The organism is Streptomyces noursei ATCC 11455 (assembly GCF_001704275.1).
GTDB classification, from domain to species: Bacteria; Actinomycetota; Actinomycetes; order Streptomycetales; family Streptomycetaceae; genus Streptomyces; species Streptomyces noursei.
This window is the reverse complement of sequence record NZ_CP011533.1, coordinates 6,610,737-6,839,335: the sequence shown is the minus strand read 5'-3', so window position 1 is coordinate 6,839,335 and position 228,599 is coordinate 6,610,737. Positions and strand designations below refer to the sequence as shown.

200 protein-coding genes, 1 pseudogene and 2 riboswitches (2 of these 203 cut by a window edge) are annotated in these 228,599 nt (G+C 73.0%); of the genes and pseudogenes, 85 read left to right on the top strand and 116 right to left on the bottom strand.

The features are described 5' to 3' along the window. From SNOUR_RS29010 to SNOUR_RS29000, 3 genes are all read left to right on the top strand, one after another. Window positions 1-199: the 3' end of a LacI family DNA-binding transcriptional regulator gene (locus tag SNOUR_RS29010; protein WP_067352727.1), read on the top strand. 845 nt of this gene lie to the left of the window's left edge; 199 of the gene's 1,044 nt are visible here — the last part of the coding sequence; its start codon lies off the left edge, out of view; the stop codon is at window positions 197-199. Window positions 200-592: 393 nt separating this feature from the next. After that, window positions 593-1,090 (top strand): hypothetical protein, encoded by a 498-nt coding sequence (locus tag SNOUR_RS29005; protein ID WP_067352725.1) that lies wholly within the window; start codon window positions 593-595, stop codon window positions 1,088-1,090. A gap of 105 nt (window positions 1,091-1,195) precedes the next feature. After that, entirely contained in the window at window positions 1,196-1,672 is a 477-nt protein-coding gene (locus SNOUR_RS29000; RefSeq protein WP_067352723.1) for a PPOX class F420-dependent oxidoreductase, read from the top strand. Between the two features lie 27 nt (window positions 1,673-1,699). On the opposite strand, the gene SNOUR_RS28995 is transcribed toward SNOUR_RS29000, so the two are convergent. Next, window positions 1,700-2,422, bottom strand: a complete 723-nt coding sequence (locus tag SNOUR_RS28995; RefSeq protein ID WP_067352721.1) for an SDR family NAD(P)-dependent oxidoreductase — start codon at window positions 2,420-2,422, stop codon at window positions 1,700-1,702. Window positions 2,423-2,523: 101 nt separating this feature from the next. Here SNOUR_RS28995 and SNOUR_RS28990 point away from each other — a divergent pair, with 101 nt between their 5' ends. Continuing rightward, window positions 2,524-3,105, top strand: coding sequence for a MarR family winged helix-turn-helix transcriptional regulator (locus SNOUR_RS28990; RefSeq protein WP_067352718.1), 582 nt, complete (start codon window positions 2,524-2,526; stop codon window positions 3,103-3,105). On the opposite strand, the gene SNOUR_RS28985 is transcribed toward SNOUR_RS28990, so the two are convergent. After that, the gene (locus SNOUR_RS28985) at window positions 3,083-3,874 is read right to left on the bottom strand and encodes an ArsR/SmtB family transcription factor (RefSeq protein ID WP_067352715.1); all 792 of its coding nucleotides are present in this window, start codon (window positions 3,872-3,874) and stop codon (window positions 3,083-3,085) included. The two genes, SNOUR_RS28990 and SNOUR_RS28985, sit on opposite strands and share 23 nt — an antisense overlap. 67 nt (window positions 3,875-3,941) lie before the next feature. Here SNOUR_RS28985 and SNOUR_RS28980 point away from each other — a divergent pair, with 67 nt between their 5' ends. Next, entirely contained in the window at window positions 3,942-4,508 is a 567-nt protein-coding gene (locus tag SNOUR_RS28980; RefSeq protein ID WP_067352714.1) for a flavin reductase family protein, read from the top strand. A 151-nt stretch (window positions 4,509-4,659) separates the two neighbouring features. On the opposite strand, the gene SNOUR_RS28975 is transcribed toward SNOUR_RS28980, so the two are convergent. From SNOUR_RS28975 to SNOUR_RS28965, 3 genes are all read right to left on the bottom strand, one after another. Continuing rightward, window positions 4,660-6,120, bottom strand: coding sequence for a glutamate synthase subunit beta (locus SNOUR_RS28975; RefSeq protein WP_067352711.1), 1,461 nt, complete (start codon window positions 6,118-6,120; stop codon window positions 4,660-4,662). Next, entirely contained in the window at window positions 6,113-10,741 is a 4,629-nt protein-coding gene (gene gltB, locus SNOUR_RS28970; protein ID WP_067352708.1) for a glutamate synthase large subunit, read from the bottom strand. Before gltB ends, SNOUR_RS28975 begins: the two co-directional genes overlap by 8 nt. 345 nt (window positions 10,742-11,086) lie before the next feature. Then, the gene (locus SNOUR_RS28965; RefSeq protein WP_067358910.1) at window positions 11,087-11,818 is read right to left on the bottom strand and encodes a VIT1/CCC1 transporter family protein; all 732 of its coding nucleotides are present in this window, start codon (window positions 11,816-11,818) and stop codon (window positions 11,087-11,089) included. 368 nt (window positions 11,819-12,186) lie between these two features. On the opposite strand from SNOUR_RS28965, the gene SNOUR_RS28960 reads away from it, so the two are divergent. Further along, the gene (locus tag SNOUR_RS28960) at window positions 12,187-13,476 is read left to right on the top strand and encodes an ADP-ribosylglycohydrolase family protein (RefSeq protein WP_174717910.1); all 1,290 of its coding nucleotides are present in this window, start codon (window positions 12,187-12,189) and stop codon (window positions 13,474-13,476) included. A 106-nt stretch (window positions 13,477-13,582) separates the two neighbouring features. On the opposite strand, the gene lgt is transcribed toward SNOUR_RS28960, so the two are convergent. From lgt to hisI, 11 genes are all read right to left on the bottom strand, one after another. Beyond that, complete coding sequence (gene lgt / locus SNOUR_RS28955) at window positions 13,583-14,698, bottom strand: prolipoprotein diacylglyceryl transferase (RefSeq protein WP_067352705.1); 1,116 nt, start codon at window positions 14,696-14,698, stop codon at window positions 13,583-13,585. A 107-nt stretch (window positions 14,699-14,805) separates the two neighbouring features. After that, on the bottom strand, window positions 14,806-15,618 hold the full coding sequence (locus tag SNOUR_RS28950) for a DsbA family protein (protein ID WP_067358908.1): 813 nt from the start codon (window positions 15,616-15,618) through the stop codon (window positions 14,806-14,808). Window positions 15,619-15,697: 79 nt separating this feature from the next. Further along, window positions 15,698-16,528: a tryptophan synthase subunit alpha gene (trpA, locus tag SNOUR_RS28945; RefSeq protein WP_067352702.1), complete on the bottom strand. Its 831-nt coding sequence runs from the start codon at window positions 16,526-16,528 to the stop codon at window positions 15,698-15,700. Further along, window positions 16,528-17,790 (bottom strand): tryptophan synthase subunit beta, encoded by a 1,263-nt coding sequence (gene trpB / locus SNOUR_RS28940; protein WP_067352699.1) that lies wholly within the window; start codon window positions 17,788-17,790, stop codon window positions 16,528-16,530. Before trpB ends, trpA begins: the two co-directional genes overlap by 1 nt. A 43-nt stretch (window positions 17,791-17,833) precedes the next feature. Beyond that, complete coding sequence (gene trpM, locus SNOUR_RS48520; RefSeq protein WP_079142947.1) at window positions 17,834-18,103, bottom strand: tryptophan biosynthesis modulator TrpM; 270 nt, start codon at window positions 18,101-18,103, stop codon at window positions 17,834-17,836. A gap of 31 nt (window positions 18,104-18,134) precedes the next feature. Then, window positions 18,135-18,944: an indole-3-glycerol phosphate synthase TrpC gene (gene trpC / locus SNOUR_RS28935; RefSeq protein WP_067352697.1), complete on the bottom strand. Its 810-nt coding sequence runs from the start codon at window positions 18,942-18,944 to the stop codon at window positions 18,135-18,137. A gap of 196 nt (window positions 18,945-19,140) precedes the next feature. Continuing rightward, window positions 19,141-19,581, bottom strand: coding sequence for a DUF2752 domain-containing protein (locus SNOUR_RS28930; RefSeq protein WP_312634096.1), 441 nt, complete (start codon window positions 19,579-19,581; stop codon window positions 19,141-19,143). Window positions 19,582-19,708: 127 nt separating this feature from the next. Next, window positions 19,709-19,954, bottom strand: a complete 246-nt coding sequence (locus tag SNOUR_RS28925; RefSeq protein WP_067352694.1) for an HGxxPAAW family protein — start codon at window positions 19,952-19,954, stop codon at window positions 19,709-19,711. A gap of 85 nt (window positions 19,955-20,039) precedes the next feature. Further along, window positions 20,040-20,693: a TIGR02234 family membrane protein gene (locus tag SNOUR_RS28920; protein ID WP_067352691.1), complete on the bottom strand. Its 654-nt coding sequence runs from the start codon at window positions 20,691-20,693 to the stop codon at window positions 20,040-20,042. 55 nt (window positions 20,694-20,748) lie between these two features. Then, window positions 20,749-22,284 carry an anthranilate synthase component I gene (locus tag SNOUR_RS28915; protein ID WP_067352689.1) on the bottom strand — a complete coding sequence of 512 codons (1,536 nt, stop codon included), beginning with the start codon at window positions 22,282-22,284 and terminating at the stop codon, window positions 20,749-20,751. 11 nt (window positions 22,285-22,295) lie between these two features. Continuing rightward, entirely contained in the window at window positions 22,296-22,691 is a 396-nt protein-coding gene (gene hisI, locus SNOUR_RS28910) for a phosphoribosyl-AMP cyclohydrolase (protein WP_067352686.1), read from the bottom strand. 32 nt (window positions 22,692-22,723) lie between these two features. Between hisI and SNOUR_RS46420 the strand changes: the two genes are divergently transcribed. Together SNOUR_RS46420 and SNOUR_RS28900 are read left to right on the top strand one after the other, a co-directional pair. Next, window positions 22,724-22,924 carry a hypothetical protein gene (locus SNOUR_RS46420; RefSeq protein WP_067352683.1) on the top strand — a complete coding sequence of 67 codons (201 nt, stop codon included), beginning with the start codon at window positions 22,724-22,726 and terminating at the stop codon, window positions 22,922-22,924. Between the two features lie 89 nt (window positions 22,925-23,013). Then, on the top strand, window positions 23,014-23,646 hold the full coding sequence (locus tag SNOUR_RS28900; RefSeq protein WP_039637439.1) for a TIGR03085 family metal-binding protein: 633 nt from the start codon (window positions 23,014-23,016) through the stop codon (window positions 23,644-23,646). Between the two features lie 64 nt (window positions 23,647-23,710). Here SNOUR_RS28900 and SNOUR_RS28895 read toward each other — a convergent pair whose 3' ends face one another. Further along, window positions 23,711-24,610: a LysR family transcriptional regulator gene (locus SNOUR_RS28895; protein WP_067352680.1), complete on the bottom strand. Its 900-nt coding sequence runs from the start codon at window positions 24,608-24,610 to the stop codon at window positions 23,711-23,713. Between the two features lie 95 nt (window positions 24,611-24,705). On the opposite strand from SNOUR_RS28895, the gene SNOUR_RS28890 reads away from it, so the two are divergent. From SNOUR_RS28890 to SNOUR_RS28880, 3 genes are read left to right on the top strand one after another with little or no spacing between them, the layout of a single operon-like run. Beyond that, the gene (locus SNOUR_RS28890; protein ID WP_079142946.1) at window positions 24,706-25,464 is read left to right on the top strand and encodes a succinate dehydrogenase; all 759 of its coding nucleotides are present in this window, start codon (window positions 24,706-24,708) and stop codon (window positions 25,462-25,464) included. Between the two features lie 3 nt (window positions 25,465-25,467). Next, window positions 25,468-27,414: a fumarate reductase/succinate dehydrogenase flavoprotein subunit gene (locus SNOUR_RS28885; RefSeq protein WP_067352676.1), complete on the top strand. Its 1,947-nt coding sequence runs from the start codon at window positions 25,468-25,470 to the stop codon at window positions 27,412-27,414. After that, on the top strand, window positions 27,411-28,154 hold the full coding sequence (locus tag SNOUR_RS28880; RefSeq protein ID WP_067352673.1) for a succinate dehydrogenase/fumarate reductase iron-sulfur subunit: 744 nt from the start codon (window positions 27,411-27,413) through the stop codon (window positions 28,152-28,154). The genes SNOUR_RS28885 and SNOUR_RS28880 overlap by 4 nt, the downstream gene beginning before the upstream one ends. 102 nt (window positions 28,155-28,256) lie before the next feature. Here the strand turns inward: SNOUR_RS28880 and hisF are convergent, their stop codons facing one another. From hisF to hisD, 8 genes are all read right to left on the bottom strand, one after another. Continuing rightward, entirely contained in the window at window positions 28,257-29,012 is a 756-nt protein-coding gene (gene hisF / locus SNOUR_RS28875) for an imidazole glycerol phosphate synthase subunit HisF (RefSeq protein ID WP_067352670.1), read from the bottom strand. A gap of 5 nt (window positions 29,013-29,017) precedes the next feature. Beyond that, the gene (locus SNOUR_RS28870) at window positions 29,018-29,428 is read right to left on the bottom strand and encodes a Rid family hydrolase (protein WP_067352667.1); all 411 of its coding nucleotides are present in this window, start codon (window positions 29,426-29,428) and stop codon (window positions 29,018-29,020) included. A gap of 39 nt (window positions 29,429-29,467) precedes the next feature. Continuing rightward, complete coding sequence (gene priA / locus SNOUR_RS28865; RefSeq protein WP_039637427.1) at window positions 29,468-30,199, bottom strand: bifunctional 1-(5-phosphoribosyl)-5-((5-phosphoribosylamino)methylideneamino)imidazole-4-carboxamide isomerase/phosphoribosylanthranilate isomerase PriA; 732 nt, start codon at window positions 30,197-30,199, stop codon at window positions 29,468-29,470. Continuing rightward, window positions 30,196-30,876 (bottom strand): imidazole glycerol phosphate synthase subunit HisH, encoded by a 681-nt coding sequence (hisH, locus tag SNOUR_RS28860; protein WP_067352664.1) that lies wholly within the window; start codon window positions 30,874-30,876, stop codon window positions 30,196-30,198. The genes priA and hisH overlap by 4 nt, the downstream gene beginning before the upstream one ends. Beyond that, the gene (locus tag SNOUR_RS47285) at window positions 30,873-31,037 is read right to left on the bottom strand and encodes a CG2302 family histidine operon protein (protein WP_167739075.1); all 165 of its coding nucleotides are present in this window, start codon (window positions 31,035-31,037) and stop codon (window positions 30,873-30,875) included. The genes hisH and SNOUR_RS47285 overlap by 4 nt, the downstream gene beginning before the upstream one ends. Before the next feature lie 88 nt (window positions 31,038-31,125). After that, window positions 31,126-31,731, bottom strand: a complete 606-nt coding sequence (gene hisB / locus SNOUR_RS28855) for an imidazoleglycerol-phosphate dehydratase HisB (protein ID WP_067352662.1) — start codon at window positions 31,729-31,731, stop codon at window positions 31,126-31,128. After that, window positions 31,728-32,852, bottom strand: coding sequence for a histidinol-phosphate transaminase (locus SNOUR_RS28850; RefSeq protein WP_099055868.1), 1,125 nt, complete (start codon window positions 32,850-32,852; stop codon window positions 31,728-31,730). Before SNOUR_RS28850 ends, hisB begins: the two co-directional genes overlap by 4 nt. Window positions 32,853-32,887: 35 nt before the next feature. After that, window positions 32,888-34,231, bottom strand: a complete 1,344-nt coding sequence (gene hisD / locus SNOUR_RS28845; RefSeq protein ID WP_067352656.1) for a histidinol dehydrogenase — start codon at window positions 34,229-34,231, stop codon at window positions 32,888-32,890. 393 nt (window positions 34,232-34,624) lie between these two features. Here hisD and SNOUR_RS28840 point away from each other — a divergent pair, with 393 nt between their 5' ends. The 4 genes from SNOUR_RS28840 (at window position 34,625) to SNOUR_RS49680 (ending at window position 37,828) form a co-directional block, all read left to right on the top strand. Then, window positions 34,625-36,226: an oxidoreductase gene (locus SNOUR_RS28840; protein WP_067352654.1), complete on the top strand. Its 1,602-nt coding sequence runs from the start codon at window positions 34,625-34,627 to the stop codon at window positions 36,224-36,226. Between the two features lie 103 nt (window positions 36,227-36,329). Continuing rightward, a complete protein-coding gene (locus tag SNOUR_RS28835; protein WP_067352652.1) occupies window positions 36,330-37,067 on the top strand; it encodes an LON peptidase substrate-binding domain-containing protein in 738 nt (245 codons plus the stop codon). Between the two features lie 65 nt (window positions 37,068-37,132). Beyond that, a complete protein-coding gene (gene ybaK, locus SNOUR_RS28830) occupies window positions 37,133-37,648 on the top strand; it encodes a Cys-tRNA(Pro) deacylase (protein ID WP_067352649.1) in 516 nt (171 codons plus the stop codon). A gap of 105 nt (window positions 37,649-37,753) precedes the next feature. After that, window positions 37,754-37,828 (top strand): hypothetical protein, encoded by a 75-nt coding sequence (locus SNOUR_RS49680; RefSeq protein ID WP_466868946.1) that lies wholly within the window; start codon window positions 37,754-37,756, stop codon window positions 37,826-37,828. A 19-nt stretch (window positions 37,829-37,847) separates the two neighbouring features. Here SNOUR_RS49680 and SNOUR_RS28825 read toward each other — a convergent pair whose 3' ends face one another. The 4 genes from SNOUR_RS28825 to SNOUR_RS28810 all read right to left on the bottom strand — a co-directional run bounded on the left by SNOUR_RS28825 (window position 37,848) and on the right by SNOUR_RS28810 (window position 41,922). Further along, complete coding sequence (locus SNOUR_RS28825) at window positions 37,848-38,528, bottom strand: DUF2567 domain-containing protein (protein ID WP_067352647.1); 681 nt, start codon at window positions 38,526-38,528, stop codon at window positions 37,848-37,850. Between the two features lie 77 nt (window positions 38,529-38,605). Continuing rightward, complete coding sequence (locus SNOUR_RS28820; RefSeq protein ID WP_067358906.1) at window positions 38,606-39,424, bottom strand: ABC transporter permease; 819 nt, start codon at window positions 39,422-39,424, stop codon at window positions 38,606-38,608. A 112-nt stretch (window positions 39,425-39,536) separates the two neighbouring features. Beyond that, entirely contained in the window at window positions 39,537-40,526 is a 990-nt protein-coding gene (locus SNOUR_RS28815; RefSeq protein WP_067352644.1) for an ABC transporter ATP-binding protein, read from the bottom strand. Window positions 40,527-40,641: 115 nt separating this feature from the next. After that, a complete protein-coding gene (locus SNOUR_RS28810) occupies window positions 40,642-41,922 on the bottom strand; it encodes an NYN domain-containing protein (protein ID WP_067352641.1) in 1,281 nt (426 codons plus the stop codon). 269 nt (window positions 41,923-42,191) lie between these two features. Here SNOUR_RS28810 and SNOUR_RS47280 point away from each other — a divergent pair, with 269 nt between their 5' ends. Further along, complete coding sequence (locus SNOUR_RS47280; RefSeq protein ID WP_167739074.1) at window positions 42,192-42,356, top strand: hypothetical protein; 165 nt, start codon at window positions 42,192-42,194, stop codon at window positions 42,354-42,356. Window positions 42,357-42,495: 139 nt separating this feature from the next. Here SNOUR_RS47280 and dnaE read toward each other — a convergent pair whose 3' ends face one another. Continuing rightward, entirely contained in the window at window positions 42,496-46,050 is a 3,555-nt protein-coding gene (gene dnaE, locus SNOUR_RS28805) for a DNA polymerase III subunit alpha (protein ID WP_067352638.1), read from the bottom strand. A 287-nt stretch (window positions 46,051-46,337) separates the two neighbouring features. Between dnaE and SNOUR_RS28800 the strand changes: the two genes are divergently transcribed. From SNOUR_RS28800 to SNOUR_RS28785, 4 genes are all read left to right on the top strand, one after another. Further along, window positions 46,338-47,657: a DUF2252 family protein gene (locus SNOUR_RS28800; RefSeq protein WP_067352635.1), complete on the top strand. Its 1,320-nt coding sequence runs from the start codon at window positions 46,338-46,340 to the stop codon at window positions 47,655-47,657. 59 nt (window positions 47,658-47,716) lie between these two features. Further along, window positions 47,717-48,373: a hypothetical protein gene (locus SNOUR_RS28795; RefSeq protein WP_067358905.1), complete on the top strand. Its 657-nt coding sequence runs from the start codon at window positions 47,717-47,719 to the stop codon at window positions 48,371-48,373. Window positions 48,374-48,482: 109 nt separating this feature from the next. Beyond that, window positions 48,483-49,331, top strand: a complete 849-nt coding sequence (locus SNOUR_RS28790; protein ID WP_067352633.1) for a thioredoxin domain-containing protein — start codon at window positions 48,483-48,485, stop codon at window positions 49,329-49,331. A 317-nt stretch (window positions 49,332-49,648) separates the two neighbouring features. After that, window positions 49,649-50,581: a thioredoxin domain-containing protein gene (locus tag SNOUR_RS28785; RefSeq protein ID WP_067352630.1), complete on the top strand. Its 933-nt coding sequence runs from the start codon at window positions 49,649-49,651 to the stop codon at window positions 50,579-50,581. Between the two features lie 52 nt (window positions 50,582-50,633). On the opposite strand, the gene SNOUR_RS28780 is transcribed toward SNOUR_RS28785, so the two are convergent. Then, window positions 50,634-51,251, bottom strand: a complete 618-nt coding sequence (locus SNOUR_RS28780) for a dienelactone hydrolase family protein (protein ID WP_067352627.1) — start codon at window positions 51,249-51,251, stop codon at window positions 50,634-50,636. Between the two features lie 101 nt (window positions 51,252-51,352). Between SNOUR_RS28780 and SNOUR_RS28775 the strand changes: the two genes are divergently transcribed. Then, window positions 51,353-52,456 (top strand): mechanosensitive ion channel family protein, encoded by a 1,104-nt coding sequence (locus SNOUR_RS28775; RefSeq protein ID WP_067358904.1) that lies wholly within the window; start codon window positions 51,353-51,355, stop codon window positions 52,454-52,456. Between the two features lie 34 nt (window positions 52,457-52,490). Here SNOUR_RS28775 and SNOUR_RS28770 read toward each other — a convergent pair whose 3' ends face one another. The 4 genes from SNOUR_RS28770 to SNOUR_RS28755 all read right to left on the bottom strand — a co-directional run bounded on the left by SNOUR_RS28770 (window position 52,491) and on the right by SNOUR_RS28755 (window position 56,797). Beyond that, a complete protein-coding gene (locus tag SNOUR_RS28770) occupies window positions 52,491-54,083 on the bottom strand; it encodes a Na+/H+ antiporter (protein ID WP_067352624.1) in 1,593 nt (530 codons plus the stop codon). 127 nt (window positions 54,084-54,210) lie between these two features. Then, window positions 54,211-55,152, bottom strand: a complete 942-nt coding sequence (locus SNOUR_RS28765; RefSeq protein ID WP_067352621.1) for an RluA family pseudouridine synthase — start codon at window positions 55,150-55,152, stop codon at window positions 54,211-54,213. Window positions 55,153-55,251: 99 nt separating this feature from the next. Next, the gene (gene lspA, locus SNOUR_RS28760) at window positions 55,252-55,854 is read right to left on the bottom strand and encodes a signal peptidase II (RefSeq protein WP_067352618.1); all 603 of its coding nucleotides are present in this window, start codon (window positions 55,852-55,854) and stop codon (window positions 55,252-55,254) included. A 127-nt stretch (window positions 55,855-55,981) separates the two neighbouring features. Next, entirely contained in the window at window positions 55,982-56,797 is an 816-nt protein-coding gene (locus SNOUR_RS28755; RefSeq protein ID WP_079142945.1) for a TraR/DksA family transcriptional regulator, read from the bottom strand. A 621-nt stretch (window positions 56,798-57,418) separates the two neighbouring features. Here SNOUR_RS28755 and ileS point away from each other — a divergent pair. Then, window positions 57,419-60,562 carry an isoleucine--tRNA ligase gene (ileS, locus tag SNOUR_RS28750; RefSeq protein ID WP_067352616.1) on the top strand — a complete coding sequence of 1,048 codons (3,144 nt, stop codon included), beginning with the start codon at window positions 57,419-57,421 and terminating at the stop codon, window positions 60,560-60,562. 235 nt (window positions 60,563-60,797) lie between these two features. Here ileS and SNOUR_RS28745 read toward each other — a convergent pair whose 3' ends face one another. From SNOUR_RS28745 to rsmH, 16 genes are all read right to left on the bottom strand, one after another. Beyond that, window positions 60,798-61,904 carry a DivIVA domain-containing protein gene (locus SNOUR_RS28745; protein ID WP_067352613.1) on the bottom strand — a complete coding sequence of 369 codons (1,107 nt, stop codon included), beginning with the start codon at window positions 61,902-61,904 and terminating at the stop codon, window positions 60,798-60,800. A 49-nt stretch (window positions 61,905-61,953) separates the two neighbouring features. Further along, on the bottom strand, window positions 61,954-62,247 hold the full coding sequence (locus SNOUR_RS28740; protein WP_039637383.1) for a YggT family protein: 294 nt from the start codon (window positions 62,245-62,247) through the stop codon (window positions 61,954-61,956). A gap of 66 nt (window positions 62,248-62,313) precedes the next feature. Further along, a complete protein-coding gene (locus tag SNOUR_RS28735) occupies window positions 62,314-62,934 on the bottom strand; it encodes a cell division protein SepF (protein WP_018536706.1) in 621 nt (206 codons plus the stop codon). A 123-nt stretch (window positions 62,935-63,057) separates the two neighbouring features. Beyond that, a complete protein-coding gene (locus SNOUR_RS28730) occupies window positions 63,058-63,825 on the bottom strand; it encodes a YggS family pyridoxal phosphate-dependent enzyme (protein ID WP_067352610.1) in 768 nt (255 codons plus the stop codon). After that, window positions 63,789-64,541, bottom strand: coding sequence for a peptidoglycan editing factor PgeF (gene pgeF / locus SNOUR_RS28725; protein WP_067352608.1), 753 nt, complete (start codon window positions 64,539-64,541; stop codon window positions 63,789-63,791). Before pgeF ends, SNOUR_RS28730 begins: the two co-directional genes overlap by 37 nt. Window positions 64,542-64,555: 14 nt before the next feature. Then, window positions 64,556-65,797: a cell division protein FtsZ gene (gene ftsZ, locus SNOUR_RS28720; RefSeq protein WP_067352605.1), complete on the bottom strand. Its 1,242-nt coding sequence runs from the start codon at window positions 65,795-65,797 to the stop codon at window positions 64,556-64,558. A 281-nt stretch (window positions 65,798-66,078) separates the two neighbouring features. Next, window positions 66,079-66,894: a cell division protein FtsQ/DivIB gene (locus tag SNOUR_RS28715; protein ID WP_067352602.1), complete on the bottom strand. Its 816-nt coding sequence runs from the start codon at window positions 66,892-66,894 to the stop codon at window positions 66,079-66,081. Between the two features lie 22 nt (window positions 66,895-66,916). Continuing rightward, window positions 66,917-68,008, bottom strand: coding sequence for an undecaprenyldiphospho-muramoylpentapeptide beta-N-acetylglucosaminyltransferase (murG, locus tag SNOUR_RS28710; protein ID WP_067352600.1), 1,092 nt, complete (start codon window positions 68,006-68,008; stop codon window positions 66,917-66,919). A gap of 6 nt (window positions 68,009-68,014) precedes the next feature. Next, the gene (gene ftsW / locus SNOUR_RS28705; RefSeq protein ID WP_067352597.1) at window positions 68,015-69,367 is read right to left on the bottom strand and encodes a putative lipid II flippase FtsW; all 1,353 of its coding nucleotides are present in this window, start codon (window positions 69,365-69,367) and stop codon (window positions 68,015-68,017) included. Window positions 69,368-69,425: 58 nt separating this feature from the next. Next, window positions 69,426-70,889 carry a UDP-N-acetylmuramoyl-L-alanine--D-glutamate ligase gene (murD, locus tag SNOUR_RS28700; RefSeq protein WP_067352595.1) on the bottom strand — a complete coding sequence of 488 codons (1,464 nt, stop codon included), beginning with the start codon at window positions 70,887-70,889 and terminating at the stop codon, window positions 69,426-69,428. Further along, window positions 70,886-71,950 (bottom strand): phospho-N-acetylmuramoyl-pentapeptide-transferase, encoded by a 1,065-nt coding sequence (mraY, locus tag SNOUR_RS28695; RefSeq protein WP_067358902.1) that lies wholly within the window; start codon window positions 71,948-71,950, stop codon window positions 70,886-70,888. Before mraY ends, murD begins: the two co-directional genes overlap by 4 nt. Window positions 71,951-71,955: 5 nt before the next feature. Next, window positions 71,956-73,398 carry a UDP-N-acetylmuramoyl-tripeptide--D-alanyl-D-alanine ligase gene (locus SNOUR_RS28690; RefSeq protein WP_067352592.1) on the bottom strand — a complete coding sequence of 481 codons (1,443 nt, stop codon included), beginning with the start codon at window positions 73,396-73,398 and terminating at the stop codon, window positions 71,956-71,958. A 62-nt stretch (window positions 73,399-73,460) separates the two neighbouring features. Beyond that, window positions 73,461-75,275, bottom strand: coding sequence for a UDP-N-acetylmuramoyl-L-alanyl-D-glutamate--2,6-diaminopimelate ligase (locus SNOUR_RS28685; RefSeq protein WP_067352591.1), 1,815 nt, complete (start codon window positions 75,273-75,275; stop codon window positions 73,461-73,463). Between the two features lie 18 nt (window positions 75,276-75,293). After that, window positions 75,294-77,252: a peptidoglycan D,D-transpeptidase FtsI family protein gene (locus SNOUR_RS28680; protein ID WP_067352588.1), complete on the bottom strand. Its 1,959-nt coding sequence runs from the start codon at window positions 77,250-77,252 to the stop codon at window positions 75,294-75,296. A gap of 114 nt (window positions 77,253-77,366) precedes the next feature. After that, window positions 77,367-78,032, bottom strand: coding sequence for a cell division protein FtsL (gene ftsL / locus SNOUR_RS28675; RefSeq protein WP_067352586.1), 666 nt, complete (start codon window positions 78,030-78,032; stop codon window positions 77,367-77,369). After that, window positions 78,029-78,988, bottom strand: a complete 960-nt coding sequence (gene rsmH, locus SNOUR_RS28670) for a 16S rRNA (cytosine(1402)-N(4))-methyltransferase RsmH (RefSeq protein ID WP_067352583.1) — start codon at window positions 78,986-78,988, stop codon at window positions 78,029-78,031. Before rsmH ends, ftsL begins: the two co-directional genes overlap by 4 nt. A 411-nt stretch (window positions 78,989-79,399) precedes the next feature. Here rsmH and SNOUR_RS28665 point away from each other — a divergent pair, with 411 nt between their 5' ends. The 4 genes from SNOUR_RS28665 to SNOUR_RS28650 all read left to right on the top strand — a co-directional run bounded on the left by SNOUR_RS28665 (window position 79,400) and on the right by SNOUR_RS28650 (window position 85,044). Then, window positions 79,400-79,960 carry a beta-class carbonic anhydrase gene (locus SNOUR_RS28665; RefSeq protein ID WP_039637359.1) on the top strand — a complete coding sequence of 187 codons (561 nt, stop codon included), beginning with the start codon at window positions 79,400-79,402 and terminating at the stop codon, window positions 79,958-79,960. Between the two features lie 253 nt (window positions 79,961-80,213). After that, window positions 80,214-81,239, top strand: coding sequence for an AAA family ATPase (locus SNOUR_RS28660; RefSeq protein WP_067352581.1), 1,026 nt, complete (start codon window positions 80,214-80,216; stop codon window positions 81,237-81,239). After that, window positions 81,239-82,627 carry a DUF58 domain-containing protein gene (locus SNOUR_RS28655; RefSeq protein ID WP_067352578.1) on the top strand — a complete coding sequence of 463 codons (1,389 nt, stop codon included), beginning with the start codon at window positions 81,239-81,241 and terminating at the stop codon, window positions 82,625-82,627. Before SNOUR_RS28660 ends, SNOUR_RS28655 begins: the two co-directional genes overlap by 1 nt. Continuing rightward, window positions 82,624-85,044 carry a transglutaminase TgpA family protein gene (locus SNOUR_RS28650; RefSeq protein ID WP_067358901.1) on the top strand — a complete coding sequence of 807 codons (2,421 nt, stop codon included), beginning with the start codon at window positions 82,624-82,626 and terminating at the stop codon, window positions 85,042-85,044. Before SNOUR_RS28655 ends, SNOUR_RS28650 begins: the two co-directional genes overlap by 4 nt. Before the next feature lie 317 nt (window positions 85,045-85,361). Here SNOUR_RS28650 and SNOUR_RS28645 read toward each other — a convergent pair whose 3' ends face one another. From SNOUR_RS28645 to SNOUR_RS28635, 3 genes are all read right to left on the bottom strand, one after another. Further along, window positions 85,362-85,763: an SCO2097 family morphological protein gene (locus SNOUR_RS28645; RefSeq protein ID WP_067352575.1), complete on the bottom strand. Its 402-nt coding sequence runs from the start codon at window positions 85,761-85,763 to the stop codon at window positions 85,362-85,364. A 432-nt stretch (window positions 85,764-86,195) separates the two neighbouring features. Then, a complete protein-coding gene (locus tag SNOUR_RS28640; RefSeq protein WP_039637351.1) occupies window positions 86,196-86,951 on the bottom strand; it encodes a methyltransferase in 756 nt (251 codons plus the stop codon). 105 nt (window positions 86,952-87,056) lie between these two features. Then, complete coding sequence (locus SNOUR_RS28635; protein ID WP_067352572.1) at window positions 87,057-87,572, bottom strand: SAV_6107 family HEPN domain-containing protein; 516 nt, start codon at window positions 87,570-87,572, stop codon at window positions 87,057-87,059. A 231-nt stretch (window positions 87,573-87,803) separates the two neighbouring features. Here SNOUR_RS28635 and SNOUR_RS28630 point away from each other — a divergent pair, with 231 nt between their 5' ends. From SNOUR_RS28630 to SNOUR_RS28610, 5 genes are all read left to right on the top strand, one after another. Then, entirely contained in the window at window positions 87,804-88,598 is a 795-nt protein-coding gene (locus SNOUR_RS28630; protein WP_067352569.1) for an ATP-binding cassette domain-containing protein, read from the top strand. Then, a complete protein-coding gene (locus tag SNOUR_RS28625; RefSeq protein ID WP_067352567.1) occupies window positions 88,570-90,777 on the top strand; it encodes a YhgE/Pip domain-containing protein in 2,208 nt (735 codons plus the stop codon). Before SNOUR_RS28630 ends, SNOUR_RS28625 begins: the two co-directional genes overlap by 29 nt. A 35-nt stretch (window positions 90,778-90,812) precedes the next feature. Continuing rightward, entirely contained in the window at window positions 90,813-91,427 is a 615-nt protein-coding gene (locus tag SNOUR_RS28620) for a TetR/AcrR family transcriptional regulator (RefSeq protein ID WP_039637345.1), read from the top strand. Window positions 91,428-91,774: 347 nt separating this feature from the next. Further along, complete coding sequence (locus tag SNOUR_RS28615) at window positions 91,775-92,395, top strand: DUF4126 domain-containing protein (protein WP_067352564.1); 621 nt, start codon at window positions 91,775-91,777, stop codon at window positions 92,393-92,395. Window positions 92,396-92,461: 66 nt separating this feature from the next. Continuing rightward, window positions 92,462-93,988, top strand: coding sequence for a phytoene desaturase family protein (locus tag SNOUR_RS28610; RefSeq protein ID WP_079142944.1), 1,527 nt, complete (start codon window positions 92,462-92,464; stop codon window positions 93,986-93,988). Window positions 93,989-94,058: 70 nt separating this feature from the next. Here SNOUR_RS28610 and SNOUR_RS28605 read toward each other — a convergent pair whose 3' ends face one another. The 5 genes from SNOUR_RS28605 to SNOUR_RS28585 form a co-directional block, all read right to left on the bottom strand. Next, window positions 94,059-95,096 (bottom strand): hypothetical protein, encoded by a 1,038-nt coding sequence (locus tag SNOUR_RS28605; RefSeq protein ID WP_067352560.1) that lies wholly within the window; start codon window positions 95,094-95,096, stop codon window positions 94,059-94,061. A 36-nt stretch (window positions 95,097-95,132) separates the two neighbouring features. Beyond that, window positions 95,133-96,050 (bottom strand): methylenetetrahydrofolate reductase [NAD(P)H], encoded by a 918-nt coding sequence (metF, locus tag SNOUR_RS28600; RefSeq protein ID WP_052286947.1) that lies wholly within the window; start codon window positions 96,048-96,050, stop codon window positions 95,133-95,135. Between the two features lie 133 nt (window positions 96,051-96,183). After that, window positions 96,184-96,834, bottom strand: a complete 651-nt coding sequence (gene thiE / locus SNOUR_RS28595) for a thiamine phosphate synthase (protein ID WP_067352557.1) — start codon at window positions 96,832-96,834, stop codon at window positions 96,184-96,186. A gap of 111 nt (window positions 96,835-96,945) precedes the next feature. Then, window positions 96,946-97,311 carry an Rv2175c family DNA-binding protein gene (locus tag SNOUR_RS28590; protein ID WP_067352555.1) on the bottom strand — a complete coding sequence of 122 codons (366 nt, stop codon included), beginning with the start codon at window positions 97,309-97,311 and terminating at the stop codon, window positions 96,946-96,948. A 101-nt stretch (window positions 97,312-97,412) separates the two neighbouring features. Further along, the gene (locus SNOUR_RS28585; RefSeq protein WP_067352552.1) at window positions 97,413-98,705 is read right to left on the bottom strand and encodes an NAD(P)/FAD-dependent oxidoreductase; all 1,293 of its coding nucleotides are present in this window, start codon (window positions 98,703-98,705) and stop codon (window positions 97,413-97,415) included. A 176-nt stretch (window positions 98,706-98,881) separates the two neighbouring features. Beyond that, window positions 98,882-98,994: riboswitch (TPP riboswitch) on the top strand. On the opposite strand from SNOUR_RS28585, the gene thiO reads away from it, so the two are divergent. The 3 genes from thiO (at window position 98,992) to SNOUR_RS28570 (ending at window position 101,315) form a co-directional block, all read left to right on the top strand. Next, complete coding sequence (thiO, locus tag SNOUR_RS28580; protein ID WP_174717907.1) at window positions 98,992-100,209, top strand: glycine oxidase ThiO; 1,218 nt, start codon at window positions 98,992-98,994, stop codon at window positions 100,207-100,209. (Overlaps the previous riboswitch by 3 nt.) Continuing rightward, window positions 100,206-100,457 (top strand): sulfur carrier protein ThiS, encoded by a 252-nt coding sequence (gene thiS / locus SNOUR_RS28575; protein WP_174717906.1) that lies wholly within the window; start codon window positions 100,206-100,208, stop codon window positions 100,455-100,457. The genes thiO and thiS overlap by 4 nt, the downstream gene beginning before the upstream one ends. Before the next feature lie 9 nt (window positions 100,458-100,466). Further along, a complete protein-coding gene (locus SNOUR_RS28570; RefSeq protein WP_067352546.1) occupies window positions 100,467-101,315 on the top strand; it encodes a thiazole synthase in 849 nt (282 codons plus the stop codon). Window positions 101,316-101,335: 20 nt separating this feature from the next. Here the strand turns inward: SNOUR_RS28570 and SNOUR_RS28565 are convergent, their stop codons facing one another. Next, on the bottom strand, window positions 101,336-101,764 hold the full coding sequence (locus SNOUR_RS28565) for a MerR family transcriptional regulator (RefSeq protein ID WP_174717905.1): 429 nt from the start codon (window positions 101,762-101,764) through the stop codon (window positions 101,336-101,338). 187 nt (window positions 101,765-101,951) lie between these two features. Here SNOUR_RS28565 and pknB point away from each other — a divergent pair, with 187 nt between their 5' ends. Both pknB and SNOUR_RS28555 read left to right on the top strand, forming a co-directional pair. After that, window positions 101,952-103,928: a Stk1 family PASTA domain-containing Ser/Thr kinase gene (gene pknB, locus SNOUR_RS28560; RefSeq protein WP_067352544.1), complete on the top strand. Its 1,977-nt coding sequence runs from the start codon at window positions 101,952-101,954 to the stop codon at window positions 103,926-103,928. A 60-nt stretch (window positions 103,929-103,988) separates the two neighbouring features. Further along, window positions 103,989-104,888, top strand: coding sequence for a deoxyribonuclease IV (locus SNOUR_RS28555; RefSeq protein ID WP_079142943.1), 900 nt, complete (start codon window positions 103,989-103,991; stop codon window positions 104,886-104,888). Between the two features lie 30 nt (window positions 104,889-104,918). Here SNOUR_RS28555 and SNOUR_RS28550 read toward each other — a convergent pair whose 3' ends face one another. Continuing rightward, window positions 104,919-105,539 (bottom strand): sulfite oxidase-like oxidoreductase, encoded by a 621-nt coding sequence (locus tag SNOUR_RS28550; RefSeq protein WP_067352541.1) that lies wholly within the window; start codon window positions 105,537-105,539, stop codon window positions 104,919-104,921. A gap of 155 nt (window positions 105,540-105,694) precedes the next feature. On the opposite strand from SNOUR_RS28550, the gene bfr reads away from it, so the two are divergent. Next, the gene (gene bfr / locus SNOUR_RS28545; protein WP_067352539.1) at window positions 105,695-106,171 is read left to right on the top strand and encodes a bacterioferritin; all 477 of its coding nucleotides are present in this window, start codon (window positions 105,695-105,697) and stop codon (window positions 106,169-106,171) included. Between the two features lie 40 nt (window positions 106,172-106,211). On the opposite strand, the gene SNOUR_RS28540 is transcribed toward bfr, so the two are convergent. Beyond that, window positions 106,212-106,529 (bottom strand): (2Fe-2S)-binding protein, encoded by a 318-nt coding sequence (locus SNOUR_RS28540; RefSeq protein WP_067352536.1) that lies wholly within the window; start codon window positions 106,527-106,529, stop codon window positions 106,212-106,214. 155 nt (window positions 106,530-106,684) lie between these two features. After that, a complete protein-coding gene (locus tag SNOUR_RS28535) occupies window positions 106,685-108,034 on the bottom strand; it encodes a class II 3-deoxy-7-phosphoheptulonate synthase (protein ID WP_039637319.1) in 1,350 nt (449 codons plus the stop codon). A 258-nt stretch (window positions 108,035-108,292) separates the two neighbouring features. Between SNOUR_RS28535 and SNOUR_RS28530 the strand changes: the two genes are divergently transcribed. Next, window positions 108,293-110,263, top strand: a complete 1,971-nt coding sequence (locus SNOUR_RS28530; protein WP_067352533.1) for an anthranilate synthase family protein — start codon at window positions 108,293-108,295, stop codon at window positions 110,261-110,263. Here SNOUR_RS28530 and SNOUR_RS28525 read toward each other — a convergent pair. The 5 genes from SNOUR_RS28525 to SNOUR_RS28505 all read right to left on the bottom strand — a co-directional run bounded on the left by SNOUR_RS28525 (window position 110,229) and on the right by SNOUR_RS28505 (window position 115,358). Next, entirely contained in the window at window positions 110,229-111,245 is a 1,017-nt protein-coding gene (locus SNOUR_RS28525) for a 2-hydroxyacid dehydrogenase (protein ID WP_067352531.1), read from the bottom strand. The two genes, SNOUR_RS28530 and SNOUR_RS28525, sit on opposite strands and share 35 nt — an antisense overlap. 166 nt (window positions 111,246-111,411) lie before the next feature. After that, the gene (locus tag SNOUR_RS28520; RefSeq protein ID WP_067352529.1) at window positions 111,412-112,440 is read right to left on the bottom strand and encodes a 6-phosphofructokinase; all 1,029 of its coding nucleotides are present in this window, start codon (window positions 112,438-112,440) and stop codon (window positions 111,412-111,414) included. Window positions 112,441-112,631: 191 nt separating this feature from the next. After that, on the bottom strand, window positions 112,632-113,276 hold the full coding sequence (locus tag SNOUR_RS28515) for a response regulator (protein ID WP_272596527.1): 645 nt from the start codon (window positions 113,274-113,276) through the stop codon (window positions 112,632-112,634). Between the two features lie 23 nt (window positions 113,277-113,299). Then, entirely contained in the window at window positions 113,300-114,511 is a 1,212-nt protein-coding gene (gene macS, locus SNOUR_RS28510; RefSeq protein WP_067358898.1) for a MacS family sensor histidine kinase, read from the bottom strand. 145 nt (window positions 114,512-114,656) lie between these two features. Further along, on the bottom strand, window positions 114,657-115,358 hold the full coding sequence (locus SNOUR_RS28505; protein WP_039637309.1) for a lysophospholipid acyltransferase family protein: 702 nt from the start codon (window positions 115,356-115,358) through the stop codon (window positions 114,657-114,659). Window positions 115,359-115,659: 301 nt separating this feature from the next. Here SNOUR_RS28505 and SNOUR_RS28500 point away from each other — a divergent pair, with 301 nt between their 5' ends. Then, the gene (locus SNOUR_RS28500) at window positions 115,660-116,457 is read left to right on the top strand and encodes an alpha/beta hydrolase (protein ID WP_067352527.1); all 798 of its coding nucleotides are present in this window, start codon (window positions 115,660-115,662) and stop codon (window positions 116,455-116,457) included. After that, window positions 116,444-116,992, top strand: a complete 549-nt coding sequence (locus SNOUR_RS28495) for a hypothetical protein (protein WP_067352525.1) — start codon at window positions 116,444-116,446, stop codon at window positions 116,990-116,992. The genes SNOUR_RS28500 and SNOUR_RS28495 overlap by 14 nt, the downstream gene beginning before the upstream one ends. Window positions 116,993-117,036: 44 nt before the next feature. On the opposite strand, the gene SNOUR_RS28490 is transcribed toward SNOUR_RS28495, so the two are convergent. From SNOUR_RS28490 to SNOUR_RS28465, 6 genes are all read right to left on the bottom strand, one after another. Beyond that, on the bottom strand, window positions 117,037-117,861 hold the full coding sequence (locus SNOUR_RS28490) for an endonuclease/exonuclease/phosphatase family protein (protein WP_312634033.1): 825 nt from the start codon (window positions 117,859-117,861) through the stop codon (window positions 117,037-117,039). Between the two features lie 5 nt (window positions 117,862-117,866). After that, window positions 117,867-118,808 carry an ROK family glucokinase gene (locus SNOUR_RS28485; RefSeq protein WP_039637304.1) on the bottom strand — a complete coding sequence of 314 codons (942 nt, stop codon included), beginning with the start codon at window positions 118,806-118,808 and terminating at the stop codon, window positions 117,867-117,869. Between the two features lie 122 nt (window positions 118,809-118,930). Beyond that, window positions 118,931-119,404 carry a DUF5304 domain-containing protein gene (locus SNOUR_RS28480; RefSeq protein WP_067352522.1) on the bottom strand — a complete coding sequence of 158 codons (474 nt, stop codon included), beginning with the start codon at window positions 119,402-119,404 and terminating at the stop codon, window positions 118,931-118,933. 140 nt (window positions 119,405-119,544) lie between these two features. Then, window positions 119,545-120,750, bottom strand: coding sequence for an ArsA family ATPase (locus SNOUR_RS28475; protein WP_067352520.1), 1,206 nt, complete (start codon window positions 120,748-120,750; stop codon window positions 119,545-119,547). Window positions 120,751-120,752: 2 nt separating this feature from the next. Next, on the bottom strand, window positions 120,753-121,238 hold the full coding sequence (locus SNOUR_RS28470) for an SRPBCC family protein (protein ID WP_067352518.1): 486 nt from the start codon (window positions 121,236-121,238) through the stop codon (window positions 120,753-120,755). 256 nt (window positions 121,239-121,494) lie between these two features. Continuing rightward, complete coding sequence (locus SNOUR_RS28465; protein WP_067352515.1) at window positions 121,495-122,271, bottom strand: metallophosphoesterase family protein; 777 nt, start codon at window positions 122,269-122,271, stop codon at window positions 121,495-121,497. Window positions 122,272-122,543: 272 nt separating this feature from the next. Between SNOUR_RS28465 and SNOUR_RS28460 the strand changes: the two genes are divergently transcribed. Continuing rightward, the gene (locus SNOUR_RS28460; RefSeq protein ID WP_067352512.1) at window positions 122,544-124,340 is read left to right on the top strand and encodes an AMP-dependent synthetase/ligase; all 1,797 of its coding nucleotides are present in this window, start codon (window positions 122,544-122,546) and stop codon (window positions 124,338-124,340) included. Window positions 124,341-124,439: 99 nt separating this feature from the next. Here SNOUR_RS28460 and SNOUR_RS28455 read toward each other — a convergent pair whose 3' ends face one another. Continuing rightward, window positions 124,440-125,582 carry a glycosyltransferase family 4 protein gene (locus SNOUR_RS28455; RefSeq protein WP_067352511.1) on the bottom strand — a complete coding sequence of 381 codons (1,143 nt, stop codon included), beginning with the start codon at window positions 125,580-125,582 and terminating at the stop codon, window positions 124,440-124,442. A gap of 204 nt (window positions 125,583-125,786) precedes the next feature. Between SNOUR_RS28455 and SNOUR_RS28450 the strand changes: the two genes are divergently transcribed. Further along, window positions 125,787-127,088, top strand: coding sequence for a glycosyltransferase 87 family protein (locus tag SNOUR_RS28450; RefSeq protein ID WP_067352508.1), 1,302 nt, complete (start codon window positions 125,787-125,789; stop codon window positions 127,086-127,088). On the opposite strand, the gene SNOUR_RS28445 is transcribed toward SNOUR_RS28450, so the two are convergent. The 5 genes from SNOUR_RS28445 to SNOUR_RS28425 all read right to left on the bottom strand — a co-directional run bounded on the left by SNOUR_RS28445 (window position 127,045) and on the right by SNOUR_RS28425 (window position 132,747). Continuing rightward, a complete protein-coding gene (locus SNOUR_RS28445; protein WP_099055734.1) occupies window positions 127,045-128,439 on the bottom strand; it encodes a hypothetical protein in 1,395 nt (464 codons plus the stop codon). The genes SNOUR_RS28450 and SNOUR_RS28445 overlap by 44 nt on opposite strands. A 51-nt stretch (window positions 128,440-128,490) precedes the next feature. Continuing rightward, on the bottom strand, window positions 128,491-129,546 hold the full coding sequence (locus SNOUR_RS28440) for a C40 family peptidase (RefSeq protein WP_067352505.1): 1,056 nt from the start codon (window positions 129,544-129,546) through the stop codon (window positions 128,491-128,493). A 235-nt stretch (window positions 129,547-129,781) separates the two neighbouring features. After that, window positions 129,782-130,810 carry a C40 family peptidase gene (locus SNOUR_RS28435; RefSeq protein ID WP_067352502.1) on the bottom strand — a complete coding sequence of 343 codons (1,029 nt, stop codon included), beginning with the start codon at window positions 130,808-130,810 and terminating at the stop codon, window positions 129,782-129,784. Between the two features lie 305 nt (window positions 130,811-131,115). Continuing rightward, on the bottom strand, window positions 131,116-132,489 hold the full coding sequence (locus SNOUR_RS28430) for an NYN domain-containing protein (protein ID WP_079142941.1): 1,374 nt from the start codon (window positions 132,487-132,489) through the stop codon (window positions 131,116-131,118). Window positions 132,490-132,507: 18 nt separating this feature from the next. Next, window positions 132,508-132,747, bottom strand: coding sequence for a hypothetical protein (locus SNOUR_RS28425; RefSeq protein ID WP_039637280.1), 240 nt, complete (start codon window positions 132,745-132,747; stop codon window positions 132,508-132,510). A 202-nt stretch (window positions 132,748-132,949) separates the two neighbouring features. On the opposite strand from SNOUR_RS28425, the gene SNOUR_RS28420 reads away from it, so the two are divergent. Continuing rightward, the gene (locus SNOUR_RS28420) at window positions 132,950-133,681 is read left to right on the top strand and encodes a rhomboid family intramembrane serine protease (protein ID WP_079142940.1); all 732 of its coding nucleotides are present in this window, start codon (window positions 132,950-132,952) and stop codon (window positions 133,679-133,681) included. After that, entirely contained in the window at window positions 133,678-133,959 is a 282-nt protein-coding gene (locus SNOUR_RS28415) for an Lrp/AsnC family transcriptional regulator (RefSeq protein WP_067352498.1), read from the top strand. Before SNOUR_RS28420 ends, SNOUR_RS28415 begins: the two co-directional genes overlap by 4 nt. A 515-nt stretch (window positions 133,960-134,474) precedes the next feature. Here the strand turns inward: SNOUR_RS28415 and SNOUR_RS28410 are convergent. The 6 genes from SNOUR_RS28410 to ctaE form a co-directional block, all read right to left on the bottom strand. Then, window positions 134,475-135,878, bottom strand: a complete 1,404-nt coding sequence (locus SNOUR_RS28410; RefSeq protein ID WP_067352495.1) for an aminotransferase class V-fold PLP-dependent enzyme — start codon at window positions 135,876-135,878, stop codon at window positions 134,475-134,477. A gap of 180 nt (window positions 135,879-136,058) precedes the next feature. Next, window positions 136,059-136,176, bottom strand: a riboswitch (SAM riboswitch). An 84-nt stretch (window positions 136,177-136,260) separates the two neighbouring features. Beyond that, window positions 136,261-137,325 (bottom strand): anthranilate phosphoribosyltransferase, encoded by a 1,065-nt coding sequence (trpD, locus tag SNOUR_RS28405; protein ID WP_067352491.1) that lies wholly within the window; start codon window positions 137,323-137,325, stop codon window positions 136,261-136,263. 144 nt (window positions 137,326-137,469) lie between these two features. Next, complete coding sequence (gene qcrB / locus SNOUR_RS28400) at window positions 137,470-139,107, bottom strand: cytochrome bc1 complex cytochrome b subunit (RefSeq protein WP_067352489.1); 1,638 nt, start codon at window positions 139,105-139,107, stop codon at window positions 137,470-137,472. Next, window positions 139,104-140,147 carry a cytochrome bc1 complex Rieske iron-sulfur subunit gene (gene qcrA, locus SNOUR_RS28395; RefSeq protein ID WP_067352486.1) on the bottom strand — a complete coding sequence of 348 codons (1,044 nt, stop codon included), beginning with the start codon at window positions 140,145-140,147 and terminating at the stop codon, window positions 139,104-139,106. Before qcrA ends, qcrB begins: the two co-directional genes overlap by 4 nt. After that, window positions 140,144-140,953 carry a cytochrome bc1 complex diheme cytochrome c subunit gene (qcrC, locus tag SNOUR_RS28390; protein ID WP_067352484.1) on the bottom strand — a complete coding sequence of 270 codons (810 nt, stop codon included), beginning with the start codon at window positions 140,951-140,953 and terminating at the stop codon, window positions 140,144-140,146. The genes qcrA and qcrC overlap by 4 nt, the downstream gene beginning before the upstream one ends. A gap of 78 nt (window positions 140,954-141,031) precedes the next feature. Continuing rightward, window positions 141,032-141,652 (bottom strand): aa3-type cytochrome oxidase subunit III, encoded by a 621-nt coding sequence (gene ctaE, locus SNOUR_RS28385; RefSeq protein WP_067352482.1) that lies wholly within the window; start codon window positions 141,650-141,652, stop codon window positions 141,032-141,034. A 294-nt stretch (window positions 141,653-141,946) separates the two neighbouring features. Here ctaE and SNOUR_RS28380 point away from each other — a divergent pair, with 294 nt between their 5' ends. Next, on the top strand, window positions 141,947-142,360 hold the full coding sequence (locus tag SNOUR_RS28380) for a hypothetical protein (RefSeq protein WP_067352480.1): 414 nt from the start codon (window positions 141,947-141,949) through the stop codon (window positions 142,358-142,360). A 31-nt stretch (window positions 142,361-142,391) separates the two neighbouring features. Here SNOUR_RS28380 and SNOUR_RS28375 read toward each other — a convergent pair whose 3' ends face one another. The 4 genes from SNOUR_RS28375 to ctaC form a co-directional block, all read right to left on the bottom strand. Continuing rightward, window positions 142,392-143,669 (bottom strand): L,D-transpeptidase, encoded by a 1,278-nt coding sequence (locus SNOUR_RS28375; protein WP_312634015.1) that lies wholly within the window; start codon window positions 143,667-143,669, stop codon window positions 142,392-142,394. Window positions 143,670-143,799: 130 nt separating this feature from the next. Continuing rightward, the gene (locus tag SNOUR_RS28370) at window positions 143,800-144,198 is read right to left on the bottom strand and encodes a cytochrome c oxidase subunit 4 (RefSeq protein ID WP_018536636.1); all 399 of its coding nucleotides are present in this window, start codon (window positions 144,196-144,198) and stop codon (window positions 143,800-143,802) included. After that, window positions 144,195-145,925, bottom strand: coding sequence for an aa3-type cytochrome oxidase subunit I (gene ctaD, locus SNOUR_RS28365; protein WP_067352476.1), 1,731 nt, complete (start codon window positions 145,923-145,925; stop codon window positions 144,195-144,197). The genes SNOUR_RS28370 and ctaD overlap by 4 nt, the downstream gene beginning before the upstream one ends. Then, window positions 145,922-146,884, bottom strand: a complete 963-nt coding sequence (gene ctaC / locus SNOUR_RS28360; protein WP_073447803.1) for an aa3-type cytochrome oxidase subunit II — start codon at window positions 146,882-146,884, stop codon at window positions 145,922-145,924. The genes ctaD and ctaC overlap by 4 nt, the downstream gene beginning before the upstream one ends. Window positions 146,885-147,178: 294 nt before the next feature. Between ctaC and SNOUR_RS28355 the strand changes: the two genes are divergently transcribed. Then, window positions 147,179-148,600, top strand: a complete 1,422-nt coding sequence (locus tag SNOUR_RS28355) for a cysteine desulfurase/sulfurtransferase TusA family protein (RefSeq protein WP_067352473.1) — start codon at window positions 147,179-147,181, stop codon at window positions 148,598-148,600. A gap of 19 nt (window positions 148,601-148,619) precedes the next feature. On the opposite strand, the gene SNOUR_RS28350 is transcribed toward SNOUR_RS28355, so the two are convergent. Beyond that, window positions 148,620-149,594 (bottom strand): carbohydrate kinase family protein, encoded by a 975-nt coding sequence (locus SNOUR_RS28350; protein WP_067352470.1) that lies wholly within the window; start codon window positions 149,592-149,594, stop codon window positions 148,620-148,622. Between the two features lie 314 nt (window positions 149,595-149,908). On the opposite strand from SNOUR_RS28350, the gene SNOUR_RS28345 reads away from it, so the two are divergent. Further along, entirely contained in the window at window positions 149,909-151,390 is a 1,482-nt protein-coding gene (locus SNOUR_RS28345) for a hypothetical protein (RefSeq protein WP_067352468.1), read from the top strand. Between the two features lie 93 nt (window positions 151,391-151,483). Here the strand turns inward: SNOUR_RS28345 and erpA are convergent, their stop codons facing one another. Beyond that, window positions 151,484-151,837 carry an iron-sulfur cluster insertion protein ErpA gene (gene erpA, locus SNOUR_RS28340; RefSeq protein WP_067352465.1) on the bottom strand — a complete coding sequence of 118 codons (354 nt, stop codon included), beginning with the start codon at window positions 151,835-151,837 and terminating at the stop codon, window positions 151,484-151,486. Window positions 151,838-152,165: 328 nt separating this feature from the next. On the opposite strand from erpA, the gene nadA reads away from it, so the two are divergent. Both nadA and SNOUR_RS28330 read left to right on the top strand, forming a co-directional pair. After that, window positions 152,166-153,365: a quinolinate synthase NadA gene (gene nadA, locus SNOUR_RS28335; RefSeq protein ID WP_067352464.1), complete on the top strand. Its 1,200-nt coding sequence runs from the start codon at window positions 152,166-152,168 to the stop codon at window positions 153,363-153,365. 227 nt (window positions 153,366-153,592) lie between these two features. Continuing rightward, window positions 153,593-154,513, top strand: coding sequence for a 4Fe-4S domain-containing protein (locus SNOUR_RS28330; RefSeq protein WP_067352461.1), 921 nt, complete (start codon window positions 153,593-153,595; stop codon window positions 154,511-154,513). Between the two features lie 43 nt (window positions 154,514-154,556). Here the strand turns inward: SNOUR_RS28330 and SNOUR_RS28325 are convergent, their stop codons facing one another. The 6 genes from SNOUR_RS28325 to SNOUR_RS28300 all read right to left on the bottom strand — a co-directional run bounded on the left by SNOUR_RS28325 (window position 154,557) and on the right by SNOUR_RS28300 (window position 162,684). Further along, window positions 154,557-155,720 carry a carboxylate-amine ligase gene (locus SNOUR_RS28325; RefSeq protein WP_067352458.1) on the bottom strand — a complete coding sequence of 388 codons (1,164 nt, stop codon included), beginning with the start codon at window positions 155,718-155,720 and terminating at the stop codon, window positions 154,557-154,559. Between the two features lie 297 nt (window positions 155,721-156,017). Beyond that, window positions 156,018-159,191, bottom strand: coding sequence for an efflux RND transporter permease subunit (locus tag SNOUR_RS28320; RefSeq protein WP_067352456.1), 3,174 nt, complete (start codon window positions 159,189-159,191; stop codon window positions 156,018-156,020). Window positions 159,192-159,426: 235 nt separating this feature from the next. Then, on the bottom strand, window positions 159,427-160,113 hold the full coding sequence (locus tag SNOUR_RS28315; protein ID WP_067352453.1) for a response regulator: 687 nt from the start codon (window positions 160,111-160,113) through the stop codon (window positions 159,427-159,429). 19 nt (window positions 160,114-160,132) lie between these two features. Beyond that, window positions 160,133-161,440 (bottom strand): sensor histidine kinase, encoded by a 1,308-nt coding sequence (locus SNOUR_RS28310; protein ID WP_067352451.1) that lies wholly within the window; start codon window positions 161,438-161,440, stop codon window positions 160,133-160,135. An 83-nt stretch (window positions 161,441-161,523) separates the two neighbouring features. Beyond that, the gene (gene pspAA / locus SNOUR_RS28305; RefSeq protein WP_039637240.1) at window positions 161,524-161,802 is read right to left on the bottom strand and encodes a PspA-associated protein PspAA; all 279 of its coding nucleotides are present in this window, start codon (window positions 161,800-161,802) and stop codon (window positions 161,524-161,526) included. An 81-nt stretch (window positions 161,803-161,883) separates the two neighbouring features. Next, complete coding sequence (locus tag SNOUR_RS28300) at window positions 161,884-162,684, bottom strand: PspA/IM30 family protein (RefSeq protein ID WP_078875933.1); 801 nt, start codon at window positions 162,682-162,684, stop codon at window positions 161,884-161,886. A 295-nt stretch (window positions 162,685-162,979) separates the two neighbouring features. Here SNOUR_RS28300 and SNOUR_RS28295 point away from each other — a divergent pair, with 295 nt between their 5' ends. Further along, window positions 162,980-163,576, top strand: coding sequence for a DUF3043 domain-containing protein (locus tag SNOUR_RS28295; protein ID WP_067352448.1), 597 nt, complete (start codon window positions 162,980-162,982; stop codon window positions 163,574-163,576). A gap of 52 nt (window positions 163,577-163,628) precedes the next feature. On the opposite strand, the gene SNOUR_RS28290 is transcribed toward SNOUR_RS28295, so the two are convergent. Beyond that, a complete protein-coding gene (locus SNOUR_RS28290) occupies window positions 163,629-163,841 on the bottom strand; it encodes a hypothetical protein (protein ID WP_039637234.1) in 213 nt (70 codons plus the stop codon). 291 nt (window positions 163,842-164,132) lie between these two features. On the opposite strand from SNOUR_RS28290, the gene SNOUR_RS28285 reads away from it, so the two are divergent. From SNOUR_RS28285 to SNOUR_RS28230, 12 genes are all read left to right on the top strand, one after another. Further along, entirely contained in the window at window positions 164,133-165,374 is a 1,242-nt protein-coding gene (locus tag SNOUR_RS28285) for a bifunctional adenosylcobinamide kinase/adenosylcobinamide-phosphate guanylyltransferase (protein WP_067352446.1), read from the top strand. Between the two features lie 62 nt (window positions 165,375-165,436). Continuing rightward, window positions 165,437-166,087, top strand: a complete 651-nt coding sequence (locus tag SNOUR_RS28280) for a methyltransferase (RefSeq protein ID WP_099055733.1) — start codon at window positions 165,437-165,439, stop codon at window positions 166,085-166,087. 104 nt (window positions 166,088-166,191) lie between these two features. Beyond that, window positions 166,192-167,238 (top strand): nicotinate-nucleotide--dimethylbenzimidazole phosphoribosyltransferase, encoded by a 1,047-nt coding sequence (gene cobT, locus SNOUR_RS28275; protein ID WP_067352443.1) that lies wholly within the window; start codon window positions 166,192-166,194, stop codon window positions 167,236-167,238. A gap of 105 nt (window positions 167,239-167,343) precedes the next feature. Then, window positions 167,344-169,095 carry a phosphatidylglycerol lysyltransferase domain-containing protein gene (locus SNOUR_RS28270; RefSeq protein WP_067352441.1) on the top strand — a complete coding sequence of 584 codons (1,752 nt, stop codon included), beginning with the start codon at window positions 167,344-167,346 and terminating at the stop codon, window positions 169,093-169,095. Beyond that, window positions 169,092-169,829, top strand: a complete 738-nt coding sequence (locus tag SNOUR_RS47510; RefSeq protein WP_067352438.1) for a hypothetical protein — start codon at window positions 169,092-169,094, stop codon at window positions 169,827-169,829. The genes SNOUR_RS28270 and SNOUR_RS47510 overlap by 4 nt, the downstream gene beginning before the upstream one ends. Before the next feature lie 50 nt (window positions 169,830-169,879). Next, the gene (locus SNOUR_RS28260) at window positions 169,880-170,689 is read left to right on the top strand and encodes an adenosylcobinamide-GDP ribazoletransferase (protein ID WP_067358890.1); all 810 of its coding nucleotides are present in this window, start codon (window positions 169,880-169,882) and stop codon (window positions 170,687-170,689) included. A 190-nt stretch (window positions 170,690-170,879) separates the two neighbouring features. Next, window positions 170,880-172,424, top strand: a complete 1,545-nt coding sequence (locus SNOUR_RS28255; RefSeq protein WP_067352435.1) for a leucyl aminopeptidase — start codon at window positions 170,880-170,882, stop codon at window positions 172,422-172,424. A 305-nt stretch (window positions 172,425-172,729) separates the two neighbouring features. After that, on the top strand, window positions 172,730-174,118 hold the full coding sequence (gene lpdA / locus SNOUR_RS28250; RefSeq protein ID WP_067352433.1) for a dihydrolipoyl dehydrogenase: 1,389 nt from the start codon (window positions 172,730-172,732) through the stop codon (window positions 174,116-174,118). A 54-nt stretch (window positions 174,119-174,172) separates the two neighbouring features. Further along, window positions 174,173-175,894 (top strand): 2-oxoglutarate dehydrogenase, E2 component, dihydrolipoamide succinyltransferase, encoded by a 1,722-nt coding sequence (gene sucB, locus SNOUR_RS28245; RefSeq protein ID WP_067352431.1) that lies wholly within the window; start codon window positions 174,173-174,175, stop codon window positions 175,892-175,894. 247 nt (window positions 175,895-176,141) lie between these two features. Next, window positions 176,142-176,765 (top strand): GntR family transcriptional regulator, encoded by a 624-nt coding sequence (locus SNOUR_RS28240; protein ID WP_067352429.1) that lies wholly within the window; start codon window positions 176,142-176,144, stop codon window positions 176,763-176,765. A gap of 340 nt (window positions 176,766-177,105) precedes the next feature. After that, window positions 177,106-179,781: a pyruvate dehydrogenase (acetyl-transferring), homodimeric type gene (gene aceE / locus SNOUR_RS28235; protein WP_067352426.1), complete on the top strand. Its 2,676-nt coding sequence runs from the start codon at window positions 177,106-177,108 to the stop codon at window positions 179,779-179,781. 212 nt (window positions 179,782-179,993) lie between these two features. Then, the gene (locus SNOUR_RS28230) at window positions 179,994-181,085 is read left to right on the top strand and encodes a helix-turn-helix transcriptional regulator (RefSeq protein ID WP_067352424.1); all 1,092 of its coding nucleotides are present in this window, start codon (window positions 179,994-179,996) and stop codon (window positions 181,083-181,085) included. Here the strand turns inward: SNOUR_RS28230 and SNOUR_RS28225 are convergent. After that, window positions 181,043-182,053: an SDR family oxidoreductase gene (locus tag SNOUR_RS28225; protein WP_376738596.1), complete on the bottom strand. Its 1,011-nt coding sequence runs from the start codon at window positions 182,051-182,053 to the stop codon at window positions 181,043-181,045. The genes SNOUR_RS28230 and SNOUR_RS28225 overlap by 43 nt on opposite strands. A gap of 155 nt (window positions 182,054-182,208) precedes the next feature. Beyond that, window positions 182,209-184,104 (bottom strand): hypothetical protein, encoded by a 1,896-nt coding sequence (locus SNOUR_RS28220; RefSeq protein WP_067352422.1) that lies wholly within the window; start codon window positions 184,102-184,104, stop codon window positions 182,209-182,211. A 308-nt stretch (window positions 184,105-184,412) separates the two neighbouring features. Between SNOUR_RS28220 and SNOUR_RS28215 the strand changes: the two genes are divergently transcribed. The 3 genes from SNOUR_RS28215 (at window position 184,413) to SNOUR_RS28205 (ending at window position 187,337) form a co-directional block, all read left to right on the top strand. After that, window positions 184,413-184,931, top strand: a complete 519-nt coding sequence (locus tag SNOUR_RS28215) for a DUF4240 domain-containing protein (protein ID WP_067352420.1) — start codon at window positions 184,413-184,415, stop codon at window positions 184,929-184,931. A gap of 85 nt (window positions 184,932-185,016) precedes the next feature. After that, a complete protein-coding gene (locus SNOUR_RS28210; RefSeq protein WP_067352418.1) occupies window positions 185,017-185,907 on the top strand; it encodes a TIGR01777 family oxidoreductase in 891 nt (296 codons plus the stop codon). A gap of 173 nt (window positions 185,908-186,080) precedes the next feature. Then, the gene (locus SNOUR_RS28205; protein WP_067352416.1) at window positions 186,081-187,337 is read left to right on the top strand and encodes an NAD(P)/FAD-dependent oxidoreductase; all 1,257 of its coding nucleotides are present in this window, start codon (window positions 186,081-186,083) and stop codon (window positions 187,335-187,337) included. A gap of 24 nt (window positions 187,338-187,361) precedes the next feature. Here the strand turns inward: SNOUR_RS28205 and SNOUR_RS28200 are convergent, their stop codons facing one another. Beyond that, window positions 187,362-188,819 (bottom strand): NsdA family TPR-like regulatory protein, encoded by a 1,458-nt coding sequence (locus tag SNOUR_RS28200; protein ID WP_067352413.1) that lies wholly within the window; start codon window positions 188,817-188,819, stop codon window positions 187,362-187,364. A 313-nt stretch (window positions 188,820-189,132) separates the two neighbouring features. Between SNOUR_RS28200 and lipB the strand changes: the two genes are divergently transcribed. The 4 genes from lipB to SNOUR_RS28180 all read left to right on the top strand — a co-directional run bounded on the left by lipB (window position 189,133) and on the right by SNOUR_RS28180 (window position 192,200). Beyond that, window positions 189,133-189,948 (top strand): lipoyl(octanoyl) transferase LipB, encoded by an 816-nt coding sequence (lipB, locus tag SNOUR_RS28195; RefSeq protein ID WP_067352411.1) that lies wholly within the window; start codon window positions 189,133-189,135, stop codon window positions 189,946-189,948. Between the two features lie 140 nt (window positions 189,949-190,088). Further along, on the top strand, window positions 190,089-191,039 hold the full coding sequence (gene lipA, locus SNOUR_RS28190) for a lipoyl synthase (protein WP_067352409.1): 951 nt from the start codon (window positions 190,089-190,091) through the stop codon (window positions 191,037-191,039). A gap of 221 nt (window positions 191,040-191,260) precedes the next feature. Beyond that, window positions 191,261-191,476: an SCO2195 family GlnR-regulated protein gene (locus SNOUR_RS28185; RefSeq protein WP_067352407.1), complete on the top strand. Its 216-nt coding sequence runs from the start codon at window positions 191,261-191,263 to the stop codon at window positions 191,474-191,476. Window positions 191,477-191,486: 10 nt separating this feature from the next. Further along, window positions 191,487-192,200 (top strand): DUF4191 domain-containing protein, encoded by a 714-nt coding sequence (locus tag SNOUR_RS28180; RefSeq protein WP_067352404.1) that lies wholly within the window; start codon window positions 191,487-191,489, stop codon window positions 192,198-192,200. 392 nt (window positions 192,201-192,592) lie between these two features. Here SNOUR_RS28180 and SNOUR_RS28175 read toward each other — a convergent pair whose 3' ends face one another. Further along, complete coding sequence (locus tag SNOUR_RS28175; RefSeq protein WP_174717903.1) at window positions 192,593-193,060, bottom strand: RDD family protein; 468 nt, start codon at window positions 193,058-193,060, stop codon at window positions 192,593-192,595. A gap of 268 nt (window positions 193,061-193,328) precedes the next feature. On the opposite strand from SNOUR_RS28175, the gene glnA reads away from it, so the two are divergent. Beyond that, window positions 193,329-194,738, top strand: coding sequence for a type I glutamate--ammonia ligase (gene glnA / locus SNOUR_RS28170; RefSeq protein ID WP_067352400.1), 1,410 nt, complete (start codon window positions 193,329-193,331; stop codon window positions 194,736-194,738). A gap of 734 nt (window positions 194,739-195,472) precedes the next feature. Here the strand turns inward: glnA and SNOUR_RS44805 are convergent. The 3 genes from SNOUR_RS44805 to SNOUR_RS28155 form a co-directional block, all read right to left on the bottom strand. Next, entirely contained in the window at window positions 195,473-198,076 is a 2,604-nt protein-coding gene (locus tag SNOUR_RS44805) for an MFS transporter (RefSeq protein WP_159425932.1), read from the bottom strand. Between the two features lie 223 nt (window positions 198,077-198,299). Then, window positions 198,300-198,572, bottom strand: a complete 273-nt coding sequence (locus SNOUR_RS28160; RefSeq protein ID WP_067352398.1) for a hypothetical protein — start codon at window positions 198,570-198,572, stop codon at window positions 198,300-198,302. Window positions 198,573-198,723: 151 nt separating this feature from the next. Beyond that, window positions 198,724-200,307, bottom strand: coding sequence for an AMP-binding protein (locus SNOUR_RS28155; protein ID WP_067352396.1), 1,584 nt, complete (start codon window positions 200,305-200,307; stop codon window positions 198,724-198,726). A 415-nt stretch (window positions 200,308-200,722) separates the two neighbouring features. Here SNOUR_RS28155 and glnII point away from each other — a divergent pair, with 415 nt between their 5' ends. From glnII to SNOUR_RS28140, 3 genes are all read left to right on the top strand, one after another. Continuing rightward, entirely contained in the window at window positions 200,723-201,745 is a 1,023-nt protein-coding gene (gene glnII, locus SNOUR_RS28150) for a glutamine synthetase (protein ID WP_067352394.1), read from the top strand. Between the two features lie 239 nt (window positions 201,746-201,984). After that, the gene (locus SNOUR_RS28145; protein WP_312633987.1) at window positions 201,985-202,728 is read left to right on the top strand and encodes a rhomboid-like protein; all 744 of its coding nucleotides are present in this window, start codon (window positions 201,985-201,987) and stop codon (window positions 202,726-202,728) included. Between the two features lie 246 nt (window positions 202,729-202,974). Continuing rightward, window positions 202,975-203,619, top strand: a complete 645-nt coding sequence (locus SNOUR_RS28140; RefSeq protein WP_067352391.1) for a winged helix-turn-helix domain-containing protein — start codon at window positions 202,975-202,977, stop codon at window positions 203,617-203,619. On the opposite strand, the gene SNOUR_RS28135 is transcribed toward SNOUR_RS28140, so the two are convergent. Both SNOUR_RS28135 and SNOUR_RS28130 read right to left on the bottom strand, forming a co-directional pair. Further along, window positions 203,595-204,569, bottom strand: coding sequence for a lysophospholipid acyltransferase family protein (locus SNOUR_RS28135; protein WP_079142937.1), 975 nt, complete (start codon window positions 204,567-204,569; stop codon window positions 203,595-203,597). The genes SNOUR_RS28140 and SNOUR_RS28135 overlap by 25 nt on opposite strands. Further along, window positions 204,566-205,363, bottom strand: a complete 798-nt coding sequence (locus SNOUR_RS28130; protein ID WP_067352390.1) for a GNAT family N-acetyltransferase — start codon at window positions 205,361-205,363, stop codon at window positions 204,566-204,568. Before SNOUR_RS28130 ends, SNOUR_RS28135 begins: the two co-directional genes overlap by 4 nt. A gap of 477 nt (window positions 205,364-205,840) precedes the next feature. On the opposite strand from SNOUR_RS28130, the gene SNOUR_RS28125 reads away from it, so the two are divergent. The 6 genes from SNOUR_RS28125 to SNOUR_RS28100 all read left to right on the top strand — a co-directional run bounded on the left by SNOUR_RS28125 (window position 205,841) and on the right by SNOUR_RS28100 (window position 211,842). Next, window positions 205,841-206,086, top strand: a complete 246-nt coding sequence (locus SNOUR_RS28125) for a DUF397 domain-containing protein (protein WP_067352387.1) — start codon at window positions 205,841-205,843, stop codon at window positions 206,084-206,086. Between the two features lie 103 nt (window positions 206,087-206,189). Further along, window positions 206,190-208,187: a hypothetical protein gene (locus SNOUR_RS28120; protein ID WP_067352385.1), complete on the top strand. Its 1,998-nt coding sequence runs from the start codon at window positions 206,190-206,192 to the stop codon at window positions 208,185-208,187. Between the two features lie 240 nt (window positions 208,188-208,427). Next, window positions 208,428-209,234, top strand: coding sequence for a metal-dependent hydrolase (locus SNOUR_RS28115; protein WP_312636093.1), 807 nt, complete (start codon window positions 208,428-208,430; stop codon window positions 209,232-209,234). Between the two features lies 1 nt (window position 209,235). Beyond that, window positions 209,236-210,480 carry a PDR/VanB family oxidoreductase gene (locus SNOUR_RS28110; RefSeq protein ID WP_079142936.1) on the top strand — a complete coding sequence of 415 codons (1,245 nt, stop codon included), beginning with the start codon at window positions 209,236-209,238 and terminating at the stop codon, window positions 210,478-210,480. Window positions 210,481-210,578: 98 nt separating this feature from the next. After that, complete coding sequence (locus SNOUR_RS28105; protein ID WP_067352382.1) at window positions 210,579-211,280, top strand: TetR/AcrR family transcriptional regulator; 702 nt, start codon at window positions 210,579-210,581, stop codon at window positions 211,278-211,280. 49 nt (window positions 211,281-211,329) lie between these two features. Next, entirely contained in the window at window positions 211,330-211,842 is a 513-nt protein-coding gene (locus SNOUR_RS28100; RefSeq protein ID WP_067352380.1) for a GNAT family N-acetyltransferase, read from the top strand. A 66-nt stretch (window positions 211,843-211,908) separates the two neighbouring features. Here the strand turns inward: SNOUR_RS28100 and pulA are convergent. Continuing rightward, window positions 211,909-214,527: pseudogene (gene pulA, locus SNOUR_RS28095) on the bottom strand (pullulanase-type alpha-1,6-glucosidase); the annotation flags it as partial. 280 nt (window positions 214,528-214,807) lie between these two features. Here pulA and SNOUR_RS28090 point away from each other — a divergent pair. Then, window positions 214,808-215,680, top strand: coding sequence for an SAM-dependent methyltransferase (locus SNOUR_RS28090; RefSeq protein WP_067352378.1), 873 nt, complete (start codon window positions 214,808-214,810; stop codon window positions 215,678-215,680). A gap of 13 nt (window positions 215,681-215,693) precedes the next feature. On the opposite strand, the gene SNOUR_RS28085 is transcribed toward SNOUR_RS28090, so the two are convergent. Further along, window positions 215,694-216,146 carry an ATP-binding protein gene (locus tag SNOUR_RS28085; RefSeq protein WP_229921723.1) on the bottom strand — a complete coding sequence of 151 codons (453 nt, stop codon included), beginning with the start codon at window positions 216,144-216,146 and terminating at the stop codon, window positions 215,694-215,696. A gap of 153 nt (window positions 216,147-216,299) precedes the next feature. On the opposite strand from SNOUR_RS28085, the gene SNOUR_RS28080 reads away from it, so the two are divergent. Both SNOUR_RS28080 and SNOUR_RS28075 read left to right on the top strand, forming a co-directional pair. Continuing rightward, entirely contained in the window at window positions 216,300-217,142 is an 843-nt protein-coding gene (locus tag SNOUR_RS28080) for a helix-turn-helix domain-containing protein (protein WP_067352374.1), read from the top strand. Continuing rightward, window positions 217,139-217,390 (top strand): DUF397 domain-containing protein, encoded by a 252-nt coding sequence (locus tag SNOUR_RS28075; RefSeq protein ID WP_067352371.1) that lies wholly within the window; start codon window positions 217,139-217,141, stop codon window positions 217,388-217,390. Before SNOUR_RS28080 ends, SNOUR_RS28075 begins: the two co-directional genes overlap by 4 nt. Here SNOUR_RS28075 and SNOUR_RS28070 read toward each other — a convergent pair. From SNOUR_RS28070 to SNOUR_RS28050, 5 genes are read right to left on the bottom strand one after another with little or no spacing between them, the layout of a single operon-like run. Continuing rightward, window positions 217,365-218,414, bottom strand: coding sequence for a LacI family DNA-binding transcriptional regulator (locus tag SNOUR_RS28070; protein ID WP_067352369.1), 1,050 nt, complete (start codon window positions 218,412-218,414; stop codon window positions 217,365-217,367). The two genes, SNOUR_RS28075 and SNOUR_RS28070, sit on opposite strands and share 26 nt — an antisense overlap. After that, window positions 218,402-220,009 carry a glycoside hydrolase family 13 protein gene (locus SNOUR_RS28065; protein ID WP_067352367.1) on the bottom strand — a complete coding sequence of 536 codons (1,608 nt, stop codon included), beginning with the start codon at window positions 220,007-220,009 and terminating at the stop codon, window positions 218,402-218,404. Before SNOUR_RS28065 ends, SNOUR_RS28070 begins: the two co-directional genes overlap by 13 nt. Before the next feature lies 1 nt (window position 220,010). Next, window positions 220,011-220,847: a sugar ABC transporter permease gene (locus SNOUR_RS28060; protein WP_067352364.1), complete on the bottom strand. Its 837-nt coding sequence runs from the start codon at window positions 220,845-220,847 to the stop codon at window positions 220,011-220,013. A 2-nt stretch (window positions 220,848-220,849) separates the two neighbouring features. Next, entirely contained in the window at window positions 220,850-221,785 is a 936-nt protein-coding gene (locus SNOUR_RS28055; protein WP_067352362.1) for a carbohydrate ABC transporter permease, read from the bottom strand. Continuing rightward, entirely contained in the window at window positions 221,782-223,056 is a 1,275-nt protein-coding gene (locus SNOUR_RS28050) for an extracellular solute-binding protein (RefSeq protein ID WP_067352359.1), read from the bottom strand. The genes SNOUR_RS28055 and SNOUR_RS28050 overlap by 4 nt, the downstream gene beginning before the upstream one ends. Before the next feature lie 222 nt (window positions 223,057-223,278). Between SNOUR_RS28050 and SNOUR_RS28045 the strand changes: the two genes are divergently transcribed. From SNOUR_RS28045 to SNOUR_RS28035, 3 genes are all read left to right on the top strand, one after another. Next, window positions 223,279-224,928, top strand: coding sequence for a glycoside hydrolase family 13 protein (locus SNOUR_RS28045; RefSeq protein ID WP_067352357.1), 1,650 nt, complete (start codon window positions 223,279-223,281; stop codon window positions 224,926-224,928). A 24-nt stretch (window positions 224,929-224,952) separates the two neighbouring features. Beyond that, on the top strand, window positions 224,953-226,026 hold the full coding sequence (locus tag SNOUR_RS28040) for a LacI family DNA-binding transcriptional regulator (RefSeq protein ID WP_067352354.1): 1,074 nt from the start codon (window positions 224,953-224,955) through the stop codon (window positions 226,024-226,026). 95 nt (window positions 226,027-226,121) lie between these two features. Next, the gene (locus SNOUR_RS28035) at window positions 226,122-226,979 is read left to right on the top strand and encodes a phosphatase PAP2 family protein (protein ID WP_079142934.1); all 858 of its coding nucleotides are present in this window, start codon (window positions 226,122-226,124) and stop codon (window positions 226,977-226,979) included. 10 nt (window positions 226,980-226,989) lie between these two features. Here SNOUR_RS28035 and SNOUR_RS28030 read toward each other — a convergent pair whose 3' ends face one another. Further along, on the bottom strand, window positions 226,990-228,599 hold the 3' portion of the coding sequence (locus SNOUR_RS28030; protein ID WP_067352352.1) for a bifunctional [glutamine synthetase] adenylyltransferase/[glutamine synthetase]-adenylyl-L-tyrosine phosphorylase. Its footprint extends 1,414 nt past the window's final position; the window shows 1,610 of its 3,024 coding nt (coding positions 1,415-3,024); its start codon lies beyond the right edge, outside the window; it ends in the stop codon at window positions 226,990-226,992.

Here is a 228,599-nt window from a genome sequence, read left to right as displayed (position 1 = left end):
GGGGCGGATCGCGGTGGTCGGCGCGGACGACCTGCTGCTGGCCCGGCTGCTGCGCCCCCGGCTGACCACCGTCCGGGCCGAGACCGCCGCCCCGGACCGGATCGCCCATCTGGTCGACGCCCTCGTCCGGGAACCGTCCGCCCCCTCGGCCGCCCACCGACTGGGAACCTTCCACCTCGTGCCCCGCGACTCGGGATGACGCCTCGTCACATGCGGTGAATGGCATGGCGATTGGGCCTTCGAGCTGGCGACCGCGTGGCGCCCGCCCCGCCCACCCTCACCGCCAGTCCGCCTCCGGGACGGCCGTGGCCAGTACGGCGCGGGCGCCGGAGCGGATCGGCGTCCCGTGCGGGACGCAGACCGTGTCGAGGCAGTCGAGGGCGGCCATGATCACAACGCTGATCGCCGGAGGTCCGCGGCCCGGAGCTTTGCGCCGTGGCCGGATCGAGCGCACGGCGTGACGGGCGACGGCGAGAAGTCCGGCGCGCAGCGCCGTCATCTTCGGGGCGGGGGGGGAGGTCGGGTGACGGGAGGGAGGAACCCCTCGTGCCCCTGGCGCGTCCCATCCGCGACCGACCCGAGGAGGCACGTCATGCCGCACACCGTCCACCGCACCCGCCCGCGCACCCGTGCGGCCGCCCTGGCCGTCTCCCTCGCCGCGGCCGGCGCCGTCGCGCTCTCCGGCTGCGGCCGGGCCACCCAGGCGGTGCACACCTCTCCGCCGCAGCACACCCCGGACGCCTTCGACCAACGGGCCGCGCAGATCGTCCGGGACTGGCCGAAGGTCTCCCCCGTCCCCGGCCGCCAGGAGGCGCTGCTGCCGCTGGCCGGCGCCGAGCGCCCCAAGAGCCCGGACGCCAGGGAGTTCACGGTGACCGTCGGCCACAGCGCCTGCGACGCGGGCTACGGCGCCCGGGTGCGGGAGTCCAAGGAACTGGTCGTGGTCTCGGGGTGGGGCAGGAAGAAGAGCCCCGAGGGGATGTGCACCGAGCAGTTGGCCACGGACCGGGCGAAGATCCGGCTGGACGGCCCGTTGGCGGGCCGCACGGTGGTGGACGCGGCCACCGGCAAGCGCCTGCTGGCGGGCTGACCACGACGGCCGGACACCACGTCCCGCTCCGGCCCGATCGGGGGGACACCCCGGGGAACGCCGCGCGGCGGACGGGAAGGTGACGACAGGCCCTAGGCTCGCGCCATGAGCCCTTCCATCGCCACCACCACCCGTGTCGAACTGTCCGAGCTGCTGGAGTTCGTCCGCCCGCGGCACCGCGCGATCCTGCTCACCCGCCGTTCCGACGGCACCCCGCAGGGTTCGCCGCTGACCTGCGGAGTGGACGACTCCGGTCGGCTGGTGATGTCGACGTACCCGGAGCGGGCGAAGGTCCGCAACGTCCGCCGGATCCCGTCGGTCAGCGTGCTCGTGCTGTCCGACGAATGGACCGGGCCGTGGGTGCAGGTCGACGGCGAGGCCGAGGTGATCGACGCCCCGGACTCCATCGAGCCGCTGGTCGAGTACTACCGCAACATCGCCGGCGAGCACCCGGACTGGGACGAGTACCGTGCCGCGATGCGCAAGCAGGGCAAGTCCCTGATCCGGGTGACGCCGCGGCGCTGGGGCCCGATCGCGACCGGCGGCTTCCCGGCCCGCCTGGTGGCCGGCGACGGCGCCTGACGGGCCGGTCGTCGCGCCGGCCCGGCATCAACGGGTGGGGTGTGCGCCCCCGTTGACGTTCAGCACCTGACCGGTGATGTGCCGGGCCGCCGGCGACGCCAGGAAGGCGACCGCGCCGGTGATGTCGTCCAGGGCGCCGGGCCGGCCGGTGGCGGTGGCCGCGATCAGGCGCTCCCGGCGCGCGTCGGCGAGCTGGTCGCGGAAGAACTCGGTGCCCGCGATGTAGCCGGGCGAGACCACGTTGGCGGTGATCCCGCGCGGGCCGAGGGTACGGGCCAGGTCGACGTTCCAGGAGGCGAGTCCGGCCTTGGCCGCACCGTAGGAGCCGGAGCCCTGGTCGGCGGCGATGGACCCGATGTGGATCACCGCGCCGTTGGCCGCCAGCCGGTCGTCCACGGCCCGGGTGGTCAGCGCGGCGCTGAGCAGGTTGGCGTCGAGGTTGGCGCGGAAGTCCCGGGCGTAGGAGGCCAGGTCGGTGGCGCCGTCGGCGTCGAAGTCGGTCTGGCCGCCGGCGTTGTTGACCAGGACGTCGAGGCGCTCGGGCAGTTCGGCGGCGAGCCGGTGGAGCGCCGCGGGGTCGGTGTGGTCGCAGACCGCGGCGGTCACCCCGGTGAGGGCGTCCGCGGCGTCCTTGAGCGGGCCGGGCCGCCGGCCGGTGATGACGACGCGGTCGCCGTGGGCCGCGAAGTGCTCGGCGAGGGCGCGTCCGATGCCGGTGCCGCCGCCGGTGATCAGGATGGTGCGTGCCATATGCTGGGCTCCGTCCGTGATTTTTAGGTCTAAATGCATAGCTCGCAACCCTGCGTTCAGAGCTAAATTTAGACCTGAACATAACACTTCCAGGAGGTCCGGTGGCAAGCGAACCCCAGGCGCGGGACGGCGACGACCGCCCGGCACCCCCCGACTCCGCCTATCCCGTGGAGGAGATCGCCGCCGCCTGGCAGCGCGAGCGCCCCGGCACGCCGGTCTCCTCCATCGGGATCGTCACGCCCATCTGGCGGCTGGCGAAGCTGCTGGGCGACGACCGGCGCCGGGTGCTCAACCGCGCCGGGGTGGACATCGCCACCCTCGACCTGCTGAGCGTGCTGCGCCGCAGCGGCCCGCCGTACACCCTGAGCACCCGGGAGTTGAGCCGGCGCTCCATGGTCACCGCCGGGGCGATCTCCCAGCGGGTGGCCCGCGCCGAGCGCGAGGGCCTGGTCACCCGCCGACCCGGGGAGGGCCGCCCGCGCAGCGTGCTGGTCGAGCTGACCCCGACCGGCCACGACGTCGTCGAGTCCACCGTCGACCAAGTACTGGGCCGCGAGGCCGAGTTGCTCCAGGCGCTCTCCCCCGAGCAGCAGGAGCAGCTGACCGGGCTGCTGCGGATCCTCCTCCTGGACGTCCAGCACCGCCTGGGCGACGACCGGATCACCCAGGTCGGCGAGGACTGACCTCCGTGCGGTCGCGCGGAGGCGGGGTCGCCGGCGTGGGCGTGAGCACCTCGTCGGGCAGCCCCAGCCGCTCCCGGAAGGCGGCCCTGCCGACCTCGGTGACCGCGAGGATGCGGCTGGCCGGGGCCTTGATGATCCAGCGGTACTCCCGCGCGTGCCGGTAGAGGGCGGCGCCGACCGCGCCGGACAGGTGCTGGCGGCGCGAGGTCCAGTCCAGGCAGGTGCGCACGTGCGCCCGGTGGGCCGGCGACTGGCCGGCGTGCGGGATGCCCAGGTCGGCCAGCCACTCGGCGCCGGCGGTGGTCAGCTCCAGCCCGTACTCCCGCACCAGCAGGCCGCGTTCGAGCATGGTCTCGGCCAGGGCCACCCCGAGCGCCCCGGCGATGTGGTCGTAGCAGGTGCGGGCGTGGTGCAGGGCCCGGCGGTGGTTGGCCTCGGCCAACGAGCGGATCCGCACCTGGCGGTAGGGGGCGAGCCCGGCGAGGTTCTCCAGGGTCTCCGCGGTGTCCGGCCCGGCCAGTCTGACGTAGCGCCGGCGCCCCTGTCGCTCCTCGGCCAACAGGCCGCCGGCGACCAGGAGGTTGAGGTGCTCGGTCGCGGTGGACGGCGCCACCCCGGCGTACTCGGCCAGCTCGCCGGCGGTCCAGGTGCCGCCGTCGAGCAGGGCGATGCAGATGGCGGCGCGGGTACGGTCCGCGAGCAGCGCCGCGAGGGCGGCCAGATCGGGAGTTTCCGCAGTGCTTTCGTGATCGGCGTCCCATCGAATCATGTGCAGAGCGTAATCACATATAACACTTCGGTGAGCGCCGAATCGTCCGGCTTCTATCCTCAGGAGTATGAAATCCGCGCTGGAGAAAAGCAGTTCGGTCGTGCCGGCGCTGCTGTCCACGGAGAACGACGACGGGACGTTCGTGCTGGTCGCGCTGCAGATCCGGTGGGATCTCGGGCCGGTGGTGAGCGTCTGGCTGCCCGCCCGGGGGCGCACCGCGCAGAACCTCGCGGTACGCCCCGACGTTGTCTTCAACCTGCCGCCCGAAGGGGCCGCGGCGCAGGAGGGGGCGGAAGGCGGCGCCGAGCAGGAGGCACCGTGGACGGAGCCGTCCGAGCTCGTCCGGCCGCCCCGACTGGCGCACTGCCCGGTGCAGTTGGAGGCCCGCCGGGTCGGTGAGCGGACGATGACCGACGGCGCCTGGACCCAGATCGAGGCGCAGGTGCTGCGGGTCCATGCGGACCCGCGCTGGGTGCTGCCGCTGGGCGACGGCAGCATCGACGTATCGGCCTGGCGGGCGCCGGTGCACGACTTCCGGCCGCCGGTCACTCCCCCGCCGGAGCCCGTCCCGGTGCCCGCCCGGGAGATGGCCCGGCAGTTGGGGCGGCGCTTCCCCACCCAGCGGGACCGCTAGGGCCTGTCGTCCCGTCGGCCCCGGAAAAGACAGCGCGGCGCCTGCCCTCCGGTCGGGGTGGAGGGGACAGGCGCCGCCGTACGGGGGCCGGGCTCTCACCCGGTCCCCGTGCCTCCGTACGACGCTGTACGGGACATCCGGTGACGGACGCTCACACCGCCAGGGCGCGGTCCGTCGGCTTGATCGGAGCCGGCAGGGCGCTGGCTCCGGTGAGGAAGCGGTCCACACCGCGGGCGGCGGAGCGGCCCTCGGCGATGGCCCACACGATCAGCGACTGGCCGCGACCGGCGTCACCGGCGACGAAGACACCGGGGACGTTGGTGGCGAAGTCCGCGTCGCGGGCGACGTTGCCGCGCGCGTCCAGCTCCAGGCCGAACTGCTCGACCAGGCCGTTCTGCTGGTCGGTGCCGGTGAAGCCCATCGCGAGGGTGACCAGCTGGGCCGGGATCCTCCGCTCGGTGCCGGGCTTCTGCTCCAGCTTGCCGTCCTTGAACTCCACCTCGGTCAGGTGCAGCCACTGGACGTTGCCGTCCTCGTCGCCCTCGAAGTGGGTGGTGGAGACGGAGTAGACCCGCTCGCCGCCCTCCTCGTGTGCGGAGGTGACCTTGTAGAGCATGGGGAAGGTCGGCCAGGGCTGGCCCGCGTTCCGCTCCTCGCCGGGCCTGGGCATGATCTCCAGCTGGGTCACCGACGCCGCGCCCTGGCGGTGCGCGGTGCCGACGCAGTCCGCGCCGGTGTCGCCGCCGCCGATGACGACCACGTGCTTGCCCTCGGCGCTGATCGGCGCGACCGTCAGGTCGCCCTCCTGCACCTTGTTGGCCAGCGGCAGGTACTCCATGGCGAAGTGGATGCCGTTCAGCTCACGGCCGGGCACCGGGAGGTCGCGGGAGGTGGTGGCGCCGGCCGCGACGACCACCGCGTCGTAGCGCTTGCGGAGCTTGGCCGCGTCGATGTCCCGGCCGATCTCCACCTCCGTGCGGAACTTGGTGCCCTCCGCGCGCATCTGCTCGATGCGGCGGTTGATGTGCCGCTTCTCCATCTTGAACTCGGGGATGCCGTAGCGGAGCAGACCGCCGATGCGGTCCGCGCGCTCGTACACGGCGACGGTGTGGCCGGCGCGGGTCAGCTGCTGGGCGGCGGCCAGGCCGGCCGGGCCGGAGCCGATGACCGCGACGGTCTTGCCGGAGAGCCGCTCCGGCGGCTGCGGGGTGACGTCACCGGTCTCCCACGCCTTGTCGATGATGGAGACCTCGACGTTCTTGATGGTGACCGGCTGCTGGTTGATGCCCAGCACGCAGGCCGCCTCGCAGGGCGCGGGGCACAGCCGACCGGTGAACTCCGGGAAGTTGTTGGTCGCGTGCAGCCGCTCGCTGGCCGCGGTCCAGTCCTCGCGGTAGGCGTAGTCGTTCCACTCCGGGATGAGGTTCCCGAGCGGACAGCCGTTGTGGCAGAACGGGATGCCGCAGTCCATGCAGCGCGACGCCTGCTTGGTGATGATCGGCAGCAGGGAGCCGGGCTGGTAGACCTCGTTCCAGTCCTTGACGCGCTCCTCGACGGGGCGGGTCTTGGCGTGCTCGCGCTCGTGGTTCAGGAAGCCCTTGGGGTCAGCCATTGGTCGCCGCCTCCATCATCTTCTCGTGGGTCTCGGACTCGGAGAGCCCGGCTCGCTCGGCGGCGTCCTTGGCGGCGAGCACTGCCTGGTAGGTGGCCGGGACGACCTTGCGGAAGCGGGCTGCCGCCGCGTCCCAGTCGGCGAGGAGCTTCTCGGCGACGGTGGAGCCGGTCTCCTCCTGGTGGCGGCGCACGACATCGTGCAGCCACCGCTTGTCGGTGTCGTCGAGCGGGCGGACCGCGTCGGCCAGTTCCTTGTTGACGTTGTCCGGGTCGAGGTCGATGACGTAGGCGGTACCGCCGGACATGCCCGCCGCGAAGTTGCGGCCGGTCTCGCCCAGGACGACGGCGTGGCCGCCGGTCATGTACTCGCACCCGTGGTCGCCGACGCCCTCGGAGACCACCGTGGCACCGGAGTTGCGGACGCAGAACCGCTCGCCGACCCGGCCGCGCAGGTACAGCTCGCCGCCGGTGGCGCCGTAGGCGAGGGTGTTGCCGGCGATGGTGGAGTACTCGGCGAGGTGGTCGGCGCCGCGGTCCGGGCGGACCACGATCCGGCCGCCGGACAGGCCCTTGCCGACGTAGTCGTTGGCGTCGCCCTCCAGGCGGAGGGTGATGCCGCGGGGCAGGAACGCACCGAACGACTGGCCGGCCGAGCCGGTGAAGGTGAGGTCGATGGTGTCGTCGGGCAGGCCCGCGCCACCGAACTTCTTGGTGACCTCGTGGCCGAGCATGGTGCCGGCGGTGCGGTTGATGTTGCGGATCGCGACCTGGGCGCGGACCGGCTGGGCGGCTTCGGCGGTGTCCGCGGACAGCGCGTCCGCGGCGAGCTTGATCAGCTCGTTGTCCAGCGCCTTCTCCAGGCCGTGGTCCTGGGTGGTGATCTGGTGGCGGACCGCGCCCTCGGCCAGGTCGGGGACGTGCAGCAGCGGGGCGAGGTCCAGGCCCTGGGCCTTCCAGTGGTCCACCGCCCGGGCGACGTCCAGGACCTCGGCGTGGCCGACGGCCTCGTCCAGGCTGCGGAAGCCCAGCTCGGCGAGGAGCTCGCGGACCTCCTCGGCGATGAACTCGAAGAAGTTGACGACGAACTCGGCCTTGCCGCTGAACCGCTCGCGCAGCACCGGGTTCTGGGTGGCGATGCCGACCGGACAGGTGTCCAGGTGGCAGACGCGCATCATGACGCAGCCGGAGACGACGAGCGGCGCGGTGGCGAAGCCGAACTCCTCGGCGCCCAGCAGCGCGGCGATGACGACGTCGCGGCCGGTCTTCAGCTGGCCATCGGTCTGCACCACGATGCGGTCGCGCAGGCCGTTGAGCAGCAGGGTCTGCTGGGTCTCGGCCAGGCCGAGCTCCCAGGGGCCGCCGGCGTGCTTCAGCGAGGTCAGCGGGGAGGCACCGGTGCCGCCGTCGTGGCCGGAGATGAGGACCACGTCGGCGTGCGCCTTGGAGACGCCCGCCGCGACCGTGCCGACGCCGACCTCGGAGACCAGCTTCACGTGGATGCGGGCGGCCGGGTTGGCGTTCTTCAGGTCGTGGATGAGCTGGGCGAGGTCCTCGATGGAGTAGATGTCGTGGTGCGGCGGCGGCGAGATCAGGCCGACGCCGGGCGTCGAGTGACGCGTCTTGGCGACCCACGGGTAGACCTTGTGGCCGGGCAGCTGGCCGCCCTCGCCGGGCTTGGCGCCCTGGGCCATCTTGATCTGGATGTCGTCAGCGTTGACCAGGTACTCGGAGGTCACGCCGAAGCGGCCGGAGGCGACCTGCTTGATGCTGGAGCGGCGCGCCGGGTCGTACAGGCGCTCCGGATCCTCGCCGCCCTCACCGGTGTTGGACTTGGCGCCGAGCTGGTTCATGGCGATCGCGAGGGTCTCGTGGGCCTCGCGGGAGATCGAGCCGTAGGACATCGCGCCGGTGGAGAACCGCTTGACGATCTCGGAGGCCGGCTCGACCTCGTCCAGGGGGATCGACGGGCGGTCCGCGGCGAAGGAGAACAGACCGCGCAGCGTCATCAGCCGCTCCGCCTGCTCATTCACCCGTTCGGTGTACTGCTTGAAGATGTCGTAGCGGCGCGCCCGGGTGGAGTGCTGGAGCCGGAAGACGGTCTCCGGGTCGAAGAGGTGCGGCTCGCCCTCGCGGCGCCACTGGTACTCGCCGCCGATCTCCAGCGCGCGGTGGGTGGCGGCGATGCCGGACGCCGGGTACGCCTTGGCGTGCCGGGCCGCGACCTCCTTGGCGACGACGTCCAGGCCGGCGCCGCCGATCTTGGTGGCGGTGCCCTGGAAGTACTTCGCGACGAACTCGTCGTCCAGGCCGACGGCCTCGAAGACCTGCGCGCCACGGTAGGAGGCGACGGTGGAGATGCCCATCTTGGACATCACCTTCAGGACGCCCTTGCCGAGCGCCTTGATCAGGTTCTTGATGGCGGTGTCGGCCTCCAGGCCGGGCAGGAACGTGCCGGCGCGGACGAGGTCCTCGACGGACTCCATCGCCAGGTACGGGTTGACCGCGGCGGCGCCGTAGCCGATCAGCAGCGCGACGTGGTGCACCTCGCGGACGTCGCCGGCCTCGACCAGCAGCCCGACCTGGGTGCGGGTCTGGGTGGCGATGAGGTGGTGGTGGACCGCGGCGGTCAGCAGCAGCGACGGGATCGGCGCGTGCTCGGCGTCCGAGTGCCGGTCCGAGAGCACGATCAGCCGGGCGCCGTCGGCGATGGCGGCGTCGGCCTCGGCGCAGATCTCCTCGATCCGGGCGGCCAGCGACTCACCGCCGCCGGAGACCCGGTAGAGGCCGGCGAGGGTCACGGCCTTCATGCCGGGCATGTCGCCGTCGGCGTTGATGTGGACGAGCTTGGCCAGCTCGTCGTTGTCGATGACCGGGAACGGCAGGGTCACGCTGCGGCAGGAGGCCGCGGTGGGCTCCAGCAGGTTGCCCTGCGGGCCGAGGGAGGAGACCAGGGAGGTGACGAGCTCCTCCCGGATGGCGTCCAGCGGCGGGTTGGTGACCTGCGCGAAGAGCTGGGTGAAGTAGTCGAAGAGCAGCCGGGGGCGCTCGGAGAGCGCGGCGATCGGCGAGTCGGTGCCCATCGAGCCGATCGGCTCGGCGCCCGCCTTGGCCATCGGGGCGAGGATGACCCGGAGCTCTTCCTCGGTGTAGCCGAAGGTCTGCTGGCGACGGGTGACCGAGGCGTGGGTGTGCACGATGTGCTCGCGCTCGGGCAGGTCGGCCAGGTCGATCAGGCCGGCGTCCAGCCACTCCTGGTAGGGGTGCTCGGCGGCCAGCTGGGCCTTGATCTCGTCGTCCTCGATGATGCGGTGCTCGGCGGTGTCGACGAGGAACATCTTGCCGGGCTGGAGGCGGCCCTTGCGGACGACCTTGGCCGGGTCGATGTCCAGGACGCCGACCTCGGAGGAGAGCACGACCAGGCCGTCGTCGGTGACCCAGTAGCGCCCCGGGCGCAGACCGTTGCGGTCCAGGACCGCGCCGACCTGGGTGCCGTCGGTGAAGGTGACACAGGCCGGGCCGTCCCAGGGCTCCATCATCGTGGAGTGGTACTGGTAGAAGGCCCGCCGGGCCGGGTCCATGGCGGTGGCGTTCTCCCACGCCTCGGGGACCATCATCAGCACCGCGTGCGGCAGCGAGCGCCCGCCGAGGTGGAGCAGTTCCAGGACCTCGTCGAAGGAGGCGGAGTCGGAGGCGTCCGGGGTGCAGACCGGGAAGAGCCGGTCGAGGTTCTCGGGGGCCCCGGCGCCGAACAGCGCGCTGGCCAGCTGGGACTCGCGGGCGCGCATCCAGTTGCGGTTGCCCTTGACCGTGTTGATCTCGCCGTTGTGGGCGACGAAGCGGTACGGGTGGGCCAGCGGCCAGCTCGGGAAGGTGTTGGTGGAGAACCGCGAGTGGACCAGGGCGACGGCGGTGGCGAACCGGCGGTCGGACAGGTCCGGGAAGAAGGGCTCCAGCTGGCCGGTGGTCAGCATGCCCTTGTAGACGATCGTGCGGGCGGACAGCGAGGGGAAGTACACCCCGGCCTCCCGCTCGGCGCGCTTGCGCAGCGCGAACGCCTTGCGGTCCAGCGCCAGCCCGGTGTCCCCGCCGTCGGCGACGCCGCGCCGGTCCGCGACGAACAGCTGGGAGAACGCCGGCATGGTGGCGCGGGCGCCGTTGCCCAGCAGCTGCGGGGCGACCGGAACGACCCGCCAGCCGAGGACCGTGAGGCCCTCCTCACCGGCAAGCGTCTCGATCCGTGAGACGGCGTCGGCCGCCTCGTGGGCATCGGAGGGCAGGAAGGCGATGCCGGCGGCGTAGGAGCCGGCCGCGGGGAGCTCGAAGGTGACCTCTTCGCGAAGGAACGCGTCCGGGATCTGGAGCAGGATGCCCGCGCCGTCGCCCGAGTCGGGCTCGGAGCCGGTGGCGCCGCGGTGCTCCAGGTTGGTCAGCACCGTCAGGGCCTGTTCGACCAGGGCGTGGCTGGCCTCACCGGTGAGGGTGGCCACGAAGCCGACGCCGCAGGCGTCGTGCTCGTTGCGCGGGTCGTACATCCCCTGCTGGGCGGGGCGCCCGTCCATGGGCGACCAAGCGGCGGCGGCGCTGCTGGTGGTCGCGGAGTGCGTGGACGCGAAGCGCATCGGCTCTCCCAACGTCGTCAGTGGCAATGGGGGTCCCTCCCAGGCCCTTGAGGCCCGGGGGAATTACCGAGGGACGACGTTGGCCCTCCGCGAAATTTCGTGCAGGTTACAGGATGGCTCGCTTCTCGAAAAGCGGAAGATGCCTTCCAGCATTCGGACACCGCACCGGCGATGAGCCGGGATATCTGGGTGTGCGGACGGCCGCTTCTTCTCGGACTGGGAGCCGCCCTCTGCGGCGGCGTTCGGCGGGCGACATTGCCCGCGACGCCAGGGCCTTATGCCCGGTCGTCAACAAACCGAAACCGCTCGGTAATGCGGCCATGATGCGGTCGCCCGAATGGGACGTCAACCCATCACCGTTCCGAACAGCGCGCCGAGGCCGTACGTCACGCCCGCCGCGGCGCCGCCCAGAGCCAGTTGACGCAGCCCGCTGAACCACCACGAACGGGCCGTCACGCGCGCCACCACGGCGCCGCAGCCGAAGAGCCCGAGCAGCGCCAGCAGCACCGCCGGCCAGAGCGCGCTGGCCCCCAACAGGTAAGGAAGGACAGGCAGAAGCGCGCCCAGAGCAAAGGAACCAAAGGAGGAAACGGCGGCGACGGCCGGAGAAGGAAGGTCCGACGGATCGATTCCCAATTCCTCGCGCGCATGGATCTCCAGCGCCTGCTCGGGGTCGCGGGAGAGCTGTTCGGCCACCTTCCGGGCGAGCTCCGGCTCCACCCCACGGGACTCGTAGAGGGCCGCCAGCTCCTCCTGCTCGTCCTTCGGGTGCTTGCGCAGTTCGGCCCGCTCGATGTCCAGCTCCGCGACCACCAGCTCACGCTGCGAAGCCACCGAGGTGTACTCCCCCGCGGCCATCGAGAACGCGCCGGCCGCCAGCCCCGCCAGGCCGGTGATCACGATCGTCTGCTGCGACACCGCGCCGCCGGCCACTCCCGTCATCAGGGCGAGGTTGGACACCAGGCCGTCCATCGCACCGAAGACCGCGGGGCGCAGCCAGCCACCGTTGACATCACGGTGGGTGTGGTTGTCGCGGTGCGCCACGTGCGTCGGCGCGGCCGTGTCCATGATCTCCATGACCGACATATCGAGACCTGCTCCCTGCTCTGCGAGGTGTGGGCCGATGGCGGCTCTTCCCCCTCCAACGCCTCGAAGTTATGCGCGAATTGCCCTCCTCCGCTAGCAAGGAAGGCCGAACTTACCCCGCTGACCTGCGGTTTTGTCGGAGCGAGGGGCTTGTGATCTGGATCACGAGGGCTTCCGGCGGCCATGGGGCACCGCCCGGCACGGTCGACCGGGTGACCCTGCCGCCCCGGACAGGAGAGCCGGACCGCCGCGGGGGACGGATACCGGGATGCCGGGCCGTGCGACGGCCGCAGCCGGCCCCTCCGGCCGCACCGCCCGCACGCCCTCCCGCCCCCTCGATCCCGTGAAAGGACTCCCCGATGACGGACGCCACCACCCTCGCCACCGCGACGCAACCGGACCCGGAACCACCGGACCCGGCCCGGCCCCCGGCGCCGTACGACGACGCCCCGGCGGCCGGGCCGGCCGCCCCGCCGCCCGAGGTCCCCCAGCTGGAGGACCGGGCGGCCGGCGCGCTCGTCGGGGCCGCGGTCGGCGACGCCCTCGGCGGGCCGGTCGAGGGTCTGACGCCGGAACAGATCGTGGCCCGGCACGGCGGTCGGATCGAGGGCATCGTCGGGCCGTTCCACGCGGACTGGCGCACCGCCCGGCCGCTCGCGCCGTACCACAAGGGCGACGGCCACATCACCGACGACACCCTGATGACCCATGCGCTGGTCCGGGTCTACGAGACGGTCCGCGACCACCTCGACGCCTACGACGTCGCCGACCACCTCGTCCCCGACCTGATCGGCACGCCCCGCTGGATCCCCGAACTGGAGGCCGAGGCGCTGCCGTTGCAGCGGATCTTCCTCGCCGAGAAGTGGATCGTGGCGCGGCTGCACTACGGGCACGCCGATCCGCGCGAGGCCGGCGTCGGAAACATCGTCAACTCCGGTGCGGCGATGTACATGACGCCGGTCGGCGTGGTCAACGCCGGTAATCCGGACCGGGCTTACGCCGAGGCACTGGACATCTCCGCCGCCCACCAGTCCTCCTACGGCCGGGAGGCGGCCGGGGTGTTCGCCGCCGCGGTGGCCGCCGCGTTCCTGCCGGACGCCACCGCGGCCTCGGTCGTCGGGCACGCGCTGCGGCTGGCGAAGGACGGCACCCGGGCGGCGATCGAGGCGGTCTGCGACGTCGCCGCGCCGCACACCGACTACGAGTCCGCGCTGGTCCCGCTGCGAGCCGCGGTCGCCCCGTTCGACACCGTCGGCCCCGACTACCGCGAACCGTCGCTGGGTGCCCGCCGGCCCTCCCGGCTGCACGCCGTCGAGGAACTCCCCATCGCCCTGGGCATGCTGCTGGTCGCCGACGGCGACTACCGGGCCACCGCGCTCGGCGCGGTCAACTACGGGCGCGACTGCGCCGCCATCGCCACGATGGCCGGTGCGCTCGCCGGCGCCCTCCGCGGCGCGGCGGCGGTGCCCGCCGAGTGGAGCACCGAGGTCGCCCGGGCCAGCCGGCTCGACCTGCACGCCCCGGCCACCGCGCTGGCCGCCGTCACCCGCGAGGTGTTCGCCCGCGACCGGGCCCGGCAGCTGCGCCATGAGCAGGCGTTCTGCGCCATCGCGGCGCGGACGGCGCCGACCGAGGCCAGCGGGCGCTGACGGCGCGCCGGCCGGCGTCCGCCGCCGGAAACGGCGGAGCGCCGGGCGGTCCCGCGGTGAACGGGTCCGCCCGGCGCTCCGGTCGGTGGGACGGCCTTCGTCGGCGTCAGGGCTTCGCGCCGCCGGCGCTCCCGGCGGCCTCGGCGGAACCGGACGCGGAACCGTCGGCACGCTCGGCGCCGGTCGCGTCCTCGCCGTTCCCGTCGGCGGCCGCGGAGCCCTTGGCGTCCTCCTCGGCGGCCTCGCCAGCCCTATCGCTCTTGTCGGCGGCCTTCTCTGGCTTCTCCGACTTCTCGGCCTTCTCGACCTTGTCAGCCCTGCCAGCCTTGTCGGCCTTGTCCAGCTTGACGCCCTTGTCGGCTCCGGCGCCCTCGGCGCCGTTCCGGGCGCCCTCGCCGAGCTGCCACTCCGGCTCGACGATCTCCTCGCGGCCCGGGGCCTTCTTCGCCGAGACGACCATGTAGACGACCGCCAGGACGAAGACGATCAGCGCGGTCCAGACGTTCAGCCGCATGCCCAGGATGTGGTGCGCCTCGTCGACCCGCATGTACTCGATCCAGGCGCGGCCCGTGCAGTAGGCGGCGACGTAGAGCGCGAAGACCCGGCCGTGGCCGAGGCGGAAGCGCTTGTCCGCCCAGATCACCAGCGCCGCGACGCCCAGGCACCACAGGGACTCGTAGAGGAACGTCGGGTGGTAGGTGCCGCCGATCCTGCCGATGGCCGGGTCCGGGTCGATCTTCAGCGCCCACGGGAGGTCGGTGGGCTTGCCGTACAGCTCCTGGTTGAACCAGTTGCCCCAGCGGCCGATCGCCTGCCCGATGGCCAGGCCCGGCGCCAGCGCGTCGGCGTAGGCCGGCATCGGGATGCCCCGGCGCCGGCAGCCGATCCAGGCACCGAGCGCGCCCAGCGCGACCGCGCCCCAGATGCCGAGGCCGCCCTGCCACACCTTGAAGGCGTCGATCGGGTTGCCGTTCTTGCCGAAGTACGGCTCGTACGTCGTGATGACGTGGTAGAGACGGCCACCGACGAGGCCGAAGGGCACCGCCCACACGGCGATGTCGGCGACGGTGCCGGAGCGGCCGCCGCGCTGCACCCAGCGCCGGTTGCCGAGCCAGACGCCGACGAACACGCCGATGATGATGCAGAACGCGTAGCCGCGCAGCGGGATCGGGCCGAGATGGACGACACCGATCGGCGGGCTGGGAATGAATGCGAGGTCCATGGCAGGACCGACGCTACCGCGCCGGGCCGGGTTGACGGCAACCCGGCCCGGCAACGGCTGCGTAACGACCCCGTCCGGGCGTCGGCCCGTACCGGCCGCCGGGCGGGTCAGCCCTTGCCGGGCTGCTTGCCCTTGTTGGCGTCCAGAACCATCTTCTTGAGCTCGGCCGGGGTGACCCGGCCGCCCTGGACCTGGGCGAGGTCCTTGCCGTTGAGCAGGACGGTCGGGGTGCCGCGGAACCCGGCGCTGGTGAACGCCTCGTTGGACTTGCGGACGAAGGCGTCGTACCGGCCGTCGTCGACGCACTTGGTGAAGGCGGGCGACGCCAGGCCGCCGACCTTCCCGGCCAGCTGGATCAGGTACTTCTTGTCGCTGAAGCGGTCCTGCTGCTCGGGCGGCTGGTGGGAGTAGAGGACGTCGTGGTAGTCGCGGAACTTCCCAGCGTCCTGGGCGCACAGGGCGGCGTTGCCGGCGTTCAGCGAGCCGGAGCCGCCGGTGTTGCCGTCGATGAGGGTGGCGAGGTGGTACTCCACCTTGAGCTGGCCGGAGTCCTGGAGCTGGTGGATCACCGGGCGGAAGCCGGTCTCGAACTGCTGGCAGGCCGGGCAGCGGAAGTCCTCCCAGACCACGAGGGTGGAGTGCGCGCCGGGCGCGCCCACCGGGACGGCGGGCTTGTTGCCGTCGCTGGCCTTCTTGGGGAGGGCGAACGCGGTCTCGGCGGTGCTGCCGGACCCGCCGCCGGAGGACACCCACACGGCGACCCCGCCGGCCACCGCGAGCGCCGCCACCACCGCGCCGCCGACGACGGCCTGGCGGACCCGCCGGGCGCGCGACTTCTCCTTGATGCGCTGGGCCTGCAGCCGCTCGCGGGCGCTGCTCGTTCCGTCACGGTTCTGGCCGTCTTGGTTCTTCTGGTTCACGCCCGTGGACAACGAAGCGGAGGGGCGCAGTCGCACCCCTCCGCTCCGAGGTTCGCTCGATCGGACGATCCCGCCGGGGTCAGTCCCGGGTCGCGCCGCGCCGGCGCACGCCGTCGCCGAGTTGGCCGGCGAGGGTCCGCACCGCGGCGAGTCCGGCGTCAATGTCGCCGTCGGCCGCCAGCAGGCACTTGACGAACGCCGAGCCGACGATCACACCGTCGGCGAAGGCGGCCACCTCACGGGCCTGCTCGGCGTTGGAGACGCCGAGTCCGACGCAGACCGGCAGGTCGGTGGTGGCGCGGGTGCGGGCCACCAGGTCCTCCGCCTCGCGGCCGACGGACGCGCGGGTGCCGGTGACGCCCATCAGGGAGGCGGCGTAGACGAAGCCGCTGCCGGCCGCGGTGATCTTGGCCAGCCGCTCGTCCCGGCTGCTCGGCGCGACCACGAAGACGGTGGCCAGGCCGTGCTGCTCGGCGGCCTTCCGCCAGACCTCGGACTCCTCGACCGGGAGGTCCGGCAGGATGCAGCCGGCGCCGCCCGCCTCGGCGAGGTCGGCGGCGAACCGCTCGACGCCGTAGCGGTCGACGGGGTTCCAGTACGTCATGCAGAGCACCGGCGCCCCGGTGGCGGCGTGCACCTCGCGGACCGTGCGGAGCACGTCGGTGATCCGGATGCCGGCGCGCAGCGCGATGTCGTCGGCGGTCTGGATCACCGGGCCGTCCAGGACCGGGTCGCTGTGCGGCAGCCCGACCTCGACGATGTCGCAGCCGCCGTCCAGCATCTCGGTCATGGCCCGGATGCCGCCGTCGATGGTGGGGAAGCCGGCCGGGAGGTAGCCGACCAGCGCGGCCCGGTCCTCGGCGCGGGCCTGCGCCAGGACGGACGTCAGGAGTTCGATGTTGCCCGCCATCACTTGTCCCCCTCGCCGGTCTGGTCGTCGTTGCCGTAGAGCCCGAAGTAGCGGGCGGCGGTGTCCATGTCCTTGTCGCCGCGCCCGGAGAGGTTGACCAGCAGCAGGCCGTCGGGGCCCAGCTCCCGGCCGACCTCCAGGGCGCCGGCCAGCGCGTGGGCGCTCTCGATGGCCGGGATGATGCCCTCGGTGCGGGACAGCAGCCGCAGGGCCTGCATCGCCGCGTCGTCGGTCACCGCGCGGTACTCGGCGCGGCCGACGTCCTTGAGGTAGGCGTGCTCGGGGCCGATGCCGGGGTAGTCCAGGCCGGCCGAGATCGAGTACGGCTCGGTGATCTGGCCGTCCTCGTCCTGGAGGACGTAGGAGCGGGAGCCGTGCAGGATGCCGGGGGTGCCCTCGGTGAGGGTGGCGGCGTGCTCGCCGGTCTCGATGCCGTGGCCGCCGGGCTCGCAACCGATCAGGCGGACGCCGGTGTCGGGCAGGAAGGCGTGGAACAGGCCGATGGCGTTGGAACCGCCGCCGACGCAGGCCAGGGCGGCGTCCGGCAGCCGGCCGGTGCGCTCCAGGATCTGACGGCGGGCCTCGACGCCGATGACCCGGTGGAAGTCGCGGACCAGGGCCGGGAAGGGGTGCGGGCCGGCGACCGTGCCGAAGAGGTAGTGGGTGCGGTCGACGTTGGCGACCCAGTCGCGGAACGCCTCGTTGATGGCGTCCTTGAGGGTGCGGCTGCCGGACTTCACGGCGATGACCTCGGCGCCGAGCATCCGCATCCGGGCGACGTTCAGTGCCTGCCGCTGGGTGTCGACCTCGCCCATGTAGACGGTGCATTCGAGGCCGAAGAGGGCGCAGGCGGTGGCGGTGGCGACGCCGTGCTGGCCGGCGCCGGTCTCGGCGATGACCCGGGTCTTGCCCATCCGCTTGGTGAGCAGCGCCTGGCCCAGCACGTTGTTGATCTTGTGGGAGCCGGTGTGGTTGAGGTCCTCGCGCTTGAGGAACACCCGGGCCCCGCCGGCGTGTTCGGCGAACCGGGGCACCTCGGTGAGCGCGCTGGGCCGGCCGGTGTAGTTGACCATCAGGTCGTCGAGCTCGGCGGCGAACGCGGGGTCCGCCTTGGCCTTCTCGTACTCGGCGGCGACCTCGTCCACCGCGGCGACCAGCGCCTCGGGGATGAACTTGCCGCCGAACGCGCCGAAGTAGCCCTCGGCGCTGGGCACTTGACCTTCCGTATCGGGAAGGAAGAAACGGGAACTTTCGGAGGACATCTGGGCACTCCTCAACCAGGGCGTACCGCCCCGGAGGTCCGGTTTATCGGGATGAGGTGACGACTGCTGTGCGCAGTGACGCGCCGCCGCTACGGGGACGGCGCCTTACGCGCACGGTCCCCGGACGCCATCGCATCCCGTTGATCTGGCCCGGTTCGGAGCCGATGTGGTACCGGACCCGGCGTCCCCGGATCCGCCGGCCGGGTGCCCGGCAGCCGCGGTGCCACGAGGGCAGCGCGATCGGCGACCCCCCGCTCGAACGACGTCGCGAGCGGACGAGCTTGGCCACGGGGCGGCGGGGGGCGGCGGTCATCTCGGTCTGCCCTGTCCTCGGGTGGCCGGGGTCAGTCCCGGCCGTGCCGGATCGCCGGGTGGGAGCCGGCCGCGACCAGGTCGGCGACCGCGGTCCTGGGGTCCTTGCCGGTGACCAGCGACTCGCCCACCAGGACGGCGTCGGCGCCCTCGTTGGCGTAGGCGATCAGGTCGTGCGGGCCGCGCACCCCGGACTCGGCGACCTTGACGATGTGGTCGGGGATCTCTGGGGCGACCCGGGCGAAGGTGCCCCGGTCGACCTCCAGGGTCTTGAGGTTGCGGGCGTTGACCCCGATGATCCGGGCGCCGGCGTCCACCGCGCGCTGCACCTCGTCCTCGTCGTGCGCCTCGACCAGCGGCGTCAGCCCGATCGACTCGGCCCGCTCGATCAGCGAGACCAGCGCCTCCTGCTCCAGCGCCGCGACGATCAGCAGCGCGAGGTCGGCGCCGTAGGCCCGGGCCTCCCAGAGCTGGTAGGCGGTGACGATGAAGTCCTTGCGCAGGACCGGGATGTCCACCTTGGCGCGGACGGCTTCCAGGTCGGCCAGCGAACCGCCGAACCGGCGCTGCTCGGTGAGGACGGAGATCACCGCGGCGCCGCCCGCCTCGTAGTCGGCGGCCAGGCCCGCGGGGTCGGCGATCGCGGCCAGCGCGCCCTTGGACGGGCTGGAGCGCTTGACCTCGCAGATCACCCGGACGCCCTCGCCCTTCAGCGCGGCGACGCCGTCCTTGGCCGGTCGCGCCTTGCGGGCCCGTTCCTTGAGTTCGTCGAGGCCGACGCGCGCCTGCCGCTCTGCGAGGTCGGCGCGGACTCCGTCGATGATCTCATCGAGCACGCTCACGCGAGCGGCCTCCTATCTGAACGGTGGAGGTGGACAGCGGCCTGTGGGACTCAACCACTGCCCCGGCCGGTCCTTTGATGGTATCCGCCGCCGGGGTCAGGTCCCGCATCCGGTTGACCGTGGTCCCAGAACCTGGACGTCTCCGGGATTCCCGGTGGTTCGCCCCGGGGCCGGGCCGGGCCGCACGGCGCGCGCCTCACGGGCGCAGTCCGGCGCCGAGGGGGAGGTTGCGGACGACCGTGAAGGCCAGCAGCAGGGCGCCCAGCGCCCACCAGTGGGCCGGCCGGGGCCGCGGACCGGCGGTGGGCCGACCGCGCGCCGCCCGGGCCAGCCAGACCAGCCAGAAGAGCGCGAACGCGGCGTAGCCGGCCACCGCGGGGGCGTTGGCGGCGAGCGCCGCGAGCAGGTCGCCGTGCGCGATGGCGTGCGCGCTGCGCAGCCCGCCGCAGGCCGGACAGAGCAGGCCGGTGAGGTGCCGCAGCGGGCAGACCGGGTAGTGGCCCGGTTCGTTGGGGTCGACCACGCCGACCCAGGTGAAGGCGGCGGCCACCGCCGCCAGGGTGCCGACCGGTGCCGCGAGCCGGCGCACCGGGCCGCGGGAGACGTCCGGCCGCAGCGGGACCACGGGATCGCTCACGGTGCCGATGGTGCTACCGGACGCGAGAAGGCGCAGCTTCTCGGCCGCCGTACGGGGCACGGGCCGCGCGGCGGCACGGGCCGTACGCGGCGGGAAGCGGCGCCTTCGGGTTCCCGGCGAGCGGGGCTCAGCCCTCCTGCGGCTGGGCCTTGGCCTGCGGGGCGGGCTTGGCGGAGCGCTTGGGCTCCTGGCCCATGCCGGCCGCGCGCATCAGGCCACCCACGAGGGCACCGGCGGCGATCAGCACCATGCCCGCCCAGAAGCCGGCCACGTTGGCCATCACGATGAAGGCACCGGCCACACAGAAGCCGATGAACGCGATGATGACGCCGGTCCAGGCGGCGGGGGTGTGTCCGTGGCCACTGCTCGACATGGAGTGCTCCTCGTTGCTCTGTCGCGCCGGGGTCCGGGCGCGCGAATGTCGTCGTCCATTGTCACCGATGCCGGACGGAACCCTCTTACCGGGTGGGGTCCTCGCCGCGGTCCAGGGACTTCCAGATCTCCTCGGGGCGCTCCAGGTCCGGCGCCGCCGGGGCGCGCCGCGGGCCGCGGGCACCGCCGGGGGTGCGCTCGTACCGGCCCGACATCGCGGGCCAGGAGCGGCCGAAGACCAGGGCCAGCACCCCGGCCAGGAGCAGCAGCAGGCCGCCGGCGGCGGCCACCCAGGGCCAGGCGGTGTGGGTGACGTGATGCACATCGGCGCCGGCCAGGCCGACCGCGTCGGCGGCCTTCTCGCGCAGCGCCGAGGTGTCGGCGTTGCCGAGCGCGGCGGCGACGATGACGCCCAGGCCGCTGAGGGCCAGCAGCGCGGCTACCATGATCCGGCCGACCCGGCGGACCGCGAAGACCGCGACCAGGGCGGCCAGGCCGACCACCGCCAGCGCGCCGGGCACCCCGGTCACGTCGGCGCCGGTCACGGTGCGCGGCAGCTCGCCCTGGGCCAGCACCGCGGTGCCCCGGGCCCAGATGCGGCCGGAGGCCAGCAGCGCCAGGCCGGCGCCGGCGGCGCCGAGCAGCAGCGCCAGGGCGAGGGAGCGCTTGGCGCTGGGCGCGGGCCGGGCCGGGGTCGGGGCCGGCTCGGTGTCGGTACGGGGCTGGGGTGCGGCACTCACGCGTACCACTATCGCCTACCGGCCGGGGTGGGCCGGCGCGCGGGGGTGCGCGGGATCATTTCCCCAGGTGGTTGGCGGTGTGGACGGCGCGGAGGACGGCCGCGGCCTTGTTGCGGCACTCGGTGTCCTCGGCGACCGGGTCGGAGTCGGCGACGATGCCGGCGCCGGCCTGGACGTAGGCGGTGCCGTCGCGCAGCAGGGCGGTGCGGATGGCGATGGCGGTGTCGGAGTCGCCGGCGAAGTCCAGATAGCCCACGCAGCCGCCGTACAGGCCGCGCCGGGTCGGCTCCAGCTCCTCGATGATCTGCAGGGCGCGCGGCTTGGGGGCGCCGGAGAGGGTGCCGGCGGGGAAGCAGGCGGTGAGCACGTCGAAGGCGGTGCGGTCGGCGGCGACCGTGCCGGTGACCGTCGAGACGATGTGCATGACGTGGCTGTAGCGCTCCACGGACATGAAGTCGACGACCTCGACGCTGCCCGGTTCGCAGACCCGGCCCAGGTCGTTGCGGCCCAGGTCCACCAGCATCAGGTGTTCGGCGCGCTCCTTGGGGTCGGCCATCAGCTCGTCGGCGAGCGCCTGGTCCTCCTGGACGGTCGCGCCGCGCGGGCGGGTGCCGGCGATCGGGTGCACCATCGCCCGGCCGCCCTCGACCTTGACCAGCGCCTCGGGGCTGGAGCCGACCACGTCGAAGGGGCGGCCGTCCGCGCCCTCGAAGCGGAAGAGGTACATGTACGGGCTGGGGTTGGTGGCCCGCAGCACGCGGTAGACGTCCAACGCGCTTGCCGTGCAGGGGGTTTCGAACCGCTGGGAGGGCACCACCTGGAACGCCTCGCCGGCCCGGATGCGCTCCTTGACGTCCTCGACGGCGGCCATGAAGGCGTCGGCGCCCCACTTGCCGGTGTACGGGGGCACGGCGGACGGCGGGAGGGCCGCGGCGCCGGCGGGCGCGGGGCGGGCGAGGTCGTCGGCCATCGCGTCCAGGCGGGCCACCGCGTCCGCGTACGCCTCGTCGACGCCGGTTTCCAGGTCGTTGTGGTTGATCGCGTTGGCGATCAGCAGGACCGTGCCGCTCCAGTGGTCCAGCACGGCGAGGTCGGAGGTGAGCAGCATGGTGAGCTCGGGCAGGCCGAGGTCGTCGGTGGTGTGCTCGCCGACCTTCTCCAGGCGGCGCACGACGTCGTAGCCGAGGTAGCCGACCATGCCGCCGGTGAACGGGGGCAGTCCCTCGCCCTCGATGAGGTCGTGGGGAGTGTGCAGGGTCTCGACGGTGGCGCGCAGCGCGGCGAGCGGGTCGCCGTCGGTGGGGACGCCGACCGGCGGGGTGCCGAGCCAGTGGGCCTGCCCGTCGCGGACGGTGAGCGTCGCCGCACTGCGCACGCCGATGAACGAGTACCGCGACCACGTACGGCCGTTCTCGGCGGATTCGAGCAGGAAGGTGCCGGGGCGCTCGGCGGCGAGCTTGCGGTAGAGGCCGACCGGGGTGTCGCCGTCCGCCAGGAGGCGCCGGGTGACGGGGATGACCCGTCGGTCCTTGGCGAGCGTGCGGAAGGTGTCGAGGTCCGGTGCGGCGGTGCCGGTGGTTCCCGTGGTCATGGCAGCGGAGCCTACTGGTCGGCGGGGGTCGCGCCGGCCAGCACGTCCTCGTCGAAGCAGGTGCGGGCCCCGGTGTGGCAGGCGGCGCCGACCTGGTCGACCTTGACCAGGACGGTGTCGGCGTCGCAGTCCAGGGCGACGGACTTGACGTACTGGGCGTGCCCGGAGGTGTCGCCCTTGACCCAGTACTCCCGGCGGCTGCGGGACCAGTAGGTGCAGCGGCCGGTGGTGAGGGTGCGGTGCAGCGCCTCGTCGTCCATCCAGCCGAGCATCAGCACCTCGCCGGTGTCGTACTGCTGGGCGATGGCCGGGAACAGGCCGTCGGCGCCGCGCTTGAGGCGGGCGGCGACGGCGGGGTCCAGACCGGGGGTGGTGGGGTCGGGGGTGGTGGCGCGGCTGCTGGTCATGGGTCCATTGTGCCGTGCGGCATCCTGCTGGAATGGAACAGCAGCCGCCCCCGGACGCAGGCACGGCTCCGCGCTCTCCCGGCACCGGGGCGGGCGGTGCCGCGCGCCCCGCCGCGCCACGGCCGCCGGACCCGGACCGGGTGCCGAAGGTGGCGCTGCGGGTGATGGTGGCGGTGTTCGCGGCGGCGCTGGTGGCCGCGGTGGTGGTGGGGGTGCTGGTGCTGCGGGGGTGACGGTGTCGCACGGCGCGGTGGGGCCCCGCCCGGTGGTGACGGGGGTGTGCGCCGTGGCAGGCCGGGCGGGGCAGTCGTAGGCTGGCCGTATGTCGACCCATGCGAAGCGTGAACGGCTCCTTCTGGCCGACTTGTTGGAGAGCGCGGGCCCCGAGGCGCCGACGCTGTGCGAGGGCTGGACGACGCGGGATCTGGCCGCGCACGTGGTGGTGCGCGAGCGGCGCGCCGACGCGTCCGCGGGGATCGTGGTCAAGCCGCTGGCGGCGCGGCTCGCGCGGGTGCAGGCCGAGTTCGCGGCGAAGCCGTACGAGGAGCTGCTCCAGCTCATCAGGACCGGTCCGCCGAAGATGTCCCCGTTCGCGCTCAAGCAGGTCGACGAGGCGTCCAACACCGTGGAGTTCTACGTCCACGCCGAGGACGTGCGGCGGGCCCAGCCGGACTGGTCGCCGCGCGAGCTGGACCCGGTCTTCGCGGACGCGCTGTGGGTGCGGCTGGAGCGGGCGGCCCGGGTGCTGGGCCGGAAGGCGCCGGTGGGGGTGGTGCTGCGGCGGCCGGACGGGCAGACCGCGGTGGCGCACCGGGGCACCCCGGTGGTGACGGTCACCGGTGAGCCGGGCGAGCTGACGCTGTTCGCCTTCGGCCGGCTGGACGCGGCGAAGGTGGAGCTGGACGGGGACGAGGACGCGGTGGCGAAGCTGCGGGCGGCGCAGCTGGGGGTCTGATCCCGGGGTGCGCCGGCCCCTGACCTGGGGTGTGCCCTGAGGGGCCCGCCGTGCGGCGCGCCCCTCAGGGCATGCCGTCCGCCAGGTGTGCGCGCAGGATGCGGTCCAGTTCGCGGGCGGCGCGGGGCGGTGAGACGTCGCCGCGGTGCGCGACCGAGACCACCCGGTGCATGCCCGGGGTGGCGAACGGGGTGACCCGCAGCCCGGAGCGTTCGGCGACCATGCTGGGCACGACGGCGATGCCGAGCCCGGCCCGGACGAAGCCGAGGACGGCGTCCATCTCGCCGCCCTCGACGGTGAAGGTCGGTTCGAAGCCGGCCGCGCGGCACGCGGCGGTGGTGAATTCCCGCAGGTCGTAGCCGCGGCGGAACATCGCCAGCGGACGGCCGCGGAGGTCCTCGACGCGGATCCGGGTGCGCCGGCCGGCCACCGGTGCCGGGCGGCTCGGGGCGGAGACCACCACCAGTTCCTCGCGCAGCAGCTCCGCGGTGGCCAGCGCCGGGGCCTGGCCGGGCAGCGGGGTGATGATCAGCGCGAGGTCCAGCTCGCCGTCGGCCAGGGCCCGGACGAGGTCCTGGGAGCCGTCCTCGCTGACGATCAGGTCGACGCCCGGGTAGGTGGCGTGGAAGGCGCTCAGCACGTCCGGGACGAGGCTGGCGCAGAGGCTGGGCGGGGCGCCGAGGCGGAGCCGGCCGCGGCGCAGCTGGGCGACCTCCTGGACCTCGCGGCGGGCGGTCTCGGTGTCGGCGAGGATCCGGCGGGCCAGCGGCAGCAGGGTCTCGCCGGCGTCGGTGAGGGCGATGTGGCCGCGGGCGCGGTGGAACAGCTCGGCGCCCAACTCCCGTTCCAGGGCGCGGATCTGCTGGGAGAGCGAGGGCTGGGCGACGTGTTCGCGTTCGGCGGCGCGGGTGAAGTGGCGGGTGTCGGCCACGGCCGTGAAGTAGCGGAGCTGCTGCAACTGCATAAGAGGAATATAAAGCAGTGATAGGGACAGCCTATGGAGATCAGCTGGACCATGTCTTGGACCGATCGGGTCGTTCGGCCCTAGCGTCCGGAGTCATGGCACTGGCAACGCGGACGGACCGACGGCCGTCGAATCAGCCCAGCGCGCGGCAGCGCTCCCCCCGGGGCGGCGGTCGGGCGACGGGTGGGCGCACCCTGTGGGACAGCTCCGTCGGCAAGAAGACGGTCATGGCCGTCAGCGGCGTGATCATGCTGCTGTACCTGGTCGCCCATGTGATCGGCAACCTCAAGATCTTCTTCGGTCCCGGGGAGTTCAACCACTACGCGCACTGGCTGCGCACCGTCGGCGAACCCTTCATGCACTACGAGTGGACGCTGTGGCTGGTCCGCGTCGTGCTGATCGTCGCCGTGGTCGCGCACGCCGTCTCCGCGTATCAGCTCAGCCGCCGCGACATCAGGGCGCGCCCCACCAGGTACGTCCACAAGAAGCCCCGGGCGAGTTACGCCACCCGCACGATGCGCTGGGGCGGGATCATCCTCGGCCTGTTCATCGTCTGGCACATCCTCGACCTGACCACCGGCACCGTGCACCCGGGCGGCTTCCAGCCGGGCCACCCGTACCAGAACGTCGTGGACACCTTCTCCACCTGGTACGGCAACGTCATCTACCTCGTCGCGATGCTCGCCCTCGGTCTGCACGTCCGGCACGGCTTCTGGAGCGCCGCGCAGACCCTCGGTGCCGGCGGCCGGAGCCGCGACCGCCTCCTGAAGACCGTGGCGAACCTGCTCGCGCTGGTGCTGACCGCGGGCTTCATCGCCGTCCCCGTCGGCGTCATGACCGGATTGGTGAGCTGACCCATGACCTACTCCGACTTCGCGACCGGGGAGCCGGTCGCCGACACCACGGCACCGGCCGGCCCGATAGCCGAGCGCTGGGACACCCGGCGCTTCGAGGCCAAGCTGGTCAACCCGGCCAACCGCCGCAAGCACACCGTCATCGTCGTCGGGACCGGACTGGCCGGCGGCTCGGCCGGCGCCACCCTGGCCGAACAGGGCTACCACGTCGTCCAGTTCTGCTACCAGGACTCGCCGCGCCGGGCCCACTCCATCGCCGCGCAGGGCGGCATCAACGCGGCGAAGAACTACCGCAACGACGGCGACTCCGTCCACCGTCTCTTCTACGACACCGTCAAGGGCGGCGACTTCCGCGCCCGCGAGTCCAACGTGCACCGGCTCGCCCAGGTCTCCGTCGAGATCATCGACCAGTGCGTCGCCCAGGGCGTCCCCTTCGCCCGCGAGTACGGCGGCCTCCTCGACACCCGCTCCTTCGGCGGCGTCCAGGTCTCCCGCACCTTCTACGCCCGCGGCCAGACGGGACAGCAACTGCTGCTCGGCGCCTACCAGGCGCTCAGCAGGCAGATCGCGGCGGGCAACGTCGAGATGCACCCGCGCACCGAGATGCTCGACCTGATCGTCGTCGACGGACGGGCGCGCGGCATCGTGGCGCGGGACCTGATCACCGGGAAGATCTCCAGCTACTTCGCCGACGCGGTGGTGCTGGCCTCCGGCGGCTACGGCAACGTCTTCTACCTGTCGACGAACGCCATGAACTCCAACGCCACCGCGGTCTGGCGGGCGCACCGGCGCGGCGCGTACTTCGCCAACCCCTGCTTCACGCAGATCCACCCGACCTGCATCCCGCGCACCGGCGACCACCAGTCCAAGCTGACGCTGATGAGCGAGTCGCTGCGCAACGACGGCCGGATCTGGGTCCCGAAGGCGAAGGGCGACACCCGCCCGGCGAACGAGATCCCCGAGGACGAGCGCGACTACTACCTGGAGCGGATCTACCCGTCCTTCGGCAACCTCGTGCCCCGTGACATCGCCTCCCGCGCCGCGAAGAACGTCTGCGACGAGGGCCGCGGCGTCGGCCCCGGCGGACAGGGCGTCTACCTCGACTTCGCCGACGCGATCGAGCGCATGGGCCGCAAGGCCGTCGAGGCCAAGTACGGCAACCTCTTCGACATGTACCAGCGGATCACCGACGAGGATCCGTACCGGGTGCCGATGCGCATCTACCCGGCCGTGCACTACACGATGGGCGGGCTGTGGGTCGACTACGACCTGCAGACCACCGTCCCGGGCCTGTTCGCGATCGGCGAGGCCAACTTCTCCGACCACGGCGCCAACCGGCTGGGCGCCAGCGCCCTGATGCAGGGCCTGGCCGACGGCTACTTCGTCCTCCCGTCCACCATCAACGACTACCTGGCGCGCAACCCGCACCAGGAGACCGTCACCGCCGACCACCCGGTGGTGACGGAGGCGCTGGCCGAGACCGAGGACCGGCTGAACCGGCTGCTCGCCGTCGACGGCGACCGCACCCCGGACTCCTTCCACCGCGAGATCGGCGAACTCATGTGGGAGTACTGCGGGATGGCCCGCACCGACGAGGGCCTGCGCAAGGCGCTGGACCGGATCCCGCAGATCCGCGAGGAGTTCTGGCGGCGCATCAGGGTGCCCGGCACCGGTGAGGAGTTCAACCAGTCACTGGAGAAGGCCAACCGCATCGTCGACTACCTGGAGCTCGCCGAGCTGATGTGCCTCGACGCGCTGCACCGCCGCGAGTCCTGCGGCGGCCACTTCCGGGAGGAGTCGCAGACCCCCGACGGCGAGGCCGCCCGCCGCGACGAGGAGTTCTCCTACGCCGCCGCCTGGGAGTTCACCGGCACCGGCGCGGCCCCCACCCTGCACAAGGAAGACCTGGTCTTCGAGTACGTCCACCCCACCCAGCGGAGCTACGCATGAAGCTCACCCTGCGCGTCTGGCGGCAGCGGAACGCCGACGCCGACGGCGCCATGTCCACGTACGAGGTGGACGGCGTCTCCCCCGACATGTCCTTCCTGGAGATGCTCGACACCCTCAACGAGGAACTCATCCTCACCGGCGAGGACCCGGTCGCCTTCGACCACGACTGCCGGGAGGGCATCTGCGGGGCCTGCTCGCTCGTCATCAACGGCGACGCGCACGGCCCGGAGCGGACCACCACCTGCCAGCTCCACATGCGGTCCTTCGAGGACGGCGACACCATCGACGTCGAGCCGTGGCGGGCCGCGGCCTTCCCGGTCGTGAAGGACCTGGTCGTCGACCGCTCGGCGTTCGACCGGATCATCCAGGCCGGCGGCTACGTCACCGCGCCGACCGGGGCCGCCCCCGAGGCGCACGCCACGCCGGTGCCCAAGCCGGACGCCGACTTCGCCTTCGAGCACGCCGAGTGCATCGGCTGCGGCGCCTGCGTCGCGGCCTGCCCCAACGGCGCGGCGATGCTCTTCACGTCCGCGAAGGTCAACCACCTCAACGTGCTGCCGCAGGGCGCGCCGGAGCGCGCGTCCCGGGTGCTGGACATGGTGGCCCAGATGGACGAGGAGGGCTTCGGCGGCTGCACCCTGGCCGGCGAGTGCGCCACCGCCTGCCCCAAGGGCATCCCGCTGTTCAGCATCACGAAGATGAACCGGGAGTTCCTCCGGGCGGCGCGCAAGGGCCGCTGAGCGCACCGCCCGCCCGGCCGACCACCGGGAACGCGACGGGCCCCCTCCGCGGGACGCGGCGGGGGCCTCGTGCGTGCCGTCGGCGGGCGCCGGGCGCGCCGGTCACCGCACCGGGTGGCCGGCCTCCCGCAGCGCATCCTTGACCTGGCCGATGCGCAGGTCGCCGAAGTGGAAGACGGAGGCGGCCAGCACGGCGTCGGCGCCGGCCGCCACGGCGGGCGCGAAGTCGGCGAGCCTGCCGGCGCCGCCGGAGGCGATCACCGGCACGCTCACGTGCCTGCGGACCGCCTCGATCATCTCCACGTCGTAGCCGTCCTTGGTGCCGTCGGCGTCCATGGAGTTCAGCAGGATCTCCCCGGCGCCCAGCTCCGCGGCGCGGTGCGCCCACTCGACGGCGTCGATCCCGGCCGAGCGCCGGCCGCCGTGCGTGGTGACCTCGAACGTCCCGGCGGCGGTACGGCGGGCGTCCACGGACAGCACCAGCACCTGGCTGCCGAAGCGCTCGGCGATCTCCTTGATCAGCTCCGGGCGGGCGATCGCCGCGGTGTTGACCCCGACCTTGTCGGCGCCGGCCCGCAGCAGCTTGTCGACGTCCTCCGCGGTACGCACCCCGCCGCCGACGGTCAGCGGGATGAAGACCTGCTCGGCGGTGCGGCGGACGACGTCGTAGGTCGTCTCGCGGTTGCCGGAGGAGGCGGTGATGTCGAGGAAGGTCAGCTCGTCGGCGCCCTCCTGGCCGTAGACCTTCGCCATCTCGACCGGGTCCCCGGCGTCGCGCAGGTTCTGGAAGTTGACGCCCTTGACGACGCGGCCGTTGTCGACGTCCAGGCAGGGAATGACGCGGACCGCCAGGGTCATGTCGTTCAGCCCTCTCGCTCGGTTTCCGGGGACAGGTCCCGGAACGCTTCTAGTTCTACTTCCACCAGGACGCGGGAGTCGACGAAGCCGGAGACCACGACCACGGTCGTGGCGGGCGGCGCGGCTTCGAACAGCTCGCGGTGGGCGCGGGCGGCGGCGTCCGCGTCGCGCAGGTGGGTCAGGTACATCCGGGTGCGCAGCACCTCGGCGACGCCCACCCCGAAGGGTTTGAGCGCCGCCAACGCGTTCCCGAAGGCGACCTTGGTCTGGACGTAGGGGTCGCCCTCGCCCTGGAGGACGCCGCCGACCAGCGGCATGGTGCCGGCGACCAGGACCCGGTCGCCGGCCGCCACCGCACGCGCGAAGCCAATGGTCTCTTCCCAGGGACTGTCGGTCCGTACGCGCTCGATGCTCATCACGCCGCCTCCCATGTGGCCGGTTGCGGCACCCGCGGTCTACGACACGGCCGCCAGTGCCTCTTCGAGGGTGAACGCCTTCGCGTAGAGCGCCTTGCCGACGATGGAGCCCTCGACACCCTCCGGCACCAGCGCGGCGATCGCCCGCAGGTCGTCGAGGGAGGAGACGCCGCCGGAGGCGACGACCGGGCGGTCGGTGGCCGCGCAGACGTTCTTCAGCAGCTCCAGGTTGGGGCCCTGGAGCGTGCCGTCCTTGTTGATGTCGGTGACGACGTAGCGGGCGCAGCCCTCGGAGTCCAGGCGGGCCAGCGTCTCGTAGAGGTCGCCGCCGTCGCGGGTCCAGCCGCGGCCGCGCAGGGTCGTGCCGCGGACGTCCAGGCCCACCGCGATCTTGTCGCCGTGCTCGGCGATGATCTTGGCGACCCACTCCGGGTCCTCCAGCGCCGCGGTGCCGATGTTGACCCGGGTGCAGCCCGTGGCCAGCGCGGCGGCCAGCGAGTCGTCGTCGCGGATCCCGCCGGACAGCTCGACCTTGATGTCCATGGAGCGGGCGACCTGGGCGATCTGCGCGCGGTTGTCGCCGGTGCCGAAGGCGGCGTCCAGGTCGACCAGGTGCAGCCACTCGGCGCCGGCCGCCTGCCAAGCCAGCGCGGCCTGCAGCGGGTCCCCGTAGGAGGTCTCCGAGCCGGACTCGCCGTGCACCAGGCGGACGGCCTGGCCGTCGCGGACGTCGACGGCGGGCAGCAGTTCAAGCTTGTTCGCAGCGTTCACAGCGTTTCGATCCAGTTGGTGAGGAGCTGGGCACCGGCGTCGCCGGACTTCTCGGGGTGGAACTGGGTGGCCCACAGCGGACCGTTCTCGACCGCGGCCACGAACGGCTCGCCGTGCGTGGACCAGGTGACCTTGGGGGCGGCGAGGGCGGCGTTGCCGATCTCCAGCTCCCAGTCGTGGACCGCGTAGGAGTGCACGAAGTAGTAGCGGGCGTCGGCGGGCATCCCCGCGAACAGCCGCGAGCCCTCGGCGGGGCGGACGGTGTTCCAGCCCATGTGCGGGACGACCTCGGCCTTGAGCGGGCCGACCGTGCCGGGCCACTCGTCGAGGCCGTCGGTCTCCACGCCGTGCTCGATGCCGCGCCCGAAGAGGATCTGCATGCCGACGCAGATGCCCATCACCGGGCGGCCACCGGACAGCCGACGGCCGATGACCCAGTCGCCGCGGGCCTCCTTCAGCCCGCGCATGCACGCGGCGAACGCGCCGACGCCGGGCACCAGCAGCCCGTCGGCGTTCATCGCGGTGTCGTAGTCGCGGGTGATCTCCACGTCCGCGCCGACGTGTGCCAGGGCGCGCTCGGCGGACCGGACGTTGCCGAAGCCGTAGTCGAAGACGACGACCTTCTTGGCGGCCTTGCCCGCGGACTGCCGCCCGGGGGACTGCTGCGCGGCGCTCAATTCCACACCTCCAGTCGCAGCACCCCGGCCACCAGGCACATCGCCGAGGCGATGGCCATCAGGGTGATCACGCTCTTGGGGATCTGCTGCTTCCAGAACGAGTAGACCCCGCCGAGCAGGAAGAGGCCCACGAGGATGAAGACGGTGGACAGGCCGTTCACTGCGTCCTCCGGTTCGCTTCTCCGCCCACGCGGCGCAGAGGTGCGGGCATCGTGTTCGTCTGCGGCCCGGCGGCCGCGCGTGCGACGCTCACAGAGCCCCCTTCGTGGAGGGCAGGATCCCGGCGGCCCGCACGTCGCGTTCGCTGGCGTAGCGCAGGGCCCGGGCGAGCGCCTTGAACTGGCACTCCACGATGTGGTGGGCGTTGCGGCCGTACGGGACGTGGACGTGCAGCGCGATCTGGGCCTGGGCGACGAACGACTCGAGTATGTGCCGGGTCATCGTGGTGTCGTAGGTGCCGATCATCGGCGCCATGTTCTCCGGCTCGGTGTGCACCAGGTAGGGGCGACCGGAGAGGTCGACGGTGACCTGGGCCAGCGACTCGTCCAGCGGGACGGTGCAGTTGCCGAAGCGGTAGATGCCGACCTTGTCGCCGAGCGCCTGCTTGAAGGCGGCGCCGAGCGCGAGGGCGGTGTCCTCGATGGTGTGGTGGGTGTCGATGTGCAGATCGCCGTCGGTCTTGACCTTGAGGTCGAAGAGGCCGTGCCGGCCGAGCTGGTCGAGCATGTGGTCGTAGAAGCCGACGCCGGTCGAGACGTCGACCTGGCCGGTGCCGTCGAGGTCGATCTCGACCAGCACCGTCGTCTCCTTGGTGGTGCGCTCCACGCGCCCCACGCGGGCGGTATCCCCGCTCATCGCTTGTTCTCCTTCAGGCTGCGTTCTTTGAGCACCGCGCGCACCGCGTCCAGGAACGCGTCGTTCTCGGCCGGGGTGCCGGCGGTGACCCGCAGCCAGCCCGGTACGCCGTTGTCGCGGACCAGCACGCCGTGGTCGAGGATCGCCTGCCAGACGGCGTGCGCGTCGTCGAAGAGGCCGAACTGGACGAAGTTGGCGTCCGACGCGACGACCTGGCAGTCGAGCGCGCGCAGTTCGGCGACCAGGCGGTCCCGCTCGCCCTTGAGCTGCGCGACGTACCCCAGGAGCGTATCGGTGTGCTCCAGGGCGGCGAGCGCGGTGGCCTGGGTGACGGACGAGAGGTGGTACGGCAGCCGGACCAGCTGGACGGCGTCGACCACGGCCGGGTCGGCGGCGAGGTAGCCCAGCCGGAGCCCGGCGGCGCCGAACGCCTTGGACATCGTCCGGGAGAGCACCAGGTTCGGCCGGCCCTCGATCAGCCGCAGCAGCGACGGGTGGTGGCTGAACTCGACGTACGCCTCGTCGACCACCACCAGCGCCCCCGCGGTGTCCGCCCGGGCGGCCTGCGCCGCCTCGTACAGCGCGAGGACGGTGTCGGCCTCGACGGCGGTGCCGGTGGGGTTGTTGGGCGAGCAGACGAAGACCACGTCGGGGCGGTGCTCGGCGATGGCCGCCCGGGCCGCCTCGACGTCGATGGTGAAGTCGTCGTTGCGCGGGCCGGAGATCCAGCCGGTGCCGGTGCCGCGCGAGATCAGCGCGTGCATGGAGTACGACGGCTCGAAGCCGAGCGCGGTGCGGCCGGGGCCGCCGAAGGTCTGCAGCAGCTGCTGGAGGACCTCGTTGGAGCCGTTGGCGGCCCACACCTGCTCGGTGGTGACCTCGTGGCCGGCGGTGCGGGTGAGGTAGGCGGCCAGCGCGGTGCGCAGCTCGATCGCGTCCCGGTCGGGGTAGCGGTTGAGGTGGCGGGCGGCCTCGGTCACCCGCTCGGCGATCCGCCGCACCAGCGGCTCGGGGAGCGGGTAGGGGTTCTCGTTGGTGTTGAGGCGCACCGGGACGTCCAGCTGCGGCGCGCCGTAGGGGGACTTGCCGCGCAGCTCGTCCCGGATGGGGAGCTCGTCCATACGGGACACCGGGGAGTTCTTGGTCACGTGCCTGCTCACTTGCTCTGGGGGACCGTCCAGTCGAACCTCGCCTTGATCGCCGCGCCGTGGGCCGGGAGGTCCTCGGCCTCGGCGAGGGTCACCACATGGTGGGCGACCTCGGCCAGCGCCTCCCGCGAGTAGTCCACGACGTGGATGCCGCGCAGGAACGACTGGACGGACAGGCCCGAGGAGTGGCAGGCGCAACCGCCGGTGGGCAGGACGTGGTTGGAGCCGGCGCAGTAGTCGCCGAGGGAGACCGGGGCGTGCGGGCCGACGAAGATCGCGCCGGCGTTGCGGACCCGGGCGGCGACCGCGGTGGCGTCGGCGGTCTGGATCTCCAGGTGCTCGGCGCCGTAGGCGTCCACCACCTTCAGGCCCTCGTCGAGGCCGTCGACCAGGACGATCGCGGACTGCCGGCCGGACAGCGCCGGCACGATGCGGTCCTCGACGTGCTTGGTGGCCTCGATCTGCGGGGCCAGCTCCTTCTCGGTGCGGTCGGCCAGCTCCTCGGAGTCGGTGACCAGGACCGCGGCGGCCATCGGGTCGTGCTCGGCCTGGCTGATCAGGTCGGCGGCGACGTGGACCGGGTCGGCGGTGCGGTCGGCGAGGACCGCGATCTCGGTGGGCCCGGCCTCGGAGTCGATGCCGATCCGGCCCTTGAGGAGGCGCTTGGCGGCGGCGACGTAGATGTTGCCGGGGCCGGTGACCAGGTTGACCGGGGCGCACTCCTCGGTGCCGTACGCGAACATCGCGACGGCCTGGGCGCCGCCCGCGGCGTAGACCTCGTCGACGCCGAGCAGGGCGCAGGCGGCCAGGATCGTGGGGTGCGGCAGCCCGTGGAAGGACGGCTGCGCCGGGGAGGAAGCCTGCGGCGGGGAGGCGACGGCCAGCGAGCCGACGCCGGCCTCCTGGGCGGGGACGACGTTCATGACGACGGAGGAGGGGTAGACCGACCGGCCGCCGGGGACGTAGAGGCCGACCCGCTCGACCGGGACCCAGCGTTCGGTGACCGTGCCGCCGGGCACCACCTTGGTGGTGACGTCGGTGCGCCGCTGCTCGCGGTGGACGATCCGGGCGCGCCGGATGGACTCTTCCAGGGCGGCGCGGACCTTCGGGTCCAGCGCGTCGAGGGCCTCGGTGAGGGCCTCGACCGGGACCCGGACCCGCTCGATCTCGACACCGTCGAACCGCCGCCCGTAGTCGATCAGCGCCGCGGTGCCGCGATGGCGTACGTCCTCGCAGATCGGCCGCACCTGCTCCAGGGCGGCTTCCACGTCGAACTCGGCACGGGGCAGCAGGTCGCGCAGGGCGGCGCCCTCGGGGAGGGCGGCGCCACGCAGATCGATTCGGGAGATCACTCCCCCAGTGTCTCAGACCCGCCGATGCCGCCGAGCGCCCGTATCACTCAGTGATACGCAGTGACACACGGGCCGGACCGCCGCGGGACCGGTCCGCGAAGTTGACCGGAGTTGGCCCTGACCACGCGTGTTCAACCGGTCACCGGGCGGGCAAGGGGTCGGTGCGGGCGTACCGGGAGGCCCCCGGGGCGGGCACCGGAGCGCCCGCCGGGACACGCCCGAACAGGTATCGCGACCGGATGCCGGCCGTCCGGGGCGCGGGCCCCGGCCGCCGGACGCCCGGAGCCGGGCGACCGCCGCACCGCAGCACCGCACGGCGACCACCGGACGACCAGCGATCGACCACCACAGGCGGCCTGCCGGCAGGCACCGCGAGAGCGAGGGGGAGCCACAGTGACCGGAGCCAGGGACGGCGACGCGCCCGCCGACCTGCGACTGACGTCCGCGGAGTGGAGCATGTGGCAGGCGTTCCGCAACGGCAGCACCTGCAACCTCAGCAGCGGCGAGCCGTCCCGGGACGACCCGCACGGGCAGCACCTGTGGGGCCCGGAGCGCCGGGTCCGGGCCCGGGTGGTGGCGCTGCTGCTGCTCGACGGCCCGCCGGCCCAACCGGGCCGGGTGTCCGGGCTGAAGCTCACCGGTGCGTACATCACGGACACTCTCGACCTTGCGGGCGGCACGATCAAGCCATTCGTCGAGCTGCGGGACTGCCGCTTCGAGGCCGAGGTGCTGCTGCCGGAGAGCCGCTTCACCACCCTGCGGATGGTGAACTGCGCGATACCCCGGCTGGAGGCGGCCCGGCTGCACACCGAGGGCGATCTGCACCTGCCGCGCTGCGTGGTGCACTCCGGGATCCGGCTGACCGACGCGCACATCGGCACCGATCTGATGCTCAATCAGGTAGTGGTGCACAAGGACCGGCAGGGCCGCTCGATCATGGCGGACGGGATGACCGTCGCCCAGGACCTCCAGGCGGAGATGCTGGAGTCCTACGGCGAGCTGTCGCTGCGCGGCGCCACCGTCGGGGTGTCGCTGAGCCTGCGCGGCAGCCATCTGAGCAATCCGTTCGGCCGCCGGGCGCTGAACGCCCCCCAGCTGACCGTCGAGCGGACCCTCTACCTCACCGCCGCGGGCCTGGCCAACTCCCCGTTCTCCAGCGGCGCCACACCCCCGTACGGGATCACCCACACCCCCGCCCGCGGCACCCGGATGCAGCGCTTCGAGTGCGAGGGCGGGGTGCGGCTGGACGACGGACGGTTCGGGGACGCGGTGGACCTGGAGCACGCCCGGTTCATCATGGAGTCCGACCAGGAGCTGTCGCTGCGCCGCATCCAGACGCCGGAGCTGCGGTTCCTCGGCGAGCGCCCGCAGCGCGGCCGGGTGATCCTCTCCGGCGCCAGGGTCGTCAACCTCGTCGACAAGTCGGCGAGCTGGCCCGGACTGGGCGGGCTGATGATGGCCGGCTTCTCCTACGAGACGCTGATCCCGCGCGGCCACTTCCCGCTGGCGCTGCGGCTCCAGTGGGTGGCCGCGGCGACCCCGGAGTACGCACCCGAACCGTACGAGATGCTGGCCGCCTCGCTGCGCGCGATGGGCGAGGACGCGGACGCCCGGGAGGTGCTGCTGGCCAAGCAGCGGCGGCGGCGCGAGACGCTGCCGCTGGCGGCGAAGGCGTGGGGCTTCCTCCAGGACTGGACGGTGGCCTACGGCTACCGCCCGGGGCGGGCCACGGTGTGGATGGCGATCCTGTGGGCGATCGGCACCGCGTACTTCGCCTCGTACCCGCCGCCGCCCCTCAAGCACGACGAGGCGCCGCCGTGGAACCCCTACCTGTACTCCCTGGACCTGCTGCTGCCGGTGATAGACCTCTATCAGGGCGGCGCGTGGAAACCGGGCGGCGCCGCCCAGTGGGTGGCGGCGGTGATGATCATGGCCGGGTGGGTGTTGGCGACGACGGTCGCGACCGGCGCGTCCCGGTTGCTGCGGCGGCAATAGGGTCGTTTTCCGGGGGCGGGCACGCCCGGCGGGACCCGGCGGACGGGCCCGAGGCGGGTGCGGGTGGTGGCGCGCCCAGGCACAGGCTCTAGGCTTACGGGCTGTGTCCTCCCTGCGTCTGCCGCTGTTCCCGCTCAACTCGGTGCTGTTCCCGGGTCTGGTGCTGCCGCTGAACGTCTTCGAGGCGCGCTACCGGGCGATGATGCGCGATCTGCTGGAGCGGCCCGAGGACGACCGCCGGTTCGCGGTGGTCGCCATCCGGGACGGCCGCGAGGTGGCGTTCACCGCGCCGGGGCTGCCGGACGCCACCGCGCCGACCGCCACCGGCCCGGCCGCGGGCTTCGGCGACGATCCGGTCCGGGCCTTCCACGCCGTCGGCTGCGTCGCGGACGCGGCGACCATCCAGGAGAAGTCGGGCGGCGGCTACGAGGTCCTGGCCACCGGCACCACCCGCTTCCGGCTGCTGTCGGTGGACGCCTCCGGGCCGTATCTGACCGGTGAGCTGGAGCCGCTGGAGGAGGACCACGGGGAGGGCGCCGGCGCGCTGGCCTCCGGCGTGGTGCGGGCCTTCCGCGCCTATCAGAAGCGGCTGGCCTGGGCGAACGAGCGGACCCTCGCCAGCGGCCAGGACCTGCCCGCCGACCCGGCGGTGCTGTCGTACCTGGTCGCCGCCGCTGCGGTGCTGGACGTGCCTGCCAAGCAGGAGCTGCTGGCGGCGCCGGACACCGCGGACCGGCTGCGGCAGGAGCTGAAACTGCTTCGCCAGGAGGCGGCGGTGATCGGTAAGCTCCCGTCGCTGCCGGCCGTGGAGCTGACCCGGCAGCCGACCAGTCCCAACTGACACACCGGCTCGCGGGTCTCCGGTCCCGGGGCCGCGGCTCCGCGGGCGAACGAGGCGAGGGCACCGTGGCGAAGAAGCCGAAGCAGGGGAAGAAGACCGGCCCGCAGTCCGGCGGCACGCCGGCGACGGTGGCGCTGACCGCGGCCGGCGTCCCGTTCACGGTGCACGCCTACGAGCACGACCCGGCGGCGGCCTCGTACGGCGAGGAGGCCGCGGAGGCGCTCGGGATCTCCCCCGACCAGGTGTTCAAGACGCTGCTGGCGGACGTCGACGGCACCCTCACGGTGGCCGTGGTGCCGGTCTCCGGCTCGCTGGACCTGAAGGCGCTGGCCGCCGCGGTGGGCGGCAAGCGGGCCTCGATGGCCGATCCGGCGGCGGCCGAGCGCAGCACCGGCTATGTGCTGGGCGGGATCTCGCCACTGGGGCAGCGCAAGCGGCTGCGGACGGTGCTGGACGCCTCGGCGCAGGGCCGGCCGACGGTGTGCGTCTCGGCGGGTCGGCGCGGACTGGAGGTCGAGCTCGCCCCCGACGACCTGGTCGCGCTGACGGGCGCCCGACTGGCACCGATCGCGCGGGGTTGAGCGCCCCGCCGGCGCCGCCGCGCGCCCCCGGTTGCCGCCGGCCGCACCGCACCGGGGCTTCCTGCCGCACCCCGCCCTCGGCTACGACCGGGGAGGAGGTACGCCATGTCGAAGAGGACCCGTAAGCGGAAGTGGCGCGTCCGGAAGGGGCGGGCCAACCACGGTCGCCGGCCGTCCTGAGGGGCGGCCGGCGGAGCGGTCAGTCGGCCGTCGGCGGCTGCTGGTGGTGCCCGGACCAGTCCGGCACCATCAGCCCGTCCGGTTCCGGGTCGCGCGGCCCGAACAGCCCGCTCAGCGCGATCTGGGTGAGCATGCCGGCGATCGGCCAGGCCAGCAGGGCGCCCTTGGCCTGGAGCCGCAGCGGGCCGTCGAAGACGACCCCGGCGCCGACCTGCTTGGCGTGCGCGACCACGTCCGGGGTGGGGCCCAGCCACATGCCCATGAGCCAGCCCAGCACGGCGGCCAGCAGGCCGCCCACGGCCAGCGACACCACCAGCGGAATGCCGCCGCGGCGCCGGAAGAGGAAGACCACGGCCGCGCTGAGCACGCCGAAGCCGAACGCGAGCAGGACGAAGGTGCCGTCGGCGCCGATCGCCTCCTCGCCCTCGGTGTTCTTGAGGTAGACGTTGTGGGTGTCCGCGATCAGCGGCACGCGCGGCGCCAGCCAGGCCCACAGCACGCCCAGCAGCACCCCGCTCACCGCGACCGCCAGCGCGATCAGCACGCCCTCCCGCAGCTCGCGGGCGAGTTCGGGGCCGGCTGCGGAGTCGGCGGCGGCAGCGGGCTCCCCGGCGGGGGCGTCCTGCTGCCGGTGCGGCTCGTCGGCCGGTTGGTTCTCGTGGGGCGGTTGGTTCTCATGGGGCGTCTGCGCTGCGGTCACCCCGTCATCGTGCCAGGCCGACGCCGTGGTTCCGGCAGCAGGACGCCCAAGGCACCTATTAGGGGCGGCGGCCGCGCTCACCGGACCGCCGCCCGGCGGTACGCCCACGTCGCCAGGGCCAGCGAGAGCACCCCGACGGCCGCGCAGATGCCCAGGTCGCCGGCGACCGCCAACCAGTCGGGATGCGGGGCGAAGGTCCGTGCCAGCGCCTCCACCCCGTAGGTGGAGGGCAGCAGATCGCGGGCCCAGCCGATCGGCTCGGGCATCCGCCCGGCCGGCAGCACTCCCAGCAGCAGCGCCGCCGACATGCCCAACTGGCCGCCGAGGGTGGCGAGTTCCTGCCGCGGGGCGAGCAGCCCGAGGGCCGCGCCCAGCCCGGACAGCGCCGCGCCGGCGAGCGGGACGACGGCGACCAGCACCCACAGGTGGGCCATCGGCAGCTGGAAGAGCAGGCAGCCGACGACCGCGGTGACCACCGTCCCCGGCACCGTGAAGGACGCGTAAGCGGCGGCCGCGCCGAGCACCACGGCGGCCGGCGGCACCGGCAGCGTCGCGTAGTGGTCGAGGCCGCCGCCGGCCCGCAGCTGACCGAAGTACTGGGCCAGCAGGTTCAGCGCGACGAAGGCGACGACCAGCACCGCGGAGCCGGCGACCACCGACCAGGCCGGGTCGCCGCCGCTGACCACCCCGCGCAGCAGGACCATGATCCCGACGGACTGGAAGGTGGCCACGAACAGCAGCGGGATCCGGGCGACCCGGGCCCGGGAGAGCTGGGCGCGGTAGACGGCGCCCAGCGCGGGCAGCAGCCGGGCCCGGGGCGCGAGCGGGGCGACCTCGCCGGCCCCGCCGCCGTCCGGTTCGGCTCCGGTCCCGGTCGCCGCCCGCGCGGACACCACACTCACGCCGTCACCCAGCTTTCCCCGACCCACCGTCGGTCCGTCGTACGGGCGAGCGGGCGCCCGCTCGGGCCAGTCCTCGTCCGGCCTCCGGCCGGGGGTACCGCCGCGCTCACGCTTTTACCAGCCCCTCCGCGCGCCCGCCCAGGGAGACGTAGACGTCCTCCAGGCTCGGCGTGGCCAGGGTGAAGTCGTCCAGGGCCGCGAAGGCGGGCCCGGCGGTGACCGCGGTGACCGCGGAGCGGGCCCGGTCGGCGGGCAGCCGCAGGGTCCAGCGGCGGCCGGCGGTGCGGGCCTCGGCGGCGAGGGCGGCGACCTCGGGGACGTCGAGCGGGGGCCGGTCCCGCCAGACCAGCTCCAGCCGGACCTCCTCCCCCACCAGTTCCTTCAGCCGGCCCGGCGTGTCGCAGGCGATCACCCGGCCCTGGTCGATCACCGCGACCCGGTCGAGCACGCTCTCGGCCTCCAGGACGTTGTGGGTGACCAGGACGACGGTGGCGCCCCGCTCGGCGCGGCGGCGGTCCACCGCGGCCCACACGGCGCGCCGGGCGACCGGGTCCATGCCGGTGGTCGGCTCGTCGAGCACCAGCAGCGGGCGCTCGCCGATCAGCGCGGTGGCGAAGCAGGCCAGCCGCCGCTGGCCGCCGGAGAGCTTCTTCAGCGCCCGACCGGCGATCGGGCCCAGGCCCAGCTCGTCGAGGACCGCGTCGCGTTCGGCGCGGGCGGCGCCGGCGTCCAGGCCGCGCAGCCGGCCGGTGGTCTCCACGGCGAGGGAGACGGTCAGCTCGTCCAGCGCGGTCGACTCCTGGCCCAGGTAGCCCAGCAGCCGGGCGGCCCGCTCCGGGTGCCGCACCAGGTCGTGGCCGAGGACGACGATGCTGCCGGAGTCCGGCCTGAGCAGTCCGGTCAGCTGGCGGACCAGGGTGGACTTGCCGGCGCCGTTGGGGCCGAGCAGCCCGAAGATCTCGCCGCGCCGGACGTCGAGGCTGATGCCGTCGCTGGCGCGCACCGCGGGCGCCCGGTCCGCCCCGCGCCGCCCGCGCAGCGCGGGATAGGTCTTGACCAGGTCCCGCACGACGCACACCGGCGCGCCGTGCTCCACCTGTTTTGCGCCCGTCTTCACGAGTGACGAGAGTACGCGGCCCCGGGCGGCCTCCCGCCCCTGGGGCTCCACGGGACCGGCGCGTACGGCCGGCGCGCCGCGTGCGGGCGGGCCGTCAGTCGCCGATCGGGGTGTGTTCGGCGGCGGTGCGGAGGTCGACCTCGCGCCAGAAGCCGGCCCGGATGGCGTAGCGGTCGTGCTCGTCGATCTGGTCGTCCTTGTGGGCGAGCAGGCCGAAGCGGGCGGCGTAGCGGAGCAGTTCCCCGTCGATGCGGTGCGGGATGCGGGGGTACTCCGTCGAGAGCTGCTGGAGGTGGACGGAGTCGGAGAGCCGCTCGGTCCAGCGGCGGGCGAAGACCTGGCCGACCTCGAAGGGGTCGCCGCCGACCGCGGTGATGTCCTCCTCGCGGTCGGCCCAGCGCTGCTCGGCGCTGGTGAGCTGGGCGAGGGTGGGCAGCGAGGCGGTCTCGGCCGGTTCGCCGAGCGGGCCGCCGCGCTCGATCCAGCCCTTGTCGGAGGACCAGCGGAGGGTGGCGGCGGGCTGGGTGCCGTTCGGGGCGGAGTTCGGGGCGGAGCCCTGGACGACGTGCGCGGGGCGGCCGAGGCCGGCGAGGTCCTTGGGGGTGGGGACGCCACGGGAGCCGCCGGAGCCGGTCTCGCCGGAGGACTCCTCGCGGTCGCCGTCGGGCACCGGGCGGGTGGCACCGTTGCCGCCGCCCGCGGGGTCCGGTCCGGAGCCGGACGCGGCGGCCGCCGCCGCGGCGACCGCGGTCTCCGGGAGCGGGGCGGAGAGGATCGCGGCGATCTCGGGTCGCGGGGCGGGCGGCGGGGCGCAGGGGCCGCCCAGCTCCTTGGCGCGGACCGCGCCGGTGATCCAGGCGCGGTCCAGCACCCGCCGCTCGTCGGCCTCGGCGACCAGGTCCTCGGACTGGTTGTAGTCGCCGTCGGCGGCCTGGACGGCCCAGAGGTGGACGGCGACGCCGTGCTCCTTGGCGGACATCAGGCCGGGCAGCAGATCGCCGTCGCCGGTGACCAGGACGATGTCGGAGCAGGCGCGGTTGCGGGCGAGTTCGGTCAGCTCGGCGTGCATGGCGGCGTCCACGCCCTTCTGCGCCCAGCGTCCGTCGCTGCGCGTCAGGGCGCCCAGCCGGACGGTGACCCGGGGCATCACCCGCAGTCGGCGGTGTTCGGGCTGCGGGACGCGGTCGGGGGCGCCGTCGAACCAGTAGATCCGCAGCAGCGGCCGTTCGGTGTCGGCCTCGGCGCGCTGGCGCAGGCCCTGGATGAGGGCGGCGTGGTCGACGGTGATCCGGGAACGGGCGGGTTCTCCGGCGAGCAGGCTGGCGGCGGCACCGAGCAGATACCCGGCGTCGACCAGGACGACGCAGCGGTCCACGTTCCACCCTCTTCCCTGAGGTGCTGAAGTCCGGACGCCCCCCGGCTCCGCCCGTGGCACGAGTGCTCTTCGGCTTCCTTCGAGTCTGCCCGACCGAACGGGGGTTATCTGCACGAACTCGATCTTCGGCGTGGCGTATTCACGTTCGGCCAGTCGCACGGCGCGTAACTGCCGCCATCACTCAGGGTAATTGCCCGAAATGCAGTGATGTGTCCGCCGTGTAAGTCTGATTCCGGCCGATCCCAAGATCCCCCCCAGGAGGCACGATCATGGCCAAGAACAAGAAGGAACGGAAGCAGCCCAAGGCGAGCGAGCCCGAGCGCGGCCAGCAGCGGTCCGAGAAGTCGACCCTCGAAGCGATCTCGCACTCGCAGGCCCAGGCCAGCCCGTCGGACGTCGCGCGCAAGCACCAGCGCCGCTTCGGCCACAACTGACACATCCCGGTGAAGCCGCCCGGCAGCACCCCAACTGCCCCGCACCACCGATGACTTGCCGAGGGGCGCGCCCGAACCGTGCGGGCGCGCCCCTCGTCGCATCGGGGACCGGGGCCGCGGCGACGCCCCGGCCGGATGCTCAGCCAGCCAGGCAGGACGGGCCGAGCAGCACCTTCAGATCGCCGAACAACGACGGGTCGGCGGTGACCCGGTGGCGGTCCAGGCGGAGCACCGTGGTCTTCCGCACGCCCTGGAGCCGGATGCGGACCTCGGTCGAACCGCGGTGGCTGCTGAGCACCTCACCGAGCTTCTCGACCATCGGCGGGGTGACCTTCACCGCCGGGATGGTGATCGTCACCGGGGCGTTGGCGCCGGCCTCCGAGAGGTCGGGGACCATCATCTCCATGGCGACCAGCCGCGGCACGTCCTCCCGCTTGTCGAGCCGGCCCTTGACGAACACCACGGCGTCCTCGACGAGTTGGGTGGACACCAGCTGGTAGGTCGCCGGGAAGAACATGCAGTCGAGGGAGCCGGCGAGGTCCTCGACGGTGGCGATGGCCCAGGCGTTGCCCTGCTTGGTCATCTTGCGCTGCAGGCCCGAGATGATGCCGCCGATGGTGACGATCGAGCCGTCGGAGTAGTCGCCGCCGGTCAGCTGGGCGATGGCGGCGTCCGCCTTGTCGCTCAGCACGTGCTCCAGCCCGAAGAGCGGGTGGTCGGAGACGTAGAGGCCGAGCATCTCGCGCTCCTGGGCGAGCAGATAGGTCTTGTCCCACTCGTCCTCGGAGAACTCCACGTCCAGCCCGAAGCCCGGCCCGTCGTCGGTGGAGTCGTCGCCCATCCCGCCGAAGAGGTCGAACTGCCCCTCCGCCTCCTTGCGCTTGACCTGGACGACGTTGTCGATCATCGGCTCGTAGTGCGCCATGAGGCCCTTGCGGGTGTGGCCCATCTCGTCGAAGGCGCCGGCCTTGATCAGCGATTCGGTGGTGCGCTTGTTGCAGACCACCGCATCGACCTTGTCGAGGTAGTCGGGGAAGGAGGAGTACTTCCCCTTGGCCTTGCGGCAGCGGATGATCGATTCGACGACGTTCTGGCCGACGTTCCGGACGGCGGTGAGGCCGAAGAGGATGACGTCGTCGCCCTGGGCGGCGAAGTTGGCCTCGGACTCGTTGACGTTCGGCGGGAGCACCTTGATGCCCATCCGACGGCACTCGTTCAGATAGACCGCGGACTTGTCCTTGTCGTCGCGCACGGAGGTCAGCAGCGCGGACATGTACTCGGCCGGGTAGTTGGCCTTGAGGTAGGCGGTCCAGTAGGTGACCAGGCCGTACGCGGAGGAGTGCGCCTTGTTGAAGGCGTAGCCGGCGAACGGGACCAGGACGTCCCACAGGGCCTGGATCGCGGCGTCGCTGTAGCCGTTCTTGCGGGCGCCCGCCTGGAAGATGGTGAAGTTCTTCGCCAGTTCCTCGGGCTTCTTCTTGCCCATCACGCGGCGCAGGATGTCGGCCTCGCCGAGGGAGTAGCCGGCGACGATCTGCGCGGCCTTCTGCACCTGCTCCTGGTACACGATGAGGCCGTAGGTCAGGCCCAGCGTCTCCTTCAGAGGCGCTTCGAGCTCCGGGTGGATCGGCGTGATCTCCTGCCGGCCGTTCTTGCGCTCGGCGTAGTTCGTGTGCGAGTTCATGCCCATCGGGCCCGGCCGGTACAGGGCCGAGACGGCGGAGATGTCCTCGAAGTTGTCGGGCTGCATCTGGCGCAGCAGCGAGCGCATCGGGCCGCCGTCGAACTGGAACACGCCCAGCGTGTCACCGCGGCAGAGGAGTTCGTACGTCTTCGGGTCGTCGAGCGGGACCGACAGGAGCTCCAGCTTGACGCCCTTGTTGGCCTCCACCATCTTCACGGCGTCGTCCATGATGGTGAGGTTCCGCAGGCCCAGGAAGTCCATCTTGATCAGGCCGAGCGACTCGCACTGCGGGTAGTCCCACTGCGTGATGGTGACGCCGTCGGTGTGCCGCACCCAGATCGGGGCGTGGTCGATGATCGGCTCGCTGGACATGATGACGCCGGCGGCGTGCACGCCCATCTGCCGGACCAGGCCCTCGACGCCCTTGGCGGTGTCGATGACCTTCTTGACGTCCGGCTCGTTCTCGTACATCCCCCGGATCTCACCGGCCTCGTTGTAGCGCGGGTGCGAGGGGTTGGTGATGCCGTCGAGGTCGATGCCCTTGCCGAGGACATCGGCGGGCATCGCCTTGGTGAGGCGGTCGCCCATGGCGTACGGGTAGCCGAGGACGCGGGCGGAGTCCTTGATCGCGTTCTTGGCCTTGATCTTGCCGTAGGTGCCGATCATGGCGACCTTGTCGGCGCCGTACTTCTCGGTGACGTACCTGATGACCTCGACGCGCCTACGCTCGTCGAAGTCGATGTCGACGTCGGGCATGGAGACGCGCTCGGGGTTGAGGAACCGCTCGAAGATCAGGCCGTGCTCGATCGGGTCGAGGTCGGTGATGCCCATGGCGTAGGCGACGATCGAACCGGCCGCGGAGCCACGGCCGGGGCCGACCGCGATGCCGTTGTTCTTCGCCCACATGATGAAGTCGGCGACCACGAGGAAGTAGCCCGGGAACCCCATCTGGATGATGACGTCCATCTCGTACTCGGCCTGCTTCTGCCGGTCCTCGGGGACGCCGCCGGGGAAGCGGCGCAGCATGCCGCGGCGCACTTCCTCCTTGAACCACGTGGTGTTGGTGTAGCCCTCTTCCGGGATGTCGAACCTCGGCATGAGGTCGCGCTTCTCGAACATGCCGGTGGTGTCGACCTGCTCGGCCACCAGGAGGGTGTTGCGGCAGCCCTCCTGCCAGGCGTCCGAGGAGTCGATGGCGTACATCTCGTCGGTGGACTTGAGGTAGTAGCCGGTGCCGTCGAACTTGAAGCGGTCCGGGTCGGAGAGGTTCTTGCCGGTCTGGATGCACAGCAGCGCGTCGTGCGCGGTCGCCTCGTGCGCGTAGGTGTAGTGCGAGTCGTTGGTGACCAGCGGGGGGATGCCGAGCTTCTTGCCGATCTCCAGCAGGCCGTCACGGACCCGGCGCTCGATCTCGATGCCGTGGTCCATCAGCTCCAGGAAGTACCGGTCCTTGCCGAAGATGTCCTGGTATTCGGCGGCCGACTTCAGGGCCTCGTCGAACTGGCCGAGGCGCAGCCGGGTCTGCAGCTCACCGGAGGGGCACCCGGTGGAGGCGATCAGGCCCTCGCTCCACTGGGAGATCGTCTCCTTGTCCATGCGCGGCCACTTCTGCAGCCAGCCCTCGGCGTACGCGTCCGAGGAGAGCTTGAAGAGGTTGTGCAGCCCCGTTTTGTTCGCCGCCCAGATCGTCTTGTGGGTGTAACCACCGGAACCGGAGACGTCGTCGCGCTTCTGGTGCGGCTGGCCCCACTGGATCTTGCGCTTGTTGCGCCGCGACTCCGGCGCGACGTACGCCTCGATGCCGATGATCGGGGTGACCCCGGCCTTCTGCGCGGAGTGGAAGAAGTCGTACGCGCCATGGAGGTTGCCGTGGTCGGACATGGCGATGTGCGTCATCCCCATGTCCTTGCACGCCTTGAACATGTCGGAGAGCCGCGCGGCACCGTCCAGCAGCGAGTACTGGGTGTGGACGTGCAGGTGCGTGAAGGGGGGCCTGGACGAGGGGGCCACGGCGCTGAACCTCCGGGAACGGCAGTTGTCGGGACTGGTCGGGCGGGATGGACGGGACAGGTCCGCCGGGGGCGGCGGAAGCCGTCCGCAGGGATGGGCTGAAGATGTCGCGAGGGATGGGTGGGACGGTGTTGAAGTCTACGACCCGGCACTGACAGCGGGGGCCCGCAGCGGTGCGCACGGCGCCCCCGACGGGACGACCGACGGCCGGGCACTCACGGGCCGCCCCGTGCGTTGTCCCGCTGATCTCCGATTCGCTTTCCCGGCACTGCAGGAGGCAGCCAGCGATGCCGATCCCACACGCCCCGACGCGGGACACCGCGCGGCCCGGCCAGGACACCGCCCGGCGCGACGGGGAGATCCTCGCCGCCCTCGACACCGCCCCCGAAGGCGCCCTGCGCCGGATGGCCGGTTCCCCCGCCGCGTTCTTCCGGGGCGCGGCGGCCCTTTTCCACCACGACCTGGCGGCGGCCGGCGCGGGCGCGCAGGGCACGCCGTATCTGGACGAGCGGACCGCCCGGGTGTGGATCCACGGCGATCTGCACGCCGGGAGCTTCGGCGGATATCTGGACGCCACGGGCCGTCTGGTGTTCGGCGTCACCGGATCGGGTGAGTCCTACGTCGGCCCGTTCACCTGGGACCTGAAGCGGTGCGCGGCCTCGGTGGCGCTGCTCGGTCACGCCCGGGGGCTGAGCGACACCCGGATCACCGAGCTGGTGCGGGCCTTCGCCGCGGCCTATCGGGAGCACGTCCACGCGCTGGCCTCCGACGCGGACACCGCGCCGCCGTGCACCCTGGACACCGCCGACGGCCCGCTGCTCGCGGTGCTGCGCGCGGCCCGCGGCCGGACCCGGGCCGGGCTGCTGGCGTCGCGGACCGAGCGGTGCGACGGCGAGCGGCGCCTCGCGGTCGGGCACGACGGCGTCGAGCTGGACGCGGCGGCCCGCTACACGGTCCTGGCGGCGTTCGACGGCTATCTGGAGACGCTGCCGGAGAGCTCCCTGACCCGTCCTGAGGCGTACCGGATCAAGGACGTGGTGGGCCGGCGCGGCACCGGCACGGCCGACGCGGAGGCGTACGACCTGCTGCTGGAGGGCGGCAGCGACGTCCTGGAGAGCGATGTGGTGCTCACCATGCGGCGGGCGCGGACCCCGTCGCTCGCCCGGTACCGCCCCCTCCCCGACGTCGCCGAGCACGTCCGGCACGACGGGCAGCTGGCGGTGCTGGCGCGGTGCGCCCTCCAGACGCACGCCGATCCCTGGCTGGGCTGGACCGCGCTGGACGACGCGGGCCTGGTGGTCGGCGAGGTCTCGCCGTACACCACCGGGCTGGACTGGTCCGGCCTGGACGACCCCGAGGAGTTCGCCGCGGCCGTCGTCGGGCTGGGCCGGGTCACCGCCGCGGCGCACGCCGCGGGGGACGGCAAGGCCCGGCATCCGCTGGTGCCGTTCCGGCCCGAGCGGGCCATCGACGCGGCCCTGGCGGCCGACGAGGACGGCTTCGGCCCGCTGCTGGCGGACTTCGCGCACTCCGGTGCGGCCCGCGCCCGCGCCGACCACGCGCTCTTCGTCGAGCTGCTCCGGGACGGTCGGTTCCCGGTCCCGTAGCCCATCCGGCCCGCCCCCTTAGTGACCCTTTGGCCCGTCCCATGGCACACTCGCTGACGATGGACATCTCTGCGGCACACCTGCGGGCACTGCGCGCGGCGCTCTTCACGGCGCTGTGCGTGACGCTGTCCTCGGCATCCCATGTGCTGCTCTCCCGTATGCCGCTGCCGCCGGTCACCGTCGCCGTGACCGGCGTCGCGGTGTTCGCGCTCGCCTACGCGCTGGCCGGCGGCGAGCGCGGCTACTGGCGGATCGCCGGGCTGCTGCTCCCCCTGGAGCTCGCCGCCGACGCGGTCTTCAGCCTCGGCCAGGACACCTGCTACGGCCCGGACGGGACCCCGGCCGCCCCGGTCCACTCGCTGAGCACGATGCTGCTCTGCGGCGGCGGACCGGTCGGCGGCCCGCTGGCCCAGCTCTCCCGCGAGGGCGGCGCCCCGGCCCAGGTCTGGTTGCTGCTGCTCGCCGCGCACCTGGCCGTCGGGCTGCTGGCGGCCGGCTGGCTGCGCCGCGGCGAGGCCGCTCTGGTGCGGCTGCTGGGCGCGGTGGCCGGCTTCGCCTTCCGTCCGCTGCTGGTCGCGGCTGCGGTCCTGGGCCGGGTCCTGGCGCCGCGCCGCCCGGTGCCCGCCCTCGTGCGGAGCGGTCCGGTCGCCCGGTCCGTTCCCCTGCTCGTGCACTCCGTGGTGCGCCGCGGGCCGCCCTGCGCGCTCGCCGCCTGACGGCCCTCCCGGGCCCCGGCGGCCGGCGCACGCCCCCAGGGCATAGACGCCTCCCGGTAGCACGCACCCCCGTCCCCACGGACCACGGAACCCACGGAGCAGAACAGTCATGAGCAACCGCAACAGTCAGGCCAACAAGCAGGCAGCCCGCGAGCGGCTGCGCGCCGAGCGCGAGCGGCAGGCCAAGAAGGAGCGCACCCGCCGGCAGCTGATCGTCGGCGGCTCGGTCGTCGCGGTGCTGGCGGTGGCCGGCGGCATCGGTCTGGCGGTCGCCAACTCCGGCGGCGGTGACAGCGGCGGCGGCTCGGGCGCCGACGTCTGGGCGAAGGCCGCCAAGGCCAAGCCGGTCCCGCCGGCGAACACCAGCGGCCCCAACGGCACCACCCTGGTCGTCGGCAAGTCCGACGCCAAGAACAGCCTGGAGCTCTTCGAGGACCCGCGCTGCCCCGGCTGCGCCGCCTTCGAGGAGACCGTCGGATCCCAGATCGAGAAGGACATCAGCGACGGCAAGTACAAGGCGACGTACCACCTGGGCACCTTCCTGGACGGCAACCTCCAGGGCACCGGTTCCAAGAACGCGCTGAGCGCGCTGGGCGCCGCGCTGAACGTCTCCCCGGACGCCTTCCTGAAGTACAAGTACGCGCTGTACTCCAAGGAGTTCCACCCGGACGAGATGGGCCCGGACAAGTTCGCCGACGACAGCTACCTGATCAAGGTGGCCGACACCGTCCCCGCCCTGAAGGGCAACGCCGCCTTCCAGAAGGCCGTCAAGGGCGGCACGTACGACGCCTGGGCGATGGCGATGTCCAAGGAGTTCGACTCGCACAAGGACGTCCGCAGCACCCCGACGGTGCGGATGAACGGCACGGTCCTGGGCACCCAGTCCGCCCAGGGGCCGGTCGCGCCGTCCACGGTCGCGGACTTCAACGCGCAGGTGGAGAAGAACCTCAAGAAGTGACCCCCGGGTCCTGACGCCGGGACACACCCCCGGCACCGGCATCGGCCGGCGTGCACCGCGCACGCCGGCCGATGCCAAATCTTGACCCGGTTTCCCGTCGTGCTCATGGCAGACTCCCGGCCATGCAGGGGAGGGGAGTCCACCCGGCGGTCCGGCCGGGGGGCCGACCGGGGGTGAGGGGGGTACCTCCGCCCGTCGGGCACCTGGCCGGCGGGCTGCTCGCGCACGGGGTACGCCGCCGCGGCCCGCCGTCCCGGCCGCCGTCTGACACCCGCATCGCCCCAGCCAGCGCCGCACCGAAGGATCGGACACCCCCCATGAGCAACCGCAACACCCAGGAGAACAAGCAGGCCGCCCGCGAGCGGATCCGCGCCCAGCGCGAGAAGGAGAAGAAGAAGGAGCGGCTGCGCCGCCAACTCATCGTGGCGGTCTCGGCGGTCGGTGTCCTGGCGATCGCCGGCGGCATCGGCTTCGCCGTGATGAAGGCGAACGAGCCGACCGGCTGGGAGGCTGCCAAGGAGGCCAAGCTGGTCACCCCGGCGCACACCCAGGGCGACAAGGGCACCGAGATCCTGATCGGCGACAAGAACGTCAAGCAGACGCTGGAGGTGTTCGAGGACGTCCGCTGCCCGGCGTGCGCGGCCTTCGAGCAGAGCACCGGCGAGGAGTTGCTCAAGGACCTGCACGACGGCCGCTTCAAGGTCCGCTACACCATGTACTCGTTCATCGACGACATGCAGGGCGGCGAGGGCTCCAAGAACGCGCTGAGCGCGCTGGGCGCGGCGCTGAACGTCAGCCCGGAGGCGTTCTTGAAGTACAAGTCGGCGCTGTACTCCACCAAGTACCACCCCGACGAGCGCGAGGACCTCTACGCCAAGGACTCCGAGCTGCTCAAAGTCGCCGGCGACGTACCGGAGTTGAAGGGCAACAAGGCGTTCGAGAAGCAGGTCGAGGACGGCACCTACGACCGCTGGGCGATGGAGATGACCGCGCTGTTCGGGCGCAAGGGCGTACGCGGCACCCCCACCTTCATGCACGGCGACAAGAAGCTGACGATGGCGGAGATCCCGCAGCGGAAGATGACGCAGGAGCAGTACGACCAGCTCGCGCGGGCCAACTTCCGCAAGATGATCGACGCGGAGTTCGGCCCGGCGAAGGGCGGCGACGCGGGCAAGGGCCGGGACGCCGGCAAGGACGGCGGCGGCCAGGGCATCGCCAAGGGCGAGAAGGATCCGACCGGCGGCAACTGACCGCCGCGGCAGGCCGACCGGGGCCCTCGCGCCCCGTCGGCCCGGCCGTCGTTCAGCCGCGCTCGGGCAGGTCGGCCAGGAACCCCAGCGCGACCTTCCAGGTGCTCTCCGCCGCCTCCGCGTCGTAGTCCGGCAGTTCGGGGTCGGTGAAGAGGTGGCCGGCGCCGGCGTAGCGGAACACCTCGACGTCGGCACCGGCCCGGCGCATCCGCAGGTACCAGGCGTTGAGCCAGTCGTGCGGCTCGTACGGGTCGGGGTCGGCGACGTGCAGCTGCACCGGCAGCTCGTCGGCGGCGGCACCGTCGGCGATGTCGGAGGTGCCGTGCAGCAGGAGCAGCCCGCGGGCCTTCTCGTCGCCGAGGGCGAGGTTCTGCGCGACCGCGCCGCCGAAGGAGAACCCGGCATAGACCAGCCCGCGGTCGGAGTACGGGGCGACGGCCGCGACGGCGCGCCGGAGCAGCTCCTCCTTGCCGAACTCGTCCTTGATCACGATGCCGTCGGCGACCGAGTCGGCGGTCCGCCCGCCGAACAGGTCCGGGACGATCACCTCGTGGCCCGCGGCCCGCAACCGGTCCGCGCCGGCGTGCACCGCGGGGCGCAGCCCGCACACCGAATGAAACAGCACGATGGTGGAGGAACCGCTGGTCGCGGGCTCGACGGAGGCGGGCACAGACATCACTTCCCTGGGGTTGGATCGCTCTCCCCCCATCGTGCCAGCTACCGTCGTCGGGTCCGGCAGGAGCACACCGCACCGAGGAGGAGACCGTGTCCCTGGAGTCCGTGCTGCGCCCGATCACCGTCGTCGGGGGCTCGCTCGTGGTCGCGCTCGTCGTGGTCCGGCTGATCGACCGGACCCTGCTGCGGATCGACACCCGACACCCGGAGACCCCGCTGTGGGGACTGCTGCGCCGCTGCCGGATACCGCTCCGACTGATGCTCGCCGCCGCCCTGTTGCTCGGCTCCTTCGACCAGACCGGGATCCCGGTCGTGGTGCACCACGCGGTGGGCATCGGCCAGGCCCTGACGCTGGTGCTGATAGCGGCCACCGCCTGGCTGCTGGTGCGGGCCGCGGCGGCCATCGTGGAGTCGTCGTACGCCCGCTATGCGGCGGGCGCCCGGGACGCGGCGCGGGTGCGGCGGGTGCGGACCCAGGTGACGCTGATCCAGCGGGTGGTCACCGCGGTGCTGATCGTCGTCGCGGCGGCCTCGATGCTGCTGACGTTCCCGCAGATGCGGGCGGTGGGCACGTCCATGCTGGCCTCGGCCGGCCTGCTGGGCATCGTCGCCGGCATCGCCGCCCAGTCCACCCTGGGCAACCTCTTCGCCGGGCTGCAGATCGCGTTCGGCGACATGGTGCGGATCGGGGACACCGTGGTCGTGAACGGCCAGTGGGGCACGGTCGAGGAGATCACCCTGACGTTCCTGAGCGTGCGGACCTGGGACGAGCGGCGGATCACCATGCCGGTGTCGTACTTCACCAGCAAGCCGTTCGAGAACTGGTCGCGCGGCGGCGCGCAGATGACCGGCGCGGTCTTCTTCCACCTCGACCACTCCGCCCCGGTGGAGAAGATGCGGCAGCGCCTGCACGAGCTGCTCCAGGAGTGCCCGGAGTGGGACGGCCGGTCCTGGAGCCTGGTGGTCACCGACACCACCCCGTCCACCATCGTGGTGCGCGCCCTGGTCACCGCCCGCGACGCGGACGCCGTGTGGACGGTGCGCTGCCAGATCCGCGAGCGGATGATCGACTGGCTGCGGACCGAGCACGCCTACGCGCTGCCGCGGATCACCACCGCGCCCGCGCCGTGCGCCGAGGAGACCCGGCGCGCGATGCCGCCCGGTCCGGCGGCCGGCCCGGACGGTGCCGAGGCCCACTGACCGGCCGCCCGTCCGGCGCACCACCCCGCCGCGCCTACGGGGTCGCCCGCAGGCTCCGCACGTCCAGGTGGCGCAGCACCCGGTCGACGACCTCCGGGTCGGCGCCCGGCTCGCTGCGGGCCGCCAGCACCTCGTGCCGGGCGGCCGAGAGCATCTCGTTCTGGATCCGCTGGACCTTCTTCAGCCGGGAGATGCGCTTCTCGAACAGCTCCCGCCGCTCCTCGTCGACGATGTCCGGCGCGATCCGGGCCCCGATGTCGTAGGCCCGGCGGGCCAGTTGGTCGGCGACCTCGTCGGAGACCTCCTCGACCTCCAGGATCTCCTTCAGCCGGCGCTTGGACGCCTTGACGACCCGCAGCGCCAGCTCCCGCTCCAGCTCGTCCGCGGCGTCGGTGTCGGCCCGCACCCGCAGCTTGCGCACCAGCCAGGGCAGCGTCAGCCCCTGGATGATCAGCGTGGACAGGACCACCGCGAAGGCGATGAACAGGATCTCGTCGCGGGCCGGGAAGGGCCCGCCGTCGATCCCGTAGGGGATGGCCAGGGCCAGCGCCACCGAGGCCACCCCGCGCATCCCGGACCACCACATGATGACCGTCTCCCGCCAGCTCATCGGGATGTCCTCGTCGTAGTCCCGACGCTTGTGCATCCGCTTGGCGAGCCAGGCGGCGGGCAGCAGCCACACCAGCCGCACCGCGACGACCACCCCGACCACCGCGGCGCCGGCGCCCAGCAGCGAGCCCCAACGGCCGGCGGCGGCACCGAGGATGTTGTGCAGCTCCAGGCCGATCAGCCCGAACGCGACGCCGGTGACGAGGGTGTCGACCACCTCCCAGAAGGTGTAGCCGGCCAGCCGGCCCATCACGTCGTCCGCGTCGACCGCGTACTCGGCCAGGAACAGCGCGCAGGTCAGCACCGCGAGCACGCCCGACCCCTTGAACTCCTCGGCCAGGACGTACGCCACGAACGGCACCAGGAGCGTCAGCCCGATCTGCAGCGTCGGGTCGCCGAGCCGCCCCATCAGCTGGTTCGTGACCCAGCCGAGCACCAGGCCGACCGCTATGGCGACGACGGCGGAGAGCACCAGCGAGCCCACCGCGCCGGGCACCGAGAAGCTCCCGCTGATCACCGCGGCCAGTGCGACGTGGTACAGCACGATCGCGGTGACGTCGTTGAACAGCCCCTCGCCCTCCAGGATGGAGACCATGCGGCGGGGCAGTCCGAGCTTGCCGGCCACCGCGGTGGCGGCGACCGGGTCGGGCGGGGCGACCAGCGCGCCCAGCACCACCGCGGCGGCCACCGGCATCCCCGGCACCACCGCCTGGGCGACCGCCGCGACCGCCGCCGTGGTGGCGAACACCAGCAGCACCGCGAGCAGGAAGATCGGCCGCAGGTTGGCGGTGAACTGCCGCCAGGAGGTGCGCTGGACGGCCGCGTAGAGCAGCGGCGGCAGCACGATCGGCAGGATGTACTCGGGCGGCACCTCGACGTTGGGCACGAACGGCAGCAGCGCCAGCACCGCGCCGGCGAGCGTCATCAGCACCGGCGAGGGCAGGCCCAGCCGGTCGCCGACCGGAACCATCACCACCGCTCCGAACAGCAGGACGAACAGCAGGGCCAACTGATCCACGGTGGCTACGCTCCGGGGCGGTCGATTTCGATCACATTTCGCCCCAAGCCTGCCATGAAGTGATCAGATGCCCGCTTTTGCCGGCCGAGATGTCCGGAGTTGCCCCGACTCGGGCGCGGTACCGGCGTCAGTAGCTCTCTTCCCGGACGGTGTCCAGCGCACGCTGGAGGTCCGCCGGGTACGCGCTCTCGAACTCGACCCAGCGCCCGTCCGAGGGGTGCTCAAAGCCCAGCCGCACCGCGTGCAGCCACTGCCGGGCCACGCCCAGCCGCTTGGCCAGGGTGGGGTCCGCGCCGTAGGTCATGTCGCCGACGCAGGGGTGCCGGTGCGCGGACATGTGCACCCGGATCTGGTGCGTCCGGCCGGTCTCCAGCTTGATGTCCAGCAGGCTGGCCGCCCGGAACGCCTCGATCAGGTCGTAGTGGGTGACCGACGGCTTGCCGTCGGCGATGACCGCCCACTTGTAGTCGTGGTTGGGGTGCCGCCCGATGGGGGCGTCGATGGTGCCGCTCATCGGGTCCGGGTGGCCCTGCACCAGCGCGTGGTAGCGCTTGTCCGGCACCCGCTCCTTGAACTGCCGCTTCAGCGACGTGTACGCGCGCTCCGACTTGGCGACCACCATCAGCCCGGAGGTCCCGACGTCGAGACGGTGCACGATGCCCTGCCGCTCGGCCGCCCCCGAGGTGGAGATCCGGTAGCCGGCCGCGGCCAGACCACCGATGACGGTCGTGCCGCTCCAGCCGGGGCTGGGGTGCGCGGCGACCCCCACCGGCTTGACGATCACCACGATGTCGTCGTCGTCGTGCACGATCTCCATGCCCTCGACGGGCTCGGCCACGATCTCGACCGGCGCGGCGGCGGCCGGCATCTCGACCTCCAGCCAGGCGCCCCCGCGCACCCGCTCGGACTTCATCACCTCGGCGCCGTCGACCCGGACCTTGCCGGCCGACGCGAGCTCGGCCGCCTTCGTCCGGGAAAAGCCGAACATGCGGGCCAGCGCGGCGTCCACGCGCTCGCCCTCCAGGCCGTCCGGTACGGGCAGGGTGCGGATCTCGGGGAAGCTGCTCACCCCACGAGTATGGCAGTCCCGCGGTACTGCCCTGCCCGGCGAGGGCCCCGGGGCCGGGACACCGGCGTGGAAGCGGGACGTGGAACCGGGCGCGGGCCGTCAGTCCTTGTGGACCGTCCCGTCGGGGTCCAGGCCCCGGAAGGACAGCAGCACGATCAGCACGCCGCCGCAGACGATCGCGGAGTCGGCGAGGTTGAAGACCGCGAAGTGCGCGGGGGCGATGAAGTCCACCACCGCCCCCCGGAAGACGCCCGGCGAGCGGAAGATCCGGTCGGTGAGGTTGCCGAACGCACCGCCCAGCAGCAGCCCCAGCGCGATCGCCCAGGGCAGGCTGTAGAGCTTGCGGGCGATCCGGGCGATCACCACGATCACCACCGCGGCGATCACCGTCAGCAGGACCGTCAGCGCCTCACCGAAGCCGAAGGCCGCCCCGCGGTTGCGGATCACGCTGAACTGCAGCAGCGTCCCGATGACCTCGACCGGCGCGTGGTGCTCCAGCTTGGCGACCACCGCGAGCTTGCTGCCCAGGTCGAGCAGGTAGACGATCGCGGCCACCAGCAGCAGCGCGGCGATCCGCCGCTTGCCCCGCCCGGTGGGCCGCTCGCCCTCCGCCGGCCGTCCCCCGTCGGATCCCGTCGTGGGATCCGACCCGGAACCCGGCTCGGATTCCGGCGTACCGGTGATGCGTTCCGCCTCTGCCACGTGTGCGTCCCTCAGCCCGTCGAGTCCTTCACCAGGCCCAGCCCGGCTGACCACGAGGGTACGGCACACGCCTGCGCCGGCGGGCCGGACAGGTGCCGGCCCGCTGCGCGCCGCGGGCGCACACCGATCAGCGCCGTTCCTGCTTCTGCTTGCACTCCACACAGAGCGTCGCGCGCGGGAACGCCTGCATCCGCGCCTTGCCGATCGGCTGCCCGCAGTTCTCGCACAGCCCGTACGTGCCGGCGTCCAGCCGGCCGAGCGCCCGCTCGGTCTGGCGCAGCATCTCGCGGGCGTTGGAGGCCAGCGCCAGCTCGTGCTCGCGGGTGATGTTCTTGGTGCCGGTGTCGGCCTCGTCGTCGCCCGCGCCGTCCCCCGAGTCCCGCATCAGCCCGGCGATCGCGTCCCCCGCGGCGACGATCTCGGCCCGCAGCCGGCCCACCTCGTCCATCAGGGCGGACCGCGCCTCGGCCACCTCCGCCGGCGTCCAGGGATCCTCGCCGGGCCGCACCGCGAGTTCACCGGGTGTCGCGGCCGCGCGGGCCGGGGGCACCGCGGAGTCCGCGCCGTGCGCGACCGACGCGTCCTCCGCCGTCTTCTTCGCCACCACCGTGTTGGCTCCCGTCTTCTCCGCCGCCGGCGCCTGCCCGGTCGCCGCCTTCTTGGCGGTCGCCTTCTTCGCCGTCGTCTTCTTGGCCGCCGCCTTCTTCGCCGCGGTCTTCCTGGCGGCGGTCTTCTTGGCGGCGGTCTTGGCGGGCGCCGCCTTCTTCGCCGGCGCCTTCTTCACGGCCGCCTTCTCCGGAGCGGCCTTCTCGTGCTGCTCCGACGTCTCCGGCGCCGCCGGGTGCCCGGTCGCCTCCTGGCGGACGGACCGCTGCACGACGTCCTCGTCAGCAGGCCCGCCGGACGTCGTGATCTTCTCCGCGGCGGTCTTTTTCGCCACCATGGCCGCGATCCCTTCACATATGTGATCTAGTTCGCGAATCGTGACGGGAACGATAAATCGCCTCACGGCACGCGGCAACGAGACGCACCGCCCGGCCACCCCCGCCGCCGGGGCCGTACGTCCGGTCTGCCTCGGTTGTGCCCCGCTCCCCGCGCCGTAATCCGCCCGGAACGACCCGCTCCGGAGCTGCTCGCCATTCGGGTCACCCGCCGGGCGGCGGCCCCCGCCCGGTCCCCCTGGGTCGGCGGCCGGGAAATCCGGTCGGCCGCCCTCGGCGCGGCCCCGTACACTGTGGGGACACCCCCTGCTCAAGCGAAGGCGAGAGCTTGGGGGCGCAGCGAAAGGCGTCGATGGGACGAGTAGCGTCATACGCAGCCTGCAGCGACCCGGGGACGGTGCGAGCCCGGGGGCGTGCATGACGTGAAGATCAGCCCGGAGCCGCCGGAAGAAAGCTCTGGACAGTGAGCGGGGCCCACGGGCCGCCAGGGCGACTAGAACCGGCAGCGCGACCCCAATGAGGGGGCGGTGCGGCGCGCACCGCCAAGGAGGGTGGTACCGCGGGAGCACGTGCTCTCGTCCCTCCGGTCGGAGAACGCACCCAGGTGTCCGCCGGAGGAACCGATGAGTCCCACACCCCAGTACCGCCAGGTACCAGCCCAGGTAGACCTGCCCGCCCTGGAACACGCTGTGCTCGACTTCTGGCAGGAGCGGAAGGTCTTCGCCCGCACCCTGCAGCAGTCCGAGGGCCGCCCCGAGTGGGTCTTCTACGAGGGCCCCCCGACGGCCAACGGCATGCCCGGCGCCCACCACATCGAGGCCCGGGTCTTCAAGGACGTCTTCCCCCGGTTCCGCACGATGCAGGGCTACCACGTCGACCGCAAGGCCGGCTGGGACTGCCACGGCCTCCCGGTCGAGCTGGCCGTGGAGAAGGAGCTCGGCTTCAGCGGCAAGAAGGACATCGAGGCGTACGGCATCGCCGAGTTCAACGCCAAGTGCCGCGAGTCGGTGACCCGGCACACCGACGCCTTCGCCGAACTCACGACCCGCATGGGCTACTGGACCGACCTGGACGCCCCGTACCGCACGATGGACCCCGACTACATCGAGTCGGTGTGGTGGTCGCTGAAGGAGATCTTCACCAAGGGCCTGCTGGTCCAGGACCACCGCGTCGCCCCCTGGTGCCCGCGCTGCGGCACCGGTCTGTCGGACCACGAGCTCGCGCAGGGCTACGAGACGGTCGTCGACCCCTCGGTCTTCGTCCGCCTCCCGCTGACCTCCGGCCCGCTGGCCGGCCGGGCCGCCCTGCTGATCTGGACGACCACCCCCTGGACACTGGTCTCCAACACCGCGGTCGCCGCCCACCCCGACGTCACCTACGTCGTCGCCACCGACGGCGCCGAGCACGTGGTCGTCGCCGAGCCGCTGCTGGAGAAGGCGCTGGGCGAGGGCTGGACGGCCACCGGCGAGTCCTTCACCGGCCGCGAGATGGAGCGCTGGTCCTACGAGCGCCCCTTCCGGCTGCTCGACCTCGACGGCGCCAACTTCGTCGTCAACGCCGAGTACGTCACCACCGACGACGGCACCGGCCTCGTCCACCAGGCCCCCGCCTTCGGCGAGGACGACCTGCGGACCTGCCGGGCGTACGACCTCCCGGTGGTCAACCCGGTCCGCCCGGACGGCACCTTCGAGGAGCAACTCCCGCTCGTCGGCGGCCAGTTCTTCAAGAAGGCCGACGAGGCGCTGGTCGCCGACCTCGACGCCCGCGGCCTGCTCTTCCGCCACGTCGCGTACGAGCACAGCTACCCGCACTGCTGGCGCTGCCACACCGCGCTGCTCTACTACGCCCAGCCGTCCTGGTACATCCGCACCACCGCGGTCAAGGACGCCCTGCTGCGGGAGAACGAGAACACCAACTGGTTCCCGGACTCGGTCAAGCACGGCCGGTTCGGCGACTGGCTGAACAACAACATCGACTGGGCGCTCTCCCGCAACCGCTACTGGGGCACCCCGCTGCCCATCTGGCGCTGCGAGGAGGGTCACCTCACCTGCGTCGGCTCGCTCACCGAGCTGTCCGAGCTGACCGGCACCGACCAGTCCGGCCTGGACCCGCACCGCCCGTTCATCGACGCGATCACCTTCGGCTGCACCCACGAGGGCTGCACGCTGACCGCGGTCCGCGTCCCGGAGGTCATCGACGCCTGGTACGACTCCGGCTCGATGCCGTTCGCGCAGTGGGGCTACCCGTACCGCAACAAGGAACTCTTCGAGAAGCGGTACCCGGCGCAGTTCATCTCCGAGGCCATCGACCAGACCCGCGGCTGGTTCTACACGCTGATGGCCGTCGGCACGCTCGTCTTCGACAAGTCGTCCTACGAGAACGTGGTCTGCCTGGGCCACATCCTCGCCGAGGACGGCCGGAAGATGTCCAAGCACCTGGGCAACATCCTCCAGCCGATCCCGCTCATGGACCAGCACGGCGCCGACGCGGTCCGCTGGTTCATGGCGGCCGGCGGCTCCCCGTGGTCGGCCCGCCGGGTCGGTCACAACACCATCCAGGAAGTCGTCCGCAAGACCCTGCTGACGTACTGGAACACCGTCGCCTTCCAGGCGCTCTACGCCCGCACCTCCAACTGGGCGCCGTCCGCGGCCGATCCGGCCCCGGCCGACCGTCCGCTGCTGGACCGCTGGCTGCTCGGCGAGCTGCACACCCTCGTCGACGAGGTGACCGGTGCGCTGGAGAGCTACGACACCCAGCGCGCCGGCAAGCTGCTCTCCGCGTTCGTCGACGACCTCTCCAACTGGTACGTCCGCCGCTCGCGCCGCCGCTTCTGGCAGGGCGACGCCGCCGCACTGCGCACCCTCCACGACGTCATCGAGACGGTCACCCGGCTGATGGCCCCGCTCGTCCCGTTCATCACCGAGCGGGTCTGGCAGGACCTGGTCGTCCCGGTCACCCCGGACGCCCCGGATTCGGTGCACCTCGCCACCTGGCCGGTGGCCGACCGCGCGCTGATCGACCCGGCGCTCTCCGCGCAGATGCAGCTGGTGCGCCGGCTGGTCGAGCTGGGCCGCGCCACCCGCGCCGAGTCCGGGGTGAAGACCCGCCAGCCGCTGTCCCGCGCGCTGGTCGGCGCGCACGGCTTCGCAGACCTCTCCGAGGACCTGCGCGCCCAGATCGCCGAGGAGCTCAACGTCAGCTCGCTGGCCTCGCTCTCCGAGGTGGGCGGCTCCCTGGTCGACACCACCGCCAAGGCCAACTTCCGGGCCCTGGGCAAGCGGTTCGGCAAGGGCGTCCAGGCGGTCGCCAAGGCCGTCGCCGCCTCGGACGCCGCCGCCCTCTCGCTCGCGCTGCGCGAGGGCACGGCGAGCGTCGAGGTGGACGGCGAGACCGTCGGCCTGAGCCCCGAAGAGGTCATCATCACCGAAACCCCGCGCGAGGGCTGGTCGGTGGCCTCGGACGCGGGCGCGACGGTCGCCCTCGACCTGGAGATCACCCCGGAGCTGCGCCGCGCCGGCCTGGCCCGCGACGCGATCCGGCTGATCCAGGAGGCCCGCAAGAACAGCGGCCTGGACGTCGCCGACCGGATCGCGCTGCGCTGGGCCGCCGCCGACGACGAGCTGCGGACGGCGCTGACCGACCACGCCGCGCTGATCGCCGACGAGGTGCTGGCCACCGACTTCGCCGCCGGTGAGCCGGACGGTTCCTACGGCCCGGCCTTCACGGACGAGGCACTGTCCCTGACCTTCCACCTCCGCAAGGCATAACGGAGCACGGAAGCACGACGGAGCACGACCAGGCCCCGGCGCACTCCGCGCCGGGGCCTGCGCTCTTCTCCGCCCCCCGCGTACCACCACCGCGCCCCTCTCAGGGAACGACGGGACGGGGGCGCGACGACAGACGGGGTCAAAGTGGTACGAACAGGGCCGGGCCCCGAGGGAGTTCCCTCGGGGCCCGGCCCTGATTGCCGACTCTGCGCGCCGTACCGGCGTCAGCCGTCCGTCAGTTGTCGTCCTCGTCGATGAGGAAGCCGCGCATCGGCGACGGCGTCTGCTGCATCGGCGACGGACCCTGCGGCCGCACCGGTGCCATCGGCTGGGTCATCGCCGGCGACATCTGCTGCTGACCGCCGTAGGACGGACCACCGCTGGACGGGCTGCTCATGGAGTGGTTGCCGCCCATGGACGGGCCGCCACCCATGGTGTGGTTGCCGCCCATGGTGCCCGCACCGGCCGACGCCATCGACGGCGACGGCGGCAGCGACGGGGCAGCCGGGGTCCGCGGCGGGGCCAGCGACTCGTCGGACTGGTTCTCCAGCTGACGCAGCTGGCTCTCCAGGTACGACTTCAGACGCGTGCGGTACTCGCGCTCGAAGCCGCGCAGGTCCTCGACCTTGCGCTCCAGCGTCGCGCGGGCCGACTCCAGCGAGCCCATCGCCACGCGGTGCTTCTCCTGCGCGTCCCGCTCCAGCGCGTCGGCCTTGGCGCGGGCGTCCCGCTCCAGGCCCTCGGCACGGCTGCGCGCCTCGCCGACGATCTTGTTGGCCTCGGAACGGGCCTCCGCGATCGCCTGGTCGGCGGTCTGCTGCGCCAGCGACAGCACGCGCGCCGCGCTGTCACCGCCGGGGCCGCCCTGCTGCGGGGCCGGCTGCGGCATCTGCTGTCCGGGACCGCCGAGCGGACCGCCCAGCGGGCCGCCCTGGCCCATCGGGCCGGGGCCGTGCGGGCCCTGCGGACCGGGACCGTGGCCACCGGGACCGGGGGGCAGCTGCGGTGCACCACCGGGCAGTTGGGGCGGGCCACCCATCCCCTGCTGCTGCGGCGGAACCGGCTGCGGACCGGATATGGCGGCGGGCACCGGGGCCCCCGGCCGCTGCGGCTGGTCCTGCTGCTGGTCGGGACCCTTGCGCAGCCCCTGCTGCTGGTTCTGCGCGGCGGCCCGAGTGGCGGCGGCCAGCTTGGCGCGCAGGTCCTCGTTCTCCCGCAGCAGGCGGGTCAGTTCGGCCTCGACCTCGTCGAGGAAGGCATCGACCTCGTCCTCGTCATAGCCTTCTCGGAGGCGGACGGTCGTGAACTGCTTGTTCCGCACGTCCTCGGGGGTCAACGGCATCTCTACTTCACCTCAACGTAGTCGTCGGCAATCGGCAAGACCGTATCGTTCACACCAACAACACCGACCTCACGACGGTGATCAGGATGTAGACGATGATCATCAATACGAAGAAGGACAGGTCGAGCGCCACGCCCCCGAGACGCAGCGGCGGGATGACCCGCCGCAGAAGCTTGAGTGGCGGATCGGTGACAGTGTAGGTGGCCTCAAGAATCACCACCATTGCCTTGCCGGGTTGCCATGAGCGGGCGAACTGGAAGACATAGTCCATCACCAGGCGGAAGATCAGCAGGATGAGGAAGCAGTACAGCGCGATGTAGATCACTTGACCAGCGACACTCATCTCGCGCTTCCCTCTCCCCTTGCTCCTGTGCAGACCTTACGGCCTTGGTGTGCCCGGTGTTGCGTCTCAGCTCTGGTTGAAGAACCCGCCCTCTGCGATACGGGCCTTGTCCTCCGCCGTGACATCGACGTTAGCAGGCGACAACAGGAACACCTTCTGCGTCACCCGCTCAATGCTCCCGTGCAGTCCGAAGACCAGACCGGCCGCAAAGTCGACAAGTCGCTTCGCGTCCGTGTCGTCCATCTCCGTGAGATTCATGATCACCGGAGTGCCCTCACGGAAGTGTTCCCCGATGGTACGGGCTTCGTTGTAGGTCCGGGGGTGGAGTGTGGTGATGCGGTAAGGCTCCCGCTCGGACACAACTTTGGGCATGATCACCGGTGCGTTCTTCTCTAGGTTCGGACGTTCGGGTGTGATGGATGCCACGGGGGCGATACGCGCGGGTCGTCCGCTTTCCGCGGCGAGCGGGGCGGGTTCACGCGGCGCGGGAGGTGTCACGGCTCGGACCGGTTCTTCCCGTTCCGGGCGTGTTTCGGCCGGCACTTGGTGCTGCTGTCGCCGCCCCCGATCCGGCTCCGGGTCAAGCTCGGGCTCGAACTCGTCGTCGGGGTCGAACCCCCGGCCGTCGTACCCATCGTCCTCCACGAGGCCGAGGTAGACCGCCATCTTGCGCATCGCGCCGGCCATTCTCTGCGTCCTCCGCTCTGTGGTGGATCGGCTCCGTCACCGGGGGCCCTGGATCCACTCGGCCTGCCCGCTTCCTGCGGGAATGACCATATTTTGTGCTGTGGTCCGACTTGCTTGGCGACGTTACCCGAGCCGTGGTCGGACTCCGAGTACCGCGGTACCGATGCGCACATGTGTCGCCCCGGCCGCCACCGCGTCCTCAAGGTCCGCACTCATACCTGCCGACACCATGGTGGCAGCAGGATGGGTCGCGCGCAGGTCGGATGAGATTTCCACGAGCCGCTCGAAAGCGGCCCGTTGGCGTCCGGCATACGGCCCGGCCAGCGGCGCGACCGTCATCACGCCGTCCAGACGCAGCCCTTGAGAACCGGCGATCACCTCGGCGAGTTCCGCGACGCCCTCCGGCGCCACCCCGCCGCGATCCCCCGTCATTCGCCCGTTTTGCCCTGACTCGACGTCAAATGCCACCTGGATCAGGCAGCCCAGCTCCCGCCCGGCACGGACCGCCTCCTTGGAGAGCGCGGTGACGAGCCGGGGTCGGTCGACGGACTGGACGACCCCGGCGTAACCGGCCACCGACCGCACCTTGTTGGTCTGCAATTGACCGACGAAGTGCCAAGTCAGCGGCAAATCGGCACATTCGGCCGCTTTGGGAGCCGCTTCCTGATCGCGGTTCTCCGCGACCTGGCGCACCCCCAACTCCGCGAGCAGTCGGACGTCGCTCGCGGGGTAGGTCTTGGTGACGACGATCAGCGTGACCTCGTCGCGCGACCGGCCGGCCTTGGCACAGGCGGTGGAGATACGATCCTCCACCCGCGCCATGTTGTCGGCCAGTTGCGTTCTGCGGTCCTCGGTCACGGCGCAGCCTCTCCGGGGGCGTCCCCGAGCCATACGTAGCTCGCGAGCCGCCCGGTCCTGCGGTCGCGTCGATACGAGAAGTGGTCCGCCGATTCGAGGGTGCAGATGTGGGATTCCCCACGCAACTGCACGCCGGCCGCGGCGAGTTGGGCTCGCACCCCCGCGGCCACGTCCACCGACGGGGTGCCCCAGGAGGTGGTCGCCCACGCCTGCGGCACCGCCGCGGCCACCTCGGCGCGCATCGCCTCGGGCACCTCGTAGCAGCGCCCGCAGACCGCGGGCCCGGTGTACGCGACGATCCGGGACGGCTCGGCGCCCCGCTCGACCATGGCCGCGACGACCGCCGGCACGACCCCGGCGACCAGGCCCGGCCGGCCCGCGTGCGCGGCGCCCGCGATCCCGGCGGCCGGGTCGGCGAGCAGGACCGGGGTGCAGTCGGCGGTCAGCACGGCCAGCGCCAGACCCCGGCGGCTCGTCACCACCGCGTCCACACACGGGGGCTCGCCCTCCCCCCAGGGTCCGTCGACCACGGCGACATCCCGGCCGTGGACCTGGTTCATCCAGACCACCGCGGCCGGGTCCAGGCCCAGTTCCCGGGCCACCAGGTCGCGGTTGGCACGGACGGCCGCGGGGTCGTCGCCCACCGCGCCGCCCAGGTTGAGCTGCTCATACGGAGCGGCGCTCACCCCGCCCCACCTGTCGGTGAAGGCGAAGTGCGCGCCGCTCACGTGGTGCTGTTGCCCTATCACGTCGGTGCTTTACGTCACTTCAGGAAGTCGGGGACGTCCAGCTCCTCGGCCGCGGAGTCCGAGTACGGACGGGCCGGGGGAACCGAGGGGCCGCCGGTCGGCGAGGTGGACACCTCGCCCAGCGACGAGGAGTCGGACGACGCCGGGGCCTCGTCCCGGATCTGCGGGACCGCGCCGAGACCGCCGAACGACGGTGCGGTGCGCGGCGGCTCGACCGGGGGAACGGTCGGACGGGCCGGCGCCGGGGCGGGCTCCTCGCGCTTCGGGGACGGCATCCCGGCCTGCTGGGCGTCGCGGCGGGCCGGCGGCTGACCGCCGTCGAAGCCCGCGGCGATGACGGTCACCCGGACCTCGTCGCCCAGCGCGTCGTCGATGACCGCACCGAAGATGATGTTGGCCTCGGGGTGCGCGGCCTCGCTGACCAGCTGCGCGGCCTCGTTGATCTCGAAGAGACCGAGGTCGGAGCCGCCGGAGATGGAGAGCAGCACACCGCGGGCGCCGTCGATCGACGCCTCCAGCAGCGGCGAGGAGATCGCCATCTCGGCCGCGGCCACCGCACGGTCGTCGCCGCGCGCCGAGCCGATGCCCATCAGCGCCGAGCCGGCCTCCGACATCACGGACTTGACGTCGGCGAAGTCGAGGTTGATCAGACCCGGGGTGGTGATCAGGTCGGTGATGCCCTGGACACCCGACAGCAGCACCTGGTCCGCGGACTTGAACGCGTCGAGCACGCTCACCTGGCGGTCCGAGATGGACAGCAGACGGTCGTTGGGGATCACGATGAGGGTGTCGACCTCTTCGCGAAGGCTCGCGATGCCGTCCTCGGCCTGGTTGGCGCGGCGGCGGCCCTCGAAGGTGAACGGCCGGGTGACCACACCGATCGTCAGGGCGCCCAGCGAGCGGGCGATGTTGGCGACGACCGGGGCACCGCCGGTGCCGGTGCCGCCGCCCTCGCCCGCGGTCACGAAGACCATGTCGGCCCCCTTGAGGACCTCCTCGATCTCCTCGCGGTGGTCCTCGGCCGCCTTGCGGCCCACATCCGGGTTGGCGCCGGCGCCGAGTCCGCGCGTCATCTCGCGGCCGACGTCGAGCTTGACGTCGGCGTCGCTCATCAGCAACGCCTGCGCATCGGTGTTGATCGCGATGAACTCGACGCCCTTGAGCCCGACCTCGATCATCCGGTTGATGGCGTTCACGCCACCGCCGCCGATGCCGACGACCTTGATGACTGCGAGGTAGTTCTGCGGTGCTGCCACGTCGAAGGCCTCTCGCCTCGATTTACGTGTCGTCGCCGCACATTGCGTGTGGACGCCGACTGATGCCGAAGGGATGGTCCGCTCCGCCGACCCGAACCCTAACTCTGAAGTTTAGGGTTACTGTGCCTGTGTTCCTGGTTCCACGGTCCCTTTGGAACGAGACACTAAGTCGACAAGGCGCGCGCGTTCAACGAACACGCCGAACCTCCCGTTTTTCTTTTCACCCTATGTGATCACCCATAGTCGTAGCCATCCAGGGTGCTGGCCTGCGTCGCGGTACGTCAACTCCCGGACACCGCGGGGGCGCTGGGGACCGAGATGTCGAAGTGGCGCGCGTCACGCGCGGCCTTCATCAGGCCGGCCAGCACCTTCGCCTTTTCGGCGCCCTGCTCGCTGCTGCCCCACATCACCGTGCGATCACCTGCGAGTTCGAGGGTGATGGAGTCGTAGGAACGCATCCGGACGGTGCGCACGTCCTTGCGGACCGCGGCCGGGAGGTCCCGGGCGACGGTGACCGCGGCGCGCAGCAAACGGCCGGTTCCGAAGCGGTGCAGGCTCGGGGAATCGGAAACGGTCATTTCCAGAAGCGGGACGCCCTTGAGGGCGCGACTCACCGTGGCGAATCGGACGCCCTCGCCGTCCACTTCCACAAACCTTCCGTTCGTTTGCAGCAGCAGTTCCGGCGCCCTTTCGGTCACTTCCAGACCGAGGGTGTGCGGCCAGGACCGGGTGACGTCAACGCTCTTGAGGCGCGGGAGCCGGGCGAGCAGCCGGCGCCGCACCGCTTCGGTGTCCACGGAGGCGAGCGGTGCGTTCATGGGGGCGGACGCGGCGGCGACCACCTCCTCCGGCGTGAGCACATCGGTGCCCGTGGCGTGAACCTCCTCCAGCCGGAGCCAGTCCGAGCCGTAGAGCGCCCACGCGCCGAACCCGCCCAGCAGCGCCGCCACAACCGCGATGATGATCACACTGCGACGGCGCGGACGGCGCAGTCGCAGGGGCGGCAGTCGGAAGCGCCGGCCGCCGGACGGCCGCGAAGGGGGCGGGCCGGACGGCGACTTCTTCGCTCCGCGCCTGGCGGTGGTCGGTCCGGCCACGCTCTCCGCCTTCTCTCGTCCGCTACTTGCGGTGCTGCTCGATCGCCTCGTAGACCATGCCGACCAGCAACTCGTCGGCGTCCCGGCGGCCGAACTCGGAGGCCGAGCGGGACATCTCGTACAACCGGTGCGGATCGCCCAGCACCGGGAGCACGTTGTTCTGCACCCAGTCCGGGGTCAGCTGGGCGTCGTCGACCAGCAGGCCACCGCCGGCGTTGACCAACGGCTGGGCGTTGAGCCGCTGCTCACCGTTGCCGATGGGCAGCGGGACGAAGGCGGCCGGGAGCCCGACGGCGGACAACTCGGCGACGGTCATCGCGCCCGCACGGCAGAGCATCATGTCGGCCGCGGCGTACGCGAGATCCATCCGGTCCACGTACGGTACCGGGATGTAGGGGGGCATTCCCGGCATGTTGTCGACGTGCGGCAGTTCGTTCTTCGGCCCGACCGCGTGCAGCACCTGGATACCGGAGCGCTGGAGCGCCGGCACGGCGGCCTGGACGACCTCGTTCAGCCGGCGGGCGCCCTGGGAGCCGCCGGACACCAGCAGGGTCGGCAGGTTGGGGTCGAGCCCGAACGCGGCGCGCGCCTCGGGGCGGACCGCGGCACGGTCCAGGGTGGCGATGGACCGGCGCAGCGGAATGCCGACATAGCGGGCGCCGCGCAGCTTGCTGTCCGGGGTGCTGACGGCGACGTACGTGGCGTACCGCGAGCCGATCTTGTTGGCCAGGCCGGGCCGGGCGTTGGCCTCGTGGACGACGATCGGCACCCCGAGCCGCTTGGCGGCCAGATAGCCGGGCAGCGCCACATAGCCACCGAAGCCGACGACGCAGTCCGCCTTGGTGCGCTCCAGGATCTGCTCGGCGGCCTTGATCGTGCCGCGCAGCCGCCCGGGGACGGTGATCAGTTCGGGGGTGGGCTTACGGGGCAGCGGTACCGCCGGGATCAGGCCGAGCTCGTAACCGCGCTCGGGGACCAGGCGGGTCTCCAGGCCCTTCTCCGTGCCGAGTGCCGTGATCCCCACGGTCGGGTCCTGCCTCCGCAGGGCGTCCGCGAGGGCGAGCGCGGGCTCGATGTGGCCGGCGGTCCCCCCACCGGCGAGTACGACATGCACCGAAATTCACCGCTCTCCGGACGGCCGCCTCTTAACGCGCCGTCTCATCGTCTTCCATCTCACCCCAGCCGGCTTCCTGCCGGAAACCGGCTTCCGCGCCAACCGAGCCGTCAACGCCGCCCGTGCGGCGGGCTCGTCACGCGCGAAGGCGATCAGCAGCCCGACGGCGAACATCGTCGGCAGCAGCGCGGAGCCCCCGTAAGAGAACAGCGGGAGCGGGACACCGGCGATCGGCAGGAGACCGAGCACCGCACCCATGTTGATCACGGCCTGGGCCATGATCCAGGTGGTCACACCGCCCGCTGCGTACCGTACGAAGGGGTCCTCCGTGCGTCCGGCCACGCGGATACCCGCATAGCCTAGAGCCGCGAAGAGGGCGAGCACCGACAGCGTCCCCGCCAGTCCCAGTTCCTCCCCGGTGATGGCGAAGATGAAGTCGGTGTGCGGTTCGGGGAGTTCTCCCCATTTTTCCATACTCGCCCCGAGGCCGGAACCGAAGAGTCCGCCGGAGGCCAGCGCATAGATGCCGTGCACGGCCTGCCAGCACTGGTCGCCGGGGCCCGGATCGGTCGCCCCGATGCAGGCCAGGCGGGACATCCGGTGCGCGCTGGTCTTGATCAACAGCGCGCTGAGCACGGTCGCGGCGCCCAGTACCCCGGCGAACAGCCGGGTCGGGGCGCCGGCCAGCCACAGCAGGCCGAAGAGGATCGCGGTGAGGATGATCGTGGTGCCCATGTCGCCGCCGAGCATGATCAGCCCGAGCAGGAGAAATGTCACCGGCGTCAGCGGAACCAGCAAATGCTTCCACTGCGTCAGTAGCTTCTTGTCCTCTTTGCGGGCGAGCAGGTCGGCGGCCCACAGGACGAGCGCGAGCTTGCCGAACTCGCTCGGTTGCACCTGGAAAGGTCCGCCGAGGCTGATCCAGTTCTGGTTGCCGTTGACCGCGACCCCGATGCCCGGGATCTGCACCAGGCCGAGCAGGAACACCGAGCCGGCGAGCAGCGGGTAGGCCAGCGCCCGGTGCCGCCGCACCGGCATACGGGACGCGAGCAGCAGCAGCCCGCCGCCGATGGCGGCCGCCAGCAGTTGTTTGCGGAAGAAGTACGACGGCGCCAGGCCGGACTGCAGGGCCTTGATCTGGGAGGCCGAGTAGACCATCACCAGGCCGAGGACGGTGATCAGCAGCGGGGCGCCGAGGATGAGGTAGTAGGCCGTCAACGGGCGGTCCCAGGCCCGCCTGGCCCGGGTGAGGAACCCTTGCGGGCCGGCCGGACGCCGGCCCGCCCGCGGCGGGCGCACCTTCGCGGGGGTCCGGCGCGCCGGGCGCGGTGGCGCCGGCTTCGCCGATCGGGCGGTCATCCTCGTCCCTCCACAGGTGCGCTCGCCGCCGGCGACGACGGCAGCGGGGAGAACCGGGCTAGTGACCCGCGGCGGCCAGTTCGCCCACCGCGTCGGCGAACGCCTCGCCCCGCTTGTTGTAATTGACGAACATGTCCATCGAGGCACAGGCCGGGGCCAGCAGCACGGTGTCGCCGGGCTCGGCCAGGCGGGCCGCCTCCCTGACCGCCTCGGACATCGCCCCAGTGTCGGTCCGGTCGAGGTCGACAACCGGGACATCGGGGGCGTGTCGCGTCAGCGCTTCGCGGATCAGCGCCCGGTCGGCGCCGATGAGGACCACCCCGCGCAGCCGCCCGGCGGCGGTGCGCACCAGCTCGTCGAAGGTGGCGCCCTTCGCCAGGCCGCCGGCGATCCACACGATGTGCTCGTACGCCGCCAACGACGCCTCGGCGGCGTGGGTGTTGGTGGCCTTGGAGTCGTCGATGTAGGAGACCCCGGCGACGTCCGCGACGTGCTGGATGCGGTGCGCGTCCGGGTGGAAGGACCGCAGTCCCTCGCGCACCGCGGCGGCCGGGACGCCGAAGGCGCGGGCCAGCGCCGCGGCGGCCAGCGCGTTGGCGATGTTGTGCGGGGCCGGCTTCCCGGAGGCGGGGGCGATGTCCGCGACCTCGGCGAGCTCCTGGGCCTGCCGCTGCCGGTTCTCCACGAAGGCGCGGTCGACGAGGATGTCGTCGACGATGCCCAGTTGGGACGGGCCGGGGGTGCCGAGGGTGAAGCCGATGGCCCGGCAGCCCTCCTCCACGTCGGCCTCGCGGACCAGGTCCTCGGTGGCGGGGTCGGCGACGTTGTAGACGCAGGCGACGGTGTTGCCCTCGTAGATCCGGCCCTTGTCGGCGGCGTACGCGGCCATGGAGCCGTGCCAGTCCAAGTGGTCCGGGGCGAGGTTGAGGACGGCCGCGGAGTGCGCCCGCACCGAGGGTGCCCAGTGCAGCTGGTAGCTGGAGAGCTCGACGGCGAGGACGTCGTAGGACGTGTCCTCCGTGCGACCCTCGCCCAGCACGACGTCCACCAGCGGGACGCCGATGTTGCCGACCGCGGCGGTGCGCAGGCCGGCCGCGCCCAGGATCGAGGCCAGCATCCGCACGGTGGTGGTCTTGCCGTTGGTGCCGGTGACCGCCAGCCAGGGCGCGGCGTCCGGGCCGCGCAGCCTCCAGGCCAGCTCGACGTCGCCCCAGACCGGGACGCCGGCCTGCTCGGCGGCCAGGAAGAGCGGGCTGGTGGGCTTCCACCCGGGGGAGGTCACGACCACCTCGGTGCCCTCGGGGAGGGTCTCCCCGTCACCGAGCCGGACGGTGACCCCCAGCTGCTCCAGTTCGGCCGCCTGGGCCCGTTCGCGTTCACCGTCGGTGCCGTTGACGACGGTGACGCGGGCGCCGAGGCCGGCCAGGGCGCGGGCGGCGGGGACGCCGCTCACGCCGAGGCCGGCCACGGTGATGTGCCGACCGGCGAAGTCGTGGAGGTCCTGCGGGTCGTACACGGTCACTTCGCCGCCTGCCAGCCGCCGTAGAAGATGCCCAGACCGACGATCACGCACATGCCCTGGATGATCCAGAAGCGGACCACCACAAGGACTTCGGACCACCCCTTGAGTTCGAAGTGGTGTTGGAGTGGCGCCATCCGGAAGACCCGCTTGCCGGTCATGCGGAACGAGCCGACCTGGATGACCACGGACATGGTGATCAGGACGAACAGACCGCCCAGGATGGCCAGCAGCAGCTCCGTGCGGGAGCAGATCGCGAGGCCGGCGAGCGCGCCGCCCAGTGCCAGCGAGCCGGTGTCGCCCATGAAGATCTTGGCGGGCGAGGTGTTCCACCACAGGAAGCCGAAGCAGGCGCCCATCAGGGCGGAGGCGACCACCGCGAGGTCGAGTGGATCGCGGACCTCGTAACAGCCGGGTCCGGCGGTGATCTGGTTGGCGCAGGACTCCTGGTACTGCCAGATGCCGATGAAGGTGTAGGCGCCGAAGACCATCACCGAGGCACCGGTGGCCAGGCCGTCGAGGCCGTCGGTGAGGTTCACGCCGTTGGACATCGCCAGGATCATGAACAGCGCCCAGATGACGAAGAGCACCGGGCCGATCTGCCAGCCGAAGTCCTGGGTGAAGGAGAGCCGGTCGGAGGCCGGGGTCGCGCCCCGCAGGTCGGCGAACTGGAGCGAGAGCACCGCGAAGGCGATGCCGACGATCAGCTGACCGGCCATCTTCGCCTTGGCCCGCAGGCCCAGCGACCGCTGCTTGACGATCTTGATGTAGTCGTCGAGGAAGCCGACCAGACCCATGCCCGCGAAGAGGAAGAGCACCAGGACACCCGAGAAGGTCGGGTGGCTGGAGGTGATCACCTTCGTCAGGGCGTAGGCGATGATCGTGGCCAGGATGAAGGAGATGCCGCCCATGGTGGGCGTGCCCTTCTTGCTGCCGTGGGTGCGGGGGCCGTCATCGCGGATGAACTGCCCGTAGCCCTTCTTGGCCAGCAGTTTGATCAGCAGCGGGGTACCGATCAGGGTCAGGAAGAGCCCGATCATCCCGGAGAAGAGGATCTGCTTCATGGAGTTCATCGGGACGCGGCTCCGCCCTTCGCAGCGGAACCGTCCTCGCCGTCCAGCAATGCCGCGGCCACCCGCTCCAGGCCCACCGACCTGGACGCCTTCACCAGCACGACGTCTCCCGGTCGCAGCTCCCTGCGCAACAGGTCGATCGCCGCCCGCGCGTCGGACACGTGCACCGACTCCTCACCCCACGAACCCTCGTTCTTGGCGCCCATGTCGAGCCAGGCCGCTTCCCTGCCGCCGACCGCCACGAGCTTGCTGACGTTGAGCCGGACGACCAGCCGCCCGACCGCGTCGTGTTCGGCGAGTGACTCCTCGCCCAGCTCGGCCATCTCACCGAGCACCGCCCACGTCCGGCCCCCCCGCGCCCTGCCGGCGGCGCCCATGGCGACCAGCGCACGCAGCGCCGCTCGCATGGACTCGGGGTTCGCGTTGTAGGCGTCGTTGACGACCGTCACGCCGTCCGCGCGCTCGGTGACCTCCATCCGCCAGCGGGAGAGCGTGCCGGCTTCGGAGAGCGCGGCGGCGATCTCGTCCACGGGCATGCCCAACTCATGGGCGACGGCGGCCGCGGCGAGCGCGTTCGACACGTGGTGCTCACCGTACAGCCGCATGGTCACATCACTGCACCCGGAGGGTGTGTGAAGCGTGAAGGAGGGCTGTCCGAGGCCGTTGAGCCGGACATTCTCGGCGCGGATCGCGGCGTCCGCGGACTCGCCGAAGAAGACCGTACGGGCCTTCGTACGGGACGCCATGGCCCGGACGTACGGATCGTCCGCATTGAGCACCGCCACGCCGCCGTCCTCCGCCACCGGCAACGACTCGACGAGCTCGCCCTTGGCCTGGGCGATCTGCTCGCGGCCGCCGAACTCGCCGAGGTGCGCGGTGCCGACGTTGAGGACCAACCCGATCCGGGGCGGGGTCAGCCCGGCGAGGTAGCGGATGTGGCCGATGCCGCGGGCGCCCATCTCCAGCACGAGGTGCCGGGTGGTGTCCTCGGCGCGCAGCGCGGTGAGCGGCAGCCCGATCTCGTTGTTGAGGTTGCCTTCCGGCCACACCGTCGGACCGTGCCGCTGGAGGAGCTGGGCGATCAGGTCCTTGGTGCTGGTCTTGCCGGCCGAGCCGGTCAGACCGACGACGGTGGCGCCCGACATGTTCACGACGGCCCGGGCGAGTGCGCCGAGAGCTGCGACGACGTCGTCGACGACGATCGCCGGGACGCCGACCGGGCGGGCCGCGAGGACGGCCACCGCACCGGCTTCCACGGCACCGACGGCGAAGTCGTGGCCGTCGACGCGCTCACCGGCGAACGCAACGAACAGGCCACCCGGGCGGACCGCCCGGGAGTCCGACACGACCGGCCCGGTGACCTCGCGGTCCGGGTCCGGTATGTCGTGCTGCTGCCCGCCGACGATGCTCGCGATCTCGGCGAGGGACAGGGAGATCACAGGTCACCCCCGGGGCCGTGCAGGAGGTGCCAACAAGAGGATTGTGCGCGCATGGCGGTGTGTCATCCCTGGTGGTTCGGCTGCTGTGACTGCTGCGACTTCTGCGCTGCCATCGCGGATTCGATCGCGGCGCGCAGCACCTGGCGGTCGTCGAAGGGGCGTACCACTCCGGCGATGTCCTGTCCCTGTTCGTGGCCCTTGCCCGCGACGATCACGGTGTCCCCGGGTTCGGCGCGGGCGACGGCGGCGGCGACGGCGGCGGCCCGGTCCTCTTCGACCAGGACGGTGCCGCGCTCGTGGACGGGCACCTCGGCGGCGCCCGCGAGCATGGTGGCGAGGATCGCGAGCGGGTCCTCGGAGCGGGGGTTGTCGGAGGTCAGCACGGCGGTGTCGGCGAGCCGGGCGACCGCGGCGCCCATCGGCATCCGCTTGTGCGGGTCGCGGTCGCCGCCGCAGCCGAGTACGGCGTGCACCTTGCCGGTGGTGACCTTGCGCAGGGCCCGCAGAACCGATTCGACGGCGTCCGTCTTGTGCGCGTAGTCGACGACCGCCAGGTAGGGCTGGCCGACGTCCACGCGCTCCAGGCGGCCGGGGACGCCCGGGATCGCGGCGACGCCGTCGGCCGCGGTCTGCGGGTCGATGCCGGCGACGGCCAGCGCGGTGATCGCGGCCAGCGCGTTGGAGACGTTGAACGGGCCGGCGATCGGGCTGGCGGCGCGCAGCGTCACGCCGCCGGGGCCGTGCACGGTGAAGGTCGAGCCGAGCGCGCCGATCTCGACGTCGGCGGCGCGCCAGTCGGCGTCCGGGTGGCCCTCGGCGGAGAAGGTGGTGACCGGGACCTCGGACTCGCCGGCGGCCAGCCGGCGGCCGTACTCGTCGTCGAGGTTGACCACGCCGGCCTTGCTGCGCGCCCTGGTGAACAGCTGGGCCTTGGCCTGGAAGTAGTCCTCCATGCCGGAGTGGAACTCCATGTGCTCCGGGCTGAGGTTGTTGAAGACCGCGACGTCGAAGACGCAGCCGTCGACCCGGCCGAGCACCAGTGCGTGGCTGGAGACCTCCATGGCGACCGAGCGGACGCCGCGCTCGCGCATCACCGCGAACAGCGCCTGGAGGTCGGTGGCCTCGGGGGTGGTCCGCTCGGACTTCAGGCGCTCGTCGCCGATCCGGGACTCGACGGTGCCGATCAGGCCGGTCAGACCGCCCACCCGGTGCCCGCCACCGCCGTCGGCCTCCTTGGCGGCCGCGGCCCGCAGCCCGCCCTCGATGAGGTACGCGGTGGTGGTCTTGCCGGAGGTGCCGGTGATACCGATCTGGAGGAGGTCCTCGCCCGGCGCCCCGTAGATCGAGGCGGCCAGGGCACCCATCCGCCCGCGCGGGTCGTCGACGGCCAGGACCGGCAGACCGGTCGCGGCGGCCCGCTCGGCGCCCGACGGGTCGGTCAGGATCGCGGCGGCGCCGAGGTCGGCGGCCTGGGCGACGAAGTCGGCGCCGTGCAGACGGGCGCCGGGCAGCGCGGCGTAGATGTCGCCGGGGCGGACCGCACGGGAGTCGTGGGTGATGCCGGTGACCATGACATGCGCGGCGTCGACCGCTCCGGCGGAGCCGTTGCTCGCACCGGGGCGCCGCACGGCGTCCGGGACCGGGATCGCCAGCTGCTGGGCGAGGTCCGCCAGGGGGGTGGGACGGACCTCCTGGGGGCGCGGCGCACCCGGATATCTGCCGGGGCCGCCCTTCTCCGCGTGCTGGGGTTTCGGGGACTGATCAGCTTGTGACACGGCGGTGAGCGTACCGGGCAGAACGGGCTCGGGGCGAAGTGAGGGCTCCGCCGGGGTTCTGTCGCCGGGCAGCTGCGGGCCGTCGGGAGTGATCGTCGTCACGGCGGTGTTGCCTCGTTTTCATTCGCCTGGCTTGAACGTGACCGGCAGCCGCGGCGGCTGTGCGCCGGTCGGGGGGACCTGGAGCGTCTTGAGCGCGAACGCCATGACTTTCTGGAAGATCGGGCCGCAGACCTGGCCTCCGAAGTAGCTGCCGTGAGTGGGGTTCTGCACGGCGCAGTAGACGGTGATGCGGGGCTTGTCGGCGGGCGCGAAGCCGGCGAAGGAGGCGGTGTAGCCGTGGTAACGGCCGGTCTTCGGGTCCACCCGGTTGGAGGTGCCGGTCTTGCCGCCGACCCGGTAGCCGTCGATCTTCGCCTTCGCCCCGGTGCCCTCGTCGTCGTCCACCACCGACTCCAGCATGGCGGAGAGGGTGGTGGCGGTCTTCGTGCTCACCACCCGGCTCTGGGCGGGCGCGGGAACCGGGACGTACCGGCCGTCCGGCCCGGTGGTGCCGCGGACGAGGGTGGGGGCGATCCGCTCGCCGCCGTTGGCGATGGTGGAGTAGACGGAGGCGGCCTGGACGGCGTTGAGGGACAGGCCCTGGCCGAACGGGATGGTGTACTGCTGGGAGGTGTTCCACTTCTCCGGCTTGGCCAGGATGCCGTCGGTCTCGCCCGGGAAGTTGAGCCCGGTCGGCTGGCCGATGCCGAATTTCCGCAGGTAGGAGTAGAGGACCCGGTTGGCCTGCGGCTGGGTGGTGCCCAGTTGGCCGGTGGCCAGGATGGTGCCGATGTTGCTGGACTTGGCGAGCACGCCGTTGAGCGTCAGGTGCCAGGTGTCGTGGTCGACGTCGTCGGAGAAGAGCCGGTCGCCGCGGTGCAGCCGGTTGGGCACGGTGACCCGGGTGTACGGGCTCGCGGCGCCCTCCTCCAGGACGGCCGCCATCGACATCAGCTTGCTGGTGGAGCCCGGCTCGTAGGCGTCGGTGAGGGCGGGGTTGCCGAGCGTGTCGGGGCCGGCCTTGGACAGGTCGTTGGGGTCGAAGCCGGGGGCGTTGGCGAGCGCCAGGATCTGGCCGGTGCGGGTGTCCTGGACGACGACGTAGCCGCGGTCGGCGCGGGACTTCTCCACCTGATCGGTGATGGCCTGCTGGGCCGCCCACTGGATGTCGCGGTCGATGGTCAGCTGGACGTCGGTGCCGGGGACGGCGGGGTGCTCCTGGGTGTCGGCGGTGGGCACCCGGCGGCCGCCGGACTGGGCGTAGACCAGCTTGCCGTCCTTGCCGGCCAGTTCCTTGTCGAGCTGGGCCTCCAGGCCGCCGGCGCCCTTGCCCGTGCCGTTGACGAAGCCGAGGAGGCCGGCGGCGAGGTCGCCGCCCGGGTAGACGCGCTTGCTGTGCTTGTCGGCGAAGATGCCGACCAGGACGTTGGGGCGGGGGGCGCTCTTGGGGGCGGCGGCGGCCTTGGCGTCCAGCGTCTTGCGGAGGTCCTTGATCTTCTTCCACACCTGGGGGGTGCGCTGCCGGGCGAGCAGGACGTAGCGGGACGTGGGCTGGTCGAGCTTGGCGGCGAGGGTCTCCCGGGACTCGTCGAGAATCGGCGCGAGCAGCGCGGCGGCCTGCTGCGGGGCGTCCTTGATCTTGAGCTTGTCGGGCGCCAGGAGGCTGGGGTCGGCGGTGATGTCGTAGGCGTCCACGGTGGTGGCGAGGTCCACCCCGTTGCGGTCGGTGATCGCGCCGCGCTCGGCGGCCAGTTTGACCGGGACGTAGCGGTTCCCGTTGGCCTTGGCGGCGTAGGCCGCGGCGTCCACCGCCTGCACCTGCACGAGCCGGACGACGAACGCCAGCATCACCAGCGTCAGCGCCAGGGCGACCAGCCGCAGCCGGGGGCGCGGGCTGACCGGCCGCAGCGTGCCGCCGGCCGGCCGGGGGCGGCCCTGGACGGCGGGCCGGCGGGTGGCCGGCGACCGGGACGCGCCGGAGCGGCCGGCGGGCCGGGCGGGGCGCGGTACGCGACGGGGGTCCCTGGGCTCGGTCATACCGCGGTCTCCGGGGCTGGCACGGGGGTGGCGGGCAGCCGCGCGGCGCCGTGCGCCCGGAGGGCCGGGACGGCTGGACCGCAGCAGCGGAGGGCGGGGGCGGGCATCACGCGGTCACCTGCCGGAGGCCGACGGGGAGGGCCCGGCCGCGAGGGCGGACGGGCGGCCGGCGGGGGACGGCGGGGCGGCGGCGGGCATGAGGACGGAGGCCGGGGCCACCGGGGTCGCCAGTGGGCCCGGCGACGGCGGGACGCCCGGGGTGCTGGGGGCGAGCGGGCCGATGGCGGGCCGTACGGCCGGCGACGTCGGCGGGAGCACGGACGCCGGCGGGGTCTCCGGGGCCGACGGCCGCAGCACCATCGGGCCGAGCGACCCCGGTGCGGCGGACGCGGACAGCGAGGTGCTCGAGGACGAGACCGGGCCCGGCGCGCCGCGGACCGTGCCGTCCGGCATCAGGAACGCCGGGTTGCCGCCCGGGACCATGCCCAGCTTGCGGGCCCGCCGCGCCAGCTCGTCCGGGGCGGAGTAGGCGTCCACCGCCTGCTGGAGCGCCTGCTGCTCGTCCGTCAGCTCGCCGGTCTTCCGCTCCAGCCGGCTCAGCTCGAACGACCCTTGGTTGAGCGCCGAGTTGAGCAGCAGCAGGGTGATCAGCCCGGAGCCCAGGAGCACCACGACGAGCAGGACGAAGGGGGTGCGTGCGGCGGTGCCGCCGCGGGGGGCGGAGGGCAGCAGCGCGGCCAGGCGCTGCCTGCCGCGCGGACGACCCCCCTGCCCTGTCACGCGATGTCCTCGCGGATGCGCTCGGCGCCGCGCAGCCGGGCGGGGGCCGCGCGCCGGTTCTGGGCGACCTCCTCCTCGGTGGGCAGTTCGGCCCCGCGGGTCAGCAGCTTGAGCCGGGGCTGGTAGCGCTCGGGGACGACCGGGAGGCCGGGCGGCGCGGTGCTGCTGGCGCCGGCCGCGAAGACGTGCTTGACCAGCCGGTCCTCCAGCGAGTGGTAGGCCAGCACGGCGATCCGGCCGCCGACCGCGAGAGCCTTCACGGCGGCCGGGATGGCGCGTTCGACGCAGGCCAGCTCGCCGTTGACCTCGATGCGCAGGGCCTGGAAGGTGCGCTTGGCCGGATTGCCGCCGGTGCGCTTGGCGGCCTGCGGCAGCGCGTCACGGATCAGCTCGACCAGCCGGGCGCTGTTGCTGAACGGCTCCTTCTCCCGCTCCCGGACCACCGCCGCGACGATCCGCTTGGCCTGCTTCTCCTCCCCGTAGGCGCGCAGGATCCGGACCAGTTCCCCGGGCGGGTAGGTGTTGAGGACCTCGGCGGCGCTGATGCCGGTCGTCTGGTCCATCCGCATGTCGAGCGGGGCGTCCTGGGCGTAGGCGAAGCCGCGGTCGGCCTCGTCGAGCTGCATGGAGGAGACCCCGAGGTCGAACAGGACGGCCTGGACCTTGGGCAGCCCGAGCCGGTTGAGGACCTCGGGGAGCTCGTCGTAGACCGCATGCACCAGGGTGGCGCGGTCCCCGTAGGGGGCCAGCCGCTCCCCCGCGAGCCGGAGCGCGGCCGGGTCGCGGTCCAGGGCGACGAGCCGGGCCTCGGGGAACGTGGCGAGCAGCGCCTCGCTGTGCCCACCGAGGCCGAGGGTGCAGTCGACGACGACCGCGCCGGGCTCGGCGAGCGCGGGGGCGAGCATGTCCAGACACCGCTGGAGCATGACGGGTACGTGGCGAGTGTTGCTGCTCATGCGCCTTCCGATGGTGGGCGGCAGGTGGGTCCCCGGCCGTTGGCTGGGGGATGCCGCACGTACCGCTTGGTCCCCGCCCGCTCTGAAGGGGAAGTGGCCCTCCGGCGACGGGGAAGTGACGTCGGATGACCGGTGGAGCGGGAGGAGGCCGAACCGTACGTACGGTCACGCACGCGAGGGATCCGGGATCCAAGGAGAGCGTCACGCCTCCCACTTCGCGCCACTTTAGTCCACCTGCCGCCCCGGTCAATCAACTGGTTCCGCGCGTCCCCCGCAGGGTGCGACCGAAGGTTTCGCGCGGCTTTATCCGGGGACGTGCAACCCTGTGGATTACCTCACAAGGTGTGATGTTGCCCCCTACGCCTGTTGTGCGGAGGGGCTGAACAGGCCATGAACGATTACCGTGAATCCATGCCCATACCTGCGTCGCAGCCGCTGCCCCCCTCCTCCGACAGCACGCCCGCCGCGCCTGACGGCACGGTCACCGACCGCCTCGTCGAGGCGAACCGGCACTACGCCGCCGCCTTCACCGACCCGGGCATGGACGCCCGACCGGTCCTCAAAGTCGCCGTGGTGGCCTGCATGGACGCCCGGCTCGACCTGCACGCCGCGCTGGGCCTGGAGCTCGGCGACTGCCACACCATCCGCAACGCCGGCGGCGTGGTGACCGACGACATCATCCGCTCCCTGACGATCAGCCAGCGCGCGCTGGGCACCCGGTCCGTCGTCCTCATCCACCACACCGGCTGCGGCCTGCTCAGCCTGACCGAGGACTTCCGGCACGAGCTGGCGGCCGAGGTCGGCCAGCGGCCCACCTGGGCGGTCGAGGCGTTCAAGGACCTCGACCAGGACGTCCGGCAGTCCATGCAGCGGGTGCGCACCTCACCCTTCCTGCTGCACACCGACGACGTCCGCGGCTTCGTCTTCGACGTGACGACGGGGCTGCTGCGGGAGATCGACCCGCAGGGCTGACCTGCGACGGGACCTGCCGCGAGCGGCGGCGGGTCCCGTCCGCCACCCCGCCCCCACGCCCGGTTCGCCGGGCTTGTCCGGTTGGCCGGGACGGAACGGTGTGAGTTATCCACAGGCCATGACGCGAGGCCGCGCGGGCGGCAAGAATGCGTAGGTGACATCGCCCCGGCCGAGGCCGGGCGGGATGCGCGCGGGGAGGGCCGGGTCCATCCAGGGAGCGGCGGCCACCCGGTGACGGGCCGAGGAGGGCCGAGTGACGACGTATGACGAACGAGCGAGCCTTGCCGATCTGACCACCACCGCCGGGAGGGTGCACCGGTCGGTGGAGGGCGTGATCGAGGGCAAGCCGGAGGTCGTACGGCTCGCGCTGACCGTTCTGCTGGCCGAGGGGCACCTACTCATCGAGGACGTGCCCGGCGTCGGCAAGACGATGCTCGCCAAGGCACTGGCCCGGTCCATCGACTGCTCGGTGCGGCGCATCCAGTTCACCCCCGACCTGCTGCCGTCGGACATCACCGGCGTGAGCGTCTACGACCAGCAGCAGCGGGACTTCGAGTTCAAGCCGGGCGCGATCTTCGCCCAGATCGTGATCGGCGACGAGATCAACCGCGCCTCCCCCAAGACCCAGTCGGCGCTCCTGGAGTCCATGGAGGAGCGCCAGGTCACCATGGACGGGCAGACCTACGAGCTGCCCAGCCCCTTCATGGTCGTCGCGACGCAGAACCCGGTCGAGATGGAGGGCACCTACCCGCTCCCGGAGGCCCAGCGGGACCGCTTCATGGCCCGGGTCTCGATCGGCTATCCCAGCCCGGCGGCCGAGCTGCGGATGCTCGACGTGCACGGCGGCGCCTCCCCCCTGGACGCGCTGCGCCCGGTGGCGCACGCCCACGAGATCGTCGAACTGACCGAGGCGGTGCGCGCGGTGCACGTCGCCGAGGCGGTGCGCCGGTACGCCGTCGATCTGGTGGCGGCCACCCGCAGCCATCCCGATCTGCGGCTCGGCGCCTCGCCGCGGGCGACGCTGCACCTGCTGCGCGCCGCCAAGGCCGCGGCGGCCATGGCCGGGCGGGAGTTCGCGCTGCCGGACGACGTCCAGTCGCTGGCGGTGGCGGTGCTCGCGCACCGTCTGCTGCCCACCGCCCAGGCCCAGTTGAACCGCCGCACGGCCGAACAGGTGGTGCTGGAGATCATGCAGCGCACCCCGGTCCCCGACCCGTCCGCCCCGCAGTGGCGGCAGTCTGCCCGCGGCCAGCAGCCGCCCGGCGCACGGGGGTTGTGATGTCCGGCGGGGGGAGCACCGGGACGCCCGAGCCGGGCGGGCTGCGCGGCGCCTTCCAGGGGCTGACGACCCGCGGCCGGTCGTTCCTGGCGGCCGGGGTGGCCGCCGCGGCCTGCGCGTATCTCCTGGGGCAGGCGGATCTGCTGCGGGTCGGGCTGCTGCTGGCGGCGCTGCCGCTGGTGTGCGTCCTGGTGCTGCACCGCACCCGCTACCGCGTCGCGGGCAGCCGCACCCTCACGCCGGCGCGGGTCGCGACGGCGGCCGAGGCCCGGGTCCGACTCCGGGTGGAGAACGTCGCACGGCTGTCGACCGGCGTGCTGATGCTCCAGGACCGGGTCCCCTACGTCCTCGGGCCCCGGCCGCGCTTCGTCCTGGACCGCGTCGAGCCCGGCGGGCACCGCGAGGTGTCCTACCGCGTCCGCTCCGACCTGCGCGGCCGCTATGCGCTGGGGCCGCTGCAGCTGCGCCTGACCGACCCGTTCGGCATGTGCGAGCTGACCCGCTCCTTCAGCTCGTTCGACACCCTCACGGTGGTGCCCCGCGTCGAGCCGCTGTCGCCGGTCCGGCTGGCCGGCGAGACCGCCGGGTACGGCGACGGACGGCACCGCTCGCTCGCCCTGGCCGGTGAGGACGACATCATCCCGCGCGGCTACCGCCACGGCGACGATCTGCGCCGGGTCCACTGGCGCTCCACCGCGCGCCACGGCGAGCTGATGGTGCGTCGCGAGGAGCAGCCGCAGAAGGCGCGCTGCACCGTCCTGCTCGACACCCGCACGGTCGCCCACGAGGGTTCCGGGCCCGATTCGGCCTTCGAATGGGCGGTGGCCGGCGCCGCCTCGGTGGCTCTGCACCTGCTGGAGCGGGGCTTCTCGGTGCGGTTGCTGACGGACACCGGCCACACGGTGCCCGGTCCGGAGGGCGGCGGCTTCGCGGGCGGCGAGTCCGCGGACGCCGCGGGCCTGCTGCTGGACACCCTCGCCGTCGTGGAGCACTCCGCCGAGCAGGGCCTCTCCGCGGCGTACGACGCGCTGCGCGGCGGCGCGGAAGGGCTGCTGATCGCCTTCTTCGGCGAACTGGACGAGGAGCAGGCCGCGCTGGCCGGCCGGATCCGCCGACGCAGTGTCACCGCGGTCGCCTTCGTCCTGGACGGCGACGCCTGGTCCCGGGGGCCCGGCGGGATCCGTCCCTCCCAGGGGACACCGGTCGCCGAGCGGGTGCGGCTGCTGCGCGAGGCGGGCTGGGCGGCGCTGCCGGTGGCGCCCGGTGACGCACTGGCGGATCTGTGGCGGGCGGCGGACCGGGCGGGTGCGGCACCGGGCCCGACAGCCGGCGCGGCGCCGGGGCGGGGCGCCCCCGGCGCCCCCGGACGAAGCGAGGCGGGCGCATGAACGGGCGGGGACGGCTGACGCTGGGCGCGATGGTGGCCACACTGTCCGCCGGGTGCGCGATGCTGCCGCTGGTGGACCCGGTCACCTGGCTGTTCCAGGCGGCGCTGTCGCTGGCGCTGGTGACGGGGGTGGGGGCGCTGGCCCGGCGGCTTCCGCTGGCCCGGCCGCTGATCGTCGTCGCCCAGGCGCTGGCGGCCGTCCTGCTGCTGACCGCGGTGTTCGCCCACGGCCGGGCGATGGCCGGGCTGCTGCCGGGGCCGGACGCCGTCGCCGCGCTCGCCGACCTGGTGCACAACGGCGTCCGGGACGTCGGCCGCTACGCCATCCCGGCCCCGGTCACGCCCGGCATCCGGCTGCTGCTGATCTCCGGGGTGCTGCTGATCGGCCTCGTCGTGGACGCGCTGGCGGTCACCTACCGCAGCGCCGCGCCCGCCGGACTGCCGCTGCTCGCGCTGTATTCCGTGGCGGCGGGGCTGTCCCCGGACGGCGCGGGCTGGTTGTGGTTCGTCGTGGCCGCCGCCGGCTATCTGCTGCTCCTGCTCGCCGAGGGCCGCGACCGGCTCTCCCAGTGGGGCCGGGTGTTCGGCAGTCCGGCACCGGGCCGACCCGGCGGTGCCGGCGGCGCCCCGGTGCCGATCCGCCGGGGTCGCCGGATCGGCGCGCTGGCGCTGGGCATCGCGCTGCTGGTGCCCGCCGTACTGCCGTCGCTGGGCGGCGGGTTGCTCGGTCCGACCGCCGACAGCGCCGGGCCCGGCGGCGGGGGCGGCACCATCTCCGCGGTGAACCCCCTGGTCTCGCTCCAGGACAGCCTGAACCAACCGGAGGACCGCGAGGTCCTCAACTACCGCACCACCGCGGCCGACACCCGCGAGATGTATCTGCGGATCGTCGCCCTGGACCAGTTCGACGGCACGGCCTGGAAACCCTCCGAGCGCACGGTCACCGACGTCCCCGCCGAGTTGCCCCGGCCTCCCGGCCTCAGCTCCGACGTCCCCGTCACCCGGATCAACACCTCCCTGTCCACCGCCCGCTGGTACACCCAGAACTGGCTGCCGCTCCCCTATCCGGCGGCCAAGGTGGACATCCCCGGCCGCTGGCGGTTCGAGCCCGAGGGCCGCACCCTGGTCGGCGACCGCGGGCAGAACACCCACGGCCTGCAGTACCAGGTCGAGAGCCTCCAGGTGCGGCCCACCGCGCACCAGCTGGCCACCGCCCCGGCCCCGCCCGCCGCGCTGCAGCGCGAGTACACCAAGGTCCCGGCCTCCCTCCCCGCGATCGTCCGCAGCACCGCCCGCAAGGTCACCCACGGTGCCCGCACGGCGTACGACAAGGCGGTCAAGCTCCAGGACTGGTTCGCCGTCGATGGCGGCTTCACCTACAACACCGAGGTCCGGGCGGGCAGCGGCACCGAGGCGATAGCCCGCTTCCTGGAGGAGAAGGAGGGCTTCTGCGTCCACTTCTCGTTCTCCATGGCGGCGATGGCCCGCACCCTCGGCATTCCGGCCCGGGTCGCTGTCGGCTTCACCCCGGGCACCCCGCAGCCCGACGGCACGACGTCGGTGGGCCTGAAGGACGCGCACGCCTGGCCCGAGCTGTACTTCCAGGGCGTCGGCTGGACCCGCTTCGAGCCGACCCCGAGCCGCGGCAGCGTCCCGGACTACGCCTATCCCGACCCCTCGCAGGCGACCGGTCCCGGCGCCCCGGACCGCGCGACGGCGCCGTCCGCGATGCCCTCGACCGGACCGTCCGCGGACCCCTCCTGCGGCGCCGGCGACCGGCGGGCGGGCGCCGGTCCGGACTGCGCGGCCGCGCCCGCTGACCCGGCCTCCGGCCCGTCGGACGGCGGCCCCGCGCCCTGGGCGCTCGCGGCCGGGATCCTCGCCGCACTGCTGGTCCTGGCGCTGCCCGCGGTGCCACTGCTCTGGCGGAGCCGGGTCCGCGCCCGCCGGCTGGCCGGCGGCCCGGACGGCGACGCCGCGGCCCACACCCTCGACGCCTGGCAGGAGCTGATGGACACCGGCTGGGACTTCGGGATCTGCCCGGACGAGTCGCTGACGCCGCGCACGGCGGCGGCCCGGATCATTCGCGTCGGGGAACTGCAACCGGACGCCGCGGCCGCCGCCCGGCGGGTGGCCACGGCGGTCGAGGGGGTGCTGTACGCCCCACGGCCGGTCCCGGTGTCCGGGCTCGCCGCGGACGTCCGGCAGGTCCAGGCCAGCCTGCGGGACGGGGCGCCCCGCGCACTGCGGCTACGGGCCCGGTTCGCGCCGCGCTCGGCGGCGCGGCTCCGCCGGTCCTGGGCGGCCCGGTGGGCGGCACTGCGGCTGGGCTGCCGGAACAGCCGCCCGGCGACCGCGGCCCGACGCGCGGTGGCCGCGCTGCGGACGGCGGGACGGCGGCGCGACGAGCGGGCGTAGTCCGGCACCCCCTCGGGCACGACCCACCGTGCCCGGCAGCGGGCACTCCTGTGCGAGAAGCCATCGGCGCGGCACCGCACACACGGAATCCCGCGCGGAAAACGGCGCACCCGGAAAACGGAAAAGGTGTGGCCCCCGATCGCCCGGGGGCCACACCACGGAAGTCGAAACGAATACCCGGACCGGCATCAAAAACACGAACGGGCCGGGCGCCAAAAGCCCGGAGAGACGTCGGAAAACCGGCCGGATCCGAGAAATCGGCCGAGCCCGCGCCCCGGCGTTCGCCGTACGGAGGAACCGGGCGTCGAGCCCGTCGGTCAGTGGCCCTGTTGCTCGTCGCGGCGGCGCTGCCAGCGGTCCTCGATGCGGTTCATCATCGAACGGCGCGGCCTGACCTGGCGGCGCGGCTGCGCCCCACCGGGGCCGGCGGCGCGCTCACCGGGCTTGGGGGCCTTGCGCCAGCCGGTGACGGCCAGCACCGCGCAGCCGAGCATGACGAGGAAGCCGATGACGCTGACCCACCAGATCTGCTGCGCAACCATGCCGGCCATGAGCAGGCCGATACCCACCAGGAAGCCCGCGACCGCTTGGTAGACCCGTCGCCGGGTGTACGTACGCAGCCCGCTTCCCTCAAGCGCTGTCGCGAACTTGGGATCTTCGGCGTACAGCGCTCGCTCCATTTGCTCGAGCATGCGCTGCTCGTGCTCCGAGAGCGGCACGGAGTCCTCCTACTCGTCGGTCGCGGGGGGCGACCGGGTGCGACCCTTTCAGGATAGGCAGGGAATCGCCCCCGTGAAACCCGCCCCTCTACGCCAATTCACCGTCCGCACCGCTGCGGCGGCTGGTGGTGATGCTGGCTGCATTCCCCACCCGCCAGTCCGTCATGCCGGAACGTCGTACCCCGATCATACGGGGCGAAGCGGCTGTTCGGGTGGCCTGTGCCCGACCACACGCGATGCCCGCGGGCGCCATCGGGTCCCGCGGACGGTGCTCGCGAGCGCCGTGGACGCCGCTCCTCGGTGCCGTACCGCCCGCCGCCCGCGGCCCGACGGTGCGGGCGCATCGGCGGGGAGCGGTGCGGGCCGTACGAACGGTGAGGAGCCGTGTGCGATCGGAACGACCGCGGCGCGGCCCGGCGACCTCGTGAGACGTCAGTCGCGCTCGGCGAGGACGTGCAGCTGGGTGGCGACCGAGTGGAACGCGGGCTGCTCCGCCGCGGCGACCTCCAGCTTCAGCAGCGCGTCCAGGGCGCCGGGCTCGGTGTCGACCAGGACGCCGGGCACCAGGTCGGCGAAGATCCGCACGCCGTGCACCGCGCCGACCTGGAGGCCGGTGCCGGTGACCAGCTCGGTGAGCTGCTCGGCGGTGAACCGGCGGGGCACCGGGTCGCCCTCGCCCCAGCGGCCGGCGGGGTCGGTGAGGGCCCGGCGGGCCTCGGTGAAGTGGCCCGCCAGGGCACGGGCGAGGACCGCCCCGCCCAGGCCGGCGGCGAGCAGGCTCAGGGTGCCGGCGGGGCGGAGCGCGCCGACGGCGTTGCGCAGGCCCTCGGCCGGGTCGTCGACGTACTCCAGCACGCCGTGGCAGAGCACCGCGTCGTAGCCACCGCGCTCGACGACCTGGAACAGCCCGTGGGCGTCGCCCTGGACCCCGCGGATCCGGTCGGCGACCCCGGCCTCGGCGGCCCGGCGCTCCAGGGCGAAGAGGGCGTTGGGGCTGGGGTCGACGACGGTGACGCGGTGACCGAGACGGGCCACCGGGACGGCGAAGTTGCCGCTGCCGCCACCGGTGTCGAGGACGTCCAGGGCGTCGCGCCCGGCGGCCTTGACCCGGCGCTCCAGGGCGTCCTTGAGGACGTCCCAGACCACGGCGGTACGAAGGGAGGCGCGCGGGCGCAGCGGGTCAGACACGGTGGGTGGCTCCTCGGCGGGGCATGGACATCCAGTCGTTCACCACCCTATTCCGTATCGTGCCTGGTGCCGCCTCCGGCCCGCGCGCCGGGCGGGGGCGGGCGGTCAGCCGGCCCTGCCCCAACTGCCGCTGGGGTCCCCGGCCCGCTGCGGGGGCAGCACCGGCTGGAGTCGGAGCATCCGCTCGACCAGGCGGAGGAACATCCCGGCGTCCCGCAGCAGGTCGTCGGCGTCGCGCCGGGTGGCCGCGCCCGCTATGCCGGCCTCGGCCCGGGCCCGGCGGGCGGCGCCGGCCGCGAACAGGGCGCTCCACTCGGCGAGTTCGGGAGCGACCTCGGGCAGCACCTCCCAGGCGCTCCGGATAGTCTTCCGGCGGCGCGCGGTGGGCTCCGGCCGGCCGCGCACGGCGAGGACGGCGGCGGCGGCGCGCAGCGCGGCCAGGTGGGCGGCGGCGAAGCGTTCGTTGGCGGATTCCAGGGTCTCGGCCTCGTCGAGGCCGTGCTGTGCTTTGGTGAGCAGGTCGAGGGCGGCGGGCGGCGCGGACGCCCGGCGCAGGACGGGGTGGACATCGCTCGGGGGACCGTACGCAGCGGAGCTGCCCGCGGTGGGACGAGCTGCCATGACGAACCTCCTGTCGTCGCCCGCGGGTTGAGAACCGGCGGGCCGATGCGGACCGTATGCACCCATCGTGCGGCACACCACTGACAATCGGCCGTGACCTGCGGTTTTGCCGGAAAAACGGACATCGCGACGGGGATCCGGAACGGGTTTTCGCGGATTTCCGGAGAACCCCTTGCGGACAGCGGGAGGGCTCCCTACTTTGAACTGACCAGTCAGTGCAAGGAGGGGATCGTGGACAGCACCCCGCACGGTGCGGCGGTCACGGCCGCCGGAATCGGGGTCGAGGGCCCCCGCGGATGGGCGTTCCGGGGCATCGACGTCACCGCGGAACCCGGCGCGCTGATCGCCGTACAAGGCCCTTCGGGGTCCGGCCGGACCTGTCTGCTGCTGGCGCTCACCGGCCGGATGAAGCCCACGGCCGGCGCCGCCGAGGTCGGCGGACTGCCGCTGCCCCGGCGGATGGCCGCCGTCCGGTCCGTCACCGCGCTCGCCCATGTACCGGGGGTCGCCGAGCTCGATCCGGCCCTGACGGTCGGCGAGCACCTGCGCGAACGCGCCCTGCTGCAGGGCCGGTTCGGGGCCTCGCTCCGCACGCTGCTGCGGCCCCGGCGGGAGCGCGGGGCGCAGGCCCGCGCCCTGGTGGACGGCGCGCTGGCCGCCGCGGGACTGGACGTGGCGGCGCTGCCCAAGGGGGTCCGCACCTGCGTGCGCGACCTGGAGCGGCTGGAGGCGCTGCGGCTGTCCGTGGCGCTGGCGTTGATCGGCGGCCCCCGGTTGCTGGCCGTCGACGACACCGACCTGAAGCTGTCCGACCAGGAGCGCACGGCGGCCTGGTCGATGCTGCACGCGCTGGCGGCGGCCGGCACCACTGTGCTCGCGGTGTGCAGCGAGCCGCCGGCGGACACCGCGGGCGTGGTGCTGGTGCGCACCGGACGCCCGGAACCGGACGCCATCGGCGCCCCCGAGGACGGCGGGCACGACGAGGAGGGGGCGGCCGATGCGCTCGCCGAAGCTGGCCGCGCTTGAGCTGAAGCGGTTCGGCAGGGGGAAGCTACCGCGCGCCGCGCTGGCCGCGCTCCTGCTGCTGCCGCTCCTGTACGGCGCGCTCTACCTGTGGTCCTTCTGGGACCCCTACGGCCGGCTGGACAAGATCCCGGTCGCGCTGGTCAACGAGGACGCGGGCGCCGACGTCGGCGGGCAGCACCTCTCCGCGGGCGACAACATCGTCGCCGGGCTGCGCGACAGCCACACCTTCGACTGGCACCAGGTGGACGCCGTGGCGGCCGGCCGGGGCGTCGAGAACGGCACGTACTACCTCTCGCTGTCCATTCCGCGGGACTTCAGCCGTCGGATCGCCTCCAGCTCCGGGGGCCACCCGGAGACCGGCGCCCTGAGGGTGCGCACCAACGACGCCAACAACTACATCGTCGGGCAGATCTCCCGGACGGTCTTCTCCGAGGTGCGCGCCGCGGCCTCGGCCAAGGCGTCGCGGACCTTCCTCGACAAGATCTTCGTCTCCTTCTCGACCCTGCACGGCAAGACGGAGGAGGCCGCCGACGGCGCGGACCGCCTCAAGGACGGCATCGGGCAGGCCAAGGACGGCACCGGCAAACTGGCCGACGGCCTGGGCACCGCCAAGAACGGGAGCGCCCAGCTGGTCGGCGGCCTGGGCGACCTCGACGCCGGCGCCGGCCGGCTCAGCCGGGGCAGCACCGACCTCGCCCGGGGCGCCGGCACCGCCGCCGACGGATCGCGTCAACTCGCCGACGGGGCCGGGCAGGTGGCCGACGGGACCCAGCAGCTCGCCGACACCGTCAACGGGGTCGTCGACAAGGTGGGACCGTTCGTCCGGGCGCACGGCAAGGAGATCGGGGAGGCCGCGCGACTGGTCGCGGACGGCGCCCAGGCGGTGCGCGACCACCTGGACAAGCTGCCCGCCGCCGCCTCCACGGGAGCCGAGCTCTCCCGGGGGATCGCCGACCACCTCGGCTCGTACTACCGGCTGCGCTGCGGCACCGGCGTCACCCTGGTGACCGACTGCGCCGAACTGAAGCGGATCACGGAGCAGGCGAACACCGCGGCGGGCACCGCCGAAGAGGTCAGCGGCTACGTCCACGACCAGAAGAACCTCGACCAGCTCGGCCGGGACCTGGACACCTTGCACTCCCTGGCCTCCGAACTGGCCGCGCACGGGCCGACCCTCGGCGCCGACATGGACGCCGCGGTCCGGAAGATCAACGACCTCAACGACGGCGCCCACAAGGTCTCCGCGGGCGCCCGCAAACTGGCCGCGGGCAACGCCCAGTTGGCCAGCGGCGCGGACCGGCTCAGCGACGGGGCGCGGCAGCTGCACGACGGCACCGGCCGGGCCGCCTCCGGGATGACCGACCTGGACGCCGGCGTCGGCCGCCTCAAGGACGGCGCGCGGACGCTGGACGGCGGGATGTTCAAGCTGTCCGACGGTTCGGCGCAGCTGGCCGGCGGGCTGCACGACGGGGCGGGGCAGATCCCCGACTACGGCAGGAAGGACCGCGACGCGCGCACCCTGGTGATGTCCGACCCGGTGCAGCTGGCGTCCGGTTCCGCCCACAAGGCGCCCAACTACGGCACCGGGTTCGCCCCGTACTTCATCCCGCTGTCCCTGTGGGTCGGCGCGATGGTGGCGTACATGTTGATCCCGCCGCTCAACCGGAGGGCGCTGGCGATGGGTGCGGCCTCCTGGCGGGTGGCGCTGTCCGGATGGCTGCCGGTCTTCGGCATCGGGGTGCTGCAGACCGCGGCGCTGATGAGCGTGCTGCACTTCGCGCTCGGCCTCCAGATGGCCCGGGCCGCCGGCACGATCGGCTTCCTGGTGCTGGTCACGGCCTGTTTCACGGCGATCGTGCAGTGGTTGAACGCGAAGTTCGGGCCGGCCGGCCGGATCCTCGTCCTGGCGCTGCTGATGCTCCAGCTGACGTCGGCGGGCGGCACCTACCCGGTGCAGACCAGCCCCGGCTTCTTCGGCGCCATCCACCCCTTCCTGCCGATGAGTTACATCGTCGAGGGGCTGCGCCGGCTCATCACGGGCGGCGACCTGGCGCCCGTGTGGCAGGGCAGCGCGGTGCTGCTGGTCTTCACCCTCGGGGCGCTCGCGCTGACCTCCCTGGCGGCGCGCGGCCGGCAGGTGGTGCGGATGAAGGACCTCCACCCGGAGCTGAGCCTGTGAGCGCGCGCCCAACGAAGACCGGCACAATCGCCCCTATGGACAGCTCCAACACACGCCGCGACGCCACCCGGCGCAAGCTCTTCGAGGCCGCGGTCACGCTCATCGCCGAACAGGGCTTCTCCTCCACCACGGTGGACGAGATCGCCGAACGGGCGGGGGTCGCGAAGGGCACGGTGTACTACAACTTCGCGAGCAAGAACGTCCTCTTCGAGGAGCTGCTGCGGCACGGCATCGAGCTGTTGGCGTCCTCCCTCCAGACAGCCGCCGACGAGGTCACCGACCGGGGCGGCACCCGGGTCGACGCCCTGGACGCGATGATCCGGGCGGGCCTGGACTTCATCGCCCGCTACCCGGCGCTCACCCAGCTCTACGTCGCCGAGCTGTGGCGCACCAACCGGGCCTGGCAGTCCACGCTCATGGTGGTGCGGGAGCGGGCCATCACGGTGGTGGAGAACGTGCTGCGGGAGGCGGTGGCCGGCGGCGAGCTGAGCGAGGAGATCGACATCCCGCTGACCGCCTCGGCACTGTTCGGGATGGTCCTGGTGGCCGCCCTGGACTGGCAGTCGTACCAGCCGGACCGGTCGATCGACGACGTGCACGCGGCACTGTCGCGGCTCCTCCAGGGGCGGGTCACCGGGCGCCCCGCCTGAGCGGGCGCCCGGTCCCCGCGCACATGGGCGCTGCCCTGGCACAGATCGTTCCCCCGACCGATCCGACCAGGGCAGCGCCGCCCCCGTCCTTCCCCCGTACTCCCCCGTGGAGTCCCCCGTCTTCCCCCGTGGGTTCCTCCGTCACGTCCGGGAGCCACGCCGCTCCGCCGCCCCGTGTCGGCGGTGCGGCGCCGCTTCCCGTCCGTGGCCCCCACTCTTCCGTCCAGGCCGGTGTCGGCCCATCCGCGTACCTACTCATCTCGGCGTCTGAGTACGGATACTCAAAGCTGAGCACCGCGCCTCATGAGCCGGGCGGCGGGCCCCGCCGACCGCCTACGATCTGCCGCGTGTCCGTACTTCCCTTGGTCTTCACCAGCGGCTGGGCGAGCGGGATCAACGCCTACGCCGTCGTCCTGCTGCTCGGCCTGCTCGGCGCGACCGGCGTCTCCGACGAGGTCCCCGCCGCCCTGGAGCGGCCCGACGTCCTGATCGTCGCGGCGGTGCTCTTCGTCGCCGAGGCGGTCGCCGACAAGGTCCCCTACGTGGACTCCGTCTGGGACGCCGTGCACACCGTGATCCGGCCGATCGCCGGCGGTGTGGTGGCGGCCCTGCTGGCCGGGCACGACGGGTCGCTGCCCCAGCTGGCGGCCGGTGCGGTGGGCGGCTCCACGGCGCTGGTGAGCCATCTGGTCAAGGCGGGCACCCGGATCGCGGTCAACACCTCGCCAGAGCCGGCGAGCAACATCGTGCTGAGCCTGACCGAGGACCTGGGCGTCGCGGGGATCGTCGCGTTCGCGCTGTTCCACCCGTGGATCGCGGCGGGCATCGCGGCGGTGCTGCTGGTCGCGGGCATCACGGTGGTGATCTTCCTGTGGTCGCGGATCCGCCGGTACCTGCGGCGCCGGCGGGAGCGGCGCGCGGCGAGGCGGCCGGCCCCTGCGGACGGCGCCGCACCGCCGGTCGGCTGAGCCCGCCGCCGGCCGGGGCACCGGCCGTCGGCGCTGCTGTCGGTGCCGCCGGATACAGTCGCAGGCATGGCAGGGATTGCGGTGATCGGCGCCGGGACGGGCGCCATGGCGGCCGCCGCCCGGCTGGCCGTCGCGGGCCACCGGGTGGCGGTGTTCGAGCGCGGTGCGACGTACGGCGGCGCGGTGGGCCGCTTCGAGCGGGACGGCTTCGCCTTCGACACGGGGCCCGGCCTGCTGCATCTGCCGGCGGTGCACCGCGATCTGTTCATCAAGACCGGCCGCGAGCCGCTGGAGAGCTGCGTCGAGCTGACCCAGGTCGACCCCGCGAGCCGGCACGTCTTCGCCGACGGCACCGCCGCGACGCTGCCGAACGCCTCGCGGGCCGGCGTCCTGGCCGCGCTGGACGAGGCCCTGGGCACCGGCAGCGGCGAGCGCTGGAGCGATCTGATGGTCCGCGCCCGCGAGGCGTGGGACGCCACCCGCCGGCCGCTCCTGGAGGAGCCGCTGTGGGCGGACTGGCACGTGCTGGGGCGCGACCCGTATCCGGCGGTGCGCCGGCGCGGCCTGTTCGGGCTGGGCGGGGGCAAGGGCCCGACCACCGCGACCCTCGCCGAGGTCGCCCGGCGGGAGCTCGCCGATCCCCGGCTGATCGCCCTCCTGGAGAGCCACGCCCTGGCGTACGGCTTCGACCCGCGCACCGCCCCGGCGAGCGCGACCGTGCTGCCGTACATGGAGCAGACCTTCGGCAGTTGGTACGTCGCCGGCGGGATGCGCGCACTGGCCGACGCGCTGTACGCGCGCTGCCGGGCCCGCAAGGTGGAGTTCGCCTTCGACGCCGAGGTGACCCGGATCGTGGAGAAGGACGGCCGGGCCGCGGGCGTGGAGCTGGCCGACGGCCGGGTCGCCGAGGCGGAGTTCGTGGTCGCGGGCGTCGACCCGGTCCGGCTGCCGGGCCTGTGCGCGGGCCGCGCGCCCTGGGGCGACGGCGACGTCCGCCCGGCTCCGGAGCCGGGCGACCGGGAGGTCGGCGCGCGGCTGACGGTCTGTCTGGCGCTGCGCGGCGCCCGCCCCGCGGACGCGGTGCACCGCACGGTGGTCCATGCCGCGGACCGCGCCGCGGAGCTGGCCGGCGTCTTCGGCGACGGGCCCGCCCCCCGGGACCCCTGCGCCCGGCCGACGGTGACGGTGCTGCGCCCCGACGACCCGGCGACGCGCCCCGACGACGCGCACGAGGCGGTGACGCTCACCGCCACCGTCGCCCCGCACGGCCCGGTCGACTGGCGGGATCCCGCGGTCCTGGAGCGCGCGGCGGACGAGCTGGTGGCGAGCGCCGAGGCGGCCGTACCGGGCCTGCGGGAGCGGGTGCTGTGGCGGGAGGTCCGCTCGCCGGCCGACGGCGGGCCGGTGCCCGGCCCGGCGCTGGCGGGCCGGGAAGGGCGCTTCCTGCGGCCCGGCAACCGCACCCGGATACCGGGCCTCTACGCCGTCGGCGGCTGGTCCCACCCCGGTGGCGGACTGGCGCACGCCGGGATGTCCGGGGCGATCGTCGCGGGCCTGATCGTCAACGGCGACGACTGGCACGGCTCGGAGTGAGCCCGTGCCCGGCCCCGGGATGCCGGGGCCGGCGACGAGGCCGGGCCGCCATGCGGCCGCCGCCCGCCGCTCAGTAGTGGTAGCGCTGCTCGTCGTACCCCGGCTGCGGGGGCGGGTAGGACGGGTGCTCCGCCCCGTGCCCGGTGTCCCGCTGCTGCGGCACCCAGGCGCCGTCCTGCGGGGCCTGCGGGTGGTAGTACTCCTGGCCGTACTGCTGCGCCGGCTGGCCGCCGAGGCCGTCGTACTGCCCCGGCTGGTACGGCGCCCCGCCGAACGCGTCGGGCTCCTCGTAGGGGTCGTAGTGCGCGGCGTACTGCTGGGTGCCGATGTACGGGTCCGAGTAGGGCGCCTGCCCGCCGTGGTAGGAGCCGTCGTCGTAGGCCGGGTAGGGGTCGGTGTACTCGCCCTGGCCGGGGGTCGCGCCGTAACCGCCGCCGTAGCCATGGGCGTTGCCGTCGCCCTCCGCAGTGACGTTTCCGAAGACGTCGTACGAGGCGGCGGCCAACGGGTCGGGGCGGGAGTCGCGGCTGTAGACGCCGTAGGCCCCGGTCTCGTCCGGCAGCGGCTGGGGGGCGTAGACGGTGGGGGCGTCCGCGAAGGCGGAGGCGGAGGCGAAGTCCGGTGCGGCGGCGGGCGGTTCGCCGGGGCCGACCTGGTCCGGCAGCGGCTGATACGGGTCCGGCACCCCGACGCCGACGCCGTCGTGGGCGCCGTCGTGGGCGCCGGCCGTGGGCTCCGTGCCGCTTCCCACGACGGCCTCGGGCGTCTCCTCCGTCAGCCCGGAGACCTGGAGCTTCGGCCCGGCCGCGGGACCGCGGGAGGAGCGCGCGCGACGCCGGCGGTTCGGCTTGGGCCGCCCGCCGATCGTCCAGCCGTCCTCGTAGCCGCGGCGGACGGAGAGCGTCACATAGGTCTGCCCCACCGCGAAGGCGATGCCGCCCAGCGCGATCACTATGACCGAGGGGAGGAGCACGCCGGTGACCACGCCGAGGAAGCCGCACAGCGCCAGCAGCCGCCAGCGCAGCGGCGCCTTGTTCTGGAACAGCACCTCGCCGAGCAGCCACAGGGCGACCAGGCCGAACGCGATGTAGAGGATCGTCCAGCCCATATGCGCCCCTCTTCCGCCGGATTCCGGCCGCCGTGATCAGGGCCGCTGGTGCAGCCCCAGGTTCTCGTAGATTTCCAGGGTCGCCGTGGAGTGGTTCAGGGTGATGAAGTGCAACCCGGGCACGTCCTCGGCCATCAAGCGCGCACACAGGTCCGTCGCGTACTCGATGCCAATGGAGCGTACCGCCGCCGGGTCGTCCTTGACCGCGAGGATGCGCTCGGCGAGCTCGGGCGGGAACGCGGCGTTGCTGAGCTGCGCAAACCGCTCGATCTGACGCACGTTGGTCACCGGCATGATCTCCGGAATGATCGGCGTCGAGCAACCCGCGGCGCGGACCCGGTCGCGCAGCCGGAAGTAGTCCTCCGGATAGAAGAACATCTGCGTGATCGCGAAGTCGGCGCCGGCGCGGCATTTGTCGACGAAATGCCGGATGTCGGCGTCCCATTCCGTCGAGCGCGGGTGCATCTCGGGGAAGGCCGCCACGCCGACGCAGAAGTCGCCGGACTCCTTGATCAGCCGGACCAGGTCGGCGGCGTAGCTGATGCCCTCGGGGTGCTTGACCCACTCGCCCATGGGGTCGCCCGGCGGGTCGCCGCGCAGCGCGAGCATGTTGCGGATCCCGGCGTCGGCGTACTGGCCGATGATGTTGCGCAGCTCGGCGGTGGAGTGGTTGACCGCGGTCAGGTGGGCAACGGGGGTGAGGGTGGTGTCGGTGGCGATGCGCTCGGTGGCACGGACCGTGCCGTCGCGGGAGGTGCCGCCGGCGCCGTAGGTCACCGACACGAAGGTCGGGGCGACGGCCTCGATGCGGCGGATGGCGTTCCACAGCGTCCGCTCGCCCTTCTCCGTCTTGGGCGCGGCGAACTCGAACGAATAGGACCGCTTGCCGGAAGCAAGCAGGTCGCGCACGGTACGTGCGCGATCAGTCCTGGTGGAAGCTGTACCTAGGGCCATACCGGCAGGTTAACCACAGCCCGGACGGACACCAACCGGCATCGGCGTAATGGCTGGTTGGCGCGGTTCCTGTCCACTACGTGGACATCTCCCGTCCATTCCGGGGTCTCCCGGTGGGCGCCGGACCCCCTGGTCAGACGGGCCAGGACCGGATCCGCTTGGCCAGCTCGGTGGCCGCCGCGCCCGGGTCCTCGGCCTCGGTGATCGCGCGGACCACCACCACCCGGCGGGCGCCGGCCGCCAGCACCTCGTCGAGGTTGCCGGCGTCGATGCCGCCGATGGCGAACCAGGGGCGCTCGGGGTTCCGCGCGGCGGCGTACCGGACCAGGTCCAGCCCCGGGGCGTGCCGGCCGGGCTTGGTCGGCGTGGGCCAGCAGGGGCCGGTGCAGAAGTAGTCCACCCCGGGCTCGGTGAGCGCGGCGTCCACCTCGGCCTCGGCGTGGGTGGAGCGGCCGATCAGCGGCTCCGGACCGAGCAGGGCGCGGGCGGCCGGGACCGGCAGGTCCCCCTGGCCGAGATGGAGCACCTCGGCGCCCGCGGCATGGGCGACGTCCGCGCGGTCGTTGACCGCGAGCAGCTTGCCGTGCCGCCGGCAGGCATCGGCGAAGACCTCCAGGTGGCGCAGCTCCTGGCCGGCCTCCATGCCCTTGTCGCGGAGCTGGACGATGTCCACGCCCGAGGCCAGCACCGCGTCCAGGAACTGCGGGAGATCGCCCTGGCGGGTGCGCGCGTCGGTGCACAGGTAGAGCCGGGCGTCGGACAGGGCCTGTCGAGCGGTGGTCATCGGGCGGCTTCCCCCCTCGTCGGCGTCGTACGGACCGGCCGGGACCGGTCCGTACGACGCGTGGATGCGGTTACGGATGCGTGGTGCGGTTACTGGGCGGACGCGGGTCCGTCAGACGGCCAGGGCCTGGGCCCGGCGCTTGACCTCCGTGCCGCGATTCTCGCGCAGCGCCTGCGCCGGGGTGCCGGGCAGGGTGTCATCGGCGGTGAAGAGCCACTCCAGCATCTCCTCGTCGGCGAAACCGTCGTCGCGCAGGAGCGTCAGCGTGCCGGCGAGGCCCTTGACGACCTTGCCGTCCTTGATGAATTCGGCGGGCACCTGGAGCACGCGGTTCTCGCCGCGACGCACCGCGATCAGCTGGCCCTCCTTCACCAGCTGCCGCACGCGCGTCACCTCGACGCCGAGTTCCTCGGCGATGTCGGGGAGGGTCAGCCAGGCGGGGACGAGCCCATCGATGTTTACGTCAATCTCGGTCACAGGACAAGCCTGCCACCTCCCACTGACAGCCGGTAGCCGGGCATCGCCGTCAGGGGCCGCGTGCACACCGCCGGGTGAGCCGTACGGCCCGCCGACCGCCCCTACCGCACCGCCGACTTGAGCGGAACGGCCGCGTCCGCCGCCCGCTCCCGGTCGAGCAGTGCGCCCTTCTCGATCAGCCGCCGCCCCTGGGCCAGGTCCCGCGGCCGCCCCACGGCCAGCAGCGCGACCAGCCGGCCCGCCGGTCGCCCGGCACCACCCTCGGCCGGCTCCGCCCGGTCCGGGCCCTCGCTCCGCAGCCAGATCACCGACCAGGCGGCGCCGGCCGGGTCGCCGCGCCAGACGAGTTCGTCGGCGTCCACGTGGTGGCCGGCGTACTGCACGAACCGCCCGAACTGCTCGGACCAGAAGTACGGCACCGGGTCGTAGACCACGCCCGCCGCCTCGCCGCCGGCGATGTTCTCGGCCACCGTGCGGGGCCCCTGGAGGGCGTTGTCCCAGTGGTGGACCAGCAGCCGGGTGTCGTAACGGGCCGACGGGAAGGAGGCGCAGTCGCCGACCGCGTAGACGTCGGGGACGGAGGTGCGCAGCCGCTCGTCGGCCAGGACCGAGCCGTCCTCGGGCGAGAGGGCGACGCCGGAGCCGGCCAGCCAGCCGGTGGCGGGCCGGGCACCGACCCCGACGACCACGGCGTCGGCGGGCAGGGTGGTGCCGTCGGCCAGCGCCACCGCGCCGGGCGCGAGGGAGGCGACCCGGGCGCCGGTGCGCAGGTCAGCGCCGGCGTCCGTGTACCAGGCGGTCATGTACGCGGCGACCTCGGCGGGCAGGGCGCCGGCCAGCGGATGGTCGGCGGCCTCGACGACGGTGACCTCGCAGCCCGCCTCACGGGCCGCGGTGGCGAACTCCGCGCCGATCCAACCGGCGCCCACCACCACGATCCGGTGCTGAGCGGCGAGCACCGGACGCAGCCGCTCGGCGTCGTCCAGGGTGCGCAGGAGGTGCACGTCGGGGAGCTCGTCGCCGCCCGGCAGCCGGATCGGTTCGGCACCGGTGGCGATGACCGCGTAGTCGTAGCGGATCGGGCCCTCGGCGGTCTCGACGACGTGCTCGGCCGGGCGCAGCGCGGTGACCGGGCAGCCGAGGCGGAGGTCGATGCCGAGGCCGGCGAAGTCGATGTCGAACGCCGAGCCCTCGGCCTTGCCGAGCAGCACCGCCTTGGACAGCGGGGGGCGGTCGTAGGGCTGGTGGGGCTCGTCGCCGAGGAGCGTGATCGCGCCGCGCCAGCCTTGCTCGCGCAGGGCCACGGCGGTCTGCACACCCGCCATCCCCGCGCCGGCGATCACCACGCGCGGCGTGCGGTCAGGGGCCTGGGGAGACTTGCTCTGCTCGCTCACCCGCTCACTCTAGGACGGCGGACGACGCGGCCCGCAGCACCGCGCAAGGAGATCTCTGACACAGCGTCATGAGCCGTGGCGCCAGGGCACCGCCCGGGACCGCCGGCGGGCGTACGGGGCCGCGCCGCCGGGGCGCTCCCTTACGGCGCGTCGCGGCCCGTATTAGGGTGGCGGCTGCACGCACTCGCGGGAGCCCGGACGGACCGGGCTGAGAGGGAGGCTGGCCGGCCTCCGACCGTACGAACCTGATCCGGGTCATGCCGGCGAAGGGAGGGGCTGGACGCCCATGCATCCATTGCATCCATCCGCCACACCACCGCACCCCGACGTGCTGGTCGTCGGGGGCGGCATCATCGGGCTGGTCACCGCCTGGCGGGCTGCCGGCCGCGGGCTGCGGGTCGCGGTGGCGGACCCCGCGCCCGGCGGCGGCGCGGCGTACGTCGCGGGCGGCATGCTGGCCGCGGTCACCGAGCTGCACTACGGCGAGGAGACGCTGCTGGGGCTCAACCTGGCCTCGGCACGCCGCTATCCGCGCTTCGCGCAGGAGCTGGAGGAGGCGAGCGGGCAGCGGATCGGCTACCGGCCGTGCGGCACGCTGGCCGTCGCGCTGGACGCCGACGACCGCGCCCATCTGCGGGAACTGCACGCCCTCCAGGTCCGGTCCGGGCTGGACTCCCAGTGGCTGACCGGACGCGAGTGCCGCCGGCTGGAGCCGATGCTCGCCCCCGGGGTACGCGGCGGCCTCCAGGTGGACGGTGATCACCAGGTCGATCCGCGCCGGTTGGCGGGCGCCCTGCTGGCGGCCTGCGAGCGGGCCGGGGTTGTCTTCCACCGCACCTGGGCGGAGCGCCTGACGACCGCCGGCGGGCGCGCCTCGGGCGCCGAACTCGCCGACGGGACACGGCTGGCGGCCGGTCAGGTCGTGCTGGCCGGGGGCAGCCGCAGCGGCCGGCTGGCCGGGGTGCCGGAGGCCGTGCTGCCACCGGTGCGCCCCGTCAAGGGGCAGGTGCTGCGGCTGCGGCTGCCGGACCCGCCGCCGGGCAGCCGGCCGTTCCTCTCCCGCACCGTACGGGCCGTGGTCCGTGGCAACCCCCTCTACCTGGTGCCCCGGGAGAGCGGTGAACTGGTCCTCGGTGCCACCAGCGAGGAGCTGGGCTGGGACACCACGGTCACCGCGGGCGGCGTCTACGAGCTGCTGCGGGACGCCCACGAGCTGGTCCCGGGCCTCACCGAGCTGCCGCTGACCGAGAGCCGCGCCGGGCTGCGCCCAGGCTCCCCGGACAACGCGCCGCTGCTCGGGCCGACCGAGCTGCCCGGCCTTCACCTGGCCACCGGCCACTTCCGCAACGGCGTCCTGCTGACGCCGGTCACCGGTGACGTGATGGCCGAGGTGCTGGCCACCGGGACCGTCCCGGAAGAGGCCCGCCCCTTCTCCCCCACGCGCTTCTCCCCCACCGCCCGGGGGACCGAGCGCACCCGCGCCCCAGAGGAGCAGCCCGTATGAACGCCCCCGGTACCCCCGACGGCCCCGATGTCCCCGAGGGCCGCACGCTGTCGGTCTCCGTCAACGGGGAGGCCCGCCGGATCCCGGGCGGGCTGACCCTCGACCGGCTGGTCGCCACGCTGTCCCAGGCACCGGCCGGGGTGGCCGCCGCGGTCAACGAGACCGTGGTGCCGCGCAGCCAGTGGCCCACCACCGCGCTCGGCGACGGCGACCGCGTCGAGGTGCTGACCGCCGTCCAGGGAGGCTGATCCGCCGACATGACCGACATCGCAGTCAAACGGGGTGCCGCCCCCGCGGCGCCCGGCCCGGACCCGGCCACCGACCCGCTCACCATCGCCGGGACCTCCTTCCGGTCCCGGCTCATCATGGGCACCGGCGGCGCGCCCAGCCTCGACGTCCTGGAGCGCGCGCTGCTGGCCTCCGGCACGGAGCTGACGACGGTCGCCATGCGGAGGCTGGACCCGACCGTGCAGGGCTCGGTGCTGTCCGTCCTGGAGCGGAACGGCATCCGGGTGCTGCCGAACACCGCGGGCTGCTTCACCGCGGGCGAGGCGGTGCTCACCGCCCGGCTCGCCCGGGAGGCGCTCGGCACGGACTGGGTCAAGCTGGAGGTCGTCGCCGACGAGCGGACCCTGCTGCCCGACCCGGTGGAGCTGCTGGACGCCGCCGAGATCCTGGTGGACGACGGTTTCACGGTGCTCCCGTACACCAACGACGACCCCGTGCTGGCCCGGAAGTTGGAGGACGTGGGCTGCGCGGCGATCATGCCGCTCGGCTCGCCGATCGGCTCCGGCTTGGGGATCCGCAATCCGCACAACTTCCAGCTGATCACCGAGCGCGCGGGCGTGCCGGTCGTCCTCGACGCGGGCGCCGGCACCGCCTCGGACGCCGCGCTCGCGATGGAGCTGGGCTGCGCGGCGGTGATGCTGGCGTCGGCGGTGACCCGCGCGCAGGAGCCGGAGCTGATGGCCGCCGCGATGCGGCACGCGGTGGCGGCGGGCCGGCTGGCCCATCGTGCGGGCCGGATCCCGCGCCGCCACTTCGCGCTGGCGTCCTCGCCCACCGAGGGCGTCCCGGAACTGGACCCGGAGCGGCCGGCGTTCTAGGCCGCGGGGCGGCCGGCGTTCTAGGCCGCGGGGCGGCCGGCGGGCCCGGGGCGGTCCGCCGCCGCCCCGACCAGGTCGGCGAACTCCGGCGGGGCGGCGGTGATCACCTCGTCCAACAGGCTCCGGGAGGCCAGCAGGGCCTCGATGGAGTCGGTGAGCCGTGCGCGCTCCCGGTGGAGCTCGCCGACCAGCTGCGGACAGGTCGGCACCAGGCGGCCGTCGTCGTCGCGCAGACAGGGCAGCACCTGCGCGATGGTCGCGGTGTTCAGCCCGGAGGTCAGCAGCGTGCGGATGCGGCGGACCTGGGCGATGTCGGCCTCCTCGTAGACGCGGTAGCCGGCCGCGGTCCGTTCGGGGCTGAGCAGCCCCTGCTCCTCGTAGTAGCGCAGCAGCCGCTCGGTGGTACCGGTCCGCCGGGCCAGCTCACCGATCATCAGCAGCGTCGTCATGAGGTCCCCCTTCTGGTGCGGTGTGCCGCGTGACGCCCCCTTGGGGAGCGACCACGGCCGGGACCGGATTATTCCGTGCCCGGGGCGCCGTCCCGGCGGCCGCCCCTTGTCACGGTTCCGCTGCGGTAGCCCAGGAGAGTGGCCGGGGCGCCCGGCGTGTCGGCGCGGGCTCGTAGACTCGTCTGCCGTGGATACGACGCTGCAGGACCCGCTCGTGGGCCAGCTGCTCGACGGTCGCTATCGCGTCGAGGGGCGCATCGCCGCCGGGGGCATGGCCACCGTCTACCAGGCCATGGACACCCGGCTGGACCGCGTGCTCGCGCTGAAGGTGATGCACCCGAGCCTGGCCGTGGACGGGGCGTTCGTCGACCGCTTCATCCGGGAGGCCAAGTCCGTCGCCCGGCTCTCGCACCCGAACGTGGTCGGCGTCTTCGACCAGGGCACCGACGGCACCTACGTCTATCTGGCCATGGAGTACGTCGCCGGCTGCACGCTGCGCGACGTGCTGCGCGAGCGGGGCGCCCTGCAGCCGCGGGCCGCCCTGGACATCCTGGAGCCGATCCTGGCCGCGCTGGGGGCCGCGCACCGCGCCGGCCTGGTGCACCGCGACATGAAGCCGGAGAACGTCCTGATCGGCGACGACGGCCGGGTCAAGGTCGCCGACTTCGGCCTGGTGCGCGCGGTGGACACGCACACCACCGCCTCCACCGGCTCGGTCCTGGGCACGGTCTCCTACCTCGCCCCCGAGCAGATGGAGCACGGCACCGCGGACGCCCGGGTCGACGTCTACGCCTGCGGTGTGGTGCTCTACGAGATGCTCACCGGCGGCAAGCCGCACACCGGCGGCTCCGCGGCGCAGATCCTCTACAGCCATCTGCACGACGACATCACCCCGCCCTCCGAGCTGGTGCCGGGCCTGGCGCCGGAGCTGGACGAGCTGGTCGCGGCGGCCACCGCCCGCGCCCCGCAGCAGCGCCCGCAGGACGCGGTGGCGCTGCTCGCCCGGGCCCGCGCGGCCCGCGCGCGGCTGACCGACGCACAGCTGGACGTCGTCCCGCCGCAGGCCAGGGAGGCGTCCGCGGACGACGAGCGGACGGACGTGATCCCGCGCCCGGCCGGCACCCAGCTCGCGCTGCCCGTCGAGGGCGAGGCGGAGCTGAACCGCACCAGCCGGCTGGAGATGCCGCCGGCGGACGCCGCACCCGAGGACGGCCGGACCACCCGGCTGCGCCCGGCGCCACCGGCGCACACCGCGCCCCCGGCCGGGGGGCGGCTCCGGCAGCGGCGGATCCTCACCCTCGTGGCGGCCGTGCTGCTGGTCCTGGGCATCGGCACCGGCGTCTGGTACATCAACGTCGGCCAGTTCACCCACGTCCCGGCGGTGCTGGACATGACGCAGGCCAAGGCCCAGAAGGCGCTGCACGACGAGGGACTGCGGGTGAAGGTCGAGCGCGGCTTCAGCCCCAACGTCCAGCGCGACCACGTGATGGCGACGAAGCCGGAGACCGGGCAGCGGATCCGCGGCAACGGCACGGTCACCCTGGTCGTCTCCCGTGGCCCGGAGAAGGTCACCATCCCCGACCTGGCCGGCACCCCGCTCGCGGACGCCCGGCGCAAGCTGCGCGACCTGGGCCTGGTGCCGGGCACCGAGACCCGGGCGTTCAGCGACGAGGTCGCCAAGGGGTCGGTGATCCGTACGGACCCGGCACCGGGCAGCACCCGGCGGCCGGACACCGCGGTGGCGCTCACCGTCAGCCGGGGCGCGCCGGTGGACGTGCCGAACGTGGTCGGCAAGGGCCGCCAGGACGCCGCGGCGGCGCTGCAGCAGGCCGGCTTCCGGGTGCAGTTCGCCGATCAGCCGGTCTTCGCGCCGCAGGACAAGGACAGCGTGGCCCGGCAGTCGCCCGGCGCCGGCGGCACCCTGGGCAAGGGCGAGACGGTCACCCTGACGCTCTCCAAGGGCCCGGAGATGGTCGCCGTGCCGGACGTCGGCGGGATGAACACCGCGGACGCCACCAAGGCGCTGACCGACCTCGGCTTCAAGGTCGCGGTGGACCGGCCGTTCCTGTTCCCGCAGGACAGCGTCGCGTCCCAGTCGGTCGCGGCCGGCGACCAGGCGCCCAAGGGCAGCACGATCACGATCCGGCTCAAGGGCGCGCTGTAGGAAGACCCGGTGGCCCGGGTGCCCCGCGGACGGCCGCGCGGCACCTGGCACCCTGGGAGGGTGAGTACTCCCCTGTCCCCCGAGGGCGCCGCCCTGCGCGCCCGCGCACGCAATCCGGTCGGCGGCCATGTGCCGGTGGCCGGCGGCCTGGCCAAGGTGGGCCTGTCGTACGCCCGGCAGCTCGGCTGCGAGGTCGTCCAGGTCTTCGTCGCCAATCCGCGCGGCTGGGCGACACCGCCCGGAAACCCCGAGCAGGATGCGGCGTTCCGCGAGCGCTGCGCCCAGGACGGCATCCCGGCCTATGTGCACGCGCCATACCTGATCAGCTTCGGGTCGCACACCCCGGCGACGGTCGAGAAGTCCGTGGCGTCGCTGCGCCACTCGCTGCGCCGCGGCCGGGAGATCGGCGCGCTCGGGGTGGTCGTGCACACCGGCTCGGCGACCGGCGGACGCCCGCGGGAGACGGCACTGGCACAGGTCAGGGAGCAGGTCCGGCCGCTGCTGGACGAGCTGACGCGGGACGACGACCCCTGGCTGCTGCTGGAGCCCACGGCCGGCCAGGGCTCCTCGCTGTGCGCGCTGGCGGAGGACCTGGGCCCGTACTTCGACGCGTTGGACCGGCATCCGCGGCTCGGGGTCTGCCTGGACACCTGTCACGCGTTCGCGGCCGGGCACGACATGGCGGCGCCGGGCGGGACGAAGGCGCTGCTGGACGAGTTGGTCGAGGTCACCGGCGAGGGCCGGCTGAAGCTGATCCACGCCAATGACTCCAAGGACGTGGTCGGCGCGCACAAGGACCGGCACGCGAACATCGGCGCCGGCCACATCGGCGCGGAGCCGTTCGCCGAGCTGTTCGCGCATCCCGCGACCGCCGGTGTGCCGTTGGTGATCGAGACCCCGGGCGGCGAGGAGGGCCACGCCGCGGACGTGGCGCGGCTGAAGGAACTGCGGCTGCCCTGAACCCGGCACGGGGCCGGGCGGGCCGGGCCTTCAGAGCTCCGGGCCCTCGCCCGGCTCCTCCTGGTAGGAGTAGCGCTGCTCGCGCCAGGGGTCGCCGAGGTTGTGGTAGCCGCGCTCCTCCCAGAAGCCGCGGCGGTCGGCCGTCATGTACTCGATGCCGCGGACCCACTTGGGGCCCTTCCAGGCGTAGAGGTGCGGCACGATCAGCCGGACCGGGAAGCCGTGTTCGGCGGTGAGCAGCTCGCCGGAGCGGTGGGTGGCGAACAGGCAGTCCTGCGCGCCGAAGTCGGTGAGCCGGAGGTTGGAGCTGAAGCCGTACTCGGCCCACACCATCACATGGGTGGCCTCGGGCGCGGGGGGCGCCAGCTCAAGGATCGTGCGGGTCAGCACCCCGCCCCATTCGGCGCCCAGCATGCTGAACTTGGTGACGCAGTGCATGTCGGCGACGACGGTGGTGTACGGGAGAGCCGTGAACTCCTCGTGGGTCCAGCAGTGCTTGGCACCGTCGGCGGTGGCGCCGAAGACCCGGAACTCCCAGCGCTCGGGCCGGAACTTCGGGACCGGTCCGTAGTGCGTCACCGGCCAGCCCCTCTGGAGCCGCTGTCCCGGAGGCAGCACAGGCTCCTCGTCGCGACTTTCCGGCTGGCCCATGCCCCCATGGTGTCAGACCGTACGGGGTGCCGATGACCAGGGCGGGATGGAATCGGGCAACTCGTGCTAAGTGTGAACTTACTGGACGGCCCGCTCAGGGCGGTGCAAGGATGCGCGGCACCTGCCCAGAACTCGCGTGAAAGGGGCCCGCAGCCATGCAGGGCGACCCCGAGGTCATCGAATTCCTCAACGAGCAGCTGACCGCGGAGCTGACCGCGATCAACCAGTACTTCCTGCACGCGAAGATGCAGGAGAACTTCGGCTGGTACAAGCTCGCCAAGTACACCCGCGCCGAGTCCTTCGACGAGATGAAGCACGCGGAGACGCTGACCGACCGCATCCTCTTCCTCGAAGGGCTGCCGAACTACCAGCGGCTGTTCCACGTCCGGGTCGGCCAGACCGTCACCGAGATGTTCCAGGCCGACCGGCAGATCGAGGTGGAGGCGATCGACCGGCTCAAGCGCGGCATCGAGGTCATGCGCGCGAAGGGGGACGTCACCTCGGCCAACATCTTCGAGGACATCCTGGCCGACGAGGAGCACCACATCGACTACCTCGACACCCAGCTGGAGCTGGTCGAGAAGCTCGGGGAGGCGCTCTACCTCGCCCAGGTGATCGAGCAGCCGAGCTGACGGCCCGGCGCGATGCACATCGACGGGGCGCCCCAGGGGGCTACGCGGCCGCCCGGAGGCCCGCGGGCGCCGGTGCGGCCACCTCCGCGGCCAGCGGCCCGGAAGACGCGGCCGGCACCTCGGGCGCCGGACTCCACGGCTCGGACTCCGACCGCAGCGCGTCGGGGGCGCCGCTGTCGATCAGCTCGCGACGGGGGCACGCACCGCGACCCAGCAGCGCCTGGATGCGCCGGACGCAGCTGCCGCAGTCGGTGCCGGCCTTGCACGCGGAGGCGACCTGGCGGGGCGTGCAGGCGCCCCGGTCCGCGTGCTCGCGGACCTGCTGCTCGGTGATGCCGAAGCAGGAGCAGACGTACACGCGGGGTCACCTCCGTAAGGGCGCCTCGGACGATCCCGGTGATCGACAGTGAGGTAACCCTTACCTTACCCGTGACGGCGGGCGCGCAACAATGCGCGGCGACGCAGTGGGGCGCGGATCACAGGATCCGCGCCCCACACGTCGTTCGGCAACCGTCACTGGTCGCGGTACATCTCCGCCACCAGGAAGGCCAGGTCCAGCGACTGGCTGCGGTTGAGCCGCGGGTCGCAGGCCGTCTCGTAGCGCTGGTGCAGGTCGTCGACGAAGATCTCGTCGCCGCCGCCCACGCACTCGGTGACGTCGTCACCGGTCAGCTCGACGTGGATGCCGCCCGGGTGCGTGCCGAGGGCCTTGTGGACCTCGAAGAAGCCCTTGACCTCGTCCAGCACGTCGTCGAAGCGACGGGTCTTGTGACCCGAGGCCGCCTCGAAGGTGTTGCCGTGCATCGGGTCGCAGATCCACACGACCTGCGCGCCGGAGGCGGTGACCTTTTCCACCAGGTCGGGCAGCTTCTCGCGGATCTTGTCCGCGCCCATCCTGGTGATGAAGGTCAGGCGGCCCGGCTCGCGGTCCGGGTCGAGCCGGTCGATCAGGGTGAGCGCGTCCTCCACGGTGGACGTGGGGCCGAGCTTGACGCCGATCGGGTTGCGGACCCGGGAGGCGAACTCGATGTGCGCGCCGTCCAGTTGGCGGGTGCGCTCGCCGATCCAGACCATGTGGCCCGAGACGTCGTAGAGGTTCCCGGTGCGGGAGTCCACGCGGGTCAGCGCCGACTCGTAGTCCAGGATCAGCGCCTCGTGCGAGGAGTAGAACTCCACGGTCCGGAACTCCTCCGGGTCCACCCCGCAGGCGTTCATGAAGTTCAGCGCCCGGTCGATCTCGCGCGCCAGCGCCTCGTACCGCTGGCCGGAGGGCGAGGACTTCACGAAGTCCTGGTTCCAGGCGTGCACCTGGCGCAGGTCGGCGTAGCCACCGGTGGTGAAGGCGCGGACGAGGTTCAGCGTCGCCGCGGAGGCGTGGTACATCCGCTTGAGGCGCTGCGGGTCCGGGATGCGGGCCGCCTCGGTGAACTCGAAGCCGTTGACGGAGTCGCCGCGGTAGGTCGGCAGGGTCACCCCGTCACGGGTCTCGGTCGGCTTGGAGCGCGGCTTGCTGTACTGGCCGGCGATCCGACCGACCTTGACCACCGGGACGGACCCGGCGTAGGTCAGCACGGCGCCCATCTGGAGGAGCGTCTTGAGCTTGTTGCGGATGTGCTCGGCGGAGACGGCGTCGAACGCCTCCGCGCAGTCGCCGCCCTGAAGCAGGAACGCCTCACCTCGGGCGACCGCGCCCAGGCGCTCGCGCAGCTGGTCGCACTCGCCCGCGAAGACGAGCGGCGGATAGGACTCGAGCTCCGCGATCACATCGCGCAGAGCCTCTTGGTCCGGCCAGTCAGGCTGCTGCGCCGCGGGCAGGTCTCGCCAGGTGTTGCCACCGGCGTGGGATTCAGCGTTCACGGTCACACCCCCACATTACGGGGTCCCCGAGCCGTGTCCGTCCGCCATCCGGACTGTGAGACGCCGCGTGGTCGACGATCCGATAGGGTGCCGGCCATGCAGACGCGACCGACCATGAACATGGACTGGTGGTGGACCGCCCAGCCGGCGGCCCACTGATTCGCGTACGCATCCCACAGACCGCGAAGGCCGCCCGAGGGGCGGCCTTCGGTGTTCCCACGGCCGTTCCCTCCGCACCGGAAGCTCTCCCGGAAGGAACCGCCCATGCACCTCGCACCCCAGGCCGCACCCGACACCGCCGCCACGCTCGTCCAGCGGCTGCTCGACCCCGCCTGCCCGCCGTTCGCCCTGCTCCGCCGCCGCGCCCCCGGCCGGGACGGGGGCACCGTCGAGGTGCTGATCGGCGAGGTGACCGAGGTCGAGCGGCTGGCCGACATCCCGCTCGGCGCGGGCGTGCCGGACGCCCCGGTCACCGACGCGCTGACCCTGGTCCCGTTCCGGCAGATCCGCGAGCGCGGCTTCCGGGCGCACGACGACGGCACCCCGCTGGCCGTGCTGCGCCCGGCCGAGTGCCACGAACTGCCGCTGGACGCGCTGCTGACGGCGCTCCCGGCGCACGACGTCCGGGTGGACGACGGGGCCTTCGACGTCACCGACGCGGCCTACGCGGAGATCGTCGACCGGGTGGTGCGGGAGGAGATCGGCACCGGCGAGGGCGCCAACTTCGTCATCCGCCGGACCTTCGAGGGCACGATCCCCGACTTCTCGGCGGCCGACGCGCTGGCGCTGTTCCGGCGGCTGCTGGCCGGCGAGCGCGGGGCGTACTGGACCTTCGTGGTGCACCGGCCCGGCGTGCGCACGCTGGTCGGCGCCAGCCCGGAGGTGCACGTCCGGGCCACCGGCGGCACCGTCGTGATGAACCCGATCAGCGGGACCTACCGCTACCCGGCCGAGGGCCCCACCGCGGAGGGCCTGCTGGCGTTCCTCGGCGACCGCAAGGAGGTCGAGGAGCTGTCGATGGTGGTCGACGAGGAACTGAAGATGATGTGCACCGTCGGCGACCAGGGCGGGGTGGTCGTCGGCCCGCGGCTCAAGGAGATGGCGCACCTCGCGCACACCGAGTACGAGCTGCGCGGCCGCTCCACCCTGGACGTGCGGGAGGTCCTCAAGGAGACGATGTTCGCGGCGACGGTCACCGGGTCGCCGGTGCAGAACGCCTGCCGGGTGATCGAGCGGCACGAGCCGGTCGGCCCGGACGGCCGCGGGCGGGGCTACTACGCCGGCGCGCTGGCGCTGATCGGCCGGGACGCGACCGGGGCGCAGACGCTGGACTCCCCGATCCTGATCCGCACCGCGGACATCGACGGCGGGGACGCGCGAGGGCGGCTGCGGGTGCCGGTCGGCGCCACCCTGGTCCGCGCCTCCGACCCGGCCGGCGAGGTCGCCGAGACGCACGCCAAGGCGGCCGGCGTGCTCACCGCGCTGGGGGTCCGGCCGACGCCCGTGCGGGCCGCGGCCGGGCCGGCGCCGCGGCTGGCCGACGACCCGCGGGTGCGGGCCGCGCTGGACGCCCGCCGGGCCGACCTGGCGCCGTTCTGGCTGCGGATGCAGACCACCGCCGGGGACGGCGCGCCGTCGACCGGGCTGCGCGGCCACGCCCTGGTGGTCGACGCCGAGGACACCTTCACCGCGATGCTGGCGCACCTGCTGCGCACCTCGGGGCTGACGGTGACGGTCCGCCGCTACGACGAGCCGGGGCTGCGCGCTGCGGCCCTGGCGCACCAGGGTCCGGTGGTGCTGGGCCCGGGGCCGGGCAACCCGTCCGACATCGCCGACCCCAAGATGCGGTTCCTGCGGTCCCTGACCTCCGACCTCGTGGCGGCGCACCGCCAGGGCCTTCTCGGGGTCTGCCTCGGCCACGAACTGCTCGCCGCGGAGCTGGGGTTGGAGATCGTCCGCAAGGAGGTCCCGTTCCAGGGCGCGCAGGAGCGGATCGACTTCTTCGGGCGGCCCGAGACGGTGGGCTTCTACAACACCTTCACGGCCCGCTGCGACGACCGGACGGCGGCCGAACTGGCCATGCACCGCATCGAGTTGAGCCGGGACGAGGCCACCGGGGAGGTGCACGCGCTGCGCGGCCCGGGCTTCGCGGGGGTGCAGTTCCACCCCGAGTCGGTGCTGACCCTGGACGGCGCGGCGGTCACCGCACAGCTGCTGGCAGCTGTCCTCGTGTGACCAGCAGGTGTTCGCTGGTGCGGCCGGCCAGATGGTCCTCCACGTTGGCCACGGTGGTCCGGATGATCTGGCCGACCGCTTCCTCGGTGAAGTACGCCTGGTGCGAGGTGACCAGCACGTTCGCGAAGGTCATCAGCCGGGCCAGGGTGTCGTCGCCGACCACGTCCAGCGACTTGTCGTAGAAGAACAGCCCGGCCTCCTCCTCGTAGACGTCCAGGCCGACGCCGGTGAGCCGGCGTGCCTTGAGCGTCTCGACCAGGGCAGCGGTGTCGATCAGCCCACCGCGGCTGGAGTTGACCAGGATCGCGTCGTCCTTCATGGCGGCCAGCGCGGCGGCGTCGACCAGGTGCCGGGTGTCGTCGGTCAGCGGGACGTGCAGGCTGATCAGGTCCGCCTCGGCGAACAGCCGCTCCCGGGGGACGTAGCGCATGCCCAGCGCCGCGCACTCCGGGTTCTCGACGAGGTCCCACCCCAGCAGCTGCATCCCGAAGCCGTGGGCGATCCGGGCGAAGGCGGTGCCGATCTTGCCGGTGCCGAGCACCCCGGCCGTCCGGCCGTGCAGATCGCGGCCCATCAGGCCGTCCAGCCGGAAGTCGAAGTTGCGGGTGCGGTTGGCGGCCGGCACCAGATGCCGGTTCACCGCCAGCGCCAGCAGCCACGCGAACTCCGCGACCGCGTACGGGGAGTACGCGGAGACCCGGCCGATGGTCATGGCCAGATCGGCCGCGGCCTCCAGATCGATGTTGTTGAAGCCGGTGGAGCGCTGGGCGACCATCTTGGTGCCGCCGGCCGCGAGGGTCTGCAGCACCTCGGCGCTCAGGTCGTCGTTGACGCTGGTGGAGACGACCTCGTAGCCGCGGGCGATGGGGGCGGTGTCGCGGTCGAGGAAGACGTCCAGGCAACGGACCTGGTGGCGGCCCGCGAACGCCTGCTCCAGGATCGGCCGCTCATCCGCCTGCACGCCGAATGCGACGATCTCCACGTTCTCCTCCGGTTCTCCCCCGCCGGCGGCGGCGCCCCGCGGAGGCAATGGGCCGGATATGTCGCGTCATGGCGAATATACGGCCCATCGCCCGGCGGTGCCGCCCGAGGCGCGGCCGGTGGCGCTCGGTCGGCGGCCGGCGGCCGGCGGCCGAGCGCGACGGAGGTCAGCCGAAGAAGACGCCGACCTCGGCGTAGAGCGCCGGATCGACGGTCTTCAGCTTGGCGGTCGCCTCCGACAGCGGTACCCGCACGATGTCGGTGCCGCGCAGCGCGACCATCGTGCCGTAGTCGGCGTCCCGCACCGCGTCGATGGCGTGCAGCCCGAAGCGGGTGGCCAGCCAGCGGTCGAAGGCGCTGGGGGTGCCGCCGCGCTGGGTGTGGCCGAGGACGGTGGTCCGGGCCTCCTTGCCGGTGCGCGCCTCGATCTCCTTGGCCAGCCACTCGCCGACGCCGGACAGCCGGACGTGCCCGAAGGAGTCGGTGCTGCCGTCCTTGAGCACCATGTCGCCGTCCTTGGGCATGGCGCCCTCGGCCACCACCACGATCGGCGCGTAGCTGGCCTTGAAGCGGGACTCGATCCAGCGGCAGACCTCGTCGACGTCGAAGCGCTGCTCGGGGATGAGGATGACGTTGGCGCCGCCGGCCAGACCGGAGTGCAGCGCGATCCAGCCGGCGTGCCGGCCCATCACCTCGACGACCAGCACCCGCATGTGGGATTCGGCGGTGGTGTGCAGTCGGTCGATGGCCTCGGTGGCGACCCCGACCGCGGTGTCGAAGCCGAAGGTGTAGTCCGTGGCCGACAGGTCGTTGTCGATGGTCTTGGGCACGCCGACGCAGGGGACGCCGTACTCCGTGAAGAGCCGGGAGGCGACGCCGAGGGTGTCCTCGCCGCCGATCGCGATCAGCGCCTCGACCTCGTGCTTGGCAAGCGTCTCCTTGATCCGGCGGACCCCGTCCTCCTCCTTGAAGGGGTTGGTCCGCGACGAGCCGAGGATGGTGCCGCCGCGGGGCAGGATGCCGCGCACCGCCGGGATGTCCAGCCGCATGCTGCGGCCCTCCAACGGCCCGCGCCAGCCGTCCCGGAACCCGACGAAGTCGTATCCGTACTCCTGGGTGCCCTTGCGGACGATGCCCCTGATCACCGCGTTCAGACCCGGGCAGTCGCCGCCGCCGGTCAGTACTCCGACCCGCATCGCTTCACCTTCATCCCGTCCGTGGCCGCCGTACGGCCGTCCGTGAGCGTAACGCCGGTCACGCTAATGGTGACCTGGGTCACTCCGGGATGGGGTGTGCGTCGATCCCCGCCAATTGCACGGGAGTTGACACGAGGTGTTCACCCTTACGAGCGCAGGCGCGCGGCCCGTGCGGGCGGACGACGGGCGCCTCAGACGCCGTCGAGGCCGCGCTCTATCGCGTACCGCACCAGCTCGACGCGGTTGTGCAACTGGAGCTTGCCCAGGGTGTTCTGGACGTGGTTCTGCACCGTGCGGTGCGAGATGACCAGCCGCTCGGCGATCTGCTTGTACGAGAGCCCCTTGGCGACCAGGCGCAGCACCTCGGTCTCCCGCTCCGTCAGCCGGGGGGCGTCCGGTTCGTCGGCGGCCGCGGGGGACGGCTCCGTCGCCAGCCGGCGGTACTCGCCGAGGACCAGGCCGGCCAGGCCCGGGGTGAAGACCGGATCGCCGACGGCGGTGCGGCGGACCGCGTCCAGCAGTTCCTCGGTGCTGGCCGACTTCAGCAGATAGCCGGTGGCGCCGGACTTCACCGCCTCCAGGACGTCGGCGTGCTCGCCGCTGGCGGAGAGCACCAGCACCCGCAGCGACGGATTGCCGCCGACCAGTTCCTTGCACACCCGGACGCCGGGCAGCCCCGGCAGATTGAGGTCCAGGACCAGCACGTCGGGCGCCGTCGCCTGGGCCCGGCGCACCGCCTGGAGGCCGTCTCCGGCCGTCGCCACCACGTCGAACCCGGCCTCCGCCAGGTCGCGGGCGACCGCGTCCCGCCACATCGGGTGGTCGTCGACCACCATGACCCGCAGGCCCGTCTCGTCACTCACGCGCGCGCTCTCCCCCGTCGTCCGCCCTCGGGCGCGGTGCCCTTGGGAACCTTCAGCTCCACTTCCGTGCCCTGGCCGGGGACCGAGAGCCACTCGGCGCTGCCGCCCAACTCCCGCAGCCGGCCGCGGATCGACAGCGCCACCCCGAGGCGGCCCTCGCGCTCGGCCGCGGCGAGCCGGCCCTCAGGAATGCCGGGCCCCTCGTCGCGCACCGTGACGAGCACCGCGTCCGGTTCGTCCTCCACCAGGATCCACGCGCGGGCGTCGGCCCCCACGTGCACCCGTACATTGTCCAGCGCGGCACTGACAGCGGCGGCCAGCTCCACCGCGGCGGCGGCCGGCAGCTCGACCGGGGAGCCCGGGCCGGAGAGCGTCACCCCGGCCCCGGCGTCCGGGGCGAGCAGCACCATCAGGTCGCAGGGGCCGGCCGGCAGCGGGCCGGGGTCCGCCGGGCGGGCCGCGGGCGCGGCGTCCTGGGGGACGTCCAGCACCGTCCGCTGCCGGGGCACCAGCCCGCCGGCGATCAGGGTGCGCAGCGCCACCTCCTGCTCGCCCGCCATCCGGCCCAGCTCGGCCGCCTCGCCGCCGAGCGCGGCACCGCGCCGCTGCACCATGGCGAGCACCTGGAGCACGCCGTCGTGGATGTCGCGGGCCAGCCGCTCCCGCTCGCGGGTGGCGGCCTCGATCTGGAGGGCGTGGGCCAGGGTGCGCTCACTGGCCCGCGCCACCTCGACGACATAGCCGATGGCGACGCTGGCCACCCACACCAGCACCACGTTGTGGACGGTGTCCCGGGCCAGCTCCTGGCGCTCGACGAGGTTGACCACCGCCACGATGCTGGAGGCCACCGCGGCCCACCGCCAGCCGCCCTTGATGGCGAAGCCCAGGACGGCCCCCGCCGTCCAGATGGACGGCAGCGTCGGGGCGCCGCCCATGATGCGGGCGTGGGTGTCGATCACGGACGTCAGCAGGATGCCGCCGACCGCGAAGCCGAGGTCGGCGAGGAGGAACTGCCGGGTGCAGCGCTCCGGGGACGTCGTACGGCGCCAGGTCAGCGCCGTCCAGAGGGTGAGCGCGGCCATGTAGGCGGCGGCGCCCAGCGGGTGCGCGTAGCGCGGATAGGCGACCGCGGACAGGCCCAGCACATAGACCAGGGTCAGGATGCGGTAGCCGGTGAGCGCCCGCCACAGCGGCAGCTCGACGGACATCCGCAGCGTCTTCCGGCCCCCGCCGGGTGCCGCGCCCCGGCCGCCCTTCACCTCGCCGCCCTCGGCCCGGACGTCCTCTATGTCGGCATCCTTCATGCGGGCTACCCCCACCCCTCACCGGGGCCGCACCGCCCCGGCCTTCGCCTTAAGCCTTCTTCTGCGCCTCCGCGGCCTTGGCCGCCTCGGCGATCTGCCGCTTGGCGGCGGTCGCGTAGATGTCGACGTACTCCTGGCCCGAGAGCTTCATGATCTCGTACATCACCTCGTCGGTGATCGAGCGCAGGATGTAGCGGTCGCCCTCCATGCCCTGGTAGCGGCTGAAGTCCAGCGGCTTGCCGATCCGGATGCCGGGCCGGACCATCTTCGGCAGGACCTTGCCGGGCGGCTGCACCTTCTCGGTGTCGATCATCGCGACCGGGATGACCGGCGCCCCGGTGGCCAGTGCCACCCGCGCCAGGCCGCCCGGCTTGCCGCGGTAGAGCCGCCCGTCCGGGGAGCGGGTGCCCTCCGGGTAGATGCCGAACAGCTCGCCGCGCTCCAGCACCTCGATCCCGCTCTTGATCGCCGCCTCGCCCGCGCCGCGCGCGCCCGAACGGTCCACCGGGAGCTGCCCGACGCCCTTGAAGAACGCGGCGGTCAACTTCCCCTTGACCCCCGGGGAGGTGAAGTACTCGGCCTTGGCGATGAAGGTGACCTTGCGGTCCAGCACCGCGGGCAGGAAGAACGAGTCCGAGAAGGACAGGTGGTTGCTCGCGAGGATCGCCGGACCCTCGGCGGGAACGTTCTCGATGCCTTCCACCCAGGGACGGAACGCGAGCCTGAGCGGACCGCCGATGGAAAACTTCATTGCGCCGTAGATCAACCGACTGCCTCCTGTGTCTGACGCAATGACCTTAACCCCCTCGCGGCACGCCGGGGGCCGCGGCGGGCCACGAGACCGCGCGCGGGCCCGCCGCGGGCCGCACACGGGTCCCGCCCGGGGCGTCCGCGCCCCGCGCGGGTCCCTCGGCCCGCTCCCGGTGCAGGCACCGGCACCACTGGAGCGGCCGTCGCCACGCCCCCTGGTGGAGCCACGGCCCTACCCCGCCGCGGTCACTCCGCGTACCCTTAAGTAACCCGCGAGTCCCCTCATCGATCGGAGTTCCCCGGTGCCGCTCCTCCCCGGAGCCGAGCCGTTCCGCCGCGACGGCGGAGAGGTCGGCGTCCTCGTCTGCCACGGCTTCACCGGCTCCCCGCAGTCCATCCGCCCCTGGGCCGAGTACCTCGCCGACCGGGGGCTGACCGTCAGCGCGCCGCTGCTGCCCGGCCACGGCACACGGTGGGAGGACATGCAGCTCACCACCTGGCAGGACTGGTACGCCGAGGTCGACCGGGAGCTGCGCGCGCTGACCGAGCGCTGCACCAAGGTCTTCGTCTGCGGACTGTCCATGGGCGGCGCGCTGGCGCTGCGACTGGCCGCCCGGCACGGCGACGCGATCAGCGGCGTGGCCGTGGTCAACCCGGGCAACAAGGTCCACGACGCGGCGGCGCCGCTGCTGCCCGTCCTGCGCCACGTCGTCCGCACGACCAAGGGGATCGCGAGCGACATCGCCAAGCCCGGTGCGGTGGAGGTCGGTTACGACCGGGTGCCGCTGCACGCCGCGCACTCGCTGCGGCGGTTCTTCGAGCTGGTCGACTCCGAACTCCCGCGCGTCACCCAGCCGTTGCTGGTGCTGACCAGCCGCCAGGACCACGTCGTCCCGCCCGTCGACTCCGAGCGCATCCTCAGCAGGGTCTCCTCCGACGACGTCCGGCACGAGGTGCTGGAGCGCAGCTACCACGTCGCCACGCTCGACCACGACGCGGAGCGGATCTTCCAGGACACCTACTCCTTCATCACCCGACTCGCCCCCGAGGCCCGGCCGGACACGGTCCAGGAGGGGACGGCGGCCAGTGGCGGAGCGTAGCCCCCGCGACCCCCGGGACCCACTCGACGAGGAGGCCGCGTGGGCCGAGATCGTCGCGGGTTACGGCGAGCGGCCGGAGTTCCCGGGCACCGGGGAGCGGCCGGAGCGCACCGCGCCGGCGGACGAGGACGCCCCGGACTCCCCCGCCCCGCGCCCCGCCGACGGCGCGCCCGGCGAGGACTCCCCGTCGCGCCCCGGCAGCTTCGTGGTCTACGCCCCCGGTGTGGGCCCGCGCGACTGGACCCCCGAGAAGTCTTCCGACGACGACTTCGACGAGACCGACGAGGGCCACTTCACCCCGCCCGAGCCACCGCCGCTGCCGCAGGCCGACACCACCACCAAGTTCGCCTGGATCGCGGTCCTCGGCGGCCCGCTGCTGCTGCTCGGCATGGTCGTCTTCCAACAGCCGCTCACCTGGTGGGCCGCGGTGCTGGGCATCGGCGGCTTCCTGGGCGGCCTGGCCACCCTCTTCGCCCGGATGGCGGGCGACCGGGACGACGACGATGACATGCCGGGCAGCGGGGCGGTGGTCTAGGGCCCTGTCCGCCGGCCGGTCCTGAAGCCGGGGACCGGCCGGGGTCAGCCGCCGGCCGGCACCCGGAGCGCGGCCAGCACCGGCAGGTGGTCCGAGGCGGCCAGCAGGTCGGCCGTGCGCAGGCCCGGCAGCTCGCGCGGCACCCCGCACCCCAGGACCTCGACGCCGTCGGTGGTGAACACCGCGTCGATCCGCTGCCGCGGCCGGTGCGGCGTGGAGGTGTGCTCCCCGCCCCACGGCTCGGCCGCCCAACCGTCCCTGAGCAGCCCCGTGATCCGCCGGAAGCTCCGCCCGTCCGGCCGGTCGTTGAGGTCGCCGCCGACGACCGTGTGCGGGACGCCCAGCCCGGCGACCCGCTCCAGCAGCAGCCCGGCCTGGCTGTACCGCTCCCGCGCGTCGAGGCTGAGGTGGCAGCTGACGGCCCCGAGCCGGGCCCCGGCGAAGCGGAGCACGGCGGTGGCCAGGCCGCGCTGGTGCAGGCCGGGGGTGCGGGGCAGCAGGACGTCCTCGGTGCGCTCCACGTGGGCGCGGAGGTGGGCCAGGATCATCGGCCCCGCGGTGCTGGCACCGCCGGTGACGTACACCAGGCCGCTGGCCCGGGCGAGGCGCTCGGCGGCCTTGCGCCAGCGGAAGAAGCGCGGCGCCTCCTGGACGAGCACGAGATCGGGGGCGCAGGCCCGGATGACCCGGGCCAGCGCCGCCTGATCGTCGCGCATCGAGCGGATGTTGTAGCTGAGCACCCGGACGACCGCGGAACCGTCCGCCTCGGTGGCGGAGGCCGGAAGTCCGGCGACGGGGGCCGTCGCGGCGGTGCCGCGGGCGGGGTCCGTCCCACCGGACGCGGTCCGTCCGGGGTGCTCGGCCGCCATCCGCGTCAGCCCTGGCGCGCCAGGTCGGCGGCGCCGACCAGTCCGGCCTTGCCGCCGAGTTGGGCGGCGAGCACCTGGGCGTGCGGCCGGTACTGGTTGCCGACCAGCCAGCGGCGGAAGGACTTGCGGATCGGTTCGAGGACCAGCTCGCCCTCGTCCGAGACCCCGCCGCCGACGATGAAGGCGGACGGGTCGAAGAGCGAGGCCAGGTCGGCGAGGCCGGCGCCGGCCCAACGGGCCAGTTCGCGGAACGAGTCGATGGCGACCGGGTCTCCCTGACGGGCGGCGGCGCTGATGTGCTTGCCCTCGATGCCCTCGGGGGTGCCGTCGCCGAGCGCGAGCAGCGCCGTGGCGGCCTCCGGCGTGGCGAAGGCGCGCTGCCGGGCGTAGCGCAGCAGGGCCCGGCCGGAGGCGTACTGCTCCCAGCAGCCCTGGCTGCCGCAGCCGCACAGCAGGCCGTCGGGGACGACTCGGATGTGGCCGAACTCGGCGGCGACGCCGAACCGGCCGCGGCGCAGCTTGTTGCCGATGATGATGCCGCCGCCCAGGCCGGTGCCGAGGGTGATGCAGATGACGTCGCTGTGGCCCTGGCCGGCGCCGAAGCGGTACTCGCCCCAGGCCGCGGCGTTGGCGTCGTTCTCGACGACGACGGGGAGGCCGACGCGCTGCTCGACCTTGTCCTTGAGCGGCTCGTGGCGCCAGTCGATGTTCGGGGCGAACAGGACGGTGGCCCGCTTCTCGTCGACGTAGCCGGCGGCGCCGATGCCGACGGCCTCGACGTGGTGGCCGGCACCGACCGTGCGGATGGCGTCGGCGATGGCCTCGGTCAGCGCGTCGGTGGCCTGCGGGGTCGGAACCTTGCACGTCTCAAGGATCGAACCCTCTTCGTCGACCACGCCGGCCGCGATCTTCGTGCCGCCGATGTCGACGCCGATGGTGAGTCCCATGTGTCCCTCAGTTTTCGCTCGAACCCCGCCGTGAACCACCGTACCGGAGGCAGGGGGAGCTTCCTCGCCGGTCAGGGCCACTGAGGCGGGGTATCTCCCACGCGTCGAGGCGGTGGGAGGCGTCAGTCGAGGTCGATGCGCTCGGTGCCGGCGGGGCCGTCGTCGCGAGGATCGGCGGCCCGGCCCTCGGGGCGGTCGTCGGCGCTCTCTCCGCGGGTCCAGCGGCCTTCGCTGCCGGTCACCGCCGAGCGGTAGGCGGCGAGGAGTTCGGAGCCGGCCGCGGCGAGGTGGTCGAAGACGTCGGGGTTGCGCTCGATGACCGGCTCGACGACGGCCTTGGCCTGCCGCAGCAGCCCGCCCACCGCGCTGCTGGCGGCCGTTCCGCCGAGCGCGCCGGGCAGCTGGATGGCGGCGAGCTTGTCGGTCACCGCCTCGGCGAGCCGGCGGAACTCCTCGGCGGCGCTGCCCGGCTGGGGGCCGTACTCGTTCCGGCGGCGGGCCTGTTCCGCGGCGAGGTCCTCGGCGCAGGCCGTCTCCCAGGCGTCGGCTTCCGGCTCGGCGCGGTGGTCGGCGGGGCGCTCGGTGGCATCACTCATGACGGACTCCGTGGACTCCTGCAGGCGGTACGGACGGGACGGTGCCCGGGGGCACTGTCGTAAGGCACGTAGGGCGCCGTCGTGCGCGCGGCAGCACGGCGAGGGCGTGTTACGACGTTACCCGAACGGGGGTGCCGGAATCAGTCGCTCGGCGCGGTCCGGGGCCACAGTCCCGGGTCCGGGGTGAAGCGGATCTCCAGGGCGCCGTCGCGCAGAGCCGCGCCGGAGACGGTGCAGCGGCGCAGCGCCGAGGGCAGCGTCCGGATCCGGCGGAAGCGGCCGACGGTCACCACGATCTCGTCGCCGCGGCGCACCAGGCCGAGGCCGTCCCGCTCGGCGCCCGGCAGCGGCACCCGCCAGACGAGGATGCCCTCGATCGCCAGCCGGTCCTCGACGGTCCAGGGGTCGGCGGCCGGCGGCGGAGGGTGCACGGCGCCGGCCGGTCCGTCGATCAACTCGTCGAGCTCCGCCACGCCCTGAGGGTCGCGGCCCAGGTGGGGCACCTCGTGGACGGGGACGTCGGGGAACTCCTCACGCAGCGCCTTCAGGGCGGTCTGCTGGCTGCCGGAGAGGCCGGCGAGGAAGGGGTCGGCGGAGCCGGTGGGCAGCAGCCGGTTGACCAGCACGCCGTCGGTGCGGCGGCCGTGCAGCGCGAGGCCGGCGCGGAGGGTGCGCAGGGTGGCGTTGGCGACCGGGCCGGCGTCGGTGACCAGCCGCACGGAGGTGCCGGGGGCGTCCACCACCCGCTGGACGGCGGCGAGTTCGCTCTCCCAGCGCTCGGCGGCCTCGTACAGCTTCTGGGCCGGCATGGGGACGCCGGCGAGCTGGGCGAGGACCGGGCGCAGCGCGCGGGCCGCCTGGCGTTCGGGCGGCAGCAGACGGCGGAGGTAGCGGCGGACCTGCGCGGGCAGGGCCAGCAGCCGGATCGTTTCGGCCGCCGGCGGCATGTCGACGACCAGCAGGTCCCAGGCGTCCGAGGCGTGCTCGGCGCGCAGTGCGTGCAGCAGCGCGAAGGACTCGGAGCCGGGGAGCTCGGTGAGTTCGTCCTCGTCGAGCGGGGCCGCACCGAGCAGGTCGAGGGCGGCGCCGGCGCGCTCCTGGAAGGCGAGGAACTCCTGGCGGAACCGGTCGGCGGGGTCGATACGGCGGGCGTACAGGCCGGGGGCCGAGGCTATCGGCGCGGGTCCGGCGACGCCGGGGCGCGCGCCGAGGACCGCCTCCGGGGCGCTGCTCTGGGTGGTGAGCAGAAGGGTCCGCGCGCCCTGTCGGGCACCGGCCAGGGCGGTCGCGGCGGCGAGGGTGGTGCGGCCCGCGCCGCCGGGGCCGGTGACGAGGACGGTCCGCACGCTCAGTGCTTCTCGGCCTCGTCGGCGGTCGCGGCACCGGATGCCGCGGAGCCGCTCTCGACCCGCTTCTTCAGGCCGGCCAGCGCCCGGTCGATGATGACCTTCTCGGCCTTGCGCTTGATCATCCCGAGCATCGGGATCTTGACGTCGACGGTGAGCTGGTAGGTGACCTCGGTACGGGTGCCGCCCTCCAGGGCGGTGAGCCGGTAGGAGCCGTCGAGGACCCGCAGCATCTGCGACTTGACGAGCGACCAGCTGACCTCGTTCTCCCCGGTCCAGGCGTAGGCGAGGGTGTGGTCGTCCTTGATGGCGCCGGCGTCCAGCACCAGGCGCACCTTCTCCGCGCGGCCCCGGTCGTCGGTGGCCAGGATCTCGGCCTCCTTGACCTCCCCGGTCCACTCCGGGTAGCGGTCGAAGTCGGCGATCACTCCCATCACCTCGGCCGGTGCCGCCTCGATCGTGATGTTCGAGCTGGTGTGTTCGGCCATCGCCCTGACTCCTCCATGCCGATTCGTGCCGGTCCGCCGACTTTTCCCCGAGCTCCCGGCTCCGCCCCCGAGCTCCCGGCCGCTCCCCCGGCTTCGGCTGCGCGCGAGCAGGGGGTCGGTGAGCCGAGGGACCCCCAGTGAGCCGGGGAGAACCCGTTACGCGGTGTCTCTGCTGCTGAAGGCTACCGCGCGGCGGAACCCGGACCGACACCAGCGGGCCGGTCGCCGCGGGCCGGCCGCGCCGCCGCCGTCGGCCTCACCACTCCAGCACGTAGGGCCGGCCGGTCGCGTTGAAGTGCCCGACATTGACGCATTCCGTACCGCCGATCCGGACCCGGTGGGCGAGCGGCTGGTGGACGTGGCCGAACAGGGCGTAGCGCGGCCGGGTGGTGCGGATGGCGTGCAACAGGGCCGCGCTGCCGCGTTCGAAGCGGCGGGCGACGGTGTCGTAGCAGAGCTCGGGGACGTCCGGCGGGATGTGGCTGCACAGCACGTCCACGTCGCCGATCGCCTCGACCTTGGCGACGTACTCCTCGTCGCTGATCTCGTACGGCGTCCTCATCGGCGAGGTCAGGCCGCCGCCGACGAAACCGAAGACCCGGCCGCCGATCTCCACCCGCTCCCCGTCGAGGACGGTGGTGCCGGGCCCGGCGTACTCGGACCACAGACGCGGTATGTCGACGTTGCCGTAGGTGGCGTAGGTGGGGGTGGGGAACGCGGCGAAGAGGTCGGCGTACTGGCGGCGGACCGCGGCCTCGATGACCGCCTCCCGGCCGGCACCGCTGCGGTCCAGCTCGGCCCAGAGCCGTCGGCCGAGCTCCCGGGCCTCGCCGAAGCGGCGGGCGGTGCGCAGTTCGACCAGGGCGTCGGCGTTGGCGACGCCGAAGAGGTCGGGGAAGATCCCGCGCGAGTGGTCCGCGTAATCGAGGAAGAGGACCAGGTCGCCGAGGCAGACCAGGGCGTCGGCCCCGTCCCCGGCCGCCGCCAGGTCCCGGCTGTTCCCATGGACGTCACTGACCACATGCACGCGCATGGCGTCACCCTAGATCGCGCCGGGCGGCGGAGGGGAGGCGGAGGGGGCCCTTGGTTACTTTCGGGTCACCACGGGGCTGGTCTAGTCTGCGCGGTGCAGTCCCCATGACGTGTCCCCAGCATGTGACGCATCGAACATCTGGCCGTAACCCCCTATCCCAAAAGCAATACCGATGGGTAACGTCCGGGCCGTCCAATCCCCCCGCATGATCATGGACCGCAGCCGGTGCGCACACAGCGTCGTGGTGCCGGCGCTTTCGAGGAGCAGCAGTCTTGCGCGAGTTCAGCCTTCCGGCCCTGTACGAGGTCCCCGCGGACGGCAATCTGACGGACCTGATCCGCCGCAACGCCGCACAGTACCCGGATGTCGCGGTCCTGGGACGCAAGGTGGACGGCACCTGGCAGGACGTCACCGCCGCCACCTTCCTCGCCGAGGTCCGGGCCGCCGCCAAGGGGCTGATGGCCGCCGGTGTCCGGCCGGGCGACCGGGTCGGGCTGATGTCGCGCACCCGTTACGAGTGGACGCTGCTGGACTTCGCGATCTGGAGCGCCGGCGCCATCACCGTCCCCGTCTACGAGACCAGCTCCGCCGAGCAGATCCAGTGGATCCTCGGAGACTCCGGCGCGGTGGCCATCGTGGTGGAGACCCCCGACCACGAGGCGACGGTCGAGGCGGTCCGCGACCGGCTGCCGGACCTGGCGCACATCTGGCAGATCGAGCGGGACGCCGTCGCCCGGCTGCGCGCGGCCGGTGACGGCATCACCGACGAGGAGGTCGACGAGCGCAGCGGGCTGGCCGACGCGGACTCCCCCGCCACCATCGTCTACACCTCCGGCACCACCGGCCGTCCCAAGGGGTGCGTGCTCAGCCACCGCAGCTTCTTCGCCGAGTGCGGCAACGTCGTCGAGCGGCTGCGCCCGCTGTTCCGCACCGGCGACTCCTCGGTCCTGCTCTTCCTGCCCGTCGCGCACGTCTTCGGCCGGCTGGTGGAGGTCGCCTCGGTCATGGCGCCCATCAAGCTGGGCCACGCGCCGGACATCAAGAACCTCACCGACGACCTGGCCTCCTTCCGGCCGACGATGATCCTGGGCGTCCCCCGGGTCTTCGAGAAGGTCTACAACTCCGCGCGGGCCAAGGCGCAGGCCGACGGCAAGGGCAAGATCTTCGACAAGGCGGCGGAGACCGCGATCGCCTACAGCCGGGCGCTGGACACCCCCGGCGGCCCGTCCTTCGGGCTGAAGGTCAAGTACAAGGTCTTCGACCGCCTGGTCTACGGCAAGCTGCGGGCGGTGCTCGGCGGCCGGGCCGGCCACGCCATCTCCGGCGGCGCCCCGCTCGGCGAGCGGCTGGGCCACTTCTACCGCGGCATCGGCTTCACCGTTCTGGAGGGCTACGGCCTGACGGAGTCCTGCGCGGCCACCGCGTTCAACCCCTGGGACCGGCAGAAGATCGGCACGGTCGGACAGCCGCTGCCCGGCTCGGTGGTCCGGATCGCCGACGACGGCGAGGTGCTGCTGCACGGCGAGCACCTCTTCAGCGAGTACTGGAACAACCCGACGGCCACCGCCGAGGCGCTGTCCGACGGCTGGTTCCACACCGGCGACCTCGGCACCCTCGACGAGGACGGCTACCTCGCCATCACCGGCCGCAAGAAGGAGATACTCGTCACCGCCGGCGGCAAGAACGTCGCGCCGGCCGTCATCGAGGACCGGATCCGCGCCCACGCGCTGATCGCCGAGTGCATGGTGGTCGGCGACGGCCGCCCGTTCATCGGCGCGCTGATCACCCTCGACGAGGAGTTCCTGCCCCGCTGGGCCGAGGAGCACGGCCACCCGGCCGACGTGACGCCCGCCCGGCTCGCCGAGGACCCCGAGCTGCTGGCCGCCGTGCAGCGTGCGGTCGACGACGGCAACGCGGCGGTCTCCAAGGCCGAGTCGGTCCGCAAGTTCCGCATCCTGCCGACCCAGTTCACCGAGGAGTCGGGGCATGTGACGCCGTCGCTGAAGCTGAAGCGGAACGTCGTCGCGAAGGACTTCGCGGAGGAGATCGAGGCGCTCTACCGCGGGTAGGGCGCGGGTACCTCCCGCACGGGGCCGCCCGGCCCCGCACCGCCGGATCCGCCGTCGTGGTCGCGCACCACGGCGGCGGACGCGCAGGTGCGGACCCGGTTAGAGCAACTCCCGGAGCCGCTCGGCCAGCAGGTCCCAGCGCCACTTCTCCTCCACCCAGGCGCGGCCCCGGGCGCCCATGGTGCGGCGCAGCCCGGGGTCCCGGAGGAGGGTGACGAGGCGCTCGGCGACGGCCTCCGGGGAGCCGCCGGGGACCACCCAGCCGGTCTCGCCGTCCAGCACCGCGTCGGGCGCCCCGCCGGAGTCACCCGCGACGACCGGGAGCCCGGTGGCGGACGCCTCCAGGTAGACGATGCCCAGGCCCTCGACGTCCAGCCCGCCGCGGCGGGTGCGGCAGGGCATCGCGAAGACGTCGCCCGCGCCGTAGTGGGCGGGCAGCTCCGCCCACGGGACGGCCCCGGTGAAGCGGACCGCGTCGGCCACGCCCTTCTCCATGGCCAGCGCGTGCAGCTGCTCCTCGTAGGGGCCGCCGCCGACGATCAGCAGCACCGCGTCCGGCACCGCGGCACGGATCGCGGGCATCGCCTCGATCAGGGTGTCCTGCCCCTTGCGCGGGACGAGCCGGGAGACGCAGACCACCACCGGCCGGTCGGCGAGCCCGAGCCGGGCCCGGACCTCGGCGCCGCCCGAGTCCGGGTGGAAGGTCTTCTCGTCGACGCCGGGCGGCAGCTGGACCATGCGGGCGGCGGCGGCCGGGGTGAGCGCGGCGGCGATCCGCGAGCGGGTGTACTCGCCGAGGTGGGTGAGGGTGTCGGTGCCCTCGCCGATCCGGCGCAACAGCTGCCGGGCGGCGGGCAGCTGGGCCCAGCCGGCCTCGTGGCCGTGGGTGGTCGCCACGATCCGGCGGGCGCCCGCCGCGCGGAGCGCCGGCGCCATCAGCCCCAGCGGCGCGGCGGCCCCGAACCACACCGAGGAGCAGCCGTGTTCGCGCAGCAGGGAGACCGCCCGCCGGGTCACCCGGGGCGTGGGCAGCAGCATCGTCGTGGCGTCCCGGACCACCCGGAAGGGCTGCTCGGCGTCGAAGGCCGCGGTGGCGGCCCGGCCCTCCTCGGTCCGCTTCCAGGTGGAGGCGTAGACGACGACCCGGTCGGGATCCAGCCGCAGCGCCATGCTGTGCAGGAATGCCTGGATTCCGCCGGGCCTGGGCGGGAAGTCGTTGGTGACGATGAGGGTCTTGTGCACGGTGGTCTCTCGGCGGTCGGCGGTCTCTCGGCGAGGGGCGTCTGTGGACGGCGGGACGCGCGGCGTCCCGGACGGTCCTCGGCCGACAGTACCGGGTGGGCGGCGGGGCCCGGGTGGCGCGCCCCGCCACGCCCGCGCCCGGCCTGCCCGGCCGTGCCCCGCCCGGCCCGGCATCATGCAGACAGGACGACCGACGGGGGAACGATGACCGGCACCGGCAGCGGGACGGCGGCGGCCTGGACGGCCTGGGCGGCGACCCGGGCACTGCTCCTGCTGTGCGTCTTCCGGGTGCTGGTGCTGCCCGGACCGGACGTCACCACCGACGTCTCGGAGATCTACCACGGCTGGTCCGAGGTCCTGCGGTCCGGCACCTTCCCCCTGGACGACGTCACCTGGCAGTACCCGCCGGCCGCCGCACTGCCGGTGCTCGCCCCCGGCCTGCTGCCGTTCCTGTCGTACCCCACCGCGTTCACCGTGCTGGTACTGGCCGTGGACGCGGCCGCGCTGGCGCTCTTCCTGCGCGTCGGACGCGCACCGGGGCACCGCCGGACCGGCGCCTGGGCGTGGATCGCCGGCGTCGCCCTGCTCGGCCCGACCGCCTACGCCCGCTACGACCTGATGGTGGCGGCGGTGGCCGCGGCGGCGCTGTTCGCGGCGGCCCGCCGGCCGCGCACCGCGGGCGCGCTGATCGCCCTCGGCGCCCTGCTCAAGGTCTGGCCGGTGCTGCTGCTGACCGGGGCGCCGCTGCGCGGTCGCCGGGCCCCCGCCCTATGGGGGAGCGCGGCGGGCTGGGCCGCCGGGCTGATACTGGCCGCGGTCGTGGCGGCGCCGGGCGCGCTCTCCTTCCTCACCTTCCAGCGCGACCGCGGCACCGAGGTCGAGTCGCTGGGCGCGCTGGTCCTGCACCTCGCCCGGCACGCCGGCTGGCCCGGCGAGGTGCAACTCCACTACGGCTCGCTGGAGTTCCTCGGCCCCGGCGTCCCGCTGGTCAGCGCCCTCTCGCTGGCGCTGACCGGGGCCGCGCTGGCCTGGCTGGTCCACTGGCGGCTGCGCGCCGGACCGTTCGGGGAGCGCGCGGAGTGCGGGGAGCGCCGGGAGCACGGGGAGCCCGCTCCCGCGACGCTGTGCGACGCCGCCTTCACCGCCGTCCTGCTGTTCACCACCACGAGCCGGGTGATCAGCCCGCAGTACCTGCTGTGGCTGGCCGGACTGGCCGCGGTCTGTCTGACCGTACGGGCGAGCCGGCAGGGCCCACCGGCCGTGCTGGTGCTGCTGGCCACCGGGGTGACCCAGCTGGAGTTCCCGGTCTCCTTCGCGGACGTGGTGGCGAGCGACGCCCGGGGCATCGCGCTGCTGGTGCTGCGCAACGGTCTGCTGGTGGCGGCGTGCCTGGTCGCGTGCCGCCGGCTGCGCGCCCGCACCGGCCCCGGCCGACCCGCGGTGCCCGTCGCCCGCCCCTCGCTCAGCTCAGCTCGCGGCGCACATACGCGCGCCACATCGCGGTGAACTCCGCCATCCCGACGCCGAGTTGCTCACGCATCGCCTGCTCCACCAGGCCGCTGCGGCCGGTGCCACGGGCGCCGACGCCGCCCACCGCCGGGGTGGCCGAGGCGACCGGTTTCGTCGGGGCGGCGGTCCGGGCCTCCAAAGGGGGCTTCGACGGGCGGGCCGCCGCGTTGCGGAGCCCGCGCTGCCCGGTGTCCCGGTAGAAGGCGATCAGCCGGTCCTCGCCCCACTTCTCGGCGATCAGCCGGCAGGCCAACCAGCCGCCCTCGTACGCCTTGGCCAGCCGCTCCGCGCCGGCCTGGAAGCCGAAGTCGGCGTCGGCGGGCAGGCCCGCGGGCAGCCGCCCGGCCACGACCGCGCGGGAGAGCTCCGGCGCGGTGATGGTCGGCCTGCGGTGCACCTTCCGGTAGGCGACCCAGTCCGCGAACCCCTCGGAGAGCCACAGCGGGGTGGCGGGCGTGGTGAGCGCGCGGGTCGCGACATGGGTGGTCTCGTGGGTGAGGACGACCGTGCGGCCCAGCTCGTTGAGCTCCTCGTACGCGTCCGGGTTGACGATCACCCGGTCCGCGGGGGCCACGGACGCCGTGCCCGCCTCCCCCGTGGTGACCGCCGCGATCCCGGCGTACCCGGACGGATCGTCACCGCCCATCAGCTGCGCCATCTTCTGGACCGAGTCCGGCGCCTCCACCACCACCTTCCGCGCCCACTCCCCCTTCCAGGCCGCGGAGACCGCGGGCACCGCCGCGTCCACCCGGTTCGCCAGGTCGCGCAGCCGCTCCGGGGCCGCGGCCCCGCCCAGGACCAGGCTGTACCGGCCGCGGACCACGCGGACCGGGCCCTGGTCCCACAGCTGCCGGGTGCCGCCCTTGCCGTCGGACGCGCCGTCGGAGTCGGAGCTGACCCACCACCGGCCGTCGCGCTCGGTGAGGGTGAGGTACTGGACGCTGGTGACCGGCGCGGTGTCGAAGCCCTTGAGGCGGTAGCGCAGCCGCACCTGCGCGGCCAGCCGCCGGCCGCCGGCCATCGGGAGCGGGAAGGCGCCGGTGGACATCAGGTCGTAGCGCCAGTCGGCGAGCGGGACGGCGGCGAGGTGGTCGAAGACCGCGCGCTGGCTGCCGCGGAAAGCGGTGGCCCGGGGATCGACGGAGGCCAGGAAGGCGGTGGCGTCGTGCCGTCGGACGGCGTCGGCCCGCGCGTCGAGCATCCGCTGGGCACCGGGGTACTGGTCGGTGGGCCCCTCCGCGGGGGCGCAGCCGGTGAGCTGGGCCAGCAGCGCCAGCAGCGGCACCGCGCAGCCGACCGCCCGTGCGGCCCGCCACGGCCGCCTGCGTCGCGCCCTCAGCTCCGCCATGCGGCCGATCGTAAGGGCGGCCCCGTCGGGGCAAAACCGCAGGGGCCCTGCTCAGGGCCGGGTGATCGCCGCGATCGGCATCATGTCGACCGGGTCGTAGCGCACCCGGGCGCCCGGGTAGGGCGCGTGCACGACCTGCCCGTTGCCGACGTACATCCCGACGTGGCTGGCGTCCGAGCGGTAGATGACGAGGTCGCCGGGGCGGGCCTGGGACAGCGGCACCCGGGCCCCGGCGCCGCGCTGGGCCTGCGAGGTGCGCGGCAGCGAGATGCCGGCCTGGGCGTAGGCCCATTGGGTGAGGCCGGAGCAGTCGAACGACGAGGGGCCGGTGCTGCCCCAGGCGTAGGGGGCGCCCACCGCGGCGCGCACCGCGGCGACCGCCGCCTCGGCCCGGCCCGAGCCCGGCACGATCCCGGTGAGGTCCGGGATGTACTCGTCCCGGCCGTCGCTGCGGGAGGCCCGGTCGTAGGCTTCCCGGGCCTCCGCGGGGAGGGCGTTGAGCAGCCGCCGCGCGGTGGCCAGCTTCCGCTGGACGTCCTTCTTGTGGCGGGCCACCTCGGTGCGGCTGGCCTCCAGCTCGGCCAGCTTCCGAGCCGCCTCGTGGCGCTGCTGCTCCAGTTCGCGGGTGGCGGCCTGGAGCCGGTGCAGTTCGTGGGCCTGGGTGCCGCTCAGCCGGTCCAGGGCCGCGGCCTTCTCCAGGTAGCTCTCGGGCCGCTCGGAGAGCATCAGCCGGACGGTGGGGTCGATCCCGCCGGACCGGTACTGGGCGGCGGCCAGCGCGCCGAGCCGGGCCCGCATCCCGTTGACCCGCGCCTGGGTGCGGGCGGTGCGGTCCTGGAGGGCCGAGACCTCGTCGCGCAGCTCCTTGGTGCGGGCGCTGGCGCCGTTGTACTGCTCGGTGGCCCGCTCGGCCTCCTCGTAGAGCTTGCCGACCCGGGCCGCGGCGCCCTCCCGGCCGGTGGAGCCGCTACCGGCACCGGAGGAGGGGTCGGCGCTGGCCGGTGCGGCCGACAGCGCGGCCGCCGCGGTCGCCAGGGCGGCGGACAGGACGGTGACCGAAGCGAGGGTGGTCGGGCCGCGCTGCGAGGAACGGCGATGGGACACCACGAGGGCCGCAACTCCTTCCGTGTGCAGCCCCTGCCGCCCGGGCGGGACGGTCGGTGATCCGGCAGCTGCGAGGGCAGACAGTAACCGCGCCGCGGCATGCCGACCAAAGCCCGCTTTTCGTACGCAAAAAGCCGCTCCGCCGGTGACTTCGCAGGTCACCGGCGGAGCGGCAGGTCAGCGGCAGAGGCCGCAATTCGCCCGATCGGGCGGCAGGTTGTACGGGATGTGAGGCTTTTCAGACCCGCACGCCGAACTGGAAGGGCATGTTGTTGATCGACTCGTAGCGCACCGCGGCGCCCGGCTTCGGGGCGTGCAGCACGGTGCCGTTGCCGGCGTAGAGGCCGATGTGGTGCAGGTCGCCGTAGAACAGCACCAGGTCGCCGGGCTTGAGGGCGCTCTCCGAGCCGATACGGGTGCCGGCGTTGGCCTGCTCCTGCGAGGTGCGCGGCAGCGACTGGCCGGCCTGCGCGTACGCCCAGGAGGTCAGCCCCGAGCAGTCGAAGGAGGACGGGCCGGTCGCGCCCCAGACGTAGGGCGAGCCTATCTTCGACTGGGCGGCGGCCAGGGCGGCCGCACCGCGCTGCGAGGCGGGCACGTCGTCGCCGAGGTTGACCCGGTCGTTGCTGCGGTTGGCGCGGTCGTCCGCGGCCTGCATGGCCGCCCGCTCCTTGGCGGTCAGCGTGTTGAGCAGCTCCTGCGCCTTGGCGAGCTTGCCCTTGATCTCGTCCTTCTTTTCGCCGAGCGACTTGCGGGCCTCGGAGAGGTCCTGGATCTTGCTCGCGGCCTCGGCGCGCTCCTGCGCGAGCTGGCGCTGCTTGTCCGCGATCGTCCTGAGCTGCTCGGCCTGCTTGCCGCTCAACTGGTCGAGGGTGGCGGCCTTTTCGAGGTAGGTGTCCGGGTCGCCGGAGAGGAACAGCTGGACCGAGGGGTCGATGCTGCCGCTGCGGTACTGGCCGGAGGCGATGGCACCCAGCCCCTTGCGGAGCTGGTTCAGGTCGCCCTGGCCACGGGCGACCTTGTCCTGGAGGTCGTCGACCTCTTTCTGGAGCTTGTCCTGCTGCTCCTTGACGCCGTTGTACTTCTCGGTGGCCTGCTCCGCCTCGCCGTAGAGCTTGTCGACCTCGGACTTGACGTCCTTCTTCGACTGACTCGGGTCGGCGGCGTGCGCCGCCTGCGACGAGAGGGCGACGGCAGCGGCGGCGGTCGCGGTGAGCACGGTCACACGAGTACGGCTCGGCTGCTTGGGTCGACGGTGGGACGCCACGGGGGCGAGCTCCTTCTTCCTCCAGCCGCCTACCGGGAGTGGGGGGAGCGAGTGCCCCGGCTCCGCGCGAACGCCGCGGACTCGGCGGTACCTTCACTGACCGTCCCGGTTGGATGATCACCTGTATGAAGGTTCGAGGCCGACCTTAGTAACCGAGTTGTGATCGCTTCAAATCCTCCCGGGGAAAAACTGCACCGGGAACCCCATCTTTTACCAACATCACACTGCCCGTGAGCGCCAATTGACGCAGCGGTACCACCGTCAAACGAATTTCCCCGGCACCATTCCGGGCAACACGGGATATGTCAGGTTCGCGCAAGTCGCTTGAGCAGCAAGGCCGATGCCACCGGCCGGGCACCCGCCTTGGCGACCCCGTCGGCCACCTCCCGGTCCGAGGAGACCACCACCACCGGCCGGCCGGACGGCTCGGCCCGGACCAGCTGGCGGATCAAGTCGTCGGCCGTCACACCCGGTTTGCTGAACAGCACCCGCACCCCGCGCGGCGGCGCCAACAGCACCGGCGCGGCCAGCTCCGCCCCGTCGAAAACACAGGTCATCTCCGCGCCGGTCTGGGCCGCCAGCACCGCCAGCCCGCCCAGCAACCGCAGCCGCTGCTTCTCCAGCGGCATGGTCGGATAGCCGGTCTTGGTGACGTTGTAGCCGTCCACCACCATGTGCGCCTGAGGCAGCGCCAGGAGCTGGTCCAACAGCGCCGGGTCGGTCTCCGACAGCGCCCGGGTCGCGATGTCCTTGGGCGTCATCCGGCCCGGCGCGACCGCGTCGACGGTGTCCGCCGGGCGGCCCGCGGCGGGCGGCAGCGCCAGTTCGCGACGCAGCCCCTGGGCCGCGTCCAGCACGGTGTCGAGCAGCAGCCGCAGCCGCATGTCCTCGACGCTGCGCCCCTCGCGGGCGGACCGCCGGCTGGTCTCCAGCGCCGCCTCGACCTCCGCGATCCGGGCCTTGAGCCGGCGCAGTTCGCTGTCGGCCCCGGCCTTCTCCGCCGTCGCCCGCTCCCGGGCCTCGGCCAGCACCGCCTCGACCTTGCGGACCGCCGCCTCGCCGCGCTTGACGTCGCTGAGCGCACTGCGCAGCCGGCGCTGCAGCGACTCGTTCTCCTTGCGGGCCGCCTCCAGGCCGGCGCGGACCCGGTCCGCCTCCGCACGGGCCTCCCCGCGCGCCTGCGCCAACTCCTCGCGCAGCCGGGCCAGCTCCCGCTCGGCCTCCTCGCCGGCCCGTTCGGCGCGCGCCCGCTGCGCCTCCTCGCCGGCCGCCGCGACCAGCTTGATCCAGCCCTCGGGACGCAGCACGTACGCCGCGGCCGCGACGTCCAGCGGATCGGCGGCGGCGGGCGGGGTCCCCTGCTCCAGGGCCTCGGCGAGCTCCGGCTGGGCCTCCCGCAGCTTGCCCGCGATCCGCTGCCGGAAGACCGGGTCGCTCTCCAGCGCCGCGGCCATCGCGTTACCGGCGAACTTGGCCCGACGGGTCGGGGTGAAACGGGCGTACTGCCGCAAAGGGGGCGGCAGTTCGGCGACCGTCAGCGCCCCGAACCACTCCGCGGTGAGCGCCACGACACGGCGCCGAACGCCCTCGGGCAGTGGCTGATCGAGCACCTCGTCGACCACTCCTCCGGGCGCGTCCGCACGCTCGGCCCCCGGATCCCCTTCTGGACGTTCCACCACGGCTGCATCGCTCCGATCTCAGGCGCTCGCGCCCGGGCGGTCCACCAGCTCGATCTGGTCGACCGCGTTGCACCAGCGGCAGCGCACGGACTCGATCGTCTCGCTGACGACCTCGCGCTCCTCCACCGACGGCTCCCCTGCCAGGTCGAGGTGGACGTACTCCACGACCTTGGACCGACGGGTCACGTCGAACCGGGTGAGGTTTCCGCACAGCGTGCAACGCCACCGGGTTTCCGCCGTCGGCAGGGGAACAGCCATCGTGTCGTCCTCTTTCGTGCTCGTCGTGCTCGTCGTGCTCGTGCTGCGGTGCGCTCACGCGGTGCGCCGTCGGACTGCGGAAATACGCAACGTACTGCCTGTAACCCTACGGCCTGACAGCGGGCCGGCGCGGGCCCGCCCGGAAGCCGGGACGCGGCGAGGCACTCTGTCCCGTGTGCCCGCATTGCGCCATGATCACTTCATGACGGCGCCGGTCCACCCCGCCCGCTCGCTGCGCGCGGTGTTCTCACGGATGACGAACGTGCTGATCGGACTGTGCTGCGCACTCTTCGCGCTCGGCCCGGACTCCGGCCTGAACCGGACATACGGCACCGGTGACGCCCTGTTCCACGCCCAGAGCAGGTACTACGAGCACTGGGGCGTGATTCCGCTCGATCTGTGGAGCGGCGCACCGCGGGCCCTGCTCACCCCGCTCACCGCACTCTTCGTCCACGCGAGCTGGCTGCACCTGCTCGGCAACATGCTGTTTCTGTACGTTTTCGGCGGGATGACCGAGGCCCGGATGGGCCGGCTCCCGTTCACCGCCTTCTACGTGACCGTCGGCTACCTGGCGCTGCTGGGCTACGCCGCCGCGCACGCCTCCTCCGACCAGACGCTGGTCGGCGCCTCCGGCTCCATCTCCGGCGTCCTGGGCGCCTTCCTCTTCCTCTTCCCCCGGGCCCGGGTCACCAGCCTGTTCCCGTTCCTGTTCTTCCTGCCGCTGCGGTTCCCGGCCTGGCTGGTGCTGCTCTTCTGGTTCTGCCTCCAGTGGCAGGCCGCCCGCCACGACCCGGCCGGCCCCGGCGTCGCCTACCTCGCCCACGTCGTCGGCTTCGCCCTCGGCTTCCTCTACGCCTGGGCCCGCTACGGGCGGGATACTGTGGGGGCCACCAGGGACAACGGACCGTCGGCCGAGGGAGAGAGCCAGCCGTGATCACGTCGATCGTGCTCATCAAGACCAGCGTGGATCAGATCCCCGAGATCGCCGAGCAGATCGCCGCGCTGGAAGGCGTCAGCGAGGTCTACTCGGTCACCGGCGCGCACGACCTCATCGCGATGGTGCGGGTCGCCAACCACGACGACCTCGCGGACGTCATCCCCGGCCGCATCAGCAAGGTGCCGGGCGTCGCCTCGACCGAGACGCACATCGCGTTCCGCACGTATTCGCAGCATGACCTGGAGGCGGCGTTCTCCATCGGCCTCGACGCGTAGCGTTGCGCTGCGCTTGGCTGGCTTCCCACGTTGTCGGCGTCCCCGCCGTGGGGGTTGCTCGCTTTTGCGCCTGCGGCGCCGGGCCCGCCTGGCCCGCCGGGCGGCGGGACCTTGCGTTGTCCGCTGCGCGGGGCCGATCCGCTGCGCGGGGCTGTCGGGTGCGGTGACGGGCCTGCGGGGGTGGTGTGCAGGACTGCTATCGCTTTACGTCCTGCACACCACCCCCTCCGGCCCGTCACCTCCCGTGGGTGGGTCATACAGACGGTGAGTGGGAGCTAGCGCCGGTGGTCCGGCGACGGTCACCACTCGACAACGAACCCGCAGGGAACCACCGGCGTACGCCCCCCACCCACGGTCTTTACGACCACCTACGGGAGGGGACGGGTCTGCGGGGCTGGGGTTGTCCGGACGTAAAGCGGCAGCAGTCCGGACAACCCCAGCCCCGCAGACCCGGCACCGCTGCCGAACAGCCCCGCGCAGCGGACCCGCCCAGACGTAGCGGGACCACCCCGCCGTCAGGCGGCCCCGGCGGACCCGGCGGCCCCGGCGGACCCGGCCGGGACGCAACGGCCGTCCTCGACGCGGTAGTTCCACCGCGCGCCCTCGGCGACGAGCTCGCGCACCGCTCGTACGAAGCGGTCGACGTGCTCGTCGGGCGTTCCCGCCCCGAAGCTCACGCGGATCGCGTTGAGGGAGCGTTCACCGGGTGCGGCCTCGGGGGCGCCGCACTCCCCCGGGTCGCCGGGCTCGCTGCCCAGCAGGGTCCGTACCAGCGGGTGCGCGCAGAAGAGGCCGTCGCGGACGCCGATGCCGTACTCCGCGGAGAGGGCGGCGGCGAAGTGCGAGCTGTTCCAGCCCTCGACGATGAAGGAGATGACGCCGACGCGCGGGGCATCGTCGCCGAAGAGGGAGAGGATCCGGACCTCCGGGACGTCGGCCAGGCCCGCCTGGACCCGGGCGATCAGCTCCTGTTCGCGGGCGACCAGGCCGTCGAAGCCGGCCTCGGTGAGCGCCCGGCAGGCGGAGGCGATGGCGTAGGCGCCGATCACGTTGGGCGAACCGGCCTCGTGCCGGGCGGCGGTGGTGTGCCACTCGACGTCCACGCCGCCGTCGGCCCGCCGGGCGACCTTCCGGCTGGCGCCGCCGCCGGCCAGGTACGGCTCGGCCTCCTGGAGCCAGTCGGCGCGGCCGGCCAACACCCCGGCGCCGAACGGCGCGTAGAGCTTGTGGCCGGAGAACGCGACCCAGTCGACGTCCAGTTCGGCGATGTCCACAGGATGATGCGGGGCGAGTTGGGCGGCGTCCAGCACGATCCGGGCGCCGTGGGCGTGCGCGGCGGCGGCCAGTTCCCGCACCGGCCACAGTTCGCCGGTGACGTTCGAGGCGCCGGTGACGCAGACCAGCGCCGGGCCGTAGGGCTCGCGGGTGGCCAGCGCCTTCTCCATGGTGTCCACCGCCTGTCGCGGGGTGCGCGGGGCGTTGAGGTAGGTCACCGCCAGGTCGGCGCGGCGTTCCCAGGGCAGCAGCGAGGCGTGGTGCTCGGTCTCGAAGACGAACACCCGGGTGCCCTGCGGCAGGGTGGCGGCCAGCAGGTTCAGCGAGTCGGTGGTGGACCGGGTGAAGACGACCTGGTCCTCGGCGCGGCAGCCGAGGAAGTCGGCGACGGCCTTGCGGGCGTTCTCGAAGAGGTCGGTGGAGAGCTGGGAGAGGTAGCCGGCGCCGCGGTGGACGCTGCCGTAGTACGGGGCGTAGGCGGCGACGTCGTCCCAGACCCGCTGGAGCGCCGGCGCGCTGGCGGCGTAGTCCAGTGCGGCGTAGACGGCTTCGCCGCCGGTCACCAGCGGGACGAGGACATCCCGGCCCAGAACCGGCAGCGGGGCACAAACGGAACGGTCGGCGGCAGCGGTGACGACAGGCATGGCGAACTCCCGTGAGAGATAAGCGGGTTCGCTGCGGGACGGGGCGCATCAGGGTGCGCGAGAACGCACGGCGCGGCGCGCAGCGTAAAAGGAAAAAGGGTGCGGAGAAGGGCCGTCAGGCCCTAGCGCATTCGCTTCATCACGGAAGGACTCCCTCGAGGACCAGGATCCCTGGCGAGGGATCCGCGCTTGCCGCAGACCTCGTTGCCTGCGACCTGGTCATCACCCGGGGCACCCCGCCACGGAAGGAGGGTTGCCGGACAGCGGGCCGGGGCCTACATCGCTGTCACTCGTGACCTGGGCTGAATCATGCCACACGATCATCGGGGCGCAAGCCCCGGTCCGTATGGCGGACCGGGACCTGCGTCACATCCGAGGGGCGTCAGGCGTTGCTGGCCGCCACCCAGCGGTCCAGCGTCCGCCGGGCCGCGCCCGAGTCGATCGACTCGGCTGCCTTGCGCAGGCCGTCCCGGATCCGCTCGGTGAGCGGGGCGTCGGACGGCTCCAGCGCGGCCAGCGCGGCCGCCGCGTTCAGCAGCACCGCCTCCCGCACCGGCCCGGTCTCGCCGTCCAGCAGCCGCCGGGCCACCTCCGCGTTGTACGACGCGTCCCCGCCGCGCAGCGCCTCCACCGGCACCAGGTCGATGCCGACGTCCCGCGGGTCGAAGGACTCCTCGTGGACCGCGCCGTCCCGTACGACCCACACCCGGGAGGTGGCGGTGGTGGTCAGCTCGTCCAGTCCGTCGTCGCCGCGGAAGACCAGCGCCGAGGAGCCGCGCTCGGCCAGCACCCCGGCGAGGATCGGCGCGATCCGGGCGTCCGCGACGCCGGTCGCCTGGGCCCTGACCCGGGCCGGGTTGGTCAGCGGCCCCAGTACGTTGAAGGTCGTCCGGATGCCCAGCTGGCCGCGGGCGGCCGCCACGTGTCGCAGCGCGGGGTGGAACTTGGCCGCGAAGCAGAAGGTGATCCCGGCCTCCTCCGCGACCTCCACCACCCGCCGCGGCGACAGGTCCAGATTGATGCCCAGCTTCTCCAGGACGTCCGTGGCCCCGCTGGCCGAGGACGCGGCGCGGCTGCCGTGCTTGACGACCTTGGCGCCGGTGCCGGCGACCACGATGGCCGACATGGTGGAGATGTTGACCGTGTTCGCGCCGTCCCCGCCGGTGCCGACGATGTCGACGCTGGGTCCTGGCACCTCGATCAGGCTGGCGTGCGCGTACATCGCCCGCACCAGGCCGGAGATCTCGGCGACCGTCTCGCCCTTGGCGCGCAGCGCCACCGCGAAGCCGGCGATCTGCGCGTCGGTGGCCTCGCCGCGCATGATCCGGTCCATGACCCAGGCGGTGTCGTCGGCGGTGAGGTCACGGGCGTCGAGGAGGGCGTTCAGTACGGCCGGCCAGGAGCGGTCCGCCACGCTGCCGCCGCCTGCCGGGGTCACAACGTTCATGGTCCACGCTCCTGGATCGTCTCCTGCTTGTGCCGTTCACCCTATCGACCCCCGGGCATGCCGGAGGGCCCCGTCCTCTTCGTGGACGGGGCCCTCTGGGTGGCGTACTACCAGCGGTGCGCGGCAGTGCCGCGCCCGCGGGGATCAGTGGTGGCCGTGGCCGCTGGTGATCTCCTTGTACTCCTCGACGGTCGGCTTGGGGATGACGTTGTCCTCGCCGTAGTAGCCCTTGGAGAGCTTGGCGCGCAGCTTCTGCGAGCGCTTGAACTTGCGCCGGACACCGTTCTCGTCGACCTCGGGACCGAGCTCGAGCGGCTCGGGCTGCTCGTGCTGGGTGAGGACGTGCAGCTGCTCCTGGTTGAGCGGCTCGTGGACCTCGATGAACTCACCGTGCGGCAGGCGCTTGATGATGCCGGACTCGCGCCCGTGCAGCACCTTGTCCTTGTCGCGACGCTGGAGACCCAGGCAGATCCGCTTGGTGGCGATGAAGGCCAGCACCGGCCCGACGAAGAACGCGATCCGGACGAACCAGGTGATCGAGTTGATCGACAGGTGGAAGTGGGTGGCCCACAGGTCGTTGCCGCCACCGATCAGCATCACGAAGTACGCGACGAGCCAGGCCACACCGAAGCCGGTGCGGGTGGGCACGTTGCGCGGGCGGTCCAGGATGTGGTGCTCGCGCTTGTCGCCGCGGACCCAGGACTCGATGAACGGGTAGACCGCGATGGCGACCAGGACCAGCGGGAAGACCAGGATCGGGATCAGCACACCGAAGTTGATGGTGTGGCCCCAGAAGTTCCACTCCCAGCCCGGCATGACACGCACCAGGCCCTCGGCGAAGCCCATGTACCAGTCCGGCTGCGCACCGGTGGACACCTGGTCCGGCCGGTACGGGCCGATGGCCCACACGGGGTTGATGCTGGCGACCGCGGCGATCACCGAGATCACACCGAAGACCAGGAAGAAGAAGCCTCCGGCCTTGGCCATGTAGACCGGCAGCAGCGGCATGCCGACCACGTTGTTGTTGGTCTTGCCGGCACCCGGGAACTGCGTGTGCTTGTGGTAGAAGACCAGGATCAGGTGCGCCACCAGCAGGCCGAGCATGATGCCCGGCAGCAGCAGCACGTGGACCGTGAAGAACCGCGGGATGATGTCGTGCCCGGGGAACTCGCCGCCGAAGATGAACATCTGCAGGTACGAGCCGACCAGCGGCATCGCCAGGATGACGCCCTCGATGAAGCGGACACCGGTGCCGGACAGCAGGTCGTCGGGGAGCGAGTAACCGGTGAAGCCGGTGAACATGCCCAGGACGAACAGCAGGAATCCGAAGAGCCAGTTGACCTCACGCGGCTTGCGGAACGCACCGGTGAAGAACACCCGCATCATGTGGACCATCATCGCGGCCAGGAAGACCAGCGCCGCCCAGTGGTGGATCTGCCGGATCAGCAGGCCACCGCGCACGTCGAAGCTGATGTTCAGCGTCGACTCGAACGCCTGGGTCATCTTGATCCCGTGCATCGGCACGTAGGACCCGTGGTAGGTGACCTCGGCCATGCTCGGGTGGAAGAACAGCGTCAGGTAGACACCGGTCAGGATGATGATGATGAAGCTGTAGAGCGCGACCTCGCCCAGCATGAAGGACCAGTGGTCCGGGAAGATCTTGCGCATGTTGGCCTTGGCCAGGCTGTAGATGCCCAGCCGGCCGTCGGCCCAGTCGGCGATCCGCTCACCCCGTGGCGCCTGGCCACGGCGCTCAGTGGTCGCGGTTGTCTCGTTACTCATCCGCGCTCCCAGAAGCTCGGGCCGACGGGCTCCGCGAAGTCGCTTACGGCTTCGAGGAAGCCGTCCTTCACCGTGATGTGCAGCTGCGGCAGGGCGTGACCGGCCGGACCGAAGATGACCCGACCGCCGTCGGAAAGGTCGAAGGTCGACTGGTGGCACGGGCAGAGCACGTGGTGCGTCTGCTGCTCGTACAGGCTGATCGGGCAACCCACGTGGGTGCAGATCTTCGAGTACGCCACGATGCCCTCGTGCGACCAGGCGAGTTCCTGCTTGTCCTTGATGTTCTGCGGCTGGATCCGCACGAGCATCAGGGCGTCCTTCGCGATCTTGTTGGCGAAGTCCTCGTCGCTCTCCTCCAGGCCCTCGGGCTTGGCGAAGGTGAGGGAGCCGACCGCGATGTCCTCGGGACGCAGCGGGAGGTTCGTCGACTGGTTGACCAGGCGGACGCCCTTCTTCCAGCCGGTGGTCCGCAGCTTCTTCTCGGGCAGCGGGCCGAGGTCGCGCAGCAGCACGACGCCGGAGAGCGGCACCAGGGCCAGCGCACCGAACATCGTGTTGCGGATCAGCTTCCGCCGGCCGAACTGCGACTCCTTGGCGCCCTGGGCGAAGTCCGCCAGGACCTTGGCCTTGACCTCGGGCGTGGCCTCGATCGGGTGCCGCTCGTCGGCGACCTCCTCGTCCGACATCAGCGTGCGGGCCCAGTGGACCGCGCCCGCGCCGATGCAGAAGAGCGCCACGCCCAGCGTCAGACCGAGCGCGAAGTTCAGCCCGCTGATGTGACCGAGCGGGAAGACGTAGACGATCTTGTCGATCGGGATGGCCACGTACGACGCGATGAACGCGACGGTGGCGAGCATGGACACCAGGAAGAGCATGGCGACGGTGCGCTCGGAGCGCTTGGCGGCCCGCTCGTCGATGTCCTGGATGCGGTGCTCGTGGGGCGGCAGCCCCGGGTCGGCGAAGGGGTTGTCCGCCTTCGCCACCGCGCCCTCGTGAGCCGTGTCCCGCTCACTGGGAAGGTTTTGTTCTGTCTCACTCATGACTTCTTGGCCTTCGTAGTCCGGGCTGCGACCCAGATGGCGACCGCGACACACGCACCCAGGCCGAAGATGTAGCCGAAGAGACCTTCGGTCACCGGGCCCAGACCACCGAGTTCCATACCGCCGGGGCTCGCGGTCTTGTCGCCGTTGACGGCGCCGAGGTACGCGACGATGTCCTTCTTGTTCTGCGGGCTCAGCGAGCCGTCACCGAAGGAGGGCATGTTCTGCGGGCCGGTCTGCATGGCCTCGTAGATGTGCTTGGGGTCCACGCCCTCGAGCGTCGGTGCGAACTTGCCGTTGGTGAGGGCGCCGCCCTTACCGGTGAAGTTGTGGCACTGGGCGCAGTTGGTGCGGAACAGCTCGCCACCCTTGGCGACGTCGGCACCCTCCGCGCTGTACTGCGACTTGTCGGGCACGGACGGGCCCGGGCCCAGCGACGCGACGTAGGCCGCGAGCTGGTCGATCTGGGCGTTGCTGTAGATGTTCCGCTTCCGCGGCACCTGGGCGCCGGGCTGCTGGGCCGGCATGCGGCCGGTGCCCACCTGGAAGTCGACGGCGGCGGCGCCCACGCCGACCAGGCTCGGGCCGTCGGAGGTGCCCTGACCGCCGGTGCCGTGGCAGCTTGCGCAGCCCACGGCGAAGAGCTTCTTGCCCTCCTTGATGGCAAGAGACTGGGCGGTGTCATCGGCTTGAGCCTTGTCCGCCGGCGCGAACGCGGCGTACAGCCCCCCAGTGACCGCCAGCGCGAAGAGTAGGACGACGAGCGCCGCCAGCGGATGGCGCCGTCGTGCGGAGAGCTTTTTCACGGATTACCCCGGTGTCAGGATCTTCTGCGTCGATGCTTTGGATGTGTCTGTCCGATATGCGAGTCCGGTCGGACCTCTTTACCGGATCAGGTAGATCGTGGCGAAGAGGCCGATCCAGACGACATCGACGAAGTGCCAGTAGTAGGACACGACGATGGCCGCGGTGGCCTGCGTGTGGGTGAACCTCTTGGCCGCGTACGTCCTGCCCAGGACCAGCAGGAAGGCGATCAGACCGCCCGTCACGTGCAGTCCGTGGAAACCGGTGGTCAGGTAGAACACCGAGCCGTAGGGGCCGGACGAGAGCGAGAGGCCCTCGTGCTTGACCAGCTCCGTGTACTCGAAGACCTGACCGCCGATGAAGATGGCACCCATGATGAAGGTGACCACGAACCACGCGCGCAGCTTCTTGACGTCGCCGCGCTCGGCCGCGAAAACGCCGAGCTGACACGTCAGGGAGCTGAGCACCAGGATCGTGGTGTTGGTCGCGGAGAACGGAAGATTCAGCGCATCGGCGGATTCCTTCCAATACGCCTCGCCCGTCACCGACCGGAGGGTGAAGTACATCGCGAAGAGGGCCGCGAAGAACATCAGCTCGGAACTCAGCCAGATGATGGTTCCGACGCTGGTGAGGTTCGGTCGATTGACCGACGGGTGCGCGTGCCCGGTTTCTACTGTCGTTGCTGTCGCCACGACCGACATTATGTCGGTCGCTTATCCCGCCCTCACTCCGGGGGGTGCCGTTCGGTGTGTCAAGGCCATATGGCCTGCTCGTTCGAGCGGTCGCGGCGGTCGCCCGAAGGGGCGAAGCACGCGCCCCGGAAGCGCGCCGGAACGCCCCACGCCCCCTGGGAAAGCCGGTCCTGACGGGCCGTCGACCGCATCCGGGGGCCGTACGGCCTCTCCTACCGAGGGCCCGTCCGGGAGTAGCATCGCGCAACGGTTTGATCGGGAACCGTGCCGCTATGAAGGTGCCGCGACATAGGTGGAGGAACGATGCAGGCGACTGCCACGGTGCTGGTCTACAGCGACAACGCCAACACCCGCGAGCAGGTCCGGCTGGCGGCGGGGCGGCGTCCGGCCCCCGACGCCCCGCGGATCGAGATCCTGGAGTGCGCCACCGCCCCGGCCGTCCTGGAGGCCCTGGACCAGGGCGGTATCGACGTCTGTGTGCTGGACGGCGAGACGGCGCCGGCGGGTGGCATGGGCGTCTGCCGGCAGATCAAGGACGAGGTCTTCCAGTGCCCGCCGGTGCTGCTGCTGATCGGGCGTCCGCAGGACGCCTGGCTGGCCACCTGGAGCCGCGCGGACGCCGCGGTGACCCATCCCCTCGACCCGGTGGCGTTCGCCGACGCGCTGGCCGGGCTGCTGCGCCGACGGCGGCTCACCCAGGACGTCGTGCCGGCCTGAGCGAGGCCCTCAAGGGGGCGCTGAGCGCCCCTCAGACCTGCGGGCGCAGCCGGGCGTCGGCGGCGGGATTCTGCCCCCGCTCGGCCGCGCCTGTGGTCGTGGGGGCCGTGTTCTTGAGCGCGCTGCCGGCGCGCCATTCCTTCCAGGGCATGTTCCAGTCGCCGAAGCCGTTGTCGAACGGCGTCATGGTGGCGCCGCCGCTGTTGACGACCTTGACGATGTCGCCGACCCGCACGGTGTTGAAGAACCACTGGGCGTTGCCGGTGGACATGCCGGTGCAGCCGTGGCTGACGTTGGCGGCCCCCTGGGAGCCGACCGACCAGGGCGCGGCGTGCACGTACTCGCCGCTCCAGGTGACCCGGGTCGCCCAGTGGACCGGCAGGTCGTAGGCGTCGGAACTGCCGGCGGCGATGCCCACGGTGGCGCTGCGCATCCGCACGAAGCTCTCCTTGCCGAGCACGACCTTGACGCCGTTGCGGGTGGAGAAGCCGGGCTTTCCGGTGGTGACCGGGATGGTGTTGATGGCCTTGCCGTTGCGGAGCACGGTCATCTGGTGCGCGGCGGCGTCGGTGACGGCCTCCAGCCGGTCGCCGGTGGTGAGCCGGATCGGCTTGGCCGGGCCGCCGTAGAGCCCGCCGGCGATCTTCAGGCCGTCGAGGTTGCTGTGGACGGCGACGGTGGCGTGGGCGGGCCAGTACTCCTTGGGGCGGAAGTGCAGTTTCTTGCCGTCCACCCAGTGCCAGGAACCCTCCACGCGGGGCGAGGAGTCGACCTTCAGGGCGCTCTCGACGATGGCCCGGGCCTTGGGGTCGGTGACGGACTTGCTGAGTTCGGCGGTGATCGGCTGGCCGACGCCGTACCGGCCGCTCTCCGGGCCGAACTTGACGGTCAGCCGGTCGTCCGCGTCCTTGGTGTTGACCACCAGGGTCTTGCGGCCCGGGGTGCCGTCCTCCTCCTCGGTGCTGACCTGCACCGTGTAGCGCGTGCCGGCGGCCAGCGGCGCGGTGGTGCGCCAGCGCCGGCCGTCGGCGCTGAGTTCACCGTGGACGTAGCGGCCGGTCGCGTCGGTGGCGGTCACATCCGTGATCCGGGAATCGTCGCCCTTGAGGGAGACCTCAAGCGGCTTGTCGGGGTCCGCCTTGTGCCGGCCGTCCGCCGGGATGTTCGTCGATATCTGGTCGGACGCGTCGTAGGGATTGGCCGAGAGCGGTTCCGACGACGAGCCCCCGCACGCGGTGGTGCTCACCGCGAGGGGCACGAGCAGGAGGCCGCAGCTCAGCACCGTCCGGGTTCGAGGTCTGTGACTCATGCCCCAAACGTACGAAGTATCCCGTTCGGCGGCGCGTTGGATGACTGCAAACGGGTCAGGCCCGGACACCTGTTGGAGTGTCCGGGCCCGTCCGTACGGCGTGTCCGCCGCCTTGCTCGCGCGAAGCGTGCTACTGGGTGCGGTTCTCGCCGTGGTAGTACTCGAAGACCCAGCCGAAGAGACCCACGAGGATCACCGGCAGGGAGAAGTACAGCAGCCAGAAACCGAAGACGACACCCAGGAAGGCGAGTGCGCCACCGATCGCCAGGGAGAGCGGCTGCCAGCTGTGCGGGCTGAAGAAGCCCAGCTCACCGGCGTCGTCCGCGACCTCGGCGTCCTCGTTGTCCTGCGCGCCCGCGTCGACCCGCCGGGCCGTGAAGGCCAGGTAGTAGCCGACCATGATGCACAGGCCGAAGGCCAGGAAGAGCGCCGTGGTACCGGCCGGCTCCTTCGACCACACGCCGTAGACGACCGCCATGGCGAGGATGAAGACGCTCAGCCAGATGAACATCTTGCCCTGGATCTTCACTTGCCCGCCTCCTTGCCGCCGGCCAGCGCCTTGTCACCCTCGTGACCGTTGTGCAGCGCGTCCAGCGCCGCGATCTCGGGGTGGTGCAGATCGAACGCCGGGGATTCGGAGCGAATGCGCGGCAGGGTGAGGAAGTTGTGCCGCGGCGGCGGGCAGGAGGTCGCCCACTCCAGCGAACGGCCGTAGCCCCACGGGTCGTCCACGCCGACCTTCTGGCCGTACTTGGCGGTCTTCCAGACGTTGTAGAGGAACGGCAGGATCGACATGCCCAGCAGGAACGAGCTGATCGTGGAGATGGTGTTCAGCGTGGTGAAGCCGTCGGCGGCGAGGTAGTCCGCGTAGCGGCGGGGCATGCCCTCGGCGCCCAGCCAGTGCTGGACCAGGAACGTGCCGTGGAAGCCCACGAACAGCGTCCAGAAGGTGATCTTACCGAGCCGCTCGTCGAGCATCTTGCCGGTGAACTTCGGCCACCAGAAGTGGAAGCCGGCGAACATCGCGAAGACGACCGTGCCGAAGACCACGTAGTGGAAGTGGGCCACCACGAAGTACGAGTCGGAGATGTGGAAGTCCATCGGCGGCGACGCCAGGATGACGCCGGTCAGACCACCGAAGGTGAAGGTGATCAGGAAGCCGATCGCCCAGAGCATCGGCGTCTCGAAGGACAGCGAGCCCTTCCACATCGTGCCGATCCAGTTGAAGAACTTCACACCGGTCGGAACGGCGATCAGGAACGTCATGAAGGAGAAGAACGGCAACAGCACGCCGCCCGTCACATACATGTGGTGGGCCCACACCGTCACCGAAAGACCGGCAATGGAAACCGTCGCGGCGATCAGACCGATGTAACCGAACATCGGCTTCCGGGAGAAGACCGGAATGACCTCGGAAATGATGCCGAAGAACGGCAGGGCGATGATGTACACCTCCGGATGCCCGAAGAACCAGAAGAGGTGTTGCCAGAGCAGTGCGCCACCATTGGCGGCGTCGAAGACATGCGCACCGAATTTACGGTCCGCCTCCAGGGCGAACAGCGCGGCGGCCAGCACCGGGAAGGCGAGCAGGACCAGCACACCGGTCAGCAGCACGTTCCAGGTGAAGATCGGCATCCGGAACATCGTCATGCCCGGGGCACGCATGCAGATGATGGTGGTGATGAAGTTGACCGAACCGAGGATCGTACCGAAGCCGGAGAAGGCCAGACCCATGATCCACATGTCCGCGCCGACGCCAGGCGAACGCACCGCGTCCGAGAGCGGCGAGTAGGCGAACCAACCGAAGTCCGCCGCGCCCTGCGGGGTGAGGAAGCCGGCGACCGCGATCAGCGAGCCGAAGAGGTAGAGCCAGTAGGCGAACATGTTCAGCCGCGGGAACGCCACGTCGGGCGCGCCGATCTGCAGCGGCATGATCCAGTTCGCGAAACCGGCGAACAGCGGCGTCGCGAACATCAGCAGCATGATCGTGCCGTGCATCGTGAACGCCTGGTTGAACTGCTCGTTCGACATGATCTGCGTACCCGGGCGGGCCAGCTCGGCGCGCATGAGGAGCGCCATCAGGCCGCCGATGCAGAAGAACGCGAACGACGTGACCAGGTACATCGTGCCGATGGTCTTGTGGTCAGTGGTCGTGAGCCACTTGACGGCAGCGATACCGGGTTGCTTCTTGCGTACGGGTGGTGCTGCCGGAGCCGATTCGGCGGCGGCACCCTGAGGTTCGTTGAGGATGCTCACTGGTTCTTGGTCTCCGCATTCCTGGCGTGGTCAGTCTGCTTGATACCCGCCGGCAGGTATCCGGTCTGACCCTTCGCCGCCAGGTCCTTCAGGTGCTGCCGGTACTTGGCAGGCGAGACGACCTTGACGTTGAAGAGCATCCGGGAGTGGTCGACGCCGCAGAGCTCGGCGCACTTGCCCATGAAGGTGCCCTCCTTGTTGGGGGTCACCTCGAAGACGTTGGTGTGGCCCGGGATGACGTCCTGCTTCATCAGGAACGGCACCACCCAGAAGGAGTGGATGACATCCCGCGAGGTCAGCACGAACTGGACCGTCTCGCCCTTCGGCAGCCAGAGCGTCGGGCCCGGGTTGCCGGTCTGCGGGTTGCGCGTGGCCGGCGTGCCGTAGTCGTAGACGCCGTCCGCACCCTGGGGCGCGGACTTCTTCCACTTGTCCGGGATCGCGGCGAGCTCCGGAGAATTGATGTTCGTGGTCGCGGGGTTGCCGTCCACGTTCTCCAGGTAGTTGAACGCCCAGCTCCACTGGAAGCCCACGACGTTGATGACGTGGTCCGGCTTCTTGGACGTCTTGAGGAGCGCGCTCTCATCACGGGCGGTGAAGTAGAAGAGCACCGCGATGATGATGAACGGGACAATGGTGTACAACGCCTCGATCGGCATGTTGTACCGCGTCTGAGCGGGGACCTCCACCTTGGTCCTGCTACGGCGGTGGAAGATCACGCTCCAGATGATCAGGCCCCAGACCAGCACGCCCGTTGCGAGGGCGGCGGCCCAGGAGCCCTGCCAAAGAGAGAGGATCCGCGGCGCCTCGTCGGTGACGGGCGTTGGCATGCCGAGGCGGGGGAAGTCCTTTGATGTGCAACCAGTCGCGGTCGCCAGGACCAGGCCCGCAGCAAGCACCTGCGGCAGCTTCCGCCGCATCGGGCGCCGCGACGAGCGGTCGGAGCCGTTGGGACTCACGTAGCGCCTTCCCGAGAGTCTCGCCCGAGCGGTCGGCTGCGGCCTTACTCGCTGGTCGGTCGCCGCCCTGCTTCGGGCAGGGGTTTGGATGTTTATGCGGACCAAACCCTACTGGACGCTATTTGGGGTCGCGCGGGGAGGGTGCCCAACGCGCCGCGTCGCACCCCTAAGGGGTGGCCAAGCCCTTCGGGGACGGGCCTTCCGGGCCCCGATCACCCGTCGCCGCCGGGCATCTGACGGCCCGCCCGGCGACCCGTCCGGCGGCCCGGCGGCCGGTGCTCTACCGTCTCGTACGTGCCCTACTTCGACGCCGCCTCCGCCGCTCCGCTGCATCCCGTCGCCCGGGAGGCCCTGCTCGCCGCGCTGGACGAGGGATGGGCCGACCCGGCCCGTCTGTACCGCGAGGGGCGGCGGGCCCGGTTGCTGCTGGATGCGGCGCGGGAGGCCGCCGCCGATGCGGTGGGGTGCCGTCCGGACGAGCTGACGTTCACCCCTTCGGGGACGCATGCGGTGCATTCGGGCATGTTCGGCGTCCTGGCCGCCCGTCGGCGTGTCGGTCGGCGGCTGGTGCACTCCGCCGTCGAGCACTCCTCCGTGCTGCACGCCGCCGAGGTGCACGCCGCGGCCGGCGGCACGGTGACGGAGGTTCCGGTGGACCGGACGGGCCGGGTGGCACAGGCCGCGGTGGCCGACGTGCTCGGCGGGGACACCGCGCTGGTCTGTCTGCAGTCCGCCAACCACGAGGTGGGCACCGAGCAGCCGGTGCGGGAGGTGGCCGCCCGCTGTCGGGAGGCCGGGGTGCCGTTGCTGGTGGACGCGGCGCAGTCGGTGCCGTGGGGGCCGGTGCCCGGTGCCTGGTCCGTGCTGACGGCGAGCGCGCACAAGTGGGGCGGGCCGCCCGGGGTGGGACTGCTGGTGGTCCGCAAGGGGACTCGGTTCGCGCCCCAGGGGCCGCTGGACGAGCGGGAGTCGGGCCGCAGCCCGGGGTTCGGCAACCTCCCGGCGGTGGTGGCCGCGGCGGCGGCGCTGCGCGCCCTGCGGGCCGCCGCGGAGAGCGGGCCCGACGAGGCGGCTCGGCTGCGGGGGTTGGTGGAGCGGATCCGTGCCGGGGTGCCGGGGCTGGTGCCGGACGTGGAGGTGGTCGGCGATCCGGTGCGGCGGCTGCCGCATCTCGTCACCTTCTCCTGTCTCTATGTCGACGGGGAGGCGTTGCTGCACGAGTTGGACCGGGCCGGCTTCTCCGTTTCCTCCGGTTCGTCGTGTACGTCCAGCACGCTGACGCCGAGCCATGTGCTGCGCGCGATGGGCGTGCTGTCCGAGGGGAACGTCCGGGTCTCGCTGCCGTACGGCACGGAGGCGGCGGAGGTGGAGCGGTTCCTGACGGTGCTGCCGGAGGCGGTGCGGTCGGTGCGGGAGCGGTTCGGGGTGCCGGCGCAGGAGCCGGCGCGCTCGGCGGCCGGCGCCGGGGAGCCGGCCGCCGAGCCGGCCGCGGCCGGGCTGGTGGTGGACGCGCTCGGTCGGCGCTGCCCCGTTCCGGTCATCGAGTTGGCGAAGGTGATCGGCGAGGTGCCCCTCGGCGCCACGGTGACGGTGCTCTCCGACGACGCGGCGGCGCGGCAGGACATCCCCGCCTGGTGCGCGATGCGGGAGCAGGAGTACGTGGGCGAGGAGCCCGCGGAGCGCGGCGCCGCGTACGTGGTGCGGCGCCGCGTCTGAGGCAGGGGCCCGGCGGGGTTCAGAGCAGGTGCTGCTGGACCTCGGCGGCGGCCTCGTGGCCGTACGCCTTGGTGAAGCGGTCCATGAAGTGGCTGCGGTGCAGCTCGTACTCCTGGGTGCCGACGGTCTCGATGACCAGGGTGGCCAGCATGCAGCCGACCTGGGCGGCGCGCTCCAGGCCGACGCCCCAGGCCAGGCCGGACAGGAAGCCGGCCCGGAAGGCGTCGCCGACGCCGGTCGGGTCGGCCTTGACCTTCTCCTCGGGGACGCCGACCTCGATGTCCGGCTGGCCCACCCGCTCGATGCGGACGCCGTTGGAGCCGAGGGTGGTGACGCGGGTGCCGACCTTGGCGAGGATCTCCTCGGCGGTCCAGCCGGTCTTGGTCTCGATCAGCCCCGCCTCGTACTCGTTGTTGAAGAGGTAGGTGGCGCCCTCCATGAGGGTGCGGATGTTCTCGCCGTCCATCCGGGCGATCTGCTGCGAGAAGTCGGCGGCGAACGGGATCCCGCGGGTGCGGCACTCCTCGGTGTGCCGGATCATCGCCTCCGGGTCGTCCGCGCCGATCAGCACGAGATCCAGGCCGCCGACCCGGTCGGCCACGGCCTGGAGCTCGATCAGCCGGGCCTCGCTCATGGCGCCGGTGTAGAAGGAGCCGATCTGGTTGTGGTCGGCGTCGGTGGTGCAGACGAAGCGGGCGGTGTGCAGGACCTCGGAGATCCGCACCGAGCGGGTGTCCACGCCGTGCCGGTCGAGCCAGGCGCGGTACTCCTCGAAGTCGTTGCCGGCGGCGCCGACCAGGATCGGCCGGATGCCGAGCTGGCCCATGCCGAAGCAGATGTTGGGGGCGACCCCGCCGCGGCGGACGTCGAGCTGGTCGACCAGGAAGGACAGGGAGACGGTATGCAGCTGATCGGCGACCAACTGGTCGGCGAAGCGGCCGGGGAAGGTCATCAGGTGATCGGTGGCGATGGAGCCGGAGACTGCAATACGCACGGCGGGTCTGCTCCTGCGGAGGGCGTGGGGTAGGCGGACGGAGGGCAACGCTACCGGGCGGGGGGCCCGGCACCTGCTCATTCCTGGACACTCGACACAGCGCGAAAACACCTCATAATAGGGCGTTTCTCCTGCCGGGCGGGTGTCGATCTCCCGCCGGACACCCCGGGCTGTGAGGGCGATCACAGCCGGTGCGGGGCGGCGGGCGAGGGGGCCGGCCTGCGGGGAACCGCCCGCGCCCCCGCTCCGTCCCATCGACGTCCACCCTGCCGGGTGGCACGTCAGACGACCGGCGGAGCTGAAGGAGCGAAGCGGTGAGCACCGAGGACACCCCTCAGAACCAGGACACCCCCCAGTCCCCCCGCCCCACCCGGCGCGGGCGGCGCACCCCCCTGGTGATCGCGTCGGTGGCCGGCGCGGTGCTGGTGGCCGGGGGCGGGGCGGCGTACTGGGCCTCGTCCGCGTCCGGCGGCACCGGGCAGGCGGGCCCGGCCAAGGGCGACCCCCCGCCGTTGGCGCTGGACTCCGCGTCGATCGCGGTCGGCGAGCCGAGTCCGCACCGGGACCGGTACCACGTGGTGGGAACGCTGCCCGAGGGCCCGCGGTCGGCGCCCGTGTACCGACCCGCCGGCGAAGTCGACCGGTCCGCCGTGGAACGGCTGGCGAAGGCACTGGACGTGTCCGGAACCGTGCGGTCGGACGGCGCCTGGTGGACGGTGGGCACGCCGGGGCCGGACGGCCGGGGCACCACGCTGCGGGTCGCCAGGACCGGCGCGGGGAACTGGGTCTTCAACCGGTACGGCGCCGGGGACGGCACCAAGTGCCCGCTGGTGGACGACCGGCCCGGCTGCCCCTCCTACCGCGGCGGCGCGGACGGCGGGGACGGCGGGAGCGGGAACGCCGGCAGCGGCCCGGCGTCCGAGGCGAAGGCCCGGCAGGCGGTCCGGCCGGTGCTGGCGGCGCTCGGCCAGCCGGACGCCCGGCTCGACACGCACCAGACGTACGCCGCGGTGCGGGTGGTGACCGCCGACCCGGTGATCGGCGGGCTGCCGACGTTCGGCTGGCAGAGCCGGCTCCAGGTCGGTTCGGACGGTCAACTGATAGGCGGCAGCGGCGAGTTGGCCAATCCGGTCAAGGGTGCGAGCTACCCCGTCCGGGACGCCCGCACGACCCTGAACGAGCTGGGTGGCGACGGCCGGACGATGCAGCCGCTGGCCCACTGCCCGTCCGCGCCCACGTTCCAGGACAAGGGCGACAAGGCGCCCGGGGGCGGCGGGATCGCCCCGTGCGAGCCGGCGCCGACCGGCAGCCGGCCGGTGTCCGAGGTGACCGGCGCGGTGTTCGGACTCGCCACGCGGTACTCGCACAGCGGACAGGTGCTGGTGCCGTCCTGGCTCTACACGGTGCGCGTACCGGGCGCCGCGGGCACGGCGGGCAGCACCTCGACGATCGCCGGGACCGCGGTGGACCCGAAGTTCCTGCGCGGCAGCCGGCCGCCCGCGCCGAAGCCGTCCACGCCCGGGACGACGGCGATGACGCTGTCCGGCTACGAGGTGGCCGACGGCGGCCGGAAGTTGACCGTCCACTTCTGGGGCGGGGTGTGCAGCACCTACGAGGTCGGCGCGCAGGAGTCGGACGGCACGGTCCGGGTCTCGGTCACCGCCAGGGACGAGCACCCCGGACAGATCTGCGTGAAGATCGCCAAGGACTTCAGCAAGACGGTGACGCTGGAGAAGCCGCTGGACGGCCGGAAGGTCGTGGACAGCTCGTCCGGCAGGGCCGTGGCGCCGCGCTAGGGCAGTGAAGCCAGGACGGTGAAGACGCCGAAGGCGGCGCTCCCGGCCGGGAGCGCCGCCTTCGCCCGTCGTGACCCGTGGGTCCAGATCGGGTCAGCTGAAGGAGTCGCCGCAGGCGCAGGAGCCCGTGGCGTTCGGGTTGTCGATCGTGAAGCCCTGCTTCTCGATCGTGTCGACGAAGTCGATCGAGGCGCCGCCCAGGTAGGGAGCGCTCATCCGGTCGGTGACGACCTTGACACCGTCGAACTCCTTGACGACATCGCCGTCGAGCGAACGCTCGTCGAAGAAGAGCTGGTAACGCAGACCGGAGCAGCCGCCGGGCTGGACCGCCACCCGCAGCGCGAGGTCTTCCCGGCCTTCCTGCTCCAGCAGGCTCTTGACCTTCGACGCGGCCGCGTCGGACAGGATGATGCCGTCGCTGACGGTGGTCTCGTCCTGAACGCTCATCTACATCTCTCCCGGGTTGTACGGACCGCTTGCCATCGGTTGCGAACAGCTGTAACCGGCGGCGCCCCGGATTAATTCCGGCTGCCCGTGAGCTGTCCTTCTCTTTCTTCATGCTCGCACACCGGCCGCGGAACGCCGCCGGCGCTCGGCGCACATGGGCGCCCACGGGGCCGCGGGGCTGATGCGTCACATCGACACTATGGCCATCGTCAAAGTGACGTGAACCGGCTATGATAGATAGCGTCAAATAGACGAAAAGGCGGTGCCGCAGCGCATCCCGCCGTCCCCGCAGAGACCGTCCGCAAGGACATTCCGCAGAGAAGAGAGGGTGCGTGTCGTGACCACCGCCCAGCCCCTGGACGTCCAGCCGACCCCGCTGGCGCTGCTCCTCCTCGGCCGCGAGGCCGACCCGAAGAGCGAGCGCGGCGTGGAGTGCCCCGGTGACCTGCCGGCGCCCTCCGACCCGGACCTGGTGACGCGCGCCCGCGCCGCCAAGGCCAAGCTGGGCGACCGGGTCTTCGTCCTCGGGCACCACTACCAGCGCGACGAGGTCATCGAGTTCGCGGACGTCACCGGTGACTCCTTCAAGCTCGCGCGGGACGCCGCGGCCCGGCCGGACGCCGAGTACATCGTCTTCTGCGGTGTGCACTTCATGGCCGAGTCGGCCGACATCCTCACCGGCGACGACCAGCAGGTGATCCTCCCCGACCTGGCCGCGGGCTGCTCGATGGCCGACATGGCCACCGCCGAGCAGGTCGCCGAGTGCTGGGACGTGCTCACCGAGGCGGGCGTCGCCGACCAGGTGGTGCCGGTCTCGTACATGAACTCCTCGGCGGACATCAAGGCGTTCACCGGGCGGCACGGCGGCACGATCTGCACCTCCTCCAACGCCGAGCGGGCGCTGGAGTGGGCCTTCGAGCAGGTGGACCCCGCGAACGGCAAGGTGCTGTTCCTCCCCGACCAGCACCTGGGTCGGAACACCGCCGTGCGGGACATGGGCATGTCCCTGGACGACTGCGTGGTCTACAACCCGCACAAGCCGAACGGCGGGCTGACCGCCGAGGAGCTGCGGGCGGCGAAGATGATCCTGTGGCGCGGCCACTGCTCGGTGCACGGCCGCTTCAGCCTGGACTCGGTGAACGACGTGCGCGAGCGCATCCCGGGCGTGAACGTCCTGGTCCACCCCGAGTGCAAGCACGAGGTCGTGGCGGCGGCGGACTACGTCGGCTCGACCGAGTACATCATCAAGGCCCTGGAGGCCGCGCCGGCCGGCTCGAAGTGGGCCATCGGCACCGAGCTGAACCTCGTCCGCCGCCTGGCCAACCGTTTCGCGGCCGAGGACAAGGAGATCGTCTTCCTCGACAAGACGGTCTGCTTCTGCTCGACGATGAACCGCATCGACCTGCCGCACCTGGTGTGGGCGCTGGAGTCGCTGGCGGACGGCAAGGTCGTCAACCGCATCCAGGTCGACGAGGAGACCGAGCACTTCGCCAAGCTGGCGCTGGAGCGGATGCTGGCGCTGCCGTAGCGCGTCCGGGCGGGGCGGGCCCCTCCGCGGGGCCGGCCCCGCCGCATGCGCATGCTTGTCATGCCCAGGACATCTTGCGCGCCCCGGCCGTCCGCCGTGAGAGACGCTGTGACCAGGAGAAACAAGACCCGGTACCCCTTCCGCTTTCCGGGCGCCCCGGAGGAACCTCGTGAGCGGGGAAACCAACAGGCCCGGCAGGGCACAGGGGTCAAGGAGGCGGACGAACCGTGCACACCACACAGGACGACCGATCATCGGCACTCTCGGCAGACGGCGGCGCGGGCGACTGGTACGTGGACGACCGCTGCACCAACTGCGATGTGGCGCGGCAGCTCGCACCGGAGCTGATCGGGGAGGTCGGCGGCCGGTCCGAGGTCGTCCGGCAGCCGCGCGGGGCGGCGGAGGAGCGGCGGATGCACGCGGTGGCGTTCGCCTGTCCGACGCGTTCGGTGCGGTGGACCGGGGGCCGGGTGGCGGCGGAGCTGGACCCGTTCCCGTTACGGCTCGACGACGCGGTGGACCTGTGCGGGCACAACTCGCCGCACACCGCGGGGGCCAACGCGTATCTGCTGCGGCGTCCCGGCGGGACGCAGATGATGATCGACACCCCGCGGTTCAGCGAGGGGCTGGCCGCGCGTTACGAGGCGGCCGGAACGGTCACCGACGTGCTGCTCACGCACCGGGACCACGCCGCGCACGGCCGCCGCTACGCCGATCGGTTCGGGGCCCGGCTGTGGATCCACGAAGGGGACCTGGAGGCGGCGCCGGACGCCGACGAGGTGCTGCGGGGCACCGACCCCACGGAGATCGCCGAGGGCGTGGTGGTCCATCCGCTGCCCGGCCACACCCTGGGCAGCGTGCTCTACGTCGCGGACGAGCGGTACTGCTTCAGCGGCGACAGCTTCTACTGGTCGCGGGCCACCGGCGACATCGAGGTGGCGGAGAGCGTCACGTGGTACTCCGTCACCGAGCTGGCCGCCTCGCTGGACCGGACGGTGGCGGGGCTGCGCTTCGCGTGGCTGCTGCCCGGGCACGGCGACCGTCGGCGGCTGCCGGCGGAGGAAATGGCGCGGCGGATGCGGGAGTTGGCCGACCGCACCCGGGCGCTGCGCCCACGACCGGTGGACTTCACCGCGGTGCGGTGGTGAAGGGGCGGGCCGTCACCACCGGACCGGCACCGGGCCGTTCGGGTCAGGGGCGGTCGGGCGCGGCGTCCGCCGCCAGGTCCAGGCTCAGCCGGTCGACGACGTCCCGTAGGTCGCCGCGCCGGCGGTAGGCGGCGCGCTGCCGCTCGGCGCCGCCGCCGCCGCGGTGCAGGCGCTGCCACATCTGTCGGACGAAGGGCAGCTCGCCGGCCTCCTCCAGGGCCGGCGCGGCCCGGCCGATGAGGTCGAGCGCCAGTTCCCCGGCGGGTCGCAGGCGGCCGGTGGCGAGGTCCAGGCCGGAGCCCGAGACGCCGTCGCGGGCGGCGCGCCAGTGCGCGGCCCGCAGCAGGGCGTTGTGGACGTCGGGGGCCGGTCTGCCCCGGCGGACGTCGACCAGCAGGACGCTGGCCAGGGCGCGGGTCAGACCGGCGAGGAGCACGACGGTGTCCAGGTCCGCGTTGACGTCGGGGACGCGGACCTCCACCGTGGGCCAGCGTTCGGAGGGGCGGGCGTGCCAGTAGACCAGTTTCCGGTCGAGCAGCATGCCGGAGGCGACGAGCGTGTCCACCAGGCTGTCGTACGCCGCGGCGTCCTGGAACAGCGGTGTCGGGCCGGAGTGCGGCCATCGACCGAAATGGAGCGTGCGCCAGCCGGCGAATCCGCTGTCCCGGCCGTCCTGGAACGGCGAGTTGGCGGCGAGCGCCTGCAGTGTCGGCAGCCAGGGCCGTAAGTGGTTGCAGAGCTGTACGGCCTCCTCGCGATCGGCCACTGCCACATGGACATGACAGGCACAGACACCGGTGTTCCGGTCGCCGACGACGAGGGGGGCGTAGTAGTCCGCCATGTGCCGGTAGCGCGCGTTGTCGGCGATCTCCGGCGGGTCGGGGAACGGGATCACCGGCGTGCCGGACGCCACCACCAGGCAGTCGGCCTCGGCGGCGGCGGCCACCAGGACCGCGCGCAGCGCACGGAGCTGCTGCCGGAGGTCGTCGAGGGTGCTGACGGGCGGGGTGCGGGTCTCCACCGTGGTGGTGAAGAGCTCGGCGTCGATGTACTCGCTGAAGGAGGTGCGGGCGCGCGCGATGACGTCGGGCGCCCGCGCGACCGTGGCGCGCGTGGCGCGGTCGGCGAGGAAGAACTCCTCCTCGACACCGAGCGTCGGTATGGGTCCGGAGGGAGGACGCCCGCGCCCTCCGTCAGGACGGGGCATCGGGACTCTCTTGCCTTCCGGCTCTAACAGCACGATGCGACAACCTTCCGGCCTGGGCGGTCAACTCGCCGATACTGCGCGCCTGATGATAAGCGGGCCCACCGGTCGCACGGTGGTGCGCGACGGCGCCTCGGCGGCCGCAGCAGCGCGTTCCGGCCACCCCACCCGCCCCGGGTGCCACCGGCGGCTCCGGCGCCACCGGAGCGCGCGGGCGCCGGGTGTCCACGACGCGCGGATCCCCCGCGACCGCCGGTGCGGTCACGGGGGATCCCTGGGTCGTACGGGACGGGCGGGGCGTCAGACCCCGGCCGGCTCCGGGGTGCGGTCGGCGTCCGCGGGAGCCGCGGTGCCGCCGTCCTTCCCGGCCCGCTTCGCCGCCTTCTTCTCCGCCCGGCGCTCCTTGCGGAGCTCGATGATCGCGTAGAGCGTCGGGACGAGGAGGAGGGTGAGCAGGGTGGAGGTGATCAGACCGCCGATCACGACCACGGCCAGCGGCTGGGAGATGAAGCCGCCGTCGCCGGTGATCGACAGCGCCATCGGCAGCAGCGCCATGATCGTGGCCAGGGCCGTCATCAGGATCGGGCGCAGACGGTGCCGGCCGCCCTCGACGACCGCCTCGACGACGCCGTAGCCCTGCGCCCGGTACTGGTTGATCAGGTCGATCAGGACGATGGCGTTGGTGACCACGATGCCGATCAGCATCAGCATGCCGATCATGGCGGGGACGCCCATCGGGGTGCCGGTGGCGACCAGCAAGCCGATCGCACCGGTCGCCGCGAACGGGATCGAGATCAGCAGGATCAGCGGCTGGACGATGGACCGGAAGGTGCCCACCAGCAGCAGGAAGACGATCGCGATGGCGGCCAGCATGGCCAGGCCGAGCTTGCCGAACGCGTCGGTCTGGTCCTGGGAGACGCCGCCGACGGTGGCGGTGGCGCCGGACGGCAGCTTCAGCGACGTGATCGTGCTCTGCAGCTTGGCGGAGACCGCACCGGTGTTGTCGCCGGTCGGCTTGGCCGTGACGGTCGCCGAGCGGGCGCCGTCGATCCGGGTCATCTGGACCGGGCCGGCCACGGTCTTGACGGTGGCCAGGTCGCCGAGCCGGGCCATCCCGGACGGGGTCGGCAGCGGCAGGTCCTTCAACTGGGCCTCGGTGGTGGCCGGGTGGGCCGACTTGATCACCACGTCGCGCTCGGTGTCGTCCAGCACGGCCTTGCCGCTGGGCGTGCCGTTGACCGCCTGGGCGACGGCCGCGCCGAGCGTGGCCTGGGTGTAACCGGCCGCGGCGGCCTTGTCGTTGGGCGTCACGGAGATCCGCGGCACGCTCTGCGCCAGGTCGCTCTGGACGTCGGTGACGTGGTCCAGGCCCGCGACGGCCGTGCGGACCTGCTCGCTGGCGCGCTTGAGCACGTCGGCGTCGCCGGCCTTGACGACCACGCTGAGGTTCTGGTTGCCGAAGCCGCCGCCGCCCGCGGAGACGGACGCCTCGCCGGCGGCCGGGCCGAGCTTGGCCAGCTCGCCGCGGAGGTTCTCGGTGACCTTGTCGGAGTCCGCGGAGCTCTTGAGCTTGACCTGGTAGCTGGCCTGGTTGGCGCCGGAGCCGCCGCCGAAGGCCGCCATCATCCCGGAGGAGCCGACGGTGACCTGGTAGTCCTCGACGTCCTTGTCGGCCGCGAGCACCTTCTCGACCCGCTTGGCCTGCGCGTCGGCTGCGGCCAGGCTGGTGCCCGGCTTCAGCTCCTGCTTGATGCTCAGGGTGTCCTGCTTGCCCTGGTCGAAGAAGGTCGTCTTCAGCAGCGGGGCCATCCCGAAGGTGGCGATGAGGATCACCACGGCGATCAGCAGGCTGATCGCGCGGCGGCGGGTGGCGAAGCGCAGCACCGGGACGTAGAGCCGCTGCAGCGCGCTGCGGGTCTCCTTCTCCTCGGCCGCGCGGCGCAGCTCCTCGGGGTCGGTGCCCTCCGGGACCTTCGGGGCGCGCAGGAACCAGTACGACAGCACCGGCACCACGGTCAGCGAGACCAGCAGCGAGGAGAGCAGGGCGACGGTGACGGTGATGGAGAAGGAGCCGAAGAGGGCGCCGACCATGCCGCCGACCACACCGATCGGGAGGAAGACCGCGACCGTGGTCAGGGTCGAGGAGGTGATCGCGCCGGAGACCTCCTTGACAGCCTTGAGGATGGCCTCGCGGCGCTCCTCGCCGTAACCCAGGTGCCGCTTGATGTTCTCCAGGACGACGATCGAGTCGTCCACGACCCGGCCGATCGCGATGGTCAGACCGCCCAGGGTGAGCATGTTCAGGGAGAGGTCACCGGTCCACAGCACGATCAGGGTGATGACCACGGACAGCGGGATGGAGACCGCGGTGACCAGGGTCGAGCGCAGGCTCAGCAGGAAGACCAGGATCACGATCACGGCCATGACCAGGCCGAGCAGTCCCTCGGTGGTCAGCGACTCGATGGACTTGGAGACCTGCGGGCCCTGGTCGGAGGCGATGGTGACGCTCGCGCCGGCGCCCAGGTCCTTGCGGATGGTGTCCAGCTTGCCCTTGACCGCGTCGGAGATGGCGACCGCGCTGCCGTCCTGGTTCATCGTCACGGTGACCGAGAGGCTGGGCCTGCCGTCGGTGCGGGTGATCGAGGTCGGGGTGGCCGAGGTCTCCTGGACGGTGGCGACGTCACCGAGCCGGACCGGCTTGCCGCCCTGGCCGCCGCCCATCGGGCCGGCCGCCGGGGTGACCATCAGGTCCTTGATCTGCGCCACCGAGGTGAAGCCGGCACCGACCTGCACGGTCTTGCTGCGGCCGTCCTCGGAGAAGGCGCCGGCCGGCACCGACGTGCCGCCGGCCTGGAGCGCCTGGCCGAGCGCGGCGGAGTTCAGCCCCGCGGCGGCCAGCTTCGCCGCGTCCGGGGTGACCGCGACGATCCGGTCCTGTACGCCGCCGACGTTGACCTGGCCGACGCCGTCGATGTTCTTCAGGTCCGGGACGACGGTGCGGTTGAGCTGGTCGGCGAGGGTCTGCTGGTCCTTCTTGGTGGAGGAGACCGCGAGGACGACGGTGGGCAGGTCGTCCGTGCCGCCGGAGACCACCTGCGGGTCCACGTCCTTCGGCAGCTTCGCCCGGGCCCGGTTGACGGCCTGCTGGACGTCGGCGACCAGGGTCTTGGAGTCGTTGCCGAAGTCGAACTGCGCCATGATGACGCCGGAGCCCTCGCTCGACGTCGAGGTGACGCTCTTGATGCCGTTGACCGCCTGGATTCCGTTCTCCAGCGGCTCGACCACCTGCTTCTCGACGACATCGGGCGAGGCGCCCTGGTACGGGGCGATCACGGAGACCATCGGCAGGTCGATGGACGGCAGGAGCTGCTGCTTGAGCTGCGGGATCGCGATGGCGCCGAAGGCGATCGCGACGATCGACATCAGCGCTATCAGGCCCCGTTGTACGAGGCTGATGCGGGACAGCCAGGACATGGGTGGCGGTCTCTCTTCTGTTCAGAAAAGCGGGTATCGAGGACGGGGGAACTCCGGCGGAAGCCGGGTGTCCGGCCCGGTGTGAGGGCCGACACCGGCCCACCTACACCCTCCGTCACGGCCAGCCCGGTTCTCCTCGCTCGCAAGTCGGTTTTCGGCCGCCGTCCGTACCGCGTCCGTAGTACGGGCGGCTCCACCCGCCCTGCACCCCTGGGCGTACGGGCGCCTGCTCCGATCAGTGCGCCCGCGGGCGCACCAGTCCCGACTCGTAGGCGATGACCACCAGTTGGGCCCGGTCGCGGGCGCCGAGCTTGGCCATCGCGCGGTTGACGTGCGTCTTGACGGTGAGCGGGCTGACGTCCAGTTGCTCGGCGATCTCGTCGTTGGACAGTCCGCCGGCCACCAGCACCAGCACCTCGCGCTCCCGGCCGGTGAGCGTGGCCAGCCGCTCGGCGTTCGCGCCACCGGGCCCCTCGCCCGCCGCGCCCTCGCCCTGCGCGAGGAACTTGGCGATCAGGCCCTTGGTGGCGGCGGGCGAGAGCAGCGCCTCGCCGCCGGCCGCGATCCGGATCGCGTGCAGCAGCTCGTCCGGCTCGGCGCCCTTGCCCAGGAAGCCGCTGGCGCCGGCCCGCAGCGACTGCACGACGTAGTCGTCGACCTCGAAGGTGGTCAGGATGACCACCCTGACGCCGGTCAGCTCCGGGTCCTGGCTGATCAGACGGGTGGCGGCCAGACCGTCGGTGCCGGGCATCCGGATGTCCATCAGGACAACGTCGGGGCGCTCCTCGCGGGCCAGGGCGTACGCCTGCGCCCCGTCGGACGCCTCGCCCACCACCCGCATGTCCGGCTCCGAGTCGACCAGGATGCGGAACGCGCTGCGCAACAGCGTCTGGTCGTCGGCCAGCAGCACCTTGATGGTCATGTCCCCATCGCCCTCGCGCTCATGTCGTCTCACCGGTACGCGCGCCGCCCAGCGGCAGGGTGACCCGCACCTGGAAGCCGCCGGCCGCCCGGGGGCCGGTGACGACCGTGCCGCGCAGCGCCTGGACCCGTTCGCGCATCCCGATCAGACCATGGCCGCCGACGGACCCCGCCACGGCCCCCTCCCCCGGCCCGTCCGCGGCCACCGCGGCGTCCGCTCCAGCGCCGCGGCCGTCGTCCTGGACGGTCACGGTCAGCGCACCGTCGGTCCGGATGATCCGCACGGTGGCGCGGGCACCGTCGCCGGCGTGCTTGCGGACGTTGGTCAGCGCCTCCTGGACCACCCGGTAGGCGGTCAGGTCCACCGAGGCGGGCAGGGCGGGCTGCGGCGCGGGCGGCAGGTCCAGGGCGACCGGCAGGCCGGCCCGGACGAACCCGTCGATCAGCTGGTCCAGGACGCCGAGGCCGGGCGCGGGCTCGGTGGGGGCCGTCGGGTCGTCGGGCTGGCGCAGCAGGCCGACCGTGGCGCGCAGCTCCTCCAGCGCCGACCGGGACGCCTCCCGGACGTGCGCCAGCGCCTGTTTGGCCTGGTCGGGCCGGTTGTCCATGACGTGCGAGGCGACCCCGGCCTGGACGTTGACCAGGGCGATGTGGTGCGCGACCACGTCGTGCAGCTCGCGGGCGATGCGCAGCCGCTCCTCGGCGACCCGGCGGCGGGCCTCCTCCTCGCGGGTGCGCTCGGCGCGCTCGGCGCGCTCGCGGATGGCGTCCACGTAGGCCCGGCGGCTGCGGACCGCGTCGCCGGCCGCCGCGGCCATCCCGGTCCAGGCGAAGATCGCGAGGTTCTCCTGGGCGTACCAGGAGCGGTCCCCGAAGAACATCGCGGCGGCGGTCAGCACGAGGCAGGTGAGCACGCCGATGCGCCAGGTGGTGGGCCGATCGGTGCGGGAGGCAACGGTGAACAGGGCGATCACCGCCGCTGCGGCGACCGGGGCGCGCGGGGCGTTGGACTGGGCGACCAGCTCGACGATCGTCAGCGCGCCGGTGGCGGCCAGCACCGTGCGGGGCAGCCGCCGGCGCAGCACCAGCGCGCCGCAGGCGAGGACGGCCAGCACCACGGTGACGGGCGAGAGCTCGCGGACGCCGAAGCGGGGCAGGTGCGCGCCGTGCGGGCCGTGCGGCCCGGCCACCGCGCCGCACAGGATCGCCACGAACACCGCCGCCGCCACCGCCGTGTCGAACGCGAGCTGATGCGTCCGGTGCCACTGGCGGAGCCGGGCGACGCGGCTCGCGTCCTGGGCGGTGGCGGGCGACGGAAGGGCTGTCACAGCAGGCAACGGTAGCGCCCCGGTCCCACCAGGGGGGCCGGGGCGCCGTGCGTAGTGCGCTGGGTGTGCGGTGTATCTGCTGGTCAGCCCGGGATCAGGCCGTCGTCGCTGAGCATCTCCCGGACCTCCGCCAGACTCGCGTCCGGCGCGGGCAGGATCAGCTCGGAGGGCTCCAGGGCGTCGTCCGGCAACGGGGTGCCCAGACGACGGACGGAGTCCAGCAGGGCCCCCAGGGTGCGCCGGAATCCGGCCTCGTCACCGCTCTCCATCTCGGCGAGCAGTTCGTCGTCCAGCTTGTTGAGCTCGATGAAGTGGGCGTCATCCAGCTTCACCTGCCCCTCCCCCATGATCCGTACGATCACGACGGTCTCCCTTGTTGCGGTCGGGCGGGGTCGCGGTGGCGACGGCGGACCGCTCCGCACGGGGCGGACCGCCGCCGTCGGTCACTGCTTGTCGAGACGCGGGTGCTGCTGCTGCGGGGCCTGCTGGGCGGCGCCACCCGGGCCGCCCTCGATGGCCTGCTGCTGGGCGGACGGCCCGCCCGCCAGCTCGGCCTTCATCCGCTGCAGCTCCAGCTCGACGTCGCTGCCGCCGGAGAGCCGGTCCAGCTCGGCGGTGATGTCGTCCTTGGCCATGCCGGTCGGGTCGTCCAGCGCGCCGGAGGCCATCAGCTCGTCGATGGCACCGGCCCGGGCCTGGAGCTGCGCGGTGCGGTCCTCGGCCCGCTGGATCGCCAGGCCGACATCGCCCATCTCCTCGGAGATGCCGGAGAACGCCTCGCCGATCCGGGTCTGCGCCTGGGCGGCGGTGTACGTGGCCTTGATCGTCTCCTTCTTGGTGCGGAAGGCGTCGACCTTGGCCTGGAGCCGCTGCGCGGCGAGCGTCAGCTTCTCCTCCTCGCCCTGGAGGGTCTGGTGCTGCGTCTCCAGGTCGGTGACCTGCTGCTGCAGCGCGCTGCGCCGGGTCAGCGCCTCGCGGGCCAGGTCCTCGCGGCCGAGCGCCAGCGCCTTGCGGCCCTGGTCCTCCAGCTTCGCGGACTGGCCCTGGAGCTGGTTGAGCTGCAGCTCCAGGCGCTTGCGGGAGGTCGCCACGTCGGCGACGCCGCGGCGTACCTTCTGCAGCAGTTCGAGCTGCTTCTGGTACGAGTAGTCGAGGGTCTCGCGCGGGTCTTCGGCCCGGTCAAGGGCCTTGTTGGCCTTCGCGCGGAAGATCATCCCCATCCGCTTCATGACACCATCGCTCATGGGCCTCGCGCGCCCCCTTCTGACCGACTCACATCGGGCTTAGGCTCCAGCACATCTACAGACCCCACAGTACGGGCCCTGGTTCCATTACCGCACTGTTCGGGCCCGGATGCGCTCCTCCTCCAGGACGATCAGACCGTCCGGCTTCTCCAGCCCAGGGAGTAGGGCGCCCCCCGGAGGCCGCCGCACCGCCCGGTCTGTCCGCTTCTGCCCCCACGGGACGGCCGGTGCCGTTGCCGGATCGTTCCCCGTCGCCCCGTGGCTCATTCGCGGTGAGGACGTACTCTTGGGTGTTGTGTTCCGAAGCCGTTCGAAGGATGAGCAGGCCGCGACCGCCAAGGTGACCGCGTCCCAGCCCCAGCAGCCCCGCGACCCGCAGGCCCCCAAGGGCCGTCCGACGCCCAAGCGCAGCGACGCCCAGTCGCAGCGCCGCACGCGCGCTCAGACGCCGACCAACCGCAAGGACGCCGTGAAGGCGCAGCGGGAGGCGCGGCGTGCCGACATGGCCCGCCAGCGCGAGGCCCTGGCCAACGGCGACGAGCGCTATCTGCCGGTCCGCGACAAGGGCCCGGTGCGTCGTTTCGCCCGGGACTACGTCGACGCCCGGTGGTGCGTGGCGGAGTTCTTCCTGCCGGTCGCCGTGGTGATCCTGGTGCTGACCATGATCCGGGTGCCGCAGATCCAGAGCATCGCGCTGCTGCTGTGGCTCGTGATCATCGTCCTGATCGTGCTCGACTCGATCATGATCTGGTTCCGGCTGGGCAAGCTGCTCCAGCAGCGCTTCCCCAAGGAGAACCTCAAGGGCGCCCGCGCCTACGCCGTGATGCGCACGCTCCAGATGCGCCGGCTGCGGCTGCCCAAGCCGCAGGTCAAGCGCGGCCAGCGCCCCTGAGCCCAGAAGGCTCGGGACGGTGGGGGCCGGCGCCGCCGGCCCCCACCGCGCCTCACTCCTCGTCGGCGTGCAGGCTCATCGGCCCGGGGTAGATCTCCGTGCTGTCCTCGAACAGCCTGACCTGGTCGATGCCGCCGTCGCGGAGGTCGCGCCACTGCTCCCCGATCCAGGACTCGGCGTCCCCCTGGGTCGTGAACTCCTCCGGTTCCACGGTGGGCACCGCCTCCGAACCGTCCGCCTTCTCGAACCGCCACGTCCACGCCATGTGCGCCTCCTGGAGTCCCACCGGGTCCGCCGGGTCCGCCGATCCCACCGCACACGCCGGGCACCGCGCGCCACGCCGTGCCTGCGGATCGTGCTTCCCCGCTTGATCGGAAAGCCTATCGGCCGTGTCGAGGGGCGTTGCGGCGCTCTCGCCGGCCCGACGGCGACGCCGGTGCGCCACGCGGGTCCGACGGCGGCGCCGAGGGGCGCCCGGTGCGCCGCGCAAGCCCAACGGCGGCGCCGGTGGGCGCCCCGCGCGCTCGTGCGCGCCGGACACTAGAGACTTACCCGGGTGGACCTCACTCTCCTCGGCACCGCGGCCCCGCAGGGGCTGCCGCGCCCCGACTGCCCGTGTGCCGCCTGTGCGACCGCCGTCGGCGACGAGGCACGGGCGGCGACCGCCCTGCTCGTCGACGGCGCGCTGCTGCTCGATCTGACTCCGGGCCCGGCGTTCGCCGCCGCCCGTGCGGGCCGCTCGCTCGCCGGGGTGCGCCAGGTGCTGCTCTCCCACCCGCACGACGGGCCGGCGCTGGAGGTGCCGGCGGGGCTGCCGCAGCCGGGCCGGGTCGCCGACGGCCGGGAGCTGGCGCTGCTGGGCGGGCACCGGGTGCGGGCCGTCGCGGTGGACGTCCCCGGCACCGGCTACGAGGTCACCGGCGGCGACGGCGAGCGGCTGCTGTACCTGCCGCCGGGCGCGGCGCCGGCCGGATGGGGCGAGGCCGACCCCGGCAACGGCGGGCCCGCGGCGGCGGGCGGCCCGGGGCCGTACGACCTGGTGCTGCTGGACGTGCTGGCGCGGCCGGAGGCGCTGGCCCGGCTGCGGGCGAGCGGCGCGGTGGACGCGGCGACCGACGTGGTCGCGGTGCACCTGGACCACACCGTGCCGCCCGGGCCCGAACTCCACCGCCGGCTGGCGGCGCTGGGCGCCCGCACGGTGCCGGACGGCACCTCCCTCGTGGTCGGCGAGTACCACGCGGTGCCCGACCTGCCGCGCCGGACGCTGGTGCTGGGCGGGGCGCGCAGCGGGAAGTCGGTGGAGGCCGAACGCCGGCTGCTGGCCTTCCCCGAGGTGGTGTACGTGGCCACCAGCGGCACCCGGGACGGGGACGAGGACTGGGCGCAGCGGGTGGCGCTGCACCGGGAGCGGCGCCCGGCCGGCTGGCGGACCGTCGAGACCTGTGACCTGCTGCCGCTGCTGGCGGAGCCGGCGACCGCGCCGCCGCTGCTCGTCGACTGCCTGGCGCTGTGGCTGACGGACGCCATGGACGAGGCCGGGGCGTGGGACGACTCGGCCTGGGAGGCGGGCGGGCGGCGGGCGCTGCGGGAGCGCTGCGAGGCGCTGGTGGCGGCCGTGCGGGAGACCCGCCGGCGGGTGGTGGCGGTGAGCAACGAGGTCGGTTCGGGGGTGGTCCCGGCGACCCCGGCGGGCCGCCGGTTCCGGGACGAACTCGGGCGGCTGAACGCCGCGTTCGGCGCGGAGTGCGAGCAGCTGCTGGTGGTGGTCGCGGGCCAGGCGCTTGCGCTGCGCGGCTGACAGCGGCCCGGTCCGGCCCGTGTCCGCTTGCCCGGGGGGCCGGCGGCGGGTGCGCTGGGGCGGTGACCGAACTTTCCCGACATCACGGGTACCGCGCCCGCCGCCGGCGTTCCCCCCTCCGGCCTGCCGCCCCCGGGCGCCCCGGTCCGGTCGGGCCGGGCCGGGGCGGCGAGCTGAGCGACGCCGCCGAGGCGGCGGTCCGCGGCTATCTGGAGCGCCGCCCGGACGCCACCGTGGTCGTCCTCGGCGAGGGCCTGGGGACCGGCTTCCGGCGGCTGGACAACGGGCGGTTGACCTGGCTGTCGGTGCTGCCGCCGCAGGACGCGGCGGCCCGCCGGTTGCTGCTGCCCGACGGCCCCCGGCGGCGCACCGTCGGCTGCGCGGGATCGGGCGCCGACTGGCCGGACGTGGTGGGCGCGCCGGAGGGCGGGGTGGTGGTGGCGGTGCCCCGGACGCCCGCGGGGCTGTCGGCGGGCGCGGTGGCGGACCTGCTCGCGGTGTGCGCGGCGCGGTTCCCCGGCGGGGCGCTGGTGCTGGACGCGCTGCCCCGGTGGACGGCGGCGGTGGCCCGGTCGGCCCGCCGCCACCCGGCCGTCGCCGCGGTGCGCGTCCTCCCCCTGGCGGCGGGCCGCGGGTCGCCCGGCCGGTGGCGGCGGTGGCTGCCGGGGACGGTGGTGTGCGAGGTGCGGTTCACCGGCGGTGGCGCCACCTGACGCGCCGCCACCGTCCCCGGCCCGCACCGGTGCCGCCGAGGCCGGCCGCCGCGGACGCCCCACGGACGCCCCGTCGGCCGGCCGTTGCCGGTAATCTGCGCCCAATGAGCGCCCTGAACCTCGATGACTTCGCCCAACTGATCGAGCGCCCCGACGCCGATGTGCGCCGCACCGCCGAGGAACGGCGGGCCCGGACGGCCCTGCCGCCCGGCGCCCTGGGGCGGCTGGACGAGCTGGGCGAGTGGCTGGCCGCCGTCCAGCAGCAGGTGCCGGTGCGGCCCGTCGAGCGGCCCCGGGCGCTGCTGTTCGCCGGCGACCACGGCGTCGCGCGGCTGGGCGTCTCGGCCCGGCCGGCCGGTGGCACCAAGGACCTGGTGCGGGCCGTCCTGGACGGGGCGAGCCCGGCGGCGGTGCTGGCGCGCACCGCCGGCGTGCCGGTGCGGGTGGTGGACATGGCGGTGGACTGCGATCCGGCGGAGCTGCCGGAGGAGGTCACTCGGCACCGGGTGCGCCGCGGCTCGGGGCGGATCGACGTCGAGGACGCGCTGACCGCCGAGGAGGCCGAGGCGGCGTTCCGGGCCGGGATGGCGATCGCGGACGAGGAGGCGGACGCCGGCACCGACCTGGTCGTGCTGGGCGATCTGAGCGTGGGCGGCACCACCGCCGCCGGCACCCTGATCGCCGCGCTGTGCGGGACGGACGCCTCGGTCGTCACCGGGCGGGGCGGCCGGCCCATCGACGACCTGGCCTGGATGCGCAAGTGCGCGGCGATCCGGGACGCGCTGCGCCGGGCCCGACCGGTGCTGGGCGACCAGCTGCAGCTGCTGGCGACCGTCGGCGGCGCCGATCTGACCGCGGCCACCGGCTTCCTGCTGCAGAGCGCGGTCCGCCGCACCCCGGTGATCCTGGACGGCGTGGTCTCCGCGGCCTGCGCGCTGGTGGCGCAGCGGGTGGCGTTCCGGGCGCCGGACTGGTGGGTGGCCGGGCAGGCCAGCGGCGAGCCGGCGCAGGCCAAGGCGCTGGACCGGATCGCACTCAACCCTCTGCTCGATCACGGCGTCACAGCGGGCGAGGGGACCGGGGCGCTGCTCGCCCTGCCGTTGGTACGGGCGGCGGCCGCACTGGCCGCGGAGCTCCCGGTAGGCGACTGACACCCACCGGGCGCACCCGCGCGGCGCCCACCGCGACCGCACCGCGCCGGTCGGCGACGGCCCCCGTAAGATCGCGTTTTGCACGATTTATCGGGAGACATCGCTTTGAGTCCGGAGGAAGACCACCCCCTCGGCCGGTGGGCGCGGCGCGGTGCCGCGTTCGGCATCTGGTACCTGCGCGTCGTCACCTTCATCAACGTCCTCGGGGCGGTGTGGGTGTCGTTCGGCAACGACATCCGGCGCCACAACGCCGCGGACTTCTTCACCCCGTACCTGCTCACCGCGGGCTTCGCGTCGGGCGCCTTCTCGCTGTTCCTGGCGGTGACGCTGCGCCGCCGGAAGCGGGCGGCGTGGATCCTGAACGTGGTGCTGTCCGGTCTCTTCCTGCTGCTGGTGGCCGTGGTGATGGGGCTCGCCCCGGAGTTCCGGACGCATCCGCAGAACTGGGTGTCGCTGGCGCTGACGCTGCTGTTCACGGCGTCCCTGCTGGTCGGCCGGCGGGAGTTCTACGCCAAGGGCGACCGGGCCAACCCGAAGCTGGCGGCGCTGACCGCGGCCGGCGGGCTGCTGGTCGCCTCGCTGCTGGCGGCGCTGCTGGTGTCGGTCACCAACCTGGCCTCCCCGGGCGCCTCGACGTTCGCCGAGCGCTGGCGGTACGGCCTGCTGCGGTTGGTGTCGCTGGCCGCCGACGACCGCGGCTTCCCCGGGATCTCCACGCCGAACTGGGTCAACGGCACCATCAACGTGCTGAGCGCGGCGCTGCTGGTGGCCGTGTTGTGGGCGGCGTTCCGGTCCGTGCGCACCGTCGACCCGATCTCCGCGGACGACGAGGAGAAGCTGCGCGGGCTGCTCACGCGGCACGGCGACCGGGACTCGCTGGGGTACTTCGCGCTGCGCCGCGACAAGAGCGCGGTGTTCTCGCCCAGCGGGAAGGCGGCGGTGACGTACCGGGTGGTCGGCGGGGTGTCGCTGGCCTCCGCCGACCCGCTGGGCGACCCGGAGGCGTGGCCGGGGGCGATCGAGCGCTGGCTGGCCGAGGCCCGGGAGCACGGCTGGGCGCCGGCGGTGATGGGCGCGAGCGAGGAGGGCGGCACCATCTACGCCCGGCACGGGCTGGACGCGCTGGAGCTGGGCGACGAGGCGATCGTGGAGACCGCGGAGTTCACCCTGAGCGGCCGGGCCATGCGCACCGTGCGGCAGGCGTACCACCGGATCCAGCGGGCCGGCTACACGGTCCGCATCCGGCGGCACGAGGACATCCCCGCCGAGGAGATGGCGCGGTTGGTACGCCTGGCCGACGACTGGCGCGACGGGGACACCGAGCGGGGCTTCTCGATGGCGCTGGGCCGGCTCGGCGATCCGGCGGACGGGCGCTGCGTGATGCTCGAATGCACCGACGCCGAGGGCCGGTTGCGGGCGCTGCTGAGCTTCGTGCCGTGGGGGCGGAAGGGACTGTCGCTGGATCTGATGCGGCGGGACCGGGAGTCCGACAACGGGCTCATGGAATTCATGGTGCTGGAGCTGATCCAGCGGGCGGACGAGGTGGAGATCACTCAGCTCTCGCTCAACTTTGCGATGTTCCGTTCCGTCTTCGAACGGGGGTCGCGGCTCGGCGCGGGCCCGGTGCTGCGTGTGTGGCGCTCCTTGCTCGGCTTCTTCTCCCGGTGGTGGCAAATCGAATCGCTCTATCGCGCCAACGCGAAATACCGGCCCGTCTGGGAGCCCCGGTACATGCTCTTCGAGAAGAGCACCGACGTGCTGCGGATCGGTATCGCCGCGGCCCGCGCCGAGGGCTTCCTCGAAGCGCCCGGCCTGCCGAAGTGGCTGAACCGCAAGCATTTGGAGCACGGGAGATGAGCGAGCCCGGCGCGGGCCGGCGGGAGCTGTCCGTCCTGCGGCGCGCCGTGCGGGCCGAGTGGGGCCCGCTCCTGAGGACGGTGTGGCCGACGCTGGTGGCCCGCCGGCTGCGGGCGGTCCCGCTGACCCTGACCGCGGTCGGCCTGACGCTGGCCTTCCACTTCGTCCAGAACCAGTCCTGGGGCTACCGGGCCGTCCAGAACATCGGCTCGGTGCAGGCGTACGAGCACCTGTGGGTGGCGCTGCTGCGGACCCCGCTGTCGCTGTTCGTCCCGGCGCTGGACCTGCCGGTGTGGGGCGCGCTGGTGCAGATCCTGGTGGTCTTCGGGATCGCCGAGATCTGCCTCGGCCGCTGGCAGACGCTGACGGTCGCCTACGCGGCCACGCTCGCCGGCACGATGTACGCCCGGATCGGCCTGTGGCTCGGCCCGGACAGCCCGATCGGGCTGCCGGACTCCGACAAGTTCGTGGTCGACACCGGTCCGTCGGCGGCGGTGGTCGGCCTGGCGGTCGTCGTCTGCTGGCGCTACCGGGCCCGCCTCACCTGCGTCGTGGTGGTCGTCTCGATGTTCGTCGAGGTGGCGTTCATCAAGACCAACCTGGCGGGCAAGGAACACGTCGCGGCGGTGCTGGTGGTGCTGGCGCTGTGCGTGGCGTGGGACCGGTGGCGGCCGTTGAAGCCGTCCGACGTCCACTACGCCCAGTACGCCCGCGGCCGGGACCGCCCCTGGTGAACGGCCCGGGGCCGGTCCGCCGCGCCGCCGGCCCCGGGTACCCTGCCGCGGTGAACGACACCGCCCCCGTGCCGCCCTCCCCCGCCTCCCTCGCCGACGGGCTCCGCTTCGCGTTCGGCACGCTGACCGTGCTGCCGGTGCGGTTGACCCGCTGGGACCGGGCCGCGGCCCGCGGCGGAATGCTGTGCGCACCCGTGGCCGGACTGGTGGTCGGCCTGTGCGCGGCGGCGCTGGGCGGGGTGCTGCTGGTGCTCGGCGGCGGGCCGTTGCTGGCCGCGATCGGCAGCGCCGTGGTGCCGGCGGTGCTCACCCGCGGCCTGCACCTGGACGGGCTCGCGGACACCGCCGACGGCCTGGGCAGCGGCAAGCCCGCCGAGGAGGCGCTGCGCATCATGAAGCGGTCCGACATCGGGCCGTTCGGCGTGATCACCCTGCTGTTCGCGCTGCTCGCCCAAGTGGCCGCGCTCTTCGGTCTGTACGCGGCGGGCTGGGCGAGCGGCGCGGCCGGGGCGGTGGTGGCGGCGGTCACCGCCCGCGGCGCGCTGACCCTGGCCTCCCGGGCGGGGGTGCCGGCGGCCCGCCCGGAGGGGTTGGGGGCCGCGGTCGCCGGGGCGGTTCCGGTGCCGGCCGCGGTGGGCTGCGCGGCGCTGGTGGCGGCCGGCTGCGCGGCGTTCGGCGCGGCGGCCGGCGGCCCGTACGGCGCGCTGCACGCGGCGGTGGCGGCGCTGCTCGGGCTGGCGGGCGGGGAAGTGCTGCTGCGGCACTGCCGACGGCGGTTCGGCGGGGTGACCGGCGATGTCTTCGGCGCCCTCGCGGAGTGCGCCGGACTCACCGCGCTGGTGCTGCTCACACTCGGCTGAAAGCCCGCGCACCACCGTCACCCCCCTTGCGTTCACGGCGAGTTGGCGCATCCGTCGGGCGGCGGGAGACGTCCCGTCAGGTCCCGGTGCCGTAACCGGCCGGGCCAGCCGGCGCCACCGAGCGTAGGCTCGGCCGCAGCAGCGCTGACGCGCGAAACGGATTCCCCGGACGAACAGGACCTTCATCACCGTGACTGCACTGAGCCTCAGTACTTCTTCCGCCGCAACGGTGCGCGCGGATGCCGTCGTCGTCGGCGTGGCCAAGGGCGCCAAGGGCGTCGTGGTCGCCCCCGGCGCCGAGGCCGTGGACGACGCGTTCGGCGGCAAGCTCGCCGCCGTGCTGGAGACCCTCGGCGCGAGTGGTGTCGAGGGCGAGGTGACCAAGCTGCCCGCCGCCGACGGCATCAAGGCGCCGGTCGTGCTGGCGGTCGGCCTGGGCGACGCCCCGGCCAAGGGCGACTCCTACGACCACGAGGCACTGCGCCGCGCGGCGGGCAGCGCCGCCCGGACGCTGGCCGGCGCCAAGAAGGCGGCCTTCGCGCTGCCGGTCGAGCACGCCGGGGCGGCCGCCGCGGTCGGCGAGGGCGCGCTGCTGGGCGCGTACAGCTTCACCGCGTTCCGCAGCAACGGCGGGAACGGCAAGGGCGCCAAGGGCCGCAAGGGCGACGCCAAGTCGGCGCCGCTGGGCGAGGCCACGGTCCTCGGCGGCAAGCCGCGGGACAAGGAGTTCAAGGCCGCCGCGGAGCGCGCCCAGGTGCTGGCCGCGGAGATCAACCGCGCCCGCGACCTGATCAACACGCCCTCCAACGCCCTGGACCCCAAGCAGTTCGCCGCCGAAGCGCAGGCCGCCGCCAAGGAGTTCGGCCTCACCTTCGAGGTGCTGGACGAGAAGGCGCTCAAGAAGGGCGGCTACGGCGGCCTGATGGGCGTCGGCCAGGGCTCGGAGGCGCCGCCGCGGCTGGTGCGGATCGCACACACGCACGCGGACGCGGAGCGCACGCTGGCGCTGGTCGGCAAGGGCATCACCTACGACTCGGGCGGTATCTCGCTCAAGCCGGCCGGCCACAACGAGACCATGAAGTGCGACATGAGCGGCGCCGCCGCGGTGTTCGCCGCGGTCGTGGCCGCCGCGCGGCTGGACCTCCCGGTGAACGTCACCGGCTGGCTGGCGCTCGCCGAGAACATGCCGTCCGGCTCCGCCACCCGCCCCGGCGACGTGCTGACCATGTACAGCGGCAAGACCGTCGAGGTGCTCAACACCGACGCCGAGGGCCGCCTGGTGCTGGCCGACGCGCTGACCCGGGCCTCGGAGGAGGCGCCGGACGCGATCGTGGACGTGGCGACGCTCACCGGGGCGATGGTGCTGGCGCTGGGCCACCGCCACTTCGGGATCATGGCGAACGACGACGCCTTCCGCACCGCGATCCACGAGATCGCCGAGGAGGTCGGCGAGCAGTCCTGGCCGATGCCGCTCCCCGCCGAGCTGCGCAAGGGCATGGACTCCCCGGTCGCCGACATCGCCAACATGGGCGACCGGATGGGCGGCGGCCTGGTCGCCGGCCTCTTCCTGAAGGAGTTCGTCGGCGAGGGCATCGCCTGGGCGCACCTGGACATCGCCGGCCCGGCCTTCCACGAGGGCGCGCCCTGGGGCTACACCCCCAAGGGCGGCACCGGCTCCTCGGTCCGCACTCTGCTGCGGCTGGCCGAGCGCACCGCCGAGGGCGACCTGGGCTGACCGGCCCGCCGGTCCGCCACGCCCGCACGGCCCCGGGGTACGCCCGGGGCCGTCGGTGCGCCGACCACGGTATGTTCGCCCTCGACGAAATCCGCACGTAAGTACGCACGAGTAACCCCGGTGAAGCGGCAGATCGGCCGTCCCGAGCCCGGCCCCGCGTCCCGGCTTCGTTGAACAAGTGCGAAGATGGGTTCTCGGCAGGACAGGGCCCCCCTTACCCAGGGCCGAGTTAAAGCGGCCGAACAACAGCCGCGATCCGGTCATCGACGACCGGCTCCGGCGCACCCATGCATGGAGGACGTGACGTGGCGAACGACGCCAGCACCGTTTTCGACCTAGTGATCCTCGGAGGCGGTAGCGGTGGTTACGCCGCTGCCCTGCGCGGGGCGCAGCTGGGCCTGGACGTCGCCCTGATCGAGAAGAACAAGCTCGGCGGCACCTGCCTGCACAACGGCTGCATTCCCACCAAGGCTCTGCTGCACGCCGGCGAGGTCGCGGACCAGGCCCGTGAGGCCGAGCAGTTCGGTGTCAAGGCCACCTTCGAGGGCATCGACATCAACGCCGTCCACAAGTACAAGGACGACGTGATCTCGGGCCTCTACAAGGGCCTGCAGGGTCTGGTCGCCTCCCGCAAGGTGACCTACATCGAGGGCGAGGGCCGCCTCTCCTCCCCGACCTCCGTCGACGTGGGTGGCCAGCGCGTCCAGGGCCGCCACGTCCTGCTGGCGACCGGCTCCGTGCCGAAGTCCCTGCCGGGCCTGGAGATCGACGGCAACCGCATCATCTCCTCGGACCACGCGCTCACCCTCGACCGCGTCCCGAAGTCGGCGATCATCCTGGGCGGCGGCGTGATCGGCGTCGAGTTCGCCTCGGCGTGGAAGTCCTTCGGCACCGACGTCACCGTCATCGAGGGCCTCAAGCACCTCGTCCCGGTCGAGGACGAGAACAGCTCCAAGCTGCTGGAGCGGGCCTTCCGCAAGCGGGGCATCAAGTTCAACCTCGGCACCTTCTTCGACAAGGCCGAGTACACCGCCGACGGCGTCAGGGTCACCCTCGCCGACGGCAAGACCTTCGAGGCCGAGGTGCTGCTGGTCGCCATCGGCCGCGGCCCGGTCTCCGCCGGTCTGGGCTACGAGGAGCAGGGCGTCGCGATGGACCGCGGCTACGTCCTGGTCGACGAGTACATGCAGACCAACGTCCCGACCATCTCGGCCGTCGGTGACCTCGTCCCGACCCTCCAGCTCGCGCACGTCGGCTTCGCCGAGGGCATGCTGGTGGCGGAGCGACTGGCCGGCCAGAAGGTCGTCCCGATCGACTACGACGGCGTCCCGCGCGTCACGTACTGCCACCCCGAGGTCGCGTCGGTGGGCATCACCGAGGCCAAGGCCAAGGAGCTGTACGGCGCGGACAAGGTCGTGGCCCTGAAGTACAACCTTGCGGGCAACGGCAAGAGCAAGATCCTCAAGACCGCGGGCGAGATCAAGCTCGTCCAGGTCAAGGACGGTGCCGTGGTCGGCGTCCACATGGTCGGTGACCGTATGGGCGAGCAGGTCGGCGAGGCCCAGCTGGTCTACAACTGGGAAGCCCTGCCGGCCGAGGTTGCGCAGCTCATCCACGCGCACCCGACGCAGAACGAGGCGCTCGGCGAGGCCCACCTGGCCCTCGCCGGCAAGCCCCTCCACTCCCACGACTGACCCCCAGTCCCGGGCGCGACCACATCCGTACTTGCGATAGGAGCAACTGAAACCATGACGGTTTCCGTAACCCTGCCGGCGCTCGGCGAGAGCGTCACCGAGGGCACCGTCACCCGCTGGCTGAAGGCCGAGGGCGAGCGCATCGAGGCCGACGAGCCGCTGCTGGAGGTGTCGACCGACAAGGTCGACACCGAGATCCCGGCCCCGGCCTCCGGCATTCTGGCCTCCATCAAGGTGGCCGAGGACGAGACCGTGGAGGTCGGCGCCGAGCTGGCCATCATCGACGACGGCACCGGTGCTCCGGCCGCCGCGCCGGCGCCGGCCGCCGCCGAGGCCCCGGCCCCGGCCGCGCAGCCCGAGCCGGCTCCGGCCCCCGTGGCCGAGGCCCCCGCCGCCGCCCCCGCGGGCGCTGCCGAGGGCACGGACGTGCTCCTCCCGGCGCTCGGCGAGAGCGTCACCGAGGGCACCGTCACCCGCTGGCTGAAGGAGGTCGGCGAGGAGGTCTCCGAGGACGAGCCCCTGCTCGAGGTCTCCACCGACAAGGTCGACACCGAGATCCCCGCCCCGACCTCCGGCACCCTGCTGGAGATCCTGGTGGGCGAGGACGAGACCGCCGAGGTCGGCGCCAAGCTCGCGGTGATCGGCGTCAAGGGTGCGGCTCCGGCCGCCGCCCCCGCCCCGGCAGCCGCTCCGGCTCCGGCGCCCGCTGCTGCCCCGGCCCCGGCGCCCACCCCGGCTCCGGCTCCGGCCGCTGCTGCCCCGGCCCCCGCGCCTGCTCCGGCCCCGGCTCCGGCTCCGGCTCCGGTCGCGCCCGCCCCTGTCACCCCCGCCCCGGCGGCCGGTGAGGCGGACGGCGCCTACGTCACCCCGCTGGTCCGCAAGCTCGCGGCCGAGAACGGCGTCAACCTCGCCACGGTCAAGGGCTCCGGTGTCGGTGGCCGGATCCGCAAGCAGGACGTCATCGCCGCCGCCGAGGCCCTCAAGGCCGCCGTGCCGGCCCCGGCCGCGCCGGCCGCCGCGCCGTCCAAGGCCCCGGCGCTGGAGGTCTCGCCGCTGCGCGGTCAGACCGTCAAGATGCCGCGGATGCGCAAGGTCATCGGCGACAACATGATGAAGGCCCTGCACGGCCAGGCGCAGCTGACCTCCGTGGTCGAGGTGGACATCACCGCGATCATGCGGATGCGCAACAAGGCCAAGGACTCCTTCGCGCAGCGTGAGGGCGTCAAGCTCTCCCCGATGCCGTTCTTCGTCAAGGCCGCTGTCCAGGCGCTGAAGGCCCACCCGGTCGTCAACGCCCGGATCAACGAGGACGAGGGCACCATCACCTACTTCGACACCGAGAACGTCGGTATCGCGGTGGACGCGGAGAAGGGCCTGATGACCCCGGTCATCAAGGGTGCGGGCGACCTCAACATCGCCGGCATCGCCCGGAAGACCGCGGAGCTGGCCGGCAAGGTCCGCGCCAACAAGATCACCCCGGACGAGCTGTCCGGCGCGACCTTCACCATCAGCAACACCGGTTCGCGCGGCGCCCTGTTCGACACCGTGATCGTGCCCCCGAACCAGGTCGGCATCCTCGGCATCGGTGCCACCGTCAAGCGCCCGGTGGTCATCAACCACCCGGACCTCGGCGAGACCATCGCCATCCGTGACATGACCTACCTGGCCCTGTCCTACGACCACCGTCTGGTGGACGGCGCCGACGCGGCCCGTTACCTGACCACGGTCAAGCAGATCCTGGAGGCCGCGGAGTTCGAGACCGAGATCGGTCTCTAGCGGTCACCCGGGTGACCGAGGATCGCAACGAGACCGAGATCGGTCTCTGACCCAGGCGGTCGCCCGCTCCGTGTGATCGAGGATCACACCTGCTCCCGACTCCCGTCGGAGAAGCGGGAGTTGTGCACCGGGGCCGGCCCCGGCTCGTTCCGACGAGCCGGGGCCGGCCCTTTTGTACGTCGGCGTCCCCGATAATGGCCCCGGCACCACACCCCTCGCGGCCCCACCCGCTCTGAAGGAGCACGTCATGACCCCGCCCGTCGTCCATTCGCTGCGCGAGCAGATCCGCGAGCACATCCTCGAGGGGATCGTCAGCGGGCGCTGGCAGCCGGGCGAGCGGATCGTGGAGCGGCGGATCGCGGTGGAGCTGGAGGTCAGCCAGACGCCCGTCCGGGAGGCGCTGCGGGAGCTGGAGTCGCTGCAGCTGATCGAGTCGGCGCCGAACAAGGGCGTCCGGGTGCGGAACCTCACCGCGGACGATCTCAAGGAGAGCTACCCGGTGCGGGCCGGGCTGGAGCAGGTCGCCGCCGAGCTGGCGGCCGGGCGGCTGGCGGAGGACACCGCGGCGCTGGAGCGCGAGGTGGCAGCCCTGCGGGACGCCGACGCGGCGGGCGACGGCGAGGCGCAGGTGCGGCACACGGTGGCCTTCCACCGGGAGATCGTGCGGGCGGCCGGGAACGCCGTACTGCTGCACACCTGGGAGGGGCTGGGCGTCGAGGTCTGGACGACGCTGTCGATCCGCTGGTTCAGCCCGGAGCCGCGCTCGCACGCGCAGGACCACCAGGAGCTGGTGGACGCGTTCCGGCGGCGCGACCCGCGGATCGGCGCGCTACTCAAGGCGCACGTGCTGAGCTGCGCGCCACGGGTCTGAGGCACCGGGGGACGAATCCGGCGAAGCGGTCCTGCGGAGTGTTCCGCGGGGCCGCTTCGCCGTGCGCCGGCGACCCACGCGGAATCGGCCGTTCCCGTGCATTCGGAACGCCTGATTCCGGGGTGTGCCGAGGGCGCTCCGAGGCGTAACGGAGGGGGGCTCCGGGGCTGGCACGGGGTGCCCCATATTGCGGCACCCCGTGCCGACCTGCGGTTTTTCCCCCGACCGGCGTTGATCGATCATCGATCAGAGCGTTATCGTCGAGGACTGGGGCGCGACACCCCTGCCTGCCGAATGCCTGCCGAACTCGCATTCCCACCCGTCCGGAAAGGGGCCACCCATGCCCGATCCCGTGCGCCTGCCGTACAGCCAGCTCGACCAGCTCCCGGACCGCGACCCCGAGGAGACGGCCGAATGGCGCGAGTCGCTGGACGCCGTCACCAAGGCAGCGGGCCCGCATCGCGCCGCGTACCTGATGCGCCGTGCTCTGGAGCACACCGCGCACACCGAAGGCACCGACCTGCCCTCGCTGGTGGAGACGGACTACGTCAACACCATCCCGACCTCCGCCGAGCCCGCGTTCCCGGGTGACGAGGCGATGGAGGCCCGGATCACCGCCTGGAACCGCTGGAACGCCGCCGCCATGGTGACCCGCGGCTCCAAGCTCGGCCTGGGCGGCCACATCGCCACCTTCGCCTCGGCCGCCTGGCTGTACGAGACCGGCTTCCAGCACTTCTTCCGCGGCAAGGAGGGCGACGGGTCCGGCGACCAGCTCTACATCCAGGGCCACGCCTCCCCCGGCATCTACGCCCGCGCCTTCCTCGAAGGCCGGCTCACCGAGGAGCAGCTCGACCACTTCCGCCAGGAGGCCGGCGGCGAGGGCCTGCCCTCCTACCCGCACCCGCGGCGGCTGCCCTGGCTGTGGGAGTTCCCCACCGTCTCCATGGGCCTCGGCCCGCTCTCGGCGATCTACCAGGCGCGCTTCAACCGCTACCTGGAGCACCGCGGCATCAAGGACACCAGCAACTCGCACGTCTGGGCCTTCCTGGGCGACGGCGAGATGGACGAGCCGGAGTCGACCGCCGCACTGGCGCTGGCCGGCCGCGAGGGCCTGGACAACCTGACCTTCGTCATCAACTGCAACCTGCAGCGCCTGGACGGCCCGGTCCGCCCCAACTTCAAGATCGTGCAGGAGCTGGAGGCCCAGTTCCGCGCCGCCGGCTGGAACGTCGTCAAGGCCCTGTGGGGCCAGGCGTGGGACGAGATCTTCGCGCTCGACACCGACGGCGCGCTGATCCAGCGCCTCCGTGAGACCCCGGACGCGCAGTTCCAGACGTACGCCACCCGCGACGCCGCCTACCTGCGCGAGCACTTCTTCGGCGCGAGCGACACCCTCAAGGCGATCGGCGCGCGGCTCTCCGACGCCAAGCTGCTGGAGCTGTTCCAGACTTCCCGCGCCGGCCACGAGCCGCGCAAGGTGTACGCCGCGTACCGGGCCGCCGTCGAGCACAAGGGCGCGCCGACGGTCATCCTGGCGCAGACCGTCAAGGGCTACACCCTGGGCACGGGCTTCGAGTCCCGCAACGCCAACCACCAGATGAAGAAGCTGACGATGGCGGAGTTCCGCACCATGCGGGACCTGCTCGAACTCCCCATCCCGGACAGCGCCCTGGAGGGCGACCTGGTGCCGTACTGGCGCCCGGCCGAGGACTCCCCGGAGATGCGGTACCTGCGCACCCGGCGCGCCGCCCTGGACGGCCCGGCCCCCGCCCGCAAGGTCGCGGCCAAGCCGCTGCCGATCCCCGCGGACAAGGCGTTCGACGCGCTGAAGAAGGGCTCGGGCAGCCAGGAGATCGCCACCACCATGGCGTTCGTCCGGCTGGTCAAGGACCTGATGCGGGACAAGGAGACCGGCAAGCGCTGGGTCCCGATCGTCCCGGACGAGGCCCGCACCTTCGGCATGGAGTCGCTCTTCCCGACCGCCGGCCTCTACTCCCCCAAGGGCGCGACCTACGACCCGGTCGACCGGGACCAGCTGCTCTGGTACAAGGAGGCCAAGAACGGCCAGATCCTCAACGAGGGGATCACCGAGGCCGGTTCGCTGGCCGACTTCACCGCCGCCGCGACGTCGTACGCGACGCACGGCGAGCCGATGATCCCCTTCTACATCTTCTACTCGATGTTCGGCTGGCAGCGCACCGCCGACCAGTTCTGGGCGCTCGCCGACCAGCTGGGCCGCGGCTTCGTGATCGGCGCCACCGCCGGCCGCACGACGATGACCGGTGAGGGTCTCCAGCACGCCGACGGCCACTCGCACCTGATCGCCTCCACCAACCCGGCGGCGCTCTCGTACGACCCGGCGTTCGCCTACGAGGTCGCGGTGATCGTCAAGGAGGGTCTGCGCCGGATGTACGGTCCGGACGCTGAGGACGTCTTCTACTACCTGACGGTCTACAACGAGACCAAGGTGCAGCCGGCGATGCCGGAGGGCGTCGAGGAGGGCATCCTCAAGGGCCTCTACCGCTTCAAGGAGGCCACGTCCATCGAGGGCGCCGAGGTCCCGCGGCTCCAGCTGCTGGCCTCCGGCACCGCGATCCACTGGGCCCTGGAGGCGCAGCAGTTGCTGGCCGCCGACTGGGGCGTGGCGGCGGACGTGTGGTCCGCCCCGTCCTGGACGGAGCTCCGCCGCGACGCCCTGGAGTGCGACGCGGCCCGTCTGGAGGGCGAGGACCGGATCCCCTACGTCACCCGTGCGCTGGCCGGCGCCCCCGGTCCGGTCGTCGCGGTGAGCGACTGGATGCGGGCGGTCCCGGACCAGATCGCCCCGTGGGTCGAGCAGGACTGGACGTCCATAGGGACGGACGGCTTCGGCCTGTCCGACACCCGCGAGGCGGCCCGCCGGTACTTCGGCGTCGACCCGCAGTCGGTGGTCGTCCAGGCGCTGGCGGCCCTCGCCCGGCGCGGCGACGTCAAGCCGGAGTCGGTCAAGGAGGCCCGGGAGCGCTACGGGCTGTGAGCCCCGTCCTCTGAAGCCGCGCGGCGGGCGCCGCTCGGTGGGGCCGGTGCCCGCACCGGCCCCCGGACGCGGGCGGCCCCGGCCGACACCGGGCACCGCCCGCCCCCACACTCCCGTGCGAAGACCACCCACCGCGCCCGGGGTCTTCGCACGGGACCCTTTCCGTTCCGCGTGCGCGGGGCGTTGTCAGTGCTGCCCCGCATGATGGATCCATGCGTGCCGCACGGCTGATCAGAATGGTGTTGCTGCTCCAGTCCCGGCCGTCGATGACGGCCGGGGAGCTGGCGCGGGAGCTGGAGGTCTCGGAGCGCACGGTCGCCCGGGACGTGCTGTCGCTCTCGGAGGCCGGGGTGCCCGTCTACGCGGACCGCGGCCGGTCCGGGGGCTACCGCCTGATAGGCGGCTACCGCACCCGGCTGACCGGGCTGCGCCTGCGCGAGGCGGAGGCGCTCTTCTTGTCCGGAGTGCCCTCCGCGCTGCGGGAGATGGGCCTGGCCGACGTCGCGTCCGCGGCCCGGCTGAAGGTCTCCGCCGCGCTGCTGCCGGAGCTTCGGGACGCCGCGTCCGGCGCCGCCCAGCGCTTCCATCTGGACGCGCCGCGCTGGTACCACGACCCCCGGACGCCCGAGCTGCTGCCGGTGATCGCCGACGCGGTGTGGGACGACCGGCGGCTGACGGCCCGCTATCTCCGGGCCGGCCGCGAGGTGGCCCGGGAGCTGGAGCCGTACGGCCTCGTGCTCAAGGCGGGCGTCTGGTATCTGGCGGCCCGGGCCGTGGCGGGTCCGCCCGAAGGGAGCCCCGCCACGGCCGCCGGCTTCCGGGTCTACCGCGTCGACCGGTTCACCGCGGCCGAGCCGGCCGTTCCGGTGGACGGTCCGCCGGACGGCCGCGCGGCCGGGGACGCGGCGCGCACCGGGCGCTTCGTCCGCGACCCGGAGTTCGACCTGCCCGCGTTCTGGGCCGAGCGGGCCGAGCAGTTCCGGCGCTCACTGCTGCGCGAGGAGGCCGTGATCCGGCTCTCCCCGCACGGCGTCCGGCAGTTGCCCCACGTCACCGAGCCGGCCGCGGCCGAGGAGGCCGTCGCGCGGGCGACGGCCGAGGGCGGGCCCGATGAGCGGGGGTGGCTGACGGTCACCCTCGCCGTGGAGTCCCAGGAGGTCGCCTACGCCCAACTGCTGGGGCTCGGCCCGGAGGTCGAGGCCCTGGCTCCCGCCGCGCTGCGGGAGCGGTTCGCGGCGGCCGCCCGCCGCGCCGCCGCGCTCTATTCCCCGGTGCCGGAGGAGGAGGACGCCGGGACGCGGTAGTCCTCGGGACCGGCGTCCTTGCCGCCCCGCACCACCTCCTCGAAGTAGCGGAAGCAGTCCGGCTGCGAGCCGTCGGTGTCGGTGAAGCCGTACTCCCGCGCCAGCTGGCCGCTGGAGAGCGACCGGCCGGTGAAGCGCGCCTTCTCCGGGTCGGCGGCCAGCGCCCGCACCGCGCGGCCGATGAGGGCCGGCGATTCCGCGATGGCGAAGTGCGGCTCCTCGGCGATCGCGTCCCGCCAGGTCTCCTCGGTGACGCCGAAGTGGTCCAGCATCTCCTCGGACCGCAGGAAGCCCGGGGTGAGCGAGACGGCCGTACCGCCGTACTCCGCCAGCTCGCCGGCGAGCCCGAAGGCGATCCGGTGCGGGACGCTCTTGGTGAGGTCGAAGCAGAGGCTGTCGCGGTAGACGCGGTTGAACTCCTCGGTGCCGTCGGTGACCTCGACGACCAGTCCGCCCGGCCGCCGGATCAGCAGCGGCAGCGCGAAGTGATGGGTGATGATGTGGGTGTCGATGCCGAGCCGGAACATCCGCAGCCCGCCCGCCAGGTCCAGGTCCCACACCTTGGTGTCGAACTGGATCAGCCGGTCGCCGCCCCAGACGCTGTTGACCAGGACGTCCAGCCGCCCCTGCTCCCGGTCGATGCGCTCGACGAGCGCCCGGACCCGCGCCGGCTCCAGGTGGTCGGTCGGCACGGCGATCCCCCTGCCCCCGTTGCCCTCGGCCCCGGCCGCGGTCACCAGCTCCGCGGTCTCCTCGATGGTCTCCGAGGGCCGGCCGACCTCGCTGACCGCGTCCCGGGTCGTGCGGCCGGTGACGTACACCACCGCGCCGGCCCGGCCCAGCTCCACGGCCATCGCCCGGCCGGCGCCCCGGGTCGCCCCGGCGACCAGCGCCACCCGCCCGGACAGATCGCCCGTGGGCACCCCCCGGTGCGCGGCACCGTTCCCCGAACTCTCCGCCGCGGCCACCGACCGCCCCTGCGATGCCCGGCTTTCCGCCCTCTCGTGCGCCGTCACGTCGTGCTCCTCGCGTCGTCCCGTGTGGTCGTACACGGCGACCCTGACAGGGAAAGCCGACATCTCCTGTCGGGTTTTCCGGGCCTCTTCGGGTCCTCCCGCTCGACCTACGGCAGCATCGCCGGCAGGCTCCGGCCGTCCCGCAGGTGCCCGGCGACCTGCGCCGTGGTGTTCCGGGCCGCCGGGACCGCCAGCACCGGCGCCTGGGCCGCCGCCCGGACCCCGCCGGACACGTCGACCTTGGCCAGCTCGCCGCTGCCCGCCGCGAGCAGGTACCACTTCCCGGACTTCGCCTGCCAGTGGACGTCGGCGAGCACATGCCGGCCGAACGGGCTGCACGCCGCGGTGCCGACGGCCCGGCCGGCGATCCGCCCCGGGTCGGCCGGTCCGACGGCCGGCGGCTGGAACTGCACCATGGCCCGGCCCGGACCGCGCCAGGTGTCGGCACGGTTGCAGACCCAGGTCGCGGTGCCGCCGCCCTCCGGCAGCTCCTGCCGGGCGTAGGCCCAGTTGGTGACGGACCGTACGCCGGTGCCGCGCAGCGACCGCAGGGTGCAGGCGGTGCGCGCCCAACTGTGCAGCGCGGGCGCGCCGGTCGCCTCGCCGGGACCGCCGCCGGCCGCAGCGGGCGGCACGGACGTCAGGTGCACCGGCGCCAGGTCGCCGAGGTCGGTCATCAGGAAGGAGCGGCGGTCGTCGATCCGCGGCGAGGAGTGGAATTCGGCCACCGGCCAGTGCCCACAGGGGGCACCGTCCGCGGGCGGGATCGGGATGCGGTCGGTGACGCCGTCCGGGGCCAGGTGCAGTCCGTGCGGCGGGGCGTCCGGCGCGAGCAGGTCCCGGACGGCGACCTCGGCGACCCAGGGCGCGATCAGATACCGCAGCCAGCCGTTGCCGCGGCCGATCACCAGCCCGCCGGCGGAGGCGAGGTCCGCGTTGTCGACCCGGGCGAAGTGCAGGGTGGGCGTGGCGTCTTGGGGCTCGGCGTAGCGCACCAGCCGCTCGCCGTCGTGGAAGACCACCACCATGACGTTGTCGATCAGTCCGGCGTACAGCAGCCGGGGCGGGGCGGCGGGCGGCCGGGTGGAGGTGTCCGCCGCCGCGACGATCCGGGTGCCGGCAGGCGGCGCGGCCCACACCCCCAGCGCCCGCGCCAGCAGCTGCCAGTCGCCGGCCTGCCGGCCGCGCGCCGGCCAGGCGGTGAAGTCCACCCGGGCGGTCCGGGCCCACTGCTCGTTGGGCGCGCGCAGCAGCCGGCCGGGGTCGAGGGCCTGCTGGGCGGCGGTGGGGGCGGACCCGCCCGCGGGCCGGCCGCCGGGCAGCGCCATCGCGAGCGCCCCGACCACCGCCACCGCCGCGAGCACGCCGGTCGCCCGCACCCGCTGCCGGCGGCGCAGCAGATCCGTCGGCCGGGCCTGCACCGTGCAGGGGTCGAACTCCCCCGAGTTCAGCAGCGCGCCGGCGCCGGCCCCGGTCCGCCGGTCCAGCTGCCCGGCCGCCCGCAGCGCCATGTCGGGGTCCGGGACCCCGGCCCGCGCCAGGACCGCGCGCGCCGCGTCCGCGTCCAGTCCCTCCAGGTGCCACAGCCCCAGGGCGGCCCGGACCGCGGCCGGGACCGCCGACAGGGCCTGGTCCAGGGCGAGTTCATCGGCGCCGCCGGCACGCGGGAAGAGCCGCAGGCCCCACACGAACGGCACGGTCGGCAACAGGACGGCCGGTCGCTGCCGGTCCTCGTAGGCCAGCGCCAGCTCCAGGGTCCGTTGGCGGACCAGGTCGTAGCCGGAGCCGGCGTCCGAGCCGCGCTGGGCGGGCAGCGCACCGACCGGCCGGCGCGGCACGCGCCACGGCAGGGCCCGCTGCACCAGCCCGTGCGCGGTGAGGACCTTGCGGTGGCGGCCCATCGACGGGGGCAGGACGAGATAGGCCAGGCGGACCAGCCGCGGATAGTGCTCGACGAGGGCCGCCTCGGCACGTTCGACCTCGGCCCGGGTTCTTTCGTCCATGGGCATGGCGGGATGCGCCCTTCACGAAGTGGGGGGATACGGGGTGGGAGAAGCGCTGGGTGGGGCACTGGTGGGGCGGGAGGGACACTGCGCGGGGTGGGAGGGATGGGAGGGGTACTGCGTGGGTGGTGGGGGGGGGAGGGGGCTGCGCTGCCGTCGTTGCATGCCGCACAACGACGGAACCGCGACGCGGTCACCCGCCGGACCCCCCTCCTGGCGTCCCGGACGCCCCGGCCCGGACGCCGCGCCGCCGCATCCGGTGCACTCCGCGTGCGGGCCGCGGCGGCAGGACGGATGCTGGAGCGGTGATGGACGAGACGGAGTTCTGGGAGCTGGTGGACGGCTCCCGCGCGGCCGCCGGCGGCGACCCCGAGGAGCAGGCCGACGCCCTGGTGGAGCGGCTGCTCGGGCTCGACCCGGACCGCGTCATCGACTTCGCCCGCCACTTCGAGGCCCGCTACAACCGGGCCTACACCTGGGACCTGTGGGCCGCCGCGGCACTGATGCTGGACGGCGCCAGCGACGACGCCTTCGACTACTTCCGCTGCTGGCTGATCGGCCAGGGCCGGCACGTCTTCGAGGGCGCGCTGCACGACCCGGACCAGTTGGCCGGCCTCGTCGGCGACTTCGACGAGGAGACCGACGGCGACGCCGAGGAGCTGGGCTACGCCGCCGACGAGGCGTACGAGCAGCTGACCGGCACCGTCATGCCCGACCTGGAACTGCCCCCGGCCCCACCGGAACCGCTCGGCACCTACCTCGACCTCGACGACGACGCGACCCTCGCCGAGCGCTTCCCCCTGCTGTGGGACCGCTTCCGCGGCTGAGGTCCCGCGCCGCCGCGGCGCACTCCCGCCCGGCTCACCCCGACCCCTCCCCGGTGGCGTCACGGATTGCGGGCAGGATGGCCCCATGCGGATCGCGATCACCGGCTCGACCGGACTCATCGGCACGGCCCTCGTCCGGAACCTGCGCGCGGACGGCCACGACGTCGTCCGGCTCGTCCGCCGCCGGCCGACCGCGGCGGACGAGGTGTCCTGGGACCCCAAGGGACGGCTGGACCCGGCCGCGCTGGCCGGCTGCGAGGCGGTGGTGCACCTCGCCGGGGCGGGCGTCGCCGACCACCGCTGGACCGCCGCCTACAAGCAGGAGCTCCACGACAGCCGGGTGCTGGGCACCCGGACCCTGGCCACCGCGCTGGCCGCGATGGACGTCCCGCCGCGGGTCCTCGTCTCCGGCAGCGCGATCGGCTACTACGGCGACACCGGCGACCGGCGCACCGACGAGAGCGGGCCGGCCGGTTCGGGCTTCCTGCCGGAGCTCTGCGTGGCGTGGGAGGACGCCGCGACGCCCGCCCAGGAGGCCGGCATCCGGACCGTCCTCGCCCGGACCGGTCTGGTCGTGGCACGCTCCGGCGGTGCCTGGGGACGGCTCTTCCCGCTGTTCCGGCTGGGGTTGGGCGGTCGGCTCGGCGACGGCAGCCAGTACTGGAGCTTCATCTCCCTGCGGGACCACATCGCGGCGCTCCGCCACCTGCTGGCCACCGAGGGGCTGTCCGGGCCGGTCAACCTCACCGCGCCGGAACCGGTCACCAACCGCGAGGCGACGGCGGTGATGGGCCGTGTGCTGCGCCGCCCGACGCTGTGCACCGTGCCGGCGCCGGTGCTGCGGATCGCCCTCGGGGAGTTCGCGGCGGACGTGCTGGGCAGTCAGCGGATCGTGCCGCGGCAGCTGCTGGACTCCGGTTTCGGCTTCGCGGACCCGCGGATCGCGGACGCGGTGCGCGCCGCCCTGGCGTCGTAGGGCGCGGCGGGTCGGGAGGTGGCGCGGGGGCCGCTCCGACGCGCCCCCAGGGCGCCCCTGTCGGCCGGGCCGCGGCGCCCTACGGTCCTCGGACACACCACTGGGCATCCCGGACCGCCGCACCGGGCATGAGAACCGTGCGCCGCCGCTGGGACCGACCTCGGGAGGGGCATGTGCTGCGCACCGCATCGGTCGTCGACGTCGTCATCGTGGGGGCCGGGCCGGCCGGTCTCGCCGCCGCTCGCCATCTGACCGCGGCGGGGCTCGCGGTCACCGTCCTGGAGGCCGCGCCACGGGTCGGCGGCCGGTCCGTCACCGACGAGGTGGACGGCTTCCGCCTGGACCGCTGCGGCCGGCCGCTGGCGGTCTCCCCCGCCGCGCTGCGCCGGACGCCGGGCCTGGGCGAGTTGACGCTGCGTCCGTTCGCGGCCGGACTGAGCCTCCACAACGGCCAGCGGACCCAACGCATCAGTCCGCTGCGGTGCACGAGGGGCGCACTGTCCGCGGCGCGCGCCCTCACACGCGCCGACCGCCGTACGGAGCGGATCGCCGACCTTCCGGTCAGCGAGGCCCTGGCCGGCCGCCCGGCGTTCCCGCCGCGCACCCACGACACCTTCCTGCGGCCGCTGTTGGGCGCGCTGCTCTGCGACCCCCGGCTGGGCGGCTCCAGCCGGGGCGCCGCGCAGGTGCTGCGGACCTTCGCGGAGGGGCGGCTGACGCTGCCGACGGGCGGCGCCTTCGCCGTCCCGGATCTGCTGGCGGCCGGCCTGCCGCCGGGCACGGTCCGGACGTCCGTGGAGGTCACGGCCGTCGACGCCAACGGCGTCGGCACCCGCGAACACGGCCGGACGGCGTGCCGGGCGGTGGTGGTGGCGACCGGTGCGCGGGACGCCGCCGCGCTGCTGCCGGGGCTGCGGCTACCCGCCTTCCACCCGGTCACGGTGCTGCACCACACCGCGGACGCCCCGGCCGGCACCCGCGGCGGTCCCCACCGGGACACCACCCTGATCCTGCCGACCGACGGCCCGATCGGCTTCACCTACCTCGCCGGCGCGATCGACCCGTCCCGCACCCCGCCCGGCCGGCCGCTGGTCACCACCGTCGTGCTCGGCCCCGCCGCGGCACTGCCGCTGGACGTCCTCGACAAGACCGTCCGACCGCAGCTCGACCGGATCCACGGGGTGCGGGCCGAGGACTGGCGGCTGCTGACCGGCCATCACGACCCCTACGCGGTGCCCGCGATGGCCGCCCCGCACGACCCGCAGCGCACCGTACGGATGCTGGCCGGGCTCTATGTGTGCGGCGACCACCGCGACACCGGCACGCTCCAGGGCGCACTGCGCTCCGGCCACCGCGCCGCGCGCGCACTGCTCCAGGACTTCGGCGTGCCGGCCCGCCCGGAAACGGACGCCGTACGGGCCGCGGCCTAGGCTCCGCCGTGCGACGCCCGTCCGTCATCCCAGCGCGGCCACCCGCTCGCGGTAGCCGCGCACCGCCGCCGCGTCCCGGTACGGCTCCAGCCGCCGCTCGAAGTCCCGGACGTACTCGTGGGCCCGTACGGAGCGCATCTCGGATGCCTGGAGGGCCGCCTCGGCGGCGAGCGTGCACGCCTGCTCCAGCTCGCCCAGGCCGAGCCGGGCGGTCGCCAGCACCACCCGGCAGAACAGCCGGCTGCGGGCGAACCCGGCGGCGCGCAGCTGGAGGGAGCGCTCGGCGTGCTGGGAGGCCGCGCGGTACTGCTGGAGATCGCGGTGGCAGTGCGCGAGTTCGTCGGCGAGCTGTGCCTCGTCGAAGAAGCGCGCCCAGTACGGGGTGTCGTCCCCGGGGCGGGCGCTCTCCAGGGCCCGTTCGGCGCGGGCCAGCGCGGCGGTGCAGGCCCGGACCTCGCTCAGGACGCCGTGGCCGCGCGCCTCCGCGGCGTGCAGCAGCGCCTGCACGGTGGGCGGCGCACTGCTGCCGACGCCCTGCTGGGCGACCCGGGCCAGCTGGACGGCCTCCCGGCCGTGCCCCAGATAGACCGCCTGCCGACTCATCGTCACCAGGACGTAGGAGCCGTACGCGCGGTCGCCGGCGGCCTGGGACAGCCGCAGCGCCTGGACGAAGTACCGCTGCGCCAGCCCGTGCGCGGCGATGTCGTACGAGGTCCAACCGGCCAGCCGGGTCAGGTCCGCGGCGGCCGCGAACAGCCGCCGGCCGACCGTCTCCCCGTAGGTGCCGCGGAGCATCGGCTCGGCCTCGTGCTCCAGGTAGCGCACCAGGGCCTGGCGGGCGTGGCCGCCGCCGTAGGCGTGGTCCAGGGCCCGGAACAGCTCGCCGACCGAGCGCAGCGCCGCGATGTCGCCGGAGGTGACCCGGCCGCCCTGGGTGCGGTCCACCCGCTCGGTCTGGCGCTGCCGGGGCACCGACGACCGGCCGCCCTGCACGGGCACCCGCTCCCCGGCCTCGCCGCCCGGCTCGCCGTGCGCGACGCGCTCGTCGGGCCGGCCGATCAGCCAGTCCCGGCTGGGCACCACCAGCCCCGCCGGGGTGAACGCGATCTTGCGGAGCTCGGCATGGCTGCCGGAGTCCTTGCGCCACAGGCCGCTGACGATGTCCACCGCCTCGGCGGGGGTCGAGGCGAATTCCAGCCCGGCGTACACCGGCGCGCAGGCGTCCAGGCCCAGGTCCTGGGCGGAGAGCCGGCGCCCCAGCCGGCGGGTGAAGACCTCCGCGATCAGCGCGGGGGTGGTGCCTCGGGGCTGTTGCCCGCGCAGCCAGCGGGTCACCGAGGTCTTGTCGTAGCGCAGGTCGAGGCCGTGCTCGATGCCGAGTTGATCAACCCGTCTGGCCAGCCCTGCGTTGGAGAAGCCCGCCTCGGCGATGAGCGCGGCGAGCTGTCGGTTGGGCGTGTGGTGCGGGGGTCGTTCCGTCATCAGCTTTACCGGTCTCCTGCCTTCCGGGCCGGGCCGCCGGGCTCGACTGACCCAGTCCGGCGTGCTCTTCGCCCTTGTGGAACGGCGTGAATGTAACGGCCTTCGGCGCCTTTCTCGCGGCCTGCGCCTCGCGTTCATCCGATCGTGTGAGCACGTCACGGGCTCGTCGGGGGCTGCGCGGCGCGTCGACCCCGTGTGGGGGGCGCGCGGGGCGGCCGTACAGTGGCATGGGCGCGACGTGGCATCGGAAGTGCCTCGCGAGGGGCATGAGACGTCGCATGCAACTGCGACAAGGGTTCGAAGAGGAGCTGCCGTGACTGCGATCTCTCGGGGGGAGACCCCCGCACCCGAGGGGCTGCGCTTTGTGCATCTGGGCTTCGGGACGGACGCCGTCGAGTACGAGGCGGCGTGGGCGGAGCAGCGTCGGGTCCACAGCGCCCGGTTCGCCGACGAGATCCCCGACACCTGCCTCCTCCTGGAACACCAGGCCGTCTACACGGCGGGCCGCCGGACCTCCGACGACGAGCGGCCGCTGGACGGCACCCCGGTCGTCGACGTGGACCGCGGCGGGAAGATCACCTGGCACGGCCCCGGCCAGCTGGTGGGCTACCCGATCCAGAAGCTGCCGCGCCCGGTCGACGTGGTCGCGCACGTCCGCCGCCTGGAGGACGCGCTGATCCGGGTCTGCGCCGAGTTCGGCGTCGAGGGCACCCGGGTCGAGGGCCGCAGCGGGGTGTGGGTCCTGGGGGACCCCGTCGACCAGCGGCCCGCGCTGGGCGGCCTCCAGCTCGACTTCGACCCGCGGGCCACGGACGAGCTGTTCGACCCGCGGCTGAACGGCCCCGAGTACGCGCCGTCCAACGCCGGACAGCGCGGTGAGGACCGCAAGCTCGCCGCGATCGGCATCCGCGTCGCCAAGGGCGTCACCATGCACGGCTTCGCGCTCAACGTGAATCCGGACACCACGTCCTTCGACAAGATCGTGCCCTGCGGCATCCGGGACGCCGGGGTCGCCTCGCTCTCCGGCGAGCTGGGCCGCGAGGTCACCATCGCCGAGGTCCTGCCGGTCGTCGAGAAGCACCTGCGGGGCGTCCTGGAGACCGCCGTCCTGCTCCCCCGCGCGGTCTGAGGGCCGCCCGCGGCCGAGGCCGCGGGAATGCCGCCCTCCCCTCCGAGGTTGGCCCTGCACCACCCGCACGTGGAAATGCGTGCGAATTGACGGGCGTACCCTGGTGTACGCCGAAGAATCGAAGTTGTTAGGGAGCCGACGTGTCCGCAGTCGCACCCGACGGACGCAAGATGCTGCGCCTGGAGGTCCGCAACAGCCAGACCCCCATCGAGCGCAAGCCCGAGTGGATCAAGACCCGGGCGAAAATGGGTCCCGAGTACAACCACCTCCAGGGCCTGGTCAAGAGCGAGGGTCTGCACACGGTCTGCCAGGAGGCGGGCTGTCCCAACATCTTTGAATGCTGGGAGGACCGCGAGGCGACCTTCCTCATCGGTGGTGACCAGTGCACCCGCCGCTGCGACTTCTGCCAGATCGACACCGGCAAGCCGCAGGAGCTGGACCGCGACGAGCCGCGCCGGGTCGCCGAGTCGGTCCAGACCATGGGCCTGAAGTACGCCACGATCACCGGCGTCGCCCGCGACGACCTGGAGGACGGCGGCGCCTGGCTCTACGCCGAGACCGTCCGCCAGATCCACGCCCTGATGCCGGACACCGGCGTCGAGCTGCTGATCCCGGACTTCAACGCGGTCCCCGAGCAGCTGGCTGAGGTCTTCTCCTCCCGCCCGCAGGTGCTGGCCCACAACGTCGAGACGGTCCCGCGGATCTTCAAGCGGATCCGCCCCGGCTTCCGCTACGAGCGGTCGCTGGAGGTCATCTCCAAGTCCCGCGAGGCCGGTCTGGTCACCAAGTCCAACCTCATCCTGGGCATGGGCGAGACCCGCGAGGAGATCAGCCAGGCGCTCCAGGACCTGCACGACGCGGGCTGCGAGCTGATCACGATCACCCAGTACCTGCGCCCCTCGGTCCGCCACCACCCCATCGAGCGCTGGGTCAAGCCCGCCGAGTTCGTGGAGCTCAAGGAGGAGGCCGAGGAGATCGGCTACGCCGGCGTCATGTCCGGCCCGCTGGTCCGCTCCTCCTACCGTGCCGGCCGCCTGTACCAGCAGGCGATCGAGCGGCGCGAGGTCGAGGCGTCCAGTCAGGCGGTTTGACGGCCCCGGCGCGCCGATCTGTGAATCGTGGCACATGCTGAGAGACGCGGCCCCGCACTCCCCCTGGCAGGGGGGCGTGGGGGCCGCGTCAACGTTTCATAGGTGTTTGACCGGCAGGTCATCCGTTGGTAACACCCTTCAGTGACGATGGATGTACGCACCGCAAGACACCTCCCCCCCCGCCCCCTGTTCGTTCCGTTCGTCCGAGGGAGACCATCACCATGGAGGCCGCGCCGCTCCGCGCCACCGCCCGCCCCATCCCCTCCGTCACCGGTGCACTGCGTGCCATCGAGGCCGTGCTGCTGCGCAGCGGCCAGCGCACCGCCCGCCGCAATGCCTGGACGTCGGTCCTGGAGGACCGCCGCCGCGCCAAGGACCGGTACGACGCCGAGTACGTCCTGGAGGCCGCGGCCACCCGACGCCCGCACGCCACGTAAACTTCGCTGTATGGCGAGGAAGGCAAACGCAACCGGCGCTGGCGGCGCTGAGAACCCCGGGCGGCTCAAGCAGATCGCCCTGACCTACAAGATGACCCGTCGGGTCGATTCCAAGGTCGGTCTTGTCGTCGCTGGCACAGGAATCGTCGTCTTCGGCGTGCTCCTCGCCATCGGCTTCCTGATCGGCCACCCCGTCTACGCGGGCATCCTGGGCTTCGTCCTGGCATTCCTGGCGATGGCGATCATCTTCGGCCGGCGCGCCGAGCGGGCGGCCTTCGGGCAGATGGAGGGCCAGCCCGGCGCGGCGGCCGCCGTCCTGGAGAACGTCGGCCGCGGCTGGACGGTGACCCCCGCGGTCGCCATGAACCGCAGCCAGGACGTGGTGCACCGCGCCGTCGGCAAGGCAGGCATCGTCCTGGTCGGCGAGGGCAACCCGAACCGACTGCGCGGCCTGCTGGCCGCCGAGAAGAAGCGCATGGCGCGCACCGTCGCCGACGCCCCGGTGCACGACGTCGTCGTCGGTGACGGCGAGGGCCAGGTCCCGCTCAAGAAGCTGCGGACCCACCTGCTGAAGCTCCCGCGCGTCCTCCCCGGCGCCCAGGTGACGGCCGTCAACGACCGCCTGCGCGCGCTCGGCGACCTGATGAGCAACATGCCGGTCCCGAAGGGGCCGATTCCTGGGCGTGGCATGCGGATGCCCAGGGGCGGCGGCAAGATGCGCTGACCACCGACGGCCAGTACGGCACGGCACGGACGACGACGCCCCGGGGCTTGGCCTCGGGGCGTCGTCGTCTTCTTATGCGTCTACTTCTGCTTCTGCTTCTCTTCGCCGCTCCGCTTGTTTGCGTTCCGCCCCCGCCGCACGCGGTGGCCGGCGGGCTTCCGACGCACGGGGTGCGTGGGGGCTGACGTGGGGGGCGTGGGGACGCGCACGCCCGATGACCTGTCCGACCGGGCGGGAACGGTGACGAGCGACGCGAGAGCACCCACCAGAGCGACGCGAGAGCACCCACCGGATCAGCTCAGATCAACTCAGCTCCGCATCACGGCGCGAACAGCTCCGCGCGACGCGAACGGTTCGCGCGACCGCGACGGAGGTCGGATCCGCGGCACGGATCAGATCCGTACCTCGACCGCGCGGGCGAGCCGGTCGTGCAGCCCCCGGCCGTCGCGGTCCCAGATCACCGCCGGGATGACCAGCACCAGCAGCAGCGTCCGCAGCACCACCCGCGGCAGGGTGATCCGGCCGCCGCCCTCGGCGACCACCCGCAGACCGAGCAGCCGCTTGCCGGGGGTGCAGCCGACCGTGCCGACGGTCAGCACGCTCATCACCGCGAAGACCAGCAGTGCCCAGTTGCTCGCCGACTGCGCCTTGCCGCCGCTGAGCAGCCCGTAGGCGATGAGCAGGCACAGCGCCCAGTCGATGAAGAGCGCGCCGAAGCGGCGGCCGAACCGCGCGATCGAGCCCGGTCCTTCCTCGGGCAGCCCGAGCCGCTGCCCGCGGTAGCCGAATTCGACGCCCATGTCCTCGGCTGCCGCACGGGGCCCGGAGATCCACGATCCGATTGCTTGCCTGTTGTCCACCCGTCCACGGTACTGCGACCGCATACGTTCCCCCGGCAGCGGGTTCCCGCACCGTCCCCGCCCCCTCGTCCCGCCGCTCCCCGCCCCGGGCCGCAGGCGCACACTGGGGGTGAGATCGACAGCGCGCCGGTTAACCTCGGCGAAACAAATGGGTCATGCTTGGGAAATCCCGCCTGCCTATGGTCGGGCAAGCGCGCCACCGCACATGGACGCGCTCCGAGTCGCAACCCCGCATCCGCCGAGCGGTGACCGGGCTAGGAGGAGTTGGATGTTCCAGAACGCCGACGACGCGAAGAAGTTCATCGCGGATGAGGACGTGAAGTTCGTCGACGTCCGTTTCTGCGATCTGCCGGGCGTGATGCAGCACTTCACGATCCCCGCCGCGGCGTTCGACCCGGACGAGGAGCTCGCGTTCGACGGTTCGTCGATCCGCGGCTTCCAGGCGATCCACGAGTCGGACATGGCGCTGCGCCCCGACCTGTCGACGGCCCGCCTGGACCCGTTCCGCCAGGAGAAGCACCTCAACATCAACTTCTTCATCCACGACCCGATCACGGGCGAGCAGTACAGCCGCGACCCGCGCAACATCGCCAAGAAGGCCGAGGCGTACCTCGCCTCCACCGGCATCGCGGACACCGCGTACTTCGGCCCCGAGGCGGAGTTCTACGTCTTCGACTCGGTCCGCTTCGAGACCTCCGCGAACCAGGGCTTCTACCACATCGACTCCGAGGCCGGCGCCTGGAACACCGGCGCCCGCGAGGACAACCGTGGCTACAAGGTCCGTTACAAGGGCGGCTACTTCCCGGCCCCGCCGGTCGACCACTTCGCCGACCTGCGTGCCGAGATCTCCCTGGAGCTGGAGAAGTCCGGCCTCCAGGTCGAGCGCCAGCACCACGAGGTCGGCACCGCCGGCCAGGCGGAGATCAACTACAAGTTCAACACCCTCCTCGCCGCCGCCGACGACCTGATGCTCTTCAAGTACATCGTGAAGAACGTCGCCTGGCGCAACGGCAAGACCGCCACCTTCATGCCCAAGCCGATCTTCGGTGACAACGGCTCCGGCATGCACGTCCACCAGTCGCTGTGGCAGGGCGGCCAGCCGCTCTTCTACGACGAGCAGGGCTACGCGGGCCTCTCGGACACCGCCCGCTACTACATCGGCGGCATCCTCAAGCACGCCCCGTCGCTGCTGGCGTTCACCAACCCCACCGTGAACTCCTACCACCGCCTGGTCCCGGGCTTCGAGGCCCCGGTCAACCTGGTCTACTCGCAGCGCAACCGCTCCGCCGCCATGCGCATCCCGATCACGGGCTCCAACCCGAAGGCCAAGCGCGTCGAGTTCCGTGCCCCGGACCCGTCGTCCAACCCGTACCTCGCCTTCTCGGCCCTCCTCCTGGCCGGCCTCGACGGCGTCAAGAACAAGATCGAGCCGGCCGAGCCGATCGACAAGGACCTCTACGAGCTCGCGCCGGAGGAGCACGCCGGCGTCCCGCAGGTCCCGACCTCCCTCCCCGCGGTCCTCGAGGCCCTCGAAGACGACAACGAGTACCTGCAGCAGGGCGGCGTCTTCACCTCCGACCTGATCGAGACCTGGATCGACTACAAGCGCACCAACGAAATCGCCCCGATCCAGCTCCGCCCGCACCCGCACGAGTTCGAGCTGTACTTCGACATCTAAAAAATTAGATCTCGAACTCGGCGTACGGTAGCCGAGAAGCCTGGAGTGGTTGCTTCCGTCCGAGACCGACGGAAGCAACCACTCTTTGCGTTTTCCCACAACGTGAACTCACAACGTCAAAGTGCCTGTTGAGCCAGAAAAAGCGCCGTGATTTCCGTCGGCGGTGGCGTGGAAGACCACACGGGCATGCGGCCGGCACCGAGTAGGGCATGGGGACGCGGCCTGGGCTCGACCGCCGGCGCGCTTGGTGGCCGGGCCCGGGCGCGGTCAGCGCTTCTTGGTCTTCCTCTTCTGCCGCGGTGTCCACTCACCTCGGTGGAGCTGGCAGCGCGAGTAGCCGATCATCGCAGGGTTCTGACACGGCTTGCCGGTCGCGGTCTTGGTCGATCCACACTTGACTTGCTTGGCCACCTGTCCTCCCGCCCCTTCGGTGCACTGAGCACATCGTCACGGGCGGGCATGACCGGCGTCCTGTGACCCACGCATTTCGGCTGATTCGAAGTCCCGAGGGACTGCATGGCGACACCTGGCACGGCCGCCGGTCCATACCTTTGCAGCCGGAAGAGAAGTCGCTCGACGAGCGAACATGAATCGCCGTCAGGTGAAACGCAGCGAAAGACGGTACTGCCTCCATTCCGGCACGACGTCACGTGATCCTGAATGCGTTGTCGATAACGGATTTCTCCGTCCCGCCCGGGGGCGTCTCCGGGCGGCGGCCGGCTTCGTGGGGAGGGTCAGAGGGTGGCCCGCTGGTCGTAGGCGGGGAGGGGTGGTGCGGGGAGCGCGGGGGCGGCGGACCGGATCAGGAGGGCGGCGGCCAGGCCGGCGAGGAGGGTGAGGCCGACCGACCACCACAGGGCGGTGGCGTAGCCGCCCAGGGTGGCGCTGGTGAGGTACTCCACGAGTTGCGGTGTCGTACCTCGCGGGTTGAGGAGCCGGCCGCTCCGGGCCGCTTCGGCGAAGTTCTGCCCGAGGCCGGGCAGCCGTGCCATGCGGGCGGCGATGGCCGAGGACAGCACGCTGCCGAAGAGTGCCGTGCCGAGCACCCCGCCCACCTGGTGGGTCGCGCCGGCCACTGCCGCGCCGCCGCCCGCGTCCGACGCGGCGAGGCCGGCCGTGGCGAGGGAGAGGAGCGGCGTCAGGGCCGTGCCGAGGCCCAGGCCGGCGAGGACCATGCCGGGCAGGACCAGGGCGCCGTACGGGCTGTCGGGCGTGCGGAAGGCCAGCAGCGCCAGGCCGAGCGCGGTGAGCAGCAGGCCCGGCACGATCAGGTTGCGCGGCGCGATGCGGGGCAGCAGACGGGCGGAGACCTGGGTGGCACCGATGACGACCGCGACGGCCGTGGGCAGGATCGCCAGGCCGGTGCCCATCGGGGAGTAGCCGCGGACGTTCTCCAGGTACGCCGTCAGGGTCGGGAGGAGGGCGAGCGTGCCGGCGCCGGCCAGGAACAGGGTGACGAAGGAGCCGACGCGGTCGCGGTCCCCGAGGGCGTACGACGGCAGGAGCGCGGTGCCCGCCCTGGTCTGCCACCAGAAGAAGGCGATCAGCAGGGCGACGCCGATCGCGAACAGGGCCAGCACCAGGAGGTCGGTCCAGCCGCGCGAGCCGGTCTGCTGGAAGCCGTAGAGGAGGGCGGCGATCCCACTGGAGCCGAACAGCAGGCCCGGCGCGTCGAAGCGGGGGCCGGTGCGGACCAGGCGGTCGTGGACCAGGGTGGCCACACCGAGCACGGCGATCAGGGCGAGCGGGACGTCGATGAACAGGCACCAGCGCCAGCTCAGGAATTCCACCAACCAGCCACCGGCGAACAGGCCCGCCGTCGAGCCGCCGGCGACGATCGCGGCGTAGATCCCGAAGGCCCTGCCGCGGGCCTTCGGCTCGGGGAAGTCGGCGGCCACCAGGGCCAGTGCGGCCGGCGACAGCAGCGCGGCGAAGACGCCCTGCAGGACGCGGGCCGAGAGCAGCATGCCGGAGCTGACGGCCAGACCGCCGACGGCGCCGGCCACCGCGAAGCCGGCCAGGCCGATGATCAGCATCCGTTTGCGGCCCACCAGGTCGGCGAGATGCCCGCCGAGCAGCAGCAGCCCGCCGAAGGCGAGTCCGTAGCCGGCGAACAGCCCGTTCACGTCGTCGGCGCGGAGGTGCAGATCGGCCATGATCGTCGGCGCCGCCGTCCGCAGGGACGTCGCGTCGAGCAGCACGAAGAGCTGTACGAGGCCGACCACCACCAGGCCCCACCAGCGCATGCGGTGCGGCAGCGCCGGGTCCTGGACGGGGGGCGGGGAGGGCGGCACGGGCCATGCCTGGGGGGTCATGCCCGGGGGTGGTCCGAAACCCTGCGGGGGGACGGCGTGCGCCGGCGCCGTGGGCGCGTACGCGGGCGGCGGGGGCGCGGGGGCGGGGGTGGCGGCCGTCTCGGGGGCGAAGTCCAGCAACTGTGCCGCGTGCCGGCCGAGTTGGGCGAGTACCGCGCCCGGCAGCCACTCCCCGTCCGGGCCCGTGCCCTGGCCGGCGTCCGCGTCCGCCGCCGTGCGGGCCGCGACCTGGTGGAGGGTGGGCCGCGCGGCCGGGTCCTTGTCGAGGCACGCGCGGACGAGATCGAGCAGCGGCTCGGGGACGCCGGTCAGGTCCGGCTCCTCCTCGGCGATCCGGAAGAGGTGGGCGTTCAGCCCGGTCTCCGTGGCGCCGAAGAGCAGGCGGCCGGTGGCGGCGTAGACGAGGACGGCGCCCAGGCAGAACACATCGCTGGCGGGGGTGAGTTCGAGGCCGCGCACCTGCTCGGGCGACATGAAGCCGGGGGAACCGATCAGCATGCCGGTGCGGGTGTGCAGGCTGTCCCCGGCGAGGCTGTCCATGGCTCGCGCGATGCCGAAGTCGATCACGCGCGGCCCGTCCACCGTCACCAGGACGTTGGACGGTTTGAGGTCCCGGTGGATCAGGCCCGCCTCGTGCACCGCCTGCAGGGCGAGGGCGAGGCGGTTGGCCAGCACCCGCACGGAGTTCTCGGGCAGCGGCCCGAAGTCGTGTGCCACCACGGTGGTCAGGTCGGGTCCGGGGATGTACTGGGTCGCCACCCAGGGGACCGCGGCCTCGGTGTCGGCGTCGAGCACGGCCGCCGTCCAGGAGCCGCCCACCTTCCGGGCGGCCGCCACCTCGCGGGCGAAGCGGCGGCGGAACTCCGGGTGTTGTGCGTGCTCGGCCTGGACGACCTTCACCGCTACGGTCCGCCCGACCTCGGAACGGCCCAGATAGACCAGGCCCATACCGCCCGCGCCCAGACGGGCGATCAGGCGGTACGGACCTATGTGCGTCGGGTCTGAGGAAATCAGCTGATCCACGGAGGCAAGGTAATCCACGCCACGGGACGCGGCACCGGATTCCGCGCTTCCTCCGCATCCTTCCTACCGCGGAGCCTCGAACTCCGCATCGCCGCGGGGAGGGAGACCGCCCCGCTGCCCCACCGCCACCGCCCGGAAGCGGCCGCGCGGCCGGGACCGACGTGCGCCGGCCCGGGGCGCGTGGCGTTCCGGGCCGGCCGTCGGGGCAACCGGGCGGGCGGGGTCAGCAGTTGTCGTAGATCAGGGCGCGGACGAGGCGGCAGGTGGTGTCGGAGGGGTGGTGGACGCCGATGGCGAGAGCGGTGGTGCGGATCTTGGTGTTGGTGGCGTGCTCGGGGCGGTAGACGCCGGTGTCGAGCAGGGCTATGGCCAGGCGCATGGCCTTCAGGCGGCGGTTGTGGGATTCGTACCGCTCGCGGGGCCATCCGGCGGGGAGCGGTTTCTTGGGCAGCGGGTGGGCCGGGAGGGGTTTCGTCATGAGTGTGGCAGCAGCCATCCGGCGGACCTCCTGGAGCTTTGGTGAACCCTCACTTACTGGTTCCCATTTTACTGCCGGGCACTGACAAAAGCCCCTGGCCAGGGGGGATTTGCCGGTGTGCGGGCGGGGGTTTCGGGGCGCGGCCGGAGGGGGTGGTCCGACGCCCGGTTCAGGGGGTGGGAACGGGGCGGGCGCGAAGGAGCTTCTTGTCGGGCTTGCCGACGGGGGTGAGCGGGATGGTGTCGAGGAGGTGGACGGCGGTGGGGGCGTAGAGGGCGCCCTTGTGGGCGGTGACGAAGGTGCGCAGGGCGGTGAGGGAGACCTCGTCGGCGGCGTGGCCGGGGGCGGGGACGACCGCGAGGTGCACCTCCTCGGTTTCGTCGGGGGTGCGGACGCCGTAGGCGGCGGCGTGGACGACGGCGGGGTGGGTGTGGAGGAGGTCTTCGAGCTCGGAGGGGTGGACGTGGCCGCCGACGACGATGATCACGTCCTTGAGGCGGTCGACGAGGTAGAGGCGGCCGTCGGTGTCCAGGTAGCCGACGTCACCGGTGTGCACCCAGCCGTCGCGGAGGACCTGGGCGGTGAGGTCGGGGCGCTTCCAGTAGCCGCGCATCGCGCCGGCGGAGTGGACGTGGACCTCGCCCGGCTCCCCCGGCGGCAGGTCGCGGCCCTCGGCGTCGCGGATGGCGAGGGTCACACCGGGCATCGGACGGCCGACGGTCATCGGGGCGTCGATGCGGATGTCGGCGTGGTCGGCGGGGCCGGCCTGGGTGATCGCCATCGCCTCGGACTGGCCGTAGCACCCGTAGAGGACCGGCCCGAAGACCTCGGCCGCCTGGCGCATCCGGGGCGCGGAGGCGGTGCAGCCACCGTAGAGGATGCGGGTGAGGGAACCTAGGTCGGTGGTGGGGAGGGTGGGGTCGTCGAGCAGGCGGTAGAGGAGCGGCGGCAGCAGCCAGAGCTGGGTGATGCGTTCGCGGGCGATGGCGGCGAGGACGGCGGTGGGGTCGAAGTCCCGGTGGAGGACGACGCTGCCGCCGGCCACGAGGGTGACGTCGGCCATGATGCCCGCCATGTGGGCCAGCGAGGTGCAGGCCAGCAGACGGGGCGGCTCGCCGGCGCCGCTGTCGGCGAGCTGGGCGATCATCCCGGCGAACGGGCCGTGCGTCATCCGGACTCCCTTGGGGATGCCGGTCGTTCCGCCGGTGTGCCGGATGCACCAGTCGTCCTCGGGGCGGACCGCGCCGGCGACGGTCGGGGTGACGGGGAGGGCGGCACCGGCGGCGAGCAGGTCGGGGCCGAGCGGGGCGGCGTCGCCGGGGGGCGGACCGAAGGTCATCGCCTCGGGGCGGGAGCCGGTGCAGCCGTCCAGGAGGGCGCGCGCGGTGTCGTGCAGGTCGGGGTCGACCAGGAGGAGGACGGTCTCCGCGCTCTCGACCATCCGGGACAGGGTTTCGGCGGCCATCCCCTCGTAGAGCAGGACCACCCGCGCGCCGAGGAGGTTGACGGCGTAACGGGCGGCGAGCGCCTCGGGGCGGTTGCGGCTGAGGACGGAGACGGTGCGGCCGCGATCGACGCCGTGGGTGCGCAGGACGGCGGCCATGCGGTGGACGGTGGCGTGCAGGTCGCCGGCCGTGACGTCCTGGCCGTCGGCCGAGGTGACGACCGAGCGGTCGGGGTCGCGGGCGAAGACGGTGAGGAGGGTGTCGACGTAGCTGGTGAACGGCGGGGCGTCGGTGGGCGCGGCGGTCATGGCGGGCTCCTTCGGGAAGGCGGCACGCGGGGTGCCGGTCGGTTGCGACGTTAGGCGGGGTCGGTCATGCCTTCCACGACCAAATGCGCCATGTGGATATGCACTTGGGGTTATGAGGGGTGGCTGAAATCGGATACGGCCGCGCGAGGGGGGCCACGGCCACGACGGGCGACGGCGCCGCCGAACTGTCCGGCCGGATACGGAACTTGAGGTTCTGGGGTGACTGCGGGAGCATGACCGAGCACCGCGGGCATGGAATGCCAGGCGTTTTGTGGCGAATAGTCGCAGAATCAGAGGATGTCCGACTGGGTAACCTGCGGTTCACATATGGGCAACGGACGGGAAACGGCCTGTTGCGAGAGTGCTCCGGTACGCCCCGCACGCGTACCCGCACCGACCCGTATAAGAGGACCCCGTGACCATCAAGGCCGAGTACATCTGGATCGACGGCACCCAGCCGACCGCCAAGCTCCGCTCCAAGACCAAGATCCTGACGGACGGCGGCTCGCTGCCGCGGTGGGGCTTCGACGGGTCCAGCACCAACCAGGCCGAGGGCCACTCCTCCGACCTCGTGCTCGACCCGGTGTTCAGCTGCCCGGACCCGATCCGCGGCGGCGACCACCTGCTGGTGCTGTGCGAGGTGCTCAACACCGACCTGACCCCGCACCCCTCCAACACCCGGGCCCTGCTGCGCCCGGTGGCCGAGCGCTTCGCCGGTCAGGAGCCGATCTTCGGCATCGAGCAGGAGTACACCTTCCTCAAGGGCGACCGCCCGCTGGGCTTCCCCGAGGGCGGCGGCTTCCCCGCCCCCCAGGGCGGCTACTACTGCGGCGTCGGCGCCGGCGAGATCTTCGGCCGGGAGATCGTCGAGCAGCACCTCGACCGCTGCCTGGCGGCCGGCCTCGGGCTGTCCGGCATCAACGCCGAGGTGATGCCGGGCCAGTGGGAGTTCCAGGTGGGCGCGCTGGCCCCGCTGGAGGTCTCCGACCACCTGTGGGTGGCGCGCTGGCTGCTGCACCGCACGGCGGAGGAGTACGGCGTCACCGCCTCCCTGGACGCCAAGCCGGCCCGGGGCGACTGGAACGGCGCGGGCGCGCACACCAACTTCTCCACCCGCGCGATGCGCGAGGGCTACGACCCGATCATCACCGCCTGCGAGGCGCTGGGCGAGGGCGACAAGCCGCTGGAGCACGTCCGCCAGTACGGCACCGGCATCGAGGAGCGGCTGACCGGCGCCCACGAGACCGCGCCCTGGGACGCGTACTCCTACGGCGCCTCGGACCGCGGTGCCTCGGTGCGCATCCCGTGGCAGGTCGAGGTCGAGAAGAAGGGCTACATCGAGGACCGGCGGCCGAACGCCAACGTGGACCCCTACGTGGTGACCCGGCTGATCGTGGACACCTGCTGCACGGAGCTGGAACGGCGCGCCCAGGCGTGACCGACCGCCCGCCGGAGCGGGGGGTGGAGCGGGGCCGGACCGGCGGGTCCGGCCCCTTCCGCATGTCCGGGCGGCACCCCGGCGGGCGGGCGCGGGCCGGGCGGCCGGACCGACTGTCGGTGGCGGATGGCACGCTGGACCCATGCTTGCGCTCGCCGTCGGGGCGGGGGGACGGCAGGACCGGGAGCGGAGGGGGACGCGGGGTGCGGAGCCGATCGTGGCGCGGGGGACTGCCCTGGATGACGCCGTTGTACGTGGGGGCGCTGCAGTGCGGGGCGTACGCCACCGCCCGGCTGCCGGTGCCACGGCGTGCGGAGCTGCTGCGGGCGCACTCCACCAACGTCGCCAATCTGCGCGCCGGCCGGTGGGGCACGCTGGCCACCAGCGCGGCCTTCGTGGAGGAGCCGCTGCCGGCGGCGTACGGGGCCGCGCTGCTGGCGACGCTCGGGACGGCCGAGGCGCGGTGGGGCGCCGGGCGCGCGGCGGCGGTGTTCGCGGCCGGGCACGTCGGCGCCAGCCTGCTGGTCTACGCCGGCCTGCGCGGGCGCCGGTGGGCACGGCGGGCAGCCGCGCGGCCGGCGCCCGAGGCGGCCGGCGGGGCCGGCACCGCGCACGCCGTGGACGTCGGGGCGAGCTACGGCTTCTACGCCACCCTCGGCGCGCTGGCCGCTTCGGTGCCGCACCGTGGGGCACGGGCGGCGGCGACCGGCGGGCTGCTGGCGCTGGGCGCGGTGCCGGTGGTCCGCCGCGGCCGGACGTTCACCGACGTCGGGCATCTGACGGCGCTGGCACTCGGGGTGGGCATGGGAGCCGCGGGGATCCCCGTGCGGGGGCGAATTCCGGCCACCGGGTGGGACGTCCCCCAACCGGTCCCGTCCGCAACTCCGTTGCGCGGGAGGGCAGTCGGGGCACGCCCGGCACCCGCGCGGCGGCCGGCAGGGCGGAGGCCCGGCGGGATCGCGTCACCACCGGCCGGGGTGTGAAAGACAGATCAGTGACCGTCTGGTTCAATAGCCCCATGGCCAGCCTCACAGACATCGCGACGGGTCGCATCGACCTCGAGCCGTTCTGGCCGTCCCGGCAGGCGCACGCTTTCGACCGTCTGTGTTGCCGCGCGCACTGAGCGCGGGCCCGCACCTCCCTCTCCGACACCTCTGACCGGTGTCCCCAGCCCTGCCCGCGCGCATGACGTCCCCCGGCGATCCCCTGCGCGAAAGAGCTGACCTTCGATGACCAATCTCCGTACCGTTCCCGCCGGTTCCGCCACGGCCACCGTTCCCCCGCCGCCCCACCCCCGCCACCGGCTGCGCGCCGTGGCGCCCGACGAGGCCCTGCCCTCCCCGGCCTCCGCCGCGAGGTACCCCCAGCCCGCCGCCGCCCCCGGTGCGGTCGCCGCGCGCCACAGTGCGCAGCATGTCGCCGAGCTGCTGGCCTCGGGGGCGACCTGGCTCCCGGCGCCGCAGCACAGCCTGCCCGCCCTGCCCGGTCAGCCGCCGATGGTCGGCTATCTCGTGCTGGTCCCGGCCGAGCAGGCCCCCGCCGCGCCGCAGCCGCCCGCCGGGCCCGCCCCGGCGGCCCGGACCGGCGACGAGATCGTCCGGATCGACCCCGAGCAGCGGACCGCCTACGTCCGCGAACGGCAACTGGACCTGACGTACCTCGAATTCGAGCTGCTGGCCCATCTGGTCGCGCATCCGCACCGGGTGCACACCCGCGACCAGTTGGTGACCACGGTCTGGGGCTACGGGCACGTCGGCGACGGCCGCACCGTCGATGTCCACGTCGCCCGGCTGCGCCGGAAGTTGGGCGCCGAGCACCGCGGGTCGATCGTGACCGTCCGGCGGGTCGGCTACAAGTACGTGCCGAGCGCCTGACCGGGCCGGTCGGCCGGCCGCACGCCGCCGGGCGCGCCCCCGGTGCAGGCGCCGGCTCCACCGGAGCGGCTGCCGCCGCACAGCCTGTTGCCCCGGCCGCCGCCGAGCACCACCCGCTCGACGGCGCCGGCCAGCGCCCGGCGGTCCAGGCCCCGGCCCGCCGTGGGCAGCGCCGGGTGGACGGTGACCCGCACGGTCAGTCCGCTGGCGGTGATCACCCGGCGCAGCGAGGCGGCGAAGGTGTCGTCCCCGCAGAAGGCGGCCACCGTGGTGGGATACCCGTGTTGGACGTAGTCGACGGTCACCGGGCGCACCGGGGCGCCGGCGTCCAGGGCGGCCTGGAAGGTGGCCCGGCGGAAGGCGCCTTGGTCGGCGGTGCACCAGGTGGTGGCCTGGGGGAAGACCGCCACCGAGCGGCCGGCGGCCAGCAGCGCCGACAACTCCCGCACGGTCTGCGGGAGTCGGCGGGGGCTGGTGCGGTCGATGAAGTGGGTGCCGGCCCGGCGGGCCAGGCCGCCGACCAGCGGCCAGTGGCCGACCTCGCGCTTGGCGAGCAGGGTCGCGGGTTCGACCGCGAGCAGCGCGACGATGTCGAGCCACGAGATGTGGTTGAGGGCGATCAGGGTGCCCGGTGCGCCGGCCGCACCGGGGGCGCGCTCCGCCGGCCGGGCCCCCGGTTCCGCACCGGGCGCGGCGGGCACGGTCAGCGGGTCCGCCCCGGTCGCCGCGCCGCGGACCTCCAGCCCGACCGAGAGCGCCGTCAACAGCGCCCGTGCGTACGCCCGGAGCCGAACGGGGTCCGCCAGCCGCGGACCGGCCGTCAGGGCGCGGCCCACCGCGCCGGCGAACGCGGTGGCGCGGCGGGCGGTGCCGGGGAGCGGGAGGGGCGGGGCGGTGTGCGCGGCGCAGCGCGGGGTGCACACCGCGCGGACGTCCCAGGGGCCGTTCACCGCTCCCCCAGGAAGAAGCGGCGGTAGCGGTCGCCGAGCTGCTCGATGTCCAGGACGGTGAAGAAGTCGGCGACCCCGAAGTCCGGGTCGTGGGCGGGGGCGCCGCAGATCCACGCGCCGATCCGGAGGTAGCCGCGCAGCAGCGGGGGCAGTTGGGCGAGGGCGGGGCGTTCGGGCAGCGGGGCGGTGGGCTCCCAGGGGCGGTGCGGGGTGACCAGGAACGCCGGCGGCGCGGCGTGCCGGGTGCGGGCCAGCGCCCAGGCGTGGGCGGCGGCGGTGCCCCCGTCGGCGAGCGGTACGGAGGCGCAGCCGGCGAGGTAGCGGTGGCCGGAGAGCAGGGTGTAGCGGGCCAGGGCGGCCCACATCTGGTTGATGACGGCACCGTTGCGGTGGTCGGGGTGGACGCAGGAGCGGCCGGCCTCGATGAGGGCGGGGCGCACCGCGTCCAGCGCGGTGAGGTCGAACTCGCCGTCGGAGTAGAGGCGTCGGCTGCGGCCCGGGGGCAGCAGCCGGTAGGTGCCGACGACGGCGCCGGTGGGGGTGTGGGTGACGACGAGGTGGTCGGCGAGGGCGTCGACCGCGTCGATGTCGTGGCCGGGGAGCGGGCTGTCGAGGGCGGCGCCCAGCTCGTCGCCGAAGACCTGGTGGCGCAGGCGCTGGGCGGCCCGGACCAGGTCGGGGGTGTCGGCGATCAGGGCGGTGTACTCGGGGGCGGCGGTGTCCGGGGCGGGGGTGTCCGGGGCGGGGGTGTCCGGGGCGGCCGAACCGTGGGTCGTGGTGGGTGCCGTGCTCATCAGAGCCTCCGTAGGTGGTGCTGGGGACACCCCCGGTGGGGTGCGCGCCCCAATGACCTGGTGTTCTCCTACGCGGCAGACTGTTCCCGCGCCCGCCGGCCACCCGCGTGAAGCTCAGGGAGCGTACGGGTAAGGGTCCGCAGAACACTGGTCGCCGCGGTGTGCGGGGCGACGCCGCGGGTGGAGGGGAAGTGGAGGGGAAAGTGCCTCGTCACGCGCCGGTCCCCGCGTCGCCGTCCCTGTCGATGGCATCCCGCGAACGGGCACCGCCGACGCGGCGTTTTTCGGCCAATCACAGGGAGGGGCGAGTGGCCACGGGGACGGGCGGGTGGGGGGAGCCGCCCCCGGCGGTGCCCGTCGCGCGCCGCCAACTCCCGTGCCGGGCACCGCGGCAGGCCCGGGTTCCGCCGCTGGAAAGCTCCTCCGGGCGCCGCGTACGCTGACCGGCACAGCTCACGCGAGTAAGGGGAGCAGGACATGGGCACCGCAGCCGACAAGGAATGGCTCTACAGCCTCGACATCTCCGACGCCGTCTGGCAGCGCCCGCCCGGCGACCCCGACGCGGAGGCGGTGGAGATCGCCTTCCTGGAGGGCGGCGCGGTGGCGATGCGCAACTCCACCGAACCGGACGTGGTCCTGCGCTACACCGAGGCGGAGTGGCGGGCGTTCGTCCTGGGCGCCCGGGACGGGGAGTTCGACCTGGACCGGCACCACCCGGCCTGAGGTCCGCCGGCGCCCGCCGGTCCCCCTCGCGCGGGGCACGGTCACCCGTCCGAGGGGGGCCGGCGGTCGGTGACCATCACAGGATTCACTCGTTCCACGGAATGTGGAGCAGCAGCATGCGGTGACCCCGCGCCCGGACCGCGCCTTTGTCGGGCATGCCGACGAGGGCGAGCCCATCGACGTCGAGCGGGCCGAGGCGGCCCTGGTCGAGCACTACCCCCGACTGGCCCGGCTGGCCTATCTGGTGCTGCCGCCGGCCCCCACCCGCGGGCGGCGGGTGCTGGCCGCGCACGCCGCGGTGCAGCGGGCACTGCCCCGGCGCCCCGGTCCGGGGCTCGCGCTGCCCGCCCAGCGCGGCGGGGACCCGGCCGTCGATCCCGGTTACGCGCTGATGCGACTGCGGGTGCTGCGGGCGGCGCTGGCCGCCGGGCGGCGGTGGTGGCGGCCGCCGGCGCCACTCCCCCAGGTCTGGGGCCTGCGGCTGTTCCCGCGCTCCGGCGGCGCCGACGAACTCGCCCTGGACCAGGCCCTGTCGGCGCTCTCCGGCCCGGCGCGGGCGGCGTTCGTGCTGCGCGACCTGGAGCGGCTGACGGTCCAGGAGACCCGGCGGGTGCTGGAGGCGGCGGGGGTCGCCGACGCCCGGGAGGCGCTGGCCGAGGCGGACGGGGCCGTCCTGCCGGCCGGGAGCCGGGACCGGGCGCTGCTGGAGTCGGTGGAGTTCGACGCGTGCTCCTTGCAGGCCCGGCCGACGGACCTGATCCGGCGCCGCCAGCACGGCCGGGCGGCGCTGGCGGCCGGGGTGGCGGTGCTGGTGTGCGGGGCGCTGCTGGGCAAGCCGGGCGAGGGCTGGGGGCCGGACGGCGCCGCGGCCCCGCCGTACGCCCGCAATGCCGCCGCCGAGGCGGCCCTGGATCCGGCCCGGCTGACGGTGTCCTCGGCGACGGCCTGGAAGTCCGCGGCCCGGCCGGACTTCTCGGCCTGGCCGGCCCGCGGCGAGCGGACCGCCGACAAGGCGCTGCTCCGACGGGCGTTGGCGGTGTGGGCCCGGCCCGGCGTCCGGGTGCCGGTCACCTCGACGCCCGGCACGCCCACCGGCCCCGCGGCCGGCCCGCCCCAGTTGCTCTTCGCGGGCGTGGTGGACCACGCGGTGGTGGTGCTCTTCCACGACGGGCTGCGGGTGGTGCGGTACGCCGAGGGCATCGACGGCCGGCAGCGGGGCGACGGTGCCGGGGCGGGCCTGGACTTCGCCCGGGCGGACGGCGCGGCGGCGGACTCGTCCGGCGCCCTGGTGGTGGGCCGCACGCAGGGCAACGTCCGCTATCTGACGGCCCCTTGGGTGACGTCGGTGCGGCTGGTGGACCTGCTGAAGCCGGACGCGGCGGGCCAGCCGGTCGCGGTCGGCGCCGACGGGCTGACCGCCCCGGTCCCGGCGCCGCGCGCCGACGGGACGTGCACGGCCTGGCCCGCGCTCCGGGTCGGCGGGCAGTTGGACGGGCAGCCCGACGGGGTGCCGGGCGGGCGGAACGCCGGTGAGCTGCTGACCGACCTCGGGGAGCTGTCCCCCGCCCGGCTCACCTACGGACCGCCGGACGCACCGGGGGCGGTGTCCGGGCCGGAGGGCCGCGTCGCGTGGGCGCGGACCGCCTGCCAGCTGCCCGGGGTCCGTTCGCAGGGCGTGCGGACGGTCAACGCCTGGCGGTTCGCGCAGCAGCCGCTCCCCGGGGGCGCGGGCGTCGCGTCCTGGCTGTGCACCCGGGCGGAGACCTGGCGCGGGGCCGGCAGCCGGGCGATGGCGCAGTTCCAGGCGCCGGCGCCGAGCGGGCAGCCGTACCCGGCAGGTGCGGTGACCGCCCGCGCCGACGGCGGTACGGCCTGTGGCCCGCGGATGCCGCGGGTGCTGTCGGGCGTGCTGTGGAAGAGCACCGGCGGTCGGTGGTGGCTGTTGGCGGCGGGCAGTCAACAGATCACGTCGATCACGGCGAGCGGCGGGGTGCGGGGCCGGACGTCCGGACGGCTGCTGGCGGTCCCCGCGTCGGCGGGTGCGCGGGCCGATCTGACGGGCGGGTTGGCGGGTGGCGGGACGGTGCGCGCGCTGCGGTGAGCGGTGGGCGGGGCCGCTCTCCCCGTGGGGTCCGGCGTGCCGGCGGGGTCGCTCGCCGGCTTCGGCGGGCGCGCTTTCCCGTCTTTCGGCGTCCAGGGGGTATCGACATTCCTTACCCGCCAGTACATTGACGCCATGTCTAATACGGCCTCGTTGCGGCCCCGGTCGGTCGCGTCCGAGCACACCCCGCTGAAGGCCCGGAACGTGGCCTTCGACTGGGCGGACACCCCCTTGCACTAGATCCCCGGCGATCCGTCCAGCACCCACACGATCAATGTGCTGCACCTGCTGCTGCCGGCCGGCGAGCGCTGGTTCGTCCACGTCTACAAGCAGGTGCTGCCGTACATCCGCGACCCCGAACTGCGCGCGGACGTCATCGGGTTCATCGGCCAGGAGGCCATGCACTCCCAGGCGCACGACGACGTCCTGCCGCACCTCAAGGAGCAGGGCCTGGACCCCACCCCGTACACCGCGCAGGTCGACTGGCTCTTCGAGAAGCTGCTCGGCGACCGGACGCTGCCGCCGGGGCGGGCCCGTGTCTGGTGGCTGAAGGAGCGGGTGGCGATGATCGCCGCCATCGAGCACTACACGGCCTTCCTGGGCGACTGGGTGCTCAACGCCCGCGCCCTGGACGACAGGGGCGCCGATCCGACCATGCTCGACCTGCTGCGCTGGCACGGCGCGGAGGAGGTCGAGCACCGGTCGGTGGCGTTCGACCTCTTCATGCACCTGGACGGCGACTACCGGCGGCGGGTGCGCACCTGGGCGACCGCCTTCACCGCGCTGGTGTTCCTGTGGCAGCGCGGCACCCGGTTCTTCATGGAGAACGACCCCACGCTCAGCAACGGCAAGGCCGCCCTGAAGGACTTCGTACGGGGCGGGCGGCAGGGCATGCTGCCGACCACCGGGGCGATCGCGCGCTCCATCCCCCAGTACCTGAGCCGCGCCTACCACCCCTCGCAGCACGGCAGCACCGAGCAGGCCCTGGCCTACCTCGACCGCTCGCCCGCCGCGACCGCCGCCGCTGCCGCCCCCGGAGGAGCCTGAAGTGTCCGCGCCCGTCCGTGTTTCCCCGTCCGTCGGCCGCCTCGACCCGTCCCGCACGGGCCTGCCGCGCCTCGGTACCGTGCTGGTGGTCGCCGGCACCGCCCTGGTGGTCCGGCGGGCCCTGCGGCGGCGGATCCGACGGTCGCCGCTGTGGCCGCTGCCCGCGCTGGAGCAGCCGGTCTCCGGGAGGGGCCGGGAGGCGGCCCGCGCGACGTCCTGGAGCGCGCGCCGGGAGGCCGAACCGTCCCACGAGCAGGGGCGGCCGTCCCCGCTGCGCCTGCGGGTGGCCGAACGTACCGAGGCCGCCGAGGGGGTGGTGACCCTCCGCCTGGAGGGCGAGCGGCTCCCCGCCTGGGAACCGGGCGCGCACCTCGATCTCGTCCTGCCCTCGGGCGCCGTGCGGCAGTACTCGCTGTGCGGCGAACCGGCCGACGCCGTACGGGCGGACGGCGGCTCGTACACCGTCGCGGTCCGGCTGATCGAGGACGGCCGGGGCGGGTCGCGGGAGGTGCACGAGACGCTCCGGGCCGGCACGACGGTGGAGGTGCACGGGCCCCGCAACCGCTTCCCCCTGGAGGACCACCACGCCTACCTCTTCATAGCGGGCGGCATCGGCATCACCCCGATCCTCCCGATGGTGCGGCAGGCCGAGGCGGAGGGGGTGCCCTGGCGGCTGCTGTACGCGGGGCGGTCGCGGGCGTCGATGCCGTTCCTGGCGGAGGTCGAGAAGCTGGCCGGGGGCGCCGCCGCGTCCGGTGGCGGGCGGTCGACGGTGGTCGCGGAGGACGAGGAGGGCCGGCCCGACCTGGCCGCGGCGCTGGCCGACGCGCCCCCGCACGCCGCCGTCTACTGCTGCGGCCCCGAGCCCCTGATGGACGCCGTGGCCGCCCTGCTGCCCGACGGGCCGGCGGGCCTCATGCTGCACACGGAGCGCTTCGCCCCGGCGGCGTCCGAGGCGGGGGCCGGGCCCGGCGAGGACGTGGCGTTCGAGGTGGAGTTGCGGCGGACCGGCCGCAGCGTGACGGTCCCGGCCGGCACCAGCGTGCTGCGCGCGCTCCGCGAGCAGGCCCTGCCGGACCTGCCGTACTCCTGCGAGCAGGGCTTCTGCGGCACCTGCCAGCAGCGCGTGCTGGCCGGCGAGGTGGCGCACCGCGACGAACTCCTGACGGACGCGGAACGCGCGGACTCGCTGCTGATCTGCGTCTCCCGGGCGAAGCCGGGGTCGGGGCTGGTCCTGGACCTGTGAATCCGCGCGCGGGCGCCCGGACGCCGCCCGCCCGCCCGCCGGAGGAGGGGCCGTTCGGGCGGTGGTGCCGGTGTGCGGCCGGTCGTTAGGGTGAGCCCATGACGACCGGGGCACGCCGCAGGATGGGGGTCGAGGAGCGACGGGAGCAGTTGATCGCCGTCGCGCTCGACCTCTTCAGCCACCGCTCCCCCGAGGACGTCTCGATCGACGAGATCGCCGAGGCGGCCGGCATATCGCGGCCGCTGGTCTACCACTACTTCCCGGGCAAGCAGCAGCTCTACGAGGCGGCGCTGCGGCGCGCCGCGGACGAGCTCACGGCCCGGTTCGTGGAACCGCACGAAGGCCCGCTGGGCGCCCGCCTGTTGCGTGTCATGGAGCGGTACTTCGACTTCGTGGAGGAGCACGGGCCCGGCTTCTCGGCGCTGATGCGCGGCGGGCCGGCGATCGGCTCGACCCGGACGAGCGCGCTGATCGACGGCGTGCGGCAGGCCGCCTACACGCAGATCCTCAGCCATCTCGACGTGGACGCCCACGCCCCCTCGCCGCGGCTGGAGTTGGTGGTCCGCTCCTGGATCTCGCTCGCCGAGACCACGGCGCTGCTGTGGCTGGACGGCCGCCGGGTGCCGCGCGCGGAGCTGGAGCGGCAGTTGGTGCACGACTTCGCCGCGCTGGCGGCGGTCAGCGCCGCGTACGACCAGGAGATGGCGCAGGTGGTGCGCCGGATGCTGGCGGACGAGCCCGCGGACGGGATGTTCGCCGATCTGGTGGGGCGGTTGCTGGAGCTCCCGCAGCCCGTGTGACGCCGGGCGGCCGGCGGGTCCCGCCCCGGGCTGCGGCAGAATCCCGGGCATGGACGAGATCACGTACCGGCTGGCCGAGGCGGGCGACGACCCGGCCGTTCTGGTCGGCCTCTATGACGCGGCGGCCCGTTGGATGGTGGAGCACGGCATAGACCAGTGGAAGCCCGGCGGGAAGGACGAGGAGCACTTCCGGCGGCGGATCGCGCAGGGCGAGGTCTGGCTGGCGGAGGCCGCCGGCCGGGTCGTCGGCGGCTTCGAGCTGTGGTGGGAGGACGAGCCGGCCTGGGGGCCGCAGCCGCCGGTGGCGGGGTATGTGCACCGGCTGATGGTGGACCGCTCGTGCGCACCGGCGGGGACCGGCCGGGCGATGCTGGCCCGGGCCGAGCGGCGGATAGCGGAGTCGGGCCGGACCTGGGCGCGGCTGGACTGCATGACGAGCAATCCGCGGCTGCGGCCGTACTACGAGGGCGCGGGCTATGCGGTCGTGGGAGAGCAGTCGTCCAAGGACGGGGGCGGGGGGAGCCGGTACGCGGTGACGCTGTTCGAGAAGCGGGTGGACTAGGGCCTGTCCGAACCTGATGCGCCGGACAGGCCCTAGCGACCGCTCCCGCCGGCTCCCCCCTCCGCGTCAGCCCTGGCGGAAGACCGCGACGGTGCGGGGCGGGACGGTGAAGGTGCCGGCGGCGCGGTCGTAGGTCGCGGTGGCGGTGGTGCGGTCGGCGCCGTGGGCCTGCAGGGGGTGCAGGGCGTAGGGCCGTCCGGCGAGGGCCGGGACGGTCTGGGCCGCTGGTCGGGGGGTGGCGTTGAAGACGACGACGAGGTCGGCCAGGCGCATGGTGAGGACGCCGGGGGTCTCGTCCGGGCCGGAGAGGGGGAAGGAGAGGGCGGCCTGGACGGCGGTGGCGGTGGACAGGCCGAAGGCCGGTTCGGTGGCGTGGATGCGGAGCAGGTCGCGGTAGGCGGCCGAGGCCGCGGTGCGGGTGGCGCAGTCCGGGCGGAGCGCGGGGTCGGCCAACAGGGGCCGGGCGTAGGGCCACTTGTCCTTGTTGTCGGCGGCCGGGGGCAGGCCGCGGCCGAAGCCGTTGCCGGCCGCATCGCCGCGGGGGTCGTCGGCACAGGTCCAGTGCAGGGCGTTGAACCAGTCGCCGCTGTTGAAGGAGTTGCGGTCGAGGGACTTGGAGCGCAGCAGGTCGGTGCCCGCCTGGGAGAGCGCCGGGCCCTGGGAGAGGGCGGCGGTGGCCAGGGCGACGACCTGCATCCGGGCGCGGTCGGCCGCCGAGGTGCCGGGCGGCAGCTTGTAGGCGAGGGCGTCGTAGAGGGTTTCGTTGTCGTGGGCGTCGGCGTAGGCGAGGGCGTCGCCGGGGGCGTCGGCATAGCCGGCGGGGGCGCCGTTGTAGTCGATCTGGGAGCCCTTGACCCGCCGGCCGGTGGTATCGGTGAAGGCGTAGTCGGCGAGGTTGCCGGTCAGCCCGACCTTGATCAGGTCCTGGTAGTGCAGGAGGCGGGCGCGCTGGGCGCCCGAATCGCCTTGGCCGGGTGCGGAGTTGGGGTCGGTGTAGAGGCCGGAGGCGAAGCCCTGGACGCGGGGGTCGGCGTCGAAGGGGCTGCCGCCGCGCACCGCGTCGCGGGCCCGGTCGCTGAAGGTGGCGATGCCGGTGCCGGCCATGTTGCGCTGGGTGGCCTGGACGAAGCGGGCGTCGTTCGCGGCCTCGCCGAAGTTCCAGCCCTCGCCGTAGAGGATCACCGACTTCCCGTCGACGCCGTCCCGGGCCGGGGTCAGGGCGTCGAGAGCCCTGCGGACGGCGAGGATGTTCGCCTTGGGGTGGTGGCCCATGAGGTCGAAGCGGAAGCCGTCGACCTTGTACTGCTTGGCCCAGGTGACGACGGAGTCGACGACGAGCTTGCCCATCATGGTGTGTTCGGGGGCGGTGCCCGCGCAGCAGGTGGAGGTGGCGACGGTGCCGTCGTCGAGCAGGCGGTGGTAGTAGCCGGGCACGATGCGGTCCAGGACGGAGCGCGGGTCGTCCTGCCCGGCGGCGGCGGTGTGGTTGTAGACGACGTCCATCACGGTGCGCAGGCCGATGCCGTTGAGGCCCTGCACCATGCGGCGGAACTCGACGGTGCGGGCGGTCCCTTCGGGGTCGGAGGCGTAGGAGCCTTCGGGGACGGTGTAGTGCAACGGGTCGTAGCCCCAGTTGTAGCCGTCCCGGTCGGCCGTGGCCGCCACGCACTCCTGTTGGCGCGCGGAGTCGGGGGGCAGGGCGGTCAGGTCGCAATCGGGGCGCCGCTGGTCGGCGCGGCGCTCGGGGACGGAGGAGAAGTCGAAGGCCGGCAGCAGGTGGACGTGGGTGGTGCCGGCCGCGGCGAGGGCCGCCAGGTGCCGCATGCCGGCGGAGTCGGTGTCGGTGAAGGCGAGGTACTGGCCGGGGTGGTGGGAGGTGGCGTCCTCGATGGAGAAGTCGCGGATGTGCAGCTCCTGGATGCGGGCCCGGCGCAGCGGCACCGGCGCGGGCTTGCGCAGCGTCGCCCAGCCCTTGGGGGTGAGCCGGGGGTCGGCGAGGTCGACGACGAGGCTGCGGGCGGAGTCGGTGGTCAGCGCGGTGGAGTACGGGTCGGTGACCGCGTCGGTGACGGTCCGGCCGGCGCTCGGGGCCCAGACGGTGACCAGGTAGCGGTACGGCTTCCCGGTCCAGTCCCGCTCGCCCCGCACGCTCCACACCCCGGTCGCCTCGTCGCGGCGCATCGGGACGCGGCGGCCGGCCAGTTCGAGGGCGACGGTGCGGGCGGTGGGTGCCCAGACGGACAGGGTGGGGCGCCCGCCGTGGAACACCGGCCCGAGGGCGGCGTGTTGGGCGCGGGCGCCGTAGAGGTCGTCGAGGACGCCGGGAATCTGCACGCCCGTGGTGTGCCGCCCGTCGGGGGCGGTCTGGGTGGCCATCAGCCGCTGCCGTAGGGCGGTGGGGGCCAGGGCGCGGTCGCGGGGGTCGACGGTGAAGGCGGGGTAGCCCGTCAGGTGCGGGTAGGCGGCCCGTTCGGCGGGGGTGAGGGTGCCGGGAGCGAGCCGGATGCGTCCCGTGGTGCGTCCGGGCTCGCCGAACTCCAGTTGGGCGGCGGCGGGTTGGGCGCCCTTCCAGACCACGGTGGCGCGGTCGATCCATTGAGCCTCGGCCTTGGCCTGGCCGCCGGAGGGGGCCGCCTGGGCCCGGGGCTGCGGCGGGACGGCGAGCGCGGCGGCGCCGGCCAGCAGGGCGAGGACGGCGGCGATCCGGCGGCGGGCGCGGTGCGCGGTGGAGGGCATGGCCCCTGGTTCTAGTCGCGGGAAACGATTGCTGCAAGACCTTTCGCAAGAGATTGCAACGGTGTTACCTTCCCAGGCGAGCCGGTCCGGCCGACCGGAGGCCCACCACACGGTGGGTCCTACGCGCCCGGCCGCCCGGACCGGCCGCCAGACGGCGCCCGTTGGCGCATAGTCACCCATCCGGCGAGCAGGGCGAATTGCCCGGCCGGCAGCGGGGAACCCCCTCGTCATGATCAATGCCCCCGAGAACACCGACGACGGCACACCGCACCACCACCACGACGCCGCGACCCGCGGCTACTACGACACCGGCGACGTCGACGCCTTCTACGACGCCGTCTGGGGCGGCGAGGACATCCACATCGGCATCTACACCGAGGACGACGAGCCGATCGCGGACGCCTCGCACCGCACCGTCGAGCACGCCGCCGACAAGGCCGCTGACCTGCTCGGCCCGCACGCCACCGTGCTCGACCTCGGCTCCGGATACGGCGGTTCGTCCCGCGCGCTCGCCGAACGCTTCGGCTGCCGCGTCGTCGCCCTCGACCTCAGCGAGCAACACAACCGGCGGCACCGCGCGACCAACGCCCGACGCGGACTGGACCACCTGATCGAGGTCACCACCGGCTCCCTCAACGACCTGCCCTACGAGGCCGAGCGGTTCGACGTCGTCTGGTCCCTGGAAGTGCTGTGCCATGTCGAGGACCGGGAGGGCGCCCTGCGCGAGGCCGTACGCGTACTGAGGCCGGGCGGCGCCCTGGTCTTCTCGGACATCATGGTGGGCGAGGAGACACCCGCGGAGGCGGTGCGGCCGGCGTTCTCCCGCCTGGGCGTCGAGACCCCGGCGACATCGACCTTCTATCTGGAGCGGCTCTCCGAACTCGGCCTCGACGACATCGAATTCGAGGACCGCACCCCGGACGTCGCCACCCACTACGCGCGCCTCGACGAGGACGTCCGACAGCGAGCGGCCGAGCTGCGCAACGTCATCAGCCCGGCCTACGTGGACGAGCTGCTGACCAACCTTCCCGTCTGGACGGACATCACCCGCCGGAGCCTGCTGCGCTGGGGCGTCTTCCACGCGCGCCGTCCGGCGGACTGAGGACCGTCGGCCGTCAGCCGTCCGAGAGGTCCAGCTCAGCCCGGACGATCTTGCCCACCGAGGGCCGGTCCACGACGGTCCAGCGGGTAGCGAGCGCGGCGACGAGCATCAGTCCGCGGCCGGTCTCGGAGTCGGACGGCGGCGGTACGAGCGCTTCCGGGCCCGGGGGACGCCGCTCCGTCCGCGCATCGGCGACCTCGATCCGCAGGGTGCCCGACCGGCCCGGGCCCGGCAGCTTCGCGAGCCGCAGCTCGAAGTCCCGGCCGGGCACCCGCCCGTGGGTGACCGCGTTCGCGGCGAGTTCGCCGACGACGGCGGCGACGGCGTCCGAGACCTCGCCGCCGTACGGAAAGCCCCACACGTCGAGTTGCTGAACGGCGAGATACCGCGCGAGGCGCGCCCCGCGCCGGGTGGCACTGAAACGCTGGGTGAACATGTGTACGGGGGCTGCTACTTGGGCTGGCATGGGGGCAACGGTGCTGGTCAGCAGCCTCGTACGCCAGGGACTGGGCTCGTACCCCGGAGAATGTACGAGTTGAGTACGTGGACGGGTCGGGTGACGGGCCGTAACGATGGGTGGCTTGCGGGGTCAGCGCCAGTGACATCGGGAGTACCCGACATGGAAGACAGCAGCACCGACAACTACGACGGCGGAAAGCCGGAGCCCTCCGGCAGTCTGCGGACCTTCGGCGCCGTCTATCAAGGGTTCCGCGAGAACGCGGGATTCACGCAGGAGGCCCTGTCGCCGGTGCTCCGGTACTCGGCGCACTACATCGGCTCCGTCGAGCAGGGCCGACGCCTCCCGTCGAAGAAGTTCATCGACCGCTCGGAGGAGGCGCTGGGCGCCAACGGCGTACTGCGGAAGGCGGCCAAGCGGCTGTCGAAGCAGCCGGGACTGGCCCGGTGGTTCCGGGAGTGGGCGGAGCTGGAGAAGACGGCGATCAGCCTGTACACGTACGAATGCCGGTTGGTTCCCGGGCTTTTACAGACGGAGGCTTACGGCCGGACGCTGTTTACGCAGCAGGTCCCGCACCTGGAAGACGAGGAGATCGAGGCCCGTTGGGCGGCACGATCCGAACATAAGCGGCTGCTGCGGGAGCGCCCCAAGACCGTATTCAGCTTCGTCCTCGAAGAGCAACTGTTCCTTCGCCGCACAGGTGGAGCGGAAGTCACCAAGCAGCTCATCGACCACGTCCTCGAACTCTCCGAGCTGCGGAACGTGGACATCCAGCTGATGCCGCTGGTGCAGGAGAACCATGTGGCACTGCATGGGCCGATGCAACTGCTGGAGACCCCGGACAACGAGTGTTTCGGCTATTGCGAGGGGCAGCGCACCGGCCTGTTCGTCTCCGATCCACACGAGGTCAGCATCCTTCAAATGCGGTATGCGAGACTGCTTTCGCAGGCCCTGACCCCTCAAGACTCGCGGAGCCTGCTGAAGCAGATCCGAGGAGCGCTATGACCAGCACCCCCGAACTGGCCTGGTTCAAAAGCAGCTACAGCAGTGGGGACGGCGACGACTGCGTCGAAGTCGCCCTCACCTGGCGCAAGTCCAGCTACAGCAGCAGCGGTGACGGCGACTGCATAGAAATCGCCGCCTGCCCCACCACCGTTCACATCAGGGACTCCAAGGACAAGGGCGGGCCGCAGCTCGCGGTGCCGGCGGGTTCCTGGGCGGCGTTCGTCACGTACGCCGCCCAGGGCCGGTAGATCCCCGTACGACCAGCTCCGGCTGGAAGACGAACTCGGTGCGCTGGACGGGGTTTCCCTGGATCTCCTCGATCAGTGCGCCCACGGCGGCGGTCGCCATCGCCTGCACCGGCTGCCGCACCGTGGTCAGCGGCGGGGCGGTGAAGGCGATCAGCGGGGAGTCGTCGAAGCCGACGACGGAGAGCCGGCCGGGGACGTCGATCCCCCGCTGCCGGGCCGCGCGCACCACGCCGAGCGCCATCAGGTCGCTGCCGCAGACGATGCCCGTACAGCCGTCGTCGAGCAGGGCGGCGGCCGCGGCGTGGCCGCCCTCGACGCTGAACAGGGTGTGCTGTACGAGTCGTTCGGCCTGCCCCCTCCGCAGGCCGAACGACTCCTCCAGGGCCGCCACGAAGCCCTCCGCCTTGCGGCGGGAGGGCACGTAGCGGGCCGGGCCGACGGCCAGCCCGATGCGCTCGTGGCCCAGTTCGACGAGGTGCCGCACGGCCATCCGGGCCGCGGCGCGGTCGTCGGGCGAGACACAGGGCGCGTCGACCCGGTCGTTGTAGCCGTTGATCAGGACGTAGGGCACGCCCCGCGAGGTCAGGCGGGTGTAGCGGGAGGGGTCGGCGGCGGTGTCGGCGTGCAGTCCGGACAGGAAGACGATGCCGGTGACGCCGCGCTCCTCCAACTGCTCGACGAGCTCGTCCTCGGTGGCGCCGCCCGGCATCTGGGTGCACAGGACCGGTGTGTAGCCCTGTCCCGCCAGGCACTGCTCGATGACCTGGGCGAAGGCCGGGAAGATCGGGTTGGTCAGCTCCGGGATGACCAGGCCGACCAGGCCGGCGCTGCGCCGCCGCAGCCGGACCGGGCGTTCGTAGCCGAGGACGTCGAGCGCGGCGAGCACCCGCTGACGGGTGCCCGCCGCCACGCCCGCCCGGCCGTTGAGGACACGGCTGGCGGTCGCCTCGCTGACCTCCGCCTGGGCGGCGATGTCGGAGAGGCGCGGGGTGGGCCGGGGAGCCGGACGGGTCACTCCTCCCACCAGATGGTGGTGTCGGCGGGAAGGATGAAGTCGCCGTCCAGCAGTGGCAGTTGCCGGCCGGACGTGAGGAGCGGCCGGCCGGGGACGGGCAGGCGGGCCGGGGCTTCGGTGGTGTTGACCGTGCAGACCAGGCCACCGGGGCGGCGGAAGGCGAGGACGCCGTCGGGGGCGTCGTCCAGCCATTCGACGGTGTCGCCGGCGCCGAGGCCGGGGTGCGTACGGCGCAGTCCGAGGGCGCTGCGGTAGAGCTCCAGGGTGGAGGCCGGGTCGCCGGTCTGGGCCTGGACGGTGAGCGTCGCCCAGTCGTCGGGCTGGGGCAGCCAGGTGTCGCCGGCGCCGAAGCCGTACGGCGGCTCCGTGCCGCTCCACGGGAGCGGTACGCGGCAGCCGTCGCGGAGGCCGTCCTGGCCGCTGTCGCGGAAGAAGGACGGGTCCTGGCGGACCTCGTCGGGCAGCTCGGTGACCTCGGGCAGGCCGAGTTCCTCGCCCTGGTAGAGGTAGGCCGAGCCGGGCAGCGCCAGCATCAGGAGGGTGGCGGCGCGGGCCCGGTCCAGGCCGCCGCCGAGGCGGGTGCGGTGGCGCACGACGTCGTGGTTGGACAGGACCCAGGTGGCCGGTGCGCCGACCGCGCCCAGGGCGGAGAGGGAGGCGTCGACGGCGGCGCGGAGCGCACCTGCGTCCCAATCGGTGCCCAGGTAGTGGAAGTTGAAGCCCTGGTGGAGTTCGTCGGGGCGGACGTAGCGGGCGAGCCGGTCGAGGGTGGGGGCCCAGGCTTCGGCGACGCCGATCCGCTCCCCCGGGTACTCGTCGAGGATCGCCCGCCAGGAGCGGTAGACCGCGTGCACGCCGTCCTGGTCGAAGAACGGGAGGATCTGACTGCCGATCAGTCGGGCCTGTTCGCCGTGGCCGATGTCGGGCAGTCCCGGGGCCTTGGCCATGCCGTGGGCGACGTCCACCCGGAAGCCGTCCACGCCCAGGTCCAGCCAGAAGCGCAGGATGGAGCGGAACTCGTCCTGGACGGCCGGGTGGTCCCAGTTGAAGTCGGGCTGTTCGGGGGCGAAGAGGTGGAGGTACCACTCGCCGTCGGGCAGGCGGGTCCAGGCGGGGCCGCCGAAGACGGACTCCCAGTCGTTGGGCGGGAGTTCGCCGTTGTCCCCGCGGCCCTTGCGGAAGTGGAAGCGCTCGCGCAGGACCGAGCCGGGCCCCTCGGCCACCGCGCGACGGAACCACGCGTGCTGGTCGGAGCAGTGGTTGGGGACGATGTCGATGATGATGCGAAGGCCCTGGTCGTGGGCCTCGCGGATCACCGCCTCGGCGTCCGCGAGGGTGCCGAAGAGGGGGTCGACGGCGCGGTAGTCGGCGACGTCATAGCCGGCGTCGGCCTGCGGGGAGGCGTAGAAGGGGCTCAGCCAGACGGCGTCCACGCCCAGGTCGCGCAGGTGGGCGAGCCGCCCGCGGATGCCGGGCAGGTCGCCCATGCCGTCGCCGTTGCCGTCGGCGAAGCTGCGCGGATAGATCTGGTAGATCACGGCGTCCCGCCACCAGTCGGTGGGCCGGACGGCGCTCTCAGGAGCTTCGTTGTGCTGGTGAGTCATATCAACCCTTGGTGGTGCCGGCGGTCAGTCCGGCGACGAGGTGGCGCTGGGCGAAGGCGAAGACGAGCGCGGCCGGCACGGCGATGATCACGGCGGCGGCGGTCATCGAACCCCAGTCGTTGCTGTACTGGTTGACGAAGGTCTGGAGCCCGCCGGCGAGGGTGAGGTTCTCCTCGCCGGTCATGAAGGCGGAGGCGTAGGCGACCTCGGCCCAGGCCGTGACGAAGGTGTAGAAGCCGGTGACGGCCAGGCCGGGGCGGGCGAGCGGGAGGACCAGTCGCCAGAAGGTGCCGAAGGGGGTGAGGCCGTCCACCCGGCCCGCTTCGTCGATCTCCACCGGGATGGTGTCGAAGAAGCCCTTCATCATCCAGGCGCAGAACGGGACGGCGATGGTGAGGTAGGTGAGGACCAGGCCGAGCGGCTGGTTGAGCAGGCCGAGGGAGGCGAGCAGGTTGTAGAGCGGGACGATCAGCACCGCGACCGGGAACATCTGGGTGATCAGCAGCAGCCACAGCAGCGGGCGCATGCCGGGGAAGCGGAAGCGGCTGACGGCGTAGCCGGTGGTGGCGGCGGTGAAGACCCCGATGACGGTGGTCAGGGCGACGACGACCACGGAGTTGCCGAACCAGGTGAGGAAGGAGGTGCCGGTCAGGACGTGGGTGTAGTTGTCGAGGGTGAAGTGGGTGACGAGGCTGGTGGTGAAGGCGTCGTTCTTGGGTTTGAAGGAGGTCACCAGCAGCCACAGCGGCGGGAAGACCGCGACGACGGAGGCGAGCACCAGGGCCAGGTGCAGTCCGACCGAGGCCGACCAGTGCCGTTCGGAGCGTGTGCGCGCCATGGTCACCACACCTCTCCCTGCTTGCGCAGCGCCCGGCGGTAGCCGACGGCGACGAGGGCGAGGACGGCGAGGATGACCATGCCCCAGGTGGCGGAGGCGGAGAAGTTGCGGGGGCTGTCCACGAAGGAGAGGCGGTAGGCGTAGGTCACCAGGATCTCGGTGGCGTCGCCGGGTCCGCCCCTGGTGAGCAGGAAGATCACCGGGAACATGTTGAACGTCCAGATGGTGGAGAGCAGGATCACGGTGCCGCTGACCGCGCGCAGGCCGGGCACGGTGATGTGGCGGAAGCGCTGCCAGGCACCGGCGCCGTCCATCTCGGCGGCCTCGTAGAGCTCGCCGGGGATGGACTGCAGCCCGCCGAGCAGCGCGACGAGCATGAACGGCACGCCCAGCCAGACGTTGACCGCGATGACCGAGAGCTTGGCCCAGGTCGGGTCGTTGAGCCAGGGCACGGCGTCGAGGCCGCCGCCGGCCAGCAGCTTGTTGAGGATGCCGTTCTTCTCGTTGTAGAGCATCCGCCAGGTGAAGACGGAGACGAAGGCGGGGATGGCCCAGGGCAGGATCAGCGCCAGGCGGTAGAAGGTGCGGCCGCGCATCCGGCGGTTGAGCAGGTTGGCCAGTGCGAGGGCGGTGAGGAAGGTGAGGGAGACACAGCCGACGGTCCACACCACGGTCCAGCCGAGGCGGTCCCAGAAGACGCCGTCGGTCAGCACCGCCCGGTAGTTGTCCAGGCCGGTGAAGTGGTAGGTGGCGGGGATGTGGTTCATGCCGATCGAGCGCTCGACATTGGCCTCGTTGGCGTCGGTCAGGGAGAGGTAGACGCCGCGGACCAGGGGTATCCCGATGATGACGCCGATGACGAGGACGACCGGGGCCACCATCGTCCAGGCGTACCAGTGGGTGCCGAACGCCCGGCGGATCCGGGCGGTGAGCGTCACGTGTAGTCCTTGAGCAGCTTCCGGTAGGCGTCCCCGACGGCCTTGGCGGCCTGCTCGGGCGTGGCGGCGCCGGTGAGCACCTTGTTCATCTGGACCTTGAGCGGTTCGAAGAGGGAGTTGCCCTGGGCGATCCAGGGGCGCTGCACGGCGCCGTCGACGGCGGGCTTGAAGAAGGCGACCATCTCGTTCTGCTTGACCGCCGGGACGTTGTAGACGGACTTGCGGGTGGGCAGCAGGCTGAGCTTGTCGGTGGTCTCCTGCTGGACCTTCGCCGAGCTCATGTACTTCACGAAGGCGTAGGCGGCCTGGAGGTTCTTGCTGCCGGCGTAGACGGAGAGGTCCCAGCCGCCCTGCGGGGAGCCCTGGGCGGTGCTGCCGCCGGGGACGGGGGCGACGCCGAGGTTGCCCTTGTCCTGGAACGCCTTGCCGGCGCGGGCGCCCTCGATGTCCCAGGGGCCGTCGATCGCCATCGCGACGGTGCCGTCCTTGAGGGCCTTGAGCTGGTTCTCCTGGCCGTCGGTGGCGTCGGTGACGGCGGCCTTGGAGTCCACCAGCTGCTTGATGGTGCGGAACGCGCGGACGCCGGCGGCGCTGTCGACGGTGACCTTCTTGTGGGCCGCGTCGACCATGTCGCCGCCCTCGCCGTAGAGGTAGGGCAGGAACCAGTAGGGGTCGTCGCCGCGCAGGTAGAGGGCGGTGGCGCCGGTCTTGTCCTTGATCTTCTGGGCGGCGGCGGCGAGTTCGGTGAAGGTCTTCGGCACGGCGACGCCGGCGTCCTGCAGGAGCTTCTTGTTGTAGAAGAGCGCGAGGGTGTCGATGACCTGCGGCGCGGCATAGGTCTTGCCGCCGAACTTGGTCGAGCCGACGGCCTGCGGGAGGTAGTCGCCGGTGTCGTCCAGGGCCGGGGTGCCGTCGAGCGGGGCGAGGTAGCCGAGGTTGGCGAAGTCGGCGACCCAGGCGACCTCGGTGCGCATCACGTCGGGGGCACCGGCGCCGCCGCCCGCGGCGTTCTTGAACTTGGCGTTGGCATCGCCGAAGGGGACGTTCACATAGGAGACGTGGACTTTGGGGTGCTCCTTCTGGAAACCCTCCGCAAGCTTCCGGTACGTGGCCTTCTCGGCGTCGTTGGAGGTGTCCCAGAAGGTAACGGTTCCGGACAGTTCACCTCCGGCCGCGCCGCCGCCGTCACCCCCGCTCCCGCATCCCGTCGCCGCCAGTGCCAGGCCCGCTACCAGCGCGGTGGCGAGAGCGCCACGTATGCCACGCCGCATGTGAACTCCTTAGGGAAAGCCTCGGTTGGCGGTCTGGAACGTAACAGCGCCGAAAACAAACCGAAAGATGTTGCGAGACTTTTCTGCAAGAATTCTGGAAGGAGTTGCGGCGCGCTGGCCGGAACGGAACCCGTCGAGCCCCTGGCGCACCGTCACCCGCCGCCCCTCCGAGCGTTGACTTCGTGGAAGCACCTTCGCCTCATGACCTGACAGGGACGGCAGATGACCCAGGAGCTCACTTCCCCCAGCCCCGCCCCCCAGGCCGCCGGATCCGACCGAGACCGGGGATGGTGGCGCGACGCCGTCATCTACCAGGTCTACGTCCGGTCCTTCGCCGACAGCGACGGAGACGGCATCGGCGATCTGCGCGGGGCGCGCGACCGGCTCCCCTACCTCAAGGACCTGGGCGTGGACGCCGTCTGGCTCACCCCCTTCTACGCCTCGCCGCAGGCCGACGGCGGGTACGACGTCGCCGACTACCGCGCCGTCGACCCGCTCTTCGGCAGCCTCCAGGACGCCGACGACCTGATCGGCACCGCGCACGCGCTGGGCCTGCGGGTGATCGTGGACATCGTCCCCAACCACACCTCCGACCGCCACCCCTGGTTCCAGGATCCGGACCTGGCCCGACAGCGCTACGTCTTCCGGCCCGGCAAGGGCGAGCACGGCGAACTGCCGCCCAACGACTGGGAGTCGGTCTTCGGCGGCCCCGCCTGGACCCGCACCGACCGCGGCGACTGGTACCTGCACCTCTTCGCGCCCGAACAGCCCGACCTGGACTGGGAGCGGCCCGAGGTGCACCAGGAGTTCGCCGCCATCCTGCGCTTCTGGCTGGACCTGGGCGTGGACGGCTTCCGGGTGGACGTCGCCCACGGCATGGTCAAGGCCGCCGGCCTGCCCGACATCGGCCACGGCGAACAGGCCCGGCTGATCGGCAGTCAGATCCTGCCCTTCTTCGACCAGGACGGCGTGCACGCCATCCACCGCGCCTGGCGCCGGCTGCTGGACTCCTACGGCGAGGCCAACGACAAGGAGGTGATCGGGGTCGCCGAGGCATGGGCGCCCAGCGTCGAGCGGCTGGCCCTCTACGTCCGCCCGGACGAGCTCCACCAGGCGTTCAACTTCCAGTTCCTGACCACCCCGTGGGAGGCCGAGGCGCTGCGCGGGGTCATCGACTCCTCGCTGACCGCCACCGTCGCCGTCGGCGCGCCCACCACCTGGGTGCTCTCCAACCACGACGTCGTCCGGCACACCACCCGCCTCGGCGGCGGCCTGGACCGGGCCCGCGCCGCCACCCTCCTGATGCTGGCGCTGCCCGGCTCGGCCTACCTCTACCAGGGCGAGGAACTCGGCCTGCCCGAGGTCACCGACCTGCCCGCCGAGGTGCGTCAGGACCCGGCGTTCTTCCGCGGCCGGCTCGGCGGCGACGGGCAGACGGCCGACGGCTGTTCCGGCACCAGCGGCCAGGACGGCTTCCGGGACGGCTGCCGGGTGCCGCTGCCCTGGTCCGGCGAGCTGCCGCCGTACGGCTTCGGGCCGGGCGGCAGTTGGCTTCCGCAGCCCGCCGACTGGGGCCGGCTGAGCGTCGCGGCACAGGCCGGCGACCCGTCCTCGACCCTGGAGCTCTACCGCGCCGCGCTGGAGCTGCGCCGCCGTCTGCCGGGCCTGGGCGACGGGGAGATGGCGTGGCAGCCCGCCCCCGAGGGCGTGTTGGCGTTCCGCCGGCCCGGGGTGCTGTGCACCGTCAACACCCGCGGCCAGGACACCGAGATCCCGCTGCCCGGGGAACTGCTGCTCGGCACCGCGCCGGTGGCGGTCGCCGACGGGGCGGCGGTGCTGCCCGGGGACAGCTGCAGCTGGTGGGCAATCTGACATGCGACCGGTACAGTCCACCTCATGACCGCCCGGCTGGCCGATATCGCAGCACAGGCGGGTGTCAGCGAGGCCACCGTCAGCCGGGTTCTCAACGGGAAGCCCGGCGTCTCCGCCACCACCCGCCAGTCCGTGCTTGCCGCCCTCGACGTCCTGGGCTACGAGCGACCGGTCCGCCTGCGGCGGCGCAGCGCGGGGCTGGTCGGGCTGATCACCCCGGAGCTGGAGAACCCGATCTTCCCGGCCTTCGCCCAGGTGATCGGGCAGGCCCTGACCCGCCAGGGCTACACCCCGGTGCTGGCCACCCAGACCCCGGGCGGCTCCACCGAGGACGAGCTCACCGAGATGCTGGTGGACCGCGGGGTGGCCGGCATCATCTTCGTCTCCGGACTGCACGCCGACACGGACGCCGACATGGGGCGCTACGAGCAGCTGCGCGGCCAGGGCGTGCCCTTCGTCCTCGTCAACGGCTTCTCCGACAAGGTGCGGGCGCCGTTCGTCTCCCCCGACGACCGGGCCGCGGTGGAGCTGGCGGTGACCCATCTCACCGCGCTGGGGCACCGGCGGATCGGGCTGGCGGTCGGGCCGAAGCGGTTCGTGCCGGTCCAGCGCAAGATCGAGGGGTTCCTCCGCTGCGCCCAGGAGCGGCTCGGCATGGACGCGGCGGAGGCGGAGCCGCTCGTCCAGCACTCGCTCTACACCCTGGAGGGCGGCCAGGCCGCGGCCGCCGCGCTGATCGAGCGGGGCGTGACGGCGATCGTGTGCGCCAGCGACATGATGGCGCTGGGAGCGATCCGGGCCGCCCGGCAGCGCGGGCTGGACGTGCCGCGGGAGATGTCCGTGGTGGGCTTCGACGACTCCCCGCTGATCGCGTTCACCGACCCGCCGCTGACGACGATCCGGCAGCCCGTCCAGGCCATGGGGCAGGCGGCGGTGCGGGCGCTGCTGGAGGAGATCGGCGGCACCCCGGCGCCGCCCAGCGAGTTCGTCTTCCACCCCGAGCTGGTGGTGCGGGGTTCGACCGCGTCGGTGCCCAAGGCGACGCCCGGGACGGCGAAGGTACCCCGGCCGCCACGGGCCTCCCGGGTCGTCCCCTAGGGGATCGCCCGTCCTCCTGAAGGTCGATACGAGGTGTCGCTCACCCGACCGGAGGATGATCGGCCGCGAAACCCTTTCTGGCAGACTGTCTGCCTATGGGTGATGCGCATGTGAGGACATTGGACGATCTGCAGACCGCCCCGCCATCCAGCGGGGAGCACACGGAGCGTCCGGTCGACAGGGGGCGACTGGCCCGGCTGCGGACCCCGCGCTCACCCCGTCTCTGGTTCGAGATCCTGCTGATCGCGGTCAGCTACTGGACCTACTCCATGATCCGCAACGCGGTGCCCGAGCAGAAGGACAAGGCGCTGCGGAACGCCGACTGGATCTGGCAGGCCGAGCACGCCCTGGGCATCGCCGTCGAGCACACCGTCAACCACGCCGTGAACTCGGTGACCTGGTTGATCGTCTCGATGAACTACTACTACGCGACGCTGCACTTCATCGTGACGATCGGGGTGCTGATCTGGCTCTACCGCTGGCATCCCGGGCGGTACGCGGCGGCCCGGCTCGCGCTCTTCGCGACCACCGGCGTCGCCCTGGTCGGCTACTACTTCTACCCGCTCGCGCCGCCCCGGCTGATGCCGGACGGCGGCTTCGTCGACACCGTCATCGAGCACGGCACCTGGGGCTCCATGGCGTCCGGGAACCTCGCGTCGATGTCCAACCAGTACGCCGCGATGCCGTCGATGCACATCGGCTGGTCACTGTGGTGCGGCATCACCATCGCGCTGCTGGCGAAGCCGGTGTGGGGCAAGGCACTGGGCCTGCTCTACCCCGCCACCACGCTGACGGTGATCGTCTCCACCGCCAACCACTTCTGGCTGGACGCGCTGGGCGGCGTGCTGTGCCTGGCGTTCGGCTATGCGCTGGCCTGCGCGTGGTACGGGCGGCTGCCGCACCGGCTGGCGCGGTACGTGGGGGCGGCCGAGCTCGGCCCCCTCAAGGCGTGACCGCGCGCGGTCACGCCCCGTAGAACAGCTCCTCGACGACGGCCCGGGCCCGGCGGGTGATCCGCCGGTAGTCGTCGACCATCTCGCCGACGTGCCCCTCCTCGTAGCCGAGGTAGCGGCCGACCGCCGCCAGCTCCCGGCCGTCCGCCGGGAAGGTGTCGCCGGGCCGGCCGCGCACCAGCATCACCGCGTTGCGCACCCGCGCCGCCAGCACCCACGCCTCGTCCAGCGTCCGGGCCTCGTCGGTGCCGATCAGCCCGGCGGCGTGCGCGGCGGCCAGCGCGTCCCGGGTGCGGGTGGTGCGCAGTCCGGGCAGCTCCCAGCCGTGCCGCATCTGGAACAGCTGGACCGTCCACTCCACGTCGCTCAGCCCACCCCGGCCCAGCTTGGCGTGGGTGGTCGGGTCCGCGCCGCGGGGCAGCCGCTCGGACTCCATCCGCGCCTTGAGCCGACGGATCTCGCGGACCGCGTCCTCGCCCAGCCCCTCGGCCGGGTAGCGCAGCGGGTCGATCAGCTCGACGAACCGCTCCCCCAGCTCCGCGTCGCCGGCCACCGGCTCGGCGCGCAGCAGCGCCTGCGCCTCCCACACCAGCGACCAGCGCCGGTAGTACGCCGCGTACGAGGCGAGGGTGCGCACCAGCGGGCCCGACCGGCCTTCCGGGCGCAGGTCCGCGTCGATCGGCAGCGGCGGGTCGGAGGAGGGGAGCTGGAGCAGCCGGCGCATCTCGTTGGCGACCGCGTGGGCGGCCTTGGCGGCCTCCTGCTCGTCGGCGCCCTCGCGCGGCTCGTGGACGAACAGCACATCGGCGTCCGAGCCGTAGCTCAGCTCGTGGCCGCCGAAGCGGCCCATGCCGATCACCGTGAACCGGGTGGGCAGGGTGTCGCCCCAGTGCTCGCGGACCGCGGCCCGCAGGGCGCCGGCCAGGGTCGCGGCGTTGACGTCGGAGACCGCCGAGCCGACCGCGTCGACGGCGTGGCCGTGGTCGGTCTCGGCGGGGCTGGACTCGGTGCCGTACGCGCCGATGATGTCCGCCGCCGCGGTCCGGAACAGCTCCCGGCGGCGCACCCCGCGGGCCACCGCAACCGCCGCCTCGGCGCCCTCCGCGCGGCCGACCGCGGCCAGCACCTCCTGCTCCAGGGCGGCCCGGCCGCGCGGCTGGAGCCCGTCGGCGGCACCCAGCAGGGCCACCGCCTCGGGGGCGCGCAGCAGCAGGTCGGGGGCGAGCCGGCCGGCCGACAGCACCCGGGCGAGGTTCTCCGCCGCGGCGCCCTCGTCGCGCAGCAGCCGCAGGTACCAGGGGGTCTTGCCGAGCGCGTCGGAGACCTTGCGGAAGCCCAGCAGACCGGCGTCCGGGTCGGCGGAGTCCGCGAACCAGCCGAGCAGCACCGGCAGCAGCGTCCGCTGGATCGCCGCCTTGCGGGTCACCCCGGAGGCCAGCGCCTCCAGGTGCCGCAGCGCGGCGATCGGGTCGGCGTAGCCGAGGGCCTCCAGGCGGTGCCCGGCGGCCTTCGCGGACAGCCGGGCCTCGCCGAGTTCCAGGTGGGCGACGGCGTCCAGCAGCGGCCGGTAGAAGAGCTTCTCGTGCAGTCGACGCACCTCGCGGGCATGCCACTTCCACT

Excerpts from the sequence above, each read along its gene's own strand:
- SNOUR_RS28140 (WP_067352391.1), top strand. The coding sequence starts at position 202,975 with ATGACCAATCTCCGTACCGTTCCCGCCGGTTCCGCCACGGCCACCGTT.
- SNOUR_RS28040 (WP_067352354.1), top strand. The coding sequence starts at position 224,953 with ATGACCGCCCGGCTGGCCGATATCGCAGCACAGGCGGGTGTCAGCGAG.
- SNOUR_RS28900 (WP_039637439.1), top strand. The coding sequence starts at position 23,014 with ATGTCGACCCATGCGAAGCGTGAACGGCTCCTTCTGGCCGACTTGTTG.
- SNOUR_RS28570 (WP_067352546.1), top strand. The coding sequence starts at position 100,467 with ATGACCGACATCGCAGTCAAACGGGGTGCCGCCCCCGCGGCGCCCGGC.
- SNOUR_RS28380 (WP_067352480.1), top strand. The coding sequence starts at position 141,947 with ATGCAGGCGACTGCCACGGTGCTGGTCTACAGCGACAACGCCAACACC.
- gltB (WP_067352708.1), bottom strand. The coding sequence starts at position 10,741 with ATGCGCTTCGCGTCCACGCACTCCGCGACCACCAGCAGCGCCGCCGCC.
- SNOUR_RS28890 (WP_079142946.1), top strand. The coding sequence starts at position 24,706 with ATGGCACTGGCAACGCGGACGGACCGACGGCCGTCGAATCAGCCCAGC.
- SNOUR_RS28050 (WP_067352359.1), bottom strand. The coding sequence starts at position 223,056 with ATGCGGCGTGGCATACGTGGCGCTCTCGCCACCGCGCTGGTAGCGGGC.
- ctaE (WP_067352482.1), bottom strand. The coding sequence starts at position 141,652 with ATGTCGGTCGTGGCGACAGCAACGACAGTAGAAACCGGGCACGCGCAC.
- SNOUR_RS28425 (WP_039637280.1), bottom strand. The coding sequence starts at position 132,747 with ATGGCTGTTCCCCTGCCGACGGCGGAAACCCGGTGGCGTTGCACGCTG.
- SNOUR_RS28220 (WP_067352422.1), bottom strand. The coding sequence starts at position 184,104 with ATGGACGAAAGAACCCGGGCCGAGGTCGAACGTGCCGAGGCGGCCCTC.
- SNOUR_RS28785 (WP_067352630.1), top strand. The coding sequence starts at position 49,649 with ATGAGCAACCGCAACACCCAGGAGAACAAGCAGGCCGCCCGCGAGCGG.
- metF (WP_052286947.1), bottom strand. The coding sequence starts at position 96,050 with ATGGCCCTAGGTACAGCTTCCACCAGGACTGATCGCGCACGTACCGTG.
- SNOUR_RS28470 (WP_067352518.1), bottom strand. The coding sequence starts at position 121,238 with ATGGCCGAACACACCAGCTCGAACATCACGATCGAGGCGGCACCGGCC.
- SNOUR_RS28100 (WP_067352380.1), top strand. The coding sequence starts at position 211,330 with ATGGACGAGATCACGTACCGGCTGGCCGAGGCGGGCGACGACCCGGCC.
- SNOUR_RS28300 (WP_078875933.1), bottom strand. The coding sequence starts at position 162,684 with ATGAGCGATGGTGTCATGAAGCGGATGGGGATGATCTTCCGCGCGAAG.
- thiS (WP_174717906.1), top strand. The coding sequence starts at position 100,206 with ATGAACGCCCCCGGTACCCCCGACGGCCCCGATGTCCCCGAGGGCCGC.
- SNOUR_RS28210 (WP_067352418.1), top strand. The coding sequence starts at position 185,017 with ATGCGGATCGCGATCACCGGCTCGACCGGACTCATCGGCACGGCCCTC.
- SNOUR_RS28980 (WP_067352714.1), top strand. The coding sequence starts at position 3,942 with ATGAAATCCGCGCTGGAGAAAAGCAGTTCGGTCGTGCCGGCGCTGCTG.
- SNOUR_RS47280 (WP_167739074.1), top strand. The coding sequence starts at position 42,192 with ATGGCCAAGAACAAGAAGGAACGGAAGCAGCCCAAGGCGAGCGAGCCC.
- SNOUR_RS28870 (WP_067352667.1), bottom strand. The coding sequence starts at position 29,428 with ATGAGCATCGAGCGCGTACGGACCGACAGTCCCTGGGAAGAGACCATT.
- SNOUR_RS28625 (WP_067352567.1), top strand. The coding sequence starts at position 88,570 with ATGCGCTCGCCGAAGCTGGCCGCGCTTGAGCTGAAGCGGTTCGGCAGG.
- SNOUR_RS28445 (WP_099055734.1), bottom strand. The coding sequence starts at position 128,439 with ATGGCGGAGCTGAGGGCGCGACGCAGGCGGCCGTGGCGGGCCGCACGG.
- SNOUR_RS28155 (WP_067352396.1), bottom strand. The coding sequence starts at position 200,307 with ATGACCGCCGCGCCCACCGACGCCCCGCCGTTCACCAGCTACGTCGAC.
- SNOUR_RS28065 (WP_067352367.1), bottom strand. The coding sequence starts at position 220,009 with ATGACTCACCAGCACAACGAAGCTCCTGAGAGCGCCGTCCGGCCCACC.
- SNOUR_RS28060 (WP_067352364.1), bottom strand. The coding sequence starts at position 220,847 with ATGGCGCGCACACGCTCCGAACGGCACTGGTCGGCCTCGGTCGGACTG.
- glnA (WP_067352400.1), top strand. The coding sequence starts at position 193,329 with ATGTTCCAGAACGCCGACGACGCGAAGAAGTTCATCGCGGATGAGGAC.
- trpD (WP_067352491.1), bottom strand. The coding sequence starts at position 137,325 with ATGAACGTTGTGACCCCGGCAGGCGGCGGCAGCGTGGCGGACCGCTCC.
- SNOUR_RS28880 (WP_067352673.1), top strand. The coding sequence starts at position 27,411 with ATGAAGCTCACCCTGCGCGTCTGGCGGCAGCGGAACGCCGACGCCGAC.
- aceE (WP_067352426.1), top strand. The coding sequence starts at position 177,106 with ATGCCCGATCCCGTGCGCCTGCCGTACAGCCAGCTCGACCAGCTCCCG.
- SNOUR_RS29005 (WP_067352725.1), top strand. The coding sequence starts at position 593 with ATGCCGCACACCGTCCACCGCACCCGCCCGCGCACCCGTGCGGCCGCC.
- SNOUR_RS28635 (WP_067352572.1), bottom strand. The coding sequence starts at position 87,572 with ATGGCAGCTCGTCCCACCGCGGGCAGCTCCGCTGCGTACGGTCCCCCG.
- hisF (WP_067352670.1), bottom strand. The coding sequence starts at position 29,012 with ATGACCCTGGCGGTCCGCGTCATTCCCTGCCTGGACGTCGACAACGGC.
- SNOUR_RS28515 (WP_272596527.1), bottom strand. The coding sequence starts at position 113,276 with ATGGTGGTCGACGACCACCCGATGTGGCGGGACGCGGTCGCCCGCGAC.
- cobT (WP_067352443.1), top strand. The coding sequence starts at position 166,192 with ATGAGCGCCCTGAACCTCGATGACTTCGCCCAACTGATCGAGCGCCCC.
- SNOUR_RS28180 (WP_067352404.1), top strand. The coding sequence starts at position 191,487 with ATGGCGAGGAAGGCAAACGCAACCGGCGCTGGCGGCGCTGAGAACCCC.
- SNOUR_RS28480 (WP_067352522.1), bottom strand. The coding sequence starts at position 119,404 with ATGAGTGATGCCACCGAGCGCCCCGCCGACCACCGCGCCGAGCCGGAA.
- thiO (WP_174717907.1), top strand. The coding sequence starts at position 98,992 with ATGCATCCATTGCATCCATCCGCCACACCACCGCACCCCGACGTGCTG.
- SNOUR_RS28035 (WP_079142934.1), top strand. The coding sequence starts at position 226,122 with ATGGGTGATGCGCATGTGAGGACATTGGACGATCTGCAGACCGCCCCG.
- SNOUR_RS28995 (WP_067352721.1), bottom strand. The coding sequence starts at position 2,422 with ATGGCACGCACCATCCTGATCACCGGCGGCGGCACCGGCATCGGACGC.
- ftsW (WP_067352597.1), bottom strand. The coding sequence starts at position 69,367 with ATGACCGCCCGATCGGCGAAGCCGGCGCCACCGCGCCCGGCGCGCCGG.
- SNOUR_RS28730 (WP_067352610.1), bottom strand. The coding sequence starts at position 63,825 with ATGGCTCGGGGACGCCCCCGGAGAGGCTGCGCCGTGACCGAGGACCGC.
- SNOUR_RS28610 (WP_079142944.1), top strand. The coding sequence starts at position 92,462 with ATGGCAGGGATTGCGGTGATCGGCGCCGGGACGGGCGCCATGGCGGCC.
- SNOUR_RS28375 (WP_312634015.1), bottom strand. The coding sequence starts at position 143,669 with ATGAGTCACAGACCTCGAACCCGGACGGTGCTGAGCTGCGGCCTCCTG.
- SNOUR_RS28800 (WP_067352635.1), top strand. The coding sequence starts at position 46,338 with ATGCCGATCCCACACGCCCCGACGCGGGACACCGCGCGGCCCGGCCAG.
- SNOUR_RS28655 (WP_067352578.1), top strand. The coding sequence starts at position 81,239 with ATGTCCGGCGGGGGGAGCACCGGGACGCCCGAGCCGGGCGGGCTGCGC.
- SNOUR_RS28075 (WP_067352371.1), top strand. The coding sequence starts at position 217,139 with ATGACCAGCACCCCCGAACTGGCCTGGTTCAAAAGCAGCTACAGCAGT.
- SNOUR_RS46420 (WP_067352683.1), top strand. The coding sequence starts at position 22,724 with ATGGAACAGCAGCCGCCCCCGGACGCAGGCACGGCTCCGCGCTCTCCC.
- SNOUR_RS28650 (WP_067358901.1), top strand. The coding sequence starts at position 82,624 with ATGAACGGGCGGGGACGGCTGACGCTGGGCGCGATGGTGGCCACACTG.
- SNOUR_RS28230 (WP_067352424.1), top strand. The coding sequence starts at position 179,994 with ATGCGTGCCGCACGGCTGATCAGAATGGTGTTGCTGCTCCAGTCCCGG.
- SNOUR_RS28745 (WP_067352613.1), bottom strand. The coding sequence starts at position 61,904 with ATGCCGTTGACCCCCGAGGACGTGCGGAACAAGCAGTTCACGACCGTC.
- SNOUR_RS28735 (WP_018536706.1), bottom strand. The coding sequence starts at position 62,934 with ATGGCCGGCGCGATGCGCAAGATGGCGGTCTACCTCGGCCTCGTGGAG.
- SNOUR_RS28325 (WP_067352458.1), bottom strand. The coding sequence starts at position 155,720 with ATGCCCCGTCCTGACGGAGGGCGCGGGCGTCCTCCCTCCGGACCCATA.
- SNOUR_RS28410 (WP_067352495.1), bottom strand. The coding sequence starts at position 135,878 with ATGCCTGTCGTCACCGCTGCCGCCGACCGTTCCGTTTGTGCCCCGCTG.
- SNOUR_RS28320 (WP_067352456.1), bottom strand. The coding sequence starts at position 159,191 with ATGTCCTGGCTGTCCCGCATCAGCCTCGTACAACGGGGCCTGATAGCG.
- SNOUR_RS28795 (WP_067358905.1), top strand. The coding sequence starts at position 47,717 with ATGGACATCTCTGCGGCACACCTGCGGGCACTGCGCGCGGCGCTCTTC.
- SNOUR_RS28915 (WP_067352689.1), bottom strand. The coding sequence starts at position 22,284 with ATGACCACGGGAACCACCGGCACCGCCGCACCGGACCTCGACACCTTC.
- macS (WP_067358898.1), bottom strand. The coding sequence starts at position 114,511 with ATGTCCGTCGAGCTGCCGCTGTGGCGGGCGCTCACCGGCTACCGCATC.
- SNOUR_RS28550 (WP_067352541.1), bottom strand. The coding sequence starts at position 105,539 with ATGGGCCAGCCGGAAAGTCGCGACGAGGAGCCTGTGCTGCCTCCGGGA.
- SNOUR_RS47510 (WP_067352438.1), top strand. The coding sequence starts at position 169,092 with ATGAGCGAGCCCGGCGCGGGCCGGCGGGAGCTGTCCGTCCTGCGGCGC.
- erpA (WP_067352465.1), bottom strand. The coding sequence starts at position 151,837 with ATGAGCGTTCAGGACGAGACCACCGTCAGCGACGGCATCATCCTGTCC.
- SNOUR_RS28925 (WP_067352694.1), bottom strand. The coding sequence starts at position 19,954 with ATGTCGAGCAGTGGCCACGGACACACCCCCGCCGCCTGGACCGGCGTC.
- qcrA (WP_067352486.1), bottom strand. The coding sequence starts at position 140,147 with ATGAGTGAGACAGAACAAAACCTTCCCAGTGAGCGGGACACGGCTCAC.
- SNOUR_RS28665 (WP_039637359.1), top strand. The coding sequence starts at position 79,400 with ATGCCCATACCTGCGTCGCAGCCGCTGCCCCCCTCCTCCGACAGCACG.
- bfr (WP_067352539.1), top strand. The coding sequence starts at position 105,695 with ATGCAGGGCGACCCCGAGGTCATCGAATTCCTCAACGAGCAGCTGACC.
- SNOUR_RS28450 (WP_067352508.1), top strand. The coding sequence starts at position 125,787 with ATGACCGGCACCGGCAGCGGGACGGCGGCGGCCTGGACGGCCTGGGCG.
- mraY (WP_067358902.1), bottom strand. The coding sequence starts at position 71,950 with ATGAAGCAGATCCTCTTCTCCGGGATGATCGGGCTCTTCCTGACCCTG.
- SNOUR_RS28490 (WP_312634033.1), bottom strand. The coding sequence starts at position 117,861 with ATGGCGGCCGAGCACCCCGGACGGACCGCGTCCGGTGGGACGGACCCC.
- SNOUR_RS28965 (WP_067358910.1), bottom strand. The coding sequence starts at position 11,818 with ATGGAGATCATGGACACGGCCGCGCCGACGCACGTGGCGCACCGCGAC.
- SNOUR_RS28125 (WP_067352387.1), top strand. The coding sequence starts at position 205,841 with ATGGGCACCGCAGCCGACAAGGAATGGCTCTACAGCCTCGACATCTCC.
- SNOUR_RS28160 (WP_067352398.1), bottom strand. The coding sequence starts at position 198,572 with ATGGCTGCTGCCACACTCATGACGAAACCCCTCCCGGCCCACCCGCTG.
- SNOUR_RS28185 (WP_067352407.1), top strand. The coding sequence starts at position 191,261 with ATGGAGGCCGCGCCGCTCCGCGCCACCGCCCGCCCCATCCCCTCCGTC.
- SNOUR_RS28960 (WP_174717910.1), top strand. The coding sequence starts at position 12,187 with ATGACGGACGCCACCACCCTCGCCACCGCGACGCAACCGGACCCGGAA.
- SNOUR_RS28090 (WP_067352378.1), top strand. The coding sequence starts at position 214,808 with ATGATCAATGCCCCCGAGAACACCGACGACGGCACACCGCACCACCAC.
- SNOUR_RS28895 (WP_067352680.1), bottom strand. The coding sequence starts at position 24,610 with ATGCAGTTGCAGCAGCTCCGCTACTTCACGGCCGTGGCCGACACCCGC.
- SNOUR_RS28740 (WP_039637383.1), bottom strand. The coding sequence starts at position 62,247 with ATGAGTGTCGCTGGTCAAGTGATCTACATCGCGCTGTACTGCTTCCTC.
- thiE (WP_067352557.1), bottom strand. The coding sequence starts at position 96,834 with ATGACCACCGCTCGACAGGCCCTGTCCGACGCCCGGCTCTACCTGTGC.
- SNOUR_RS28485 (WP_039637304.1), bottom strand. The coding sequence starts at position 118,808 with ATGGGACTCACCATCGGCGTCGACATCGGCGGCACGAAGATCGCGGCC.
- SNOUR_RS28975 (WP_067352711.1), bottom strand. The coding sequence starts at position 6,120 with ATGGCTGACCCCAAGGGCTTCCTGAACCACGAGCGCGAGCACGCCAAG.
- SNOUR_RS28080 (WP_067352374.1), top strand. The coding sequence starts at position 216,300 with ATGGAAGACAGCAGCACCGACAACTACGACGGCGGAAAGCCGGAGCCC.
- SNOUR_RS28985 (WP_067352715.1), bottom strand. The coding sequence starts at position 3,874 with ATGATTCGATGGGACGCCGATCACGAAAGCACTGCGGAAACTCCCGAT.
- SNOUR_RS28200 (WP_067352413.1), bottom strand. The coding sequence starts at position 188,819 with ATGACGGAACGACCCCCGCACCACACGCCCAACCGACAGCTCGCCGCG.
- SNOUR_RS28130 (WP_067352390.1), bottom strand. The coding sequence starts at position 205,363 with ATGAGCACGGCACCCACCACGACCCACGGTTCGGCCGCCCCGGACACC.
- SNOUR_RS28565 (WP_174717905.1), bottom strand. The coding sequence starts at position 101,764 with ATGACGACGCTGCTGATGATCGGTGAGCTGGCCCGGCGGACCGGTACC.
- SNOUR_RS28850 (WP_099055868.1), bottom strand. The coding sequence starts at position 32,852 with ATGGACGAGCTCCCCATCCGGGACGAGCTGCGCGGCAAGTCCCCCTAC.
- trpA (WP_067352702.1), bottom strand. The coding sequence starts at position 16,528 with ATGGCGGGCAACATCGAACTCCTGACGTCCGTCCTGGCGCAGGCCCGC.
- ileS (WP_067352616.1), top strand. The coding sequence starts at position 57,419 with ATGAGTCCCACACCCCAGTACCGCCAGGTACCAGCCCAGGTAGACCTG.
- SNOUR_RS28145 (WP_312633987.1), top strand. The coding sequence starts at position 201,985 with ATGACGCCGTTGTACGTGGGGGCGCTGCAGTGCGGGGCGTACGCCACC.
- SNOUR_RS28420 (WP_079142940.1), top strand. The coding sequence starts at position 132,950 with ATGACGGCGCCGGTCCACCCCGCCCGCTCGCTGCGCGCGGTGTTCTCA.
- sucB (WP_067352431.1), top strand. The coding sequence starts at position 174,173 with ATGACGGTTTCCGTAACCCTGCCGGCGCTCGGCGAGAGCGTCACCGAG.
- SNOUR_RS28530 (WP_067352533.1), top strand. The coding sequence starts at position 108,293 with ATGCACCTCGCACCCCAGGCCGCACCCGACACCGCCGCCACGCTCGTC.
- trpB (WP_067352699.1), bottom strand. The coding sequence starts at position 17,790 with ATGTCCTCCGAAAGTTCCCGTTTCTTCCTTCCCGATACGGAAGGTCAA.
- SNOUR_RS28755 (WP_079142945.1), bottom strand. The coding sequence starts at position 56,797 with ATGGTGGCGAAAAAGACCGCCGCGGAGAAGATCACGACGTCCGGCGGG.
- SNOUR_RS28605 (WP_067352560.1), bottom strand. The coding sequence starts at position 95,096 with ATGGGCTGGACGATCCTCTACATCGCGTTCGGCCTGGTCGCCCTGTGG.
- SNOUR_RS28885 (WP_067352676.1), top strand. The coding sequence starts at position 25,468 with ATGACCTACTCCGACTTCGCGACCGGGGAGCCGGTCGCCGACACCACG.
- SNOUR_RS28315 (WP_067352453.1), bottom strand. The coding sequence starts at position 160,113 with ATGACCATCAAGGTGCTGCTGGCCGACGACCAGACGCTGTTGCGCAGC.
- SNOUR_RS28520 (WP_067352529.1), bottom strand. The coding sequence starts at position 112,440 with ATGCGGGTCGGAGTACTGACCGGCGGCGGCGACTGCCCGGGTCTGAAC.
- rsmH (WP_067352583.1), bottom strand. The coding sequence starts at position 78,988 with ATGAGCAGCAACACTCGCCACGTACCCGTCATGCTCCAGCGGTGTCTG.
- qcrB (WP_067352489.1), bottom strand. The coding sequence starts at position 139,107 with ATGAGTAACGAGACAACCGCGACCACTGAGCGCCGTGGCCAGGCGCCA.
- SNOUR_RS28240 (WP_067352429.1), top strand. The coding sequence starts at position 176,142 with ATGACCCCGCCCGTCGTCCATTCGCTGCGCGAGCAGATCCGCGAGCAC.
- SNOUR_RS28105 (WP_067352382.1), top strand. The coding sequence starts at position 210,579 with ATGACGACCGGGGCACGCCGCAGGATGGGGGTCGAGGAGCGACGGGAG.
- SNOUR_RS28465 (WP_067352515.1), bottom strand. The coding sequence starts at position 122,271 with ATGCGCGTGCATGTGGTCAGTGACGTCCATGGGAACAGCCGGGACCTG.
- SNOUR_RS29000 (WP_067352723.1), top strand. The coding sequence starts at position 1,196 with ATGAGCCCTTCCATCGCCACCACCACCCGTGTCGAACTGTCCGAGCTG.
- SNOUR_RS28085 (WP_229921723.1), bottom strand. The coding sequence starts at position 216,146 with ATGCCAGCCCAAGTAGCAGCCCCCGTACACATGTTCACCCAGCGTTTC.
- SNOUR_RS28620 (WP_039637345.1), top strand. The coding sequence starts at position 90,813 with ATGGACAGCTCCAACACACGCCGCGACGCCACCCGGCGCAAGCTCTTC.
- trpM (WP_079142947.1), bottom strand. The coding sequence starts at position 18,103 with ATGACCGCCGCCCCCCGCCGCCCCGTGGCCAAGCTCGTCCGCTCGCGA.
- hisB (WP_067352662.1), bottom strand. The coding sequence starts at position 31,731 with ATGAGCGGGGATACCGCCCGCGTGGGGCGCGTGGAGCGCACCACCAAG.
- SNOUR_RS28790 (WP_067352633.1), top strand. The coding sequence starts at position 48,483 with ATGAGCAACCGCAACAGTCAGGCCAACAAGCAGGCAGCCCGCGAGCGG.
- SNOUR_RS28290 (WP_039637234.1), bottom strand. The coding sequence starts at position 163,841 with ATGGCGTGGACGTGGCGGTTCGAGAAGGCGGACGGTTCGGAGGCGGTG.
- SNOUR_RS28680 (WP_067352588.1), bottom strand. The coding sequence starts at position 77,252 with ATGACCGAGCCCAGGGACCCCCGTCGCGTACCGCGCCCCGCCCGGCCC.
- SNOUR_RS28045 (WP_067352357.1), top strand. The coding sequence starts at position 223,279 with ATGACCCAGGAGCTCACTTCCCCCAGCCCCGCCCCCCAGGCCGCCGGA.
- hisI (WP_067352686.1), bottom strand. The coding sequence starts at position 22,691 with ATGACCAGCAGCCGCGCCACCACCCCCGACCCCACCACCCCCGGTCTG.
- SNOUR_RS28505 (WP_039637309.1), bottom strand. The coding sequence starts at position 115,358 with ATGAAGTTTTCCATCGGCGGTCCGCTCAGGCTCGCGTTCCGTCCCTGG.
- lgt (WP_067352705.1), bottom strand. The coding sequence starts at position 14,698 with ATGGACCTCGCATTCATTCCCAGCCCGCCGATCGGTGTCGTCCATCTC.
- SNOUR_RS28215 (WP_067352420.1), top strand. The coding sequence starts at position 184,413 with ATGGACGAGACGGAGTTCTGGGAGCTGGTGGACGGCTCCCGCGCGGCC.